Annotated in this window: 205 protein-coding genes, 8 tRNA genes, 1 other RNA gene and 1 pseudogene (2 of these 215 only partly in view); 83 read left to right on the top strand and 132 right to left on the bottom strand. The window is 69.3% G+C overall.

What is annotated here, in order from left to right; genetic code table 11:
* The 22 genes and pseudogenes from gmk to B9Y95_RS05310 form a co-directional block, all read right to left on the bottom strand.
* Positions 1-599, bottom strand: partial view of a guanylate kinase gene (gene gmk, locus B9Y95_RS05415; protein WP_085511081.1) — the 5' portion only. 280 nt of this gene lie to the left of the window's left edge; the window shows 599 of its 879 coding nt (coding positions 1-599); the start codon lies at positions 597-599; its stop codon lies beyond the left edge, outside the window.
* Positions 600-627: 28 nt separating this feature from the next.
* Entirely contained in the window at positions 628-1,473 is an 846-nt protein-coding gene (pyrF, locus tag B9Y95_RS05410) for an orotidine-5'-phosphate decarboxylase (protein ID WP_085510885.1), read from the bottom strand.
* Complete coding sequence (gene carB / locus B9Y95_RS05405) at positions 1,470-4,760, bottom strand: carbamoyl-phosphate synthase large subunit (RefSeq protein ID WP_085510884.1); 3,291 nt, start codon at positions 4,758-4,760, stop codon at positions 1,470-1,472. Before carB ends, pyrF begins: the two co-directional genes overlap by 4 nt.
* The gene (gene carA / locus B9Y95_RS05400; protein ID WP_085510883.1) at positions 4,760-5,926 is read right to left on the bottom strand and encodes a glutamine-hydrolyzing carbamoyl-phosphate synthase small subunit; all 1,167 of its coding nucleotides are present in this window, start codon (positions 5,924-5,926) and stop codon (positions 4,760-4,762) included. The genes carB and carA overlap by 1 nt, the downstream gene beginning before the upstream one ends.
* 2 nt (positions 5,927-5,928) lie before the next feature.
* Positions 5,929-6,516 carry a PH-like domain-containing protein gene (locus tag B9Y95_RS05395; protein WP_085510882.1) on the bottom strand — a complete coding sequence of 196 codons (588 nt, stop codon included), beginning with the start codon at positions 6,514-6,516 and terminating at the stop codon, positions 5,929-5,931.
* A complete protein-coding gene (locus B9Y95_RS05390) occupies positions 6,516-7,883 on the bottom strand; it encodes a dihydroorotase (protein ID WP_234993970.1) in 1,368 nt (455 codons plus the stop codon). Before B9Y95_RS05390 ends, B9Y95_RS05395 begins: the two co-directional genes overlap by 1 nt.
* Entirely contained in the window at positions 7,876-8,835 is a 960-nt protein-coding gene (locus B9Y95_RS05385; protein ID WP_071260160.1) for an aspartate carbamoyltransferase catalytic subunit, read from the bottom strand. The genes B9Y95_RS05390 and B9Y95_RS05385 overlap by 8 nt, the downstream gene beginning before the upstream one ends.
* Positions 8,832-9,377 (bottom strand): annotated as a pseudogene (pyrR, locus tag B9Y95_RS05380) (bifunctional pyr operon transcriptional regulator/uracil phosphoribosyltransferase PyrR); the annotation flags it as partial. The pseudogene pyrR and the gene B9Y95_RS05385, both read right to left, overlap by 4 nt.
* Positions 9,378-9,445: 68 nt before the next feature.
* Positions 9,446-9,862 (bottom strand): VOC family protein, encoded by a 417-nt coding sequence (locus tag B9Y95_RS05375; protein WP_211341950.1) that lies wholly within the window; start codon positions 9,860-9,862, stop codon positions 9,446-9,448.
* On the bottom strand, positions 9,859-10,275 hold the full coding sequence (nusB, locus tag B9Y95_RS05370; RefSeq protein WP_064293834.1) for a transcription antitermination factor NusB: 417 nt from the start codon (positions 10,273-10,275) through the stop codon (positions 9,859-9,861). Before nusB ends, B9Y95_RS05375 begins: the two co-directional genes overlap by 4 nt.
* On the bottom strand, positions 10,272-10,835 hold the full coding sequence (gene efp, locus B9Y95_RS05365; RefSeq protein WP_056005785.1) for an elongation factor P: 564 nt from the start codon (positions 10,833-10,835) through the stop codon (positions 10,272-10,274). Before efp ends, nusB begins: the two co-directional genes overlap by 4 nt.
* 116 nt (positions 10,836-10,951) lie before the next feature.
* Positions 10,952-11,395, bottom strand: a complete 444-nt coding sequence (locus B9Y95_RS05360) for a type II 3-dehydroquinate dehydratase (RefSeq protein WP_085510880.1) — start codon at positions 11,393-11,395, stop codon at positions 10,952-10,954.
* A gap of 52 nt (positions 11,396-11,447) precedes the next feature.
* Positions 11,448-12,545 (bottom strand): 3-dehydroquinate synthase, encoded by a 1,098-nt coding sequence (gene aroB / locus B9Y95_RS05355; protein ID WP_085510879.1) that lies wholly within the window; start codon positions 12,543-12,545, stop codon positions 11,448-11,450.
* Positions 12,542-13,060, bottom strand: coding sequence for a shikimate kinase (locus tag B9Y95_RS05350; RefSeq protein ID WP_085510878.1), 519 nt, complete (start codon positions 13,058-13,060; stop codon positions 12,542-12,544). Before B9Y95_RS05350 ends, aroB begins: the two co-directional genes overlap by 4 nt.
* On the bottom strand, positions 13,053-14,267 hold the full coding sequence (aroC, locus tag B9Y95_RS05345; protein WP_085510877.1) for a chorismate synthase: 1,215 nt from the start codon (positions 14,265-14,267) through the stop codon (positions 13,053-13,055). The genes B9Y95_RS05350 and aroC overlap by 8 nt, the downstream gene beginning before the upstream one ends.
* A 94-nt stretch (positions 14,268-14,361) precedes the next feature.
* Entirely contained in the window at positions 14,362-15,261 is a 900-nt protein-coding gene (locus tag B9Y95_RS05340; protein WP_085510876.1) for a shikimate dehydrogenase, read from the bottom strand.
* Between the two features lie 16 nt (positions 15,262-15,277).
* A complete protein-coding gene (gene mltG, locus B9Y95_RS05335; RefSeq protein ID WP_234993969.1) occupies positions 15,278-16,849 on the bottom strand; it encodes an endolytic transglycosylase MltG in 1,572 nt (523 codons plus the stop codon).
* A 13-nt stretch (positions 16,850-16,862) separates the two neighbouring features.
* On the bottom strand, positions 16,863-17,333 hold the full coding sequence (ruvX, locus tag B9Y95_RS05330) for a Holliday junction resolvase RuvX (protein ID WP_079705923.1): 471 nt from the start codon (positions 17,331-17,333) through the stop codon (positions 16,863-16,865).
* A 1-nt stretch (position 17,334) separates the two neighbouring features.
* Complete coding sequence (gene alaS, locus B9Y95_RS05325; RefSeq protein ID WP_085510875.1) at positions 17,335-19,989, bottom strand: alanine--tRNA ligase; 2,655 nt, start codon at positions 19,987-19,989, stop codon at positions 17,335-17,337.
* 69 nt (positions 19,990-20,058) lie between these two features.
* Entirely contained in the window at positions 20,059-20,292 is a 234-nt protein-coding gene (locus B9Y95_RS05320; protein ID WP_079002498.1) for a hypothetical protein, read from the bottom strand.
* A gap of 160 nt (positions 20,293-20,452) precedes the next feature.
* Entirely contained in the window at positions 20,453-21,082 is a 630-nt protein-coding gene (gene rpsD, locus B9Y95_RS05315) for a 30S ribosomal protein S4 (RefSeq protein ID WP_064293825.1), read from the bottom strand.
* Between the two features lie 222 nt (positions 21,083-21,304).
* Positions 21,305-22,750 carry a replication-associated recombination protein A gene (locus tag B9Y95_RS05310; RefSeq protein WP_085510874.1) on the bottom strand — a complete coding sequence of 482 codons (1,446 nt, stop codon included), beginning with the start codon at positions 22,748-22,750 and terminating at the stop codon, positions 21,305-21,307.
* A 184-nt stretch (positions 22,751-22,934) separates the two neighbouring features.
* Between B9Y95_RS05310 and B9Y95_RS05305 the strand changes: the two genes are divergently transcribed.
* From B9Y95_RS05305 to B9Y95_RS05295, 3 genes are all read left to right on the top strand, one after another.
* Positions 22,935-23,741, top strand: coding sequence for a peptidylprolyl isomerase (locus B9Y95_RS05305; protein WP_085510873.1), 807 nt, complete (start codon positions 22,935-22,937; stop codon positions 23,739-23,741).
* A gap of 133 nt (positions 23,742-23,874) precedes the next feature.
* Positions 23,875-25,104, top strand: coding sequence for a DUF349 domain-containing protein (locus B9Y95_RS05300; protein WP_412458816.1), 1,230 nt, complete (start codon positions 23,875-23,877; stop codon positions 25,102-25,104).
* 94 nt (positions 25,105-25,198) lie between these two features.
* Complete coding sequence (locus B9Y95_RS05295; protein ID WP_085510871.1) at positions 25,199-25,876, top strand: error-prone DNA polymerase family protein; 678 nt, start codon at positions 25,199-25,201, stop codon at positions 25,874-25,876.
* Here the strand turns inward: B9Y95_RS05295 and B9Y95_RS05290 are convergent.
* From B9Y95_RS05290 to thrS, 12 genes are all read right to left on the bottom strand, one after another.
* Positions 25,863-28,118: a RelA/SpoT family protein gene (locus B9Y95_RS05290; protein ID WP_079705918.1), complete on the bottom strand. Its 2,256-nt coding sequence runs from the start codon at positions 28,116-28,118 to the stop codon at positions 25,863-25,865. The two genes, B9Y95_RS05295 and B9Y95_RS05290, sit on opposite strands and share 14 nt — an antisense overlap.
* 48 nt (positions 28,119-28,166) lie before the next feature.
* The gene (secF, locus tag B9Y95_RS05285; protein WP_079705917.1) at positions 28,167-29,207 is read right to left on the bottom strand and encodes a protein translocase subunit SecF; all 1,041 of its coding nucleotides are present in this window, start codon (positions 29,205-29,207) and stop codon (positions 28,167-28,169) included.
* A complete protein-coding gene (secD, locus tag B9Y95_RS05280; protein WP_085510870.1) occupies positions 29,207-30,958 on the bottom strand; it encodes a protein translocase subunit SecD in 1,752 nt (583 codons plus the stop codon). The genes secF and secD overlap by 1 nt, the downstream gene beginning before the upstream one ends.
* A 64-nt stretch (positions 30,959-31,022) precedes the next feature.
* Positions 31,023-31,406 (bottom strand): preprotein translocase subunit YajC, encoded by a 384-nt coding sequence (locus B9Y95_RS05275; RefSeq protein ID WP_085510869.1) that lies wholly within the window; start codon positions 31,404-31,406, stop codon positions 31,023-31,025.
* A gap of 72 nt (positions 31,407-31,478) precedes the next feature.
* Entirely contained in the window at positions 31,479-32,510 is a 1,032-nt protein-coding gene (gene ruvB, locus B9Y95_RS05270; protein ID WP_085510868.1) for a Holliday junction branch migration DNA helicase RuvB, read from the bottom strand.
* Positions 32,507-33,133, bottom strand: coding sequence for a Holliday junction branch migration protein RuvA (ruvA, locus tag B9Y95_RS05265; RefSeq protein WP_064293816.1), 627 nt, complete (start codon positions 33,131-33,133; stop codon positions 32,507-32,509). Before ruvA ends, ruvB begins: the two co-directional genes overlap by 4 nt.
* Positions 33,130-33,762 carry a crossover junction endodeoxyribonuclease RuvC gene (gene ruvC, locus B9Y95_RS05260; RefSeq protein WP_085510867.1) on the bottom strand — a complete coding sequence of 211 codons (633 nt, stop codon included), beginning with the start codon at positions 33,760-33,762 and terminating at the stop codon, positions 33,130-33,132. The genes ruvA and ruvC overlap by 4 nt, the downstream gene beginning before the upstream one ends.
* 96 nt (positions 33,763-33,858) lie before the next feature.
* Positions 33,859-34,620 carry a YebC/PmpR family DNA-binding transcriptional regulator gene (locus tag B9Y95_RS05255; protein WP_085510866.1) on the bottom strand — a complete coding sequence of 254 codons (762 nt, stop codon included), beginning with the start codon at positions 34,618-34,620 and terminating at the stop codon, positions 33,859-33,861.
* Positions 34,621-34,719: 99 nt separating this feature from the next.
* On the bottom strand, positions 34,720-35,316 hold the full coding sequence (gene pdxT / locus B9Y95_RS05250) for a pyridoxal 5'-phosphate synthase glutaminase subunit PdxT (protein ID WP_085510865.1): 597 nt from the start codon (positions 35,314-35,316) through the stop codon (positions 34,720-34,722).
* Between the two features lie 30 nt (positions 35,317-35,346).
* Positions 35,347-36,252, bottom strand: coding sequence for a pyridoxal 5'-phosphate synthase lyase subunit PdxS (pdxS, locus tag B9Y95_RS05245; RefSeq protein ID WP_085510864.1), 906 nt, complete (start codon positions 36,250-36,252; stop codon positions 35,347-35,349).
* A 98-nt stretch (positions 36,253-36,350) separates the two neighbouring features.
* Positions 36,351-36,911 (bottom strand): HIT family protein, encoded by a 561-nt coding sequence (locus B9Y95_RS05240; RefSeq protein WP_085510863.1) that lies wholly within the window; start codon positions 36,909-36,911, stop codon positions 36,351-36,353.
* Positions 36,908-38,830, bottom strand: coding sequence for a threonine--tRNA ligase (gene thrS, locus B9Y95_RS05235; protein WP_234994003.1), 1,923 nt, complete (start codon positions 38,828-38,830; stop codon positions 36,908-36,910). Before thrS ends, B9Y95_RS05240 begins: the two co-directional genes overlap by 4 nt.
* Before the next feature lie 193 nt (positions 38,831-39,023).
* Between thrS and B9Y95_RS05230 the strand changes: the two genes are divergently transcribed.
* Entirely contained in the window at positions 39,024-39,707 is a 684-nt protein-coding gene (locus tag B9Y95_RS05230) for a lysoplasmalogenase (RefSeq protein ID WP_159453333.1), read from the top strand.
* A gap of 97 nt (positions 39,708-39,804) precedes the next feature.
* On the opposite strand, the gene B9Y95_RS05225 is transcribed toward B9Y95_RS05230, so the two are convergent.
* From B9Y95_RS05225 to B9Y95_RS05195, 7 genes are all read right to left on the bottom strand, one after another.
* Positions 39,805-39,876: transfer RNA gene (locus B9Y95_RS05225), tRNA-Val, on the bottom strand.
* 21 nt (positions 39,877-39,897) lie between these two features.
* Positions 39,898-39,968: transfer RNA gene (locus tag B9Y95_RS05220), tRNA-Cys, on the bottom strand.
* Positions 39,969-40,024: 56 nt separating this feature from the next.
* Positions 40,025-40,096 (bottom strand) — tRNA-Gly (locus B9Y95_RS05215).
* 282 nt (positions 40,097-40,378) lie between these two features.
* Positions 40,379-40,915 (bottom strand): HNH endonuclease signature motif containing protein, encoded by a 537-nt coding sequence (locus tag B9Y95_RS05210; protein ID WP_085510861.1) that lies wholly within the window; start codon positions 40,913-40,915, stop codon positions 40,379-40,381.
* Between the two features lie 684 nt (positions 40,916-41,599).
* A tRNA-Val gene (locus B9Y95_RS05205) sits at positions 41,600-41,674 on the bottom strand.
* Positions 41,675-41,733: 59 nt separating this feature from the next.
* Positions 41,734-41,804, bottom strand: a tRNA-Cys gene (locus B9Y95_RS05200).
* A gap of 60 nt (positions 41,805-41,864) precedes the next feature.
* A tRNA-Gly gene (locus B9Y95_RS05195) sits at positions 41,865-41,936 on the bottom strand.
* A gap of 168 nt (positions 41,937-42,104) precedes the next feature.
* Here B9Y95_RS05195 and B9Y95_RS05190 point away from each other — a divergent pair.
* Positions 42,105-42,177 (top strand) — tRNA-Val (locus B9Y95_RS05190).
* 71 nt (positions 42,178-42,248) lie between these two features.
* On the opposite strand, the gene B9Y95_RS05185 is transcribed toward B9Y95_RS05190, so the two are convergent.
* Positions 42,249-43,304 (bottom strand): hypothetical protein, encoded by a 1,056-nt coding sequence (locus B9Y95_RS05185; protein WP_412458815.1) that lies wholly within the window; start codon positions 43,302-43,304, stop codon positions 42,249-42,251.
* Positions 43,305-43,437: 133 nt separating this feature from the next.
* Here B9Y95_RS05185 and B9Y95_RS05180 point away from each other — a divergent pair, with 133 nt between their 5' ends.
* The 4 genes from B9Y95_RS05180 to B9Y95_RS05165 are packed head-to-tail and all read left to right on the top strand — an operon-like array spanning position 43,438 to position 47,622.
* Positions 43,438-44,574 carry a glycosyltransferase family protein gene (locus tag B9Y95_RS05180; protein ID WP_234993968.1) on the top strand — a complete coding sequence of 379 codons (1,137 nt, stop codon included), beginning with the start codon at positions 43,438-43,440 and terminating at the stop codon, positions 44,572-44,574.
* Positions 44,571-45,713, top strand: a complete 1,143-nt coding sequence (locus B9Y95_RS05175) for a glycosyltransferase (protein WP_085510860.1) — start codon at positions 44,571-44,573, stop codon at positions 45,711-45,713. The genes B9Y95_RS05180 and B9Y95_RS05175 overlap by 4 nt, the downstream gene beginning before the upstream one ends.
* 44 nt (positions 45,714-45,757) lie before the next feature.
* A complete protein-coding gene (locus B9Y95_RS05170; RefSeq protein WP_234993967.1) occupies positions 45,758-46,744 on the top strand; it encodes a glycosyltransferase in 987 nt (328 codons plus the stop codon).
* Positions 46,741-47,622 (top strand): glycosyltransferase family 2 protein, encoded by an 882-nt coding sequence (locus B9Y95_RS05165; protein WP_123539716.1) that lies wholly within the window; start codon positions 46,741-46,743, stop codon positions 47,620-47,622. Before B9Y95_RS05170 ends, B9Y95_RS05165 begins: the two co-directional genes overlap by 4 nt.
* A gap of 51 nt (positions 47,623-47,673) precedes the next feature.
* Here the strand turns inward: B9Y95_RS05165 and B9Y95_RS05160 are convergent, their stop codons facing one another.
* Together B9Y95_RS05160 and B9Y95_RS05155 are read right to left on the bottom strand one after the other, a co-directional pair.
* The gene (locus B9Y95_RS05160) at positions 47,674-48,474 is read right to left on the bottom strand and encodes a glycosyltransferase family A protein (RefSeq protein WP_123539715.1); all 801 of its coding nucleotides are present in this window, start codon (positions 48,472-48,474) and stop codon (positions 47,674-47,676) included.
* Positions 48,471-49,151: an esterase/lipase family protein gene (locus B9Y95_RS05155; RefSeq protein WP_085511074.1), complete on the bottom strand. Its 681-nt coding sequence runs from the start codon at positions 49,149-49,151 to the stop codon at positions 48,471-48,473. The genes B9Y95_RS05160 and B9Y95_RS05155 overlap by 4 nt, the downstream gene beginning before the upstream one ends.
* A gap of 248 nt (positions 49,152-49,399) precedes the next feature.
* Here B9Y95_RS05155 and B9Y95_RS05150 point away from each other — a divergent pair, with 248 nt between their 5' ends.
* From B9Y95_RS05150 to B9Y95_RS05125, 7 genes are all read left to right on the top strand, one after another.
* Positions 49,400-50,947: a DUF3375 domain-containing protein gene (locus B9Y95_RS05150; RefSeq protein WP_159453332.1), complete on the top strand. Its 1,548-nt coding sequence runs from the start codon at positions 49,400-49,402 to the stop codon at positions 50,945-50,947.
* A 1-nt stretch (position 50,948) separates the two neighbouring features.
* The gene (locus tag B9Y95_RS05145) at positions 50,949-51,800 is read left to right on the top strand and encodes a DUF4194 domain-containing protein (protein ID WP_085510857.1); all 852 of its coding nucleotides are present in this window, start codon (positions 50,949-50,951) and stop codon (positions 51,798-51,800) included.
* Positions 51,797-55,177, top strand: coding sequence for an ATP-binding protein (locus B9Y95_RS05140; RefSeq protein WP_085510856.1), 3,381 nt, complete (start codon positions 51,797-51,799; stop codon positions 55,175-55,177). The genes B9Y95_RS05145 and B9Y95_RS05140 overlap by 4 nt, the downstream gene beginning before the upstream one ends.
* A 75-nt stretch (positions 55,178-55,252) precedes the next feature.
* Positions 55,253-55,948: an HAD family hydrolase gene (locus tag B9Y95_RS05135; protein WP_085510855.1), complete on the top strand. Its 696-nt coding sequence runs from the start codon at positions 55,253-55,255 to the stop codon at positions 55,946-55,948.
* Between the two features lie 290 nt (positions 55,949-56,238).
* Complete coding sequence (locus B9Y95_RS20270; RefSeq protein ID WP_143736334.1) at positions 56,239-56,916, top strand: DUF8175 domain-containg protein; 678 nt, start codon at positions 56,239-56,241, stop codon at positions 56,914-56,916.
* A 311-nt stretch (positions 56,917-57,227) separates the two neighbouring features.
* Positions 57,228-57,647, top strand: a complete 420-nt coding sequence (locus B9Y95_RS05130; RefSeq protein WP_143736332.1) for a hypothetical protein — start codon at positions 57,228-57,230, stop codon at positions 57,645-57,647.
* Positions 57,648-57,789: 142 nt separating this feature from the next.
* Positions 57,790-58,113 carry a hypothetical protein gene (locus B9Y95_RS05125; RefSeq protein ID WP_085510853.1) on the top strand — a complete coding sequence of 108 codons (324 nt, stop codon included), beginning with the start codon at positions 57,790-57,792 and terminating at the stop codon, positions 58,111-58,113.
* 19 nt (positions 58,114-58,132) lie between these two features.
* Here the strand turns inward: B9Y95_RS05125 and B9Y95_RS05120 are convergent, their stop codons facing one another.
* The 3 genes from B9Y95_RS05120 to zapE all read right to left on the bottom strand — a co-directional run bounded on the left by B9Y95_RS05120 (position 58,133) and on the right by zapE (position 61,239).
* A complete protein-coding gene (locus tag B9Y95_RS05120; RefSeq protein WP_234993966.1) occupies positions 58,133-58,678 on the bottom strand; it encodes a type II toxin-antitoxin system PemK/MazF family toxin in 546 nt (181 codons plus the stop codon).
* Between the two features lie 98 nt (positions 58,679-58,776).
* Positions 58,777-60,006: an ammonium transporter gene (locus tag B9Y95_RS05115; protein ID WP_085510852.1), complete on the bottom strand. Its 1,230-nt coding sequence runs from the start codon at positions 60,004-60,006 to the stop codon at positions 58,777-58,779.
* 198 nt (positions 60,007-60,204) lie between these two features.
* Positions 60,205-61,239: a cell division protein ZapE gene (zapE, locus tag B9Y95_RS05110; protein ID WP_085511071.1), complete on the bottom strand. Its 1,035-nt coding sequence runs from the start codon at positions 61,237-61,239 to the stop codon at positions 60,205-60,207.
* A 163-nt stretch (positions 61,240-61,402) separates the two neighbouring features.
* Here zapE and B9Y95_RS05105 point away from each other — a divergent pair, with 163 nt between their 5' ends.
* Together B9Y95_RS05105 and B9Y95_RS05100 are read left to right on the top strand one after the other, a co-directional pair.
* Positions 61,403-62,305, top strand: a complete 903-nt coding sequence (locus tag B9Y95_RS05105) for a sulfurtransferase (RefSeq protein ID WP_085510851.1) — start codon at positions 61,403-61,405, stop codon at positions 62,303-62,305.
* A gap of 83 nt (positions 62,306-62,388) precedes the next feature.
* On the top strand, positions 62,389-62,823 hold the full coding sequence (locus B9Y95_RS05100; RefSeq protein ID WP_071260092.1) for a SufE family protein: 435 nt from the start codon (positions 62,389-62,391) through the stop codon (positions 62,821-62,823).
* A 16-nt stretch (positions 62,824-62,839) separates the two neighbouring features.
* Here the strand turns inward: B9Y95_RS05100 and B9Y95_RS05095 are convergent, their stop codons facing one another.
* Positions 62,840-64,033: an alpha/beta hydrolase family protein gene (locus B9Y95_RS05095; RefSeq protein WP_123539714.1), complete on the bottom strand. Its 1,194-nt coding sequence runs from the start codon at positions 64,031-64,033 to the stop codon at positions 62,840-62,842.
* A gap of 88 nt (positions 64,034-64,121) precedes the next feature.
* Here B9Y95_RS05095 and B9Y95_RS05090 point away from each other — a divergent pair, with 88 nt between their 5' ends.
* From B9Y95_RS05090 to B9Y95_RS05075, 4 genes are all read left to right on the top strand, one after another.
* Complete coding sequence (locus tag B9Y95_RS05090) at positions 64,122-64,718, top strand: DUF3000 domain-containing protein (RefSeq protein ID WP_079002473.1); 597 nt, start codon at positions 64,122-64,124, stop codon at positions 64,716-64,718.
* Positions 64,711-65,958: an HRDC domain-containing protein gene (locus B9Y95_RS05085; protein ID WP_085510849.1), complete on the top strand. Its 1,248-nt coding sequence runs from the start codon at positions 64,711-64,713 to the stop codon at positions 65,956-65,958. The genes B9Y95_RS05090 and B9Y95_RS05085 overlap by 8 nt, the downstream gene beginning before the upstream one ends.
* Before the next feature lie 74 nt (positions 65,959-66,032).
* Entirely contained in the window at positions 66,033-67,238 is a 1,206-nt protein-coding gene (locus B9Y95_RS05080) for a thiolase family protein (protein ID WP_085510848.1), read from the top strand.
* Positions 67,239-69,380 (top strand): 3-hydroxyacyl-CoA dehydrogenase NAD-binding domain-containing protein, encoded by a 2,142-nt coding sequence (locus B9Y95_RS05075; protein ID WP_085510847.1) that lies wholly within the window; start codon positions 67,239-67,241, stop codon positions 69,378-69,380.
* Positions 69,381-69,485: 105 nt separating this feature from the next.
* Here the strand turns inward: B9Y95_RS05075 and B9Y95_RS05070 are convergent, their stop codons facing one another.
* The 7 genes from B9Y95_RS05070 to dut form a co-directional block, all read right to left on the bottom strand.
* A complete protein-coding gene (locus tag B9Y95_RS05070) occupies positions 69,486-70,463 on the bottom strand; it encodes an aldo/keto reductase (RefSeq protein ID WP_085510846.1) in 978 nt (325 codons plus the stop codon).
* Positions 70,460-70,843, bottom strand: coding sequence for a MerR family transcriptional regulator (locus B9Y95_RS05065; RefSeq protein WP_085511070.1), 384 nt, complete (start codon positions 70,841-70,843; stop codon positions 70,460-70,462). Before B9Y95_RS05065 ends, B9Y95_RS05070 begins: the two co-directional genes overlap by 4 nt.
* Positions 70,844-70,898: 55 nt before the next feature.
* A complete protein-coding gene (gene dxs / locus B9Y95_RS05060; protein ID WP_085510845.1) occupies positions 70,899-72,863 on the bottom strand; it encodes a 1-deoxy-D-xylulose-5-phosphate synthase in 1,965 nt (654 codons plus the stop codon).
* A gap of 143 nt (positions 72,864-73,006) precedes the next feature.
* Positions 73,007-75,826: an aconitate hydratase gene (locus B9Y95_RS05055; RefSeq protein ID WP_085510844.1), complete on the bottom strand. Its 2,820-nt coding sequence runs from the start codon at positions 75,824-75,826 to the stop codon at positions 73,007-73,009.
* 246 nt (positions 75,827-76,072) lie between these two features.
* The gene (locus tag B9Y95_RS05050; protein ID WP_085510843.1) at positions 76,073-76,864 is read right to left on the bottom strand and encodes a DUF3159 domain-containing protein; all 792 of its coding nucleotides are present in this window, start codon (positions 76,862-76,864) and stop codon (positions 76,073-76,075) included.
* Positions 76,865-76,867: 3 nt separating this feature from the next.
* Positions 76,868-77,488 (bottom strand): DUF3710 domain-containing protein, encoded by a 621-nt coding sequence (locus B9Y95_RS05045; RefSeq protein ID WP_071260074.1) that lies wholly within the window; start codon positions 77,486-77,488, stop codon positions 76,868-76,870.
* The gene (dut, locus tag B9Y95_RS05040) at positions 77,485-77,994 is read right to left on the bottom strand and encodes a dUTP diphosphatase (RefSeq protein WP_085510842.1); all 510 of its coding nucleotides are present in this window, start codon (positions 77,992-77,994) and stop codon (positions 77,485-77,487) included. The genes B9Y95_RS05045 and dut overlap by 4 nt, the downstream gene beginning before the upstream one ends.
* A 38-nt stretch (positions 77,995-78,032) precedes the next feature.
* Between dut and B9Y95_RS05035 the strand changes: the two genes are divergently transcribed.
* Positions 78,033-78,479, top strand: a complete 447-nt coding sequence (locus B9Y95_RS05035) for a DUF3093 domain-containing protein (protein WP_079705884.1) — start codon at positions 78,033-78,035, stop codon at positions 78,477-78,479.
* A gap of 87 nt (positions 78,480-78,566) precedes the next feature.
* On the opposite strand, the gene B9Y95_RS05030 is transcribed toward B9Y95_RS05035, so the two are convergent.
* Positions 78,567-78,860 (bottom strand): DUF4193 domain-containing protein, encoded by a 294-nt coding sequence (locus tag B9Y95_RS05030; RefSeq protein WP_056005937.1) that lies wholly within the window; start codon positions 78,858-78,860, stop codon positions 78,567-78,569.
* Positions 78,861-79,059: 199 nt separating this feature from the next.
* Here B9Y95_RS05030 and sepH point away from each other — a divergent pair, with 199 nt between their 5' ends.
* Entirely contained in the window at positions 79,060-80,178 is a 1,119-nt protein-coding gene (gene sepH, locus B9Y95_RS05025) for a septation protein SepH (protein WP_085510841.1), read from the top strand.
* 12 nt (positions 80,179-80,190) lie between these two features.
* Here the strand turns inward: sepH and B9Y95_RS05020 are convergent, their stop codons facing one another.
* Positions 80,191-81,333, bottom strand: a complete 1,143-nt coding sequence (locus B9Y95_RS05020) for an alkaline phosphatase family protein (protein ID WP_234993965.1) — start codon at positions 81,331-81,333, stop codon at positions 80,191-80,193.
* 87 nt (positions 81,334-81,420) lie between these two features.
* Here B9Y95_RS05020 and B9Y95_RS05015 point away from each other — a divergent pair, with 87 nt between their 5' ends.
* Positions 81,421-83,928, top strand: coding sequence for a DNA gyrase/topoisomerase IV subunit A (locus B9Y95_RS05015; protein ID WP_085510840.1), 2,508 nt, complete (start codon positions 81,421-81,423; stop codon positions 83,926-83,928).
* A gap of 92 nt (positions 83,929-84,020) precedes the next feature.
* On the opposite strand, the gene B9Y95_RS05010 is transcribed toward B9Y95_RS05015, so the two are convergent.
* A complete protein-coding gene (locus B9Y95_RS05010; protein WP_229938850.1) occupies positions 84,021-86,099 on the bottom strand; it encodes a DNA gyrase/topoisomerase IV subunit B in 2,079 nt (692 codons plus the stop codon).
* 231 nt (positions 86,100-86,330) lie between these two features.
* Between B9Y95_RS05010 and B9Y95_RS05005 the strand changes: the two genes are divergently transcribed.
* Complete coding sequence (locus tag B9Y95_RS05005; RefSeq protein WP_079705880.1) at positions 86,331-86,561, top strand: DUF7455 domain-containing protein; 231 nt, start codon at positions 86,331-86,333, stop codon at positions 86,559-86,561.
* Between the two features lie 107 nt (positions 86,562-86,668).
* Here B9Y95_RS05005 and B9Y95_RS05000 read toward each other — a convergent pair whose 3' ends face one another.
* The 5 genes from B9Y95_RS05000 to B9Y95_RS04980 all read right to left on the bottom strand — a co-directional run bounded on the left by B9Y95_RS05000 (position 86,669) and on the right by B9Y95_RS04980 (position 92,430).
* Complete coding sequence (locus B9Y95_RS05000) at positions 86,669-87,418, bottom strand: hypothetical protein (RefSeq protein ID WP_085510838.1); 750 nt, start codon at positions 87,416-87,418, stop codon at positions 86,669-86,671.
* A complete protein-coding gene (locus B9Y95_RS04995) occupies positions 87,415-88,677 on the bottom strand; it encodes a MurT ligase domain-containing protein (protein ID WP_085510837.1) in 1,263 nt (420 codons plus the stop codon). The genes B9Y95_RS05000 and B9Y95_RS04995 overlap by 4 nt, the downstream gene beginning before the upstream one ends.
* Before the next feature lie 4 nt (positions 88,678-88,681).
* Positions 88,682-90,004: an RNA polymerase sigma factor gene (locus B9Y95_RS04990; RefSeq protein ID WP_079706303.1), complete on the bottom strand. Its 1,323-nt coding sequence runs from the start codon at positions 90,002-90,004 to the stop codon at positions 88,682-88,684.
* Between the two features lie 185 nt (positions 90,005-90,189).
* Positions 90,190-91,497 carry an MFS transporter gene (locus B9Y95_RS04985; RefSeq protein ID WP_085510836.1) on the bottom strand — a complete coding sequence of 436 codons (1,308 nt, stop codon included), beginning with the start codon at positions 91,495-91,497 and terminating at the stop codon, positions 90,190-90,192.
* Between the two features lie 9 nt (positions 91,498-91,506).
* Complete coding sequence (locus B9Y95_RS04980; protein WP_071260060.1) at positions 91,507-92,430, bottom strand: proteasome assembly chaperone family protein; 924 nt, start codon at positions 92,428-92,430, stop codon at positions 91,507-91,509.
* A gap of 120 nt (positions 92,431-92,550) precedes the next feature.
* Between B9Y95_RS04980 and B9Y95_RS04975 the strand changes: the two genes are divergently transcribed.
* The 3 genes from B9Y95_RS04975 to B9Y95_RS04965 all read left to right on the top strand — a co-directional run bounded on the left by B9Y95_RS04975 (position 92,551) and on the right by B9Y95_RS04965 (position 97,032).
* The gene (locus B9Y95_RS04975; RefSeq protein WP_085510835.1) at positions 92,551-94,053 is read left to right on the top strand and encodes a leucyl aminopeptidase; all 1,503 of its coding nucleotides are present in this window, start codon (positions 92,551-92,553) and stop codon (positions 94,051-94,053) included.
* A gap of 95 nt (positions 94,054-94,148) precedes the next feature.
* On the top strand, positions 94,149-95,522 hold the full coding sequence (lpdA, locus tag B9Y95_RS04970) for a dihydrolipoyl dehydrogenase (protein WP_064293772.1): 1,374 nt from the start codon (positions 94,149-94,151) through the stop codon (positions 95,520-95,522).
* A gap of 61 nt (positions 95,523-95,583) precedes the next feature.
* Entirely contained in the window at positions 95,584-97,032 is a 1,449-nt protein-coding gene (locus B9Y95_RS04965) for a 2-oxo acid dehydrogenase subunit E2 (RefSeq protein WP_085510834.1), read from the top strand.
* 30 nt (positions 97,033-97,062) lie between these two features.
* Here the strand turns inward: B9Y95_RS04965 and B9Y95_RS04960 are convergent, their stop codons facing one another.
* The gene (locus tag B9Y95_RS04960; protein WP_159453331.1) at positions 97,063-98,580 is read right to left on the bottom strand and encodes a protein kinase domain-containing protein; all 1,518 of its coding nucleotides are present in this window, start codon (positions 98,578-98,580) and stop codon (positions 97,063-97,065) included.
* Between the two features lie 131 nt (positions 98,581-98,711).
* Here B9Y95_RS04960 and B9Y95_RS04955 point away from each other — a divergent pair, with 131 nt between their 5' ends.
* Entirely contained in the window at positions 98,712-99,416 is a 705-nt protein-coding gene (locus tag B9Y95_RS04955) for a DUF4191 domain-containing protein (protein ID WP_071260054.1), read from the top strand.
* A gap of 88 nt (positions 99,417-99,504) precedes the next feature.
* Here B9Y95_RS04955 and B9Y95_RS04950 read toward each other — a convergent pair whose 3' ends face one another.
* The gene (locus B9Y95_RS04950; RefSeq protein ID WP_079705872.1) at positions 99,505-99,936 is read right to left on the bottom strand and encodes an RDD family protein; all 432 of its coding nucleotides are present in this window, start codon (positions 99,934-99,936) and stop codon (positions 99,505-99,507) included.
* A gap of 139 nt (positions 99,937-100,075) precedes the next feature.
* On the opposite strand from B9Y95_RS04950, the gene glnA reads away from it, so the two are divergent.
* Positions 100,076-101,500, top strand: a complete 1,425-nt coding sequence (gene glnA, locus B9Y95_RS04945) for a type I glutamate--ammonia ligase (RefSeq protein WP_056005986.1) — start codon at positions 100,076-100,078, stop codon at positions 101,498-101,500.
* Between the two features lie 124 nt (positions 101,501-101,624).
* Here the strand turns inward: glnA and B9Y95_RS04940 are convergent, their stop codons facing one another.
* From B9Y95_RS04940 to B9Y95_RS04925, 4 genes are all read right to left on the bottom strand, one after another.
* Positions 101,625-104,618 carry a bifunctional [glutamine synthetase] adenylyltransferase/[glutamine synthetase]-adenylyl-L-tyrosine phosphorylase gene (locus B9Y95_RS04940; protein ID WP_085510832.1) on the bottom strand — a complete coding sequence of 998 codons (2,994 nt, stop codon included), beginning with the start codon at positions 104,616-104,618 and terminating at the stop codon, positions 101,625-101,627.
* Between the two features lie 21 nt (positions 104,619-104,639).
* Positions 104,640-105,995: a glutamine synthetase family protein gene (locus tag B9Y95_RS04935; protein WP_079705870.1), complete on the bottom strand. Its 1,356-nt coding sequence runs from the start codon at positions 105,993-105,995 to the stop codon at positions 104,640-104,642.
* 97 nt (positions 105,996-106,092) lie between these two features.
* A complete protein-coding gene (locus tag B9Y95_RS04930) occupies positions 106,093-108,060 on the bottom strand; it encodes a hypothetical protein (protein WP_085510831.1) in 1,968 nt (655 codons plus the stop codon).
* 105 nt (positions 108,061-108,165) lie between these two features.
* Positions 108,166-108,351, bottom strand: a complete 186-nt coding sequence (locus B9Y95_RS04925) for a hypothetical protein (protein WP_064293764.1) — start codon at positions 108,349-108,351, stop codon at positions 108,166-108,168.
* Positions 108,352-108,385: 34 nt separating this feature from the next.
* Between B9Y95_RS04925 and map the strand changes: the two genes are divergently transcribed.
* Both map and ppgK read left to right on the top strand, forming a co-directional pair.
* Positions 108,386-109,288 carry a type I methionyl aminopeptidase gene (gene map / locus B9Y95_RS04920; RefSeq protein ID WP_085510830.1) on the top strand — a complete coding sequence of 301 codons (903 nt, stop codon included), beginning with the start codon at positions 108,386-108,388 and terminating at the stop codon, positions 109,286-109,288.
* 9 nt (positions 109,289-109,297) lie between these two features.
* On the top strand, positions 109,298-110,074 hold the full coding sequence (ppgK, locus tag B9Y95_RS04915; RefSeq protein ID WP_085510829.1) for a polyphosphate--glucose phosphotransferase: 777 nt from the start codon (positions 109,298-109,300) through the stop codon (positions 110,072-110,074).
* Positions 110,075-110,320: 246 nt separating this feature from the next.
* Here ppgK and rnpB read toward each other — a convergent pair.
* From rnpB to B9Y95_RS04895, 4 genes are all read right to left on the bottom strand, one after another.
* An RNA gene (gene rnpB / locus B9Y95_RS04910) (RNase P RNA component class A) lies at positions 110,321-110,687 on the bottom strand.
* Positions 110,688-110,758: 71 nt separating this feature from the next.
* On the bottom strand, positions 110,759-111,496 hold the full coding sequence (locus tag B9Y95_RS04905) for a zinc ribbon domain-containing protein (RefSeq protein WP_085510828.1): 738 nt from the start codon (positions 111,494-111,496) through the stop codon (positions 110,759-110,761).
* 44 nt (positions 111,497-111,540) lie between these two features.
* Complete coding sequence (locus tag B9Y95_RS04900; RefSeq protein ID WP_085510827.1) at positions 111,541-112,356, bottom strand: Nif3-like dinuclear metal center hexameric protein; 816 nt, start codon at positions 112,354-112,356, stop codon at positions 111,541-111,543.
* 36 nt (positions 112,357-112,392) lie between these two features.
* Positions 112,393-113,010: a LysE/ArgO family amino acid transporter gene (locus tag B9Y95_RS04895; RefSeq protein ID WP_085510826.1), complete on the bottom strand. Its 618-nt coding sequence runs from the start codon at positions 113,008-113,010 to the stop codon at positions 112,393-112,395.
* A 68-nt stretch (positions 113,011-113,078) separates the two neighbouring features.
* Between B9Y95_RS04895 and B9Y95_RS04890 the strand changes: the two genes are divergently transcribed.
* The 3 genes from B9Y95_RS04890 (at position 113,079) to B9Y95_RS20620 (ending at position 114,706) form a co-directional block, all read left to right on the top strand.
* Positions 113,079-113,978 (top strand): LysR family transcriptional regulator ArgP, encoded by a 900-nt coding sequence (locus B9Y95_RS04890; RefSeq protein WP_085510825.1) that lies wholly within the window; start codon positions 113,079-113,081, stop codon positions 113,976-113,978.
* A gap of 63 nt (positions 113,979-114,041) precedes the next feature.
* Positions 114,042-114,461 (top strand): organic hydroperoxide resistance protein, encoded by a 420-nt coding sequence (locus B9Y95_RS04885; protein ID WP_064293757.1) that lies wholly within the window; start codon positions 114,042-114,044, stop codon positions 114,459-114,461.
* Positions 114,462-114,541: 80 nt separating this feature from the next.
* The gene (locus tag B9Y95_RS20620; protein ID WP_159453330.1) at positions 114,542-114,706 is read left to right on the top strand and encodes a hypothetical protein; all 165 of its coding nucleotides are present in this window, start codon (positions 114,542-114,544) and stop codon (positions 114,704-114,706) included.
* Positions 114,707-114,720: 14 nt separating this feature from the next.
* Here B9Y95_RS20620 and B9Y95_RS04880 read toward each other — a convergent pair whose 3' ends face one another.
* The 3 genes from B9Y95_RS04880 to B9Y95_RS04870 all read right to left on the bottom strand — a co-directional run bounded on the left by B9Y95_RS04880 (position 114,721) and on the right by B9Y95_RS04870 (position 117,329).
* Positions 114,721-114,960, bottom strand: coding sequence for a hypothetical protein (locus B9Y95_RS04880; RefSeq protein ID WP_085510824.1), 240 nt, complete (start codon positions 114,958-114,960; stop codon positions 114,721-114,723).
* Between the two features lie 133 nt (positions 114,961-115,093).
* On the bottom strand, positions 115,094-116,020 hold the full coding sequence (locus tag B9Y95_RS04875; protein WP_085510823.1) for an aldose 1-epimerase family protein: 927 nt from the start codon (positions 116,018-116,020) through the stop codon (positions 115,094-115,096).
* 10 nt (positions 116,021-116,030) lie between these two features.
* On the bottom strand, positions 116,031-117,329 hold the full coding sequence (locus B9Y95_RS04870; protein WP_085510822.1) for a kynureninase: 1,299 nt from the start codon (positions 117,327-117,329) through the stop codon (positions 116,031-116,033).
* A gap of 71 nt (positions 117,330-117,400) precedes the next feature.
* On the opposite strand from B9Y95_RS04870, the gene B9Y95_RS04865 reads away from it, so the two are divergent.
* A complete protein-coding gene (locus B9Y95_RS04865; RefSeq protein ID WP_085510821.1) occupies positions 117,401-118,045 on the top strand; it encodes an FMN-dependent NADH-azoreductase in 645 nt (214 codons plus the stop codon).
* A 90-nt stretch (positions 118,046-118,135) separates the two neighbouring features.
* On the top strand, positions 118,136-119,707 hold the full coding sequence (locus tag B9Y95_RS04860) for a molybdopterin-dependent oxidoreductase (protein ID WP_085510820.1): 1,572 nt from the start codon (positions 118,136-118,138) through the stop codon (positions 119,705-119,707).
* A 24-nt stretch (positions 119,708-119,731) separates the two neighbouring features.
* Here B9Y95_RS04860 and B9Y95_RS04855 read toward each other — a convergent pair whose 3' ends face one another.
* From B9Y95_RS04855 to B9Y95_RS04840, 4 genes are all read right to left on the bottom strand, one after another.
* Positions 119,732-120,508, bottom strand: coding sequence for an SGNH/GDSL hydrolase family protein (locus tag B9Y95_RS04855; RefSeq protein ID WP_085510819.1), 777 nt, complete (start codon positions 120,506-120,508; stop codon positions 119,732-119,734).
* 45 nt (positions 120,509-120,553) lie between these two features.
* Positions 120,554-121,597, bottom strand: a complete 1,044-nt coding sequence (locus tag B9Y95_RS04850) for an LLM class flavin-dependent oxidoreductase (protein WP_085510818.1) — start codon at positions 121,595-121,597, stop codon at positions 120,554-120,556.
* A 50-nt stretch (positions 121,598-121,647) separates the two neighbouring features.
* A complete protein-coding gene (locus B9Y95_RS04845) occupies positions 121,648-121,983 on the bottom strand; it encodes a hypothetical protein (protein WP_148071496.1) in 336 nt (111 codons plus the stop codon).
* Between the two features lie 192 nt (positions 121,984-122,175).
* On the bottom strand, positions 122,176-122,835 hold the full coding sequence (locus B9Y95_RS04840) for a ThuA domain-containing protein (RefSeq protein WP_234993964.1): 660 nt from the start codon (positions 122,833-122,835) through the stop codon (positions 122,176-122,178).
* Positions 122,836-123,045: 210 nt separating this feature from the next.
* Here B9Y95_RS04840 and B9Y95_RS04835 point away from each other — a divergent pair, with 210 nt between their 5' ends.
* A complete protein-coding gene (locus B9Y95_RS04835; protein ID WP_085510817.1) occupies positions 123,046-124,401 on the top strand; it encodes an O-acetylhomoserine aminocarboxypropyltransferase/cysteine synthase family protein in 1,356 nt (451 codons plus the stop codon).
* Positions 124,398-125,729 (top strand): LLM class flavin-dependent oxidoreductase, encoded by a 1,332-nt coding sequence (locus tag B9Y95_RS04830; RefSeq protein WP_085510816.1) that lies wholly within the window; start codon positions 124,398-124,400, stop codon positions 125,727-125,729. Before B9Y95_RS04835 ends, B9Y95_RS04830 begins: the two co-directional genes overlap by 4 nt.
* 12 nt (positions 125,730-125,741) lie before the next feature.
* Here B9Y95_RS04830 and B9Y95_RS04825 read toward each other — a convergent pair whose 3' ends face one another.
* Both B9Y95_RS04825 and arfB read right to left on the bottom strand, forming a co-directional pair.
* Positions 125,742-126,728 (bottom strand): NAD-dependent epimerase/dehydratase family protein, encoded by a 987-nt coding sequence (locus tag B9Y95_RS04825; protein ID WP_085510815.1) that lies wholly within the window; start codon positions 126,726-126,728, stop codon positions 125,742-125,744.
* 111 nt (positions 126,729-126,839) lie between these two features.
* The gene (gene arfB, locus B9Y95_RS04820; RefSeq protein ID WP_085510814.1) at positions 126,840-127,262 is read right to left on the bottom strand and encodes an alternative ribosome rescue aminoacyl-tRNA hydrolase ArfB; all 423 of its coding nucleotides are present in this window, start codon (positions 127,260-127,262) and stop codon (positions 126,840-126,842) included.
* Between the two features lie 79 nt (positions 127,263-127,341).
* On the opposite strand from arfB, the gene B9Y95_RS04815 reads away from it, so the two are divergent.
* Positions 127,342-128,349, top strand: coding sequence for a diacylglycerol/lipid kinase family protein (locus B9Y95_RS04815; protein ID WP_234993963.1), 1,008 nt, complete (start codon positions 127,342-127,344; stop codon positions 128,347-128,349).
* A gap of 7 nt (positions 128,350-128,356) precedes the next feature.
* Here B9Y95_RS04815 and B9Y95_RS04810 read toward each other — a convergent pair whose 3' ends face one another.
* From B9Y95_RS04810 to B9Y95_RS04780, 7 genes are all read right to left on the bottom strand, one after another.
* Positions 128,357-129,073 carry a cyclodeaminase/cyclohydrolase family protein gene (locus B9Y95_RS04810; RefSeq protein WP_085511067.1) on the bottom strand — a complete coding sequence of 239 codons (717 nt, stop codon included), beginning with the start codon at positions 129,071-129,073 and terminating at the stop codon, positions 128,357-128,359.
* Between the two features lie 24 nt (positions 129,074-129,097).
* Positions 129,098-130,108 (bottom strand): LacI family DNA-binding transcriptional regulator, encoded by a 1,011-nt coding sequence (locus B9Y95_RS04805; RefSeq protein WP_085510812.1) that lies wholly within the window; start codon positions 130,106-130,108, stop codon positions 129,098-129,100.
* Between the two features lie 49 nt (positions 130,109-130,157).
* A complete protein-coding gene (locus B9Y95_RS04800; protein ID WP_085510811.1) occupies positions 130,158-132,410 on the bottom strand; it encodes a beta-L-arabinofuranosidase domain-containing protein in 2,253 nt (750 codons plus the stop codon).
* Positions 132,411-132,412: 2 nt separating this feature from the next.
* Positions 132,413-134,767, bottom strand: coding sequence for a beta-glucosidase family protein (locus tag B9Y95_RS04795; protein ID WP_085510810.1), 2,355 nt, complete (start codon positions 134,765-134,767; stop codon positions 132,413-132,415).
* Entirely contained in the window at positions 134,764-135,657 is an 894-nt protein-coding gene (locus B9Y95_RS04790) for a carbohydrate ABC transporter permease (protein ID WP_085510809.1), read from the bottom strand. The genes B9Y95_RS04795 and B9Y95_RS04790 overlap by 4 nt, the downstream gene beginning before the upstream one ends.
* Positions 135,657-136,616, bottom strand: coding sequence for a carbohydrate ABC transporter permease (locus B9Y95_RS04785; RefSeq protein ID WP_079705845.1), 960 nt, complete (start codon positions 136,614-136,616; stop codon positions 135,657-135,659). Before B9Y95_RS04785 ends, B9Y95_RS04790 begins: the two co-directional genes overlap by 1 nt.
* Before the next feature lie 82 nt (positions 136,617-136,698).
* Complete coding sequence (locus tag B9Y95_RS04780; RefSeq protein WP_159453329.1) at positions 136,699-137,958, bottom strand: ABC transporter substrate-binding protein; 1,260 nt, start codon at positions 137,956-137,958, stop codon at positions 136,699-136,701.
* A gap of 258 nt (positions 137,959-138,216) precedes the next feature.
* Between B9Y95_RS04780 and B9Y95_RS04775 the strand changes: the two genes are divergently transcribed.
* The 5 genes from B9Y95_RS04775 to B9Y95_RS04755 are packed head-to-tail and all read left to right on the top strand — an operon-like array spanning position 138,217 to position 146,736.
* Complete coding sequence (locus B9Y95_RS04775; RefSeq protein ID WP_085510807.1) at positions 138,217-139,215, top strand: LacI family DNA-binding transcriptional regulator; 999 nt, start codon at positions 138,217-138,219, stop codon at positions 139,213-139,215.
* A gap of 52 nt (positions 139,216-139,267) precedes the next feature.
* A complete protein-coding gene (locus B9Y95_RS04770) occupies positions 139,268-141,478 on the top strand; it encodes an alpha-galactosidase (protein WP_085510806.1) in 2,211 nt (736 codons plus the stop codon).
* 37 nt (positions 141,479-141,515) lie between these two features.
* Positions 141,516-143,051, top strand: a complete 1,536-nt coding sequence (locus B9Y95_RS04765) for an alpha-N-arabinofuranosidase (protein WP_085510805.1) — start codon at positions 141,516-141,518, stop codon at positions 143,049-143,051.
* Complete coding sequence (locus tag B9Y95_RS04760) at positions 143,048-144,346, top strand: glycoside hydrolase family 27 protein (RefSeq protein ID WP_234993962.1); 1,299 nt, start codon at positions 143,048-143,050, stop codon at positions 144,344-144,346. The genes B9Y95_RS04765 and B9Y95_RS04760 overlap by 4 nt, the downstream gene beginning before the upstream one ends.
* Complete coding sequence (locus B9Y95_RS04755; protein WP_085510804.1) at positions 144,346-146,736, top strand: glycosyl hydrolase family 95 catalytic domain-containing protein; 2,391 nt, start codon at positions 144,346-144,348, stop codon at positions 146,734-146,736. The genes B9Y95_RS04760 and B9Y95_RS04755 overlap by 1 nt, the downstream gene beginning before the upstream one ends.
* Before the next feature lie 19 nt (positions 146,737-146,755).
* Here B9Y95_RS04755 and trxA read toward each other — a convergent pair whose 3' ends face one another.
* From trxA to B9Y95_RS04740, 3 genes are all read right to left on the bottom strand, one after another.
* Entirely contained in the window at positions 146,756-147,133 is a 378-nt protein-coding gene (gene trxA / locus B9Y95_RS04750) for a thioredoxin (RefSeq protein WP_085510803.1), read from the bottom strand.
* 95 nt (positions 147,134-147,228) lie between these two features.
* A complete protein-coding gene (locus B9Y95_RS04745; RefSeq protein WP_143736330.1) occupies positions 147,229-147,999 on the bottom strand; it encodes a DUF2510 domain-containing protein in 771 nt (256 codons plus the stop codon).
* A gap of 30 nt (positions 148,000-148,029) precedes the next feature.
* Positions 148,030-148,113 carry a DUF2510 domain-containing protein gene (locus B9Y95_RS04740; protein WP_085510801.1) on the bottom strand — a complete coding sequence of 28 codons (84 nt, stop codon included), beginning with the start codon at positions 148,111-148,113 and terminating at the stop codon, positions 148,030-148,032.
* Between the two features lie 178 nt (positions 148,114-148,291).
* Here B9Y95_RS04740 and B9Y95_RS04735 point away from each other — a divergent pair, with 178 nt between their 5' ends.
* The 9 genes from B9Y95_RS04735 to B9Y95_RS04695 all read left to right on the top strand — a co-directional run bounded on the left by B9Y95_RS04735 (position 148,292) and on the right by B9Y95_RS04695 (position 158,766).
* Positions 148,292-149,134 (top strand): helix-turn-helix transcriptional regulator, encoded by an 843-nt coding sequence (locus B9Y95_RS04735; protein ID WP_085510800.1) that lies wholly within the window; start codon positions 148,292-148,294, stop codon positions 149,132-149,134.
* Positions 149,135-149,296: 162 nt separating this feature from the next.
* Positions 149,297-150,358: an ABC transporter substrate-binding protein gene (locus tag B9Y95_RS04730; RefSeq protein WP_085510799.1), complete on the top strand. Its 1,062-nt coding sequence runs from the start codon at positions 149,297-149,299 to the stop codon at positions 150,356-150,358.
* Positions 150,359-150,423: 65 nt separating this feature from the next.
* The gene (locus B9Y95_RS04725) at positions 150,424-151,464 is read left to right on the top strand and encodes a FecCD family ABC transporter permease (protein ID WP_412458817.1); all 1,041 of its coding nucleotides are present in this window, start codon (positions 150,424-150,426) and stop codon (positions 151,462-151,464) included.
* Between the two features lie 32 nt (positions 151,465-151,496).
* Positions 151,497-152,507, top strand: coding sequence for a FecCD family ABC transporter permease (locus tag B9Y95_RS04720; protein ID WP_234993961.1), 1,011 nt, complete (start codon positions 151,497-151,499; stop codon positions 152,505-152,507).
* 11 nt (positions 152,508-152,518) lie between these two features.
* Positions 152,519-153,307, top strand: a complete 789-nt coding sequence (locus B9Y95_RS04715) for an ABC transporter ATP-binding protein (protein WP_085510797.1) — start codon at positions 152,519-152,521, stop codon at positions 153,305-153,307.
* Positions 153,304-154,956 carry an ABC transporter transmembrane domain-containing protein gene (locus B9Y95_RS04710; protein ID WP_085510796.1) on the top strand — a complete coding sequence of 551 codons (1,653 nt, stop codon included), beginning with the start codon at positions 153,304-153,306 and terminating at the stop codon, positions 154,954-154,956. Before B9Y95_RS04715 ends, B9Y95_RS04710 begins: the two co-directional genes overlap by 4 nt.
* Positions 154,949-156,760, top strand: a complete 1,812-nt coding sequence (locus B9Y95_RS04705) for an ABC transporter ATP-binding protein (protein WP_085510795.1) — start codon at positions 154,949-154,951, stop codon at positions 156,758-156,760. The genes B9Y95_RS04710 and B9Y95_RS04705 overlap by 8 nt, the downstream gene beginning before the upstream one ends.
* Complete coding sequence (locus B9Y95_RS04700; RefSeq protein WP_085510794.1) at positions 156,757-157,647, top strand: siderophore-interacting protein; 891 nt, start codon at positions 156,757-156,759, stop codon at positions 157,645-157,647. Before B9Y95_RS04705 ends, B9Y95_RS04700 begins: the two co-directional genes overlap by 4 nt.
* 66 nt (positions 157,648-157,713) lie before the next feature.
* Entirely contained in the window at positions 157,714-158,766 is a 1,053-nt protein-coding gene (locus B9Y95_RS04695) for a LacI family DNA-binding transcriptional regulator (RefSeq protein WP_085510793.1), read from the top strand.
* A 78-nt stretch (positions 158,767-158,844) separates the two neighbouring features.
* Here B9Y95_RS04695 and B9Y95_RS04690 read toward each other — a convergent pair whose 3' ends face one another.
* From B9Y95_RS04690 to B9Y95_RS04660, 7 genes are all read right to left on the bottom strand, one after another.
* A complete protein-coding gene (locus B9Y95_RS04690; protein ID WP_085510792.1) occupies positions 158,845-160,983 on the bottom strand; it encodes an alpha-amylase family protein in 2,139 nt (712 codons plus the stop codon).
* Positions 160,980-161,885 (bottom strand): carbohydrate ABC transporter permease, encoded by a 906-nt coding sequence (locus B9Y95_RS04685; RefSeq protein ID WP_085510791.1) that lies wholly within the window; start codon positions 161,883-161,885, stop codon positions 160,980-160,982. Before B9Y95_RS04685 ends, B9Y95_RS04690 begins: the two co-directional genes overlap by 4 nt.
* The gene (locus B9Y95_RS04680; protein WP_200811355.1) at positions 161,882-162,835 is read right to left on the bottom strand and encodes a carbohydrate ABC transporter permease; all 954 of its coding nucleotides are present in this window, start codon (positions 162,833-162,835) and stop codon (positions 161,882-161,884) included. The genes B9Y95_RS04685 and B9Y95_RS04680 overlap by 4 nt, the downstream gene beginning before the upstream one ends.
* 11 nt (positions 162,836-162,846) lie before the next feature.
* Positions 162,847-164,151, bottom strand: coding sequence for an ABC transporter substrate-binding protein (locus tag B9Y95_RS04675; RefSeq protein WP_085510789.1), 1,305 nt, complete (start codon positions 164,149-164,151; stop codon positions 162,847-162,849).
* Between the two features lie 75 nt (positions 164,152-164,226).
* Positions 164,227-165,156 carry a D-2-hydroxyacid dehydrogenase gene (locus tag B9Y95_RS04670; protein ID WP_085510788.1) on the bottom strand — a complete coding sequence of 310 codons (930 nt, stop codon included), beginning with the start codon at positions 165,154-165,156 and terminating at the stop codon, positions 164,227-164,229.
* Positions 165,146-167,221, bottom strand: coding sequence for a beta-galactosidase trimerization domain-containing protein (locus tag B9Y95_RS04665; RefSeq protein WP_085510787.1), 2,076 nt, complete (start codon positions 167,219-167,221; stop codon positions 165,146-165,148). The genes B9Y95_RS04670 and B9Y95_RS04665 overlap by 11 nt, the downstream gene beginning before the upstream one ends.
* Positions 167,218-168,102: an NAD(P)-dependent oxidoreductase gene (locus tag B9Y95_RS04660; protein WP_085510786.1), complete on the bottom strand. Its 885-nt coding sequence runs from the start codon at positions 168,100-168,102 to the stop codon at positions 167,218-167,220. The genes B9Y95_RS04665 and B9Y95_RS04660 overlap by 4 nt, the downstream gene beginning before the upstream one ends.
* Before the next feature lie 147 nt (positions 168,103-168,249).
* Here B9Y95_RS04660 and B9Y95_RS04655 point away from each other — a divergent pair, with 147 nt between their 5' ends.
* A complete protein-coding gene (locus B9Y95_RS04655) occupies positions 168,250-169,077 on the top strand; it encodes a hydroxypyruvate isomerase family protein (protein ID WP_085510785.1) in 828 nt (275 codons plus the stop codon).
* On the opposite strand, the gene B9Y95_RS04650 is transcribed toward B9Y95_RS04655, so the two are convergent.
* From B9Y95_RS04650 to B9Y95_RS04630, 5 genes are read right to left on the bottom strand one after another with little or no spacing between them, the layout of a single operon-like run.
* Positions 169,047-169,988, bottom strand: coding sequence for an amidohydrolase family protein (locus B9Y95_RS04650; RefSeq protein ID WP_085511064.1), 942 nt, complete (start codon positions 169,986-169,988; stop codon positions 169,047-169,049). The genes B9Y95_RS04655 and B9Y95_RS04650 overlap by 31 nt on opposite strands.
* Positions 169,981-171,291 (bottom strand): MFS transporter, encoded by a 1,311-nt coding sequence (locus B9Y95_RS04645; RefSeq protein ID WP_085510784.1) that lies wholly within the window; start codon positions 171,289-171,291, stop codon positions 169,981-169,983. Before B9Y95_RS04645 ends, B9Y95_RS04650 begins: the two co-directional genes overlap by 8 nt.
* Positions 171,288-172,601, bottom strand: a complete 1,314-nt coding sequence (locus B9Y95_RS04640) for an MFS transporter (protein WP_085510783.1) — start codon at positions 172,599-172,601, stop codon at positions 171,288-171,290. The genes B9Y95_RS04645 and B9Y95_RS04640 overlap by 4 nt, the downstream gene beginning before the upstream one ends.
* Positions 172,602-172,646: 45 nt before the next feature.
* On the bottom strand, positions 172,647-173,588 hold the full coding sequence (locus tag B9Y95_RS04635) for an amidohydrolase family protein (RefSeq protein ID WP_085510782.1): 942 nt from the start codon (positions 173,586-173,588) through the stop codon (positions 172,647-172,649).
* Positions 173,585-174,964: a homoserine dehydrogenase gene (locus B9Y95_RS04630; protein ID WP_085510781.1), complete on the bottom strand. Its 1,380-nt coding sequence runs from the start codon at positions 174,962-174,964 to the stop codon at positions 173,585-173,587. The genes B9Y95_RS04635 and B9Y95_RS04630 overlap by 4 nt, the downstream gene beginning before the upstream one ends.
* A gap of 140 nt (positions 174,965-175,104) precedes the next feature.
* Between B9Y95_RS04630 and otnK the strand changes: the two genes are divergently transcribed.
* Genes otnK through B9Y95_RS04615 form a run of 3 tightly spaced genes read left to right on the top strand, consistent with a single transcriptional unit; the run spans position 175,105 to position 177,882 of the window.
* The gene (gene otnK / locus B9Y95_RS04625) at positions 175,105-176,370 is read left to right on the top strand and encodes a 3-oxo-tetronate kinase (RefSeq protein ID WP_085510780.1); all 1,266 of its coding nucleotides are present in this window, start codon (positions 175,105-175,107) and stop codon (positions 176,368-176,370) included.
* A complete protein-coding gene (locus tag B9Y95_RS04620) occupies positions 176,367-177,053 on the top strand; it encodes a class II aldolase/adducin family protein (protein WP_085510779.1) in 687 nt (228 codons plus the stop codon). The genes otnK and B9Y95_RS04620 overlap by 4 nt, the downstream gene beginning before the upstream one ends.
* Positions 177,054-177,087: 34 nt before the next feature.
* Entirely contained in the window at positions 177,088-177,882 is a 795-nt protein-coding gene (locus B9Y95_RS04615) for a DeoR/GlpR family DNA-binding transcription regulator (RefSeq protein WP_085511063.1), read from the top strand.
* Positions 177,883-177,887: 5 nt separating this feature from the next.
* Here B9Y95_RS04615 and B9Y95_RS04610 read toward each other — a convergent pair whose 3' ends face one another.
* The 4 genes from B9Y95_RS04610 to B9Y95_RS04595 all read right to left on the bottom strand — a co-directional run bounded on the left by B9Y95_RS04610 (position 177,888) and on the right by B9Y95_RS04595 (position 182,761).
* On the bottom strand, positions 177,888-179,600 hold the full coding sequence (locus B9Y95_RS04610) for a glycoside hydrolase family 13 protein (RefSeq protein WP_085510778.1): 1,713 nt from the start codon (positions 179,598-179,600) through the stop codon (positions 177,888-177,890).
* A gap of 61 nt (positions 179,601-179,661) precedes the next feature.
* Positions 179,662-180,555: a carbohydrate ABC transporter permease gene (locus B9Y95_RS04605; protein WP_085510777.1), complete on the bottom strand. Its 894-nt coding sequence runs from the start codon at positions 180,553-180,555 to the stop codon at positions 179,662-179,664.
* Positions 180,555-181,466 (bottom strand): carbohydrate ABC transporter permease, encoded by a 912-nt coding sequence (locus tag B9Y95_RS04600; RefSeq protein WP_085510776.1) that lies wholly within the window; start codon positions 181,464-181,466, stop codon positions 180,555-180,557. Before B9Y95_RS04600 ends, B9Y95_RS04605 begins: the two co-directional genes overlap by 1 nt.
* Positions 181,463-182,761, bottom strand: a complete 1,299-nt coding sequence (locus B9Y95_RS04595) for an ABC transporter substrate-binding protein (protein ID WP_085511062.1) — start codon at positions 182,759-182,761, stop codon at positions 181,463-181,465. The genes B9Y95_RS04600 and B9Y95_RS04595 overlap by 4 nt, the downstream gene beginning before the upstream one ends.
* A gap of 226 nt (positions 182,762-182,987) precedes the next feature.
* Here B9Y95_RS04595 and B9Y95_RS04590 point away from each other — a divergent pair, with 226 nt between their 5' ends.
* Together B9Y95_RS04590 and B9Y95_RS04585 are read left to right on the top strand one after the other, a co-directional pair.
* Positions 182,988-184,193 (top strand): ROK family protein, encoded by a 1,206-nt coding sequence (locus B9Y95_RS04590; RefSeq protein ID WP_085510775.1) that lies wholly within the window; start codon positions 182,988-182,990, stop codon positions 184,191-184,193.
* Positions 184,194-184,219: 26 nt separating this feature from the next.
* On the top strand, positions 184,220-185,116 hold the full coding sequence (locus B9Y95_RS04585) for an esterase/lipase family protein (protein WP_085510774.1): 897 nt from the start codon (positions 184,220-184,222) through the stop codon (positions 185,114-185,116).
* Between the two features lie 71 nt (positions 185,117-185,187).
* On the opposite strand, the gene B9Y95_RS04580 is transcribed toward B9Y95_RS04585, so the two are convergent.
* Positions 185,188-185,997: a class I SAM-dependent methyltransferase gene (locus tag B9Y95_RS04580; RefSeq protein WP_085510773.1), complete on the bottom strand. Its 810-nt coding sequence runs from the start codon at positions 185,995-185,997 to the stop codon at positions 185,188-185,190.
* Between the two features lie 47 nt (positions 185,998-186,044).
* Between B9Y95_RS04580 and B9Y95_RS04575 the strand changes: the two genes are divergently transcribed.
* Complete coding sequence (locus tag B9Y95_RS04575; RefSeq protein WP_085510772.1) at positions 186,045-186,614, top strand: helix-turn-helix domain-containing protein; 570 nt, start codon at positions 186,045-186,047, stop codon at positions 186,612-186,614.
* A 36-nt stretch (positions 186,615-186,650) separates the two neighbouring features.
* On the opposite strand, the gene B9Y95_RS04570 is transcribed toward B9Y95_RS04575, so the two are convergent.
* The 5 genes from B9Y95_RS04570 to B9Y95_RS04550 form a co-directional block, all read right to left on the bottom strand.
* Entirely contained in the window at positions 186,651-187,340 is a 690-nt protein-coding gene (locus tag B9Y95_RS04570; protein ID WP_085510771.1) for an HAD family hydrolase, read from the bottom strand.
* 32 nt (positions 187,341-187,372) lie between these two features.
* Positions 187,373-188,605, bottom strand: a complete 1,233-nt coding sequence (locus B9Y95_RS04565; protein ID WP_085510770.1) for an allantoate amidohydrolase — start codon at positions 188,603-188,605, stop codon at positions 187,373-187,375.
* Positions 188,602-189,756 (bottom strand): FAD-dependent oxidoreductase, encoded by a 1,155-nt coding sequence (locus B9Y95_RS04560; protein ID WP_085510769.1) that lies wholly within the window; start codon positions 189,754-189,756, stop codon positions 188,602-188,604. Before B9Y95_RS04560 ends, B9Y95_RS04565 begins: the two co-directional genes overlap by 4 nt.
* The gene (locus B9Y95_RS04555; protein WP_085510768.1) at positions 189,753-191,012 is read right to left on the bottom strand and encodes an ammonium transporter; all 1,260 of its coding nucleotides are present in this window, start codon (positions 191,010-191,012) and stop codon (positions 189,753-189,755) included. Before B9Y95_RS04555 ends, B9Y95_RS04560 begins: the two co-directional genes overlap by 4 nt.
* Before the next feature lie 93 nt (positions 191,013-191,105).
* Complete coding sequence (locus tag B9Y95_RS04550; RefSeq protein WP_234993960.1) at positions 191,106-192,260, bottom strand: tyramine oxidase subunit B; 1,155 nt, start codon at positions 192,258-192,260, stop codon at positions 191,106-191,108.
* 149 nt (positions 192,261-192,409) lie between these two features.
* Here B9Y95_RS04550 and B9Y95_RS04545 point away from each other — a divergent pair, with 149 nt between their 5' ends.
* The 3 genes from B9Y95_RS04545 (at position 192,410) to B9Y95_RS04535 (ending at position 195,219) form a co-directional block, all read left to right on the top strand.
* Positions 192,410-193,315 (top strand): LysR family transcriptional regulator, encoded by a 906-nt coding sequence (locus tag B9Y95_RS04545; protein ID WP_085510767.1) that lies wholly within the window; start codon positions 192,410-192,412, stop codon positions 193,313-193,315.
* Positions 193,316-193,418: 103 nt separating this feature from the next.
* On the top strand, positions 193,419-194,180 hold the full coding sequence (locus B9Y95_RS04540) for an SDR family NAD(P)-dependent oxidoreductase (protein WP_085510766.1): 762 nt from the start codon (positions 193,419-193,421) through the stop codon (positions 194,178-194,180).
* 94 nt (positions 194,181-194,274) lie between these two features.
* On the top strand, positions 194,275-195,219 hold the full coding sequence (locus B9Y95_RS04535) for a GNAT family N-acetyltransferase (RefSeq protein ID WP_123539710.1): 945 nt from the start codon (positions 194,275-194,277) through the stop codon (positions 195,217-195,219).
* A 27-nt stretch (positions 195,220-195,246) separates the two neighbouring features.
* Here the strand turns inward: B9Y95_RS04535 and B9Y95_RS04530 are convergent, their stop codons facing one another.
* Positions 195,247-195,975, bottom strand: a complete 729-nt coding sequence (locus tag B9Y95_RS04530) for a hypothetical protein (protein WP_085510764.1) — start codon at positions 195,973-195,975, stop codon at positions 195,247-195,249.
* A gap of 113 nt (positions 195,976-196,088) precedes the next feature.
* The gene (locus B9Y95_RS04525) at positions 196,089-196,631 is read right to left on the bottom strand and encodes a TetR/AcrR family transcriptional regulator (protein WP_085510763.1); all 543 of its coding nucleotides are present in this window, start codon (positions 196,629-196,631) and stop codon (positions 196,089-196,091) included.
* An 86-nt stretch (positions 196,632-196,717) separates the two neighbouring features.
* Between B9Y95_RS04525 and B9Y95_RS04520 the strand changes: the two genes are divergently transcribed.
* The 4 genes from B9Y95_RS04520 to B9Y95_RS04505 all read left to right on the top strand — a co-directional run bounded on the left by B9Y95_RS04520 (position 196,718) and on the right by B9Y95_RS04505 (position 200,182).
* A complete protein-coding gene (locus B9Y95_RS04520) occupies positions 196,718-197,653 on the top strand; it encodes an SDR family NAD(P)-dependent oxidoreductase (RefSeq protein WP_085510762.1) in 936 nt (311 codons plus the stop codon).
* Positions 197,654-198,073: 420 nt separating this feature from the next.
* The gene (locus tag B9Y95_RS04515) at positions 198,074-198,496 is read left to right on the top strand and encodes a hypothetical protein (protein WP_143736328.1); all 423 of its coding nucleotides are present in this window, start codon (positions 198,074-198,076) and stop codon (positions 198,494-198,496) included.
* A gap of 256 nt (positions 198,497-198,752) precedes the next feature.
* On the top strand, positions 198,753-199,409 hold the full coding sequence (locus tag B9Y95_RS04510) for a DsbA family protein (RefSeq protein WP_085510760.1): 657 nt from the start codon (positions 198,753-198,755) through the stop codon (positions 199,407-199,409).
* A 125-nt stretch (positions 199,410-199,534) separates the two neighbouring features.
* On the top strand, positions 199,535-200,182 hold the full coding sequence (locus B9Y95_RS04505; RefSeq protein ID WP_159453328.1) for a M23 family metallopeptidase: 648 nt from the start codon (positions 199,535-199,537) through the stop codon (positions 200,180-200,182).
* Positions 200,183-200,253: 71 nt separating this feature from the next.
* Here B9Y95_RS04505 and B9Y95_RS04500 read toward each other — a convergent pair whose 3' ends face one another.
* The 5 genes from B9Y95_RS04500 to B9Y95_RS04480 form a co-directional block, all read right to left on the bottom strand.
* Positions 200,254-201,786, bottom strand: a complete 1,533-nt coding sequence (locus tag B9Y95_RS04500; RefSeq protein ID WP_085511060.1) for a GMC family oxidoreductase — start codon at positions 201,784-201,786, stop codon at positions 200,254-200,256.
* A gap of 11 nt (positions 201,787-201,797) precedes the next feature.
* The gene (locus B9Y95_RS04495) at positions 201,798-203,198 is read right to left on the bottom strand and encodes an alpha/beta fold hydrolase (RefSeq protein WP_085510758.1); all 1,401 of its coding nucleotides are present in this window, start codon (positions 203,196-203,198) and stop codon (positions 201,798-201,800) included.
* A complete protein-coding gene (locus B9Y95_RS04490; RefSeq protein WP_085511059.1) occupies positions 203,195-204,094 on the bottom strand; it encodes an SDR family oxidoreductase in 900 nt (299 codons plus the stop codon). Before B9Y95_RS04490 ends, B9Y95_RS04495 begins: the two co-directional genes overlap by 4 nt.
* 135 nt (positions 204,095-204,229) lie before the next feature.
* Positions 204,230-205,540 (bottom strand): glycosyltransferase family 2 protein, encoded by a 1,311-nt coding sequence (locus tag B9Y95_RS04485; protein WP_234993959.1) that lies wholly within the window; start codon positions 205,538-205,540, stop codon positions 204,230-204,232.
* A complete protein-coding gene (locus B9Y95_RS04480) occupies positions 205,537-206,466 on the bottom strand; it encodes a WcbI family polysaccharide biosynthesis putative acetyltransferase (protein ID WP_085510756.1) in 930 nt (309 codons plus the stop codon). The genes B9Y95_RS04485 and B9Y95_RS04480 overlap by 4 nt, the downstream gene beginning before the upstream one ends.
* Positions 206,467-206,650: 184 nt before the next feature.
* Between B9Y95_RS04480 and B9Y95_RS04475 the strand changes: the two genes are divergently transcribed.
* The 6 genes from B9Y95_RS04475 (at position 206,651) to B9Y95_RS04450 (ending at position 213,544) form a co-directional block, all read left to right on the top strand.
* Positions 206,651-207,268, top strand: coding sequence for a hypothetical protein (locus B9Y95_RS04475; RefSeq protein ID WP_085510755.1), 618 nt, complete (start codon positions 206,651-206,653; stop codon positions 207,266-207,268).
* A 245-nt stretch (positions 207,269-207,513) separates the two neighbouring features.
* On the top strand, positions 207,514-209,589 hold the full coding sequence (locus B9Y95_RS04470) for a bifunctional copper resistance protein CopD/cytochrome c oxidase assembly protein (protein ID WP_234993958.1): 2,076 nt from the start codon (positions 207,514-207,516) through the stop codon (positions 209,587-209,589).
* Positions 209,586-210,209 (top strand): copper resistance CopC family protein, encoded by a 624-nt coding sequence (locus tag B9Y95_RS04465; RefSeq protein ID WP_085510754.1) that lies wholly within the window; start codon positions 209,586-209,588, stop codon positions 210,207-210,209. Before B9Y95_RS04470 ends, B9Y95_RS04465 begins: the two co-directional genes overlap by 4 nt.
* Positions 210,206-210,808, top strand: a complete 603-nt coding sequence (locus tag B9Y95_RS04460; protein ID WP_234993957.1) for a copper chaperone PCu(A)C — start codon at positions 210,206-210,208, stop codon at positions 210,806-210,808. The genes B9Y95_RS04465 and B9Y95_RS04460 overlap by 4 nt, the downstream gene beginning before the upstream one ends.
* Entirely contained in the window at positions 210,805-212,043 is a 1,239-nt protein-coding gene (locus B9Y95_RS04455) for a Dyp-type peroxidase (RefSeq protein ID WP_085510753.1), read from the top strand. Before B9Y95_RS04460 ends, B9Y95_RS04455 begins: the two co-directional genes overlap by 4 nt.
* 46 nt (positions 212,044-212,089) lie before the next feature.
* On the top strand, positions 212,090-213,544 hold the full coding sequence (locus B9Y95_RS04450; protein WP_085510752.1) for a PepSY-associated TM helix domain-containing protein: 1,455 nt from the start codon (positions 212,090-212,092) through the stop codon (positions 213,542-213,544).
* Between the two features lie 39 nt (positions 213,545-213,583).
* Here B9Y95_RS04450 and B9Y95_RS04445 read toward each other — a convergent pair whose 3' ends face one another.
* Both B9Y95_RS04445 and B9Y95_RS20265 read right to left on the bottom strand, forming a co-directional pair.
* A complete protein-coding gene (locus B9Y95_RS04445; protein ID WP_143736326.1) occupies positions 213,584-213,910 on the bottom strand; it encodes a hypothetical protein in 327 nt (108 codons plus the stop codon).
* A 92-nt stretch (positions 213,911-214,002) separates the two neighbouring features.
* Positions 214,003-214,821 (bottom strand): AraC family transcriptional regulator, encoded by an 819-nt coding sequence (locus B9Y95_RS20265; RefSeq protein ID WP_123539709.1) that lies wholly within the window; start codon positions 214,819-214,821, stop codon positions 214,003-214,005.
* Positions 214,822-214,932: 111 nt separating this feature from the next.
* On the opposite strand from B9Y95_RS20265, the gene B9Y95_RS20260 reads away from it, so the two are divergent.
* The 4 genes from B9Y95_RS20260 (at position 214,933) to B9Y95_RS04425 (ending at position 220,192) form a co-directional block, all read left to right on the top strand.
* Complete coding sequence (locus B9Y95_RS20260) at positions 214,933-216,000, top strand: ABC transporter substrate-binding protein (RefSeq protein ID WP_123539708.1); 1,068 nt, start codon at positions 214,933-214,935, stop codon at positions 215,998-216,000.
* A gap of 7 nt (positions 216,001-216,007) precedes the next feature.
* Positions 216,008-217,015 (top strand): iron chelate uptake ABC transporter family permease subunit, encoded by a 1,008-nt coding sequence (locus tag B9Y95_RS04435; protein WP_200811347.1) that lies wholly within the window; start codon positions 216,008-216,010, stop codon positions 217,013-217,015.
* Positions 217,012-218,064: a FecCD family ABC transporter permease gene (locus B9Y95_RS04430; RefSeq protein WP_085510749.1), complete on the top strand. Its 1,053-nt coding sequence runs from the start codon at positions 217,012-217,014 to the stop codon at positions 218,062-218,064. Before B9Y95_RS04435 ends, B9Y95_RS04430 begins: the two co-directional genes overlap by 4 nt.
* 226 nt (positions 218,065-218,290) lie before the next feature.
* Positions 218,291-220,192, top strand: coding sequence for an ABC transporter ATP-binding protein (locus tag B9Y95_RS04425; RefSeq protein WP_085510748.1), 1,902 nt, complete (start codon positions 218,291-218,293; stop codon positions 220,190-220,192).
* Positions 220,193-220,384: 192 nt separating this feature from the next.
* Here B9Y95_RS04425 and B9Y95_RS04420 read toward each other — a convergent pair whose 3' ends face one another.
* On the bottom strand, positions 220,385-221,548 hold the full coding sequence (locus tag B9Y95_RS04420; RefSeq protein WP_085510747.1) for a sensor histidine kinase: 1,164 nt from the start codon (positions 221,546-221,548) through the stop codon (positions 220,385-220,387).
* Positions 221,545-222,219: a response regulator transcription factor gene (locus B9Y95_RS04415; RefSeq protein WP_085510746.1), complete on the bottom strand. Its 675-nt coding sequence runs from the start codon at positions 222,217-222,219 to the stop codon at positions 221,545-221,547. The genes B9Y95_RS04420 and B9Y95_RS04415 overlap by 4 nt, the downstream gene beginning before the upstream one ends.
* Before the next feature lie 144 nt (positions 222,220-222,363).
* Here B9Y95_RS04415 and B9Y95_RS04410 point away from each other — a divergent pair, with 144 nt between their 5' ends.
* Positions 222,364-223,434, top strand: coding sequence for an acyltransferase family protein (locus tag B9Y95_RS04410; RefSeq protein WP_085510745.1), 1,071 nt, complete (start codon positions 222,364-222,366; stop codon positions 223,432-223,434).
* Between the two features lie 258 nt (positions 223,435-223,692).
* Here B9Y95_RS04410 and B9Y95_RS04405 read toward each other — a convergent pair whose 3' ends face one another.
* Positions 223,693-223,890, bottom strand: coding sequence for an SGNH/GDSL hydrolase family protein (locus tag B9Y95_RS04405; RefSeq protein WP_085510744.1), 198 nt, complete (start codon positions 223,888-223,890; stop codon positions 223,693-223,695).
* Positions 223,891-223,974: 84 nt separating this feature from the next.
* A complete protein-coding gene (locus tag B9Y95_RS04400; RefSeq protein WP_085510743.1) occupies positions 223,975-224,706 on the bottom strand; it encodes a hypothetical protein in 732 nt (243 codons plus the stop codon).
* Between the two features lie 178 nt (positions 224,707-224,884).
* Between B9Y95_RS04400 and B9Y95_RS04395 the strand changes: the two genes are divergently transcribed.
* Positions 224,885-226,624, top strand: a complete 1,740-nt coding sequence (locus B9Y95_RS04395; protein ID WP_085510742.1) for a PHP domain-containing protein — start codon at positions 224,885-224,887, stop codon at positions 226,622-226,624.
* 21 nt (positions 226,625-226,645) lie between these two features.
* Here the strand turns inward: B9Y95_RS04395 and B9Y95_RS04390 are convergent, their stop codons facing one another.
* A complete protein-coding gene (locus B9Y95_RS04390; RefSeq protein WP_200811346.1) occupies positions 226,646-227,179 on the bottom strand; it encodes a cysteine hydrolase family protein in 534 nt (177 codons plus the stop codon).
* Positions 227,180-227,323: 144 nt separating this feature from the next.
* Between B9Y95_RS04390 and B9Y95_RS04385 the strand changes: the two genes are divergently transcribed.
* On the top strand, positions 227,324-227,638 hold the full coding sequence (locus B9Y95_RS04385) for a hypothetical protein (protein WP_085510741.1): 315 nt from the start codon (positions 227,324-227,326) through the stop codon (positions 227,636-227,638).
* 162 nt (positions 227,639-227,800) lie between these two features.
* On the opposite strand, the gene B9Y95_RS04380 is transcribed toward B9Y95_RS04385, so the two are convergent.
* From B9Y95_RS04380 to B9Y95_RS04365, 4 genes are all read right to left on the bottom strand, one after another.
* Positions 227,801-228,502: an ArsR/SmtB family transcription factor gene (locus B9Y95_RS04380; protein WP_085510740.1), complete on the bottom strand. Its 702-nt coding sequence runs from the start codon at positions 228,500-228,502 to the stop codon at positions 227,801-227,803.
* Positions 228,499-228,870, bottom strand: coding sequence for a hypothetical protein (locus B9Y95_RS04375; RefSeq protein ID WP_085510739.1), 372 nt, complete (start codon positions 228,868-228,870; stop codon positions 228,499-228,501). The genes B9Y95_RS04380 and B9Y95_RS04375 overlap by 4 nt, the downstream gene beginning before the upstream one ends.
* On the bottom strand, positions 228,870-229,316 hold the full coding sequence (locus B9Y95_RS04370; protein WP_085510738.1) for an OsmC family protein: 447 nt from the start codon (positions 229,314-229,316) through the stop codon (positions 228,870-228,872). Before B9Y95_RS04370 ends, B9Y95_RS04375 begins: the two co-directional genes overlap by 1 nt.
* A 643-nt stretch (positions 229,317-229,959) precedes the next feature.
* A tRNA-Val gene (locus B9Y95_RS04365) sits at positions 229,960-230,032 on the bottom strand.
* A gap of 154 nt (positions 230,033-230,186) precedes the next feature.
* On the opposite strand from B9Y95_RS04365, the gene B9Y95_RS04360 reads away from it, so the two are divergent.
* Positions 230,187-230,686, top strand: the 5' portion of a protein-coding gene (locus tag B9Y95_RS04360) for a thymidylate synthase (protein ID WP_079705778.1). Its footprint extends 310 nt past the window's final position; only the first 500 of its 810 coding nucleotides appear in the window; it begins with the start codon at positions 230,187-230,189; its stop codon lies beyond the right edge, outside the window.

Below are 230,686 nucleotides of genomic sequence, written 5' to 3'. Positions count from 1 at the left end.
CCGGCCGCGAGCGCACGCTCGATCGGCTCGCGTGGCGTGCCGTAGCGGTACGCGTTGTGGACCGTGGCGTGCTCGAGCAGGCGGTCGCCCTCGATGAGGCCGTCGAACTCGTCGTCGGTCACGAAGTAGTAGTTCACCTCGTGCTGCTCCCCCGGCCGGGGCTTGCGCGTCGTGGCCGAGACGGAGAGGTGCACCTCCGGGTAGTGGTCGCGGATGTAGGCGGCCACCGTCCCCTTGCCGACGGCCGTCGGGCCGGCGAGCACGACGAGTCGGCTGCGCGCGGTGCCCGGGTAGCGTTCGGCGATGAAGGCGCGGAGGCGATCCCGCTGCAGTCGGCCGAGACCGCCGAGGCGCTTGACCGAGGAGATGCCGAGCGATTCGAGGATCCGCCCGAGTTTGGTGACGCCGACACTCGGGATGCTGAGGAGGTACTCGGTGATGCGGATGCCGCCCTCGATGCCGTTCGAATCGGCGGTCGCGGCGTCGAGCACTTCCAACGGGGTGCGGGCGCCGGAGGCGATGGACGCCTTGACGGTCGCGCGGGCGCGGCGTTTGCGAACGGCCTCACGTGAGGCGGCGGCCCGGTCGACCTCCGGCATGTTCCTGCCGGGCTGGTCCTGCTCCTGGTCAACCACGGGCGCTCCTCACGGCTGCGACGGAACGTTCGACGGCGTCCGCGATCCCCGAGGGTCCGGCGGCGAGGATGCTCCGGGACTCGGAGACGATGACACCCGGTGCGAGGTCGCCGTAGATGGATCCGAGGTCGGCGACCGCAGCTCCCTGGTGGCCGAAGCCGGGTGCCAGGATCGGGAGCGTGGTCGTCGGCGGGACCTCCGTCAGGCCGAACTCCTCGAGACGGAGCGTGGCTCCGATGACCGCACCGATCGAACCGGTCGCCCCGGGGTGGTGCCGTGCGTTCCAGTGGTCGATCTCGTCGAGCATCGACGCCGCGACGGTGAGGCCGGCCCTGTCCTCGGCGAGCTGGACGTCGCGACCCTCCGGGTTCGAGGTCGCCGTCAGCACGAACACGCCCTTGCCGTGCTGCTCGGCGAGCTCGAGTGCCGGCTGCAGTGAGCCGAAGCCGAGATAGGGGTTCACGGTGAGGGCGTCGACCTCCAGCGGTGAACCGGGGGTCAGCCACGCTTCGGCATAGCCCTCCATGCTCGTCCCGATCTCACCGCGCTTGGCGTCGCCGATCACGAGGAGCCCGGCGTCGCGTGCCGCGGCGAGGACCCCTTCGAGGGCAATGTACCCGGCCGACCCGAACCGTTCGAAGAACGCCACCTGCGGCTTGACGATCCCGGCGCGACCGGCTGCGGCTTCGACGACGGCGAGGCCGAAGGCCCCCGCGCCGGCGGCGGTGTCGGGCAGTCCCCACGCCTCGAGCAGGAAGCGGTGCGGATCGATGCCGACGCAGAGTCGGCCCGACCGGACGAAGACCTCGTCCAGCCGGGTTCCGAACGAAGCCGTCACGAGCGCGCAGCCCGATCGAGTGCGTACTCCTGGAGGGAGCGGACCTCGAAGCCACCGCCGAGCGCCTCGAAAGAGCCGACCGCGGCGGTGAGCTGCGCGATCGTCGTGAAGAGCGGCTTGTCGGCCGCGACGGCGGCCGCGCGGATCTCGTAGCCGTCCGCGCGAGCCGACCGGCCACTCGGGGTGTTGATGACCATGTCGACCTCGTCACGGTTGATCAGGTCGACGATCGAGTCGTCCTCGCCGGCGGCCGTGGTCTCGCTGTACTTGCGCACCGTCCGGGCACTGATGCCGTTCCGGTTCAGCACTTCGGCCGTGCCGTCGGTCGCGAGGATGTCGAACCCGAGCTGCTGGAGGCGCAGCACCGGCAGGATGATCGAGCGCTTGTCGCGGTCGGAGACCGAGACGAACACCGTTCCGCTCGACGGCAGGCCGCCGTAGGCCGCCTCCTGGCTCTTCGCGAAGGCGCGCGGGAAGTCCTTGTCGATGCCCATCACCTCGCCGGTGGAGCGCATCTCCGGGCCGAGCACACTGTCGACGATCTGGCCGTCCTTCGTGCGGAAGCGCTTGAAGGGCAGCACGGCCTCCTTGACCGACACCGGGGAGTCGATCGGCACGCGGGAGCCGTCGACCGGGGGCAGGAGCCCGGAGTCTTTGAGCTCGGCGACCGTCGCGCCGGTCATGATGAGTGATGCGGCCTTCGCCAGCGGGATGCCGAGCGCCTTCGACACGAACGGCACGGTGCGGGACGCACGCGGGTTCGCCTCGATGACGTAGAGGATGCCGGCGCCGATCGCGAACTGGACGTTCAGCAGACCGCGCACGCCGATCCCCTGGGCGATCGCGAGCGTCGCGTTCCGCACGCGGTCGATCTCGGCGCGACCGAGCGAGACGGGCGGGAGGGTGCAGCTCGAGTCGCCGGAGTGGATACCGGCCTCCTCGATGTGCTCCATGACGCCGCCGATGTAGAGCGCCTCGCCGTCGAACAGGGCGTCGACGTCGATCTCGATCGCGTCGTCGAGGAAGTGGTCGACGAGCAGCGGCTGGGCCGGGCCAACGATGCCCTGGTCCTCGATGCGCACGAAGTAGTCGGTGAGCGAGGCGCTGTCGTAGATGATCTCCATGCCGCGTCCGCCGAGCACGAAGCTCGGGCGGACGAGGACCGGGTAGCCGATCTCCTCGGCGACGCGCAGCGCACCCTCGATCTCCACCGCGGTGCCGTTCTTCGGTGCGACGAGGCCGGCGGCGTCCAGGATCTCCTGGAACTGGCCGCGCTCCTCGGCGAGGTCGATGGCGGTCGGCGTGGTGCCGAGGATCGGGACGCCTGCGGCCTCGAGCCCCTTCGCGAGCCCGAGCGCCGTCTGGCCACCGAGCTGGACGACGACACCGACGAGTTCGCCCGACTCGCTCTCGGCGTGGATGACCTCGAGGACGTCCTCGAGCGTGAGCGGCTCGAAGTAGAGCCGGTCGCTCGTGTCGTAGTCCGTCGAGACGGTCTCCGGGTTGCAGTTGATCATGATGGTCTCGAAGCCGGCGGCCTGCAGCGCGAAGGAGGCGTGCACGCAGGAGTAGTCGAATTCGATGCCCTGGCCGATGCGGTTCGGGCCGGACCCGAGGATGACCACCTTGCGGCGGTCGCTCGCGACCACCTCGGTCTCCGTGTCGTAGCTCGAGTAGTGGTACGGGGTGAGTGCCGGGAACTCGCCGGCGCACGTGTCGACCGTCTTGTAGACCGGGCGGACACCGAGGATGTGCCGGACCTCGCGCACCTCCTGCTCGCCGAACCCGCGGAGCTGACCGATCTGCGCGTCCGAGAAGCCGTGGTTCTTCGCGGTACGGAGCACCTCGGTGTCGAGGCGTTCCGCCGCGGCGATCCAGTCGGCGACGTCGTTGATCAGGACGATCTGATCGATGAACCACGGGTCGATCTTGGTGGCCTCGAAGACCTGCTCGGCGGTGGCGCCCTTGCGGAGCGCCTGCTGCACGACGACGATGCGGCCGTCAGTCGGGGTCTTCATGACCTCGAGCAGCTCCTCGACGCTGCGGGACTCGTCGCCCCAGTGGAAGCTGGAACCGCGCTTCTCGAGCGACCGCAGCGCCTTCTGCAGGGCGGTGGCGTAGTTGCGTCCGATGGCCATCGCCTCACCCACCGACTTCATGGTGGTCGTGAGCGTCGGGTCGGCTGCGGGGAACTTCTCGAACGCGAAGCGCGGGACCTTCACGACGACGTAGTCGAGCGTGGGCTCGAAGCTGGCGGGCGTGACCTTCGTGATGTCGTTCGGGATCTCGTCGAGGCGGTAGCCGATGGCCAGCTTCGCCGCGATCTTCGCGATCGGGAAGCCGGTCGCCTTCGAGGCGAGGGCACTCGAGCGTGAGACGCGCGGGTTCATCTCGATGACGATGATGCGGCCGTCGGCCGGGTCGACCGCGAACTGGATGTTGCAGCCGCCGGTGTCGACGCCGACCGCGCGGATGATGTCGATACCGATGTCGCGGAGCTTCTGGTACTCGCGGTCCGTCAGCGTCAGGGCGGGAGCCACCGTGATGGAGTCCCCGGTGTGCACGCCGACCGGGTCGACGTTCTCGATCGAGCAGACGACGACGGTGTTGTCGGCCGTGTCGCGCATGAGCTCGAGCTCGTACTCCTTCCAGCCGAGGATCGACTCCTCGAGGAGCACCTCGGTGGTCGGGCTCTGGTGGAGGCCGTCGCCGACGATCCGGCGGAGCTCCGTCTCGGTGTAGGCGAAGCCCGAGCCGAGGCCGCCCATGGTGAACGAGGGGCGGACGACCAGCGGGTAGCCGAGGTCCTCGGCGTAGCCGACGGCCTCCTCGACCGTGTGGGCGATGTACGAGCGGGCCACGTCCGCGCCCGCGTCGAGCACGAGCTGCTTGAAGATCTGGCGGTCCTCGCCCTTGTTGATCGCCTCGAAGTTCGCGCCGATGAGCTCGACGTCGTACTTCTCGAGGATGCCGTGCTCGTGCAGCTGGATCGCTGCGTTCAACGCCGTCTGGCCGCCGAGGGTCGGCAGGATCGCGTCGGGCTTCTCCTTCGCGATGATCGTCTCGATGACCTGCCAGGTGATCGGCTCGACGTAGGTCGCGTCGGCGAAGTCGGGGTCGGTCATGATCGTCGCCGGGTTCGAGTTGACGAGGATGACGCGGACGCCTTCCTCGCGCAGCACGCGGCATGCCTGGGTGCCCGAGTAGTCGAACTCGGCGGCCTGCCCGATGACGATCGGCCCGGAGCCGATGACGAGGACGCTGTTGATGTCGTCGCGCTTGGGCACTAGTTGTTCTCCTTGGTGCTGGAAGTGGTGGCGTGGCCGGTCACGAGGTCGCGGAACCGGTCGAACAGGTAGACCGCGTCGTGCGGACCCGAGGCGGACTCGGGGTGGTACTGGACCGAGAACGCGGGGATGTCGATGCAGTTGATGCCCTCGACGACCTCGTCGTTCAGGCTGTAGTGGCTGACCTCCGCGAGGCCGAACCCGGCGGGCGTCTCGTGGCGGCCCTCGATCGGTAGGTCGACTGCGAAACCGTGGTTCTGCGAGGTGATCTCCACCCGACCGGTCGCCTTGTCGAGGACCGGCTGGTTGATCCCGCGGTGACCGAACGGCAGCTTGTAGGTCTCGAAGCCGAGCGCGCGGCCGAGCAGCTGGTTGCCGAAGCAGATGCCGAAGTACGGCACGCCCGCGCGGAGCACGTCCTGCAGGAGGGCGACGTGCGCGTCGCTCGCAGCCGGGTCGCCGGGGCCGTTGGAGAAGAACAGGGCGGACGGTTCGAGCGCGAGGACCTCGGCCGAGGTCACCGACTGCGGCAGCACCACGACGTCGAAGCCGCGAGCGGCGAGGTGGTTGAGCGTCGACGTCTTGACGCCGAGGTCGAGGACGGCGACGGAACCGACGCGCTCGCCCACCGCCGGCACGGTGTACTGCTCGGTCGTGGAGACCTGGCTCGACAGGTTCAGGCCGGCCATCTGCGCGCCGGCTCGGACGAGACTGAGCTGCTCGGCGCCGGACAACTCGAAGTCCTCGCCGGAGAACACGCCGCCGCGCATGGAACCGGCGGAACGGATGTGCCGGGTCACCGCGCGGGTGTCGATGCCGCTGATGCCCACGACGCCGTCCTGGACGAGTTCGTCGTCGAGCGAGCGGTCCGCTCGGAAGTTCGAGACGACGCGCGACGCGTCACGCACCACGTATCCGGCGACCCAGACGCGGGCGGACTCCATGTCCTCGCGGTTGACGCCGGTGTTGCCGATGTGCGGCGCGGTCATCAGGACGATCTGTCCGGCGTAGGACGGGTCGGTCAGGGTCTCCTGGTAGCCGGTCATGCCGGTGGCGAAGACGACCTCGCCGAGCGTGCGACCGGTCGCGCCGTAGGCGTGCCCGACGTAGCGGTTGCCGTCCTCGAGGACGAGTACCGCTGGACTGGGTGGGGTGAAGGAGGTCATGGTCAAGCCCTCTCGTGAGGCGGTGGGGTGGAGTCGTCGGCCGAGGTGATGTCGGCGACGGTGTCTGGGGTGCCGGTCGGCCGGAGTCCGGCGTCCGTGGCGGGGATGAGGCTCGTGACGGTGTCGATGATGCGGGCGCGGTCCGCCTGCTCGAGGACGCGGAAGGTGCTGTCCGCGATCACCGTCGGGACGGGGCGCCAACTCAGGCGGATGAGCCCGCCCGGCTCGACGACCCGGTCGATCGTGAGGTTGGTCTGGTCGATGCCGACGATGCTCGTCGCCGGGATGAACGTCGGCCGCTCCCCCGGGACGTCGACGACGACTCCGGCGGCACCGAGCTCGAGCGTGACCCGGGATCGGTAGCGCAGTCCCTGCAACGCCAGCCGTTCGAGCGGCTGGTCGTGCTTCGACGTCGCGACGTAGAGGACCTCGACCGTCAGTGACGGGACCGGCCGCGGGTCGGGGAGCTCCGCGAGGGGACCGACCTGGGCGTCGCGCGCGACGCGGCGTCGCCAGGCGAGGGCCATGAGGGCGAGGATACCGAGGAGGACGAGGGCGACGAGGACGGCCGCGAGGATCCGCCCGTCCATCAGTGCTCGACCTCCGCGGATCGCGCGGCACGGCGTGCTGCGGCCGCGACCTGCTCCGTCGGGAGCACGGCGCCGTCCAGGACGGTCGCGTAGCCCCGGTGGAAGGTGGCGACGACGCGGCCGGGCAGCTCCAGGCCGAGGTAGGGAGAGTTCACGCCCTTGCCGGCCAGGTCGGCTGTGCCGAACGGACGGGTGGCTGTGGTGTCGTAGAGCACGACCTCCGCCGGAGCGCCGGCCTCGATCGAGGCCCCCTGCCCGGTGATCCGTCCGATCCTCGCCGGCGTCGCCGAGAGCACCCGGGCGACGTCGTTCCAGTCCAGGAGCCCGGTCGCGACCATCGACGCGTGCACGACGGAGAGGGCGGACTCGAGGCCCACCATGCCGTTCGCGGCGGCGTCCCACTCACAGTCCTTGGCCTCGACCGGGTGCGGTGCGTGGTCCGTCGCGACGATGTCGATCGTGCCGTCCGCGAGGGCCTCGCGCAGCGCCTGGACGTCTTCCGCCCGTCGCAGGGGCGGGTTCACCTTGTACCGGGCGTCGTAGCTCGCCACCAGCTCCTCCGTGAGGAGCAGGTGGTGCGGCGTGACCTCGGCCGTGACGGGGATGCCCCGGGCCTTCGCCCAGCGGATCACGTCGACGGAACCGGCCGTCGAGACGTGGCAGATGTGGAGGCGGGAACCCACGTGCTCGGCGAGGAGCACGTCGCGGGCGATGATCGACTCCTCGGCGACCGCCGGCCACCCGGTGAGCCCGAGTTCGCCGGAGAGGGCGCCCTCGTTCATCTGCGCACCGACGGTGAGCCGGGGCTCTTGCGCGTGCTGGGCGATCACGCCGTCGAAGGCCTTCACGTACTCCAGCGCACGGCGCATGAGCAGCGGGTCGGACACGCAGAGGCCGTCGTCCGAGAAGACCCGAACCTTGGCGCGTGAGGAGGCCATGGCGCCGAGTTCGGCGAGTCGTTCCCCGGCGAGTCCGACCGTCACGGCCCCGATCGGCTGCACCGTGGCGTAGCCGGCGCGCTCACCGAGCGACTGCTCCTGCTCGACGACCCCGGCCGTGTCGGCCACCGGCGAGGTGTTGGCCATCGCGAACACCGCGGTGAAGCCGCCGGCTGCTGCGGCACGCGTGCCGGTGAGCACCGTCTCGCTCTGCTCGAACCCGGGTTCCCGGAGATGCGTGTGGAGGTCGACGAGCCCGGGTAGCGCGAGGAGGCCGTCCGCGTCGACGACGGTCGCGCCGGCGGCGCTCAACCCGGAGCCGCGTTCAGCGATCCGGCCGTCGCGCAGGAGGAGGTCGGTGCGTGTCCCGTCGGCGAGCGTCGCTCCGGTGATCAGCGTGACGTCGTGGTTCGAAGTGGGCTCAGACACGGGTGGATTCCTCTCGATCGCCGGACAGCAGCAGGTACAACGCGGCCATCCGGACCGACACCCCGTTGGCGACCTGTTCGAGGACGGTCGACCGGGGTGAGTCGGCTGCCCCGGACGAGATCTCCAGACCGCGGTTCATCGGCCCGGGGTGCATGACAATGCTAGCCGGATCGAGGCGGGCGAGCCGTTCGTCGTCAAGCCCCCAGCGCCTGGAATACTCCCGGCTGTTCGGGAAAAAGGCGGCGTGCATGCGTTCGGACTGGATCCGGAGCATCATCAGCACGTCGGGACGCTGGGCGATCGCGTCGTCCAGGTCGTAGCGGACGGTTGCCGGCCAGGGGCCGAGGTCCACCGGAAGCAGTGTCGGCGGGGCGACGAGGGTGACCTCGGCGCCGAGCGTGTCGAGCAGCCAGACATTCGAGCGGGCGACCCGGGAATGCAGGATGTCGCCGACGATCGTCACCGCCACCCCGTCGAGCGCGCGCCCGCGGGACCGCTCGCCGTGGAGGCGCTTGCGCATCGTGAACGCGTCCAGGAGGGCCTGCGTCGGGTGCTCGTGCGTCCCGTCCCCCGCGTTCAGGATGCCGGCGTCGATCCACCCGCTGTCGGCGAGGGTCTGCGGTGCTCCGGACGCGGAGTGTCGGATCACGACGGCGTCGGCGTGCATCGCGGCGAGGGTCTGTGCGGTGTCCTTCAGGCTTTCACCCTTCGAGACGCTCGACCCCTTCGCGCTGAAGGTGATGACGTCTGCGGACAGCCGTTTGGCGGCAGCCTCGAACGAGATGCGCGTGCGGGTCGAGTCCTCGAAGAAGAGGTTGACGACCGTCTTCCCACGGAGGGTCGGGAGCTTGCGGACCTCGCGGAACTGCGTCTCGGCCATGTCCTCCGCGACGTCGAGGATCTCGATCGCCTCGTCGCGGGTGAGCGTCTTCGTCGACAGCAGGTGCCTCATTCGCCGCTCCCCTCGATCGTCACGGATTCGTCGCCGTCGAACTCGGTGAGCCGGACGAAGATGCGCTCCGCCTGCGAGGAGGGCAGGTTCTTCCCCACGAAGTCGGGTCGGATCGGGAGCTCGCGGTGCCCGCGGTCGACGAGCGCGGCGAGCCGCACGACGCGCGGGCGGCCCAGGTCGGTCAGTGCGTCGAGGGCGGCGCGGATCGTGCGTCCCGAGTACAGGACGTCGTCGACGAGGACGACCGTGCGCCCGTCGATCCCCTGTGGCGGCAGCGTCGTGGGCTGCGGTGCACGGGTCGGGTGCTTCGCCAGGTCGTCGCGGTACATCGTGACGTCGAGTGCACCCGAGACGATGGTCGCGCCCGAGATCGAGGAGATCGTGGCGGCGATCCGCTTCGCGAGGATGACCCCGCGCGTCGGGATGCCGAGGATCACGAGGTCGTCTGCTCCGCGGTTGGACTCGAGGATCTCGTGGGAGATCCGAGTCAACGCCCGCGCGATGTCAGCTTCGTGCAGCACGGTACGTGCGCTCATCGCCGACTCCCTTCTCCGCCTCTCTGGACGGTCTTAAAGGTTGTCTTGGTCAACACCCGAGCCTAGCAGTCGGATCAGGCCTCGTAGAGCTCCAACGGGAGGCCGTCGGGATCGAAGAAGAACAGCATCTTGCGCGAGGTGTGCGGGTCGATCCGGACGTCTTCGACGCGGACACCCAGCTGCACCAGACGGGCGTGGCCGGCGTCCACGTCGTCGACCGCGAAGGCGAGGTGCCGCAGTCCGAGCGCTTCGGGTCCGGATGCGCGTGCCGGCGGGTCCGGGAAGGAGAACAACTCGATGAGGTACTCACCGTTCAGGGCGAGGTCGCCCATCCAGGAGTCGCGCTCGGCCCGGTACACCTCGGTGATCAGCTCGCAACCGAGCACCGAGGTGTAGAAACGCTTGGAGGCCTCGTAGTCGCTGGCGATGATCGCGATGTGGTGGACGCGCTTCAACGGCAGGGCCGCACCGGCCTCGTCGCTCACCGTCACCGCGGGTTGATCTGCGAGATCTTGCCGAGCAGGCCGTTGATGAAGCCGGCCGAGTCGTCGGTCGACAGCGTCTTGGCCGCCTCGACCGCTTCGTCGATGGCGACGCCGTGCGGCACCTCGTCGTTGAACAGGATCTCCCAGATCGCGATGCGCAGGATGGCCCGGTCGACCGTGGGCATCCGCGCGAGCGTCCAGCCCTGCGCGTACGTCTCGATCTGTTCGTCGATCTCCTCGGCGTGGTCACCGACGCCATCGACGATCTCCCGCGCGTACAACCACGAGGCCTGGCGGTCGGGCTCGCTGACGGCGCGAGAGGCTTCCGCGGACAGGACTTCAGCGAGGGTCTGCTGACGGACGTCGGCCTGGTACAGCAGATCGAGGGCGCGCTTGCGCGCCTTGGTACGAGCGCTCACTCGTTGACGCGACCGAGGTAGTCACCCGTGCGGGTGTCGACCTTGACCTTGGTGCCGGTCTCGAGGAAGAGCGGGACCTGGATCTCGTAGCCGGTCTCGACGGTCGCCGGCTTCGTGCCACCGGTCGAGCGGTCGCCCTGGAGCCCGGGTTCCGTGTAGGTGACCTCGAGGATGACCGACGCGGGGAGCTCGACGTACAGCGGGTTGCCGTTGTTGAGCGCGACCGTGACGTCCTGGTTCTCGAGGAGGAAGTTCTTGGTGTCGCCGACGACGACGGCGGGGATGGTGATCTGGTCGTAGTCGCTCTTGTCCATGAAGACGAAGGAGTCGCCGTCCGCGTACAGGTAGGTGAAGTCGCGGCGGTCGACGTTCTCGACGTCGATCTTCGTGCCGGCGTTGTACGTCTTGTCGACGACCTTGCCGGTCATGATGTTCTTCATCTTGGTGCGGACGAACGCGCCACCCTTGCCCGGCTTGACGTGCTGGAACTCGATCACCGTCCAGAGCTGCCCGTCGATGTTCAGGACGATGCCGTTCTTGATGTCAGCGGTAGAAGCCATGCGCGAGAATGTCCGTTCGTGGAAAGTGTGCGGCCGGATACGACCCAACGAACGAGTGTAACCGCTGCGAGGACCCGTGACCAATGCGCCCGTGGTGGACCAGGGCGCCTCGCACGTCACTCGGTGCTGCGGCGGACCACGAGGTCGAGGGCGAGGCGGTACGAGTCGAAGCCGAAACCGGCGATCACGCCGGTCGCGACACCGGAGATCACGCTCGTGTGCCGGAACGCCTCTCGGGCGTGCGGATTCGAGAGGTGCACCTCGACGAGGAGGAGGCCCGCCTTCGTGACCATGGCCGCCGCGTCACGGAGCCCGTAGCTGTAATGGGTGAACGCCGCGGGGTTCAGGATCACGGACGTGCCGGAGTCGACGGCCTCGTGGAGCCAGCCGATCAGCTCGCCCTCGTCGTCCGTCTGACGCAGGTCGATCCGTGTCCCGTCGCCCGCATCGGCCTCGAGCACGGTTCGCAGCGCATCGAGGTCGGCCGAGCCGTAGACGTCGGGTTCACGGCTGCCGAGGCGTCCGAGGTTCGGTCCGTTGAGGACGAGCACGGTGGTCATGAGTCGAGGGTATCCGTTCGGGACGAGCGTTCGCGGAGCGCGCCGGCGTCGGTCAGGAGCCGATCTCCTGGTAGGCGGCGAAGAGCAGCGAGGTCTCGGGCCCCTGGAGGACGGTCGGCTTGGCGAGGTCGTCGAGCACGATGAACCGCAACATCGAACCGCGCGTCTTCTTGTCACGCTGCATCGTCGCGAGCAGGGTGTTCCAGCGGCCCACCGGATAGGCGATCGGCAGGCTGAGCAACTCCAGGACACGACGGTGGCGGTCGACGACCTCGTCCGACAGCCGGCCGGCGAGGCGGGACAGCTCGGCGACGTACATCATGCCGATCGCCACCGCGGCACCGTGTCGCCACTGGTACCGCTCGGCGTGCTCGATGGCGTGCCCCAGCGTGTGCCCGTAGTTGAGGATCTCGCGGAGCCCCTGCTCGGTGAAGTCCTCGCTGACGACATCGGCCTTCATCCGGATCGCGAGCTCGATGCAGCGGCGGAAGGCGGGTGTGTCGGGGTCGGTCGCGGCGTCGACGTCGGCCTCGATGAGGTCGAGGATCTCCGGGTAGCGGATGAATCCTGCCTTGGCCACCTCGGCGAACCCGGCGAGGATCTCGTTCTTCGGGAGGGTGTCGAGCGTGTCGAGATCGCAGACGACGGCGGCCGGGGCGTAGAAGGCGCCGACGAGGTTCTTGCCTTCCGCGGTGTTGATGCCCGTCTTGCCGCCCACGGCCGCGTCGACCATGCCGAGGACCGTCGTGGGGACCTGCACGAGCCGGACACCGCGCAGCCAGGTGGCGGCGACGAAGCCGGCGAGGTCGGTGACCGCGCCACCGCCGAACCCGATGACGGCGTCGGAGCGCGTGAAGTCGGCCTGCCCGAGGACTCCCCAGCAGAACGCGGCGACCTCGACCCGTTTCCCGGCCTCGGCGTCCGGCACCTCGGCGAGCAGCACCTGGTACCGGTCGCTCAAGGTCTCGCGCAGCTTGGCCGCCTTCTCGCCCAGCGTCGCCGGGTGGACGATGAGGACCCGCTGCACGCCGGTCCCGAGCGCGTCGACGAGTACATCCTCCAGCCCTCTCCCGATCGTGATGGGGTACGGGGAGGATCCCGTCACCTCGATGACGGTCCGCTCGGTCGGGTTGGTCGGTTCGGTGCTCATGCAGGCTCCTTCACCCAGGCGACGAGTTCGTCGACGATTCCTGAGATGGGTCGGTGCGAGGTGTCGAAGGTGACATCCGCGAGTCGTTCGTACACGGGACGCCGGGCGGCGGCGATGCGCGACCACGCGCCGGGGTCGTCGCGGAGGAGCGGACGCTTGTCGAGGTTGGCCCGGGCCAGCACTGCCTCCTCGGTGACCGTCAGCAGCACGACGCGTGCGTCGGCGAGTTCACGTTGTGTGTCCTCGTCGAGGACCGCTCCCCCGCCGAGCGACACGATCGCCGGCTGTTCGAGGGCAGCGGCGACCGCAGCCCGCTCCAGGGCGCGGAAGTGCGCCTCGCCGTGTCGCTCGAAGATGCGCGCGATCGCGCCGTGCTCGCCGGACACGACGTTGTCGGTGTCGACGAACGGCAGTCCCAGGCGCTTCGCCAGCTGTTTGCCGACCCGGCTCTTCCCCGACCCCATCGGTCCGATGAGGACGACGGGGAGTCGGAGATCGGCGGCCTGCTCAGGCATCGGCGCTGGAGGCGTGGTCGCCTCGCGTGCGCAGGTTCGACGGAATCGCTGCCAGGTATCCGTCGAGGTTGCGCTTCGTCTCGGGGACGGAGTCGCCACCGAACTTCTCGAGGACCGCTTCGGCGAGGACCAGGGCCACCATCGCCTCGGCCACGACACCGGAGGCCGGGACCGCGCAGACGTCCGAGCGCTGGTGGTGCGCGGTGGCGGCCTCGCTCGTCGCGACGTCGACCGTGCGGAGCGAGTGCGGGACGGTCGCGATCGGTTTCATGCCGGCGCGGACGCGGAGGACGGTACCGGTGGTCATTCCGCCCTCGGTGCCGCCGGCGCGGTCGCTCTGTCGGGCGATGCCGTCGCTCTCCTGGACGAGCTCGTCGTGGGCCGCGGAACCGCGACGCGTCGTCGTGAGGAAGCCGTCGCCGACCTCCACACCCTTGATGGCCTGGATGCCCATGAGCGCTGCTGCGAGCCGTGCGTCGAGTCGGCGGTCCCAGTGGACGTAGGAGCCGAGTCCCGGTGGGAGTCCGTAGGCCAGAACCTCGACGATGCCGCCGAGGGTGTCGCCGTCCTTCTTGGCCGCGTCGACCTCGGCGACCATGCGCTCCGAGGTCGCCGCGTCGAAGCAGCGCAGCGGATCGGCGTCGAGCGCGTCGACGTCGGCCGGGACCGGCAGTGGCCTGTCTTCGGGAACGCGCACGGGACCGATCGACAGCGTGTGGCTGACGAGGGTGATGCCCAGCTCGCCGAGGAATGAGCGCGCGACGGCGCCGAGGGCGACGCGCGCAGCGGTCTCGCGTGCGCTGGCGCGTTCGAGCACGGGACGCGCTTCGTCGAAGCCGTACTTCTGCATGCCCGTCAGGTCGGCGTGCCCGGGACGCGGACGGGTGAGCGCGGCGCTGCGGCCGCGCGACTTGTCGGAGATCTCGGTCGGCTCGGGGCTCATGACCTCGGCCCATTTCGGCCACTCGGTGTTGCCGATGCGGATCGCGATCGGGCTGCCCATGGAGAAGCCGTGGCGGACGCCGCCGGACAGGTTGAGCTCGTCCTCCTCGAACTTCATACGGGATCCTCGGCCGTAGCCGAGCTTCCGTCGGGCGAGGTCGGCGCGGATGCCGTCCATGGAGATGGGGACGCCGGACGGGAGTCCCTCGAGGACGGCGATGAGTTCCGGGCCGTGAGACTCTCCGGCAGTGAGCCAACGAAGCATGGTCCTATCCTTCCATAGAGCCGGGACGCGACCGTGCGCCTTCGGTCGACGGCCCGGCGGGTGTGCAGGTGGGCGACGGGTGCGTCTGGAGCGGTCAGCGCGAGGCGACCGGCGCCCCGGTGTGATCGAGGTCGACCGTGTCGAGCATCGCCCGCAGCACCGTCGTCTCGTCCTCGAGCGGCAGGAGCGGATCGCCGAGGACGAAGATCCGGACCTGGAGCAACGCCTGGTGCACGAGCATCGACAGCCCGCTGAGGACCGACCCGCCGGCCTGCGACCAGGCCTCCGCGAGCACACTCGGCCACGGGTCGTAGGCGACGTCGAGGAGGAGCGCGCCCGGAGCATGGGACAGGACCGGACCCGGTTCGGTGAGGGCACCGCCGGGAAGGGTGCTGATCACGAGTGGTGCGTCAGGCGTCTCACCGTCGAGCGGCCCTGAGGCGAACCGCAGCGCCAGCCGGCTGGCGAGGTCCTCGAGTGGTCGCGCCTGGGCCGGTCGTCGGAGCGCCACGTGGACGTGCTCGGCACCGAGGTCCGCCGCCGCCATGATCGCCGAGGAGGCCGTCGCTCCCCCGCCCAGGACGACCGCGGAAGTGATCGTGTCGACGCCGGCCGCCCCGATCGCGCGGACGATGCCGCCGACGTCGGTGTTGAAGCCCTCGATCCGACGGGATCCGTCCTCGGCTCGTCGGAGACGCAGCGTGTTGACCGCCCCGGTCTCGGTTGCGGCGCGGTCGGCCACGTCGGCCAGCTCGAGCGCGCGATGCTTCAGGGGCATGGTCAGTGAGAGCCCCCGCCAGTCCGAGCCGAGGTCGTCGAGGAAGGCCGAGAGGCCGGCCGCCTCGAGTTCGTGGCGACCGTAGTCCCAGTCGAGTCCCAGCACCCGGTAGGCGGCTTCGTGCAGTGCCGGCGACTTGGAGTGGGCGATGGGCGCGCCGAGCACGGCGAGCCGCGGCTGCCCGTCCTGGCCGTGACCCGGCCCTGTTCCACTCATGTGCGCCACGCTCCAGCTACTGGTACTCGGGGTGCTCGTCCATCCAGGACAGCCACTTGTCGACCGCGGCCTCGTGCTCCTCCTGGGTGGTGGAGAAGATCGTCTCGCCGGAGTCGAGGTTCCAGGTGACGAAGTAGAGCCAGGGCCCGTCGGCCGGGTGCAGCGCGGCGTCGATCGCGAGGTCGCCCGGGTTCGAGATCGGTCGCACGACCATGCCCGGGTGGACGTAGGTGTTGTACGGGTTCGAAGCGTCGGCGCGCTCGGCGTCCGTGGTCGACACCCGGTGGGTGTTGCCCGTCCCGTACGCGACCGTGGCGTCGGACTGCAGCAGACCGCTCTCCCACTGGGCCGGGTCCAGCCGGTTGAGGAAGACCCGCGACACCTTGTAGTAGTCGTCGCGGAGGCCGGCCTCCTTCTGGATGAGCGAGGCCAGGACGATGGTCTTCCAACGGTCCTCGGGCTTCACCCCGGCGTCGTCGAGCGCCTGGAACGACCGGTTCACGAGGGTCTGGAGGACCGCGTGCGCATCGCCGCCGTCGGGGAGGCTGTAGGTCGCCGGGAAGAGGAACCCCTCGAGCGAGGTCGCCTCGGCGGGGAGGCCGAAGGACGCGACGTCGGCGGCCGCCGCCTGGAGTTCCTCCAGCGGGATGCCGGTGCCCTCCGCGATCGACGGCAGGGCGTCCTGCTCAGCGGTGCCCTCGGGGATGACGAAGGTGTCCTCCATGCGGTTCGCCTCATCGGTCAGGGCCGCAAGGGCGGACTCGGCGCTCATCTTGAGCTTCAGTTTGTAGGCGCCCGGGAAGAACTCCGGCTGGGTGGGCTGTGCGAGGAGGAGGTCGTAGAAGGCGTCGAACGACTTCGTGACCCCCGCGTCGTGCAGGCTCGTCGCGATGTCCTCGCCGATGTCGCCCTCGTTGACCATGACGACGGCCTCGCCGCTGCCGGCGCCCTCGTAGTCGTTCGGTTCCTCCCAGCCGAGGACCTTGCGGATCTGCGGCTCGTAGCTCGTCCACACGACCGCGGCGCACGCGACGAGACCGCCGACGACGACGATCGACACGATGAGCGCGATGAGCCCGCGACGGCCACGTCGGCGCTTCGGCGGTTCCCCGCCGGCCAGCGCGCGACGGCGCCCCCGATGGATCGGCTGCGGCCCGCTGTCGTTCGCTATGTCGTCCTCAGCGAGTAGGTCCTCGAACGCGGGGATGGTCGTGGTCCTGGCCCGGGACGCCGAGGATTCGGTATCGCCCGACTCGGGTGCACGTGAGGTCCGCTCGCTCAGGGGTGTGTCGCTCCCGGCCGGCTCGCTGACGCCGGAGTCACCCGACGACACGGCGGTCGAGGGGGCGTCGACCGATGTGGCGTCGCCCGACGAGGCGTCGGTCTGGGCCGGTTCGGCCGTGTCGCTCGTGGCGTCTTCCTCGACGGGCGCGGACGGCGTCGAGGCGGCTTCCGTGGCCTCACGCCGCTGACGTGCCTCGCGTCGGGACAGTGGCACCGGCTGCTCCCCCGCGGCGTTCCGTTCGGACGTGAAGAGGTCGGCGAGCGGATCGTCTGCTGGGTTGTTCTGAGGTGTCAGATTCGACACAGGCACGTCCTGTTCACGGGTCGACGGGGCTTCCGGGGGGTCGCCCCGAACCGCGTTCGGCGTCGAGGGCGTACTGCAAGAGTATGACGGCCGCCACCTGATCGACAATCGAGCGGGTCTGCTTCTGGCGTTTCCCAGCGGAGCGTAAGGCGCTGTGGGCGGTCACCGTCGTCAGCCGCTCGTCGACGAGACGGGCCGGGACACCGGTGATCGACCTGAGCCGGGCCGCGAACTCCCGGGCGTCCTGCGTGGACGCCGTGTCCTTCCCCGACAGGGCGATCGGGAGACCGACGACGAGCTCCACCGCGCCGAGTTCTTCGGCGATGACCGCGATCGCCCGGATGTCGGCATCGCCCCCGAGGTCCCGTGGGACCGTCTCCACCGGCGTGGCCAACAGGCCGTCGGGATCGCTTCTCGCGACCCCGACCCTGGCCTTCCCCACGTCGATGCCGAGTCGGACTCCGCGGCGGAACTCGTCCGTCACGTCAGGCGATCTCGCGTGCGATCGCCGCGAGGGCGTCGCCGAGCGCGGTGGCGTCGACGCCGCCACCCTGTGCGAGGTCGTCCTTCCCGCCACCGTTGCCGCCGAGGACGCCGGCCGCGACCCGGACGAGGACGCCTGCCTTGAGTCCGGCGTCGCGGGCACCCTGGTTCGTCGCGACGACGATCGCGGGCTTGCCTCCGACGACCGCGCCCAGGGCGACGACCGCCGGGCTCGCGCCGAGCTGCTCGCGGAGCTGCGTGACGAGCGTCCTGACGTCGTTCGGTGACCCGAGCTCGCCCAGGTGCTCGGCGACGAGCGACACCGGGCCGACGCGGTGAGTGGTCTGGGCCAGTGCCGGGAGGCGTTCACTCAGCCCACGGGCTTCGAACGCCGCGATCTTCTTCTCCGCGGCCTTGAGGTTCGCGACGAGTTCGGCGATGCGGTCAGGCAGCTGCTCCTTCGGCGTCTTGAGGCTGCCGGAGAGCTGTGACACGAGCGCCCGTTCGGCGGCGAGGTCGCGGAAGGCCTCGAGTCCGACGAGCGACTCCACCCGACGGTTCGTCGAGCCGACGGACGACTCGCTGACGAGGTTGATCAACCCGATCTCGGCGCTGGAGGTGACGTGGGTGCCCGCACACAGCTCACGCGACCACGGCCCGCCGATGTCGACGACGCGGACGGTCTCGCCGTACTTCTCGCCGAACAGCGCCATGGCGCCGAGCGCCTTCGCGTCGTCGAGCGCCATCTCGCGGGTGCTCACCTGCAGGTTGTCGCGGATGGCGTTGTTGGAGATCTCCTCGATCTCCGACTTCGTCGCCGGTGACAGCGGCTGGTTCCAGGTGAAGTCGAGCCGGAGATAGCCGGCCTTGTTCGACGAACCGGACTGGTGGGCGCTGTCGCCCAACACCTGCCGGAGGGCGGCGTGGATGATGTGCGTACCGGAGTGCGCCTGCTGCGCGCCGCGGCGGTAGCTCGCGTCGACGATGGTCGTCGCCGGTGCGTCAACGCCGACCTCGCCCTGGCTCACCTGCACCTTGTGCGCGATGAGTCCCTTGACCGGCTTCTGGACGTCGAGCACCTCGAGCTCGTATCCGGGACCGACGATGACGCCCTGGTCGGCCTCCTGCCCACCGGACTCGGCGTACAGCGAAGTCTCCGCCAGGATCACCTCGGCGATGTCACCGGCGACCGCGCGCTGCACCGGGTGTCCGCCTACGATGATGCCGAGGATGCGGCTCTCGGTCTCGAGCTCGGTGTAGCCGGTGAACACGGTCTCGCCCTTGGCGCGGATGTCGCTGTAGACCGAGAGGTCGGCGAGGACGCTCTTCTTCGCCTTCGCGTCGGCCTTCGCCCGCTGGCGCTGCGCGGTCATGAGTGAATCGAACGCGTCACGGTCGACGGAGAGGCCGGCTTCCTCCGCGATCTCGAGGGTCAGGTCGATCGGGAACCCGTAGGTGTCGTGCAGGAGGAACGCGGAGTCGCCGGCGAGGGCCGTCCGGCCCGTGCCCTTGGTCTGCTCGAGCGCGAGGTCGAGGATGGTCGTGCCGCTGGCCAGCGTCCGGAGGAAGGTCTCCTCCTCGGCGTAGGCGCTCTGCGAGATCCGGCCGAAGTCGGTCTCGACCTCGGGGTAGGCGGCCTTCATGGCGTCGCGCGACGCGGAGAACAGCTCGGGGAACGTCGCGGTGTCGACGCCGAGGAGGCGCATCGCACGGACGGTCCGTCGCATGAGTCGGCGGAGGATGTACCCGCGTCCCTCGTTCGACGGGGTGATGCCGTCGCTCATGAGCATGAGCGACGAACGCACGTGGTCGGCGATGACGCGCATCCGGACGTCGTCGTCGTGGTCGGCGCCGTAGCGACGGCCGCTCAACTCGGCGGCGCGATCGAGGACCGGGCGCACCTGGTCGATCTCGTACATGTTCTCGACGCCCTGCTTGAGGAAGGCGACCCGCTCGAGCCCCATGCCGGTGTCGATGTTCTTCTTCGGGAGTTCGCCGACGATGTCGAAGTCGACCTTGCCGCGGACGTTCTCGATCAGGTACTGCATGAAGACGAGGTTCCAGATCTCGACGTACCGGTCGTCGTCGGTCGCCGGGCCGCCATCGGCTCCGTACGCGGGACCGCGGTCGAAGAAGATCTCCGAGCACGGGCCGGCCGGTCCGGGCTGACCCGTCGACCAGTAGTTCGTGTCCTTGTCGAGCCGCTGGATGCGGTGCTCGGGGAGCCCTGCGACGCGCTTCCAGAGGTCGATCGCCTCGTCGTCGTCCTTGTACACGGTGACCCAGAGGTCCTTCTCGTCGAAGGCGAGGCCGCCGCTCGACTCACTGCCGGTCAGGAGCTCCCACGCGTAGGTGATCGCCCCCTCCTTGAAGTAGTCGCCGAAGGAGAAGTTGCCGTTCATCTGGAAGAAGGTGCCGTGCCGGGGCGTCTTGCCCACCTCTTCGATGTCGTTGGTGCGGATGCACTTCTGGACGCTCGTGGCGCGGTCGAACGGCGCGGGGACGACGCCCGTGAGGTACGGCACGAACGGCACCATGCCGGCGACCGTGAAGAGGAGCGAGGGGTCGTCGCTGACGAGGGAGGCGGAGGGGACGACGGTGTGCCCCCGATCGCCGAAGAAGGTGAGCCAGCGGGAGCGGATGTCAGCGGTGTCCATGGTGTCCGTACGTCAGGGGTGTGCGTGTCGATGTTCGTGCGCTGCGGCGATGCCCGTCCGGGCGTGCCGCTACGGCTTGGTGAGGTCTTCTGCGGCGTCCTCGACGCGCGCGACGACGGACTCCGCCGTGTCGCGCAGCTGCGCCTCGCGCTCCTTGTAGGCGTCGCCGACGGTGTCGGTGAACTCCCTGACGCGTGAGTCCAGCTCGGAGAAGAACCGCTTGCCGGACTGTGTCTTGTTGATCTCGTGGGCGACGACGAAGCCGGCGCCGATGCCGACGATCAGCCAGAACACGTTCTTCATGGGGAACTCCTCATCTGCGGTGCGACCACCCGGGCGTCGCCGGGCGTACCAAGCATCCATCGTAGTCGAGCGCGGTGGACCGATGGCGTCGTCCAACGACGAAGAGGCACCGGCCGGAGCCGATGCCTCTTCGTGTGGTGCCCGGAGCCGGGCCGCAGCTCTAGCGGGCTGCGTAGTACTCGACGACGAGCTGCACTTCACAGGTCACGGGGACCTCGGCGCGCTTCGGGCGACGCTCGAGACGTGCCTGGAGCTTGTCGAGCTCGACCGAGAGGTACGCGGGCACCTTCGGCAGGACGTCGACGTGACCGCCGGCAGCGGCGACCTGGAAGGGCTCGGTGCCCTCGGAGCGCGGCTTGACGTGGATGAGCTGACCCGGCTTCACGCGGAAGGACGGGCGGTCGACGAGCTGGCCGTCGACCATGATGTGGCGGTGCACGACCATCTGGCGGGCCTGAGCCGTGGTGCGGGCGAAGCCGGCACGGAGGACGAGCGCGTCGAGACGGGTCTCGAGGATCTCGACGAGGTTCTCACCCGTCAGGCCCTGGGTGCGACGTGCCTCCTGGAAGGCGATCTTGAGCTGAGCCTCGCGGATGCCGTACTGGGCGCGCAGACGCTGCTTCTCGCGCAGACGGACGGCGTAGTCGCTGTCGGCCTTGCGCTTGGTGCGGCCGTGCTCACCGGGAGCGTAGGGACGCTTCTCGAGGTACTTGGCAGCCTTCGGGGTGAGGGCGATGCCGAGTGCCCGCGAGAGACGGGTCTTGCTGCGGGTACGTGACTTGGTAGACACGGTTTCCTTTCGATGAAGTCTCAAACGATGAATGACCGGCGCGAAGACGCGTCGGTGATCCGGAATCACACCGGACAAAGTCAGAGGGGTCCGCCGGGGCTGTTCGGCTACAGAACACGCCCGTCGAACACGGTGATCGAGCAGCCGCGCAGTCACACCGGTTCTAGGCGGATCAATACTAGCACGACGTGCCCCGGTCGCCGGGCCGCGGCGACCCGAGGATCACTCGCCCCGGACGATCTTCCGGAGTTTGTCCAACCGTGCCGAGATGTCGCGTTCGTGGCCGTGGTCGGTGGGCTGGTAGTACCTGACGTCGCGGAGCTCGTCGGGGAGGTACTGCTGGGCGACGACGCCGATCGGGTGGTCGTGCGGGTAGCGGTAGCCCTTCCCGTGTCCGAGGCGCTTGGCGCCCGCGTAGTGGGCGTCGCGCATCGGCTTCGGTACACGTCCGAAGGCTCCGGCCCTGACGTCGGCGATGGCCTGGTCGATGGCGACGTAGGCCGCGTTCGACTTGGCGGCGGTGGCCAGGTACACCACGGCCTCGGCCAGCGGGATGCGACCCTCGGGCATGCCGATGAACTGGACGGCGTCGGCGGCCGCCACGGCGATGGGCAGCGCCTGCGGGTCGGCGATGCCGATGTCCTCGGCCGCGGAGATGATGATGCGGCGGGCGATGAAGCGCGGGTCCTCCCCCGCCTCGATCATCCGAGCGAGGTAGTGCAGCGCGGCGTCGACGTCCGATCCGCGGATGCTCTTGATGAACGCGCTGATGACGTCGTAGTGCTCGTCGCCGTTGCGGTCGTACCGGAGCAGGGCGCGGTCGACCGCCTGCGAGACGAGCTCATCGGTGATGACGGGACCGCGGGGCGCCCGCGTCGCGGTGGCGGCGTCCACCCCGTCCTCGTCGTCTTCGTCGTCCTCATCGCCGACGTCGAGGAGGCCCGCGTCGTCGAGATCGAGCTCGTCGGGGTCGACCGGAGCGCCGAGATCGGAGTCGGCGGCGATCGCGGCCGCCTCCAGTGCCGTCAGGGCTCGTCGGGCATCGCCGGAGGACAACTGGATGATCGCTGCGCGGGCCTCCGGCGTCACGGTGAAGCGACCGGCCAGGCCGCGCGGGTCGGTCACGGCGCGGTCGATGAGGATGCCGAGGTCGTCGTCGCTCAGCTGTTCGAGCGTGAGGAGCAGCGAACGCGACAGCAGCGGGGAGATGACGGAGAACGACGGGTTCTCGGTCGTCGCGGCGACCAGGATGACCCAGCCGTTCTCCACGCCGGGGAGCAGGGCGTCCTGCTGGGCCTTCGTGAACCGGTGGATCTCGTCGAGGAAGAGGACGGTCGAGCTGCCGTAGAGGTCGCGGCTCGACATCGCCTCCTCCATGACCTGCCGGACGTCCTTGACGCCCGCCGTCACGGCCGAGAGCTCCACGAACCGGCGGCCGGAGCTGTGCGCGATGGCTTGCGCCAGCGTCGTCTTCCCGGTGCCCGGTGGGCCCCAGAGGATGACGGACACGGCCGCCTGCGTCCCCTCGTTGTCGCTCGCCAGGCGGACGAGCGGCGAGCCGGGACGGAGCAGGTGCTGCTGGCCGGCGACCTCCTCGAGGCTGCGGGGCCGCATGCGCACGGCGAGCGGTACCGGTGCGCCGGCGATGCCGGGTCCTCGACTGAACATTCCACCAGGCTAGCCGCAGCCTGCGACACGCGGACCCGCTGCAGAACGGGGTCGCCGCCGTCGTGCACCGTTTGGTCCGCGTGGAGCGCTCCCCGTAAGGTTCTCCTGGGCAGTCCGCCGCGGGCGTGGTGCCAGATGACAGCGCGATGCCGCCGCTCGGCCGACGGCACCTGGAGGGAACGACGTGGCAACGAGCAAGGGTCCGGACAAAGAGGCACGCGCAGCACGCGCACGACTGCGCGCCTACAACGCCCGGCGCACCGTGCACGAGCACCGCTCGAAGCGCCGCGTCCGCGACAACGTGATCGCCGCAGCGGCGCTCGTCGTCATCCTGGCCGGTGCCACGGCTGCGCAGGTGTTCTTCTTCGCCGGCGGTCCGGGCACCCCGGTCGCGACGCCCACCGCCTCCGCCGAGGCCGGGGCCTGCGGTGTCACCGGGGCCACGGACGGCGCGAACACCGGCGAAGTCCCCGCGAGCACGATCGCCGAGGACCGCGACTGGAGTGGTGAGATGACGATCAACGACGTCGTCATGAACCTCACCCTCGACGGCGCCTGCGCACCGCAGGGTGTCTCCTCTTTCATCTCCCTCGCCCAGTCCGGCTTCTACGACGGCGTCACCTGCCACCGCCTCACGACGAGCGGCATCTACGTCCTGCAGTGCGGCGACCCCGACGGTACCGGCACCGGTGGCCCCGGCTACAGCTACGGCCCGGTCGAGAATGCACCGACGGACGACGTCTACCCGGCCGGCACCATCGCCATGGCACGCCAGGGAGGGAACGGCTACAGCAACGGTTCGCAGTTCTTCCTCGTGTACCAGGACTCGACCATCCCGTCCGACGCCGCCGGCGGCTACACCGTGCTCGGTCGGATCACGAGCGGTCTCGACCAGCTCGTCTCGGGCGTCGTGTCCGGCGGTGTCGCGGACGGCAGCGGTGACGGTGCTCCGGCGGTCCCGGCCACCATCACCTCGGTGACGGTCCAGTAGCGCGTGCAGTAACCTGCACCAGACGGAACCGACCGGCGCAAGCGGTCGCCCCGAGCAGGACTCGGGGTAATAGGCTTGTGGATCGATCACGATCGCCACGAACGGCGGTCAACACACAGCAAGGGTGATGCGCGTGACCAGTCCAGAGATCGAACCGTGGGGTCGTGTCGACGACGACGGCACCGTCTACGTCCGTGAGGCCGACGGTGAACGAGCGGTCGGACAGTACCCCGACGGTTCCAAGGAGGAGGCGCTCGCGTACTTCGAGCGAAAGTTCACGGACCTCGCCGGACAGGTGACGCTCCTCGAGCAGCGCGCGAAGCGCGGTGCACCGGCGACGGACGTCGCGAAGGCCGTGAAGTCGATCACCAAGCAGGTCGAGTCCGCCAACGCGGTCGGCAACCTCCAGGCGCTCCTGACCCGCCTCGCGGCGCTCGACGGCACCGTGAGCGAGCTGACCGAGGCACAGAGCCAGGAGACCAAGGCAGCGCTCAAGGAGGCGGCACGTGCGCGTCTCGCGATCGTCGAGGAAGCCGAGCAGCTCGCGCAGCAGGATCCGGCACGGGTGCAGTGGAAGCAGACCTCGGCGCGACTCGACGAACTCTTCGCCGAGTGGCAGCGCCAGCAGCACGACGGACCTCGTCTCGCGAAGAACGACGCCAACGACCTCTGGAAGCGGTTCCGGACGGCGCGCGCGACGATCGAGCAGCACCGTCGTGCGTTCTACACGGAGCTGGACTCGGTCCACAAGGAGGCCCGCGGCATCAAGCAGAAGCTCGTCGAGCGCGCCGAGGCCCTCATCGCCAAGGGCGCCGAGGGCATCCCCGCCTACCGCAGCCTGCTCGACGAGTGGAAGGCCTCCCCGCGTGCCGGGAAACGCCAGGATGACGCGCTCTGGGCGAAGTTCAAGGCGGCGGGCGACGCGATCTACGGCGCCAAGGCCGAGATCGACGCGCGCGACAACGAGGAGTTCCAGGGCAACCTGGACCTGAAGCTCGCGGTGTTGGCGGATGCCGAGCCGATCCTGGCCGACACGAATCGGGACTCGGCGCGCAAGGCGCTCACCGACATCCAGCGTCGGTGGGACGAGATCGGCAAGGTCCCGCGTGAGCAGGTCCGCGTCGTCGAAGACCGTCTCCGCAAGATCGAGACCCACGTCAAGCAGCTCGAGGACGAGCACTGGAAGCGCAACAACCCCGAGACGAAGGCGCGGACCGAGGGGCTCGCGAGCCAGCTCGCCGACGCCATCGCCAAGCTCGAAGACGAGGTCGAGGCGGCACGAGCCTCCGGCGACGCCGACCGGCTCACCGCGGCCATCGAGGCGCTGGACGCGCGCAAGGCGTGGCTCGGGGCGATCCGCTAGACGGATCCGCTCCACCAACCGCGTGACGGTCGCGGTTCTCCACAGATCCGTCGATGATCCTCCTCCTGCCGGACGGCTGCAGGAGGATCGTCGTATGTCCACGGCACTCCAGACGTCCTCCCCCATCGAGCCAGGCTGCGCGACGGATCCCTCGGCCTCCACGAGCCGCCTCCCCGCCTACCTCCAGCCACCTGAGCTCTCCGTCGCCGAGCTCGCCGCCGCGCGGCTCGACGGCGAGCTCTTCGCCTTCGAAGACGGCTACTGCAGTGTCGACGAACCCGACACCGTCAGGCTGCGCGCGGCGGTCCTCGAACAGCTGCCCGGGCTGGCCGACGCGGTCATCGCTGAGACGAGTGCTGCCTGGCTGCACGGCGCGGCGCTCATCGCACCGAGGGTCCACACGGGTTTCGTGTCGATGGAACGGCGAAGCGCGCGTTCGCCCCGGTTGCGTCTGCGTCAGGTGTCACTCCGCGCGGACGACAGCGAGCGGTGCGGCGCACTGCGGGTCACGACCCCCACGCGCACGGTCGCGGACCTGGCGCGGCGCACCGGGGCCGACGCGGAGGAGGCCATGACGACGATCCGCAACTACTTCCTGCTCGGGCTCACCAGCCCTGAGGAGGTCGTCGCATGGGTCCGCTCCGTCCCACGGGTCCTCGGCGGCACACGGATCGTCCGTGTCGTGTCGAGTGCCACCGAGGTGATGCTCCCCGGCCTCGAGCCGACTCGGAGTGAACTGGCGTCCTGGTCGCTCCCGCTCAGCCGCCGTTGACCCGGTAGACGTCGTAGACGGTGTCGATCCGCCGGACCGCGTTCAGTACCCGGTCGAGGTGGGTGGTGTCCCCCATCTCGAACACGAAGCGGCTGATGGCCAGGCGGTCGCTCGAGGTGTTCACCGTCGCCGACAGGATGTTGACGTGGTACTCGGACAGCACCCGCGTCACATCCGACAACAGTCCAGCTCGATCGAGCGCCTCGACCTGGATCTGGACGAGGAACACGCTCTTCGACGACGGAGCCCACTCCACATCGATCATGCGCTCGGGCTCCTGCAGGAGTCCCTGGACGTTGTGGCAATCCGAACGATGGACGGAGACGCCGGAGCCCCGCGTGACGAACCCGACGATCTCATCACCCGGCACCGGGGTGCAGCACTTCGCGAGCTTGACCAGGATGTCGGGAGCACCGAGCACGAGGACCCCGGAGTCGCTGTTCTGCAGCCGCTCACGGCGGCTCCCGCGGACCGGGACGGTGTACTCGGCGTGCTCGCTGTCGGCGTCCTTCTGGAGGAGCGCGACGACCTTCTCGAGCACGGACTGCGTCGAGACGTGCCCCTCGCCGACGGCGGCGTAGAGTGCCGTGACGTCCTCGTAGCGCAGTTGCGCGGCGACCTCAGCGAACGAGTCCTGGTTCATGAGCTTCTGGAGCGGCAGGTTCTGCTTGCGCATCGCCCGTGCGATCGCGTCACGGCCCTGCTCGATGGCCTCGTCGCGTCGTTCCTTCGTGAACCACTGGCGGATCTTGTTCCGCGCCCGAGGGCTCTTGACGAAGTTCAACCAGTCCTGGCTCGGACCGGAATCGGGGTTCTTCGAGGTGAAGACCTCCACCACGTCGCCGGTGTTGAGTGAACTCTCCAGCGGCACGAGCCGCCCGTTGACGCGGGCGCCCATCGTCCGGTGGCCGACCTCCGTGTGGACGGCGTAGGCGAAGTCCACCGGCGTCGCGCCGGCGGGCAGGCCGACGACACGCCCCTTCGGGGTGAAGACGTAGACCTCCTTCGCACCGATCTCGAACCGCAACGAGTCGAGGAACTCCCCCGGATCCGCCGTCTCCGCCTGCCAGTCGGAGATGTGGGCGAGCCAGGCCATCGAGCTGTCGGGCTCGGCGGAGGACGCGGTCTTCCCGCTGTTCATCCGCTCCTTGTACTTCCAGTGCGCGGCGACACCGAACTCGGCCCGCTGGTGCATCTCGTTCGTGCGGATCTGTATCTCGACGGGCTTCCCGCCCGGTCCGACGACGGTGGTGTGCAGCGACTGGTACAGGTTGAACTTCGGCGTGGCGATGTAGTCCTTGAAGCGCCCTGGGACGGGGGTCCACCGTGCGTGGATCGACCCGAGCACCGCGTAGCAGTCGCGGAGCGAGTTGACGAGGACACGGATGCCGACGAGGTCGTAGATGTCGTCGAACTCGCGGCCTCGGACGACCATCTTCTGGTAGATCGAGTAGTACTGCTTCGGACGACCGGCGACCTTGCCGCGGATCTTCTGCGCCTTGAGATCCTCGTTCACCGCGTCGATGACGTGCTGCACGTACTCCTCGCGCTGCGGCGTCCGCTGCTTGACGAGCGATTCGATCTCGGCGTAGAGCTTCGGGTACAACACGGCGAAGGACAGGTCTTCGAGCTCCCACTTGATCGCCTGGATCCCGAGGCGGTGCGCGAGCGGTGCGTAGATCTCGAGGGTCTCCGTGGCCTTCTTCGCCGCCTTCTCGGCCGGGACGAATCCCCAGGTCCGGGCGTTGTGCAGCCGGTCGGCGAGTTTGATGATCAGGACGCGGATGTCCTTCGACATCGCGACGATCATCTTCCGGACCGTCTCGGCCTGTGCGCTGTCGCCGTACTTGACCTTGTCGAGCTTCGTGACGCCGTCGACGAGCATGGCGACCTCGTCGCCGAAGTCCGCATGGAGTTGGTCGAGCGAGTAGTCGGTGTCCTCGACGGTGTCGTGGAGGAGGGCGGCGACGATCGTCTTCGGTCCGATACCGAGGTCGGCCAGGATCTGGGAGACGGCGACCGGGTGCGTGATGTAGGGCTCGCCGCTCTGGCGCTTCTGGCCGGAGTGGGCCCGCTCGGCGACCGTGTACGCACGCTCGATGAGCGCCAGGTCGGCCTTGGGATGGTGCTGCCGCACCGTCCGCATCAGGGTGTCGACGGCGCCGGCCGGCTGCGCCTTCGAGAAGATCCGTGGGACGAGACGGCGCAGGGAGGCCGTCGAGGATGTCGTGGTGTCCGCCATCTCAGGCCTCCCTGCGCTCGTGCACGCGGTTGTCGGTCGCTGTCAGAGTCAACGCGCCAGCGGCGCGTCTGCTTCCGTGCGTTCGCCCTCGGCGTCATCCGAGGTCTGAGCGCGCTCGCGCGCCTGCAGCACGCGCTTGTCGTGCTTGGCGATGCGGGGCTCGTTGTGCCGGAAGTTCGCGTAGAGCGGTGCCGCGACGAAGATCGTCGAGTACGTGCCGACGAGGATACCGACGAGCAGGGCGAGCGAGATGTCGCGCAGGGTGTCGGCACCGAGGACGAAGGCACCGAAGAACAGGATCGCCGCGACCGGGAGCGCCGCCACGACGCCGGTGTTGATCGAGCGCACCAGGGTCTGGTTGACCGCGAGGTTGACCGACTCCCCGAACGTCCGGGCCGCGCCGTCGGCGTCGAGCGTCGTGTTCTCGCGGATCTTGTCGAACACCACGACGGTGTCGTACAGCGAGAACCCGAGGATGGTGAGGAAGCCGATCATGGCGGCCGGCGTGATCTCCCAGCCCGTCGCGGCGTAGACACCGGCCGTGATGATGAGGTCGTGCATGAGGGAGAGCAGCGCGGCCGCGGACATCTTCCAGGTGCGGAAGTACAGGGCCATGAGGATCGCCGCGAGGACGAGGAACACGATGAGGCCGACGATCGCCTGCTTGGAGACGTCTTGACCCCATGACGGGCCGATGAACGAACTCGTGATGTCGGACTGTTCGACGCCATAGGCCTCGGCCAAGGCAGCCGACACCTGCTGGGTGACCTTGTCGTTCTTCAGCTGGTCGGTCTGCACGCGGACCGAGTTGCCGCCGACGACGGTCACGTGGGTGGTCGCACCGCTGACCACGGACGCGACCGCGTCTTCAGCCAGCGTCTGATCGGTGCTCTTGACGTCGGCGATCTGGAACTGCGAACCACCGCGGAACTCGATGCCGAAGTTGAATCCGCCCTTGACGACCGGGATCAACACGGAGAGGACGACCGCGACGATGGCGATCGTGTACCAGATCTTGCGCTTGCCGACGAAGTCGTAGGAGCGCTTCCCGGTGTAGAGCTCGTTTCCGAACCGTGCGAACGCACCCATCAGGAGTCCTTCCCATCGGTCGGCAGATCGTCTGTTCTGGTGTCGGAGCCGCCTCCGACGAGGGCCGCCTGCTTGCGCTCGGCGATCGTCTGGCGCTTGGCCGCCTCACGGCTGCTGGACGCGGCCTTGGCGCCGGGCACCGAGACGGGCTTCCGGAACTCTGCACGACCGCGGTAGATGGCGCCGAGGGCCGACGGATCGAGACCGGTGAACGGCTTGCCGCTGTTGAAGAGCTTCGTCTGGCCGAGGAGCTGCATCATCGGGTGCGTGAACAGCAGCACGACGATGACGTCGATGATCGTGGTCACGCCGAGGGTGAGGGCGAAGCCGCGGACGTTGCCGATCGCGAGGACGTACAGCACCACGGCGGACAGGAGGTTGACACCCTTCGCCGCGTAGATGGTGCGCTTGGCGCGCTTCCAGCCGGCTTCGACGGCGGACTCCAGACCGCGGCCGTCGCGGAGTTCGTCCTTGATGCGTTCGAAGTACACGATGAACGAGTCCGCGGTGAAACCGATGGCGACGATGAGGCCTGCTATCCCGGCGAGGGAGAGCCGGAAGCCCTGGCGCCAGGACATCAGCAGGATCACCACATAGGTGAGTACCGCTGCCGCGACGAGCGAGGCGATGGTCACGGTGCCGAGGAGCCGGTACTGGAACAGCGTGTAGATGACGACCAGGATGAGCCCGATCAGGCCGGCGATGAGGCCGCTCTCCAGCTGCGTCGAACCGAGGGTCGCCGAGATGGTGTCCTGGCTCTGGACGACGAAGCTGATCGGCAGGGCGCCGAACTTGAGCTGATCGGCGAGGGTCTTGGCGGATTCCTCCGTGAAGGAGCCGCTGATCTCGGGCTTGCCGTCCGAGATGACGGCGAGCGACTGCGGAGCGGAGATGACGTTGCCGTCGAGCACGATCGCGAACTGGTTCTGCGGGCTCTGCAGCGAGGTCAGGCGGCCGGTGACGTCGGCGAAGAGCGCCGTGCCCTTCTCGTTGAAGACCGGGTACACCGCCCACTCGCCCGTGCTGGCACCCGACGACGTCGTCTTGATGCCGGCGCTCGCGTCGGACAGGTCTTCTCCGGACACCTCGACCGGGCCGAGGACGTACTTGAAGGTGCCGTCGACGTCGCACGTGATGAGCGGGTCGGCAGCGGGAGCGGCGGTGGCGTCGAGTGAATCCGCGTTCGCGGCGCAGTCGTAGGCCTGGAAGGCGGCGTACAGCGCGGGCGTCACCTGCGACAGGTCGCTCGCGTTCGTCGGTGACGCGGTAGGCGTGCTCTCGAGGCCCGGATCCGGCGTCGGATACGGGGTCGAGGCGCCGTCTTCACCGATGAAGGTGTTGGACGGCTGACCGGGAGTCAGCTGCTGCGAGGTGAGGACCGGACGGAACTCGAGCTTCGCGGAGCTCTCGATGCGGTTCAGCGTCGCTTCGTCGGGGGTTCCCGGGATCGAGACGACGACGTTCTGACCCTGCGTCGTGATCTCCGCTTCCGAGACGCCGGATGCGTCGACGCGCTGGCGAATGATCGCCACGGCCTGGTTCAGCTGCTCGTTGGAGACCGTCTGGCCGGACTCCAGCTTCGGCGCGAGGATGATCTGGGTGCCACCCTCGAGGTCGAGGGCCAGCTTGGGCGCCCAAGAGCTGTTCCCCCAGAGGACCCCGGCCGCGTTGATCGCGAACAAACCGATGAGGATTACGCCAAGCCAGGTGAGCGAACGCCACGCTTTCTTGACCGGAGTCGACTTTGCCAAACTCGGAACTCAGCTTTCTCTGCCGGCGGTGGCACGACGGCCACCGCCCGGGAAGGGGTTGGGACTAGTCGTCGCTCTTCTGCGGCTTCGAGGTGTCCTCGACGCGCTGGCCGAATTCGGGCTTGGAGAGGTCGAGCGAGGAGGCGTCGTCGGGGATCGACTCGACGACGGGGGCCTCCTCGGCGGTCTCGGCGACCGTCGGTGCGACGACCGCACCCGCGTAGCGGGGGTCGATGGTGACGATGACGCCGGGGGCGATCTCGACATCGGCCTTGCGGGAGTCGCGGTCCATCGAGATGAGGGTGCCGTAGACACCGAAGCCGGTGAGCACCTCGGCGCCGGGGACGAGCTTCTGCTCCGTCACCGCGGCTTGCTTCTTCCGCTTGTTGTTGCTCACCATCATGAACACGATCATGACGCCGGCGAGGCCGAACAGGACGAGGGTCATTGCATCCACGATGGGAACCTTCCAGAGGAGATTGAGGGCGGGAGACGTTGGGAACGCACCGCCAAAGGGAAATTATAGGCCATCGAGGGTCGAGCCATGCTGAGAAGGTGTTCTGCCGAAGTGCCGCCAGGCGGCCGGGGTCGCCACGCGGCCCCGTGGCGTGCGCGTGATGAGGCCGATCCGGACGAGGAACGGCTCGACGACGGACTCGATCGTCTCCGCCTCCTCGCCGACCGAGACCGCGAGCGTGCTGAGCCCGACCGGGCCCCCCGCGAAGCGGTCGAGCATGCTTTCCATGACCGACCGGTCGAGTCGGTCGAGACCGAGGGCGTCGACGTCGTAGAGCTCGAGGGCGGCGCGCACGGTCTCCAGATCGGCGCGGCCACCGTGCACGAGCGCGTAGTCCCGGACGCGGCGGAGGAGCCGGTTCGCGATGCGCGGCGTACCCCGACAGCGTCCGGCGATCTCGGCGACGGCCCGTCCGTCGATGTCGAGCCCGAGCATGTCGGCGGTGCGGTGCAGCACCTGCTGCAGTTCCGGCTCGTCGTAGAACTCGAGGTGCGCGGTGAACCCGAAGCGGTCGCGGAGCGGGTTCGGCAGCAGACCGGAGCGGGTGGTCGCCCCGACCAGGGTGAACGGCGCCAGCTCGAGCGGGATGCTCGTCGCGCCGGCACCCTTGCCCACCATGATGTCGATGCGGAAGTCCTCCATGGCGAGGTACAACATCTCCTCCGCAGGGCGGGCCATGCGGTGGATCTCGTCGATGAAGAGGACCTCACCCGGGGTGAGTGACGACAGGACCGCGGCGAGGTCGCCGGCATGCTGGATGGCCGGACCGCTCGTGAGCCGGAGCGGCTTACCCGTCTCGTGCGCGACGATCATCGCGAGGGTGGTCTTGCCGAGTCCAGGAGGGCCGGCCAGCAGGATGTGGTCGGGGGTGCGGTTCTGCATCCCGGCGGCCGTGATCAGGAGTTGCAACTGACCGCGGGCCTTGGCCTGACCGACGAACTCGGAGAGTGACCGCGGGCGCAGCGCCCCTTCGAACGCCAGTTCCGCGTCGGACTCGGCGGCTGGATTGGTGAGGTCTTCTGGAGCGTCCGTCACGAGGTGCGGCCTCCGGCGTGTGCCGGGCCGAGTCTGCCGAGAGCCAGGCGGATGAGCGACGGCACGGTCGAGAGGTCGTCCGCACTTGCGGAGGCGGAGGCCTCCACGACCGCCTGCGTCGCCGTCTTCTCCGGCCAACCGAGCCCGATGAGCGCCGTGACGACCTGATCGGCGATCGCGGCGGCGTTCACGGTGGTCGCCGGGGCTTCAGGCGTCGTCCTGGTGACGCGGAGCTTGCCGGCGAGCGACACGGTGATGAGCTTCGCCGTCTTCGGCCCGATCCCGGAGACCTTGCGGAACGGGGCGTCGTCGTCCGCGGAGATGGCTGCGGCGATCTGCTCCGGCGTCAGCGCCTCCAGTACCCCGAGCGCCGACTTCGGCCCGACCCCGGTGACGCTCACCAGGAGCTCGAACACGGACAGCTCCTCGGCGGATCGGAACCCGAACAGCGAGAGCGAGTCCTCCCGCACGATCAGTGTCGTCGAGAGGAGTGCTTCGGTGCCGACCCGGAGTGAGAGGGCATGGGCTGGCGTGACCTGGACGGCGAATCCGACGCCGCCCACCTCGATCACGACGAGGTTGCCGACCGCGCTCAGGACGGTGCCGCGGAGGGAGGAGATCATGCTTCCAGCCTAGGGCTCCGCGCTGCCCGGGCCCGGACGGCCGCCTCGCGCGGAGCGCCGCCGCGTTCCGCAGCCGCCCACGCACGCTGGGCCGGGGTGAGTGCTCCACTCCCCTGCGGCGGTGCGCCGACGGGTGTCGCCGCCGTCGACACAGCGGGTCGCCAGGCGTGGCAGATCGCGAGCGCGAGCGCATCAGCGGCGTCAGCGGGCTTCGGGAGTTCGTCGAGACCGAGGATCCGCGCGACCATGGTCTGCACCTGGAGCTTGTCCGCCCGGCCGTAGCCGGTCACCGCGGCCTTGACCTCGCTCGGGGTGTGCAGGCCGACGGGGATCCCGTTCGCGGCCGCAGCGTGCAGGGCGAGCCCACTCGCCTGAGCGGTGCCCATGACCGTCCGGACGTTGTGTTGCGCGAACACGCGCTCGACGGCCATCGCGGTCGGCGAGGTGCGCTCGATCGCCTCGGCGATGCCCTGCGCGATCATGAGGAGTCGCTGCTCGAGTGGGGCGTGCGCGTCCGTCCGGATGACGCCGTACTCGACCATCGTGGCCTGCCGTCCCGGCAGGACGTCGACGACCCCCACCCCGCATCGGGTCAGGCCGGGATCGATGCCGAGGACGCGCAGAGTCATGTTCCGACCCTAAGCGCGGGCGATGCGCCCAGCACTCCGTGAGGGCGGAGTGTCGTACATCCGTTCGAACGAGCTTCGCTCGGCACGGGTGCCGGACTACTCGTCGTCGGCCTCCAGCTCGGCCTGCACCTCGGGGGTGAGGTCGAAGTTGCTGTAGATGTTCTGGACGTCGTCGTTGTCCTCGAGGGCGTCGATCAGCTTGAACACCTTGCGCGCCGTGTCGGCGTCGATCTCGACCTTGAGGTTCGGGACGAAGGCGACGTCGGCGGAGTCGTAGTCGATGCCGGCCTCTTGCAGGGCGGTCCGGGTCGCGACCATGTCGCTCGGCTCGGTGACGACCTCGAAGGTCTCGCCCTCGGTGTTCACCTCTTCTGCGCCCGCATCGAGGACAGCACCGAGGACGTCGTCCTCGGTGGTCCCCTCGGACTGGACGACGATGAGGCCCTTGCGCTGGAAGTTGTAGGCGACGGAGCCCGGGTCGGCCATGGTGCCGCCGTTGCGGGACATCAGCGTCCGGACATCGGCTGCTGCACGGTTCTTGTTGTCGGTGAGGCACTCGACGAGCAGGGCGACGCCGTTCGGCCCGTAGCCCTCGTACATGATCGTGGTGTAGTCGACGACCTCACCGGTGAGGCCGGCACCGCGCTTGACGGCGCGGTCGATGTTGTCGTTCGGGACCGAGGTCTTCTTCGCCTTCTGGATGGCGTCCTGCAGCGTCGGGTTGCCCGCGAGGTCTGCGCCGCCCATCTTGGCCGCGACCTCGATGTTCTTGATGAGCTTGGCGAACGACTTCGCGCGACGGCCGTCGATGACCGCCTTCTTGTGCTTGGTCGTCGCCCACTTGGAGTGTCCGGACATGTGCTCCCTAACTGCGTGAAAAGAACCTGACCAGTCTAGGCCAGCGGCCCGGAACTCGCGATCACGCCGGGATGGGTGGTGGGAGCAGGCAACGGTGCCTCAGCGGGATCGCTCGACCTTGTCGAGGAAGTAGGCGTGGAAACGGGTGTCGCCCGTGACCTCGGGGTGGAAGGACGTGCCGAGGAGGTTCCCCTGTTCGACGGCGACCATCCGACCGTCGGGCAGCGAGGCGAGGGGTGTCACCGCCGGACCGGCGGCTTCGACCGCCGGTGCGCGGATGAACACGGCGTGCACGGGCGGGTCGCCGAGGATCGGGATCGGCAGGTCCGTCTCGAAGGAGTCGAGCTGCGACCCGAAGGCGTTGCGCCGGACGGAGACGTCGAGCCCGCCGAGACTCTGCTGCCCGGCGATCCCGTCGAGGATCCGGTCGGCCAGGAGGATGAGTCCGGCGCAGGTGCCGTAGACGGGCAACCCTGCGGAGATCGCTTCACGCAACGGCCCGGCGAGGTCGAAGGAGCGAGCGAGCTTGTCCATCACGCTCGACTCGCCGCCGGGCAGGACGAGTCCGTCGATGCCGGTCAGTTCCGAGGGGCGCCTGATGAGGCTGACGTCCGCCCCGAGGCTGGTGAGGACGGCTGCGTGCTCCCGGAAGTCCCCTTGGAGGGCGAGGACGCCGACGCGTGCCGTCCCGGTCACGACGTCACCTGGTTCAGGGCGGACGCGGGTCTACCAGCCACGCTCGGCGAGGCGGTGCGGTGCCGCGAGGTCGGCGACGTTGATGCCGACCATCGCCTCACCGAGACCGCGGGAGACCTCGGCGATGACCTGAGGATCGTCGAAGAAGGTCGTCGCCTTGACGACGGCCGCCGCCCGCTGAGCCGGGTTGCCGGATTTGAAGATGCCGGATCCGACGAACACGCCGTCGGCGCCCAGCTGCATCATCATCGCGGCGTCGGCCGGTGTCGCCACGCCCCCGGCGGTGAACAACACGACCGGGAGCTTGCCGGTCTCGGCGATCTCCACGACGAGGTCGTACGGGGCCTGCAGCTCCTTCGCCGCGACGTACAGCTCGTCCTTCGACATCGACGACAGCTGTGCGATCTCGGAGCGGATCTTGCGGATGTGCTTCGTCGCCTCGGACACGTCGCCGGTACCGGCCTCACCCTTCGAGCGGATCATCGCGGCACCCTCGTTGATGCGCCGCAGCGCCTCCCCCAGGTTGGTGGCACCGCACACGAACGGGACGTCGAAGCCCCACTTGTCGATGTGGTTCACGTAGTCGGCCGGGCTCAGGACCTCGGACTCGTCGATGTAGTCGACGTCGAGCGCCTGGAGGACCTGGGCTTCGACGAAGTGTCCGATGCGAGCCTTCGCCATCACGGGGATGGACACCTCGGCGATGATCGATTCGATGAGGTCCGGATCGCTCATCCGAGCCACGCCGCCCTGGGACCGGATGTCCGCCGGGACGCGCTCGAGGGCCATCACGGCGACGGCCCCGGCGTCCTCCGCGATACGGGCCTGCTCGGCGGTGACGACGTCCATGATGACGCCGCCCTTGAGCATCTCCGCGAGTCCGCGCTTCACGCGGTTCGAGCCGTGCTGTCCAGTGGTCGTGCTGCTCTCGGTCATGGTGGCGAGCGTACCGCCGGGTGGCCTGACGATGCTCCGTCCACAGGCCGGAAATTGGACTTGGGTGGACCGGTCCGGATGCACCGGCCCACGACAGTTCAGGCCGAGGCCGGCCAGGCGTCCGCGATCGACTGCCGGACGTCGCCGAGCAGCTGCGGGAGCGCCTTGGTCTGGGCGATGATCGGGAAGAAGTTGGCGTCCGTCGCCCAGCGCGGGACGATGTGCTGGTGCAGGTGCGCCGCGATCCCGGCGCCGGCCACGGCACCCTGGTTCATGCCGAGGTTGAAGCCGTCGTTCCTCGAGACGGACCGGACGACCCGCATCGCCGTCTGCGTCAGAGCACCGATCTCGGCGACCTCCTCCGTCGTCGCGTCGTCGTACATCGCGACGTGGCGGTACGGGCAGACGAGCAGGTGCCCGGAGTTGTACGGGAAGAGGTTCAGCAGCACGAAGGCGTGCTCGCCCCGATGCACGATGAGCGCTGACTCGTCGTCGAGCGTCGGTGCGATGCAGAACGGACAACCGTCGTCGGATGGCTGGCCCTGCTTGATGTAGACCATCCGGTGGGGCGTCCAGAGACGCTGGAACGCGTCCGGGACGCCCACCAGGTGGGAGGTGTCGATCGACTCGAACGACTCCGGTTCGGTGCCCGGGGTCATGCCGGCAGATCCGCTGCGGTGTTCACCTGCAGTTTCGCGGCGATGGCGGCGCGGATCCGGCGCACGGCGTCGGCGACGGGGACACCGTTCTCCTGGGTGCCGTCGCGGAATCGGAAGCTCACCGCGCCGTTGGCCTGGTCTTCCTCGCCGACGATCAGCTGCAGCGGGGTCTTCGCCTTGGTGTGGTTGCGGATCTTCTTCTGCATCCGGTCGTCGGAGGCGTCGAGTTCCGCGCGGACGCCGGACGAGCGCAGCTCGGCGATGACACCGCCGAGGAACTCCTCGTACTGCTCGGAGACGGGGATGCCGACGACCTGCACGGGGGCGAGCCACACCGGGAAAGCACCCGCGTAGTGCTCGAGCAGGATCGCGAAGAACCGCTCGATCGAGCCGAGGAGTGCGCGGTGGATCATCGCCGGGCGCTTGCGCGTACCGTCCGCGGCCGTGTACTCCAGCTCGAACAACTCGGGCAGGTTGAAGTCGAGCTGCACGGTGGACAGCTGCCACGTCCGGCCGATCGCGTCGCGCGCCTGCACCGAGATCTTCGGACCGTAGAAGGCTGCGCCGGCGGGGTCGAGGACGAGCTCGAGACCGGACTCGACCGCCACCTGGCGGAGGGTCTCGGTCGCTTCGTCCCAGACCTCGTCGGTGCCGACGTACTTGTCGGGGTCCTTCGTCGAGAGCTCCAGGTAGAAGTCGTCGAGACCGTAGCCGCGGAGGGTCTCGAGGACGAACTGCAGCTGGCGGCCGACCTCGTCCTTGACCTGGTCGTCGGTCACGTAGATGTGGGCGTCGTCCTGCGTGAGGCCACGGACGCGCGTGAGCCCGGAGAGGGTGCCACTCTTCTCGTACCGGTAGACCGTGCCGAACTCGGCGAGTCGCAGCGGCAGTTCGCGGTAGCTGCGGCCTCGAGCGCGGTAGATCAGGTTGTGCATCGGGCAGTTCATGGGCTTCAGGTAGTAGTCCTGGCCCTGACGGGTGACGTGGCCGTCGGCGTCGACCTCCTGGTCGAGGTGCATCGCCGGGAACATGCCGTCCTTGTACCAGGCCAGGTGCTGGCTGACCTCGAACAGGTGCCCCTTCGTGATGTGCGGGGTGTTCACCAGCTCGTAGCCGGAGGCGAGCAGGCGCTCGCGCATGTAGTTCTCGATCTCGTTGCGGATGATGCCGCCCTTGGGGTGGAACACCGCGAGACCCGAGCCGATCTCCTCGGGGAAGCTGAAGAGGTCGAGCTCGGCACCGAGCTTGCGGTGGTCGCGCTTGGCCGCCTCCTCGATCCGCGTCTGATAGGCGCGCAGCTCGTCCTTGGTCGCCCAAGCGGTGCCGTAGATCCGCTGCAGCTGCGGGTTCTTCTCGCTCCCCCGCCAGTACGCCGCGGCGAGACGCGTCAAGGCCCAGCCGTTGCCGATCATGCGCGTGTTCGGCAGGTGTGGACCGCGGCAGAGGTCCTTCCAGACCGTCTCCCCCGTCTTCGGGTCGACGTTGTCGTAGATGGTCAGCTCCGCGCCGCCCACCTCGACGTTCTCGTCGTCGGCTGCGGATCCGCCCTTGAGGCCGATCAGCTCGAGCTTGTACGGCTCCCCCGAGAGTTCCGCGCGAGCCTCGTCTTCGGTGACGACGCGTCGCACGAAGCGCTGGCCCTGGCGGATGATGCGGTCCATCGTCTTCTGCAGCACCTTGAGCGCCTCAGGCGTGAAGGGTGCGGCGACGTCGAAGTCGTAGTAGAAGCCGTCGGTGACCGGCGGGCCGATGCCGAGGTTCGCGTGCGGGTCGACCTGCTGCACGGCCTGCGCGAGCACGTGGGCTGCGGAGTGGCGGAGGATGTCGAGGCCGTCGGGCGAGTCGAGGTGCACCGGCTCGACGGTGTCCGTCTCCGTCACCGTGGCGGCGAGGTCCTTCAGTTCGCCGTTGACGCGCATGGCGACCACGGATCGGTCGGTGAACAGTGCGAACCCGTCACTCACGGATGATCTCTCTTTCTCAGGTGAAACCTTGGCCGTGCAAGCCTATCGTCGTCCACGACGAGGAGACGCTGCCGTCGGTCGGCGGCCGTGGTTCGTGCTCGGCCGGATCGCTAGAGTGAAGGCCTACGACGTGACGGGGGTGGCGCTGATGACGGCTGTGCAGAGGAGCGGGGCTGCGACGGCGCTGTTCGCCGCGCTGCCCGTGGTCGCACTCGTGCACATCATCGCCCTCGCCTCCGGTCAGGAATGGCTGTCGCTCCTCACCAAGCCGTTCATCATGCTGGTCCTCGCGCTGGCGCTCGTGTGGTCGGTCCGACGGCTGTCGGCCGCTGCGGTCACGGCGCTCGTCGCGATCCTCTGCAGCTGGCTGGGCGACGTCGCCCTCATGGTTCCGGGCGAACTCGCGTTCGGCGTGGGGATCCTGTTCTTCATGCTCGCTCAGGCCGGCTATGTCGTGCTCTTCGTGCGGCATCTGCGCACCAGGCAGCGCCCGCCGGTCTGGGCGCTCGTGTACCTGGTATGGCTCGTCGCCGGCATCGCGCTCCTCAGTCAGCAGGACATGGGGGCGCTGTATCCGGCGGTCATCCTCTATGCCGCCGTGATCGGGGCCATGGCCGCGTCATCGACGATGACGACGCCGACGATCGCCGTCGGCGGTGCACTGTTCCTGGTCTCCGACTCGTTGATCGGGCTGGACCGCTTCGTGCCTGCCGTGACGATCTGGGCGGCAGACGAGATCATCATGGCGACGTACGCCGCGGGCCAAGGCCTCATCGTGTGGGGCGTCGCGGAGGTCCTGCGTCGCCGGGAGCGGGCGGTCCTCGCCGTCTGAGCGGACGTCAGGGGTGTGCGACGGGTGGTCTGCGCAAGAGGTGGTCTGTGCAACGACGAAGGGCCCGAGCTGTTCGCTCGGGCCCTTCGTGTTCCTGTGGGCGATACTGGGATCGAACCAGTGACCTCTTCCGTGTCAGGGAAGCGCGCTACCGCTGCGCCAATCGCCCAGGTGAGTGGTGTTGCCAGCGAGGTGGCGACGGGATTCGAACCCGTGTGGACGGCTTTGCAGGCCGCTGCCTAGCCTCTCGGCCACGCCACCACGTGTGATGAAACACACTGTCGAGTGGAACGCTTGCACGTTCTCACTGACACTCGAGCGGATGACGAGATTCGAACTCGCGACCCTCACCTTGGCAAGGTGATGCGCTACCACTGCGCCACATCCGCATTGCATCCCGTTTCCGGGTGCTTGGAAACTCTAGCCGATGTTGACGGCGCTCGTTGACACCTCCGCGCGGGCGAGTCGGCCCAACCCTTGATCTTCCGCGGAAAATCGGGCTGAAATTCCATCTTCCTCGGCGCGTCGGCTCCTGTTGAAGTGCGGCACGGCTCGGGGACTGCAGCGGTGCGGACGGACTCTTCCCGGTCACTGAGCTTGTCGAAGTGCCCCGAGGAACCCTTCGACACGTCGATAGGCTCAGTGCGACGCAGCTCAGGGACCGGAAGGGGTCAGAACGGTGCGGGGTCCGGTTCGCTCCGGTGGTGTTTCCCGTCGGGTGTCGTCCACTCGAGTACCCCGCCTGGTCCATGGTTGAGGCTCCATCCGGGGTGGTTCATCCGGTGATGATGTCGGCACAGGCAGGCGAGGTTCCCGACATCCGTCGTCCCGCCGGCCTCCCACGCGACTGAGTGGTCGAGGTCGCAAGCCCGGGCTCTTCTCCCGCAGCCCGGTGCGCGACAGGTGCCGTCCCGCAGGCGCACCGCGCGTTGCAGGTCGGGCGGAATGCGGTACGTGTTCCGGCCAACGGAGAGCACCGCCCCCCTTTCCGGCTGGACGAGGATGCGGGTGAAGCTCGGTGCGTTCACCGCGATGCGTGCCGCTGTCTCCGGGTCGATGGAGCCGTAGCCGTCGAGCGTCGCCGGGGCGTCACTGATGCCGGCCATAGTGAGCGCCGGCACGGTGATCTGCACGGTCGGCTTGATGCGCTCCCGGACCTCGATCGGGTGCGGGAGGACGGGGCTCGACGCAACATCTTCCGGAGTCACCGACGGGAGAGCGCCCGACGCTCGGCCGGCGGGAAGATGGCCGGGACCGTGGCGTCCGCGAACGCGTCGGCACAGGCGGCGGAGCGGGCGAGCAGACGCGTCTTGCGCGCGTCGAGGACGGCCTGTTGCCGGTGGATCTCAGTCCGCTCATCCGAGAACTCCGCGAGCTGCGCGGCCTATCTGTCGCCGACGCGGGTCGCGTTGCGAGTGGTCTCGGTCATGGAACAAGTCCACCATGGACCACTGACATTCCAGATTCCGGGTCGTCGCAGTTGCGGAAGCCTCCTCGTGCGCCCTTCGACAGGCTCAGGGACCGGAGGGGGCGCTCAGGGACCGGAGGGGGTGCTCAGGGACCGGAAGGGGTGCTCAGGGACCGGAAGGGGTGCTCAGGGACCGGAAGGGGTGCTCAGGGGCCGGAAGGGGTGCTCAGGGACCGGAGGGGGTGCTCAGGGACCGGAAGGGGTGCTTCGGGACCGGAGGAGTTACTCAGCGATGTGAGTGAGGTGCCCGGTGGGCTCTGCTGTGCCCTTCGACATGCTCAGGGACCGTGGAGGGTTGATCACGCTGAAAGGGCGCTCGCGGGCCCTTCGACAGACGGAGCCTCGATGTCCGCGGGGATGGTTGAGTGGACCCGGAAAAGCGCACGCAAACGACGAAAGCCCCCGGGAATCCGGGGGCTTTCTCTGGTGGGCGATACTGGGATCGAACCAGTGACCTCTTCCGTGTCAGGGAAGCGCGCTACCGCTGCGCCAATCGCCCGGGTGGCGTGTGTGGACACGACGCCGGGATGTTGCTGATGGAACTGTGTTGCTGAGGTGAGGTGGCGACGGGATTCGAACCCGTGTGGACGGCTTTGCAGGCCGCTGCCTAGCCTCTCGGCCACGCCACCATGTGTGACCGAACACACTGCCGAGTAGGGCTCCTGCCGGAACAACACCACTGACACTCGAGCGGATGACGAGATTCGAACTCGCGACCCTCACCTTGGCAAGGTGATGCGCTACCACTGCGCCACATCCGCATTGCCCGCATCTCTGCGTGCTCGAACGACTCTAGCCGAAACCTGGACCGATGTTCAAACCGGCGTGCGTACTGCGTCGACAGCGATGCGGATGTGCGTTCGTCACCCGGCATCAGCTAGTATCGTGACTCGCGGCTGTTCGGCACCTCTCGGGTCCGGACGACCTGCGGGCGATTGGCGCAGTTGGTAGCGCGCTTCCTTCACACGGAAGAGGTCATCGGTTCGAGTCCGGTATCGCCCACCCCCGTGGAGCACCTTGTTCGGCGCTCTCTCGTTCATCAGCCCCGTCCCCCGCGTCGGTGCTCGCGCACGTCAGCGACCACCCCACCAATCGAGGTAAGCGCTCGCGGTGTCCGGCAGCGCCGGGCGGAGGCTACGACCGGCGGGCAGGCGCGTCCGGGAGGGATCCAGCCAGGCCGCGGCCAACTCGGTGTGAAGCATCGACGGGTCGTAGCGGACCATCGTCTCCGGTCGCAGCTGCTGCATCTCCGCTGCGTATCGCGAGTCGACGACGAGCGGCCGGCGGCCTGCCTCGACCCAGTCGAGCATCGAGCGTGACGCGGAGACGTGGCCGTGCGCGGCGAGCGGGATGCCAGGACGCGCGATCTGCGCGGCGAACGACGCATCGTCGAGATATCCGGTCACCTCGAACGAGACCTCCACGGCGCGTGCTTCCGCCTCGAGGTCGAGCACATCGTCCTCGTGCCCGGCCGAGGGTGCGCCGATGGCACGGACGACGACGTCGGCGACCGGGTGACCGGTGGCACGGAGATCCTCCGCCGCACGCGAAGCCGCCTGGATCGCCGACGAATGACCCTTGCCCGGGTAGATGAACCCGGCGATGAGGACGGTGAGCGGGCGCGGTCCCGGCAGCGATGCATCGGCGGCCGAGACCGCCGCCGTACCGATCCGGGAGCCGAGCGGAATGGCGTGCGGAACGGTCGCGGCACTGACGCCGAGGAACTCTTCAGCGAGCGCCTGCTCATGACGGCTGTTGACGGTTGTCGCGTGGGCGGCGGCGATGAACCGGGCGTAGGCGGCGATGCGGCGGTCCAGCATCCTGCCGTCGGAGGTCTGCGGGACGTCGTGGAGGGTGACCGTCAACTCGGTGACGTCCGCGAGGCGCTCGACGGCGTCCGCCGCCTCCTCGGGTGACCGGCCGAAGAGACGGTCGGTGACGTGGACGTGGGCACGGTCCACGCCGTCGAGCAGGAGCACGGCGTCGGCCGGGGTCGGGGCGTACACCCGTTCCGCGCGAGGGTCTGCGTGGACGACGGCGTCGGCGACGTCGATCGCGTACTGGACGACGCCGTGGTGCTGTGGGCCGACCATGAGGAGACGGGGTGGGGCTGCGATCACCTGCGTCATGGTGGTGCAGCGGGGGGCCCGCGTCAAGGGTCGCGGGCACTCTCGTCATCGGACCTATGTTCGGAGGACGGCGCCCGTATCGTGCCGACCCGTCCGCGCGTCTCGCGCCCGCATCCGTACAGGGGATCCTGCCATGCAGTCGACCGTGATGTCGCACGCCACCGATCGACCCGCCGACCCGGCATCTCGTCCGATCCGCGTCGTCTCGATACCGGCCGCGCACCCCTACGTCGGCCGCATCACCGCCTCGCCCGCCATCGAGGTGCTGAGCGATCCACCGGTCGATGGAGCGCCGTCGGGTGTCTGGTGGCCGCCCGCCGCCCTCGATCCGGACTGGATACACGACCACGCCGCCGATGCCGACGTGCTCCACATCCACTTCGGGACGGAGTCGTTCCCACCCGGACACGTGACCGCGTGCATCGAGGCCGCGCACGAGGTCGGCTGGTCGGTCGTCTACACGGTGCACGACCTCGAGCACCCGCAGCTCGACAACCAGGCCGCCTACGACCGGCAGCTCGATGAGCTCGTCGGTGGAGCAGACGCCCTGATCACTCTGACCCCTGGCGCCGCCGCCGGCATCCGGGAACGTTGGGGCCGCGACGCCGTCGTCATCCCGCACCCGTCGCTCCTGTCGGATGACGTCACGGTTCCGCTCGTCTTGCCGTCGGCGGAGACGCGGGTCGGCGTCCACCTGAAGGACCTGCGCCCCAATGTCGACGCGGTCGGTGCCGTCACCACCCTCATCGACGCGGCCGAACGCCTCCGCCGCCGTGGAGCGGACGTCGTCGCGGAGGTGCGGATGCACCACGCGGTCCGGGATCCGGAGGCACGCGAGGCCGTCCGACGGCTTGTCGAAAGCTCTGAAGCGGCGATGCTCATCGAACACGAGCGTCTCGACGACCTCGGACTCGCCATCGCACTCAGCCGCCTGGACGTCTGTCTCCTCCCCTACCGGCACGGCACGCACTCGGGTTGGCTCGAACTCTGCTGGGATCTCGGCGTGTCCGTCGCCGTCCCATCCGGAGTCGGGGCGTACCTCGATCAGCATCCCGACGACACCGTCTCCGCCTACGACCTCGGGGACGGTGCATCACTCGAGCGTGCAGTCGGCGCGCTGCTCGACGCGGACGGCACGACCCGTGCCGGCTCCTCCGACCGGACCGCGGCCGTCGCAGAGCGTCGCGCCCGGCGCGTCGTCGACGACGCCGTCAGCGCAGCAGCGCACGCCGAGCTGTACCGCCGAGTCATCGCTGAGCGCGCCTCGTGACGGCCGGTCCACGACTGCGCGTCATCGTCATCGCCCCGCTGCGCTTCCCCATTCGTCGCCCGCACGCCGGTGGGCTCGAATCCGCCGTGTGGTCGGAGGTCACCGCACTGCGCGCACGAGGTCACGAGGTGACGTTCATCGGCGTCCGCGGGTCCGACTTCGTCGAACGCGGCAGCGTCTTCGAACTGCCGGAATTGCGGTGGCCTCGCTGGTCCTCCCCCGACGACGAGCGGTATCCCCCAGGTCACCTGACCCGATCCGTCCCGGCATTGCGCCGTGCGCTCGAAGCGATCGCCGCTCGGCCCGGGAGATACGACGTCGTGTCCAACCACTGCCTGGACGCGCTCCCGGTGGAACTGGCACCCGAGCTGGGCGTCCCCATGATCACCACCCTGCACACCCCGGTCGACGAGGCCGTCGCCGCTGCCGCGAACCGGGTCGGTTCCGACGGCAGCCGGTTCCTGGCGGTGAGCGAGTTCACGAAGCGCACCTGGGCGACGGCCGGTGTCGAGTCCGAGGTGCTCCTGAACGGCATCGATCCGGATGCCTGGCGGGCCGGCCGAGGCGGTGACGACCTCGTGTGGTTCGGACGGGTCGTCGCGGAGAAGGCTCCGCACCTCGCGGTCGACGTCGCCCGTCGACTGGGGCGACGGCTCGTCATCGCCGGTCGCGTGGGCGATCCGGTGTACGCCGAGCGCGTGCTGTCGCCGCTGCTGGGACGTGACGTCCGACATGTCGGACCGCTCGACCCGACGCGGCTCGCCACGCTCGTGGGGCGGAGCGCGGCAGCGGTCTCGACGCCGGCATGGGCCGAGCCGTTCGGTCTCGTCGCACCGGAGGCGCTGATGACCGGGACCCCGGTGGTGAGTTTCGCCGTCGGCGGCGTGCCCGAGATCGCCCAGGCGAGCGTCGGTATGCAGGTCGTCGCACCAGGAGATCTGGCGGCCATGGCGGACCGCGTGGACGGGTTGATCCGGCAGTCGGAGCTGGACCGAGGGTTCCGCGCCTCGATCCGGGCATCCGCCCTCGCCCGGTTCTCGCTCGACGCCAGGGTGGGCCGGCTCGAGGAGCACTTCGCCGCGCTCCTCGGCGACTCGCCCGTGCTCGGTTCCGGACGCGTCGACGAGTTCAGCTCGTGAGGCCCCGCATCGGTTGGTACGTGCATCACCACGGACGGGGGCACGTGACGCGTCTGCTCGCCGTCGCACCCCACCTCGACGCCGACATCGTCTGCTTCAGCTCGTTCCCCGCGCCGGTGGGACTCCCCTCGAACTGTTCCTGGGTGGTGCTCGACCGGGATGACGACGTGCCGGACGGCGCGTCTCCCCCGGACGACTGTGATCCGACCGCGGAAGGGCTGCTGCACTGGGCACCACTCGGGCATGCCGGTCACCGTGCTCGTCTTGCGACCATCACCGCCGCCCTCGCGCAGCAGCAGATGGACGCGATGGTGGTGGACGTCTCCGTCGAGGTGGTGCTCCTCGCACGCCTGCTCGGCGTCCCCACCGTCGTCATGGCACAGCCGGGCCACCGCGACGACGAGCCGCACGCGCTCGCCTTCCGTGCGGCGTCGACGATCATCGCCCCATGGCCTCACGGTGTGCTGCAGCTGGAGCACCTCCATCCCGTACGGGACAAGGTGGTGTACACCGGCGGCATCAGTCGCTTCGAGGGACGCGAGCGGACGGCCGCGGAAGCCGGGCGCAGCGGGGTGCTCCTCCTCGCCGGTGCCGGCGGCTCCTCGGTGTCGCAGGAAGCCGTGGAGGAAGCCGCCCGCGCCAGCGGTCGCGACTGGACCTCGCTCGGCACCGAGGCCGGGTCCGTCTGGACCGATGACCCGTGGGATGCGCTCTGCCGGGCGGAGGTGGTGGTGTCGTGGGCCGGACAGAACGCGATCGCCGATCTCGCCGCGGCCGGCGTCACGGCCGTCGTGATCCCACAGGAACGCCCGTTCGAGGAGCAGGTGTCCACCGCACGTGCACTCGAAGCCAACGAGCTGGCGGTCGTGCGGTCGTCCTGGCCCGACGCCGCGGACTGGACGGGCATCCTCGGCAGGGCCTCGGAGTTCCACCCCGACTGGTCTCGTTGGCAGGTGGCGGGCGCCGCGCGACGAGCTGCGGAGGCGATCGAGGCGGTCGCGGCCGGCGATCCTGCAGGGGGTGGGCGATGAGGACGTCGATCGTGACCCTGTGCTCGCGCCCACGACTCGGGCACCTCGAACGGCAGCTCGAGGCCGTCGGGGCGTCCATGCCGACGTCGGGCGACGTGGTGGAGCGACTCGTCGTGTGGATCGGTGACGACGCACCACCGGCTCTCGACGCGGAACTGACGGTCCACCTCCCACCGGGGCCGGACGGGCTGCGTCTCGCGGCGGGTCGGAACGCCGGTGCCGCGTTGGCCATCGACCGCGGTGCCGACCTCATCGTGTTCCTCGACGCGGACTGCGTCCCCGGGCCCGCACTGCTCGACCGATACCGTGAGGCGTCCGATCGCCACCCGGGCGCCGTCCTCTGCGGCCCGGTGACCTACCTGCAGCCCGGCGTGGACGTCACCGACCCCCGCACGTTGGCGGCGGCGACGGCACCGCACGCCGCGAGACCGAACCCGGACGAGGGCTCGGAGCGCGTCGCCTCCGAGGACGAGTACCCGCTGTTCTGGTCGTTGTCGTTCGCGACGACTGCGTCGACCTGGTCCCGGACCGGAGGCTTCGACGAGGGCTACGAAGGCTACGGCGGTGAGGACACCGACTTCGCGTTCGCCCTGAGCGCGGCGGGGGCGCCCCTCGTGTGGGTCGGAGGCGCGCACGCCTACCACCAGCACCACGAGACACAGCGCCCGCCCTGGCAACACTTCGACGACATCCTCCGGAACGGCGCGCGGTTCGCCGACCGGTGGGGAACCTGGCCGATGACCGGTTGGTTGGAGGCCTTCGCTCAGGCCGGCGCCGTGCGGCGGGCGGGTGACGACTGGGTCCGCGTTCAGCCGACCTCCCCGAGCCGTCTGTCGACCGCGACCACCAGCGCGGTGGCGACGGGGTCGGGCGCGTAACGGTCGACGGGGCAGTGCCGTCTCGTCGGCCACTGCCAGGGGCGTCACTCGTCAGCGCCGAAGCGCTCCCGGTGAACCGCCACGCAGTCGTGTGCTGCGCTGGAGCCATCGGACAGCGGGCAGGTCCTCCGGCCAGTGCACACGCAGAGTGGTCCAGCCCCGACGCATCCGGAGGGCGAGCGAACCGGCATCGGTGAACGGGCGCATCGAGATCCCCATCCCGAGCGACCGGTCGTAGCGCACGCGTCGGTGGAGACCCAGATGGGCCGAGACGTCCAGATCGTCGTGCAGTTCCGCATCCTCGCGATGCACCGCCTCGGCGATCTGGTCCCACGTCGCGCGCCGGATCGCACAGTTGGACCCGAAGATCGGGACCTGGGCGAGGGCGGCTCCGACGAAGAGCCGGTACGCCCCGAGGTAGAGGCCGGCGAGCGGTGCACGGAGCAGGCGCGGACCGTCGATGAAGACGGCGGGGCCGGTGAGCGCTTCCAACTCCGGATCCATCGCGAACGCCTCGGCGATCCTGGTCACCCAGTCCGGTGGCGGCACGCAGTCCGCGTCGAGTCTCGCCACGACCGTCGCGGTCGCGTGGTCGAACCCGGCTGCGTTCGCCGCGGGGATGCCGGGCATCGGCTCATCGATGAGGACCGCGTCGTACCGCTCGGCGATGGCCGCGACCTCGGAACGATCGCGGCTGCCGTTGTCGACGACGATGATCGATGCGGGTCTGGTGTGCTGCGCGCGGAGCGACCGCAGACAGCGTCGGAGGAGTGCGGCGTCGTCCTTCACCGGAACGACCACGTCCACGGTCATGAGCGGATGGAGCGCGGTCTCGAGCGTCTCGACCGTCATGCGTCCCGCCCGTCCGCCAGCAGCTGTGCCTCCGCGAACACCCGCGGGTGGGCGAGGATCCGGAAGTGTCCGCCGGTGTCGAGTTCCACGTTCTTGGCGCCGTCGAGTCGGCTGCCGCCCGGGATGTGCGGATCGAAGCGCCCGTAGACGGAGACGATCCTCGGATTGACGGTCGCCTCTCGGGAGAGCGCGAGGATCGTCGGGTCATCGGGGGTGAAGATGCGCAGGCTCGGGAGGAGCATGAGCCTCGCGTACCGCGATCCGGCGAACGGCGCCGCGACGGCGAGCATCCCGGAGATCCGGGCTCCGCCGCCGCCGAGCGACATGACGTACTTGCCGACGAGCCCGCCCTTGCTGTGCGCGAGGAGGACGACGTCGCCGAGCCCGTTCGCCTCGAGGTAGTCGGCGACGAGTCGTGCCGCCACCGGGACCGTGCGGTCGTTGCGTCCGAGCGGGTCGATCACGTGCACCGGGTGCCCGTCGTCGTGGAGTCTGCGGATGAGCGGCTCGAGGAATCGCCAGGTCTCATAGACGCCCGGGAGGACGACGATCGGTGACCGGTCGCCGGACAAGAAGTCGTGCGGGTCGGTTCGGCTGACGAAGGCCCGGACCTGCCAGACGAGTGCGTAGGCGTAGTCGCGCGCCCACCAACCGATCATCCGCAGCACCGAACGGATCACCGGCGATCACCGTTCGCGCGGCTCAACCGTCTCCCCGCAGGACCTCGGGGCATCGCTCTGTTCCCATGTCCTCACCGTAACCGGACCACCCGGCCTGCCCCTGGACCTTGACAGCGGCCGGACCGGGCCCGGGCGGATCGGGACCGTCGATGCCCGGCGTGGCTCACCACGGGTGCGGCGCGCTGATAATCTGGCAGCTGCGGTGGCCTCGGGGTGTTCGTGTGCCCGGACGATCGAGGAGTGCAGTGGGAGAGATCGGCGGAGAGTTCGGCCGCGTCCGGGACGCGCTGGAGCGTCCCGCGATCCGGCTGCTGAGCAGGCCGACCGCACCCGCGGTTGTCGCGATCTTCCGGACAACGTTCGGCCGTGACGTCCAGTTCGTCGCAGCGGACCGCTTCCATCTGCAGGTCGAGGAGTACCTCGGCGAACTCGCGGCACGCGGAGCCCGGATCCCGGCCGGCGGCGACGAACGCGGTGGCGGACGGACCCTCTGCCGGGAGTGGGTGCACGACCAGTGGCTCGTCCGGACGAGCACCGACGACGGCGAGGAGCAGTACTCGCTCACCTCGCACGCGCTCGAAGCGGTCTCGCTCGTCGACGGCCTCGCGCATGACCGCGCCCTCATCAGTGAGTCGCGCCTGACCATGATCCTCGACTCCGTGCGCCGATGGGCGCTCCAGGCCGACCCGGATCGTGACGAGCATCTGCGTCGCATCGACGCGCAGCTCGCCGAGCTCCAGGCGGAACGCGAACGGGTCGCGGCCGGCGGCACCGTCGTCGCGGCGAGCGACGACCGGATGCAGGACGGCTACGCGAACATCGCCGACCTCATCCGTCAGCTCCCGAGCGACTTCCGCCGGGTCGAGGAGTCGGTCATCGCGATGCACCGGCGGATCGTCGAGGACTTCCGGAACGACACCCGTCCGATCGGCGAGATCCTCGACGACTACCTGCGGCGCACCGACGAGCTCATGACGGCGACGGCCGAGGGTCGGGCCTTCGAGGGCGCTTTCGAACTCCTCCGCAACGACGATCTGCTGCAGGACCTCAAGCGCGACCTCTCCACGATCCTCGACCACCCCTTCTCGGCCAGGCTCGGGCCCGCGGAGCTCCGTGGCTTCCGGGGTGCCGTCGGGATCATCCGACAGGGGATCGACGACGTCCTCGCGCAGCGTCGGCGGCTCACCGCGACGCTCCGCGACCACATCGTGCATCACGACGTCGTGCAGGACTGCGAACTCGACACGACCCTGCGAGCACTGAACCAGCGTCTCGGCATCTGGATGCGGACCGCGGGACCACGCGCCACCGTCGACCTGCCGCTCCTCCCCGAGACCATCGACATCGAGCACCTGCGCGAGCGTTTCTACGATCCGGACGTCGAGGTCGCTCCGCCGCCGATCGCGACGAACGTCGAACGGAGCGACGGCGCGGCGATGTCGCTCGACACCCTCCGGTCCCAGGGCGGTCCGCTCCTCGACGAGCTCCGGGCCGGGCTCCTCGATGCGGTGACCTCCGGTGCCGAGGACGCCCATGCGGCGTTCTCCGGGCTCGATCCGGAACTCCGACGACCGGTGGAGCTCTTCGGCCTCGTCCACCTCATGACCCAGCTGGGCACGTATGACGAGCAGGCACCACGCCGTCGCTACGAGACGGTCCGTCCGGATGGGACGACCACCGCGTTCGAACTCCCGGCCTTCCCGCTCGGTGAGGCCGGTGTCGCAGCGCTGACGCGACCCACGACGACCACGACCACTGCTCCGGCCGACCAGGCCGGGCGCGGAACGGAATGACATGACCTCCGAGACGGATCCCACCGTGACGGCGACGACCGACCCGACGTCGGACGATCTGACGACCGACGGACTCGACGCCTTCGCACCCGCCGCGGCGCCGGTGGCCGGCCCGGATGACGACTCGTTCGCCCTCTTCGAAGGGGACGAGGGACGCCTCGACGCCGCTCAACGTCGTGCGCTCGTCGCTCTGCTGAAGCACCGCTACGTCAGCCCCGCGCTCCAGCCTGCCGAGTGGCGGACGGTCCTCGAGTCCGAGTCGCTGCTCCGGTCCCGTCTGAACGAGCTGTTCCTGGAGCTCGAGGTGGACCGCTCGGCCGAGGTCGCCTTCAAGCGTCAGGCGGGCTCGGAGAGTGGGCGGCGTCCCTTTCCGACCCTGCTGCACGACACCAGCTACAGCCGCGAGGAGACGATCCTGCTCGTCTACCTTCGGACGCGTCTCCGGACCGAACTGGCCAACGGCGCACGGGCCGCGATCGTCGAACACGACGAGCTGCTCGGCTTCGTCGCGAGCTTCCGGCCCGAGCACGCCACCGACCGCGCCCGTGACGACGGACGCGTCGAACGCGCGATCGACAAGTTGCTGACCGCGCGCGTCCTGCTGCGGACCAAGGACGCCCGCCGCCACCGGATCGCGTCGGTGGTGGAGACGCTCCTCCCCCTCGAGCGCCTCCAGGATCTCCTGGAGTGGCTCGAGACGCAGACCGCAGCGGTCGATCCGGCCTCCGAACAGCCGCGACCCGATGCCGATGCCGACGCGGACTCGGACGACGAGCCCGACGGCACCGCAGCCGAGTCGCAGGACTCCCCCGACGACCAGACCCAGCCACCAGCAGCAGAGGACGACCGATGAGCCGCTCCACGGACACCGACACCCTGCTGGACCTCGTCGAACAGTGGCGCATCGAACGGATGCAGGTCATCAACTGGGGTGGGTTCGACGGGTACCGGTCGGTCGACTTCGCCTCCCGCGCGACGCTCATCTCCGGCGCCTCCGGAACCGGGAAGAGCTCACTCATGGACGCGTACCTCGCGGTCATGATGCCGTCGGACGTGCCGTTCAACGGAGCATCCAACGACGCGGCGGTCGGACGGGCGCGGAATCCCGACCAGCGCAACCTGCTCACCTATCTCCGCGGCAAGGTCGACTCGGCACGGGACCCGCAGACCGGGGCGATGCGCGACATCAACCTGCGCGGCACGGATCAGCTCACCTGGGGTGCCGTGGCGGTGACGTTCCTCAACGACGACGACCGTCGCTTCACCGTCGTGCGCGCCTACCTCGTCCCCCGACGTGCGCTGCGCACCGGTGACCTGTCGATGACGATGGCGACCGTCGACGGGCCGTTCGAGCTCACGGACCTCGAGGCGTTCGTGCCGAAGCGGTTCGACGCCGGTGAGCTTCAGGGCCGGATCCCCGGATTCGTCGTCCGCGACACCTACGCGGAGCTGTCCTACACCCTGCACACCCGTCTCGGCATCGGTGCCGGTGGCGACGGTGGTCGGGCGATGCGTCTGCTGGCCCGGATCCAGGCGGGCCAGCACCTGCCGACGGTCGACGGCCTGTACAAGTCGATGGTGCTGGAGCGTCCGAGCACGTACGACGCGGCCGACCGGGCGCTGTCGCACTTCGAGGCGCTCGACGAGGCGTACCTCGCGATGGAGACCGAGAGCCGCAAGGCTCGGGTGCTCGAGCGGCTCGGTGAGCTGCGTCGCGACTATGAGGACGGGCACCGGGCGGCTGCCGACCTCGAGCGCCTCGGTTTCACGGAGGACGGTACGACGCCGTTCACCGTCTGGCGCAGTCGCGCGCACGAGGCACTGCTCGATGAGGCGGTCTCCCGGAACCGACGGGAGAAGCTCGAGGCCGGAGCCACGCTGGAGGCGGCGCGGGCACGAGCCGCTGCGGCGGGAGTCCGCGTCCGTGAACTCGAGCGTCAGGTGTCGGAGCAGGGCGGGAGCGCGCTGCGGCGTGCTGAAGAACGCCGTGAGGCCGCGGAGGCGACGCACGCCGAGGTGGCGCGAGCCAGGTCGCTGTTCGACGAGCGCACCGAGGTCCTCGACGATCCGATCGAGGATGAAGCCTCGTTCCGGCGTGCGCTCGGCCGCAGCGAGGACTTCCTCGCCGACGACGACACCGCGCTCGACGACATCGAGACCGATCGCGCCCAGCTGCATCGCGAAGCGTTCCCCCTCGAGGAGCGCAACACCGAACTCCGCCGTGAGCTGCAGTCGCTTCGTGGCCGTGACGGCGCGGTCCCCGATCGACTCCATCGGGCACGGCTCGCCCTCGCCGAGGCGGCCGGACTCGATCCCGAACAGCTGCCGTTCGTGGCCGAGCTCATCGACGTCGCTCCCGCCTATGCCGCCTGGCGTCCCGCCATCGAGGTCACCCTGCACGGTCTCGCGAGGACCGTCCTCGTCGATGAGGAGCACCTCGACGCGTTCGGCCGCGCGATCGACGCGGTCAGGATCCCGGTCCGCCTGCAGTTCGAGGGTGTCCCACTCCACGAGCCGTCCTCCCCAGACGCGGGTGACCCCGCGTTCATCTCCGGCCGCGTCACGTACCGCACCTCCCCGTTCAGCACGTGGGTCGAGCAGCGCGTGAGCTCGGACCGGATCGACGCGCGGTGCGTGGAGTCTCCGTCGGAACTCTCAGGTGGCGGGCGCCGCGTGACCGTGAACGGCCAGCTGCGTGACGGCCGCCGCGGCTCCCACGGCGACACGGGCGGTGCACCGATCCTCGGCTTCACCAATGAGGCGCGGATCGCGTCGATCGAGGCGGAGACGGCCGAGATCCGCGGGCGCCTCGAGGTCATCGCCGGTCGACAGGCCGGCATCCAGCAGCGGCTGTCGCGTCGTGAGGCCGAGCGGGCCGCCCACCGGTACCGACTCGACACCGAGTGGGCCAGGATCGACGTCGACGGTGCTGCTGCGCATCGTGACGCCGCCGCGGCCGAGCTGGAGCGTCTGCTCGACGCCAGTGACGTCCTGCAGGAGCTCCAGGGCTCGGTCACGGCCGCCCAACGCGAACTCGACGCCGCGAACGCCGAGCGGTTCCCGGCCGAGGACCGTGTCAGACGCCTCGACGAGGAGCACGGGGTCCTCGTCGATCAGCAGGACGCGGCGACGACCGTCATCGACCGCTTCGAGCGCTCCGAGGTGGAGGAGGTCTCCCCCGCCGACGTCGAGCGGATCGAAGCCTCCCTCGCAGCGGTGGGCGGTGTGCCGTCACTCAGCGGGTTCGGCGATGCGATGAAGCGGCTCCGCGCCCGGCTCGGTGACGAGTTGTCGTCGGCCGTCCGCCAGGCGGAGCAGGCCGCGCTCGCACAGGTGCACGTGTTCGAGCAGTACCAGTCGATCTGGCACGACCCGAACCTCGGCACGACGCTCGAGTCCTACGGCGACTACCGGGCGATCCTCGACGGCATCCTCGGCACCGGTCTCCCCGAGCGCCGCCAGGAGTGGCGCCGCCGGTTGTCCCAGTGGAGCGGCGAGGACCTGGTCCCCCTCAGCAGCGCGTTCGACAGCGCCGTCGAGGAGATCGAGGACCGCCTGGTCCCGGTCAACGACATCCTGCGCGACCTGCCGTTCGGACCGGCGCACGATCGCCTGAAGATCGTCCTCCGCCGAGTGCATCGCGAGGAGGCCTCCGCCTTCCGGCGCGAGCTGCGCGCCCTATCGAGCGAGGTCACCGCGAACCTCGGCGATGACGAGTTGGAGGCCAGGTTCCAGCGACTCCGCCGGTTCATGGAGTCGATGCGCGACACGGGTGCCGGGTCCCAGTCGACCCGCGACCAGGTGCTCGACGTGCGCCGTCACGTCGAGATCACCGCCGTACGGTACGACACGTCCGGGCAGGACGTCAGCGTCTACTCCTCGCTCGGCGACAAGAGCGGTGGCGAGACCCAGGAGCTCGTCGCGTTCATCGTCGGCGCAGCCCTCCGCTACCAGCTCGGTGACGAGGACCGCCCACGTCCGAGGTTCGCGCCAGTGCTGCTCGACGAGGGCTTCATCAAGGCCGACTCGGAGTTCGCCGGCCGTGCGGTGGTCGCCTGGCTGCGGCTCGGCTTCCAGCTCGTGATCGGGGCCCCGCTCGACAAGGTGACGGCGCTCGAGCCCTACATGGACCGGCTCCTGTCGATCCGGAAGGATCCGGCGACCCGGCACGCCTGGGTCGCCGAGATCGAGCGATCGGCTCCGGTCGAGCCGCTCGAACGCGTCGGATAGGCAGGAGACCCGCCGACCCGCCACCATGCGCGGTGATCGATCCCTCCGGTCGCGCCGCTGAGCTAGGTTGCTGGGATGAGCGAGTACAGCGGTGATGGAGCTTCCGGTCAGCCTGTGCGCGCGACGGGACGTCCGCGGCCGAGCGCGGTGCTCCTCGACTTCCACAACACGCTGGCGGTCGTCCGCTCGGTGGACGAGTGGATCGATGAGGCGAGCGACCTGGTCGCGACTGGGCCTGTATCGGTGACGATCCCACGTGAGCGGATTCGGAACGTCTGGGGCGATGCCAGACGGTTGTTCCCGGCTCTGGACTGGGACCTCGACCCCACCGCGCATCGGCACGCCTTCGTCTCGACCCTGAGCCATGACGACGCGATACCGATCGATGTCGCGGAAGCGCTGTACGCGGTGATGCCGAACCAGTGGATGTTGAACGCAGGCGCATCCGACTTCATCGCCCGAGCGTCCGCAGCAGGGGCGCGTCTCGGGATCGTCTCGAACATCGCGCTGGACATCCGCCCGGCGCTCGAACGATGGGGCATCGCCACTGCATTCGACGCGGTCATCCTGTCCTACGAGGTCGGTTGTGTGAAGCCCGATCCGCGGATCTTCCGACTGGCCGCGGACGCGCTCGGCGTCGATCCGGCGGACTGCCTCATGATCGGCGACTCGGCGCACGACGATGTCGGCGGTGCCGCCTTGGGGATGCCGTGCCTGATCGTGCCCCCGGAAGGGACGTGGCGAGCGTTCGCCCTGGCGAGCCCGTCGTGAACCATCGTCGGCCTGTCCCCTCCCTTCGCTAGCCTGGGCGGGTGAGCGTGGTACGCGCAGTCGGGTTCGATCTGGACGGGACGCTGTTCGACGTCACTCCGCCGATCGAAGAAACCGCGTGCAGAAACCTGATCCGAGGGCCTTCCGACCACCGCGAGAGCCACACCGATGCTCCGAAGTGCCGAGAGCGGCGGCTCCAGTGTGACGGCCGCAGCCGCATCGGGCTCACGAGGCATTGCTATGGTGAGGGAACTTCAGACCGGGGGTCGGGTTGAAGCACAGGGGGGACCATGCGTACTCGCACGCCACTATTCATCTTGGGAATCACGACGCTCGCACTCACCGGCTGCTCGGGCACTGCGTCACCGGCACCTGGTCAGCCGACGACCGTGGAGGATGGGCCGAGGAGCGCTGCGGCGAGCGTCTGTGGCGCATCCGCGGCTGAGGCGGAGAACACGCTGTCGACTGCTCCGACGAATCGGTGGGAGTTGGTCGGTGCGATCGCTGTCACTGCGGAGAACAGCGACAGCGGTCCATTCGTCGTCAAGGAGAACGGCGAACGCTACTGCTTCGCGCGTACTGCTTACGGGGCGCTCGGAGCTGCGGTCGGCTACACCGCCTTGGTGTTGACATCGGACCGTGAACTCCTATCGCGGCTCATCCCCTTGGTGACTGCTCCAGGTGTCGGGAGAGACGCCGCGCTGACGTCACCGGGCGATCTCGCAAATCCGGCGCTTGGCGCACCACAGGTTGTCGCATTCGCCATCGATGAATACGACGCAGACTTCGCCCTCATCGATGTCGTGTGGAGGGATGCCGCGCAGGGAGATGCCTTGGTCAGCACGCCGACCTCGCTGCAGTGGATCGAGGGCGACTGGAAGATCGTTCTGAACGATCGCGCTCAACCACCGTCACCGTCCATCGTCATCGATGACCTCGAAGGCTACATTCCGTGGTCGGCCAACTAGCGCCACCACGACTCGACAACATTTCGCCCGGATGACCGTTCAGAGCCAGATGGCCACGATCGGCTTCACGCTGTGGGCCCGTCGGTCACCATCTCCTTCGGTGCCGCTGGGTGGAGCTCGCCTCCTTCGACCAGGTCAGCGTCTCATCGGACAGGGAGCCCGTGACTGAACCGACTGCATCACCGCCGCCCGCCTCGCCTTGGACGCCTGCGGTACCAAGCCCAGGAGGGATCGTCGCGCTCTCCTACGTGCTCATCGCCGTCGCCTGGTTCCCGCTCGTGGGCTCCGTCCTCCACTGGATGAACTGCCGCGTGCCTGCCGACGTCGACGATCTGCGGCCGCTCTACGCTGCGTCGACGACCGCTATCGCGGTCCTCTGCTGGTTCTGGGTGCAGCATCGCTCGACGATGTTCGAGACGACACGCGTTCGAAAGCTCGTCATCCTCGCGGCGAGTATCCTCGCGGTCGGGTTGGTGCCGATCGTTCTGGTCGTCATCAGCCCGTTGACGCCGTATGTCGAGACGGCCCGCCGTGAATGCGGATCTGCGGATGACGGCCTTGTCGGGCTCGTGCTCTACCTGCCGTTGCTGTCGTTCCTGGTTGCCCAGCTGATCAATCCTGCAGGGTCGAAGCCCTCCCTCACCCGTTGGATCATCACCGCCGCAGTGCTCACCGGGATCTGGGCGGCGTACGCACTCATTGTGCAGCCATGGCCACGAGCTGGATCCTGAAGCAGGGCGACGATGCGAAGTGTCACCATCGACCTCTCGAGAAGTGTCACCGATGTCCTGATGGAGAGCTGTCACTGATGCCTTGCGACGTGACAGGCAGTCTCACCTTGACATCTCTGAGAATCGAACATATGTTCGAATCATGTCCGAACGGCCAGCTGCCCCACCGATCCGCATCGGCGAGGCCGAGTGGATCGTGATGCGGGAGATGCCCGACCGACCGGCCGGTCTCGTGAAGTACTTCGCGCCGAGCGGCGCACCGGCCTACTTCCGCTGCGTCACCTGGGCACCGCGGTCAGAGGACCGCCGGTTGATCGGTCGGTTCGCGACGCTCGCCGAGGCGGAGCGTGCCGTGCCGGGTGGACGACGGTCCGCCGCACCGGCCACTCCCGGCTCCGCGGACGCCTGGGAGCACGGGCAGGTGCCGTGGGACGCAGCTCCGCGACGGAGCGGTCGGTACGCCTGAGCGACCGGTCGAAGGTCGGTCAGCGCCACCCGTATCGCGAACGGAGCCCAGCGGCGACGCGGGCGAAGCGATCGCGCGGGACCTGGGCCGCCTCCCGCCGCATCCCGTCGGGGTGCACGCGGAAGACCCGGTCGAGGTTCGCCCAACTCGGACGGCCGGCACTGTCCCATCCGCCGGTGCCGAGCGGCACGAACTCACCGTCCTGCGAATGATCCTTGCTCGTCAGCTGCACCGCCAGCACCCAGACTCCGGTCGAGCGCGCCACGATGAGCACCGGACGGTCCTTGCCACGTCCGTCGCGCTCCTCGTACGGCACCCAGGTCCAGACGATCTCGCCGGGATCGGGATCGCCGTCGATGGACGGGGCGTAGTCGATGGAAACAGCGCCCACCGCCCGCGGGTCGACCTCGACCGTCGCCGTCCGGCCTGAGCGTCCGGGTGAAGCGGCAGTAGTGGTCGATGGCGTCGCGAGGCCGGCGGTCCGTACCGCACTGGAGGCGGCGCGGGTGGAGGGGCCCAGGAGCGCGTTCGCGACGCGGCGGATGATCGAGGTGAAGGTTGACACGCCGTCACCCTATCGTCCGCGGCGCCCACCCCAGGGGACGACGGACGGGCGCCGTCCTGGTGGACGACGCCCGTTCGGCGAAGCAGAGGCGGTCGAGGTCAGTCGACGAGGGCGTACCCCTCTTCGCCGTGCACGGAGGTGTCGACGCCGGCGATCTCGTCCTCGTTCTTGACGCGGAAGCCGATCGTCTTCTCGATCGCGAAGCCGATGACGAAGGCCACGATGAAGGAGTAGATGAGGACGGCGAAGGCGGCGATGGCCTGGACCGCGAGCTGCTCGATGCCGCCGCCGACGAAGAGGCCGGTCTCGGTCGCGAAGAAGCCGAGGTACAGGGTGCCGATGAGGCCACCGACGAGGTGGATGCCCACGACGTCGAGCGAGTCGTCGAAGCCGAGCTTGAACTTCAGCTCGACGGCGATGGCGCAGACCGCGCCGGCCACGATGCCGAGGAGCAGCGCCCAACCCGGAGTCAGGTTCGCGCACGCCGGGGTGATGGCGACGAGACCCGCGACGGCACCGGAGGCGGCGCCCACCGAGGTCGCCTTGCCGTCCTTGAACTTCTCGACGACGATCCAGCCGATGATGGCGGCAGCGGTGGCCCCGACGGTGTTGACGACGATGAGTCCGACATTCGCGAGCTCGTTCAGCCACTCGGCGCCGGCGTTGAAGCCGAACCAGCCGAACCACAGGATGGCGGCGCCAAGGAGAGTGAGCGGCACGTTGTGCGGCTTCGTGATGCCCTTCTGGAAGCCGATGCGCTTGCCGAGGACCAGGGCGAGGGCGAGTGCTGCGGCTCCAGCGTTGATGTGCACCGCGGTTCCACCGGCGTAGTCGATGACGCCGATGCCTGCATCCTCACCGAACAGCGTGGTGCCGAGGTTCATGATCCAGCCGCCGCCCCAGACCCACGCGGCGATCGGGAAGTAGGCGATCGTCGCGAAAAGGCCGGCGAAGATCATCCAGGAGCCGAACTTCGCGCGGTCGGCGATGGCGCCGGAGATCAGCGCGATCGTGATGATCGCGAAGGTGGCACCGTAGGTCGCTCCCACGAGGTCGGTGTTCGCGGTCTCGCCGCTCGCGAGTGCGGTCATCCCGAAGTCGGAGAACGGGTTGCCGGCGAACTCCAGCGGGCTGCCGACGGCCGACATGTTGAAGCCGTAGAGGATCCACAGCACGCTGATGAGGCCCAGTGCGCCGAAGCTCATCATCATCATGCTGACGACGCTCTTCGCCTTCACGAGGCCGCCGTAGAAGAATGCGACGCCGGGGGTCATGAACAGCACCAGAGCGGTTGCCGTGACTCCCCAAGCGATACTGCCTGTATCCATTGGATCTTCCTCACACATCGTGGTCTTGCAACGGGTGCCCGAGATGGTGAGGACTGGCTGAGCTAGGTCTCGCCGTCCGACTCGGTACAGCGACCAGTCTGGGGAACGGAGGTTTCCGCACGACTGTCAGCGTGTTTCCGATGTGTTACGCGAGTGCCACCCAGGTAAACAGCGTGTTTCGTGGCCCGGCGGGACCGGTCAGTCCATCGAGGTGAGGGCGATCATGCGCGACATCGCGCGCAGGTACTTCTTGCGGTATCCACCGTTCAGCATGTCGCCACCGAACACCTCGTCGAGGGCCGTGCCGGTCGTGACCACGGGGATCTGTGCGTCGTACACCCGGTCGATGAACGCGACGAGCCGGAGCGCCTGGCCCTGGTCGGTCAACTCGTGGACGTCGCGGAGCGCGATCAGGTCGACGCCGTCGAGCAATCCGATGAACCGTGAAGGGTGGACGGCGGCGAGGTGGGTGATGAGACCGTCGAAGGTGTCGACCGTGACGTCCCGGTCGGCGGCCGCCGCCTCCGCGGCGCGGGTGTCGAACCGCTCCTCGGAGCTCACCACGGCATGCCCCTCGATGCTGCGACGGCGGTAGTCGGTGCCGTCGATGCGGAGGGTCTCGAAGTTGGCGCTCATGGCCTGGATCTCGCGGAGGAAGTCGGCTGCGGCGAAGCGGCCCTCCCCCAGGGCGTTCGGCGGTGTGTTGGAGGTCGCCGCGATCCTCGTCCCGGTCGCGACGAGTTCCCCGAGCAGTCGGGTCATGACCATCGTGTCGCCCGGGTCGTCGAGCTCGAACTCGTCGATGCAGATGAGCGTCGCACCGGTCAGCTGCGCGACCGCCGCTGCATAGCCGAGCGCACCGACGAGGGCCGTGTACTCGATGAAGGTGCCGAAGTACTTCTTCCGACCGGGCGCATTGTGCCAGAGCGCCGCCAGGAGGTGGGTCTTGCCGACGCCGAAGCCACCGTCCAGGTAGATGCCCGGCTTGGCCGCCGGTGCCTTGGACTTCCGCCGTCCGAAGAAACCGCCACCGCCACCGGCTTGGGGCGCGAAGAAGCCGCGGAGCTTCTCAACCGCGGCCGCCTGGCCTGGGAAGTCGGGATCCGGACGGTACGAGTCGAAGCTCGCCTGTTCGAACTGCCGGGGTGGCGTCAGGCTCGCGACGATCTCGGCGCCACTGACCGTGGGGACACGGTCGGTGAGGCTGCGGAATCCGGTCGGGACGGAAGGCATGGTCACGGCAAACCTCTGGCTCTGCATGGGTGCTGGGTTACGGCGTCTGACGCATCGGTGCTGTTCGGTGGTGCGGACGGCGTACTGTCGAAGGGACAGGCTTCCAGCCTAGATGCACGACACCCGAGCCCCACCGCAGCCAGCTGCACGACCGGAGGTACCCATGACCGTCGACGCCGATTCGACCTCGACCAAGTTCACCGCCTACGCCCACCCCGAGCGCCTCGTCACGGCGGAGTGGCTCGAAGCGCACCTGGGCGAACCCGGTCTCGTCGTCGTCGAGTCCGATGAGGACGTCCTCCTCTACGAGACCGGCCACATCCCCGGCTCGGTGAAGGTCGACTGGCACACCGACCTCAACGACCCGGTCGAGCGCGACTACATCGACGGAGCCGCCTTCGCCGCACTGCTCGGATCCAAGGGGATCTCGCGAGACGACACCGTCGTCATCTACGGAGACAAGAACAACTGGTGGGCCGCCTACGCCCTGTGGGTCTTCAGCCTCTTCGGACACGCGGACGTCCGGCTGCTCGACGGTGGACGCGACAAGTGGATCGCGGACGGCCGGGCGATCACCCGCGATGCCACGGAGCGCGACGCCGTCGAGTACCCCGTGGTGGAGCGCGACGACACCGCCCTCCGCGCCTACAAGGACGACGTGCTCGCCCACCTCGGCAAGCCGCTCATCGACGTCCGCTCCCCCGAGGAGTACAGCGGTGAACGCACCACCGCGCCCGCCTACCCCGAAGAGGGTGCGCTCCGCGCCGGTCACATCCCGAGTGCACAGAGCGTCCCGTGGGGTAAGGCGGTCGCCGAGGACGGCACCTTCCGGCCGGCCGAGGAGCTGGACACGATCTACCGCGACGGCGCGGGCCTCGCCGAGGGCGACGAGGTGATCGCCTACTGCCGCATCGGCGAGCGGTCGAGCCACACGTGGTTCGTCCTGCAGCACCTGCTCGGGTTCGACAACGTCCGCAACTACGACGGGTCTTGGACGGAATGGGGCAGCGCCGTGCGCGTGCCGATCGTGCAGGGCGCCGAGCCAGGCGACGCACCGACGCGCTGAGCTCGTCCACCCACCGCCCTTCCGCTCGGCTTCACCGTGAGGGAGGGCGGTCTGCTGTTCCCGGCTGCGATACTGGAGTGACCATGACCGATTCCCTCCTCGCTCCGAACCTCGCCGAGATCCGAGATGAGTTCCTCGCCGTCGAGGAACGCTCACGGCTGCAGCTGCTCCTCGAATTCAGCGACGAGCTGCCGGACCTCCCGGAGCGCTACCGCGACCACCCCGATCTCATGGAGCGGGTGCTCGAGTGCCAGGCGCCCGTGTTCTTCTTCGTCGAGGTCGACGAGGACGGCATCGTGCACCTGTTCGCGACGGCTCCCGAGGAAGCGCCGACCACTCGCGGGTTCGCGAGCATCCTCGTCCAGGGGCTCGCCGGACTCACCGTCGACGAGGTCCTCGCCGTCCCCGACGACTTCCCGCAGATGATCGGCCTCTCCCGTGCGGTGTCGCCTCTGCGACTGCGTGGGATGTCGGCGCTGCTCGGCCGGACGAAGCGCCGCCTCCGCGAACTCGCGTGAGTCGTCGGCCCGTCGGTCAGTGCCCGGGCGGTAGCGGCACGAGCTCGTCGAGCCAGTCCGAGACCGCGGCGGTCCAACGCTCCGGGTCGTAGTTCCAGAGCTTCGTGTGACGGGCGACGGTGAACGGGACGAACGTCACGATGTCCGGTCGTGCGAGGGCGAGCGCCCGCGACGGCCCTGCCGGGACGTAACCGTCGTCGTCACTGTGCATCAGCAGGATCGGTAAGGCGAGGTCGGCGGCGTTGGCGACGTAGTCGAGCCGACCGAGATCGATGCTCGTCGCCTGCCCGGTCAGGAGGCGTCCCCACCGGCGGCTGATGGCGAGCAGGGCGACCCGACCGACCACGCTCGGGATCCGGTTCTCGCGGGCCTGGTGCTGCAGGACGTCCACCCAGTCGATGACCGGCGAATCGAGCGCGACGGCGCGGAGGAGTTCGGGGTGCGTCGTCCGTCGTGAGGCCTGGAGCACGATCGCTCCGCCCATGGACCAGCCCATGAGCACGACGTCGGCGGCGCCCTGTTCACGCACCCAACCGATCGCGGCGTCCACGTCGCGCCACTCCTCGTCGCCGAGCGCGTAGCGGAAGTCCAGCGCGGGCGGAGCGTCGCCGTCGTTGCGGTAGGAGACGAGCAGGCACGAGTACCCGGCGTTACGGAAGCTCGGCACCGCTCGGAGCGCTTCGGATCGCGTGGTCCCCCGGCCGTGCACCAGGACGGCCCAGCGCGTGGACGGTCCGTCCTCCGGGTGGATCGCCCACGCCGGCGCCGGCCCGAGCGGGGTCGGTACGAGCACGTCCTCGTGGGCGAGGCCCAGCTCCTCCGGGCGGCGGAAGAACCACCCGCTGAACTCGGCCTCCTGGCCGATGCGGAGCGCGTCGACGTCGCCGCCGAGCAGCGTCCGGATCACGGTGTGCTGCCGTACCTCGAGGATGTCGCCCAGCTGCACGTAGGCGGCACGTCTCGTCACCCAGCTGCCGTACCGGCCGGGGACGACGGTGTCCGGCGTCGCGACGAGTTCGACCGTCCCGCCGGCACGGTCCAACCCGACGATGCGCGCCTCACTCGGGCGGTCCCGAGCCGGGACCACCACCTTGCGGGCGATGGTCGCGACGACGGCGAGTCCGAGGGCGCCGACGGCGGCAGCGGCTCCGCCGGCGATGACGATCGCATCCGTCGCCGAACCCCGCCGTCGGATGCCGATGCTCGCCACTCCCCGACCGCCTGCCTGCGACCCGGGTCCGCGTCCCCGCCCGGCGTGCCTCTGCCCATTCATCGGGATGTAACTCTAGTCTTCAGTCGTGGTAGAGAGTCCGACGACGGCAAAGGTTCCCGAAGAGTTCGCCCGAGCGGTGGACGCTGTTCGCGCTGCAGCCGTCCGGCCCGATCTGAGAGTGACGGAGATCCCAGCGCCGAGCAATCTCGCGCCGTTCGCCATCGCCCTCGCGGCCGACGTCTCACCGAGTCGCCACGATGCCGACTCCGACCTCGGTACGGGGCGGTTCGTCCTCCTCTACGACCCGGACGGCTCCGACGCCTGGGGTGGACGCTTCCGCGTCGTCTGCTTCGCCCAGGCGCCCCTGGAGACCGAGATCGGACTCGACCCGTTCCTGGCCGAGGTCGCCTGGTCCTGGCTCGTGGACGCCCTCGACACCCGTGGCGCCTCCTACCAGGCGGCGTCCGGCACCGCGACGAAGATCATCTCGAGTGGTTTCGGGGAGCTCGCCCGGCAGGGCGACGGCGCACAGATCGAGCTCCGAGCGTCGTGGACACCGCTGGAGAGCGACGTCGCGGCGCACGTGGAAGGATGGGGAGAGCTGCTGTGCATGCTCGCCGGCTTGCCTCCGACCACCGAAGGGGTCTCCCTGTTGTCCGTCAAACGAGCTCACCGTGAGTGACGCGGCGCCCGAACCAGCACCGCTCCTCCCGCCGCCCGCGCCCACCGCGCCACGGGTCGTCACCGACACCCGTGAGGCCTACCTCGCCTCGCTGGAGGTGCTCGCCGCGGGTCACGGACCGTTCGCGCTCGACGCCGAACGCGCGTCGGGCTACCGGTACTCCCAGCGGGCCTACCTGATCCAGGTCTACCGTCGCGGTGCCGGCGTCTTCCTCTACGACCCGCCCGCCATCGGTTCCATGGCCGAACTCGGTGCCCTGATCCAGGGTGAGCGGTCGATCCTGCACGCGGCCAGCCAGGACCTCGCCTGTCTGCGCGAAGTGGGCATCGACCCGAGCGAGCTCTTCGACACCGAGTTGGGGGCCCGTCTGCTCGGGCTGCCGCGTGTCGGGCTCGGCGCCGTGGTCGAGGAGCTGTTGGGCATCCATCTGGCGAAGGAGCACTCCGCCGCCGACTGGTCGACCCGCCCGCTCCCCGCCTCCTGGCTCGAATACGCGGCGCTCGACGTCGAGCTGCTCGTCGACGCCGCGGAGGAGCTGGCAGCCCGCATCGAGGATGCCGGGAAGAGCGACATCGCGCGCCAGGAGTTCCAGGCGACGCTGTCCCGGGAGGCGAAGGCACCCCGCGCCGAGCCCTGGCGCCGCCTCTCCGGACTCCACGCCGTGCGCGGACAACGCAACCTCGCCGTCGCCCGCGAGCTCTGGGTCGCACGTGACGAACTCGCGCAGCGCCGCGACACCGCCCCCGGGCGGCTCATCCCCGACGCCTCGATCACCGCGGCCGCCAAGGCCAACCCCGGCTCGAAGCGCGACCTCGCAGCGCTCTCGGACTTCCGTGGGCGCGCCAGCCGCACCGAGCTCGACCTCTGGTGGAACGCGATCCACACCGGCCAGACCACCGAGGACCTCCCCGGTGCCCGACCGGCGAGCGACACGCTGCCACCCCCGCGCAGCTGGTCCGACAAGAACCCGGACGCGCACGCCAGGTACACCGCGGCACGGACGAAGATCCTCGCGACGGCGGAGTTCCTGACGATGCCGGTCGAGAACCTGCTCACGCCGGAGACGCTGCGCCGACTGGCCTGGACGCCGCCCGAACCGCTGACCGTCGAGACGGTCGCCGCGGCACTCGCCGAGCACGAGGCACGCCCCTGGCAGATCGACGCGACCGCCCGGGCGATCACCGACGCCTTTGTCGAGTCGGCCCAATCCCCGGTGGACCCTGACCCGGACGCTTCGTAGGAAGCGCTGCACCCGGGTGTCCACCCGTGTCTGCCGCCTAGGATCGGGGCGTACCCCGAGAATGAGGAGGCAACGTGGCCGAACAAGCCGACGTCGTATTCGTTGATGGAGTCCGGACACCGTTCGGACGAGCCGGCGAAAAGGGCATGTACTGGAACACCCGGGCTGACGACCTGATCGTCAAGGCGATCATCGGACTGCTCGAACGTCATCCCGGGCTGCCGCTCGACCGCATCGACGAGGTCGCCATCGCGGCGACGACCCAGCAGGGCGACCAGGGGCTCACGCTCGGCCGCACCGCCGCGCTGCTCGCCGGCCTCCCGAAGTCCGTCCCCGGGTTCGCGATCGACCGCATGTGCGCCGGAGCGATGACCTCGGTCACGACGCTCGGCAGCGGCATCGCATTCGGTGCCTATGACCTCGTCCTCGCCGGTGGCGTCGAGCACATGGGGCGTCACCCCATGGGGCTGGACGCCGACCCGAACCCGCGGTTCCTCGCCGAGCGCCTCGTCAGTGAGGACGCGCTGAACATGGGCAAGACGGCCGAGCGCATCCACGACCGGTTCCCGCAGCTCACGAAGGAACGCTCCGACCGCTTCGGCATGCGCAGCCAGCAGAAGGTCGCGGCCGCCTACGAAGCCGGACGGATCCAGCCCGACCTCGTCCCGGTCGCGCTCCGGAGCGACAGCGGATGGGGACTCGCCACCGGCGACGAAGGGCTCCGGCCCGAGACCACGATGGAGGGTCTCGCCGGACTGAAGACACCGTTCCGGCCACACGGCCGTGTCACCGCAGGCAACGCCTCGCCGCTGACCGACGGCGCCACGGTGAGCCTGCTCGCCAGTGCCTCGACGGCGAAGGAACTCGGTCTCGCGCCGAAGATGCGCCTCGTCAGCTTCGCGTTCGCGGGCGTCGAGCCCGAGATCATGGGCATCGGTCCCGTGCCGTCCACGGAGAAGGCTCTGCGGAAGGCCGGTCTGTCGATCGAGGACATCGGTCTGTTCGAACTGAACGAGGCCTTCGCCGTGCAGGTGCTCTCCTTCCTCGACCACTTCGGCATCGACGACGAGGACCCGCGGGTGAACCCGTGGGGTGGCGCGATCGCGGTCGGGCACCCGCTCGCGGCATCCGGCGTCCGACTCATGATCCAGCTCGCGGCGCAGTTCGCCGAGCACCCCGAGGTGCGGTACGGCCTCACGGCGATGTGCGTCGGCCTCGGCCAGGGCGGCACCGTGATCTGGGAGAACCCGTACTTCACCGGCAAGAAGGGACGCAAGTAGATGACCGACTACACGACCATCGACTTCTCGGAGCTCGTCGCGATCAGCGGCGACGACGAGGTCGTGACGCGCTCCTTCGTCAAGGACGTCACCACGGCGAGCGGGCGCACGATCGCGCTCATCACCCTCGACAACGGTCGCGACCACACGAGGCCGAACACGCTCGGCCCGGTCACGCTGCTCGAACTCGACGGCGTCCTCGAGGCGCAACGCACCCGTGCCGCGTCCGGCGAGATCGACGGTGTCGCCATCACGGGCAAGCCGTTCATCCTGGCGGCCGGCGCCGACCTGAGCAAGGTCGGCGACATCCCCTCCCGCGAGGTCGCGACCAAGCTCGCGCAGCTCGGCCACCATGTCTTCGGCAAGCTCGAGGACCTCGGCGTACCGACCTTCGTCTTCATCAACGGACTCGCGCTCGGTGGCGGACTCGAGATCGGCCTCAACGCGAACTACCGGACCGTCGACGCCTCGGCGCCCGCGATCGCGCTCCCCGAGGTGTTCCTCGGACTCATCCCGGGCTGGGGCGGCGCTTACCTGCTCCCGAACCTGATCGGCATCGAGAACGCGCTCAACGTCGTCATCTCCAACCCGCTCAAGAACAACCGGATGCTCAAGGCGCAGGACGCGCTCGCCTACGGCATCGCCGACGTCATGTTCCCCGCCGCCAACTTCCTCGAGGACTCGTTGCGCTGGGCCGACGGGGTGCTCGGTGGCACGGTGACCGTGCAGCGCAAGAACGTGCCGGGCAAGGTGGAGCGGACGATCAAGTGGCCGCTCGCCATCAGCACCGCCCGCAAGATGCTCGAGAGCAAGATCGGCACGGTCGCGAAGTCGCCCTACGCCGCCCTCGACCTGCTCGAGGCCGCCCGCAGCGGCACGAAGGCACAGGGGTTCGAGCGAGAGGACCGGGCGCTGTCCGAGCTCATCGTCGGCGACCAGTTCCAGGCGAGCATGTACGCGTTCGACCTCGTGCAGAAGCGCGCCAAGCGCCCGGCAGGAGCGCCCGACAAGCAGCTCGCCCGGCGGGTCACCAAGGTCGGCATCATCGGTGCCGGGCTCATGGCGAGCCAATTCGCGCTGCTCTTCCTCCGCCGACTCCAGGTGCCGGTGGTCATCACCGACCTCGACCAGGGCCACGTCGACGCAGGGGTCGCCCGGATCCACGGCGAGATCGACACCCTCCGCGGGAAGGGGCGCATCTCCCCCGACGAGTCGAACCGTCTGAAGGCGCTCCTGTCCGGCACCACGGACAAGGCCGACTTCGCGGACTGCGACTGGGTCATCGAGGCCGTCTTCGAAGAGGTCGGCGTCAAGCAGAGCGTCTTCGCCGAGGTCGAGCAGTACGTCTCGGAGCAGGCGGTCCTCGCGACGAACACCTCCTCGCTCTCCGTCGAGGAGATCGGCGCGAAGCTCGTGCACCCCGAGCGGCTCGTCGGCTTCCACTTCTTCAACCCGGTCGCCGTCATGCCGTTGCTCGAGGTCGTCCGCACACCCCAGACGGACGACGAGACGCTCGCGACGGCCTTCGCCACCGCGGCGAAGCTGAAGAAGAGTGCCATCCTCACCGCCGATGCTCCCGGGTTCATCGTCAACCGACTCCTGGCGAAGGTCATGGGTGAGGCGGCGCACGCCCTGGACGCCGGCACCCCGCTGCTGACCGTCGAACGTGCCTTCGCGCCCATCGGCCTGCCGATGACGCCCTTCCAGCTCATCGACCTCGTCGGTTGGAAGGTCGCCGCGCACGTGCAGGACACGATGGTCGGGAAGTTCCCCGACCGGTTCTTCGCGTCGGAGAACCTCCACCGGCTCGCCGGCCTGGACTCGGTCGTCGAGAAGGACAAGGGCGGCAAGGTGACCGGCTTCACCAAGCAGGCCCAGAAGGTGCTCGTCACCGGCGACAGCCCGCTCAGCGAGGACGAGATCCTGCGACGAGTCGAGGACGGCCTCGCCTCGGAGATCAAGCTCATGTTGGACGAGGGCGTCGTCTCAGCCGCCCAGGACATCGACCTCGGGCTCATCCTCGGCGCGGGTTGGCCGTTCCAGGACGGCGGAGCGACGCCATACCTGGACCGCGTCGGTGCGAGCGAGCGTGCCTTCGGCGACACCTTCCACCACCCGCCCATCCGGGGCGTCCAGGCGTAGTCCGCGCGGTGTCGCGAGAGCGGGGTGTCCTCCACCATCAGTGGACGGCACCCCGCTCTCGTGGTTGAGCCTCGAGCGACGCCGGCCCTCAGCGCCTACCGGAGCTCAGCGGTTGACGGTGCTCATGTCCGGATAGCGGTCGCCGGCAGGGAGACGGAGTGCGTCGAGTCGAGCGAGCGCGTCGACCGACAGGGAGAGCTCGTCGGCGCCGAGGTTCTCCTCGAGGTACGGGATCCGCTTCGTGCCGGGGATCGGCGCGATGTCGTCACCCTGGGCCAGCAACCAGGCGAGCGCCACCTGGGCCGGTGTCGCATCGAGCGATGCGGCGATCCGGTCGACCTCCTCGACGATCGCGATGTTCGCAGCGAGGTTGTCCCCCGTGAAGCGCGGGTTGGCGCGACGGAAGTCGGTTTCGTCGAGCACGTCGAGCGATCGGATCGTGCCGGTGAGGAACCCACGACCGAGCGGCGAGTACGGGACGAAGCCGATGCCCAACTCACGGACGGTCGGCAGGATCTCCGCCTCGGGGTCGCGGCTCCAGAGCGAGTACTCGGTCTGCAGAGCGGTGATCGGGTGCACGGCGTGTGCACGCCGGATCGTGTCCGGAGCCGCCTCCGACAGACCGATGTACCGGATCTTGCCCTCGGTGACGAGCTCCGAGAGTGCACCCACCGTCTCCTCGATGGGCACGCCCGGATCCACGCGGTGGAGGTAGTAGAGGTCCACGACGTCGGTGCCGAGCCGGCGCAGCGATCCCTCGATCGACAGGCGCACGTTCGCGGGGCTGCCATCGGCGCCGAACTGTCCGTCACTGGAATTGCGGATCGTGCCGAACTTGGTCGCGAGGGTGACCTCGTCCCGGCGTGAGCCGAGTGCAGCTCCGAGCAGTTCCTCGTTGAGGTAGGGGCCGTACATCTCCGCGGTGTCGAAGAAGGTCACGCCGAGGTCCAGGGCACGGTGGATCGTCGCGGTGGATGCCGCATCGTCGAGGGCGGCACCGGTGTAGAACGCCGACATCCCCATGCAGCCGAGGCCGATCCGGGCGATGTCTGGTCCCGCTGTGCCGAGTGTGATGTGCTTCATCGTGTTGCCACCTGTTCTGTGTAGAGTTCGATCTTGCGATCGATGACCTCCAGCGACTGCTGCATCTCCTCGAGGCGGGCCAGGAACGAGATCCGATGCCGCAGCAGCAGCTCGAGTCTCGCCTCGGCGGTGTCGTCACCGCGCTGAGCCAACGCCGTGTACTCGCGGAGCGTCGCGATCGGCATGCCCGTCGATCGGAGCCTCGTCAGGAACACGACCCAGGACACGTCGCCCTCACTGTAGCGGCGGTGCGTCGATGAGCTGCGACCGATCGGACGTGGCATGAGCCCCGCGCGCTCGTAGTACCGGAGTGTGTGGACGCTCAGTCCGGTCTGTTCGGCGACGTCGGAGATGGCGTAGCCCTCGTGGAGAGTGGTCATGTCCACACGATACGACTTCGAGTGCACTCGAAGTCAAGAGCGCCGCAGCCCGCGGTCAGGCGCCGTGCGGCCTCGTCGTGCTCCGCTCCGAAGACGTGTCCTGCTCGACGCGGTCGTCAGGCAGTGGGCGGGCGACGGGGATCCGGCTGCCGAGGACTTGTGCCACGACGTCGCGGGCGATCTGCTGCGCCGTGAGGCCCGCATCCTCGAGGATCTGCTCGCGGGACGCGTGGTCGATGAACTCGTCCGGAACGCCGAGTTCGTCGACGGCCGTGTCGACACCGGCCTCGCGGAGGGTCTGCCTGATGCGGGTGCCGATGCCTCCGACGCGGATGCCGTCCTCGATGGTGATCACGAGCCGATGCGCCGCGGCGAGCTCGACGAGCGATTCGGCGACGGGGACCACCCAACGGGGGTCGACGACGGTCGCACCGATGCCCTGCTGGGCGAGCCGGTCCGCCACGTCGATCGCGATGGGCGCCATCGGGCCGACGGCGACGATGAGGACGTCCGGCTGCTCGGTCGTCCGGAGGACGTCGACACCGTCCTGGAGACGCTCGACGGCCGGGAGCTCAGCGGGGGCGCTGCCCTTCGGGAACCGGATGACGGTCGGGGCGTCGTCGATCGAGACGGCCTCACGCAGTTCCTCGCGCAACCGCTCACCATCACGCGGTGCCGCGATCCGGATACCCGGGACGACCTGCAGGATCGCGAGGTCCCAGATGCCGTGGTGGCTCGGTCCGTCGGGGCCGGTCACGCCGGCGCGGTCGAGGACGATCGTGACCCCCGCGCGGTGCAGCGCGACGTCCATGAGCAGTTGGTCGAAGGCGCGATTCACGAACGTGGCGTACACGGCCACCACCGGGTGCAGCCCTCCGAAGGCGAGCCCGGCCGCCGAGGTGAAGGCGTGCTGCTCGGCGATGCCGACGTCGTGCACCCGCTCGGGGAAGCGTTCGGCGAAGGCGTGGAGCCCGACCGGTCGCAGCATGGCGGCCGTGATGGCCACGACGCGGTCGTCGGCCTCGGCCACCGCGAGCATCTCCTCGCTGAACACGGCCGTCCAGGACGGTCGGGACGCTGCCCCGACGGGCTCCCCGGTCTCGGGATCGATCACGCCGACGGCATGGAACTGATCGGCGTCGTCGTCCCGTGCCGGCTGGAACCCGCGACCCTTCTCGGTGATCGCGTGGACGATCACCGGTGCGCCGTAGTGCTTCGCCTGGGTCAGGGCCTCCTCCATCGCGTGGATGTCGTGTCCGTCGACCGGCCCGATGTACTTGATGTCGAGGTTGGAGTAGAGCGCCTCGTTGTTCGTGAGGCGGGACAGGAACCCGTGGGCGCCTCCGCGAACACCCCGATAGAGCGCGCGTCCCGGACCGCCGAGAAGGTTGAAGGCCCGCTGGCTGCGCTCGCGCAGGTCGCGATAGCTCCGGCGGGTCCGAACACCGCTCAGGAACCGCGCCATACCGCCGATGGTCGGCGCGTACGACCGGCCGTTGTCGTTGACGATGATGACGAGCCGGCGGGTGTTGTCGTCGCTGATGTTGTTGAGCGCCTCCCACGTCATGCCCCCCGTCAGCGCACCGTCGCCGACGACCGCCACCACGTGACGCTCGTCCTGCCCGGTCATCTGGAAGGCGCGGGAGATGCCGTCCGCCCAGCTGAGCGAGCTCGAGGCGTGCGAACTCTCGACGATGTCGTGCTCGGATTCGGAACGCTGCGGGTAGCCGGCGAGGCCGCCCCGGGTTCGGAGCCCGCTGAACTCCTGACGGCCGGTCAGGAGCTTGTGCACGTAGGACTGGTGACCGGTGTCGAACACCATCGGGTCCGTCGGGGAGTCGAACACCCGGTGCATCGCGATCGTGAGTTCGACGACGCCGAGGTTCGGACCGAGGTGTCCGCCGGTCTTCGAGACGTTCGCGATGAGGAAGGCGCGGATGTCGCCGGCGAGTTCGACGAGTTCCGCCTCGGAGAGGTCGTCGAGGTCCCGGGGTCCGTTCACCTGATCGAGCACTGTCATGCTGTCGTCCCTCCACCGTGGGCCGACCGATCGCTCGGAGCCCGTCTTTCGAGTGTACGCGTCGTCGGCGGAGTGGGCGGCGAACGCCGCAGGCCGGCCCCGACGGTTGCTGTCGGGACCGGCCTGGTGGTAGAACCTCGTCGTCAGACGAGGCTGCGGAGCACGTACTGCAGGATGCCTCCGTTGCGGTAGTAGTCGGCTTCACCGGGCGTGTCGATGCGGACGACCGCGTCGAACTCGACCGGCTCCTTTCCGGGAGCCGAGTGCTCGCTCGGGACGGCGCTCACGCGGACCGTCTTCGGCGTGGTGCCGTTGTTGAGCTCCTCGAGACCGGCGATCGACACGATCTCCGTGCCGTCGAGTCCGAGCGAGGCCCAGCTCTCGCCTTCCGGGAACTGCAGCGGGACGACGCCCATGCCGATGAGGTTCGAGCGGTGGATGCGCTCGAAGCTCTCGGTGATGACCGCCTTGACACCGAGGAGGCTCGTGCCCTTGGCCGCCCAGTCGCGGGAGGAACCGGAGCCGTACTCCTTGCCGCCGAAGATGACGAGGGGCGTACCCTCGGCCTGGTAGTTCTGCGACGCGTCGTAGATGAAGGACTGCGGTGCGTCTGCCTGCGTGAAGTCGCGGGTGTAGCCGCCCTCCACGCCGTCGAGCAGCTGGTTCTTCAGGCGGATGTTCGCGAACGTGCCGCGGATCATGACCTCGTGGTTGCCGCGGCGCGAGCCGTAGGAGTTGTAGTCCTTACGACCGACGCCGTGCTCGTCGAGGTACCGGCCTGCGGGCGAGTCGGCCTTGATGTTGCCGGCCGGGCTGATGTGGTCGGTCGTGACCGAGTCGCCGAGCTTCGCGAGGACGCGGGCACCGACGATGTCGGCGACGGGGGTCGTCTCCATGGTCATGCCGTCGAAGTACGGGGGCTTCCGCACGTACGTCGACTCCTCGTCCCACTCGAAGGTCGAGCCCTCGGGGGTCTGGAGCGAACGCCAGCGCTCGTCGCCGTCGAAGACGCCGCTGTATTCGTGGTCGAACATCTCCTTGTTGATGGAGGTGTCGATCGTGTCCTGGACCTCTGCCGCGTCGGGCCAGATGTCCTTCAGGAAGATGTCGTTGCCGTCCGCGTCGACACCCAGGGCGTCGACCTCGAAGTCGAAGTTCATCGACCCTGCGAGGGCGTACGCGATGACGAGCGGCGGGCTCGCCAGGTAGTTCATCTTGACGTCCGGGTTGATCCGGCCCTCGAAGTTGCGGTTGCCCGAGAGGACGGCGGTGACGGCGAGGTCGTTGTCCTGGACGGCGGTCGAGATCTCGTCGAGCAGCGGACCGGAGTTGCCGATGCAGGTCGTGCAGCCGTAACCGACCGTGTAGAAGCCGAGGTCTTCGAGGTATTCGGTGAGACCGGCCTTCGCGTAGTAGTCGGTGACGACCTTGGAACCCGGAGCGAGCGTGGTCTTGACCCACGGCTTCGCCTTCAGGCCCTTCTTGCTGGCGTTCCGGGCCAGGAGGCCTGCCGCCAGCATGACCGACGGGTTCGAGGTGTTCGTGCACGAGGTGATCGCGGCGATCGCGACGGCACCGTGGTCGAGGGTGAAGTCGACGCCGTTCTCCTCGAGGGTGACCTGGGTCGGCTTCGAGAGCGACGCCGGAGCGTGGCTGCGGTGCGTGTGGTGGTGGTGGTTGTTCTCGTCCTCGTCCTGCGGCGTGGTGCCGGCCGGGTCGGAGGCGGGGAACGAACCGGCGCCCACGAGGTCGACGATGTCGTGCTCGACCGTGGCGTAGTCGACGAGGTCACGTTCGAACTGAGCCTTCGCGTCCGTCAGCTCGATGCGGTCCTGGGGACGCTTCGGGCCGGCGATCGACGGTACGACGGTGGCGAGGTCGAGCTCGAGGTACTCGCTGAAGACCGGCTCCTGGTCGGCGTCGTGCCACAGCTTCTGGGTCTTGGCGTAGGCCTCGACCAGTGCGATCTGCTCGTCGCTGCGACCGGTGAGGCGCAGGTAGTCGAGCGTGACGTCGTCGATCGGGAACATCGCGGCCGTCGAGCCGAACTCGGGGCTCATGTTGCCGATGGTGGCGCGGTTCGCGAGCGGCACCTCGGCGACGCCTGCTCCGTAGAACTCGACGAACTTGCCGACGACCCCGTGCTTGCGGAGCATCTGGGTGATGGTCAGGACGACGTCCGTCGCGGTGACGCCCGTCGGGATGGAGCCGTTCAGCTTGAAGCCGACGACCTTCGGGATGAGCATCGAGACGGGCTGGCCGAGCATGGCGGCCTCTGCCTCGATGCCGCCGACGCCCCAGCCGAGCACGCCCAGGCCGTTGACCATGGTCGTGTGCGAGTCGGTACCGACGCAGGTGTCTGGGTAGGCACGCAGGACGCCCCCGACCTCGCGCGTCATGGTGACGCGGGCGAGGTACTCGATGTTGACCTGGTGCACGATGCCGGTTCCCGGCGGGACGACCTTGAAGTCGTCGAACGCCGTCTGGCCCCAGCGGAGGAACTGATACCGCTCACCGTTGCGCTCGTACTCGAGCTCGACGTTGCGCTCGAGCGCGTTCTCGCTGCCGAAGAGGTCGGCGATGACCGAGTGGTCGATGACCATCTCGGCCGGGGCGAGCGGGTTGATCTTGTCGGCGGAGCCGCCGAGCGCCTCGACCGCTTCGCGCATGGTGGCGAGGTCGACGATGCACGGCACGCCGGTGAAGTCCTGCATGACGACGCGAGCCGGGGTGAACTGGATCTCGGTGTCGGGATCCGCGGTCGGAACCCAGCTGCCGATCGCCCGGATGTGCGCCTCGGTGATGTTGGCACCGTCCTCGGTGCGCAGCAGGTTCTCGAGGAGCACCTTGAGGCTGAACGGCAGCTTCTCGTGACCCTCCACCGTGTCGATGCGATAGATCTCGTAGTCGGTCGTCCCGACAGTCAGGGTGTCTTTCGCCCCGAAGCTGTTCACGGTGGACATATCGTCTTCTCCTTCGTTGGCGGCGGCGAGTGCTCACTCACGTGCGTTCCGACCAATCTTGCTGCTGGCGGGTGCTCCGCGGCTAGCAAGGCTTGCCTAACTACAGGCTGGGGCGCGTCGTGTCATCTCGGCATCGCTCATCTATCTTGATGTCGAGACAATTCTAGCATCGAGGATCGGGTCCTCCCGACATGACGAGAGCCCGGCCCGAGACACGCTGACGCATCGGGCCGGGCTCTCGGTGGATCATTCGGCGGGTGCCTGCGGCGCCTTCGGGAACACGGCGCGGACGACGAGCCAGCTCAAGACGAGGAGTGGCGCGTAGAGCGGGATGCCCATGAGGAGCCGGAGCGTCCCGAGGAGTTCGACGTTCCCGCTGAAGTAGAGGGGCAGCTGCACGAGGAGTCGTGCGGCGAACATGGCCACCCACACCAGCGTGAGCCACCGCATGGCGCGTCGTTGTCCGGGGTGGGAGCGCCAGCTCGTGCCGCTGCCCATGAGGTAGCCGGCCACGAGTCCGACGACGGGCCACCCGACGAGCACCGAGACGAGGAGGGCCACGGCGTAGGCGCCGTTGGTCCAGAACCCGACGACGTAGAAGTCCTCAGCGCGCCCGGACAGCAGGGCCAGAGCCGCTGAGAGTGCGATGCCGAGGAGGCCGCCGACGGCCTGCGTGACCGGCTGCCGCTGCACGAGGCGTGCCACGGAGAAGACGACCCCGAGTGCGACCGGCGCGATGATCGACGGGAGCAGGTCGAGGGTCAGCGTGTAGACGACGAGGAACAGGAGTCCGGGAAGGATCGCCTCGACGATGCCGCGCACGCCGCCCATGGCGAGCAGCAGCGCCTTGCCGGTGGGGGCGTCGCCCTCGGCCATCGCGCCCAGACCGGACTTGCGTGCGGCGGCACCGAATGCAGCGGACATCGATTCACCGAGCCGCTGCCGATCCGGATCACCCGTGGCATCAGGGGAACCCGACGCGTCGCGGCGCTCGACCGGGTCGACGCCGCGGGGCTCCGGTTCTCGTGCGTCCGTCATCGACTACGCGCTCGTGGCTGTCGGCATGCGCAGCGGGATGAGGTCGCGCGGCGGCATGGGCGAGTTGCCCCGGACGACGACGAGGCTGCGGAAGAGGTCGTCCACGAGCGCGGCGGCGTCCGGCTTGGACGCGCCCTCCCCCGCGACGACGCCGCGGAGGAACCAGCGCGGACCGTCGACGCCGATGAAGCGTGCCAGGTGGGTCGCGTCGGTGCCTGCGGCCCCACCGGTCGGCACCTCGGCGACGAGCTCCGGGCCGAACTCGCCCTCGCGCTCGGTCACGGTGCCGCCCTGCTGGGCGATCTGCTCGGCGATCTGCGCCCGGGTCTCGTTCCACAGACCGGTCGACCGCGGGGCGGCGAACGGCTGGACCTGCAGGGTGGAACCGGCGTAGTCGAGGCCGACCGCAACGACGCGCTTCGTCGCCTCCTCCACCTCGAGGCGGAGGTTCAGTCCCTCGCGAGGCAGCACCTTGACGCCACCGAGGTCGATGTAGGGGCGGACGGGGTTCGCCTCGCTCTCGTCGAACGGGCCGGCGGTTTCGCGGTCTTCGGGTGCGGACTTCGCGTCGTCGGGCAGCTCCGCGTCGAGGTCGAGGTCTGGGAGGTCTTCGAGTTCGCTCATGCGAGGGTTCCTGTCTGCGCGGCACCGTCGGTGCTGATGGTCGGGTCGGTGGCGGCCGGTGTCGTGGCGAGCGAGCCGACGCCGGTCGAACCGAAGCCTCCAGCTCCTCGAGCGCTGCCTGGCAATCGCTCCACCGGGATGAAGTTTGCACGGGACACCGGCATCACGATGAGCTGGGCGATGCGGTCGCCCGGCTCGACGGTGAAGGAGGTGTGACGGTCGGTGTTGAGGAGCGTGACCTTGATCTCGCCGCGATACCCGGCGTCGACCGTGCCCGGCGAGTTGACGACGGTGATGCCGTGTTTCGCCGCGAGACCGCTTCGTGGGACGACGAACGCGGCATGGCCGTCGGGCAGGGCGATCGAGACGCCGGTGCCGATGAGGGCGCGCTCTCCCGGCTCGAGCACGATGTGCTCGGCGGACACGAGATCCGCACCCGCATCGCCGGGGTGTGCATAGCCGGGCAGATCCGGCGCGATAATGAGTACGTCAACGCTTTCGGTCACGAATCGAGGGTAGTGCAGTTCTCTGAGACAAGGCAGACATGCAGCCGTACCGTGAAACCCTCTGGCCCAGCCCCTGGGTCATCATCGCCCTCGCCCTCGTGGTGCCGGCGACCATGCTCGTCCTCGCACCCGTTTCGCTCGCGGCGGGGATCGTCGGGGCGGTGGTGCTGTATGGCGGGTGCCTTGCGCTGGCGTTCGGGACGGCGCCGAGGATCCAGGTCTCCGAGTCGAGCCTGTCGGTCGGGAAGGCATCGATCCCGCTCGGGTTCATCGGCGAGGTCGTGGTGTACACCGGGACGGACGCGACCGCGCAGCTCCGCACCAAGCTCGATGCACGCGCCTGGCTCATGATCCGCGGGTGGGTGCACAGCCTCGTGAAGGTGGAGATCGTCGACCCCGCCGACCCGACGCCCTACTGGCTGCTGTCCTCCCGTCGGCCGCAGGCGCTGGCGGATGCGATCGCCGCTGCGCGCACGCACGCCTGAGGCGACCACCGCTCGAAGCTGTAACGACGGAACCCCTCCGGATCGTGATCCGGAGGGGTTCTGTGTGCCGCTCGCGCGGCGGTGCTGTCAGGCTGCGCACTCCGCGCAGATCGGGCCGAACTTGCCCTCGTGGTCGAGCTGCGAGCGGTGCTTCACGAGGAAGCACTCCATGCAGGTGAACTCGTCCGCCTGGGGCGGGAGCACGACGACGTCGAGGTCGAGGTCGGAGAGGTCGGATCCACCCAGGTTGTAGTCACCCGGGTTGTCAGCGTCTTCGGAGTCGACGACTCCGGACAGCTTGTCTGGAACGCGCTCCTTCAGGGCCTCGATCGACTCGGAATCGTCGTCGGTCTTGCGGGGAGCGTCGTAATCAGTTGCCATGCCTATCCACTTCTCGATGCCGTCGGAACAAAATCGGCGGGCACAGTTTGCATCAGTTCCGCATGAATTGCAAACCGTGTTCGGGAGGGTGTGCGGAACCTTCCCGTGCAACTGACGGCACGCCCGGCGTATTCCCCGAATACGCCCGTGATCCGTGAGAACGTGGGTCAATCACGTGGCACGCTGAGAGGCATTCATCATGCAGGAATTGAAGGTAGTCGGAGCGGAGCTCGGCGCTCTGATCGTTGCAGATCGGAACGAGGAGGAATACCGCCTCATCGTCGACGATTCGTTCCACGTCCACCTGCGGCGGGCGAAGCCGGCCGGTGCGCCGATCGGTGGGAACACCAAGATCTCCCCGAGGGAAGTGCAGGCGCACATCCGGAGCGGGCTCTCCGCCGAGGACGTCGCAGCGGTCACCGGTGCCTCGCTGGAGTACGTGCAGCGCTTCGAGGGTCCGGTGATGGCGGAGCGCGAGCACATCGTCGGCACCGCCCTGGGCGTCGCCGTCCTGCCGACGACGGACACGTCGGCCGACGACATCGAAGCCACCTTCGGGAACGTCATCCGGGCTCGACTCGAGAAGCTCGGCGCGACCGACGAACGGTGGACGAGCTGGAAGGAACCCGAGGGCGGCTGGATCGTCAAGCTGTCCTTCACGGCCGACCAGGTCGACCACGACGCCCGCTGGGCGTTCGAGCCGAAGAAGCTCGCCCTCACGCCCATCGGGAGTGAAGCCACGACCCTCTCGCGTCAGGGCGACCTGCCGGCCGCGCTGATCCCCCGGTTGCGTGCGGTCGACACCGACGACTCCCCCGACACCTCACGCTTCGACAGCGGCGCGTTCTCCCTGGACCGCGTGTCGACGCCGCAGCAGACCGAGACCGACCGTCCCGCCGAGACCCGTCCGATCGAACCGTTGCCGTTCGCGGCCGACACGGGCTTCGGCCGTGCACCGTCCTCGAAGGCTGCGACGCAGGCCGCGATCAACCGTGAGGCGTCGAGCCCCGAGCAGCACAACCAGACCGCCGACCTCTTGGAGGCGCTCCGCAAGCGCCGTGGAGAGCGGGAGGCCGCCCCCAGCGAACCCGAACCTGCCGAGCGCCCCAGTGCGCCGCACGCCGTCCCGGACCAGCAGACCCCGCTGGCGGTGTTCGACACCGGTGAGTTCGAGGCGGCGCAGCAGCGGCGCGCGGGCGATGCCGAGTCCTCCGATGGCGGCACGCCGTCCGGGGCCAAGGCACGCCGCGGCCGGGCATCGATGCCGTCCTGGGACGAGATCGTGTTCGGAGCGAAGTCCGACGACGACCCGGTCTGATCGGTCCGGGCCTCAGGGCTCGTAACGGCCGAGGCCGAGGAGCGGAATCCGGCGTTCGTCGTCGGTGAGCGATCCGTGCTGTCCGATCATGCCTCTCGCGCTCTGATCGGCGGGACGTGAGTCGTAGTAGGCGATGCGCTTGCGGGCGGCGACGATGACGTCGCCGATCCGTGGCAGCACCTCAGGGTCGACCTCGCCGTACCAGCCGTGGTCGATCGCCTGCTCGCGTGTCGCGATCCAGGCGCGGCCGCCCTCCTCGGCTCGCCAGGCCTCAGCCAGGCGCTCCCGATCCGCTGGGCCTGCAGCGGCGTCCAGATAGAGGTGGAGGCATCGCGGCTCCCCACCGATGTGGCGGACACCGGCCACGAGCTCGGGGACCTGGTCGAAGAGCACGTGCTGGTGGGGTGCGACGTCGATGACCCCGTGGTCGGCGGTGATGAGCGCGCCGGTCGACGCGGGTAGGCGGGACGACCACCGCTTGAGATCGCCGTCGAGTTCCTCGAGGAGCGCCGTCCAGCGTCCCGACTCCCACCCGTATTCGTGCGCCGCCTGGTCGAGCTCGGGGACGTACACGTAGCTGAGTGTGGGTCCGGCGGTCGTCGACACGATCTCTCGCGCCGCGTCGAGGCGGTCCGCCATCGAGCGTCCGGCCCGATAGTCCGCCCCTCGGAGTACGGCTCGGGTGAAGCCCGAATTGCGGTACCGCTCCTGACCGATCACCGTCGTGGTGACGCCCTCGGCTCTCGCTCGCTCGAACACGGTCGGGAGGCGCTGCCAGGTCTCGGGCACCATGCCGGCGTCCCAGCCGCTGAGCTGGTTCACGACCCGGTCGCCCGCCAGGTCCCGTGCCCGGTAGCTGACGAGGCCGTGCCGACCCGGCAACGCGCCGGTGGTCAGCGTCGCGATCCCGGCCGCGGTCGTCGACGGGAACGCCGACGTCGTGGTGGAGCGCGGGCCGAGGCGCGGCGCGAGGAACCGAGCGTGGGCGGCTGCTCCACGCAGGTTCGCGGCGCCGAGGCCGTCGACGAGGACGACGACGGCGTGGTCCGCCCGGGGCAGCGATCCACCGCCCACCGTCAGGGATGCGAGGCAATCCGGGAGGACACCGGCAAGGCTGCGTGACTCCGGATCGACCGTCGGTAGCATGGTGGTCATCGGGCTCAGTCTCGCACACCGCGCTGACGACCGCGCCCCGCCATCCTCGTCGAGCACCGGCTCGACTCCCCTCAGCAGAGACACGGAATGACCCGCCAACAGCAGACCCCGCCGACGGAGACCAGTGGCGAGCGCATCGAGGACATCGATGTCTCGTCGGAGATGCAGACCTCCTTCCTGGAGTACGCCTATTCGGTCATCTACGCCCGCGCCCTCCCCGACGCGCGCGACGGCCTGAAGCCGGTGCAGCGCCGCATCCTCTACCAGATGACCGAGATGGGCCTGCGCCCCGATCGTGGCCACGTGAAGTCGGCCCGCGTCGTCGGTGAGGTGATGGGGAAGCTGCACCCACACGGCGACACGGCGATCTACGACGCACTCGTCCGCCTCGCACAGCCCTTCACGCTCCGCGTCCCGCTCATCGACGGGCACGGGAACTTCGGCTCGCTCGACGACGGGCCCGCCGCGCCGCGGTACACGGAGGCCCGGCTGGATGCCGCCGCACTCGCGCTGACGGCCGACCTCGACGAGGACGTCGTCGACTTCGTCCCGAACTACGACAACCAGTTCATGCAGCCCGAGGTCCTCCCGGCCGCGTTCCCGAACCTCCTCGTGAACGGCGCCAGTGGCATCGCGGTCGGTATGGCGACCAACATGGCGCCGCACAACCTCGTCGAGGTGATCGGTGCCGCACGGCACCTCATCGCGCATCCTCAGGCCACCCTCGAAGACCTGATGGAGTTCGTCCCGGGTCCCGACCTCCCCTCGGGCGGCACGATCGTCGGGCTGGACGGCATCAAGGACGCCTACGCCACCGGTCGCGGCTCCTTCAAGACCCGCGCGAAGGTCTCCGTCGAAGCGGTCACCGCGCGGAAGACCGGTCTGGTCATCACCGAACTGCCCTACCTGGTCGGTCCGGAGAAGATCATCGAGAAGATCAAGGACGGTGTCAGCTCCAAGAAGCTCAACGGCATCTCCGACGTCACCGACCTGACGGACCGCATCCACGGGCTCCGCCTCGTGATCGGGATCAAGACCGGCTTCTCCCCCGAGGCCGTCCTGGAGCAGCTCTACCGCTACACGCCCCTCGAGGACTCCTTCAGCATCAACAACGTCGCGCTCGTCGACGGCGGCCCACAGACGCTCGGCCTCCGGGAACTGCTGCAGGTGTACGTCGACCACCGCATCAGCGTGGTCACCCGCCGGAGCCGGTTCCGGTTGGCGAGACGCAAGGAACGCCTCCACCTCGTGGAGGGCCTCCTCATCGCCATCCTCGACATCGACGAGGTCATCCAGGTCATCCGCGCGAGCGACGACTCGGAACAGGCCCGCGCGAGGCTCATCGAGGTCTTCGACCTCTCGCAGCTGCAGGCCGAGTACATCCTCGAACTCCGTCTCCGACGACTCACCAAGTTCTCGCGGATCGAACTCGAGGCCGAGCGCGACAAGCTGCTGGCGGAGATCGCCGAGCTCGAGCGGTTGCTCGGGAGCCAGCGACTCATCCGCGCCGCGGTCTCCGCAGAGCTCGCCGCTGCGGCCGAGCAGTTCGGCACGCCGCGCCGGACCATGCTGACGAATGCCAAGCCGAGCGTCGCGACGACCGGCCGCGGGAAGAGCGCACCGGTGCTCGAGCTCGCCGACACCCCGTGCCGCGTCTACCTCAGCGCGACCGGACGGGCGCTCCGCGTCGACCTCGAGCAGGACGCACCCGCACCACGACCCGGTCGGCGGAGCAAGCACGATGCGATCCTGAGTGTCGTCGAGACCACGAGCCGTACCGAACTCGGCGCGGTCACGAGCCTCGGTCGCGTCATCCGGTTCACCCCGCTCGACCTCCCCGCGGTGCCGGCGGCCTCCATCCAGCTCGCGGCCGGCGTCCGGATGGGCGAGTACCTGTCGCTCCCGAACCGTGACGAACGCGTGCTGGCGATCGTCTCTCTGACCTCGGAGCAGCCGATCGTGCTGGGAACCGAGACCGGCGTCGTCAAGCGGGTCATCCCCGGCGACCTGCCGAACAAGCCGGACTTCGAGGTCATCACGCTCAAGCCGCGCGACCACGTCGTCGGGGCCGCCCAGGTCGGCGACGACGCGGAACTCGTCTTCGTCGCCTCCGATGCACAACTGCTCCGTTTCGCGGCGACGTCCGTCCGTCCGCAGGGGCGGGCCGCGGGTGGCATGGCCGGCATCAACCTGGCGGCCGGCGCGAAGGTCATCTCGTTCACGGCGGTCCTGCCCACCGACGACGTCGTCGTCGTGACCGTCGCGACCAATTCGCTGACGCTCGCCGGAACGGACACCGGGAGCGCGAAGGTGTCGGAGTTCTCGGAGTTCCCCGCCAAGGGTCGTGCGACCGGCGGTGTCCGGTCGCAGCGCTTCCTGAAGGGCGAGGACCAGCTGGCCGTCGCGTGGGTCGGCGCCGCTCCGGCGCACGCCGTCGGGACGGACGGGACACCGCGGACGCTCCCGGAGGTCGGAGCGAAACGCGATGCCTCAGGGGTGCCGCTCGACGCCCCCGTCGGGTTCATCGGCGGCGCGATCACCGCACCGGCAGCACCGGCGACGGACGAGGCGGCAGCGAACGACGAATCGTCCTGATCGGAGCTGCGCACTGACGAAGGCCCGGACTGAGCGCACTGCTCGATCCGGGCCTTCGTCGTCGGTCCTGCTCCTCGGTGGACGACCGACGATCAGACGTCGATGCTCTCACGCGACAGCCGGTCGGAGCTGTCGACGATGAACTCCTTGCGCGGGGCGACGTCGTTGCCCATGAGGAGTTCGAAGATCCGTCCGGCCGATTCCGCATCCTCGACCCGGACACGGCGCAGCGTCCGGTGACGGCGGTCCATGGTGGTCGTGGCCAGCTGGTCGGCGTCCATCTCGCCCAGGCCCTTGTAGCGCTGGATCGGTTCCTGGTGCTTCTTGCCGGTGCGCTTGAGGTCACTCAGCACCGCGTGCAGTTCGGCTTCGGAATACGTGTAGATCGTCTCGTTCGGCTTGGAGCCGGGGTTGATGACGATGACGCGGTGGAGCGGCGGTACCGCGGCGAACACGCGACCCGCTTCGATCAGCGGCCGCATGTACCGGAAGAAGAGGGTGAGCAGGAGCGTCCGGATGTGGGCGCCGTCGACGTCGGCGTCGCTCATGAGGATGATCTTGCCGTAGCGGGCGGCGTCGAGATCGAACGATCGTCCGGAGCCCGCGCCGATGACCTGGATGATGGACGCGCATTCGGCGTTCGACAGCATGTCGGAGACGGAGGCCTTCTGCACGTTGAGGATCTTGCCTCGGATCGGGAGCAGCGCCTGGTAGGAGCTGTCTCGGGCGAGCTTCGCCGTGCCCAGTGCCGAGTCGCCCTCGACGATGAAGAGTTCGCTGGACTCGAGGTTGCCCGAGCGGCAGTCGACCAGCTTCGCCGGGAGCGACGAGTTCTCGAGCGCGTTCTTGCGGCGTTGCGTCTCCTTGTGGGTCCGGGCGGAGATCCGGGACTTCATCTCCGACACGATCTTCTCGAGCACGAGCGCGGTCTGGGCCTTGTCGTCGCGCTTGGTCGAGGCGAACCGCTCCTTGAGCTCCTTCGTGACGACGTTGGCGACGATCGCGCGGACCGCCGGCGTACCGAGGATCTCCTTCGTCTGGCCCTCGAACTGCGGCTCCGCGAGGCGCACCGTCAGCACCGCTGTGAGGCCCGCGAGGACGTCGTCCTTCTCGAGCTTGTCCGTGCCGACCTTGAGTCGACGGGCGTTCTGCTCGACCTGGGCGCGGAGGAACTTCAGGAGGCCCTGATCGAATCCGAGTTGGTGCGTGCCGCCCTTCGGCGTGGCGATGATGTTGACGAAGCTGCGCATGACCGTCTCGTACCCGGTCCCCCACCGGAGCGCGATGTCGACCTCTGCCTCGCGCTCCACCTCGGTGGCGACCATGGTGCCCGACGGCGACAGCACCGGGACGGTCTCGGTGAACGTGCCGCTGCCGGTGAGACGCCAGGTGTCGGTGAGTGCGGTGTCGCCCGCGAGGTAGTCGACGAACTCGGAGATGCCGCCCTCGTAGCGGAACATCGCCTCGGTCGGCTCCTCGACGGTCTCGTCGCGGATGTGGATGCCGAGCCCCTTGATGAGGAAGGCGGTCTGGCGCGCGCGGCCGAGGAGCTCCTCGGCCTGGAACTGGGCGCCCTTCGTGAAGATCTGGCGGTCCGCCCAGTAGCGGATCCGGGTGCCGGTCACGCCGCGCTTCGTCTTACCGATGACGCGGAGCTCGCTCTGCTTCTCGAACGGCGTGAAGGGTGCGTCCGGGGTCGGCTCCCCCGTGTCGGCGAAGATCCCCGGCTCACCGCGGTGGAACGACATGGCGTAGGTCTTGCCGCCGCGATCGACCTCGACGTCGAGTCGCTCGGACAGGGCGTTGACGACGGATGCGCCGACGCCGTGCAGCCCGCCGGACGCGGCGTACGAACCGCCGCCGAACTTCCCGCCGGCGTGGAGCTTGGTGAAGACGACCTCGACACCGGAGAGGCCGGTCTTCGGCTCGATGTCCACCGGGATACCACGTGCGTGGTCGCGCACCTCGACGCTCTGATCGGCGTGGAGGACGATCTCGATCTGATCGCCGTACCCGCCGAGGGCCTCGTCGACGGAGTTGTCGATGATCTCCCAAAGGCAGTGCATGAGGCCGCGCGAGTCGGTGGAACCGATGTACATGCCCGGTCGCTTGCGCACCGCCTCGAGGCCTTCGAGGACGGAGAGATGCCTGGCGGAGTAGTCGCTGCTCACGCTTCCCAGCGTAGTCGTCGGCACCGACACGCCGAGGGAGACACTCGGCGCGCGATCGCCCGGACCCGCTCGACGGCGCGTTCTCGCTGGTCGTCGACCCATCCGGCTGCACGGTTGATCCGAATCATCTACGCGCACAGCGAAACGAACACGGAATGGGACCCCGTTGTGACAATCGCGTGCTTTCATGAGTACTACGAGTTTCGTAGCCGCCCGAGTCAGGAGGAGCACATGTCACAGACTGCTACCGAGAGCACGCCGAGTGACCTCGACGCCCAGCAACTGACTGCCGCCGATCGTTGCGATCTGTGCGGAGCACAGGCCTACATCCGCGTGCAGATGAACAGCGGTGAACTGCTGTTCTGCGCGCACCACGGCAAGAAGTACCAGGAGAAGCTGACGCAGGTCGCGACCGACTGGCACGACGAGTCCGCGCGACTCTTCAACGAGCAGCGCGCCTAGTCCACCGGCATCACGACGAAGGGCCCCGGATCCGAGATCCGGGGCCCTTCGTCATGTCATCGAGGAAGCGCGGGCTCAGACCAGCGCAGGCTCGAGAACGGGCGTACTCACGCGAGCGACGAGACGATCTGCGCTCTGGCGTTGGCGGCGATCTCGTCGAGGGCGTGGAGCTCCGGAGATTCGTCGAGCATCGAGGTGCCCCCGGCGACCGTGATCGCCAGACGGAGCAGCCGATCGGCCAGTTCCGGGTTCTTGGCGAGGACGGGACCGTGCAGGTGGGTCCCGACGAACGGTCCGACCAGCGCACCCTCCGTGCCGTGGCCGTTGCCTCGTCCGTGCTGCACGGTGCCGATCGACTCGACGCCCGTCCCGGCTCGGAAGTCCCGCCCGTGGTTCTCGTACCCGACGAGTACCGGGGCGTCGAGCTCGAGGCCGCCGCTCGGCACGACGACGAGGTCGTCACTCGCCCGCGTGCGCCGCAACGGGGCGTCGCCCTCGATGATGGCGAGGCCCTCGACCCAGCTCCCCGGTACCAGCTCGAGCCGGCGAGTGAGAAGCTTCCATCCGTTGGCGACCGCGAGGACGGGCACGCGGGCCTCCACCCAGGCGATGAACGCGTCGCGGAACGGCCGGAGCGCATCCAGCACCTGTGGCGCCGACGGGTCGTCGCACGACCCGAGGACGACCGCGTGGACCGTGTTCGGGAGCTCGGCGACCGATTCGACGGGGACGAGCTCGACGGTGAGGCCACGCGCGCGGGCCCGGCGAGCGAGGACCGCGCCGTTCTCGGCGTCGCCGTTCACATTGCAGCTCGATGGCAGGAGGACGGCGATGGTGATCGTCGGCTCGGTCGTCATGCGTCGTCCTGATCGTTCGAGGCGAGGCCGAGGTGCGCGCGGGTGCGGCGCATCGAGTCGGCGGTGAAGATCACGGTCTTCCGACCGTGCGCGGGCGCCGGGAGGGCGAGGAACGCGTCCAACGCCGAACCGAGGTCCGGTTCGATCCGGTCGATCTCGACGCCGTCGTAGCCCAGCTGCAGCGCGGCCTCCCAGGCCTTGGACCCCGACACGAGCGCCACACGACCGAGCCTGGACGTGTCGACCGGCCAGAGGTACGAGGGATCGCGGACGTCGCTCCCGACGGCCACCAGGATCTGCTCCGTGTCGGCCGCGAGGCTGTCGACGTTGAGCTGGAAGCTCGCGGGGTTCTGGACGAGGACGAACTCGACCTCGACACCGCGGACGGTCGTCACCTCGCCGCGGCCGAACACCGGCGTGAGCGCGCGGAACGACTCCGCCGCGGTGGCGAGCTGGAACTCGGGGCCGAGGATCGCGGCGGCGCCGGAGAGGGCGGCAGCGGCATCCACGGCGTAGTGCACGCCGCGGGCCGGCAGACGGAACCGGACGGTCTCGCCGCGGTGGGTGATGGACACCAGGTCGCCGTCGAGGGCTTCGACGACGGTTCCGGAACCGGGGTCGACCCGATCGGACGAGGTCGTGCTGTACCCGAGGCCGCGTGCGCTGGCGCCGAGCACCGCCGTCGAGACGCCGTACCGCCATCGCGTCGCGTCGCTGCCTGGCGCGACCGCGTCGACGAGCGCGTCATCACCGTTCAAGACGAGCGACGTACTCGATCGGGCAGCGATCGCGTCGAGCATGCGCGCCACCATGGCGGCGTCGTGGAAGCGGTCGATCTGGTCGACGGACACGTTCGTCAGGATGACATGGGCGGGCGCGAGTCGCGGCGCGATGAGTGCGCCGTGTCCTTCGTCCATCTCGAGCACCCCGAGCTCGGCGTCGATCCGGCCGCGGAGGTCGGCTCGTTCGAGGAGAGCCGAGGTGAGGCCCTGGGAGATGTTCGCCGTGGACGGGTTCGTGAAGACCGACACACCGTGGGCACGCAGGATGCCGACGAGCATCTTGGTGGTCGTCGACTTCCCGCTCGAGCCGCTCACGATCACGAGACCACGCGGGAAGGCGTTCAACGTGTCGGGGAGGAACCCGGGCGCGATGCGGTTGACCACGAGGCCGGGAACGGCCGATCCCCCGCCCGGCTTGCGCAGCCTGGCGAGGAATCGGACGGCACGACCGGCGAGGATGGCCGGGGCGTAGCGCATGCTCCTACTCGAGGTAGTCGCGGAGCGACTGGGATCGGCTCGGGTGACGCAGCTTCGCCATGGTCTTCGACTCGATCTGCCGGATGCGCTCACGGGTGACCCCGAAGGTGTCGCCGATCTGATCGAGCGTCTTGGGCATGCCGTCGCCGAGGCCGAAGCGCATCCGGATGACGCCCGCTTCCCGCTCGGAGAGCGAGTCCAGGAGCGACTCCAGCTGTTTCTGCAGCATGGTGAAGCTGACGGCGTCGGCCGGCACGACCGCCTCGGTGTCCTCGATGAGGTCGCCGAACTCGCTGTCGCCGTCTTCGCCGAGGGGCGTGTGCAGCGAGATGGGCTCGCGGCCGTACTTCTGGACCTCGATGACCTTCTCGGGCGTCATGTCGAGTTCGCGGCTGAGCTCCTCGGGCGTGGGCTCGCGGCCCAGGTCCTGCAGCATCTGCCGCTGGACGCGGGCGAGCTTGTTGATGACCTCGACCATGTGCACCGGGATGCGGATGGTGCGCGCCTGGTCGGCCATGGCACGCGTGATGGCCTGACGGATCCACCAGGTCGCGTAGGTGGAGAACTTGAAGCCCTTGGTGTAGTCGAACTTCTCGACCGCACGGATGAGGCCCAGGTTGCCCTCCTGGATGAGGTCGAGGAACTGCATGCCTCGGCCCGTGTACCGCTTCGCGAGGCTCACGACGAGTCGGAGGTTCGCCCCGAGGAGGTGGCTCTTGGCGCGGGCGCCGTCCTTCGCGACCCACTGCAGCTCACGACCGACCCGCGAGCGCTTCTCGAGGTCGGAGAGCTGGGCGAGCTTGTCCTCGGCGAAGAGGCCCGCCTCGATGCGCATCGCGAGTTCGACCTCTTCGGCCGCGTTGAGGAGCGCGACCTTACCGATCTGCTTGAGGTAGTCCTTGACCGGGTCGGCGGTTGCGCCGGTGATCGCGGCCGAGTACACCGGGATCTCGTCGTCGTCGCTGTTGGAGAGCACGAGTGCGTCGGTGGGGAGGGTGATCTCCGGCACGGACTTGTCGTCCTCCTCCTCGACCGCCTCGGTGGCGTCGCCTGCGGGCGCGTCGACCACGGCGTCGTCGGCGACGACCTCGACGACGACGTCCTCGTCGTCCGTGCCCTCGTCGGGCTCCGTGCTCGACTTCGTACCCGCCTTGGCGCGGGTGGCCTTCTTGGGAGCAGCCTTCGCTCGGGTCGTGGTGGCCTTGGTGGTCCGAGCCTTCGCTGCGGGAGCCTCCGTGGCCTCGTCTGCTGGCGCTGCTTCGTCTGCGCGAGCCGTCTTGGTGGCCATAGCTGCACCTTCCTGTTCGGACCCGGCATGGACAGTCATCGCCGGATCGTCCGTGATTTCGGACATTACGAGGACCCATGTCAAGTCTTGGTGCAGTGCAACCCGAAAAGGGCCGCCGACATTCCGAGAGGTGAACGGGTCCGTGTTCCATTATAGCGCGCGCCGGAAGACCCCAGAGCCACAGGCAGTTTGTCAAGGGTGGGATCGGTGGACGAAGCGAACGCTCAGCGACGGCGCCCGAGTCTGGCTCTGACCGCGATCCACAGCGGACCGACGGCGATGCCCTCGTCCTCGGCAAAGCGTCTCCGTGTGCGGGACCGTGCGACGAGCAGCATCGCGACCCCGAACCCGACCACCAGGTACTGCACGGAGAAGGCGATCCGGAAGCTGTCCATGGAGTAGTCGGCACGGGATCCCCCGCTGACCGCGTCGATGATGAGACCGATGAGGAACATCATGACGAAGCTGGCGAGGAACCCACCGACGTTCACGATGCCGTTCGCCCCGCCGAGCGCGCGGATGGGGTTGAAGGTGCGAGCGAAGTCGAACCCGATGAGTGAACCGGGGCCACCGACCCCGACCACGACGAACAGGACGATCACGAGCCACATCGGTGGGACGCCCGGCCAGAGGAGGAGTGCGGCCCAGGCGACGCCCATGATCGTGACGATCCCGAGCACGAGGTTGCTCCGCCGATAGGGGAACCGGGCGGTGAGCACCCCGAGGATGGGTCCCGCGATCATGCCGGAGACCACGATCACGATGAGCAACGATGCGGCGAGGGGCTGCGGGTAGCCGAGCGCGTAGACCATGAACGGGAAGCCCCAGAGGAGCGTGAGGACCGTACCGGAGGACTGGGTGACGAAGTGCGACCAGAACCCGAGACGCGTCCCTGGCCGACGCAGACTGATGACGACCTCGCGGACGACGTGGCCCCAGGTCTCGGGGCGCGGCGCCTCGTCGGAACCGGACGGCCGGTCGCGGACGACGATCAACACCCCGACGAGCGCCAGGAGGACGAGTCCGGCCGCACTGAGGAACGCCGGCGACCAGCCGAAGGCGTGCAGGACGAAGGAGAACGGCACCGCCGAGAGGATCTGTCCGATCTGCCCGATGTTGCCGACCCACTGCGAGACGATCGGCACCCGACGGGTGGGGAACCAGGAGTTCACGAGCCGCAACACGGAGGTGAACACCGCGGCGTCGCCGAGGCCGACCAGCATCCGGCCGACGATCGCGCCGCCGAGTCCGGTCGTGAGACCCAGCCAGACCTGGCCCGCCATGACGACCGTCAGCCCCGCGATGATCAGGACGCGAGGTCCGAGGCGGTCGATGAGCACCCCGACCGGGACCTGCATCGCGGCGTACACGATGAGCTGCGCGACGGCGAGGGTCGACAGCGCTGCGGCGTCGATCTGGAATCGCTCGGTGGCGTCCACCGCTGCCACGCCGAGCGTCGACCGCTGCATGACGGTGATGAGGTAGGCGAACACCCCGACGCCGAACACCCACCAGACGCGTCGAGATCCCACCGAGCCAGCTTAGGTGGTCGAGCGGTCCTCGTCGCCGTGGCGCCGGCTCGCGAGGAACTTCTCGAGCTCCGCGGCGATCTCGTCGGCCGTCGGGAGCGCCCCGTCGATGTCGGTGAGCGGCGATTTCGGCGAGTTGTCGGCCATGTAGGCGTCGTACCGCTCCTCGAGCGTCGTGACCAGCTGGCCGAGCTCGTGGTTGGTCCCGACCTGCTCGTCGATCTTGGCGAGGAAGTCGCGGCTGTCCTCGCGGAGACGGTCCGTGGGGAAGATGAGCCCGGTCGCCGCGCTGAGGCTCTCGATCGCCGTGATCGCCGCGGCCGGGAACTCCGTGTCGGCGAGGTAGTGCGGAACGAGGAGCACGAAGGCCGCGATGCTGTCGCCGCGCTCGTAGAGGCGGTACTCGAGGAGGTGGAGCACGTTGGACGGTACCTGGGTGCGGGGGCGCCAGACCGAGAGCGACTCGATGAGGTCGAACCTGTTGCCGCTGACGGTGACGCCGATCGGCCTGGTGTGCGGGACCGGCATCGGGATGGCGTGCACCCACGTGGTGTCGCTGACCCGGAATCGATCGACGAGCTCGAGCACGGCAGCGACGAAGCGGTCCCAGAGGAAGTCGGGCTCGAAACCGGTGAGCAGCAGGAACGGCGATCCGAGTTCGTCGTGGGCGAGCGACAGGGTCAGCCGAGGCGGCCGGTACTCCGTCAGGTGGTCCTGGTCGAACGAGATGATCGGCCGGCGGGCCCGGTAGTCGAGCAGGACGTCGGCGTCGAACTCGGCGATGACCGTCGTGTCGAGGACGTCGTCGAGGTAGGCGTTCAACTGCCCGACCGCGCCGCCGGCGTCGGAGAACCCGGTGAGCCCCGCGACGAGGTGGAGGCCGGCGGGGATGTCGATCTCCGGGTGCACCTCGTAGAGGTCGTCAGGCGTAGGCATGGTTCAACTCTAAACGGGGGTGTCGCAGCGCCCTTCCCCTCCGAGCGTCGGCGGTACCGCCGAGAGCGAACACCGGCGGCCCCGCCTCGGTCCGGAACGGCACGTGCCTACGATGGAGGCATGACGATCCCTGTGCTCTCCGTGTTGTCCGCCGCCGTCGAGGGAGTCGAGGCCGAGCTGCTCGTCCTCGCGGTGAGGAAGGGCGACGACGGACCGGAGCTCTTGGCGCCCGATGTCTACTCACCGCTCGCGGACGAGCTGCGCGCCTCCGGTGTCACGGGGTCCGAAGACCAGGTGCGGCGCCTCCCGGACCGGTTCGGCGCGGCCTCCGGTCTCGTGCTGGTCGGCCTCGGTCCGGATGCGGACGACGCGGCCTTCCGACGAGCCGCGGGTGCAGTGACCAGGACGATCGACGGCCAGGCCTCGATCGCGTTCGCGTTGACGGAGGAGACGGCCGCCGCCGCCGAAGCCGTCCTCGAGGGGGCGGCCATCGGCGCCTACCGCTACACCGCGTCGCGCGGTGTCGGATCCGCGCCGGCACCGACACCGCTCGGGCAGATCACCGTCGTCGTCCCGTCGACCGTGGACGCACCGGATGCCGGGCTCGCGGAGCACGCCACCGCGGTCGCCGAGGCCGTCGCGCTCGTGAAGGACCTGGTCAACACGCCGCCGAACGAGCTCTACCCGGCGACCTTCGCCGACGCGGCCCGCGCAGCGGTCGACGGCCTCGACGTCGAGGTCGAGGAATGGGACGAGACCCGCTTGGCCGAGGACGGCTTCGGTGGCATCCTCGGTGTCGGACAGGGCTCCTCGCGGCCTCCGCGACTCGTGAAGCTGAGCTACCACCCGGAGGCGGCCAGAAGCCACCTGGCCCTCGTCGGGAAGGGCATCACCTTCGACAGCGGCGGCCTCTCCTTGAAGCCGCCGGTCTCGATGGTCGGCATGAAGTACGACATGACCGGCGCGGCGACCGTGCTCGCCGTGCTCGCCGCGGCCGCTCGTCTCGGGGTGCCCACCAGACTGACCGCGTGGCTCTGCCTCGCCGAGAACCTCCCGTCGGGCACGGCGATCCGGCCGAACGACGTCCTCACCATCCGAGGCGGACGCACGGTCGAGGTCACCAACACCGACGCCGAGGGCCGGCTGGTCCTCGCCGACGGCCTCGTCGCCGCCGGCGAGGAGGGCCCGGACGCCATCATCGACGTGGCGACCCTCACGGGAGCCGCCGTGGTCGCGCTCGGCAACCGCTACACCGGCGTCATGGGCGACGCTTCGTTCGTCACCGACCTCATCGCGACCGGTTCCGGTGCGGACGAACTGTTCTGGCCGATGCCGTTCCCCGCGGAGCTGCGCAAGGTGCTCGACTCCGACGTCGCCGACCTCGCCAACGCGAAGCCCGGGACCACCGCGGGCGGCATGCTCGTCGCAGGCACGTTCCTCCAGGAGTTCATCGCCGACCGCACTGACGAGGAGGGCGGCACCACCCGCATCCCGTGGGCCCACCTGGACATCGCCGGGAGCGCGATGAACGGCGACGCCCCCTACGGCTTCACCGCCAAGGGCCCGACCGGCGTTGCGGTCCGCACCCTCCTCGCAATGGCCGAGGGGATTAGCCACCCGTAGTAAGGTCGGTGGGGGCGGTTCGACCCGCCTCGACGCCGCCGAACACACCACGACGGTTTCCGATCGACCACGAAGCACACACAAGGAGCAACGGAGTGTCCGAGCAGAATTTTGACCTGGTAGTCCTGGGAGGCGGAAGCGGCGGATACGCTGCGGCGTTGCGCGCTTCGCAGCTCGGCCTCACCGTCGGCATGATCGAGAAGGACAAGGTCGGTGGCACCTGCCTCCACCGCGGTTGCATCCCGACGAAGGCGCTGCTGCACTCCGCCGAGGTCGCGGACGCATCGCGCGAGTCGGAGAAGTACGGCGTCAAGTCCACCTTCGAAGGCATCGACATCGAGGGCGTCACGAAGTACCGCGAGGGCATCGTCGCGAAGAAGTACAAGGGACTCCAGGGCCTCGTGAAGGCCCGCGGCATCACCACCATCGAGGGTGAGGGCCGTCTGGTCTCCCCGACGAGCGTGCAGGTCGGCGACGACCTCATCACCGGCAAGAACGTGATCCTCGCGACGGGCTCCTACAGCCGCTCGCTCCCCGGTCTCGAGATCGGTGGCCGCGTCATCACGAGCGAGCAGGCGCTGCAGCTCGACTTCGTGCCGAAGAAGGTCGCCGTCCTCGGCGGCGGCGTGATCGGCGTCGAGTTCGCGAGCGTCTGGAAGTCGTTCGGGACCGAGGTCACGATCATCGAGGCACTCCCCCACCTCGTCCCCAACGAGGACGAGTCGATCAGCAAGGCGCTCGAGCGCGCGTTCCGCAAGCGCGGCATCGAGTACTCGCTCGGCGTGCGGTTCCAGGGTGTCACCCAGGACGACTCGGGCGTGCACATCACGCTCGAAGACGGCAAGACGATCGACGCAGAGCTGCTGCTCGTCGCCGTCGGCCGTGGCCCGTCGACCGCCGGACTCGGCTTCGAGGAGGTCGGTGTCACCATCGACCGCGGCTTCGTCATCACCAACGACCGTCTCGAGACGAACATCCCCGGCCTCTACGCCGTCGGCGACATCGTCCCCGGCCTGCAGCTCGCGCACCGCGGCTTCCAGCAGGGCATCTTCGTGGCCGAGGAGATCGCCGGTCTCAAGCCGGTCATCATCGAGGACGTCAACATCCCGAAGGTCACCTACAGCGACCCCGAGATCGCGTCCGTCGGTCTCAGCGAGGCGAAGGCGGCGGAGCAGTACGGCGCCGACAACATCACGAGCTACGACTTCAACCTGGCCGGCAACGGCAAGAGCGAGATCATCGGCACGAGCGGCAACGTCAAGGTCATCCGGGTCAACGACGGCCCCGTCATCGGTGTGCACATGATCGGCGCCCGCGTCGGTGAGCTCATCGCCGAAGGCCAGCTCGCCGTCAACTGGGAGGCCTACCCCGAGGACATCGCGCCGCTGATCCACGCGCACCCCACGCAGAACGAGGCGCTCGGCGAAGCATTCCTCGCGCTCGCAGGCAAGCCCCTGCACGCGCTGTGACGCATTCCGAACACCCCAATAAGCTAGTGAACACACAACAGGTTTCAAAGGAGACAAGGTCATGAGCGAATCCGTCAGCCTCCCGGCACTCGGCGAGAGTGTCACCGAGGGTACGGTCACCCGCTGGCTGAAGAATGTCGGCGACACCGTGGAGGTCGACGAGCCGCTGCTCGAAGTGTCGACCGACAAGGTCGACACCGAGATCCCTTCGCCCGTCGCGGGTGTCATCGAAGCGATCCTCGTCCAGGAGGACGAGACCGTCGAGGTCGGCACCGCTCTCGTGACCATCGGTGATGGTTCGGGTGCGGCTGCCGCCGAGGAGCCCGCGCTCGCCGCGGAACCGGCTGCTGCCGAGCCTGCTCCGGCTGAGCCCGCTCCCGCGGCCGAGCCCGAGCCGGCACCTGCTGCGGCGCCTGCTCCCGCTGCTGAGCCTGCACCTGCTGCAGCTCCGGCGCCCGCTGCTGCTCCGGCGCCAGCTGCCGCTCCGGCTCCCGCCGCTGCGCCTGCTGCTGCTCCGGCACCCGCTGCTGCGCCTGCTGCTCCGGCGCCCGCCGCTGCTCCGGCTCCCGCTGCTGCGGCTCCGGCCGCAGCTTCGACGCCTGCCGCTGGCGGGGTCGTCAACTCCGGTTACGTCACGCCGCTGGTGCGTCGTCTCGCCAACCAGCACGGCGTCGACCTCAGCACGGTCACCGGCACCGGTGTCGGCGGACGTATCCGCAAGGAAGACGTCCTGCAGGCTCAGAGCGCCGGTGGCGCCACGGAGTCGCCCGCTGCTCCGACCGTCCAGGTCTCCGAGCTGCGTGGCACGAGCAAGGCCATGTCGCGTCTGCGCAAGGTCGTCGCCGAGCGCGCCGTCGCTTCGATGCAGGGCACCGCCCAGCTGACGAGCGTCGTCGAGGTCGACGTCACGAAGGTCGCGGCACTCCGCACGGCCGTCAAGGACGAATTCCTCGCCAAGACCGGCAACAAGCTGTCGTTCCTGCCGTTCTTCGCCCTTGCTGCCAGCGAGGCGCTCCAGACGTACCCGATCATCAACGCCACCGTCGACGGCGACCAGATCGTGTACCCGGAGACGGAGAACCTCGCGATCGCCGTGGACACCGAGCGTGGCCTGCTGACGCCGGTCATCCGCAACTCGGGCTCCAAGTCGATCGCCGAGCTCGGCGCCGAGATCGCCGATCTCGCGCAGCGCACTCGCGACAACAAGCTGCAGCCGGATGAGCTGTCGGGCGGCACGTTCACGCTGACCAACACCGGTTCGCGCGGCGCCCTGTTCGACACCCCGATCGTGTTCCTGCCGCAGTCGGCGATCCTCGGTACGGGTATCGTCACGAAGAAGCCGGTCGTCGTCACGGTCGACGGTGCAGACGCCATCGCGATCCGTTCGACGGTCTACCTCGCGCTGAGCTACGACCACCGCATCATCGACGGCGCGGACGCTGCACGCTTCCTCGTCCAGGTGAAGAACCGCCTCGAAGCAGGCGACTTCCGCGGCTCGCTCGGGATCTGATCCCGAACCGACCGCGCTGTGTCCACCGCCTCATCCGGCGGTGAACACCTCCCGCAGACGCCAGCCCGTCTCGCCCCTCACCACGAGGAGCGTGACGGGCTGTCGTCGTCCTGCGGCGGCCTCGTCCGTCTCGGACGGCTCGGCCGTGCCGCGAAGGACCGCCGCGTCGCCCTGACGGTCGACGAGGTCGAGGCTCGCCGCATCGATCGATCCGATCCCGACACCGAGGTGCTCGTCGTCGTCGAACGGGGACCCGCGTTCGACGGAGTCCCAGACGCACCCCTCCTCCCCCGTCGTGCGGCACTGATCCCGTCGGCGGACGAGCTCGCGGGCCGCGGCCGCCGGATCGTCACCGGTGACCGCATCGACGGCGTCGGCTTCGTCCGCCGGTGACGTCGGCGTCTCCTCTAGCGGCGCAGTACCCGTGACCGGTTCGGGTGCCGGGCCGACCGAACCGGCCGGCGTCGGCGCGATCGCGGTGCTCGGGTCTTCGGACGGCAGGAACACCATCGCAGCCGACACCAGTGCTGCTGCCGCGCCCGCCGCTCCGATCACGAGTCGACGACGTCTCGGGCTGGAGTCGACCGACGGCGTCGAGCGGGCGGCGGCCGCGACCCGTGTGCCTCGACCGGGTCGCCAGGCCAGACGACGACGCCGCGACGACGCGGGATGTCGTGACCGACGCCGCGATTCGACCGCGGCTCGTCGGGTCGGCGGGAGCGGAGCGGTCCGCTGCTCGCGATCGGCGGAAGCACGGATGGCATCGGCGGGTGATGCGGACGGCGGGTCGACGCGGTCGAGCAGGACCGGGAGCGGTCGTGCCAGGGCGTGGATCCGCTGTTGCAGTCGGTTGGCGATCTCGTGGTCGGCGAGTTCAGGCACGACGTCGGCCCAGGCCACGGTCGAGGGAGCCTCGTCGGGGTCGGTCGCCTGCAGGACACCGTCCATGAGCGCCGCGAACGCCGTCCAATCGGCAGCGAACGCCGGAGCAGTGCGGCCGAGCCCACCATCGATGGTCTGGTGGTCCACGGGAGCCGCGCCCGACCAGCCGGTGAGGACCGGTCGGCCGTCGTCGGCGAAGCGCACGGCCGAAGCGCTGATCGACCCGTGGCTGATCCCGGAGAGGTGCGCTGCTCGGATGGCGTCGACCAGTGGTGCCAGGATCGTGACGGCCTCACCGGGAGCGATCGACTCGCGGCGGCGCAGCAGTTCTCCCAACGTGCCGCCGGCGAGCCGCTCGATCAGCAGGCACGGGAGGCCGTTCGGATCCTCGGCGACGTCGACGAGTCTCACGATGTGCGGGTGGTCGAGTCGGGACAGGATGGCCGCGCGACGCCAGAGGTTGCGTTCGGCGGCGTCCGCTCTCGCTCGGAGCAGCACCGCGTCGCCCGCCGGGGCGGCCTGGTCGGTACGCCCGCCGTGCGCGGATCCGGGGTGGGCGAGCACCGTCGAGTAGGCCGTCCACTCCCGGCCCTCGCCCAGGCGCCGGACGAGACGACGGCCTGCCACTCGGGTTGTGGTGGCGGACGGGTCTGGCAGTGTTTCCATAGCTCGATCCTCCGACGCGGAGCCCCATCCGGCGCCGTCGGCGCACGCCGCTGTGGACAACGTCCCCGCGCCGCCGGCCTGTGGAGGAGAACGCAGCATCAGGACCCTCCGTCACCGGCTATCCTGGGAGCATGGCTCAGAAGGACGCGCCCCCGGCGGCGCAGAAGGAACCAGGGCGGATCAAGCAGCTCTGGCAGGTGTTCCAGCTCACCCGTCGCCACGACAAGGCGGCACAGTGGTTGATGCTCGGCGGCTTCATCCTGCCGGTGCTCATCGGTGTCGCGGTCGCGCTGTTGTTCTCGGCGGGCAACATCTTCGCGCTCGTCATGTGGATCATCGCGGGAGTGCTCGCCGGTATCCTCGCGGCCCTGTTCATCCTCACCCGACGCGCGGACAAGGTCGTCTACACGCAGATCGAGGGTCGGCCGGGCGCGGTGGGCCAGGTGCTCCGCGCTGCTCCGCGCTCGTGGCAGACCAGCGAGATGCCCGTCGCCGTGAACCCGAAGACCCAGGACGCGATCTACCGGGCCGTGGGCCGTGGTGGCGTCGCGTTGATCGCCGAAGGACCCCGATCGCGGACCTCACGCCTGCTCGAGGACGAGAAGCGCAAGGTCACCCGCATCCTCCCGAACGTGCCGATCACGGTCTTCCACGTCGGCCCCGACGCCGACTCCGTGCAGCTCCGTCAGCTCTCCGGCGCCCTCCGGAAGGTCAAGAAGTCCTTGACCAACCCCGAGGTGCTCGCGGTCAGCAACCGTCTGTCCTCGTTCGGTACGCAGCTCCCCATCCCGAAGGGCGTCGACCCGATGCGGGTCCGCCCGCAGCGCGCGCGCTGACCCACCGACACCGCTCGGAACAGCTCGCGGTACGGAGACAACGGCCGCCCTCTTGACCGAGGGCGGCCGTTCGCGCTTCCGGCTGCGTTCAGCGCACCCGCAGGAGCACCGTGCCGGCGACCTTGTCGTGGAAGCCGCGTTGGTCCGAATCCCAGACGAGCGCGGGGACGAGTACACAGAGGAGCACGGTACGCACGGCCGGCCGCCAGAGGCCGACCCAACCGCCGGTCAGCGGCATCAGTCGCATGCCGCACAGGCGATGACCGAGACTGCCGCCGATGGTCGGGATGAACACGAACTGCATGATGGCGAAGATCACGAGCGTCGCGGTGGCGTCGTAGGCGAAGAACGCGACGGAGAGGACGACCGCCAGGGCCCAGTCGATGACGAGCGCGGTGATCCGCCGACCGACCCGCGCGACCGATCGGACGCCGCTCTCCGGGAGTCCGAGGCGTTCACCGGGGAAGGCGCTGGGAGGAAGCTCTCCGAAGGTCCGTGGATTCTGCGGGGTGTGGGGCACTGTGCCATTCTATTCGGGCGGGGATTCTCGTAACATCCACGAAACATGGGTGTCATGGCGGGGTAACCCCCTCCCCGTAGTCTCACAGATGGCTGCGCTGTGCAGCCTCCCTGTACCAACCCCATTTGGAGCCATTCACATGTTCAGTGATTCTTCCGAAGTGCTCAAGTTCATCAAGGACACCGATGTCAAGTTCCTCGACATCCGCTTCACGGACCTTCCCGGCGTGCAGCAGCACTTCAACATCCCGGCCAGCACCGTCGACGAGGAGTTCTTCACCGTCGGCCAGCTCTTCGATGGTTCGTCCATCCGTGGCTTCGCCAACATCCACGAGTCGGACATGCAGCTCATCCCGGATGTCTCCACCGCTTACATCGACGCCTTCCGTGCCGAGCGCACGCTCATCATGGTGTTCGACATCTACAACCCCCGCAACGGCGAGATCTACTCCAAGGACCCGCGTCAGGTCGCCAAGAAGGCTGAGAAGTACCTCGCCTCGACCGGCATCGCCGACACCGCGTTCTTCGCCCCCGAGGCCGAGTTCTACATCTTCGACGACGTCCGGTACGAGGTGAACCAGCACTCGAGCTTCTACTCGGTGGACTCCGAAGAAGGAGCCTGGAACACCGGCCGCGCCGAAGAGGGCGGCAACCTCGGCAACAAGACGCCGTACAAGGGTGGCTACTTCCCCGTCAGCCCTGTCGACAAGCAGGCCGACCTCCGCGACGACATCAGCCTCAAGCTGATCGACGCCGGCCTCATCCTCGAGCGCGCGCACCACGAGGTGGGCACCGGCGGCCAGGCCGAGATCAACTACCGCTTCGACACCATGGTCGCCGCAGCGGACGACATCCTCAAGTTCAAGTACATCGTGAAGAACACGGCCGAGCTGTGGGGCAAGACCGCGACGTTCATGCCGAAGCCGCTCTTCGGCGACAACGGCTCGGGCATGCACACGCACCAGTCGCTGTGGAGCGACGGCAAGCCGCTCTTCTACGACGAGAACGGCTACGGCGGCCTGTCCGACCTCGCCCGCTGGTACATCGGTGGCCTGCTGAAGCACGCCCCCGCCGTCCTGGCGTTCACGAACCCGACGGTGAACTCGTACCACCGCCTGGTCCCCGGCTTCGAGGCGCCCGTCAACCTGGTCTACTCGGCCGGTAACCGCTCGGCGTCGATCCGTATCCCGATCACGGGCACGAACCCGAAGGCCAAGCGCATCGAGTTCCGCGCGCCCGACGCGTCCGGCAACCCGTACCTCGCGTTCGCCGCTCAGCTGATGGCCGGCCTCGACGGCATCAAGAACCGCATCGAGCCGCACGAGCCCGTCGACAAGGACCTCTACGAGCTTCCCCCCGAGGAGGCCAAGAACATCCCGCAGGTGCCCGCATCGCTCGGCGCTGCGCTCGAGGCACTCGAGGCGGATCACGAGTTCCTCCTCGCCGGCAACGTCTTCACGCCGGAGCTCATCGAGACCTGGATCCAGTACAAGCGCGAGAACGAGATCAAGCCGCTGGCCCAGCGCCCGCACCCGTTCGAGTTCGAGCTGTACTACGGCGTCTGACGACCTGCTGCACCGCGAACCGCCCGTCATCCGCTCGGATGGCGGGCGGTTCGCGTTGCGCGGCCTGAGTTGCGGCAGTTCGTCGCTCCGGGCCCCCGTGAGCGACGATTCGCCGCATCTCGGCTCAGATGCCGTAGAAGCCGTGCTCGAAGACCGTCCGGGCGCGCCGGGTGGCCGCGAGGTAGTCCTGTTCCAGGAGGCTCGCCGATCCGGTCGGGTACTCCAGGAGTCGCGCCACGCCTTCGAGCTGTTGTCGGTCGCTCGGCAGGACGTCCTGCGTCTTGTTCAACCACAGCGTCATGGCCGAGCGGATCCGCGACGCGAGGATCCAGGCCTCACGGAGTCGTTCGGCGGACTCCCGGTCGACGAGATCCGCCTCCACCGCCGCGTCGAGCGCTCGAAGCGTCGAGGTGGTTCGCAACGACGGCACCGCCGCGCCGTGCTCGAGCTGGAGGAGCTGGACGAACCACTCGACGTCACTGAGCGAGCCGCGCCCGAGCTTCAGGTGTCTCGTCGGGTCGGCGCCCTGCGGCAACCGCTCGTTCTCGACACGTGCCTTGATCCGCTTGACCTCGCGGACGGACTGCTCGCTGATCGCGGCTGGATAGCGAACCGTGTCCGCCACCTCGGTGAACGCCTCGATGAGCTCGGTGTCGCCCACTACCCCGGCGGCGCGGAGCAGCGCCTGCGCCTCCCAGGTGAGAGACCAGCGCGCGTAGTAGTTCCGGTAGGAGTCGAGGGAGCGCACGAGCGGACCGTTCTTCCCCTCGGGACGGAGGTCGAGGTCGAGGTCGAGCGGGAGCCGGGCGTCCTCGCTCAGACGCTTGAGTTCTGCGGTGATCGCTCCGGCCTGCCGCTGTGCATCCTGGGTGTCGACCCCGTCCTTCGGCCGGAACACGTAGAGGACGTCGAGGTCCGAACCGAGTCCGAGCTCTGCGCCGCCGTAGCGGCCCATGGCGATGATGGCGAACTCGATGTCCGCGCCGAGGCCGCCGATGCGTCTGACGGCGCCGAGGAGCCCTGCGAGCGTCGCCGTCGACACGTCCGTCAGTCCGGCGGCGAGGCCCTGGACGTCCAGCATGCCGACGGTCGACGACATCGCCAGCCGGAGCACTTCGCGTCGCCGTACCGCCCGGATGGCGGCGGCCGCGGTGTCCGGTGAGTCGTGTCGTCTGAGGATGGCGGCGATCTCCTCGCCGAGCGCGGACGACGATCGTGGGAGGAGGTCCTCGTCGCCCGCGAGCCAAGCGGCCGACTCGGGGATGCGGTCCATGAGCTCGCCGATGAACCGGGACCCCGAGAGGACCCGTGTGAGCCGCTCCGCCGCGCCTGAGGAGTCGCGGAGCATCCGTAGGAACCAGTGGGACTCGCCGAGGGACTCGCTGAGCCGCCGGAACGCGAGCAATCCGTAGTCGGGATCGGCGCCGTCCGCGAACCAGCCGAGCATGACGGGCAGCAGATGCCGCTGGATGTTGGCGCGCCGTGACACGCCGGCGGTGAGCGCCCCGATGTGGGCGAGCGCGCCGCGGGGGTCGACGAAGCCGATCGCCGCGAGACGCGCCTCCGCCTGACCGCTCGTCAGACTCAGACCACTCTCGGGCAAGGCCGCGACCGCCGAGAGCAGCGGCCGGTAGAACAACCGCTCGTGCAGCTGCCGGACACCGTGCTTCGTGGCCTCCCATCGCGTGACGAGCGCCTGTGCGGTCGTCGCGAGCGTGCTCGATCGGGCCAGGGATCGGAGGGACGGCTCGTCGCGCGGCATCATGTGCGTGCGCTGCAGGCGCGTCAGCTGCAGGCGGTGTTCGAGCACGCGGAGCAGGCGGTAGTCGTGCGCGAACTCCTGCGCCTCGGCACGACCGATGTACCCGGCGGTCGCCAGGCCGTCGAGGGCGGCGAGGGTTCCGCGTTGATGCACGGAGTCGTCGAGCTGTCCGTGGACGAGCTGCAGCAGTTGGACCGTGAACTCGATGTCGCGGAGCCCGCCCGGGCCGAGCTTCAGTTGGTAGTGGACGTCCTCCGCCGGGATGTGTTCGGTGACCCGTTCGCGCATGCGCTGCACGGATTCGACGAAGCCCTCGCGGGACGCACTCCCCCACACCTTCGGCTGCACCGCCTCGATGTAGCGGGCACCGAGGTCGGGATCGCCGGCGAGGGCCCGTGCCTTGAGGAGCGCCTGGAACTCCCAGCTCTTCGCCCAGCGGTCGTAGTAGACGAGATGCGACTCGAGCGTGCGGACGAGGGCGCCGGCCTTCCCTTCCGGACGGAGGTTCGGATCGACCTCCCACAGGCTCGGCTCGAGACCAGCCTGTCCGAGACCGCGCATGGTGAGGACCGCGAGCCGGGTGGCGATCTCGACGGCACGCCCGTTGTCGAGCCCGTCCTCGCCGTCGCCCGAACCCTCACCGACGAAGATGACGTCGACGTCGGAGACGTAGTTCAGCTCCCGTGCGCCCGCCTTTCCCATGCCGATGATCGCGAAGCGGGTGGCGGCGACCTCCTCACGCGGGTACACGCCGGGACCCCTCGGGCCACTCGTCTGCGTGCGTGCGACGGCGATGGAGGCCTCCAATGCACCGGCTGCGAGGTCGGAGAGGGCACTGGCGACCCGGTCGAGCACGACGATCGGGTCCGGGGCGCAGAGGTCGAAGAGGGCGACCTCGGCGAGCAGCCGTCGGTAAACCACGCGGATCGCGTCCCAGGCCGGCTCCTCGACGATCGCGGCGAAGCCGTCCTCGGCACCGACGCTCGCGAGCAGTTCGTCGCGCGCCTCCTGCAGCGTCGGGACGCGGGTGACCGGCAACTCGAACACCGACAGCTGGTCGGGGTGGCGGAGGAAGAAGTCGATGAACCCCTGCGAGGCGCCGAACAGTCGGAACAGTCGCTCGGCCGAGGCCTGGTCCGACAGGAGCGCTGAGAGCACGTCGGGTGACTTCCGACCGACCATCAGCACACCGACCAGCGCGGCGTCGGGGTCGGCCGCGACGGCGAAGGACGGCGACAGCGACGCCGGGTCGAGCTGGACGAGCTCGGCGAGCTCGTCCAGCCGGTCCCGGGCCTCACCCAGACCGGTGAACCCGAGTCGGGCGAGCGTGCTCAGGGAGATGTTCTCGCGGACCATGCGACCGACCGGTCCCCTCGTCTAGAGCATCTCCAGGTTGCTGGCCAACTCGAAGGGGGTCACCTGGGCCCGGTACTCGTGCCATTCCTGTCGCTTGTTCAGCAGGACGTAGTTGAACACCTGCTCGCCGAGCGTCTCCGCCACGAGTTCGGAACCCTCCATCAGGCTGACGGCGCGATCGAGGCTGGCGGGCAGCGCGTTGTATCCCAGCGCCCGACGCTCGGTGTCGGAGAGCGTCCAGACGTTGTCCTCGGCCTCGGGCGGGAGCTCGTAGCCCTCCTCGATGCCCTTCAGCCCAGCGGCGAGCATGAGCGAGAAGGCGAGGTACGGGTTGGCGGCGGAGTCGATGGCGCGGTACTCGACCCGAGCACTCTGGCCCTTGTTGGGCTTGTAGAGCGGCACGCGCACGAGTGCGGAGCGGTTGTTGTGGCCCCAGCAGACGAAGCTCGGGGCCTCGGACAGCTTGTTCGGTCCGACGCCACCCCAGAGTCGCTTGTAGGAGTTCACGAACTGGTTCGTCACCGCGGTGATCTCCGGAGCGTGCGTCAGGAGTCCGGCGATGAACTGCCGGCCCGTCTTCGAGAGCTGGTATTGCGCACCCGCCTCGTAGAAGGCGTTCGAGTCGCCCTCGAACAACGACATGTGCGTGTGCATGCCGCTGCCGGGCTGGTGGACGAGCGGCTTCGGCATGAACGTCGCGTAGACGCCCTGCTCGATCGCCACCTCCTTCACGACGGTGCGGAAGGTCATGATGTTGTCGGCCGTCGTCAGGGCGTCGGCGTACCGCAGGTCGATCTCGTTCTGGCCGGGGCCCGCCTCGTGGTGGCTGAACTCGACGGAGATCCCGAGGTCTTCGAGCATCCGGACGGAACGTCGACGGAAGTCGTGCGCGGTGCCGCCGGGGACGTTGTCGAAGTAGCCCGCGGAGTCGACCGGCTCCGGTCCGTCGACGCCGTACTGCGAGGACTTCAGCAGGTAGAACTCGATCTCGGGGTGCGTGTAGAACGTGAACCCCATGTCGGCGGCCTTCGCGAGGGTGCGCTTCAGGACGTTCCGCGGGTCGGCGACGGCGGGCTGGCCGTCGGGCGTCGTGATGTCGCAGAACATGCGCGCCGTCGGGTCGATCTCGCCGCGCCACGGCAGGATCTGGAAGGTCGTCGGATCGGGGTGGGCCAGGAGGTCCGACTCGTAGGAGCGGCTGAGCCCCTCGATCGCCGACCCGTCGAAGCCGAGGCCCTCGGAGAACGCGCCTTCCACTTCGGCCGGGGCGATCGCGACGGACTTGAGGGTCCCGACGACGTCGGTGAACCACAGCCGGACGAACTTGACGCCCCGCTCCTCGATCGTGCGGAGAACGAAGTCGCGCTGCTTATCCATCTGCCCCTCTTCCTTCGGCCGGCGGCCCGTGTCTAGGCTACTGGCTCCGTCCCCGTTCCCGCTCATCAGCGCGCTCCGGTCGTGGGCGATCCACGGCTCACCACCAGGCGAGGACGAAGAGTGCGGTCCAGCCGGCCGTCGCCGCCCACAGCAGTGAGAGGGCGGCGATCCGCAGCCGCGATCCACGGTGGGCCCCTTGCCAGACGGGCACCAGCCCGAGGCAACTCACGAGGAGGGCGATGGAGAGCCACGGCAAGGCGGCGGGCACCCCGACGAGAGCGATCGCCGGACTCGAAGCAGCGGCACGGACGAGCACGACGGCTCCGCCGATCGCCCACGTCGCTCCGAACACCGGAGCGATCCCCAGCAGGAGACCGTCCTGGACCGGCTGGCGCCGAAGCGCCTGGGTGATCAACCGGTAACCCCACGCCACGGACCATCCGATGGCCACGAGCCCGAACAGGATGGGCAGCACCAGCAGCAACCACCTGCCGCCGGCGTCCGACGAGGTCTGCTGGGCCCACCGCGGGCTCGCCGCGACATCGGCACGATCGACGACGGCGACGGCCGCGTCGTCGGTGTCGCAGAGCGCCGCCCGATAGCTCGCCGGATCACTGAGCCACGCGCGCATCGCGACCCGTGCGCACCCACTGCTGACCGATGGGACGGCTCCCGACCCGGGGAAGACCGCCACGAGGGCGTCCGCCGTGCCGTCGGCGACGGGGACGGCGAGGGCGGCGGCCTGTTCCGGGGCGCCGACCACGAGGACCGACGTCCCGATCGCTCCCGGTGACGGCGTCGCACCCACGGCGAACGAGGAGCAGGCAGCGGCCGCGACGTCCTCCAGCAGCGTCGGCGCGGTGACCTCCGCGTCAGAGCGTTCGATCGACCCAGGCCAGCCGGTCGTCGAACACCCGAGCACGCGGTCGAGGATGCCACCGGGGTCGGCCAGCTGGGCGATCGCATCGTTCGCCACGGGATCCAGCACCGTGCTGTCGCCGTCCGCGACCGAGCTCAGGAGCACCGGGAGTGCCGCCTGGGCGGTGGGTTCGGACAACGCGTGTGAGGCGATCGCCAGGAGCGCGTCGCCACCGAGGGTGATCGGCCGCGGTCCGGAGGTGCGGTGCGGTTCGGCGACGAGCGCATCGGTGGCGGCGGTGAGGATCCCGGCCGAACGTGAGACCTCGGAGCGCGCGGTGTCCGGGGTCGCGGACTCCGGTTCCTCAGCGGCGGCGGCCTGTGGTGCCGCCGGCGGGGACGGAACGGGACCCGGCGGCTCGATGCCGCGCGCACGGACGACGGCCAGGGCGGCCGCCACACCGCCCGCGGAGACGATCCCGGGTGCACCCAGGTCGGGGCCGTCGAGCACGACGCCGTCGACACCACCCGGATCGACGTCGGGGGCCGCGAGGGCCACGCCGGCCGACGAGCCCACGGCCAGGATGGTCCATCGTGTGTAGCCCAGCTGCTCCCGGAGGTCGCGGAGGTCCGCCGCCGCGGGGGCGACGCCGAAGTCGCTCGGCACGACGCCGTCCTCCTGCCAGGCCGCGGTGCAGGAGGCGACGGCCGTGCCGACCGCGGCGATGCGGGTTGCACGGTCCCCATCAGCGCCGAGCGAGGCGCGGATGGCGGCGGTCGCCGGCGCACAGTCGAGCGACGGTGTGGCGTCGCGACCGCCCCGGCGTTCGACGAACACCACGTCGCGGTCGGCGGCAAGCCCGCCCTCGACCGCGAGCTGCTGGATGTCGAGCGTCGAGAGCGCCGTCCCGCCGGCGAGGTAGACGAGCGGCGGTCGCCCGGTCTCGAGGGCGGCCGGTACGAGCACGTACGGCAGGGTGGCCTCCGCCGAGTCCGGCACCGCGCGCGACAGGGGCACCGTCAACACGCCGCAGCGGGAACCACCGGGCACCGCGGTGACGCACTCGGCGGTACTGACCTCGGCGGCGACCGTCGGCGCTGCACCGGCTGGCGACGTCGGCATGAGGAGGAGTCCGAGGGTGAGGGCCGCGACGGCACCTCGTCCGACGGCGATCGGTCGCCTCCGTGGACGGTCGATCCTGTGCATGTTCCCCCCCGCTCGAGCTTCATCGCTCGGCCCATCCTGGCGGATCGCACCACGCCTGCGGAAGAGGGCTGACACGCAATCCGCTCGCGTTGCGAGCCGGGTGGCTCAGTCCTCGGCAGCCTCGTCGGCGTCCCACTTCGCGCTGTTGGCGCGCAGTCGCTCGAGTGCGTGCGAGGCCTCCGCAGCCGTCTCGAATGGACCGACGCGGTCGACGACACTCGACTCGAAGCCGAACTCGACCTGACCGGTCTTCGTGTTGTACCAGTACTGCTCGGATGGTTCCTTCGCCACGGCGCGTCTCCCCTGCTCGGTTAGGCTTGATCCTATGCCTTTCGACACCGCAGGTCACCTGATCCCCGGTCGCGTCGGCCGCCCCCGATCGGTGCCGGAGACGATCGTCCGCCCCGAGTACGTCGGCCGCGCCGCACCGGCCACCGACACCCGGGGCGACCTGTACTCGGCTGAGGAGATCGAACGCATCCGGGTCGCCGGGACCATCGCCGCCGATGCGATCCAGGCCGTCGGCGCGGCGGTCCGTCCCGGGGTGACCACCGACGAACTGGACGCCATCGGACACGCGTTCGTCATCGGTGAGGGCGCCTATCCGTCGACGCTCGGGTACCGCGGCTACCCCAAGTCGATCTGCAGTTCGGTCAACGAGGTCGTCTGCCACGGCATCCCCGACGACACCGTGTTGCGCGAGGGCGACCTCGTCAACATCGACATCACGGCCTACGTGGACGGGGTGCACGGCGACAGCAACGTGACCTTCCTCGTCGGCGACGTCGCCGACGACACCCGTCTCCTCGTCGAGCGCACCCGGGAAGCTCTCAACCGCGGCATCAAGGCCGTCGCCCCCGGCCGGCAGATCAACGTCATCGGTCGTGCGATCGAGTCCTACGCGAAGCGGTTCGGCTACGGCGTCGTCCGCGACTTCACGGGCCACGGCGTCGGCCGGTCCTTCCACTCGGGGTTGATCGTCCCCCACTACGACGCCGCGCCGCTGTACGACACGGTGATGGAGCCGGGCATGGTGTTCACGATCGAGCCGATGCTCACGATCGGCTCCCCGGACTGGGAGCAGTGGGACGACGACTGGACGGTCACGACCCGCGACCGGTCGTTGACCGCTCAGTTCGAGCACACGCTCGTCGTCACCGAACGCGGGGCCGAGGTCTTGACCCTTCCGAGCACGATCGACACCGCCGCAGCGCCCGCGGCGCTCTAGGCTGGACGCATGACGAACGCAGCTCCCCGGTCCGCCGTCGGCATCGATATCGGAGGGACCGGCATCAAAGGTGCGGTCGTCGATCTCACGACGGGTGCCCTCCTCACCGATCGGGTGAAGATCCCCACGCCGAAGGGCGGCGAGCCGAAGGACATCGTCGTGACGGTGCGCGAGGTGCTCGAGCAGCTGTCCCCGGCCTCGGACGGACTCCCGCTCGGCGTCTGCTTCCCCGCGATCGTCCGCAACGGCCGGACGATGTCCGCGGCGAACGTCTCCGACGCCTGGATCGGCCTCGAAGCCGAGCAGCTGTTCGAGCAGGGCCTCGGGCGCGAGATCACCTTCGTGAACGACGCCGACGCGGCCGGATACGCCGAGACCGAGTTCGGGGCGGCCAAGGGCGCCAGCGGTCTCACGATCCTGACGACCCTCGGCACCGGCATCGGCACGGCGCTCATCTACAACCGCACGTTGATCCCGAACGCCGAACTCGGGCACCTGGAGATCGACGGCAAGGACGCCGAGACGCGGGCGTCCTACGCGGTCAAGGAGCGCGAGGACCTGAGCTGGGAGAAGTGGGCCAAGCGCCTCCAGAAGTACTACGAGCGCCTCGAGTTCCTCTTCTCGCCCGATCAGTTCGTGGTGGGCGGCGGCGTGTCCAAGCACGCGGACCACTTCCTGCCGCTGCTGAAGCTCGACACCCCGATCATCCCCGCCGTGCACCGCAACAACGCGGGCATCCTCGGCGCAGCCGCGCTCGCCGCCGGCCCCGCGGAACGCATCGCCTGAGCGCTGCGGGACGCTGCGGCGGTTCCGTCGTCGCTTCCGTCGCAGCGCGAGAAGCGGGGCATTGGGTGTGAACGGGTCGACCGGTACGCCGGGTTCTGTCCCACGCTTGCGCGGGTGTCGCAGTACGGCTCGACGCAGTCGCGGCCGTGCTGGGGTGTGAACGGGTCGACCGGTACGCCGGGTTCTGTCCCACGCTTGCGCGGGTGTCGCAGTACGGCTCGACGCAGTCGCGGCCGTGCTGGGGTGTGAACGGGTCGACCGGTACGCCGGGTTCTGTCCCACGCTCTCGCGTTTGGACGGCCATCTCTCTCGGGACGACGTTGCCGCCGCCCTCTAGCGGTCTACCCGGGAACTTGGCGAGCAGCCTCAGCGTTCCCTGTTGACCTTGCTCCGGACGAGGTTTACCGAGCCGACCGGGTCACCCCGGTCGCTGGTGGGCTCTTACCCCACCGTTTCACCCTGACCGTGGTCGCCCACGGCGGTCTGTTCTCTGTGGCACTGTCTCGCGGGTCACCCCGGGTGGGTGTTACCCACCGCCCTGCTCTGTGGAGCCCGGACGTTCCTCGGCACCGACACCCGGAGGTCTCGGTGACGCGACCGTCTAGCCGGCCCGTTCACGGAGACGAGTCTACCGGCCCGTGACAGCGGCCGCGGACCGCCGGTGTCGTGCAGCCCGCGTCCGGCTCAGATGAGGCCGGACTCGTCCGTCCGGACGACGATCGCGGCGCACTCGGGGCACTGCACGACCTCTTCGGACGGTGCGGCGCGGACGGCCTGGAGGTCGTTGCCGGTGAGCGACATCTTGCACGCGCCGCAGGTGCCGGCGCGGAACAGTGCTGCACCGATACCGCCGCGGGCGCGGCGCTGGTCGTAGAGGGCCAGGAGGTCGGCGGGGATGCCGGGTGCGAGTGACTCGCGGTCGGCGGTGAGTCGTGCCCGTTCGGCCTCGAGTTCGACGAGTTCGGCGTCGCGCTTGGTGACGACCTCGTCGAGGAGTTCCTGGAGTCCGGCGCGCTCGGCGTCGACCTGGGCGACGGCGTCCTCCGCGGCCTCCACCCGCTCCATGACGTTCAGCTGGATCTCCTCGAGGTTGTTCTGCCGGTTCTGCAACGAGGCGATCTCGCTCTGCAGCGCCTCGACGTCCTTGACGGAGGTGGACGACTGGAGACGGTCGGCGTCGCGCTTCATGCGGGCAGCGACGACGGCGACGTCGGACTCGATGCGCCCGAGCTCGGTCTGTGCGTCGTCGCGGACGCCGACCCGCTCCAGGCGACGGAGGCGGACGGTCTCGATCTCGGCCTGGAGCTGCGCGATGCGCGCGGCCTCGGGGAGGTTCGCCGCGCGGTGGGCGGTGCGCTGCACGCCGGTGTCGATGCTCTGCAGGGTGAGCAACGTCTTCTGGTCTGCTGGGCTGGCTTTCACGTCTGTTCCAAACTCTCGACTCATCACCCTACCGGCCGCGCCGACTACTGGGTGACGACGAAGTCCCACGGGTCGGTGCGCAGCTCGCTGACCCGCACGTCGAGTCCCGGGAGCTCTCGTCGGAGCGCGTCGGCGGCCCCCTCCAGCCACAGCCACTCGCTCGCCCAGTGGGAGACGTCGACGAGGGCCGGCCCGCCGCCGAGGAGTGCCTGTTCCCGGGCCTCGGACGCCGGGTGGTGGCGGAGGTCGGCCGTGATGTACACGTCGGCCGCGCGAACCGCGGGGTGGGCCAGGAGCGAGTCCCCCGCTCCCCCGCAGAGCGCGATCCGCCGGACGGCCTGGTCGTACTCCCCGGAGGCACGGACCCCGGTGGCAGTCGCCGGCAGGATCTCGGCGAGGGCACGTGCGAGCGCGCCGAGCGTCGTCTCTTCCGGGAGGTCGCCGACCCGACCCAGCCCGGTCAGGCCGTCGGGGGCGGGGACGATCGGTGTCGCGCCGCGCAGGCCGAGCCGCTGCGCGAGGACGTCCGAGGTCCCGTCGACGACGACGTCGGCGTTGGTGTGGGCGGCGATGAGTCCGGCGCCGCCGCGGATCAGCCGTGTGATGAGCGACCCCTTGTACCGGTCGCCCGCCACGGTGGTGACACCACGCATCAGCAGCGGGTGGTGGACCAGCAGCAGACCGTCGGGGCGCTCGAGCACCTCGTCGACGGTCACGCCGACCGCGTCGACCGCCAGGAGCACCTGCCCGACCGGCTGGTCCGGGTCGCCGACGAGGAGCCCCGGGGCGTCCCAGTCCTCGGCTCCGGACAGTGGCCAGAGGCGCTCGACGACGGTGTTGACCTCACGCAGGGTTCTCATCACCCGGCAATCCTAACCAGGCATCCTCGAGCACGCTCAGGGGCGCAGGACGAGCATGATCGCGAGGGCGATCATGACGACCGCGATCGCGACGTCGAGGATGCGCCAGGCCACGGGCTTCGCGAAGACGCCGCGGAGCAACCGAGCGCCGTACCCCAGAGCGGTGAACCACAGGATGCTCCCGAGGACCGCGCCGGCGGCGAACCACCACCGCTCCACCTCCCCGTGCGTGTTCGCGATCGAGCCGAGGAGGAGGACGGTGTCGAGGTACACGTGGGGGTTCAGCCAGGTGAGGCCGACCACGGTGAGCACCGCCGCCCTGAGCGAGAGGCCGTTGCCACCGCGGTCGGCGGCGAGACCGGACGGGGCGAGCGCACGGCCTGCGGCCAGGAGACCGTAGCCGAGCAGGAAGGCCGCGCCGGCCCAACGGAGGACGACGAGGACCACGGGGAACCGCTCCACGACGAAGCCGATGCCGCTGACACCGGCGATGATGAGCACCGCGTCGGAGAGTGCGCACACGAGGACGACCGGCAGGACGTGCTCGCGCCGGATGCCCTGCCGGAGGACGAAGGCGTTCTGGGCGCCGATGGCCACGATGAGTGAGAGGCCGAGGCCGAGGCCCGCGATCGCGGCCTGCAGTGCGGAGGTCATCCTCCGACCGTAGGAGGCGCAGCATGATGAATCCAGTTCAATATTCTGATGAATCATAAGATGTTCTTATGATGGACTTCCACTTCGAGCAGCTGCGGGCCTTCGTCGCCGCCGTCGATCACGGCACCTTCGAGTCGGCCGCCCGGGAGTTGATGGTCACGCCGTCGGCGATCAGCCAACGCATCAAGGCTCTCGAGCAGAGCGTCGGACGGGTCCTCCTGCTCCGGACCAAACCGATCACCATCACGGCGTCAGGTGAGATCGTGCTCCGCCTCGGCCGCGCGGTGCACTTGCTCGGTCACGACGCGGCGCTGGAGTTGCACGCCGACGACGCGCTCACGCCGTCCACCCCGGCGGTGATCCCGATCGTCGTGAACGCCGACTCCCTCGCCACCTGGCTGCTGCCCGTGCTGGCGGACATCGCAGCGCAGGAGTCGATCGTCTTCGACCTCGCTCGCGAGGACCAGGATCATTCGACCGACCTCCTCCGTGCGGGCAGCGTCATGGCCGCGGTCACGTCGAACGCCGAGCCGGTCCAGGGCTGTACGGTGCGGCCTCTCGGCCGGATGCGTTACCGACCGATTGCGGCACCCGCGTTCGCGACGCGCTGGTTCGAGGACGGTGCGACCGCCCAGGCGCTCACCGCAGCACCCGTCGTCGTGTTCGACCGGAAGGATGATCTCCAGGACGCCTACCTCCGACGACGTGGCGTCGACCCCGCCGACCCGCCGCGGCACCATGTTCCGGCCTCGGCGGACTTCGCGACCGCCGTCGGCCTCGGTCTCGGCTGGGGCATGCTCCCGGACGCGCAGTCCGACGCGCCGCTGCGCCGGGGCGAACTCGTCGTGCTCGACGAGACGGGCGGCGTCGACGTCCCGTTGTTCTGGCAGCAGTGGCGACTCCACTCCCGGCTGCTCGAGCTCGTCACGACGGCTGTGGTCGACGCGGCTCGATCCACACTGCACTGAACGACTGCCGAGAGGTCCCGGAGAAGGTGCACCGGGCACGCACGACGGTGCAAGGATGGAGCAATGGATATCGCGTACACAGCAGTTGCCCATGCCACCGGAGGCGGACGAGACGGACACGTCCGCAGTGAGGACGACCTCCTCGACTTCGACACCCGTCCCCCGAAGGAACTCGGCGGCAGCGGCGAGGGCACCAACCCCGAGCAGTTGTTCGCCGCCGGTTTCGCCGCGTGCTTCCTCAGCGCCCTCCACGCCGTCGGGCGCACCGCGAAGCTCGACACGAAGGACGCCGAGGTGTCGGCGAGCGTCGGCATCGGATCGAACGGTGAGGGCGGCTTCGGCCTGGCCGTCGAGCTCGACGTCTACGTGCCGAACGTGACGCACGATGAAGCGCAGCAGCTGGCCGACCAGGCGCACCAGGTGTGCCCCTACTCGAACGCCACGCGCGGCAACATCGACGTGACGGTGTCGATCGTCGACTGACGAAGCTCCCGCCCGCAAGGGCTGTCGATCGTCGTGTCCGCCGGTTACGCTGGCGGGCACGACGATCGAGAGGAAGCATCATGTCTGATTTCGGAGCGGTCGAAGGTATCCGCGACGAGGGCGCCGCAGCCATGCTGCCCGGGCTCCCGGACGCCGTGGTCGAGGACGAGACGCTGGACGATGACGCGCCCGCTGAGGACGCAGCCGACGAATCCGGAACGGGCCTCGCCGGCTCAGGTGCCTGACGACGGGATCGAGCTCAGCGCAACATCGACGCGGCGATGACGCCGACGATGCCGAGTTGCAGCGCGAGCACGATGCCGATCGTGATGAAGAGCGTGCTCCAGAGGACGATGTTCCCCAGGAGGACGCCCACGAAGGCCCCGAACCGTCCGCGCGGTCGATCCGTCGGCCGCGCCACCTGAAGCCGCTCGGTCTGCGCGACCCGGGGCGCGGACAGGGTGAAGAGATTCGGGCTGGTGTCCAGGTGCGTGGTCATGCCACAAGTGTCCGTCGACGCCCAGGGGCGGCACATCGGACGCCGGGGCGATCATCGCCCCCGCGGCGTCATCCTCTGAGCTGATCCTCCTCCGCCCGTGGGACGGTCGACCGTCCGCCGAACGGCGTGCCGGTCACACCCGTGTGAGTCGGATCCCCCAGGACAGCGACCACCGCTCGTCGGGGTCCAACCACCGGAGTCCGGTCCCGCTGTTCAGCGCGTCGGCGGGGGCCGTCATGGGCTCGATGGCGACGGCCTGCGTCGGTCCGTCTGCCGACGGGAAGTTCTTCGGCGTGTAGACCTGGACGAACCGGAAGTCGTCGTCCGCCCAGAGTTCGACGGTGTCGCCGTCCGGTGCGGTGAGCCGGTGTCGGATGGCACCGTCGACCTGCTGGACCGAGCCCAGGCCGACGTCGATCGAGAGGTCGCCCACGCGAGCGCCCGAGCGCAGGTCGTACGGTGTCCCGTCGACGGGGCGGGAGGCGACCGGGATGCGCTGCTCGTCCGTCTCGAACCAGGTGTCGGCGGCCACCGTCACGGTGAGGTCGGAGGTCGGCACGTCGCCGAGCGCCAGGTAGGGGTGAGCGCCGACGGCTACCGGAGCGGGGCGACTCGACCGGTTCACGATGGTGTGGGTCACCCGGAGGCCGTCGTCGTCCAAGGTGTAGGCGACCGAGGTGTCGAGGCGGAACGGGTAGCCGTGCTGCGGGAACACCGAGGCGAGCAGGGTCACCGCGTGATCGGTGTGATCGCCCGCCCGGTATCCCGTGTTGCGCAGGAGACCATGGGAGGCGTTCCCGGTCGCCGCCTCGGTGACGTCGAGCTGCTGCGGTTCACCGTCGAGCGTCCACCGGGCATCGCGGACGCGGTTGGGCCATGGCACGAGCACCATCCCGCACCCCATCGGGGCGACGACGTCCTCACCGAAGGACTGCACGAGGGTGCGTCCGCCGACCGTCAGTTCGCGGAGTCCGGCGGCGAGTTCGGTGACCGTCGCTCGGACCTCGCCCTGCGGACCGGCGCGGTGGAGACGGTACTGGGTTCCAGAGGCAGCGGGCATGCCGCCAAGCCTACGACGGACGTCCGCCAGGCGGGGTGGAGCCGTGTGAGGCCGTCCACCGATGGACGGCCTCGGCGATCCGGATCAGCCCGAGTTCGAGCTCGGCGAAGCCGGAGCTCAGGGGTGCGACCCCGATGCGGAGACCGTCCGGGTGCCGGAAGTCGGGGATCACGCCCGCATTCCAGAGCAGCGGGGTGATCTCGCGGAACGACGGGTGGCCGAGCGTCACATGGCCACCGCGACGCGCCGGGTCACGAGGGGTCATCACCCTGACACCGGAGTCCGCGAGGTGCTCGTCGGCCCAGGAGATCGCGAACGTGGTGAGCGCCACGGACTTCGCGCGGATGGCCGCGACACCGGCGGACTCGATGAGTGTCAGTGAGTCCTCGAGCGGCAGCATGCCCACGATCGGCGGCGTTCCGCTGAGGAACCGGCGCATCCCGACGGCCGGCTGATAGGCGTCGGCCATGGCGAAGACGTCGGCGGCGCCCATCCACCCCTGGATGGGCTGGAGGAGCCGGTCCTGATGGCGCGCCGCGACGTACGCGAACGCCGGAGCACCGGGCCCGCCGCCGAGGTACTTGTAGGAGCAGCCCACCGCGAGGTCCACGCCCCACGCGTCCAGCTCGATCGGGACCGCACCGGCGGAGTGGCACAGGTCCCAGAGGACGAGTGCGCCCGCCTGATGCGCGATCGCGGTCAGCTCCTCCACGTCGAGCAGCGCTCCGGACCGGTAGTCGACCTGGCTGAGCACGACGAGTGCGGTCTGCTCGCGGACCACCTCGCGCAGCTGGTGCGCGGCGACACCGTGGACCGGGTCGGCGTCGATCCATCGGACGCGCAGACCGCGTTCAGCGGCGATCCCCTCGATCACGAAGCGGTCCGTCGGGAAGTTCCCCGCATCGATCACGAGCTCGTCGCGCCCAGCGGCCCCTCCGGCGGACGACGTCGCGTCGACCGCCGCGCGGATCAGCTTGTACAGCAGCACGGTCGTCGAATCGGCGACGACCGTCTGGCCGGTCGCGGCGCCGAGCACGACCGCTCCCAGGCGGTCGCCGAGCGTCAGCGGCAGCTCGAACCAGCGGTCGTCCCACGAGCGGATGAGCCTCGTCCCCCACTCCTCCGCGATGAACGACTGCAACCGCTCCGCCGTGGCCCGCAACGGACGCCCCAGGGAGTTCCCGTCGAGGTAGGCGACGACGCCCTCGGCCGGGACGAACGCCGCGCGGTGCTTCGCGAGCGGGTCGGTCTCGTCGAGGACGCGTGCGTCCTGGCGAGCGGACGTGGTGGGGGCTGCGGCGTCGACCATCCTGCGACGGTAACCGCCACCGGTGCGTGCCGCAAGGAAGCGGACGGGACCCGGCTTGCTAGCGTTGCCGCATGCCCACCCTCCTGCACCTCGACTCCTCCGCCGATCTCGACACCTCCCGGTCCCGCCGGCTCTCGCAGGCCGTCGTGGACGCCTGGTCGACCGCCGACCCCACCGGCGTCGTCGTCCGCCGCGACCTGCACCTGGATCCCGTCCCCCACCTCGCCGACGCGAGTCTCCACTGGGCGCCGGCAGACCGCCGCCCCGGTGCGAACCCGCCCGCCGAGGCCGAGGCGCTCCAGCGCGTCCTGCTCGACGAGCTGCTCGGCGCCGACATCGTCGTGATCGGCGCGCCGCTCTACAACTTCTCGATCCCCTCGTCGCTCAAGGCGTGGATCGACCACATCCATGTGCCTGGTGTCACCTCCGCGGACACGGGAGCGCTCACCGGCAGGCCGGTCGTCATCGCCACCAGCCGCGGGATCGCCTACGACGCGGGTAGCCCGACCGAGGGCTGGGATCACGAGGTGCCGGCGCTGCGGACGCTGTTCGGTGGAGCGCTCGGCATGGACGTCCACGTCATCACGACGAGTCTGACCCTCGCCGACCGTGACCCGGCGCTCGCAGCGCAGCTCGAACGGAGCGAGCAGGAGTTCGCCGAGGCCCTCCGGCTGGCGTCCGAGACGGGACTGCGGCTGGCCGTCTCGACGGCCTGACCGCCGAGGCGACGGGCGGCCGGCGGATCCGACCCGTCTGATCCGGGCAGTGCTCCGAACTCCTGTCGAGCCACGATCAGGGAGAAGCACATGCCATCGAAGCACCAGACCGGCACCACGCGGAGCGGACGACGTCTCGTCTGGTTCGCGGCAGCACTGTCCGGCATCGTCGCAGCAGCGGTGTTCCTCGCGATCGCCGAGCTGGCGGCGCTGTTGTTCGCCCGCGGCAGCAGTCCCCTCCTCACCGTCGGATCGTTCGTCATCGACATCGTCCCGCGGTGGGCGAAGGAGTTCGCGATCGAGACCTTCGGTGGCAACGACAAGATCTTCCTCCTCGTGAGCCTCGGGGTCGCCGTCGTGGTCGCCGCGGCGATCGCCGGGGTCCTGCAGCAGATCCGTCCACCGCTCGGTGTCGTGGTCCTCATCGCGGCCGGCGTCTTCGCCGGTGCGACGACCGTCACCCGTGCCGGTGCCACCCCGCTCGCCGTCGTCCCCGTGATCCTCGGTCTCGCGGCCGGCGTCGTGATCCTCATCCTCCTGAGTCGTCGCCTGCCGAAGCGAGCCGCGAACGGTTCGGACGACGAGCGCGCGGCGTTCGACCGCCGGGGCTTCTTCCGCGTGGCCGGCATCGCGGCGGCCGGTGCCGTCGTCGTCGGCGTGGGCGCACGCCTCGTGAACGTCACCACCTCGTCGATCACGGCCGTCCGCGACGCCCTCAAGCTCCCGGCGCCGAAGTCGACCGTCACGATCCCCGACGGAGCCGAGGCGGACGTCGACGGCCTCAGCCCGCTCTTCACGCCGAACGACAAGTTCTACCGCGTCGACACCGCGCTGACCGTGCCGACGGTCGACCCGGCCACCTGGACGCTCACGATCGACGGCATGGTCGGCGAGCAGGTGCAGATCACCTTCGAGGAGCTCCTCGCCATGGGTCTCGACGAATACGTCATCACCATGACCTGCGTCTCGAACGAGGTGGGCGGCAACCTCCTGGGCAACGCGAAGTGGCTCGGCATCCCCGTGCGTGACGTCCTCAAGCGGGCGATGCCGGACTCGAAGGCCGACATGGTCCTGTCCACGAGCGTGGACGGCTTCACGGCGAGCACGCCGATCGAGTCGCTCACCGACCCGAACCTGGACGCGATCCTCGCCGTCGCGATGAATGGCGAGCCGCTGCCGCTCGAGCACGGCTTCCCCGTTCGCATGGTCGTCCCGGGCCTCTACGGCTACGTGTCGGCGACCAAGTGGCTGACGAAGCTGACGGTCACGACCTTCGACAAGGACGAGGCCTACTGGACCCCGCGTGGATACGACGCGAAAGCGCCGATCAAACTCTCCTCGCGGATCGACACGCCTCGCATCGACAAGCAGCTGCCGGCCGGACCGGCGAAGATCGCGGGCGTCGCCTGGGCGCAGACGGTCGGGATCGCCAAGGTCGAGGTCAGCATCGACAACGGCGACTGGCAGAGCGTCAACCTCACGACCGCCATCAACGACGACACCTGGGTGCAGTGGTGGATGGACTGGGAGGCGACCGCCGGTACGCACTACGTCGCCGTCCGTGCGACCGACAAGGCCGGGAACCTCCAGATCGAGGAGCAGGCGCCGATCGCTCCCAACGGATCCTCCGGTTGGCAGCGCACGCTCGTCCGCGTCGGCTGATGATCCGCGGCTGACCGGTGCCGGTCAGCCGCGGGTGTCGACCGGCTGCAGCTGGGCGATCTTCGGTTCGCGGCCGTCACCGGAGGAACGTCCGGTCAGGCGGCGCCCGATCCAGGGCAGCACGTGCTCGCGGTAGTAGGCCGCGGTGCGGCGTTGACGCGGACCGGGCGGCGCCGCAGCGACGTCGTCGATCCCCCACTCCTCCGGGACCGGCACGTCGAGCGCCGTCAGCACGTTGCTCGCCACCCGGGCGTGGCCGAGGGCGTTGAGGTGCAGGCGGTCCACCGACCAGTACCGGAGGTCGGCGAGCGTCCGATCGGCCCAGTTGTCGACGAAGGTGACCCCCTCGCGCGGATACCGCACCCGCACGGCCTGGGCCAGCTGCTCGCCGCGGCGGGCGAGGAGCGAACCCATCGGGATGTGGGCCGAGGGGTTCGCCCCGCTCAGCAGCAGCACGTGGGCTCCACCGGCACGCAGGCGTTCGACCGCACCGTCCAAGCGGTCGGCGACGCCGTCGATCGACACCCGCGGGCGCATGATGTCGTTACCGCCGCCGTTGAAGCTGACGAGGTCCGGACCCATCGCGATCGCACGGTCGAGTTGTTCGTCGAGGATCGGCAGGAGCTTCCGACCGCGGATGGCGAGGTTCGCGTAGCTGACGGTCTCCGTGGACGCCCGGGCGAGGCCGAGGGCCACGAAGTCGGCCCACCCGCGGAGGGTGCCGTCCTCCCGGAGATCCCCGTAGCCCTCGCTGAAGCTGTCGCCGATGGCCACGTACCGTCTGAACCCGTGCTGCGTCATACCTGCACTGTACGCGCGACCGGAAGTCGTCTCCGACCGGTCCGCTCAGGCCGGACGGGACTCCCCGTCCGCGGCCGGTCGCCAGCCGAGGGCGGGCCCGAGTGCGCCGGCGATGTCGGTGAGCAGCTGCGTGTAGTCGTCCGGTTCGAGCGTGAACGGCAGGGCGAAGGCGACTTCGTCGACCTCCTGGAATCCGGCGTGCTCGTGTAGCCGTTCCGCGATCTCCGCACTGCTGCCGACGAGATCCTCCGCGAAGAGCATCCGCCGCGGTCCGTGGGCGACACCGACCCGGTGCCGTCTCGACTCGACGTACTCGTGGTACCGGGCGCGTTGGGACGCGGTCGCGGAGTCCGTCGGGATGACCACCAGCCCCTGTGACACGCGGGCCCGCTCACCCGCCGGGTGGAGCTCTCGGAACCGACGGACCTGGGCGGCTTGGTTCGCGGCGAAGTCCGTCGTGCCGTCCTCGGCGGCGATGACGCTGCTCGTGAGCAGGTTGAAGGAGTGCTCGCCGGCCCAACCGGCCGACCGCAGGCTGCCTGCTCCGTACCAGAGCCGCTCCGCCAGACCGTCGGCATGCGGCTCGACCCGTGAGGAGTAGTCCTCCTGGCCCTCACGACCGGCGCTGTCACTGACGACGTCACCGCGGATGAAGGAGCGGAGGCGGAGGACGCGGTCGTAGCCGAGGTCCTCCTGGTCGAGCGTCGACGGATAGATCGCGTGCTTGAACGCGTCGAACCGCATCGGCTCCCCGGTGCTGAAGCCGGGAAGCAGTCTGCCTCCCGAGAGGACGTCGACCGTGCCCAGATCCTCCGCGAGCCGGAAGGGGTTCTCCGCGCCGAGCGGTGTGACCGCGGTGCCGAGCGCGATGCGCTTCGTGCGCTGCGTCGCGGCGGCGAGGACGGCGACCGGTGAGGAGATGCCGAACTGCAGGTGCCGGTGCCGCAGCCAGGCACTGTCGAACCCCAGGCGTTCACCGAGCTCGATGAGCTGCAGGGTCGCCTCGTGCCCGGCCGCCGGCTCCTCGGGGTCGAACAGGCCCATCGTGAGGAAGCCGAGTCTGCGGAGCGGTGCTGAGGATCGGGCCATGCATCGACTCTACGACGCCGCCGGAGCCGGATCTGCCCGCGCCGCGGGTGTCAGCTCGGCGACCCGGCCAGCACGGTGAACATGGCGCCGAGGCTTCCGAGGATGAACAGCATCGTTCCGAGCTGCATGGTCAGCGACTTGTTCCGTGACGCGGTCGGGACGTCCACCTCGAGGATCGGACACCCGGACCAGCCCAGCAGGCCGATGCTCAGACCCACGATGACCGAGCAGCACCACCACACCACGCGGAGTCCCTCGGCGAGGACGGCCGGCCGCCAGCCAGAGCTGAGGAGGAGCCCGAGGACGATCGCGGTGCTCCCGACCGCGACGCCGAACCAGACGGTTCCGGTGCGCATGATGCGCTGGACGTTGTTCTCAGGTGACATGAGGTCCTGTGACACGTGGTGCGGCTTTCTCGAGGTTCCGGTTCCTGATGCGGGCCGCGGCCGGCGATCATGGTCGCTCGCAGCCCCGAACAGGAGCATAGACCCGCTCAGGACGCCCGACTCCCGTTCGACGGGGGCTTGCGCCGACGGGGGTCGCGACACAGACGAGGCCGGTCGGGGATGCGTGACGGATCACGCAGACGGTGCCCGGGCCGCCCACCGTGCCAGCGCTGCGAGCAGGGCACGGTGCTCCGCTGAGGCGTAGGAACGCTCGTCGTGTCCGAGGGCGTCGACGGCGACGCGCGAGCGTCCCGCTTCGCGCACCCAGACCGCGGGGAACCGCTCGCCGTCGACGTCGTGCTCGGCGACGGTGGTGCTCCGACCGACGGGTTGCAGCTGCAGGTACTGTTCGTCGTCCACCGGGATGTCGCCGAGTGGTCCGCCTGCTGGGGACGCCAGGCCGCGGACGACGGTCGGCCCCATCGGCGGATGCCAGGACACACCGGGCAGCCAGAGCGCCCCGATCGTCGGCGCCCAGTCCGGGTAGTCGCGGAGCGAGGCGAGCGCCGCATGCATCGCGAGCACACCGACACCCCGACCGAGCGCCTCCGCGAAGCCGTCGATCGCGGCGGCAGGCGTTCGGCCCTGGTCCTCGGACCGCCACGGGTCGCCGGCGTTGACTACCAGGAGCTCCACGCCCTCGAGCCTCGTCATCGCACGATCGACGTCCTCGTCGATCTCGACCGCGAAGCCGGCCGTCTCCAGGACCTCGGCGATGAGCGGGCTCGTCTGCGCGTACGGGTGCCACGGATCCGCATACCGACCGCTCCCCGATGCGATGAGTGCTTTCACGGTTCCCCCTCGTCCGATCCGTCGGCGCCGGTCACCGTGTCCGCGGCCGACGTCTCTCCAGGGTACGGGCCTCCCCCGACGGCTGCGTCGCCGGCCGATTGTGTCCGCGCATGTCGTCGTCACCTGCGCCCGACCTGGTGCCGACCGTAGAGTGCCTGTCACCGACGCCGGGGCGTCGACGACGGCCGAGCTGACGGAGAGGACGAGGCGATGCACGAGCGGGACCGAGGGGGCTTCAGCACCCGACAGCTGCACGCCGGTGGTGCACCCCATGCGCCGCTCCAGCCACGGGCTCTGCCGATCTACGCGAGTGCCGGGTTCGTGTTCACGGACTTCGATGAGGCGGAGCGGCGGTTCGGACCGGACCCTGGTGGGTACAGCTACAGCCGGGTCGGCAATCCGACGATCGACGCCGTCGAGCGCCGGCTCGCCGCATTGGAGGGTGGTGTGGACGCGCTGCTCCTCGGCTCCGGACAGGCGGCCGTCGGCGTCGCCCTGCTCTCCCTGCTCGAGGCCGGCGACCATCTGCTCACCGCGCCGAGTCTGTACGAGGGCTCGCGCAGCCTCTTCACGGAGAACTTCGGTCGGCTGGGAATCACCTCGAGCGAGGTCGCCGATCCGCTCGACGCCGACGCCTGGGCGCGTGCCATCCGACCCGAGACGCGAGCGATCTTCGTCGAGTCCATTCCGAACCCCCGCAACGACCTCACGGATCTCCGTCTCGTCGCCGACGTGGCGCATGCGCACGGGGTCCCGCTCGTCGTCGACAACACCTTCGCCACGCCCTACCTCCTGCGTCCCATCGAGCACGGCGCCGACATCGTCGTGCACTCGGCCAGCAAGTTCCTGGCGGGCCACGGCACCGTGCTGGGCGGGGTCGTCGTCGACGGCGGCACGTTCGACTGGACCGCTCGCGCAGACCGCTACCGACACCTCACCTCGCCGCTCGCCGCGCTCGGCGGGCTCAGCCACGTCGAGGCGGACGGGCGTGCCGCTCTCGCCGCCTACGCACGGGCATCGGTCGCGCTGCGTCTCGGCCCGACGCCGTCGCCGTTCAACGCGTTCCTCATCGCACAGGGCATCGAGACGCTGTCACTCCGCGTCCAACGGCAGAGCGACAACGCCCTCGCCCTCGCGACGTGGCTGGCAGGACGGACGGAAGTGGCCTCGGTCGACTATTCGGGGCTCAGCGACAGTCCGTTCCGCGGCCTGGCGGATCGGTACCTGCCGGATGGACAGGGATCGGTGTTCTCGTTCACCCTGCACGGCGGACGGGACGCAGCACGCACGGTCATCGACCACGTCGGCCTGTTCACACGGATGACGAACCTCGGCGACGTCCGGTCGCTGATCCTCCACCCGGCCTCGACCACCCACGCCCAGCGTTCCGCCGAGCAGCTTGCAGCGAGCGGCATCGGCCAAGGACTCGTGCGGATCTCCGTCGGCATCGAGGACGTCGCCGACCTCATCGCGGACCTCGCCTCGGCGTTCGACGCGCTCCCGGTCCGGGAACCGTCGACGAGCACCGGCGCGAGCGTCACGGCGGACGAGGCGGTCGCCGCGTGAGTGCCCGGCAACGCTTCGGCTGGTTCCTGTCACGTGGGTTCGGTCCGCACGGTTGGGGGCACCCGTACCTCGACTGGGACTACCGCTGGCAGGAACCCGCCCTCTACCAGCAGGCCGTGCGCGAACTCGAGCAGGCAGGTCTGGACCTCCTGATCATCGAGGACGCCCTGTCACTGGGGAACCCCGAGACGCTCGACCTCCGCATCCGCGGCGCCTACGGCGGGCCGAAGCACGACCCGCTGAGCCTCGCCCCGTTCCTCTTCTCGGTGACGGAGCGCATCGGCATCATCCCGACCGTGAACCCGTTGCAGCTGCCGCCGTACCAGGCGGCACGGCAGTTCGCGACCCTGCAGCACCTCAGTCGCGGACGGTTCGGGGTGAACGTGGTGACCGACGTCGGCAGCAGTCGGCACTTCGGTGAGCCGGTCGTGCCGCACGACATCGCCTACGAGCGGGCGGAGGAATGGCTCGACGGCGTGCGCGCGCTCTGGCGGAGCTGGCGACCCGGCGCGTACGTGGGCGACACCGCCTCCGGACGCTTCGCCGACGGCCGCCACCTCGACCGCGTCGAGCATCGCGGCGCACACTACGACTTCGACGGGCCGCTCAACGCCCTCCCCTTCGACGAGGATTCCGGTGGGGAGCCCGTCATCGTGTCGCCGGGCTCCTCGCCGCGAGGGCTCGCCTTCACCGGACGACAGTCGGACGTCCAGCTCGCCCTCGCGCCGCTCGACATCCAAAGCCTCCGCGCGTACCGGAGGCGGGTCCTCGACGCCTCGGCTGCCGTCGGTCGGGACACCCCTCCCGCGATCCTGTTCGTGTTCAAGCCCGTCATCGTGTCGAGCAGTGCCGAGGCCGATCGACTCGTCGCGGCCTCGGAACAGCCGGACGATGAGACGCTGCGCTCCGTCGCACTCGCGTGGTCGAGCGACCTGGAGACGGACCTCACCGCGCTCGACCTCGACCGCCCGGTGGACCCGGCTGTCTTCGGTGACCACGTGTCGCGCGGCAGCCTTGACGCGTTGCGCGGCCAGCACGAGTCCTTCGCGGCGGCGACGCTCCGGGAGCTGCTCGTGCCCAAGGCACGCCTCGGGCGCATCATCGACGGCAGCGGTGTCGTCGGCACGGCGGCTGAGGTGGCAGACCACATCGAACGCGCCGGCAGTGAGGCGGACAACGACGGGTTCATCTTCTCGGGTGACCTCCACCCGGTGACGGTGCACCGCATGCTCGACGAACTCGTACCGATCCTCCGGCGCCGCGGGATCCTTCAGCGTCCGAAGGTCGACGCACCGCACGGACTCCGGAGCTCGTTGCGGGCCCCCTGACCGGTTCCGCTGTCAGCGGTTCGTCTGCAGCGCTGCTCGTGGTTCTGGCAGGTCCAACTCCCCGCGGGCGACGAGCGAACGGACGGACTCGAGCACCGCCTCCGTCGAGGTGTAGGCGGGTTCGTATCCGAGTAGCGACCGTGCCTTGTCGATCGACGCGCAGTGGCTCCGTACCAGGTGCTCCCAGGTGGTGTCGGCGTGCTCCGTCGGTGTCTCGGCTCGGAACTGCTCCCAGGTCACCGACTCGAGCTCGGCCGAGCGTCCGAACCAGCCGGCGACGACGTCGGCGTAGCCGCGGACGGTGACCGCGGCGGCCGAGGTCACGTTGAGGTCCTCGCCGGCGACACGATCCCGGTTCGCGACGGCGAGCTCGAACGCCTGCGCGACGTCGTCGGCGTGCACGTGGTGCAGCAGCTCGGCACCGAGTCCGGGGATGCGCAGCGGTGAACCGAGTGCGAGGGTCCGCCAGACCCCGAGGTCGAGGTTGCCCAGCGGGTTGATGGGCGCCCACCCCGGTCCGACGATGTGCCCGGGATGCAGGGAGGTCGTCACCAGTCCTCCGTCGGCGGTCTCCTGCTGGAGCAGCCGGGCGATCTGATCCTTCTGGACGCCGTAGTCGCCGAACGGCGCCGTAGCGGAGCCCTCGACGATGGGGACGGACGCGCTGGGACCGTAGCGCCAGATCGATCCGCAGTGGAGCAGCTGGCCCGTGTTGCCGCGCAGTCCCTCGACGAGTGCCTGCGCTGCGGCGACCGTGAAGCAGACCAGGTCGATGACGACGTCCGGACCGAGGTCCGCGATGCGTCGCGCGAAGACACCGTCCCGGTCCTCGGCCTCCCGATCGGCCCGGATCCGCTCGACCTGGTCCCACTCGCGCGCGTCCGTGTACGGCGACCGATCGCCGCGGCTCACACTCACGACCTCGTGGCCGGCCCGGACGAGTCGCGGGACGAGGAAGGTGCCGATGTGGCCGGTCCCGCCGATGACGACGATGCGCATGGTGTTCCTCCGTTCGCGCACGACGACGGCGTCGACGGGTGCGCTCTCCGGGAACGCTAATGGACCGGACCGTCCGACGCACGCCCTTGCGGGAGGCTGCGTTGTGACCCGCTAGTCGTCGGAGGGACGTCGTCGTTGCTGTTTGGTGGCGCTCCGCTGCTGTTTCGCCGCGAGGTGGCGTCGCGCCGATCCGCGGGTCGGACGCGTGGGCCGGCGAGGTGGTGCCGGCGGCGCGAGGGCCGACCTGATGCGTGTCGCGAGCGCTTCGAGCGCGAGTTCGCGGTTCCGGAGCTGCGATCGCTCGCGGGAGACCGTCACGGTGATGGCTCCCCCGACCAGCCGGGCGCCGAGCCGCTCGAGCAGTCGGTCGCGCTGCTCGTCGGTGAGGACGGCCGACTCGGCCACACTCCACGTCAATTGGACCCGGCTGTCGGAGGTGTTCACGTGCTGTCCGCCCGGACCGGACGACCGGGAGAAACGCCACTGCAGCTCGGCTGCTGGGATCGTCAGTCCGGGCGACACCTCGAGGTCCATGGGGCAAGCGTCTCACGAACCCTCGGCACGGTTCGCGTCCACCGCTGGTTCCGTGCCGGTGCCTCCTATCCTTGACGCTGTGAACAATGCACCAGCCGAACGCGGACGTCGACGCGCAGCCGTCGTCGTCAATCCCTCCAAGGTCGACATCAAGGTCCTCCGCTCGGTCGTCGCAGCCGCTGAATCGACGCACGGACTGGCACCCTCCACCTGGCACGAGACGAGCGCTGACGACGATGGCCGGGGTGCGTCCGCGGCCGCGATCGCCTCGGCCCCCTCGGTCATCCTGGTCGCGGGAGGCGACGGGACGCTGCGGGTCGCCGCCGAGGCCATCGCGTCGACCGGCATCCCCCTCGGGCTGGTCCCGGCCGGAACGGGGAACCTCTTCGCCCGAGCGCTCGGTCTGCCGTTGGGCGACCTCAGGCGGTCGGTCGACATCGCCTGCTCAGGGCGTGACCAGGTGGTCGACGTCGGCCAGGTCAGTCTCGGGCGCAGCGACGGCACGAACCGGGACGAGGTCTTCCTCGTCATGGCCGGCATCGGCCTCGACGCGCACATGGCCGGCCACACCAATGAGCGGCTGAAGCGACGGATCGGTTGGCTCGCCTACTCCGACCCGATCGCGCGGAGCATCATCGGCAACCGGCAGTTCGACCTGCACTATCGACTCGACGACCGTCCGGAGGCGGCTGCGCGAGCGCACACGATCATCGTCGGCAACTCCGGCACGCTCACCGGCGGGGTCCTGCTGCTCCCCGAGGCCGTCGTGGACGACGGTCTGCTCGATGCCGTGATGCTGCGCCCTGGCAAGGGTCCGGGTTGGGGGAACATCGGCTACCGCCTGACGTTCAACCGGATGCTGCACCGCACGCGGTTCGGCCGGCTGGTCGGACGACTCTCGCCGAAGGCACGCGCGATCAGCTACGCACAGGCTCGGACGATGCACCTCCGACTCGAGGAGCCGCAGGAGATCCAGCTGGACGGCGACTCGCACGGTTCGGTGATCTCGGTCTCGCTGACGAACCTGCACCACGCCCTGATCGTGCGGGTTCCGAGCGGACCGACTGTGCGCCCCGGCGGGCGCTGACCACCGGCTACGACGCCGCGTCGGTGGGAGCGGCCTCGGAGTCGATCGACGCCGCGAGCCGGTCGATCCGCTCGAGGGCGCGGTCGAACACGGCGACGAGTTCCCACAGGCGCGGCTCGTCGGCGCGGACCTCCTCGAGGGAGGCGTGTGCGCTGCGGACCGAACCGAGATCGAAGCTGACGTTGGTCCGCGCTCCCGTGATCGCGGCGCGGAGTGCGCCGATCGCCACCGCCACATCAGCGATCAGCGCCGGGTTGCCGTGCTCGGTCAGCCAGGCGAGATCGTCGATCGCGTCGACGGCATGCTCCCCCAGCCGCGCCGAGGCCGCGGCAGCCTCGATCGATGCGGCGCGGATCGCCTCGTCGCGTTCGACGCCGGGTGCCAGGTGGAAGGCACTGCCGAAGGCCCGCGAGGCATGGGCATCCTCGTCGGCCAGACGCAGCGCCACCTCGGAGCGGGCCTCGGCGCGAGCGTGGAGTGCGGCGATCGTCGCCTCGACCTCGACCTCGACCTCGGTCGCGGCCTGCCCGTTCGCGACCTCGGTGGCATGCGTGGCTCGGGTGTAGCCGGCGACCATCGCGGTGAGGCCGGCGGCGATCGCCAGCATGAGTCCGGATGCGGCCCCGCCGCCGGGGTTCCCGGTCGCCGTGCCGAGCGCCTGCATCCACGTCGACACGCTCGAGTGGTCCGTCGACACCTCGTCGGTGTCCGATGATCCCGTCATGGCGACCATTCTCCCGCGTCCGCGTCAGCTCGACGCGCGGACGATGAGTTCGGTCGGGAACTCCGCCCGGTCCCCCGGATCCGTTCCGGGCTCCGCCTCGAGGACGAGCTGGACCGCACGCGCGGCCATCGCGCGCATCGGCTGTCGCACGGTCGTCATCGGCGGCGGCATCAACCTGGACTGCGGGAGGTCGTCGAAGCCGACGACCCGGATGTCGTCGGGGATGCGGAGCTGCAGTTCTTCAGCGGCGCGGTAGACGCCGTAGGCCATCTCGTCGTTGCAGCTGAAGACGCCGATGGGGAGCCCGCCCTGCCTGAGGAGCTTGCGCACGGAGACGAAGGCGCTCTCCGATGACCACGGCGACGAGATCTCCTCGACCGTCGCTCCGTCGGCGTGCCGCTCGACCGCCGCTCGGAAACCGGCCTCTCGCGCACGACCGAACCGGTACTTCGGCCGGCCGGTGATGATGAGGAACCGACGTGTCCCCCGCCTGGCGAGATGCCGACCCGCGTCGAAGCCGCCCTGCCAGTCGGTGGACCCGACGCTCGGCAGACTCCGCGCCGGCTCCGCACGCGGATCGAGGAGCGCGACGGGGATGTTGGCCGAGGCGAGGATGTCGAGCTGCGAGACGTTTGGACGGATGAGGCACACGACGACACCGGCCGATCCCCGCGCACGTGCCCGACTGGGCCAGTCGTCGACCATCGACTCGCTCTCCGGCGTGAGCACCAGGTCGTAGTTCGCCGCAGCCGCCGCCCGCCGCACGCTCGTCACGACCGTGTTCGCCCAGGGGTCGTCCCACTGACTCATCGCCAGGTCGAGCAGGCGCGGGACCGAGCGAGGTCGGCCGCGACGTTGTGCTGCGCGGTCGTACCCGAGGTCGTGCGCTGCAGCGAGGATGCGGTCCCGGGTGTCCGGGGATGCATGGCGCTTCCCGGCGAGCACCCGGGAGACGAGCGACACCGAGCAGCCCGACCTCGCGGCGACGTCCGCGAGCGTCACGCTGGAGTCGTCCTGCTCCGGCGTCGTCGTCATGGCTCCATGCTCCCGCATACCGGGGCGCTGTGCGCGCCGGTACCGGTGGTCAGGCGCCCTCGGCGGTCAGCACTCGGAGTTCGGTGCACCGCGGGGTCTCGCGATCCAGGTCCGCGACGAGCGCGAACCGCCGGACACCCCACCCGGCGCTGGTGGGCGTCAGGGGGTACTCCGCCCACTCCAGGTCGTCGTCTCGCCCACCCTCCCGCGGGGCGACCGGCGTACCGTCGATCTCGAGGGTGAAACCGTGGCCCGCCGGGTCGTGCAGCCAGGTCACTCTGACGACCCGGCCGAGGAGATGCGGGTCGACGAGCGTCACGGACAGACGCTCGGCCGTGCTGCGCCAGCGGACACCACCCACCGCGCCGCTGGCGCTGGCCACCCCCTCGAACCCGTGATCCGCCTCCGGCTGCTGCTCGCCCAGAGCGACCCGGTCGACCGTCCGTCCGTCGATGCTCGAGGCGCGTCGGTCCTGCTCGGCCAGGGCGGTGCGGCGCCGAGCGACGGCGTCCTCGTCCGCCGTCGACGCCACGGGGAACGTGACGGTGTACCGCGCGTCGTGCAGACCTGCGAACGGTTCCAACGGGATCGGTCCTCGGTCGGAGTCGACCCGGAGTCGCCCATCGGCGTCCCGGTAGGGCACAGCCGACCGCGGGACGATCGGTGCCGAGGCGAGCAGGGTGAGCGGGCCGACCGCCGTGTGCGGCGCGTGGGCGCGGCCGGCCAGCACCACGTCGGTCGGCAGCGACTCGCCACGGGCGGCCAGGACGGACGGACCCCAGAGGAGCGAGGTCCAGTCCGAGCCGTCCGGGTACGGTTCGGCGCGGCCACCCATGGTGAGCTCGAACGACACGGTGTCGCCGTCGCTCCACTCACGATCCAGGACGAGATGGCCGCGTTCGAGTTCAGCGGTGACCGGAGCGCCGTTGAGGAACACCTCGGGTGTCGGAACACTCCACCCGGGGACCCGGACGCGGAGCCGGAACCGACGCGGGCCGGTGAGCCCGAGGGTGAGTCCGACCACGCCGTCGGACGGGAAGGCCGTCCGTTGCTCCAGCTCGAGACCGAGTTCCGGGATCCGCACGACCGAGGGCGCGAAGAGCTCGACCGACACCGTGTCGTCGTCGAACCGGTACAGCGACTCACCGTGTTTCGCGTGGCTCTCCAGACCGGTCCCGACGCAGCACCAGAAGCTGTGCTCCGGCGAGGAGTAGACGCGGTAGTGGTCGGGTCGCATCGAGGTGAAGTAGACGAGCCCGCCGTGCTCGGGGTGCTGCGAGGACAGGAGGTGGTTGAAGAGGATCCGTTCGAGCGCGTCGGCGACCGCCGGGTCGGACCCGTCGGCGCTGAGCCGTCGGCCCAGCTTGATCAGGTTGTAGCTGTTGCAGGTCTCCGGGCCCTCCCGGTCCTCGGTCATCGGGGTGAAGTCGTCGATGGCGTGGAAGTGCTCGCGGACACTGTTGCCGCCGATCGCGACCGTGCGCCGCGTCAGGATCGTCTCCCAGGCGAACCGGGCCGCACGGGCGAGGGCCGGATCACCGCTCCGCGCGGCCAGGGCGGCGAAGCCGACGAACTGCGGGATGCGCGTGTTTGCGTGCAGGCCGGTCAGTTCGTCGGACCGACGCGACAGCGGTCCGCTGAGGGCGGTGGACGTGAAGCGGGCTGCCATCGCGAGATGGCGGGGATCGCCCGTGAGGTCGAAGAGGTCGACGTACGCCTCGTTCATCCCGCCGATCTCGGTCTCGAGCATGAGCTGGAAGTGCTCGTCGTCGATCCCAACGGCGAGCTCCTCCCACCAGGTGGCGAGGCGCAGGACGACGTCGGGTGCCACCTGGTTCCCGGTCAATCGGGCCGCATCGATGAGACCGGCGTACAGCTTGTGCAGGTTGTACCAGGGCACCCAGCGGCCGGCGCGGAACGTCGATTCGGTGATCCCCGCTGCGACCTCGGCCCAGAGCTCGGCACTCCGAGGGACTCCACCGACGTACCCGGTACCCAGGTGGTCCTGTGCGCGGGCCAGTTCGGCGACCGTGTACTCGAGCCGGAAGCGCAGGACGTCGTCCCCGGTGGAGGCGACCATCAGGGAGCAGGCCGAGAGGTAGTGTCCGGCGGTATGGCCATCGAGTCCGCGCACCTCCCAGTCGTCGTAGGACGCCGCCCGGGGCTCCAGGCCCGCCTCACGGAGGAACGGGGCGAGCAGGCGATCGGGCTCGAGGGCTCGCAGGTAGGCGCGGTCGGCCTCCTGCGCCCGGAACAGGGGCCCACCCGTGAGGGTGACCTGGGAGATCGGGACGAACGGCATGGTCAGGCCTTCCTCGGGGCGACACGCCGCCAGTCCACGCGGAGCTCGCGCGGCCCGACCAGCTCCCGCCGGCTGCCGGTCACCTCGATCGTGTGGGTGAGCGGACGCTCGAGTGCCGACGGCCCGGCGGACAGGACGTACGTCCCCGGCTCGACCACCCGGCGGTCGTCGACTCCGGTGAAGGACAAGCGATCGGCCGACACCGAGAAACGCACGGTTGCCGACGTCCCTGCAGCGACCGTGAGGCGTGCGAACGCGAGCAGCTCGACCGACGGACGCACGACCGAGGCGACCGGATCCGTGCCGTAGAGCTGGATCACCTCGATGGCGTCCTCCACACCCACGTTCTCGACCGTCACATCGACGAGGACCTCGCCGTCGACGGCGAGCTCCGCTGCACTCGTGAGCGATCGGTAGCGGACGTCCCCCGCGGTGAGGCCGTGACCGAACGGGAAGAGCGGCGTGGGGTCGAGCACGCTGATCCCGCGGGACGCCAGACCGAGCGGCGGCTGCAGGTACGTGCCCGGCATGGCCGGCGAGCGAGGGATCTGCACCGGGAGCCGTCCGCTCGGCTGCACGCGGCCGGACAGCAGCCCCGCGACGGCTGCCGCGCCCTCCTGGCCGGGGAAGAACGCCTGGACCAGTGCATCGGCCCTGTCGTAGTCCCCCAGTGCGTAGGGTCGCCCGGACAGCACGGTCAGGACGACGGGCGTCCCGGTCGCGAGGACGGCGAGCACGAGGTCGTGCTGACCCCCGGGGAGGCGCAGGTCCTCGGCGTCACAGCCTTCTCCCGAGGTACCATCGCCGAACAGGCCCGCGATGTCGCCCACGGCCAGCACGACGACGTCGGCCGCACGCGCTGCCTCGACGGCGGCCGGAACGTCCTCCTGACCGGTCTCGGTGATGCTGCATCCCGGTTCGACGACGATGTCAGCCGCGGGGAACTCGGTACGCACCGCGTCCAGGATCGTCGGGATGGTGATGCCGAGATCGTGCCCGGGGTGCTTCGACAGCACATGGTTGGGGAACGCGTAGCAGCCCACGAGACTGCGGAACTGGTCGGCCGCCGGCCCGATCACGGCGATGCGCGCGGTGGTCTCGAGCGGGAGGACAGCGCGGTTCCGGAGGAGGACGACCGACTCCTCGGCCAGACGCGTCGCGATGGCGCGGTTGCGGGGGCCGTCGAGGTCGATCGATGCGGCGTGCTCCGGCACGAGCGGACCCCCGTCGAGCAGGCCGAGCTCGATCTTCTGCCGCAGGTGCCGGAGCACGGCCCGGTCGACGAGCCGCTCGTCGAGCGCCCCGTCCTGGACCAGCCCGACGAGACCGGCGCCGTAGCCGGCGGTCTCCGGGAGCTCGACGTCGATCCCGGCGGTGAGGGCGAGCGCGCCGGCTTCCGCCGCGTCACTCGCGACGTGGTGCATGGTCGCCAGGAACGGGATCGCCCAGTAGTCGGCGACGACGGTGCCGTCGAAACCCCAGTCGTCGCGCAAGATGCCGGTGAGCAACTCGACACTGGCGCCCGCGGGGACGCCGTCGAGATCGGTGTAGGCGTTCATCACGCTTCGCGCTCCCCCGAGCCGGATCGCCGTCTCGAACGGCGGAAGCACGATATCGGCGAGCTCGCGGCGCCCCATGCTCACCGGGGCGTGGTTCTTCGCGCCTCGTGACGCGGCATAGCCGGCGAAGTGCTTGAGCGTCGCCACCACCCCGGACCGTTCGAGACCACGCACGTACGCGGCGCCGAGCTGACCGACCAGGTAGGGGTCCTCCCCCAGCGTCTCCTCGACCCGGCCCCAGCGGTAGTCGCGCACGACGTCGAGGACCGGCGCGAGTCCCTGATGGACCCCGACCGAGCGGAGGTCGGCTCCGATCGCCTCCGCCATCCGCTCCACGAGCTCCTCGTCGAACGAGGCGGCCCAGGCGAGCGGCGTCGGGAAGGCGGTCGCACCGTAGGCGGCGAACCCCGTCAGACACTCCTCGTGCGCGATCGCGGGGATGCCGAACCGGTTCCCGGCCACGACCTGCTGTTGCCGTTCCCGCAGGCGGTCGGCGCCCTCGGCCACTGTCACCGGTTCGGTCCCGAAGATGCGAGTCAACTGCCCGAGGCCACCGGTGAAGTCGCCGGCGGGCCCCGATGCCGACGTGGCCGGGTCGTCGGAGCCGTCCACGCTCGGCGCGAATTCGCCCGCCGTGTCGGTGAACCAGACCGAACCGAGCTGGCCGACCTTCTCCTCGAGGGTCATCTCATCGAGGAGTGCTCGCGCCCGCTCGTCGGGTGACGCCCGTCGGTCGTTCCAGACGCCTCGGACGACGCCCGACGTGGTCGGCGTGACGCCGTCGTGTTGCAGGGTCATCCCTTGAACGCTCCGTCCATGATCCCGGTCACCATGCGCTTGCCGACGAAGATGAACGCGATGAGCAGCGGGATGGTGGCCAGGAACGACCCGGCCATCGCCAGGCCGAGGTCGATCGACCGCTGCGACTGCAGGGCCTTGATCGCGATCTGGACCGTGTACATCTCGGGCGACTTCAGGACGATGAACGGCCAGAGGAAGTCGTTCCAGGATCCGACGAAGCCGAGCAGTCCCAGGACGAACGCCGCCGGCCGGATGACCGGGAAGACGATCCGCCAGAAGATCTGCCAGGTGTTGGCGCCGTCGAGCTTCGCCGCCTGGAGGAGCTCGTCGCTCACGGAGCTCGAGATGTGCTGACGCATCCAGAAGATGCCGAACGCGCTCGCGAGGCCGGGGACGATGAGTGCCTGCAAGGTGTCCACCCAGTCGAGCGCGGAGATGATCAGGTACTGCGGGATCACGCTCAGCTGCGTCGGCACGGTCATGGTGAGGACCACGAGGATGAACAGCGCGTTGCGGCCGCGGAACTCCAGTTTCGCGAAGGCGAACCCGGCCAGGGCACAGAGCAGGGCCGATCCGACACCGATCGACAGCGCGACGACGAGGCTGTTGATCATCGATTGGATGAACGGCACGGTCTCGAGCACGAGCCCCACGAGGTGGAACAGGTTGTCGCCCGGATACAGCCGCGGTGGCAGGGTCGTCGCCGTCGCCGAGTCCGTGGTCGCGACGACGAACATGAAGTACAGCGGGAACATGCTCACGACGACGGCGCACACGAGGAGGACGTAGGTGTACCACGGGATGCGACCGATCCGGCCGCCGTTCCGTTTCCGGCCGGCGGAGGTCGCGCTCGCCATCAGCTGGGTGGAGTTGAGCGTCTCGGACATCAGCGTCCTCCTCGGGTGCGGGTGGACAGGAAGAAGTTCAGCAGGGCGACGAGGACGACGATCACGAACAGCGCGACGCCGATCGCCGAGCCGTATCCGAACTCGAACTGGCCGAAGCCCTGCTCGTAGAGGAACAGGGTGAGCGTCTGGCACTGTCGTGCCGCACCACAGGTGAGGCCGGTGGCCGGGTTCACCAGCAGTGGTTCGGTGAACACCTGGAGCCCGCCGATCGTCGAGGTGACGATCGTGAACACGATGATGGGACGCAACGACGGGATGGTGATGTAGACGAACTGCTTCCAACCGCCGGCACCGTCGACGGCGGCCGCCTCGTACACGTCGCGAGGGATCGCCTGCAGTGCCGCCAGGTAGAGCAGCGTCGTGTAGCCCGTCCACCGCCAGACGACCATGAGCGCGACGAGGAACCACGAGCCGACCTTGTCGTTGAGGAAGTCGACGTGGTCACCGCCGAAGAAGCTGATGAGGTAGTTGAAGAGCCCGTAGTCACGGTCGAACAACTGGGCGAACACGATCGTGGTCGCGGCGACCGAGGTGATGTACGGCACGAGCATCGCCATCCGGAACCCGGTGGCGAAGCGCAGGCGGACGTGGTTCAACAGATGAGCGAGGCCCAGGGCGATGACCAGCTGCGGCACCGTGGAGATGATGAAGATCGCGAAGGTGTTGAGCATCGCGTTCCAGAACCGCGGGTCGGCCGCGAGCCTGGTGAAGTTGTCGAAGCCGATAAAGGTCTGCTGACCGATCGGGTTCCAGTCGAAGAGGGACACCACGAAGGTGAACAGGAGCGGGATCAGGCCGAAGACGGCGAAGATCAGGAAGAACGGGGCGATGTAGACGTAGGGGGCGAAGCGTTCCGGCAGGGTGTTGCGGATCCGCGTCCCGATACCGGGTGGCGACTGTTTCGGCAGCAGCCGAGGTGGGGCGATGTGCGTGGTCACGATGATCCTTCAGGGGCGTTCCGGCGTGTTGCGCGGCCGGAACGCCCCGGGTCGGAGCGGACGGGTGGACGGGGTCGTCGGGTCAGCCGCCGAGGGCGTCCTTCACGGCCTTCATCGCGACGTCCCAAGCCTTGTCCGGTGGGGTGTTGCCGGCTTCGACGTCCGTCACGGTGTTGATCATCGCGGAACCGATCGTCGCCGTCTCCGGACCGTTGAAGAACGGCTTGAACTCCTGCAAGGACTTGCCGAGCACTGCGCCGATCTTCGAATCACCGAAGAACGGGTCGGTGTAGTCGGCGATCGCCGTGGACTCGTACGCGGAGACCGTGCTGGGCAGGGCGCCGGTGTCGGTGAAGTTCTTCAGCTGCGACTCGGGTGACTGCATCTCCTTGATGTAGGCCCACGCCGCCTCCGGGTTCGCCGCGCGCTTCGGGATGGCGAGGTAGCTGCCGCCCCAGTTGCCGGCGACCTTGGGCACCGTCGTCACGCGCCACTGGCCCGAGGTGTCGGGCGCGTCCGTCTTGATGCTCTTCAGCATCCAGGACGGAGCCGCCATCGCGGCGAAGGCGCCGTTGGTCTTGCCCGTGCTCCAGCCGGTGGAGAAGGCGGGGACGTTCGCGGTGATGCCGGCCTCGATCGCCTTGATCGAGATATCGAACGCCTCCTTCACCTGCGGATTCGTGTCGTACACGAGCTCACCCTCGGGCGTGTAGTACTTCTCGTCGACCTGGTTCACGGTCTGGAAGAAGACCGAGGTGCCGGCGTTGTCGAGGAACGGCTTCCCCGTGGCGGCGACGTACTGCTGGCCGACGGAAATGAAATCGTCCCAGGTGGGCCAGAGCGCCGCGACCGCGTCCGGTTCCGACGGCAGGCCGGCGGCCTCGAAGAGGTCCGCGCGGTACGCCATCGACATCCCGCCCACGTCGGTCGGCACCCCGATGACGGCGTCGTTCTGGGCCACGGCCTGGTCCCAGACCCACGGCAGGTAGTCCCCGGAGATGTCGTCGGCGCCCATCGTGCTCAGGTCGACGAAGTTGTCGGGGTTGGCGACGAAGTTGGGCATGTCGTCCCCCTGGATGAGCACCAGGTCGGGGACCTTGCCGCCGGCCAACGCCGCGGTGAGCGCCTGGGCGGTCTCCTGCGTGCTGCCGACCTCGGTGAGCTTGACGGTGATGTCGGGGTGCGCTTCCTTGTACTTCTCGACATCGGCCTTCTGGTTGATGCCCGTGAAGGACCAGAACTGGAAGGTCTTGTCATCGCCGCCGCCGGACCCGGAACAACCGGTGACCAGGGCGCCGACCATGACGGCGACGGTTGCTGCTGCTGCAAGACGGAATTTCACTGGAAATCCCCCTCCTATGCGGGATCGTGTTCCGCGGTGTCGCGCTACGTTGCGGTCACCGGCCGGAGATCGCTCTCTGGCTCGCGCCGATGTCGACTGGATCGGGGAGCATCCGGACCGTTCGGGCGTGGTGATCACCATAGGCAGAGGGGTTCCAAGGCACCAGGGCAATATTGCGCAACTCGGAGACCGCTCTCTCGGATTCTGCGATGCTCGTTGCCAGACCACCGGCAGGTGGACGATCGCAAAGGAGCGAGGATGCGCAAACCGACCCTGGTCGACGTAGCCCGAGAGGCCGGCGTCTCCCGAGCGACCGCGTCGCGGGTCCTCGCCGGTGCCTCAACGGTCGACGCCTCGATGGTCGTCGCGGTGCGCGAAGCGGCCGCGAAACTGGCCTACCGCACGAACGTCGCAGCCCGGTCGCTCGCCGGCGGCAGGACGGGCGCCGTCGCGATCGTCCTCGCGGCGGGCGAGCTCGAACCGTTCTCCGGATCGTTCGTCGCGGCACCGCTCAAAGGCGCCACCGCGGCGCTCCTGTCGGCAGCCCAGCAACCCGCACTCTTCCTCGCCGACCCGCGCCAACTCGACGCGCTCGTCGCCTACCTGGCGGCGCACTACGTGGACGGGGCGGTGGTGATCCTGCAGCACGAGATCAGCACGATCACCCAGGCGCTCGCCTCGGTGGATCTCCCCATCGTCTTCGTCGGCCGCCCGATGGGTGAGCACACGGAGGACGTCACCTTCGTCGACTCCGACAACTACGCCGGCGGTCGACTCGCGGCCGAACACCTGATCGCGCTCGGCCGCACGCGGATCGGCGTCATCTCGGGCCCCGCCGACATGGCCGCATCCAGCGACCGTGTCCGAGGCTGGCGGGACGTCCTCACCGAACGTGGCCTCGACACCCGTGCGGTCGCCCGAGGCGACTTCACCATGCCGAGCGGGTCGTCGGCCATGGCGCGGTTGCTCTCCCGATACCCGGACCTCGACGCCGTCTTCGCGGGCTCCGACCTCATGGCGGTCGGCGCGATGCGCGTCCTCGAGGCCAGTGGCCGCACGGTCCCGGACGACATCGCGCTCGTCGGATTCGACGACACGGTCGTCGCGGCCACCGCGGAGCCACCGCTGACCTCGGTCCGTCAGCCGTTGGAACAGATGGGCAGGGTCGCCGCGGAACTCGTCATGGAGCTCATCGCCGGCCGGACGACCGCACCACGTTGGCTCGACACCATGCTCGTCGTCCGGGACTCAGCCTGACCTTCGGCCCACCGGCCGTCACACCCGCCTCACCGACCGCTTCGGAGGAACCATGTCCGACCTCTCAGCGACGCCCGAACACCGCGTCGTCCATCTGCAGTGCGACGGCGTCTCCGTCGTCCTCGTCCAGCACGGCACCCGCCTCCCCACGATCGCGCACTGGGGTACCGCCGTCGATGCCGACGACCTCGAGTGGATGGCCGCGGCCACATCCACCGTGCGCGGGGACCTCGTCGACGGATCGGACGCGCCGTACGAGCCGAGCCTGTTGCCCGAGCACGCGTCGGGCTGGTCGGGTCTCCCCGGCCTCCGGGCGCATCGCGCCGGGACGGCCTGGTCGTCGCGCTTCGACGTGACCTCGGTCGAGGTCGACAGAGCGGCACTCCCGGCCGGCGAGGTGCGGCAGTGCGGCGTCGCGCTGGTCGAGGTGACCGCGGTCGACGACCAGACCGGCATCGCTCTCCTCGTGGCGATCGAACTGACACCGAGTGGCCTGCTGCGCACGCGCGTGACGGTCACGAACCGGGGCGACGACCTCCTGGAGATCGAGGGTGTCGTGCCGGCCCTCCCGATCCCGACGTCGGCTCGGGAGATCCTCGACTTCGCCGGACGGTGGGGCAACGAGAAGCTACCGCAGCGGCTTCCGGTCACGACCGGGACGCACCTCCGCGAATCGCGGCACGGTCGCCCCGGTCTCGACGCCACCGGGGTCACCGCGATCGGAACACCGGGGTTCGACAGCCGGACCGGTGACGTCTGGCTGTGCCACGTCGGTTGGAGCGGCAACCACACGATCGGCGTCGAGCGCACCGACGGACACCTGTCGTTCCGTGGCGGCGAGCTGCTCCTGCCCGGCGAGGTCCGACTCGGCCCTGGCGAGGACCACCGGACTCCATGGGTGTACGGGGCCTACGGCGTCGGCCTCGATGCCGCCTCGTCGCGGTACCACCGTTGGCTGCGCTCGACCTCGCGGGCGGCTCGTCGTCCGCGCCCCGTCACCCTGAACGTCTGGGAGGCGGTCCTGTTCGATCACGACCTCGACGTCCTCACCGAGTTGGCGACCCGGGCCGCGGCCATCGGTGTCGAGCGCTACGTGCTCGACGACGGATGGTTCCGTGGACGCCACGACGACACCCGCGGCCTCGGCGACTGGACACCGGACCCCGCGCGTTGGCCGGACGGTCTCGCGCCGCTCGCCGACCGGGTGCGATCACTCGGTATGGAGTTCGGGCTGTGGTTCGAACCCGAGATGATCAACGAGGACTCCGACCTGGCACGGGAGCACCCGGACTGGATCCTGCGGGCGAGGGACGAGCTCCCGTCGCCCGTCCGGCACCAGCAGGTGCTCGATCTCGGCAACCCGGCGGCCTTCGACCACATCCTGCAGGCCATCGACACGCTGGTCGTCGAGCTGGGGATCGCGTACCTGAAGTGGGACCACAACCGCGACCTCGTCGATGCCGGCCATCCGTCGACCGGGCGGGCGGCCGTGCACGACCAGACCGAAGCCCTCTACCGGCTGCTCGACGAGCTCCGATCGCGGCACCCGCACCTCGAGATCGAGAGCTGCGCCTCCGGTGGAGGCCGCATCGACCTCGGCATCCTCGAACGGTCCGATCGCGTCCACACCTCCGACAACCACGACCCGATCGAGCGGGCCCGGATGCTCCGATGGACGGGGCTCCTCGTCCCACCCGAGATGCTCGGGTCGCACGTGGCCTCGGCCAGGTCGGCCACGACCGGACGCACGCACACGCTCCATACCCGGTGCGCGATCGCGCTGCTCGGGCACTTCGGTGTGGAGTGGGACCTGCGCGAGCTCGACCTTGCGGATCGGACGACCCTCGCCAGGTGGATCACCGTGTTCACGCGTCATCGCGAACTCATCGCCACCGGCCGCGTCGTCGGCGACGGCGAGTGGGACGACGACGCTCCGACCCTGCGCGGGGTCGTCGCGGAGGACGGCACCACCGCGCTGTACACCCTCGTGACTCCCCCGTGGTCGGCCGACTCCCGTCGTCGGGTCCGCCTTCCCGGACTCCGCCCGGGCGGTCACTACCGCCTCGCCGTCGCGCAGGACGACTCCCTCGGCCCGCGCTGGGTGATCCCCCAGTGGCTCCGGGATGCGCCTCCACTCGACGCCGACCCGGCCACGCTCGAGGCGGCGCCCGTGCTGAGCGGTGGCCAGCTCGCCGTGATCGGCCTCGACCTCCCCACCTTCCAGCCCGACCGCGCGATCACGATCCTCGTGACCGCCGTCTGACCCACGACCCGCTGCACAGAACAGGACCACATCACCCATGGACTCCACTGCGACCGTCACCGTCGACCTCGACCGGCCGGGCCCCACGATCAGTCGACACGTCTACGGCCACTTCGCGGAACACCTCGGGCGAGGGATCTACGACGGCTTCTGGGTCGGCGAGGACTCGCCCGTGCCGAACGTCGGCGGCATCCGGCTCGACGTCGTGGAGGCGCTCCGCGAACTGCGCATCCCGAACCTCCGCTGGCCGGGCGGCTGCTTCGCGGACCGCTATCACTGGACGAGCGGCATCGGACCTCGCGAGGACCGCCCGAAGCTCATCAACACGCAATGGGGAGGGACGAGCGAGACCAACGCGTTCGGCACCCACGAGTTCATGGAACTGTGCGAGCTCCTCGGTGCCGATGCCTACGTCTCGGGCAACCTCGGCTCGGGCACGGTGCAGGAGATGGCGGACTGGATCGAGTACCTGACCGGTGCCGGGGAGACCCCGATGGCCGAGTTGCGTCGGGCGAACGGCCGGGAGGAGCCCTGGGACGTCCAGTTCTGGGGGCTGGGAAACGAGCCCTGGGGGTGCGGCGGCAACCTGCGCGCCGGCGCGTACGCGGACCTCGCACGCCAGTTCGGCACCTTCTGCGAGAGCGGCGGGAAGGTCCCGCTCTACCGGGTCGCCGCCGGCGCCGACGGGTTCGACGTGGCCTGGACCAAGACGCTGATGGAGGTCGTCGCCGACGTGGCCACCCATCCGTTCTCGGCGACCCCCTGGGAAGCCGTCTCGGTGCACTACTACACGATCGGCGGCAGCTGGAAGGCGAAGGGCAGCGCGACCGGGTTCGACGCCGCGGAGTACTGGAGCACGATCGCCGCAGCACAGGGCGTCGAGCAGCTGCTGTCGTCGCACGCCGCCGTCATGGACGTGTACGACCCGGAGGAACGGTTCGGCATGGTGCTCGACGAGTGGGGCACCTGGTGGGACGTCGAGCCGGGCACGCACCCCGGGCACCTGTTCCAGCAGAACACCATCCGCGACGCCATGGTGGCGGCCTGGCACTTCGACGTGTTCCAACGCTTCGCGGGCCGGCTGCGCATGGCCAACATCGCGCAGACGGTCAACGTCCTGCAGGCGATGCTCCTGACCGATCCCGACGGCGGCGAGATGGTCCGGACGCCCACCTTCCACGTCTTCGAGATGAACAGCCCGCACCAGGACGGCACGTCCCTCCCGACACACGTGGTCGGGCCGGTCCGCGACGCCGACGCCGCCCACGCGGCCGGCATCCCGACCGTCTCCGCCTCGGCGAGCGTCAAGGACGGCGTCCTCCATTGCTCGCTGACGAACGTCGACCTCGACGCGCCACTCGTCATCGAGGTCGACGTCCGTGGCGGGTCCGTGGTCGAGCCGCACGGTCGGCTGCTCACCGCTGCGCGGCCCGACGCCCACAACCGTCCCGGTGAGACCGACGCCGTGTCACCGCGACCGCTCACGGGTCTCGACGTCACACCGACGGGTCTTCGCGTCACGCTCCCACCGCACTCCTTCGCCACGATCACGGCTCAGGTCGTCGCCTCATGAGCGAGGCGGACGTCGCGATCACCGAGGTGCGTGCAGCACGTCGGGCGCGGGCGGACCGCCCGCCGATGGGCTGGAACAGCTGGGACTGTTTCGGAGGGTCCGTCACGGAGGCCGAGGTACTTGCCAACGCCGCGTTCCTGGCCGAGCACCTGCTGCCCGTCGGCTGGGACACGGTGGTCGTCGACATCCAATGGTACGAACCGGCGCCCGGCGTCGGCGACTACGAGCGCGTCTCCCAGCCGACGCTCGACGCCTGGGGCCGACCGCAACCCGCGCCGAACCGGTTCCCGTCTGCGGTGTCGGGCGGCTTCCGCGCGCTCGCCGACCGCGTGCACGTGCTCGGGCTCCGCTTCGGGGTACACCTCATGCGAGGCGTGCCGCGTCTGGCCGTCGACCTCGAGCTGCCGATCCTCGGCTCGACGGCCCATTGCGGGGAGATCGCGGATCCGACCAACGTCTGCCCGTGGAACCCCGACAACGTCGGCGTCGACATGACCGCCCCGGGTGCGCAGGCCTACTACGACTCGGTCATGGCGCAGCTCGCCGACTGGGGTGTCGACCTCATCAAGCTCGACGACGTGCTCTACCCACCGATCCAGACCGCCGAGATCGAGGCCATCTCGCGCGCGATCGATGCGACCGGACGACCGATGGTGCTCAGCCTGTCCCCGGGGAAACGACTCTCGACCGAGCACCTCGACACCCTCCGATCGACGGCGCAGCTGTGGCGGATCTCCGACGACCTCTGGGACGACTGGTCGGCGGTGCTCGAACAGTTCCAGCGCCTGGCCCGCTGGGCGCCCCTGCAGCGTCCGGGGGCGTGGGCCGATGCGGACATGCTCCCGCTGGGGCGGATCGGCATCCGGGCTCACGTCGGTTCGGACCGGCTGAGCCGCCTCACCCTGGCCGAACAACGGACGCTCATGACCCTCTGGTGCATCGCCCGCTCGCCGCTCTTCTTCGGCGGCCACCTCCCGGACACCCCCACGCACACGCTCACGCTCCTGACCAACCCGGATGTGCTCGCACTGCTCGGCAGCGACGGGAGCCGGGAGGTCATCCGCGACGGCTCCCTCGTCGTCTGGGCGGCTGAGCTCGGCGAGACCCGGTGGCGCGCGGTGTTCTGGCTCGGCGATGCGGACACGGAGCTGCGGGTGCACCTGGCCGATCTCGGTTGCGCCGATCGATCGTCCGTCACCGAGCTGTGGAGTGGTCGGCCGTTGCCGGTCGTCGACGGTGCCGTCGACACGGCCCTGCCCGCGCACGGTGCCGTGCTGCTCCGGCTCGACCACTGATGGATGACCGACAGCAGCGCGTCGAGCGTCATCGAATCGAACTCGACGGACCGGCCACCCGGCTCGTCGATCGGTTCCTCATCGGGAACGGGACGTTGGGCGCGGCGCTCGACGGTGTGCCCGGACGGGAGGGCATCGACCTCTCCCTGGACACCCTGTGGTCGGGAGGTCCGCGACGTCCTGGCGACGGGCTGGCACCCCGCCCGGATCCCAGCCCGCTCGAGTCCGTCCGCCGAGCGATCGCCGACCGCGATCCCGTCGCGGCCGATGCCCGCGCGGCTGCACTGCGCGGGAGCACGTTCACCGAGTCCTTCCAGCCGCTCGGCCGGCTCACGATCGATTACGCGTCGCCCGACGGCGGTTCGCGATCGACACGGACCTCCGATCTCGCGCGCGGCGTCGTCGAGACGACGTCCACGAGCGGTGGCGAGGCGGTCACGCTCCACGCGTTCGTGTCGGCGGTGGACGACGTGCTCGTCGTCGAACTGCTGGGTGACGGTGTCCGTGAACCGAGGGTCGGGTTCGCGACGCCGCACCCGTCGACGACGGAGGAGCGCACGGTCGGCGACACCCGGTGGTGGTCGGCGACCGGCCGTGCGCCGGCGAGCGTGCGACCCTCGTATCTCGGCGGTGACGATGACGAGGCCGTCCGATACCCGACCGACGTCCCGGATGCCGACGGTCTCGTCGACGCCGGCATGGCCTGGGCGCTGTCGATCGCGGTGCAACCGATCCCGGGCGGGTTCCGCCTCGTCGTCGGTACACGTTCCGGACACCGCGGGTGGCAGGCGCGACCGCTCGGTGACCCGTCGCCGCTGCTGGAGCAGAGCAGGGCGACGGTCTCGCGTGCGTTGCAGCGAACCGGCGAAGCGCTGCTCGAACGGCACGTGGCCGACCACCGGTCGCTCTTCGACCGCGTCGACCTGGATCTCTCGGCATCAGCGTCGGCGTCGGCCGACCTCGCGGAGCGCTACTTCGACCTCGGACGGGCGCTCCTCATCGGCAGCTCCCGACCGGGGAGCGAGCCGGCGAACCTCCAGGGGGTCTGGAACGATCAGGTCAGACCGCCATGGAGCGCGAACTTCACCACCAACATCAATCTCCAGATGAACTACTGGCCGGCGGAGAGCACCGGCCTGGGTGACCTGGTCGAGCCACTCACCCGGTTCATCGACGAACTGGTGGACGCCGGGCGGCGCACCGCCGGCGAGTCCTATGGCCTCGACGGGGCGGCAGCCCACCACAACAGCGACCTCTGGCGGCACACGGACGCCGTGCCGCTCGACGCGCATTGGGCGAACTGGCCGAGCGCGCTCCCCTGGCTCGTCGCGCACCTCCACCGCCGTCTGGACGACGGTGGCGCTCATCACGCCGAGCACGTCGCCGTCCTGCAGACCGTCGAGCCGGTGGTCTCGTTCGTCCTGGGAATGGTCGTCACGGATGCCGCCGGATCGCTGGTCGTGAGTCCGTCGACCTCACCGGAGAACCGGTTCGTGGTCGACGCGGATCACACGGCGGCGGTGACGGCCGGCGCGGCGATGGACCAGGAGCTGGTGCACGAGTGCCTCCGCGAGTACCTCGCCCTCGCGGAGCGGGTCGGCGACGGCATCGCGGACGTCGGGCTCCTGGCTCGAGCACGCGACACCGTGGCCACCCTCCGGCTGCCGCAGGTCGGCGCGGACGGAACGCTCCTGGAGTGGGCCGAGGAGCGGGAGCCGACCGAGCCCGGCCACCGGCACCTCTCCCACCTGTACGGCCTGTATCCGGGGACCCGGATCACCGAATCGGACACGCCCGAGCACGTCGAGGCAGCCCGACGCGCACTGCGACGGAGACTCGCGAACGGCGGTGGCGGAACCGGGTGGAGCATGGCCTGGGTCCTCTGCCTGGCCGCACGACTCCGTGACCCGGGGCTCGCGTCCGAGGCGCTCGACACGCTGCTCGGTCCGCTGTCATCATCCGCGCTGCTCGACCTGCACCCGATGGGCGACCTCGACGACGTGTTCCAGATCGACGGCAACCTGGGTGGGACGGCCGGTGTCGTCGAGCTGCTCGTCCAGGGGCACGGCGGTGTCCTGTCGCTACTGCCGACGCTCCCGGGCGAGTGGTCGGCGGGACGGTTCCGAGGGTTCCGGGTCCGGGGTGGACACGTCGTGGATGTCGAGTGGAGCCGTCATCGCCCCGTCGCGGCGACCCTGCTTCTCACGTCCGGCGGCGTGCTCGTCGAGCTGCCGGACGACGGCTCGATGGTCGCGATCACGGGCCCTGTCTGCACACTTCCAACCTGGCTGGAGGACGGCGCGCCGGCCGGGCGGCGGCGGATCAGGCTCGACGAGCCCGGTGTCCACCGGCTTGAGTTCGCGCGTCCGCCCGGCGAGCCGGAGGACTGACCACTCCTCGGTACGTCGGCTACTCGGCCTGTGCCTCGGCCTTCGCCGCTGCGATGGCGGCGTGCACCTCGGACATGTCGAGACCGCGCACCTGCGAGATGAGGTCCTCGAGTGCCGGCGCGGGGAGGGCACCGGCCTGCGAGAAGACGAGCACGCCGTCGCGGAACGCCATGAGCGTCGGTATCGACGTGATCTGCATCCCGCTCGCGAGCTCCTGGTTCGCCTCCGTGTCGACCTTGGTGAACACGATGTCCTGGTGCTGCTCGCTCGACTGCTCGAAGACGGGGCCGAAGGCCTTGCACGGGCCGCACCACTCGGCCCAGAAGTCGACCAGGACGATGCCTTCGGCCGACACGGTGTCCTCGAAGTTCGAGATGGTCAGTTCCTGCGTGGTCATCGTGTGCCCTTCGGATCGGTGGTCGGACGCGTCGCATCCGACTGACGAGCCTACCCGCGGACGACGGGCCGTCCTCCCCTTGGACCGTTCCGTGGTCAGCGCCCGGGTGGCTGCTCCGGGAGGAGCAGGAGCCGGCGTTGCATCCGCGACATGATCAGGAGCACCCCGCCGAGGACCGCGAACAGGACACCGCCACCGACGACGAGGCCGCCGATGAACCCTCCGAGGAAGCCGTAGCCGTCGCCGCTGCCGTTGACGAGGATCACCACGCCGACGATGCAGGCGAGCACACCGATCCCGAGGACGACCCAGGCCATGACGAGGTAGGTGCGGAACGCGCGCGCTCCGTGGAACGTCGGCCGGATGCCGTACTGGGTGCCGACGTACTGAGCCCAGCGTGAGCCGGTCCACCACCTCGTCGCCCGCGGCGACACGGAGTACCACCCGGCACCGGGACCGTCCTGCTCACCGGGCAATGGACGGACCACGTCGATGAACACCGGGGCGCCGACCGGTTGCGGGATCCGCCGCACGGCGGTCGTCTGGGCGGCGATACCGAACCAGAGCAGCGTCAGGAGGAGCATCGGGAATCCGTTGAACGACAGGTGGCTGGACAGCGCGCCGAGGCTGAACTGCGCGATCGCCAGCACGAGGAAGATCGAGCCGAACACCCAGGCCAAGCTCGGCTGCTCGGTGGTCGCCCAATCGGTCCCGGGCTTCCCGTTCTTGACCCTGAGCCCCGTCCAGTGCGAGCCGTCCCACCATCGGAGCTGATCCGGCCCCGTCGGATACCAGCCCGGCTGCGGTCCGGACGGCAGCTGCGACGGCGACGCCATGGGAGTCGGTGCCAGCAGTGTGACCGGCACCTCCTGCTTCACCGGTGGCGCGGCGTCGGCCTACTGAGCGGTCCACTGCGTTCCATCCCACCAGCGCAGCTTGCCCGGCGTCCCCGCCTCGTACCATCCCGGTGCAGCGGTCATCGCCGCTCCTTCCCCCGAAGATCACGCTCATGACGTCCATGCAGCGACCCCAGTGTTCCCGCTCCGCCCGTCCCTGGCAAGCCGACGGCGAGGACCGGCCCGCTACCATGGCGGACATGGCAGGCTCAGCGACACCGCGTCTCGATGACGTGGATCGTCGCCCAGCAGGGAGCGCACGTTGAGCCCGTACAGCCGGGTCGACTGGGACGCGAGCCCCGAGCATCCGTCGTCCGTCGCCGAACCGTATCTGATGGGCACCGGCGTGGTCACCGACGAGGACACCGGGAGCCGCCCGCTCTCGCCGCCGCACCGTCATCCGGACGCCATGCTCGCCTGGTGCTACCGCGGGACCGTGTGGGTGCACCTCCCGCACGCGATGTGGCGTCTGGCCCCGGGCCAGGGCGTGTGGATCCCAGCCCACACCCCGCACACGGCGCATCACGAGCGCGACTCCACCGGGTGCTACACCTACCTCCCCGCGGCCTCGCTGATCGCTCCGGTCGAGACCGTCGCCCAGGTCCTGGTCCCGCGTGCGGTGCAGGAGATGTTGCTCCACCTCGGGATCAACGACATGCCGACCGACCTGCGGGTCCGAGCGCAGGCGGTCCTCATCGAGATGCTGCAGCAGTCCGCGCCGGAGACGGCGGACGGTTGGGGCGAGATCCCGATGCCGTCCGACGACCGTGTCCATCCGCTCGTCCGTGCGATCCTCGCTGACCCGGGTGACCCCCGGGGCGCGCGCGAGCTGTTCGACGTGCACGGCCTCCACGAGCGCACCGTGCTGCGGATCTTCCAGCACGACACCGGGATGAGCTTCGCCCGGTGGCGGACAGGCGTCCGGATGACACTGGCGGCGCGCCTGATCATCGACGGCATGCCGATCGGGGCGGCGGCGCACCGCTGCGGGTACGCATCCTCGAGCGCCTTCTCCGCGAGCTTCCGAGCCCGGTTCGGCATGACCGCTCGTGAGTACGTGGCACGGGTGCGGGCGGACCCTGCCCATCAGCTCTACTGGCGCTGATCCACCCGGGCACGCATCATCGTGTCGGATCTCCGACAGAAGTCGTCGGTTCCTCGACACTGTCGCGCCGTGAAGCGCCCTACGATCATTCTGTTAGGACATGCTTACCTAACTTATGGATCGCCAGCGGTGATCCCACTCCCCCCTCTTCAAAGGAGCCCCATGCCGCACGCTTTCGCGCGCCCGAACGCCCGCCGAGGATCCGCCCTCCTCGCCGCCGTCATCGCCACCGCTCTCGCCCTCGCCGGATGTTCGGCCGCCACCGGCGACACCGGATCGACGACGGCATCGACCGACGGCGTCGTCATCGAACACGCCCACGGTGAGACCGTCATCCCGGAGAAGCCGGAACGGATCGTGGCCCTCGGGTGGATGACGCCCGACATCGTCGCCGCCCTCGGCACCAACCCCGTCGGCATCGAAGAGGTCTGGGGTGCCGGTGAGAGCGGCTACCAGCCCTGGTTCGAGGACTACGTCTCCGAGGCGTACGGCGAGATGCCCGAGATCATCCCCTTCACGGACGACGGCCCGAACTACGAGGCGATCAAGTCCCTGAAGCCCGACCTGATCCTCAGCCTCTACTCCGGTGTCACCGACATCGAGTACGAGCGGCTCACCGAGATCGCCCCGACCGTCCCCTACATCGAGGGAGCCTGGAACCCGGGCACCTGGGAGGGCATGACCCGCACCGTCGGGAAGGCGATGTCGGAGGAGGCCAAGGCCGAGGAGCTCATCGGCGAGACCGACGACCTCATCACCTCCCTCGCCGACGCACACCCCGAGTTCGACGACAAGAGCTTCGTCTGGGGCCTCACCCTGAACGAGGGAGGGACGGACCTCGGCGTCTACCTCGAGTACGACCCGCGGGTCCGCATCACCGAAGCGCTCGGCTTCACCTCGACGTCGGCGATGGACAGCTTCCTCGCGAGCGCCGAGGGCGACAACTGGTACACCGGCGTCAGCCTCGAGCAGCTCTACGACGTGGACGCAGACCTGTTCGCCGCGTGGGGTGGAAGTGCCGAGGAGGGGACGTACACGGTCGAGAACGCCGTGGTGTCGCGCTGGGCGCCGATCGCCGCCGGGTCCTACGTGATCTACGCCGACGCCGCCAAGGCCTCGGCGATCAGCGCGCCGACCGTCCTGTCCCTGCAGTACGTCCTGCCCGGCTACGTCGACGACCTCGCAGCGGCGCTGCAGGGCGAGCCGACCATCGACGGCAAGTGACATCGGAGATCTCCCGGTCCGCCGCCCCGCCAGCAGCGCCGGCTGCAGGCGGGGCGGCGGACGTCCTGGCGCCCGGTGGGGCCGGACGCGCGGACGTCTCACCCCACCGCACCGGGACCCTCGCCGCCGGGCTCCTCATCGCCATCGTGGTGCTGATCGCCGCAGCCGTCGCCTCACTCGCCATCGGCAATCGGGCCATCGATCCACTGACCGTCGTCCGCGCGCTCGTCGCCTACGACGACGCGGACCCCCTGCATCTCATGGTCATGGAGCTGCGCGTCCCACGGACGCTGCTCGGCATCCTGGTCGGTGCGGCGCTCGCCGTGTGCGGCGGGCTCATCCAGGCATTCACCCGCAACCCGCTCGCCGACCCGGGCATCCTCGGGGTGAACGCCGGTGCGTCGTTCGCCGTGACCTTCGCGGTCGGTGTCCTGGGACTGACGACTCCCGGCACCTACGTCCCGTTCGCCCTGGCGGGTGCGTTCATCCTCACGGTGATCGTCTACACGCTCGGATCCGTCGGGGCCTCGGGCGCGACCCCGATGAAACTGACCCTCGCGGGGGTCGCCCTCGGTGCCGCCTGCACCGGTTTCACCACCGCGATCGTGCTGCGGGACGAAGGCACCCTCCAGGTCATGCGCTTCTGGAGCGTGGGATCCATTGGAGGCCGCACCCTCGACCAGCTCACGTGGGCTGCTCCGCTGATCGTCGCGGGCCTCGTGATCGGTCTGCTCTGCGCCCGCTCGCTGAATGCCCTGACCCTGGGAGACGAGCTCGCCCAGGCGCTCGGTGCGCGAGTGCGCAGCACCCGGGTGTGGGTCGTCGTCGCCGTCACCCTCCTAGCGGGTACGGGCGTCGCAGCCGCCGGTCCCATCGCCTTCGTGGGACTCATGATCCCCCATGTCGTGCGCTGGTTCACGGGGCCCGACCAACGCTGGGTGCTGACGTACTCGATGGTGATCGGCCCCGCGTTCCTGCTGCTCGCAGACGTCCTCGGCCGGATCGTGTTGCCCTCCGGAGAGCTCCGGGTGGGGATCGTCACGGCGCTCCTCGGCGCTCCCATCCTGATCATGCTCGTGCGGCGGAAGCGGGTGAGCGGACTGTGAGCGTCATCGACCATGGACGACGGCTGATCCGCGTGGAGACCACGCACATCGCGACGCTCGTACCCGTGCGGTCCGTCCTCGTGTGCCTCGCTCTCGTCGTGGTGATCATCGGAGCAGGGCTGTTCGCGACGACGATCGGTGCGTACGAGATCAGCTTCGACGCCGTGATCCGGGCGATCGTCGACCCCGCGTCCGACCCGGACGTCCGCCAGGTCGTGACCGAGTGGCGACTGCCGCGGGTGCTGTTCGCGGTGCTCTGCGGAGCGGCACTCGCGCTCGCCGGAGGCATCTTCCAGTCGCTCACCCGCAACCCGCTCGGCTCACCGGACATCATCGGGTTCGGTGTCGGCGCGCAGTTCGGCGTGACGCTGACGATGCTCGTCCTCGGGCTCAACACCTACCTGTTCAAAGCCGCCGGGGCACTCGTCGGCGGCCTGCTGACCGCCCTGCTCGTCGCCGTCCTCGCGAACCGCCACACCATGTCGTCCTTCCGACTGATCATCGTCGGCATCGGCGTCTCGGCCGGGCTCGGCTCCCTCACCTCCTGGATCCTCATCTCCGTCAGCGTCGAGCAGGCGATGATGGCGGCCACCTGGGGGGCCGGATCCCTCGCCTCGCTCGGCTTCGACCAGCTACTCCCCGCCGCCACGGCCTTCGTCGTGTTCGCCCTGCTGGCTCGGCCACTCCGACGTTCGCTCCCCGTCCTCGAGATGGGCGACGACGCCGCCATGGCCCTCGGGGTGCGTCCTGGACGCACTCGCCTGGTCGCCATGGTGGTCGGTGTGGCCCTCGTAGCGCTCGTCACCGCCGCGGCCGGCCCGATCTCGTTCATCGCCTTGGCCGCCCCGCAGATCGCTCAACGGCTCACCCGCTCGAACACCCCGATGGGCCTCGCGCCGGTGATGCTCACCGGAGCCGCCCTGGTCGTCGTCTCCGACGCCGTCGCCCAGCTGCTCGCGGTCCCGGTCGGCGTGGTGACGCTCTCGGTCGGTGGCATCTATCTGACCTGCCTGCTGGCCGCCCAGTTCGTGCGCCGCACGTGAAAGGAACTCCCATGACCACGTCGCTCCTCGCCCGCGACCTCACCCTGGGCTACGGCGATGCTCCGATCGTCTCCGAGCTGTCGCTCGAGGTGCCGGACGACTCGTTCACGATCATCATCGGACCGAACGCCTGCGGCAAGTCGACCCTGCTCCGCGGACTCGCACGGCTCCTGCGCCCGACCGCCGGTGCCGTCCTCCTCGACGGGGCGGACATCCGCGCGTCGAAACCGAAGGACACCGCTCGCCGACTCGGGCTCCTCCCCCAATCCGCCATCGCCCCCGACGGGATCACCGTCGCCGACCTCGTCGGGCGTGGGCGGTTCCCGCACCAGAGCGCGATGCGGACGTGGAGCAGCGCCGACGAAGCGGCTGTCTCGGAGGCGATGGCCGCGACCGGGGTCACGGAGCTGTCCCGCCGGCTGGTCGACGAGCTCTCGGGCGGCCAGCGGCAACGCGTCTGGGTGGCGATGGCACTCGCCCAGCAGACGAAGCACCTGCTGCTCGACGAGCCGACGACCTTCCTCGACATCGCGCACCAGATCGAGCTGATGGAGCTGTTCACGGATCTGCACCGCAGCGGCACCACCCTCGTCGCGGTCCTCCACGACCTCAACCACGCCGCCCGCTATGCGACGCATCTCGTCGCGATGCGCGACGGTGCGATCGTCGCCCAGGGCGATCCCCAGGAGATCATCACCGCCGACCTCGTGGAGGCCGTGTACGACCTGCCGTGCCAGGTCATCACCGACCCCGTCTCCGGTACCCCGCTGGTGCTCCCGCTCGGACGGCGGAGCCGGTGAGCGGGACGACGACGAGGACGCCGCGGCGCCTCTTCGGCATCGCGCTGGGAGCGGACGGTCGCGGCGCCATGCTCGTCGCCGCGACCGGCCTCCTCATCGTGCACGCCCTGTCGGAGGCGGCGATCCCCGTGATCGTCGGGGCGACCATCGACCGCGCGGTGGTGCCGTCCGATCCGGTCGCCCTCGGGGTCTGGATCGGTGTCCTGGTCGGAACCTTCCTCGTCCTGACGGTGAGCTACCAGTCGGCCTCGCGGCTCATGGTGTCGATCTACGGGCACGGCGAACAGGCGCTCCGGCACCTCACGCTGTCCCGGATGCTTCGGCCGCAGCTCTCACGACAGAACCTTTCGGCGGGTGAGGCCCTGACGGTCGTCACGTCCGACACCTACCGGGTGGCCGGCGTCGCCTGGTCGGTCGCGCAGCAGTCCGCCACCATCGCTGCGATCATCGGAGCCGCCCTGGCGATGTCGGTGATCTCGCCCGTGGCGACGCTCGTGGTGTTCGTGTCGACCATCGGGATGATGCTCGTCATGCGCGTCGTATCACGCCCGCTGGAGCGCCGCGGGTTCGCCGAGCAACGGGCGGCGACCGAGGCCGGAGCGGTGGCCGCCGACTTCATGAGCGGGTTCCGAGTGCTCGTGGGCATCGGCGGGCGTGCTGAGGCCGTGCGCCGGTATGACGCCGCCAGTGACGTCTCACGACGCGCAGCGACGTCCGCCGGGCGGTCCCTCGCCCTCTTCGACGCCGTGAGCGGCACGCTGGCGGCGTTCGTCATGGCCGCACTCGTCGGCCTGTCCGCGTGGTTCGCCGCGGAGGGGCGGATCAGCATCGGCGAGCTCGTGACGGTGCTCGGCCTCGCGCAGTTCATCAGCGGATACCTCGCACAGGCGGGATCATTCCCGTCCAACTGGATCCACAAGCTCGCCTCCGCCAAGCGCTTGGCCGCGGTCGTCGACGCCGACGACCTGCTCGAAGCGGGCGGTCGGCTGGACGAGCCGTCCGACTCCGGCCTTGCGACCGACGTCGTGCTGTCCTTCCACCCCGAACACCAGGACCGACCGGTGGACGTCCGTGCTGGTGAACTGCTCGGCGTCCGGCCGCCCGACAGCGACACGGCGCGCGCCCTCTCCCGTCTGCTCGGCATGCGGACCCCCGCCGAGCGCGGCAGCGTCTCGCTCGCCGTCGACGGCAGACTCGTCGATCAGCTGGACCTCGACCCGGTGGCGTACCGCCGTCGTGTCGTCGCGCCACCGCACGGCCAGCGCATCATGAGCGGCACCCTGGCGGAGGCGGTCCGCGGTCATGACGCGACCGGCGACCCGGATGCGGTGTTCGTGGGCATGGCGGCGCTCGACGACGCGGTCGTGCAGCTCGGCGGCTGGTCGTCACCGGTCGGTGAGGCGGGCAGACGGCTCTCCGGCGGGCAGCGCCAGCGCGTCGGCATCGCCAGGGCGCTCCATGCCGGTGCGGACGTGCTCGTCCTCGACGAACCGACGTCGGCCGTCGACGTCCTCACGGAGACCCGCATCGCCCGAGCGCTCGCGGCGCACGAGGGCACCGTCGTCGTCATCACCACCTCGCCGGTCCTGTTGAACGCCTGCGACCGGATCATCGATCTCACTCCCGGTTCGGAGACCCGCCATGATTGATCACGCCACGGAGGCCACCACCGCCGAGATGCTGCCCGTCGCCGACGGCTCCCGCGTCCGAACCGTCGTCGGTGCCCTCCTCCGACGACACCGCGGACGGACCGCCGCCGTGGTGGTCCTCTTCCTCGCAGCAGCTGCACTGGGCGTCGTGATGCCCGCGTGTCTCGGGCGGATCGTGGACGCCGTCGCTTCCGATGCCGGGCTGAGCGTCGTCTCAGGCTGGGTGGCCGGAGCCGCCGTCGGCGCTGTCGGGGCCGTCGCGGTGACGCTGTGGGCGACTCGCGTGCTCACGGGGCTGGTGCAGGACCTGCTCGCCGAACTGCGCGAGGACGTGTTCGCCTCGGCCATGCGGCTCCCGGTGAGCACCGTCGACGACGGTGAGCGTGCCGATCTCCTGTCCCGGGTCACCGGCGACGTCGACGCGGTCGCGGAGGCCGGCGGGAACGTCGCCCCGACACTGCTCTCCGCCGGCTTCGCGATCGGGGTGTCGGCCGTCGCCCTCGCAGCCGTCGACCCGTGGCTCGCGCTCGCCGGTCTCGCCTCGGCGCCGTGCTATGTCCTCGGGACCCGTGCGTTCCTCCGGCGATCCCGAGTGGTGTTCCGCGCGGTCCGGATCCGCGAGGCATCGCGTAGTCAGGCTGTGCTGGACGCGGTCGACGGCGCGGAGACCCTCGCCGCGTTCGTGGGCACGGACCACGCGCTCGAACGTGTCCGGCAACGCGCGGCCGCCTCCATCGACGCGCAGATCGAGGGCGTGCGCGTCGCGAACCGTTTGTTCCGATGGATCAACTCGGGTGAGCTCATCGGACTGTCCGCGATCCTGGCGACCGGCTTCCTCCTCAACCTGCAGGGAACGATCACCGTCGGACTCGTGACCACCGCCGCGCTCCTGTTCCACCGACTGTTCGATCCGGTCGGCCGGCTCATCTTCGGGCTCGACGACATCCAGCGGGCCACGGTCGGGCTGGCTCGGCTCGTCGGGGTCATCGACCTCGCGGCGGCGTCGTCCGCGATGCCGAAGTCACCCTCGCCCGTCGGCGGTGCCGCAGACGGTGTCACCGCACCGCCGGCGATCCGAGTGCACGACCTGACGTTCCGCTATCCGACCACGGACCGCGGGATCACGCAGGTCACCCTGGACGTACCGCCCGGGACGACCACGGCGCTCGTCGGCACGTCCGGCTCGGGCAAGAGCACCCTGGCGCGGGTCGTCGCCGGGCACCATCCCCCGACGTCGGGGCGGGTGCTCGTCGGCCACACCCCGTACTACCTGTCGCAGGAGCTCCACCACTTCCGTGGCTCGATCGCCGACAACCTCAGGCTCGGCGCGCCGGACGCCAGCCGGGACGAGATGGTCTCGGCGCTCCGTGCCGTCGGAGCCGAGTGGGCGGTCACCGCGTTGCAGGACGACCCGGCGGCGGACCCGACCGGCTCGAGGCCATCGCCCGTGCCGCTGGACGAGGGACGCATCCAGCAACTCGCGGTCGCTCGGGCGTTCTTGGCGGACCCGGCGATCGTGATCCTCGATGAGGCGACGGCCGACGTCGGCTTGCACCATCGCGACGCCGTCGAAGCGGCGATCGCCGCCCTCCGGACGGACCGGACCGCGCTGCTGATCGCGCACCGGTTGGAGCAGGCCTCCACCGCCGACCGGATCGCGGTCTTCGCGGACGGTCGGATCGTCCAACACGGCACGCACGCGGAACTCCTCGCCTCCCCCGGCCCCTACCGCGAGTCCTGGCTCGCGCACAGCCCGCATCCGACCCAGTACACCGAACCGACCCGAGAGGCCGAGACGCCATGAAGATCCACCGCGGCATCGTGACCGCATCGACACCCCTGAGCCCGAACCTGATCCGCATCACCCTCGGCGGTCCGGGCGTCGAGGACTTCGTCAGCACCGGCACCGGCGATGAGTACGTCCGCGTCTTCTTCCCCCACGGTGCCGACCCGACGGAGGTCTCGCTCCCGGTACCGGCAGGCGACTGGTGGGAGACGCCGGAGGGCTCACCGCAGGCACCGATGCGGACCTACACGATCAGCGCCGTACGGCAGGACCCCGTCGAGATCGACATCGACTTCGTCGTGCACGAGGCCGGGGTCGCGGGGCCGTGGGCGGCTCGCGCCCGGCCCGGGCACGTGCTCGGCCTGAACTCGCCCACCGGTCTGTACACGCCGCCCGCCGACATCGATTGGCAGGTGCTCGTCGCGGACCTCACCGGCCTTCCCGCAGTCAGGCGCATCGTCGCACAGACTCCGCGCGGACGGCGGACCCGCGTGGTGCTCGAGGTGCCGGGCGAGCAGGATCGGATCTCGATCGAGACGAACGACGACGTGACGGTGACCTGGGTGATGGGCGGCAACGGACACGGCCCGAGTGCGTTGGGTCGACTCGTCCGGAGTGTCGTGGACGAGCGCCTCCCGCTCGATCAGGGCTACATCTGGGTGGCCGGCGAGACGGTGGCCCTCCGCGACGTCCGCAAGTATCTCCGCAAGGAACTCGGGCTCCCGGCCACCCGGTTCAAGGTCGTCGGCTACTGGACGCCGATCGCCGCGTGGGATGAGAGGTTCGCCGCCCTCCCGGCGTCCGTCCAACAGGAGCTCGACGCGATCTGGAGCACCGTCGAGGACGCCGAGCCGGAGGACGTGCAGATCCGGTTCGAGGAGCAGCTCGACCGCCTCGGCCTCTGAACCCACGCCGCTCCACCGGTTCGAGCGTCCCGCCCAATAGGCTGAAGGCGAAAGGACGACACGGCCATGACCTCACCTGCCGGGCGCCGGAAACACGGCCGCCCCACCATCTCCGATGTCGCCGCGCTCGCGGGCGTGTCGGCCGGCGCGGTGTCGAAGGTCTTCAACGGCACGGGCCGCATCTCGCCGCCGACCGCCGAGCGTGTCCGGGAAGCCGCACGCAAACTCAACTGGACGCCGAACCCGGCTGCGATCGCCCTCCGGACCTCCCGCGCCCAGGCGATCGGGCTCGTTCTCACCAGCTCCTCCCCGGTTCCCGAGGTCGGTGCTGCCAATGTCGGGCTCATCTCCGGGATCGAGTCCCTCCTGAGTCCCCGTGAGTACGGCCTCCTGCTGAACGTCTTCCTCACTGGACATCACGACGAGTCGGCGTTCTACCGGTCGTTGGCGGAACGTCAGCGGATGGACGGCGTCATCCTCACCAACTCGGTCGTCGGCGACACCCGCTTCGACCTCATGCGCGATCTCGGAGTGCCCGCAGTGCTCGTCGGCACCCCGTGGAAGCCGGGTGTGGTCGACTACATCGATGCGGACCCGCCGAGCGCCGGCATCCCCGAGACGGTCGATCACCTCGTCGGCCTGGGCCACCGCGATGTCGCGTTCGTGAGCGGCCCCGCCGGGTTCGTGCTCCCGAACATCCGACGCGAGGCGTTCACCGCCCGACTCGCTCACCACGGGCTCACCCCACACTCCGTGTCGAGCGTCGGCTATTCGCCTGCCGCCGCCGCCGAGGAGACGAGCCGGCTCCTCGACGTCGCGGCGCCGCCGACGGCGATCCTCTACGGCACCGACACCATGGCGATCGCCGGGATGCGGACCATCCAGAGCCGTGGCCTCCGGGTCCCCGAGGACGTCTCAGTCGTGGGGTTCGAAGGGCTCGAGGTCGGTGAATGGGTGGACCCCCAGCTCACGACCGTCCAGCGCTTCGCGTTCCAGCGTGGACGGGCGGCGGCGGCGAAGCTCCTCGGCCTCCTCGGCGAGACGATCGAGGAGGACGTACCGCTCGAGAAGCCGGTGCTCATCGTCCGACAGTCGACCGCCCCACCACGCAGCCGCTGATCAGGCCGGAACGCGTCGCGGGGCCGACACCGTGCGGTGCCGACCCCGATCAGCAGGTGTGAGCCCGCATCACCCGCCTCAGGAGGTGAGTCTGATCATCCCGAGCTCGCGGACGGTCGGGAGCTCCACGATGATCGTGCCGTCGACCACCGCCAGCGGCGCCGGCGTCCGCCGATCGTCGAGGACCACCTCGGCCGAGAGCTCGGCCGGGACGACGGGACGCCCCGTGGCCTCCGACAGACGGGCGGCGTCGATCCGCACCCGGATGCCGGAGAGCTCGGTCACCGCGCGCTGCTGGCCGCGCATCGCCAGCGGGTCGGTGAGGTTGGCGAAGGCGAGCATGAACGCCTCCCCGTCCGTCCACACCGCCGCATCCAGGAGGCCCGGGCCGTCGATGCGGACCAGACTCGATCCCCCGAGCGCGGCCTCGACCGTGTTGCCGAGCAGGGTGAGGTGGTCTCCGAGGAGCGTCTCGTGGTACAGCTCGGCGAGGTTGAATCCGATGACCTGGACCGTCCCAGCGTGCGCCGGCACCGTCCCGCCAGCGTCCGACGCGACCAGCGACGCACGGAACACCGCGGGGTCCACGGCCTCGCTCCGCGGATAGACCTCCTCCATGGGGAGGTCGGGGTGATCCGGCACGAACCGCCAGTGCACGCTCGCCTCGGCGCTCGGCGCGAAACGCGCCAGACGGGTTCCACCGATGATGCGGTCCGCACCGTCCAGCCCGGCGGCGAGGGTGCCGTCGGACGACCGCTGTACGTAGTTGTTGCGCACGACTCCTGCCGAGCGGGCGGTCAGCTGCGCGCCTGTCAGCTCAGTCACGAGCGGTGTACCGCCGTCGATCAGGGGGCCGGCACCCGTCACCACGAGTTCGCCGCCGCCCTCGACGAAGGCACGCAATGCGGCGGCGGACCGCTCGTCGATCTCGTCGATCTCGGGGAGGACCACCACCCTCGTCTCAGGAAGCCCGAGCCGGTGCAGGCCACGCGGGCCGACGAACTCGAACGGCGTCCGCAGTTCGACGAGTGCCTGGTACATGCCGGAGGCGGCCCGTCGCGTGCGGGCATCGGCGAAGGCGTTGTCCACGTCCCAGACGCAGACTTCCGCGACCGGGCGCGCCTGCTGCCAGGTCGCACCGATCTCGCGGTGCAAGGTGAACGCCCGTTCGACCGCAGGGATCCAGCGCGTGTCGTGGATCCGCGCGGCGAATTTCGTGAACCACGGGAACGCCCCGTGCACGAAGCCGTCGACGATCCAACCGACGGTCTCCTGACCCGCGTTGACGGAGTCCTTCCAGCGGTACCCGTGCGACTCGGGCCCGACGGAGGTGATGAGCCCGACGGGCTTGTCGGGGTGGATGGACCGGGTCCGCTTCGCGTCACGGCCGGCCGCCCACTGGGTCTCCCCTTCGTTGCGCGCCTGGTGGTCGACGAGGAAGAACGGGACGTGCAGGCGGGCGACATCGTCGCGGAGCTCGCCCGCTGCGAAGGAGCCGAGGTTGGGGATGAAGCGCACCTCCGGCTTCACGTCCTGGACCGCCGCGTCCCAGTGCGCGACCAGGTCGCTCAGCCGTTCCCGGCGCCACCCCCGGTAGGCCTGCCAGGACTCCCCGTCGACGGCGTCGCGCGAGGTCGGGAGCGCGAGCCCGGACGCCGCGCGGAAGAGTCGCTGCGCGGTCTCGGTGTACCCGGGCCCGTGGCCCTGCCAGCGGTTGGCGAACACCGCGTCGATGTCGTAGTCCGCGGTGACCTCGCGAGCGACCTCCGTCGTGAACTCCCAGTTGTAGTCGCCGAACGCATCGGTCACGAAGGTGCCCGGGTGCGCCCAGTGCTCCTGCACCTCCCCGTCCTCGGTCCGGGCGATCCACTCCGGGTGCGCGTCGTGGACGTCACGATGCACGGCGTGCGGGTCGATGCGGGCCATGACGACCATGCCGCGGCTGCGCGCGAGGTCGACGATCTCTCCGAGGAGGTCGCGGTCACCCAGGTGCCGGCTGCGGTAGTGCAACGGGATCGAGGTCGGATAGAACGCGATGTATCCGCCGGCGCTGATGCAGATCGCGGTCGACGCGGTCCGGTCCATGACGTCGGCCCACGCATCGAGGTCGAAGTGGAGCGGGTCGTCCTCGACGAAGGTCAGCTGTGTCCAGCGCTGGTCGCCGGAGAACCAGGCGATCGTGTCGGTTCCGGTCGTGAGCGGCTGTGTCGTCGTCATTTGATTCCCGTCGTGGCGATGCCCTTGATGATGTACTTCTGCGCGAAGAGGAAGAAGAGGAGGATCGGGACGAGCGAGATGAGCGACATCGCGAACATGATGCCGATCCCGCTCTGCGTCTCCGTGTCGACGAGCGATTTGAGCGCCACCGGCACCGTGTACAACTTCGTCTTCGTCAGGTAGAGGAGCGGTCCGAAGTAGTCGTTCCACGTCCAGATGAAGGTGAAGATCGTCGTGGTGATGAGTGCCGGCTGCATGAGCGGCAGGATCACCGACCAGAAGATGCGGAACGGGCCGGCACCGTCGAGCATCGCCGCGTGGTCGAGTTCCCGCGGGATGGTGCGGATGAACTGCACCATGAGGAAGATGAACACCGCGTCGGTCGCGAGGAACTTCGGGATGAGCAACGGCGCGTAGGTGTTGATCCACCCGAGCTCCGCGAACAGGATGTACTGCGGGATGATCAGCACATGGAACGGCAGCATCATCGTCATGAGGGTGAGGCCGAAGTACAGCTTGTTCGCTCGGAAGTTCAGCCGGGCGAGTGCGTACGCCGTCACCGAGCAGGAGAACAGGTTCCCGACGATGGCCCCGACCGCGATGAGGCCGGAGTTGAGGAGGAACGCCGTGAAGGGCGTCCCCAGGGAGTCCCATCCGTCCAGGTAGTTCGACAGCGTCACCTCGCTCGGGATGAGGCCCGTCTGTGACAGGATCAGGTTGCTCGGCTTGAAGGAGCTGACCACCATCCACAGCAACGGGTACAACATCAGCAGCGCGAACACCACCAGGAGGATATGGCGGATGATCCGCCGTGCTCGGCCGGCGTCCCGTTTGCGCCGGGTGGGCGTCGGGTCAGGGTCGGCGGGCAGGGCGTCGAGGGTGGTACTGGTGATGGCCATCATTCGTCTCCGTAGTGCACCCAGCGGCGCGAAAGGATGAAGTTGCCCGCCGTGGCGATCGCGATGACGATCAGGAGGACCCACGCCATGGCAGCGGCGTAGCCCATGTCGAAGTTCACGAATCCCTCCTGATAGATGTAGAGGGTGTAGAAGAGCGTCGAGTCGAGAGGGCCTCCCGTCCCGCCACTGACCACATGGGCTTGGGTGAACGCCTGGAACGCGCTGATCATCTGCAGGATCAGGTTCAGGAAGATGATCGGCGTGAGCAGCGGGATGGTGATCGACCAGAACCGGCGCATCCGGCCGGCGCCGTCGACCTCGGCTGCCTCGAGGAGTTCGTCCGGGACCTGACGCAGCCCGGCCAGGAAGATCACCATCGGCGAGCCGAAGGTCCACACGTTGAGGATGATGAGCGTCCACGGAGCGGTCGCCGGGTTCTGCAGCCAGCTGTCCGCCTCGATACCGAAGAACCCGAGCACCGTGTTGATGAGCCCTGCATCACCGAACAGCTGGCGCCACAGGATCGCGATCGCGACACTGCCACCGAGGAGCGAGGGCAGGTAGAAGGCGCTCCGGTACAGGGAGAGCCCGCGGATCCCCTTGTCGAGGATGACCGCCAGGAACAGCGCGAATGCCAGCTGCAAGGGCACGGAGACGAGCACGTACAGGCCGGTCACGCGTGCGGACGCCCAGAACCGCTCGTCCCCCATCATCCGGGTGAAGTTGTCGAACCCGATGAAGGAGGGTGCCGTCAGGAGGTCGTAGTCGGTGAAGGCCAGGACCGCGGATGCGATCAGCGGTCCTGCCGTGACCGCGACCATCCCCAGCATCCATGGGAGGAGGAAGACGTGTGCGACCCAGCCCTGCCGTTGGTGGGAGGCCCGACGCCGCTTCCGTCCGGTCGTCGTCGCGGATTCGGTCGTCCCGGTCCGCACCTCGGGCTCGCGTTTCATGGTGAGGGTCATCAGTTGCCCACCGAGGAGGAGACGGCCGAGACGAAGTTCGACGCGGCCTGCGAGACCGAGGTGTCCCCGAGGGTCACGCCTTCGAGCTCTCGGATCATCACGGTGCGCCACGAACCGGAGCCGGCGGGAGCCTCGTACCGGGGCCGCTGCTCCATCGCCGCGATCTCGCGGGTGGTCGCGATCACCTTCTGCTCGTCCGCGGTCGCCGACGGCTCGTACTCGTCGAGCAGCGCCAGACTCGGTGGTGCCCCGGCCGACAGCCCCACCAGCTTCAGCAGGTCGATCGAGTTGAGGTTGTAGCTCATCAGCGCGCCCGCCGCATCGACACGGTCGTCGTCGATGCCCGCGTACATCGCGAACCGGCTGAAGTAGGTGAAGTGGTACCCGGGCGCCGCGTCCGCGAGGGCTGGGACGTCCCGCTGACGGAACTCGTAGTCGGGGAACGCCGCGGCCTCGTCGACGATGTGGTTCGAGTTGGCGAAGGTCGCGAGGACCTTGGCGCCGGTGTCGGACCAGCCGGGTTCGATGCCGTCCTGCTCGCTGATACTGGTGGTGGCGCCGGCTTTGCGGAGCTGCTCCCACCAGTCGATCCACGCGGCGACGCCGTCCTCACTCGCGGCCAGCCTGCCGTCCTTCGACCACAGGTCCTCGCCGCGCTGGCGCAGGAACGACTCGAAGGGCATGTCGTGGTAAGCGCCGTAGGTGGTGCCCTTCCGGCCGGCGGCGTTGTTCTTCGAGTAGTCCGTCAGGAACTCGGCCAGGCTGTCCCACGTGAGCGTCTCGGGGAGTGCGACGCCGTCCTCGTCCATGAAGGTCTGGTTGTAGCGCAGGACCGGGGAGAACATCGACTTGGGCAAGGTGTTGAGCTCGCCGTCGATCCGGAAGAGGTCGAGTTCGGCGTCGCTGAACGCGGACAGGTCGAGCGTGCCGACGTCCTCGAGCGGACGGTAGATCTTCGCGTCCCGGTAGGTCAGGACGGCCGGCGACGGGATCCAGAACACGTCCGGTACGTCGCGCGCGGCCATCTGCGTCGTCATGCGCTCCTGGTAGGCGGTGTAGTCCCCGAACTCGGGCTCGATCGTGACGTCGCTGTTCTGCTTGCTGAACAGGGTCATCCCGGCCAGGTAGGCCTTCTGGCGTTCAGCGCCTCCCCACCAGGCGAAGCGGATGGTGGTGGTACCGCCGGCACCGGAACCGCCTCCGATGGAGCAGCCGGCGAGGGCGAAGGCTCCGAGGGAGAGGGCGCCGACTCCGGCGAAGGTGAGGAAGCGTCGTCGGCTGACGTCCTGCGGGATGTTCGACATGATGTCCTTCTTTCGATACGTCGTTGTATGAGTGGTCACGGTGCTGCGATGACGGCGCCTCCAGGACGCCGGTGATCAGGCGAGGGAGCTCGGGTCGACGCGGTTGACGAGCGGTTCCCTCGTGACCCGACGTCGGAGGTTGTCGAGGAAGATCGCGGTTCCGCGATCAGCGGTGGCGGTCGTGGTGGCACCGTTGTGCGGAGTCACCACCACGTCGTCCCGCGACCAGAACGGGGAGTCCGCCGGCAGCGGCTCGACGGTGTGCGCGTCGAGACCGGCTCCCGCGACGGCACCGGAGTCGAGGGCCGTCAGGAGGTCTGCGTCGACGACGATGCCGCCTCGTGAGACGACGATGACGGTGGCTCCCGGGCGGAGCGCCGACAGGACGCGGAGGTCGATCGCTCCGCGCGTCTCCACGGTGAGCGGGGCCGTCACGACCAGCACGTCGCACCGCCCGGCGAAGTCGAGGACCTCCTCCGGTCGGTACAGGCGCTCGACGGCGGCCGGGGTGCTACCGACGTCACGACGGAGGCCGATGACGGTCATGTCGAAGGCGCTCGCACGCGGCGCGAGGGCGGCGCCGATGTTGCCGAAGCCATAGATGCCCATCGTCTTGCCGGCGAGTTCACCGTGGGTGAACCGGTCCCATCTGGCCTCGCGAGCGGCATCAGCCCAGCGACGTCCGCCGCGGTCGAGCTGGAGGGCCAGCAGCATCGCGTGCTCCGCGAGCGGGACAGCCCCGTTGCCCGCCGAGGACGTGACCGCGACGCCGCTCCTGCGGAGAGCCGGGCCCACCTCGGACTCGACACCGGCGGCCCAGGAGTGCACCCAGTCGAGCGCCGGCAGTCCGGGCAGTTCTTCGTCGCGCACCCTGCCTGCGACGATCGTGGTCTCAGGGTGGGCGGTCTCGTCGTCGAGGACGCGGACGTCGGGGAAGTCGCTCCGGATGCGCGAGCGCACGGCGTCCGCCTGTCCGCCGCGGACGAGGACCACCTCAGGCGTCATCCCGCTCGCCTCCGTCCGGGATCACGACGACCGCTCCGTCCACGACCTCGACGATCTCGACGAGGAGGTCGTCCCCGACCGTCGACACCGTGGCGTCGGCGTCGCCCGCGGTCACGTGGTGGACGCGGGTGCCGACGGCGTCGGCAGCCCTCCCAGGGAATCGCAACCGGGTTCCGCGGATCGGGACGGTTGGACCGAAGGAGTTCCGACGTTGACCGGAGTGGTTGAGCAGGTGTACGACGAGGCCCGCTCGCGAACGGCCGACGGACACCTCGACGTGTTCGCTCGTCTCGACCTGCACCGTTCCATCCTCCCCGACGGCGTCGATCACGAGATCCGCGATCAGGTCCCGGATGACCGTGAGACCGAGTTCGCGGTAGGCCGCTCCGACGGTCCACGGGACCTGCGTCGCGCTGCCCGAACCGAGCGGGAGCACACCGCAGGCCGATGCCGGTCCGACCTCGTGACCGTGGGCCTTCTCTGGCGGTCCGTACGGCGCTCGAGGGACGACCGGGTGGCGCAGCTCGGCGTCGGAACGCCACGCCAGGGTGTGCAGCCTGCCACGCACGGGCACGAGGTCCGAGCCTTCGACCGACGGTCCGCCGCCCAGCAGGACGTAGCTCGACTTGAGCGCCTCCGCGTCGTCCTCGAGGGACCGCTGCTGCGCTCCGGGGAGCCAGGAGACGACCGAGCCGTCGGAGCGGATGCCTGACCGCCCCGTGGCAACGACCCGCCCACCGGCACGGACGAACGCCTCGAGCGCGGCGTCCTCCTCCGGGGTGGGGCCGATGAGATCCGGGAGGACGAGCACACGGAACCGTCCGAGGTCCACGACGGCCAGCGACTCGACCGGGACGACGTCGACGGCGACGTGCCGTTCCAGCAGGGCGGAGAACAGGCCGCGGAACTCGGCGACCGACGCCTGCTGCACCTCGGCGGACGCCGCGAGCGGGTTCGGTCGGACGACACCCACCTCGGCCGCGGGCGACAGTCCGGCGTACACCTCGGCGTGGTCCCGGTGGAAGCGCGTCACGACCGCGGCCGGAGCGAGACAGGCGTAGTCGATGAGCCCGGCCGGCCCCATGATGTACGTCGACGGGTTCGCCCCGCGCGACACCGCTTGGAGGAGGTACTGCGCGAACATCTCCGGCTGCTCGCTCGCCAGCCGGTACGGCATGTCGACGAAGGCGACCGCGTTCACCAGGACCGGTTTGCCCGGCTGCGCGACCCGGAACGCGCTCACCGACTCACTCGTCGCGTGCGGCCAGAGCGGGCGACCGAGGGCGTTGTTCGCCTCGTGGAACAGGATGTCCGCCGAGCGGCCCAGGATGAGCCCCGCGTGGGGTGCTCGTTCGGCGATGTGCCCGCGGATGCGTGACGTCAGTCGGTCGATGGTCCCCGCGGCGAACCGCTTCCACTCCAGGTAACCGGGATCACCGGCGAACGACGGCAGCCGCTCAATGCCGGTCTCACGGACGAACGCCTCGGCGCAGGCGTCGCAGTGGCAGACACCGTGGACCCGTCCCCCGTAGTCGACCTCGTTGAACCCGAACCAGTTGAAGAAGAATCCGTCGACGGGATAGGCGTCGAGGATCTCGTCGATGATGTCGAGTGAGCGGTCCTGGTAGTACCCGGTGCTCGGGCAGACGCTCACCAGTCCCTCGTAGACCTGGCGTTCGCCACTCGGTGACCGGAAGCACCACTCGGGGTGCTCGTCGGCGACGCGGGAGGCGACCTTCGAGAAGTCCATGCGGGCGAGGAGTCGGACGCCACGACGATGCGCGGCGTCGACCGCGTCACCGACGAGGTCGCCCCCGGGGCGCTCGTCGAGCAGTGGGTTCCTCGACTGGAACGTCAGCGTCGACGGGAAGTGCGAGAGGATGCCTCCCACGTTGAGCAGCCAGACGCCGGCACCGTGCTCCTGGATCGCGTCCAGGACCGTCTCGACGTCGAGCAGCGCGTCGATCTCGCGCAGGTTCGTCTGGAACATGTCGAACGGCTCGTGCCACCAACCCGGGCGGACGTCGGCGGTCGCGACGGCCGCGCGCGGTTCCGTGAGCGTCATGCGTGCGCCCCGCCGTTCATCGAGCGGGCGAGCTGGACGAGCGCGGAATGGTCGGATCCGCCCTGACCGCGGGCGACCACCGAGCGGACCAGCTGTGCGACGAGTCCGGTCGCCGGCAGGCCCACGCCGGCGGTCCGGGAAGCCGCTTCGACGATCGCGAGGTCCTTCGCGTGGAGCTCGGACCGGAAGCCGGCTCGGAAGTCGTCCGCCAGGACCGAATCGGTCTTGCGTTCGAGGACGGTGCTGCCGCCGAGACCCTTGCGGATCACGGAGAGCGCCGTCCCCACGTCGACGCCCTGCGCCTCGAGGAAGACGACCGCTTCAGCGAGGGCCTGCAGGTGGAGGGCGACGACCAACTGGTTGGCGGCCTTCACGACCTGGCCGCTGCCGCTCGGGCCGACGTGCACCACCGAGGCGCCGACCGCCTGCAGGACGGACCGCCAGCGCTCCAGGGTGGACGACTCACCGCCGACCATCACCGAGAGCGTGCCCTCGCGGGCGCCTGCCTCGCCACCGGACACCGGGGCGTCGAGGGCGCCGTGGCCCCCCTCGATGCAGGCTGCGGCGACGTCGCGAGCCGTCTCGGGCCGGATCGTCGACATGTCGATGTAGTCGGCCCCGTCGGCGAGGTGCGCGAGGATCCCGTCCGCGCCGAGCGCGACCGATTCGACGTCGGGCGAGTCCGGCAGCATGGTGATGACGAGTTCGGAGCCGCTGACGGCCTCGGCGACGGAGTCCGTCACGCGGAGGCCGGCGTTCCGGGCGGCCGATCGGCTCGCATCGCCCCGGCTGAACCCCGCTACGTCGTGTCCGGCGGCGGCGAGGTGCTCCGCCATCGGGCGCCCCATGACGCCGAGTCCCACGAATCCGATGGTCGTCATCGTCTCTCTTCCTGTCGTCGCTGTCGCCCGATCATCGAGCTATCGATATACCAAGACAAGAAGTGAGCTCCATCGCCCCGGCGTTGCGTTCGAGTATTTCGATATACCAAACTGGTGTCAAGCACCTCCATCGAAAAGGAACGAACAATGCAGTTCTCCGCAAACCTGTCCATCATGTTCACCGAGGTGCCATTCCTCGAGCGGTTCACCGCCGCGAAGTCCGCCGGGTTCGACGACGTCGAGTGCTGGTGGCCGTTCGCCACGCCGGTCCCCGAGGAGGCGGAGTTCCAGGCCTTCCTCGCTGCGATCGAGCGGGCGGAGGTCTCGCTCCGGGCGATCAACCTGTACGCCGGCGACATGCCCTCCGGTGACCGCGGCGTCCTCTCGCACCCCGGCGCGGAGCATGTACTCGCCGACAACACCGCGATCGTCGCCCGTATCGCCGAAGCGACGGGCTGCCGCACGGTCAACGCCCTCTACGGCGTCAGGCCCGACGGGGTGTCGGACGACGCCTTGCGCGAGACCGCCGTCGGCAACCTGCAGCGGATCGTCGCCGTCCTCGCGCCGCTCGGGGTCACGGTCGTCCTCGAACCCTTGACGAACGGCGAGAACGGCTCCTACCCGCTGTCGACGGTCGACGACGCCTTCGACGTGCTCGACCGCGTGGACCACCCGGCCGTCCGGCTCCTGTTCGACGCGTACCATCTGCACAACAACGGCACCGATGTCGTCCACGATGTCGTGACCTACATCGATCGCATCGGCCACGTCCAGCTCGCGGACAGCCCTGGGCGTGGCGAGCCCGGTTCCGGGACGATCGACTTCGCCGCGTTCTTCGAGGCGCTGACACGGAGCGGGTACGACGGCTTCATCGGATGTGAGTACCGGCCGTCGACCACGACCGCGGAGAGCCTCGGCTGGCTCGCGGAGCTGTCGCGGAACGGTCAGGTTGCGTCGAACCGGTCCGGCGCGTAGATCCGGTCAGCAGTGCCCTGGAAGATCGCCGACTGCTCCCGCGCCGACAACGTCTCCGCGCTCTCGAGGTAGGCGTCGAGGAGCCCGGCGTAGTCGGTGAACATCCCGTCGACGGGGAAGTTGCTCCCGAACATCACCCGATCAGCACCGAACAGTTCCACCAGGGTGAGCAGCGGCTCCCGGACGAGTCCGGTGGACCACGATGTACCGGCGACGCACAGCCCGGAGGCTTTCACGACGACGTTGGCGTGGGCGGCGAGGCCGGCCATCGCCTCACGCCATCCGGCGACGGTGTCGGGTTCGCGATCGAGCAGCACTCCTGCGTGGTTGACGACGATGGTCGTCTCAGACACGTCGGCGGCGAGGTCCGAAGCCTCATGGAGGTTCCACCACGGTGTCTGCAGTTCGAAGTGCAACCCGTGCCTGGCGAGCGCCGCGTACCCGCGTCGCCAAGCAGGGTCGCTCATGAGGGTCCGTCCACCGACCCTCGCCTGGGTGACGGTGGCCGGTCCGCCCGGTTTGTGGCGGACACTCCGGACGAGCGGATGCGCGGCCTGCGCTGCGACGACCTCCACCGCGTCCGGAGCGTCGAGCCAAGCCTGCGCCACCATCGCGCCGGGGACGCCGGTCGACGCCGCCAGTCCCTCGACGTACTCCGTCTCCCCCAGTGGGTCGGTCGGGTCCCACTCCGCCTCCATGTACACGCTCGCGACGACGCCGGCCGTGTCACGACGGTAGTCCGCTGGCAGGTAGCTCTGCTTGATCGCGGTGTAGTCGCCGTACCGGTGCGGGACGAGTGTCCCGGGGAGCAGCCACGGATACCGGTTCCGCTCGAGGTCCCACACATGGTGATGGGCGTCGATGACGGGACCGGAGTAGCGGACGCCTCCGGCGCCCTCAGGCTCAGGCACGGGACGTCCCCGACGGTGCACCCTTCGCAACGCCGGAGAAGTTGATCATGAGCGATGCGGCGAGGTACACGGCGGCTGCGATCGCGAGGAAGATCAGCACCGCGGTGTAGCCGCCGGTGACGTCGAGCAGGACACCTGCGACGATCGGCACGACGATGCCGGCGGACGTCCCGGCGAAGTTCATGATCCCGCCGACGAGTCCGACCTTCTCCTTCTTGGCCAACATGGCCGGGATCGTCCAGTAGAGACCGCCGAACAGGTTGAAGAAGACACCGATGCAGAGCAGCGTGACCGCGAGAGCGGCGTCGGTGACGAACGGGAGCGAGATCAACGCGACGAGGCTGAGTGCGCCAGACCCGCCGAACAACAGCTTGAACGACCGGTTCCGACTGAAGACCCGCTGGAGCCGGTCCGCGAGGAACCCGCTGAGGATCTCACCGAGGGCGCCGCAGAAGAAGATGAGGAACGTCGCGAACCCCATCGCCTGCAGATCGAGCCCCCGCGCGTTGCTCAGGTAGCTGGGTCCCCAGGTCACGAGTCCCCAGAACACCATCGCCCAGCCGAAGCGGCCGACGACCATCGCGGTCGTGTTGGCCCGGGTGACGCCGGGCTTCTCCTCTTCGGGACCACCGGCGACCGTGATGAGCTCCACCTCGGCGCGGTTCACGAGCCGGTGCTCGTTCGGGAGGTTGCGGATGTACAGGTACACACAGAACCCGATGACGACGGTGGAGACGCCGATGATGATGAACGACCATCGCCACGAGCCGGTGGCGGTGATGAGCCAGGCGACCAGTAGACCACCGAACGCCGCACCGAGTGGTGCTCCGGAGTCGATGAGGGTGACGCCGGTCGCGCGACGCTTGGGCGGCATCCAGTTGGAGACGAGCTTGGACGCCGCCGGCATGTACGGCGCCTCGAAGGCCCCGAGTCCGAGGCGGGCGAGGATCAGCATGACCCCGTTCACGGCGAGCCCGGCGAATGCGGTGAACGTGCCCCACACGGCCGAGGCGATGCCGATGATCCGACGCGGACCGAAGCGGTCCGCCGCGAGTCCGCCCGGGATCTGCATGAGGCAGTAGGTCCAGAAGAACGCGCTCAGGATGACGCCCTGCATCGTGGGAGTGAGTTCGAATTCGCCGACGATGCTGGGCATCGCGACGCCGAGGGAACTCCGGTCGATCGAGTTGATCGTGTAGAAGAGGAAGAGCACGACGACGACGCTCCACCGGATGTTCGTCGCCCTCCCCCCACTCGGACGCTGGGCGGATCCGGGCGCGGTTCGCTGGTTGCCGGCGGTCATGGACGGTCTCCTTCGACGGTGACGAGCTTCGGCATCTGGGCGTCGCCGCGGCGTGCCGAGCGGACGGTGAGGACGAGGACCGCCCCGAGCACCATGAAGCCGGCCGAGACGATCAGGGCGATGTTCGGGCTCCCCGTGGCGTCACGGACGAATCCGATCAGGTACGGGGCGGCGAAACCCGCCAGGTTGCCGGTGGAGTTGATGAGGGCGATGCCACCCGCGAGCGCCGTCCCGGTGAGCATGGCCGTCTGGAAGCTCCAGAAGATGGCCGGGATCGCGAGGGCGCCGGCATTGGCGAGGCTCAGGCCGATGATGCCGAGGACTGGGTTCGGACCGGCGATCACGCAGATCGCGAAGCCGAGGAAGCTCAAACCGAAGGCCGCAGCGATGTGCTTCTTACGTTCCTGATGCCGGTCGGAGCTGAACCCGAAGACGACCATCGCGACCATCGCGGCGAGGCTGGGGATGGCGGAGATGAAGCCGATCTGGAGCGTGCCCTCGACGCCGAGCCCCTGGATGAGGCTGGGCAGCCAGAAGCTGATGCCGTACAGCGCGAAGTTGTAGGAGAAGTAGATCAGCGCGAGCAGCCAGATGATCGGGCTGCGGAACACGTCACGGAGTGGGGTGTGACCTGCGGGCGGACGCTCCGCCTCGAGCATCTCGCTCAACCGGGCCTTCTCCGCATCGGAGAGCCACGGGGCGGTGCGGTGGTCCTCGCGGAGGAACTTCAGGATGACGAAGCCCAGGATGACCGTCGGAACCGCCTCGATGATGAACAGCCACTGCCAGCCTTGCAGGCCGAGAGACAGGTGCGTCGCGTTCAGCACGATGCCCGACAGGGGCCCGCCGACCACACCGGAGAAGGCGAGGGCCAGGTAGAACACGCCCCAGGCCCGGCCGCGCCGGCTCGCCGGGAACCACTGCGCCATGTAGAACAGGACCCCGGGGATGAAGCCTGCCTCGGCGACGCCCAGGAGGAATCGCATGAGGTAGAACATCCACTCGGAGTCGACGAGGAACATGAGCCCCGAGATGATGCCCCAGGTGATCATGATGCGCGCGATCCACACACGCGCGCCGACCTTCGCGAGGATGAGGTTGGACGGGATCTCGAAGATGAAGTAGCCGATGAAGAACACTCCGGCACCGAGTCCGTACACCGCGTCGGAGAACCCGAGGTCAGAGGACATCTCGAGCTTCGCGAAACCGACGTTGACCCGGTCGAGGTAGGAGAGGAAGAAGCCCGCCATGACCAGCGGGAGGATTCGGGTTGCGATCTTGCGGAACAGTTTGTCGTCGTTGACGCCCATGGATGGTCCTTCGAGTGGCTGTGGGTCGGGTGTGGGTGGTGTGGTTCAGTCGCGGAGCTCGACGCGGTAGACCCGCGCAGCAGTCCGGGCGAAGAGTTGGTCGAGCTCGTCCGCGGTCGCGTCGGGCAGCCCTCCGAGGACGGTGTCGACGACCTCGCCGAAGCTCGGTGCGGTCAGGGTGGCGACAGGCAGGTTCGACGCGAACATCGAGCGGTCGAAGCCGAACACGTCGACGGTCTCGGCGACGACGCGCTCGTTGGAGGCACGTTCCCAGCGGTTGCGAGGAAGTCCGAGCTCCGACACCTTGACGGTCGTGTTGGGCAGGGCTGCGAGTGCCCGCATCCCCCGGCGCCAGACGTCGAGCCCGTCCTCGGACCGGTCCAATGGGAGACCGCAGTGGTTGATCACCACGGGGATGCCCGGCAGTCCGCGGACGACCACGGCCGCCTCCTCGAGGTGCCAGAAGGGTACGCGAAGGTCCCAGGAGAAGCCGTACCTCTCGAGTGCGGCGAGGCCTGCGAGCCACGCGGGGTCCTGCATGGAGCCCGGTGCGCCGGCGATCGACGCGGCTGCTGCGGCGGTGGAGGACGTCACCGGCTTCGAACGGATGCCTCGGATGAACCCGATCTCGGCGTGCTCGGCGAGAACCCCGTCGAGGTCCGGACGTGCGAGCGACGCATGCGCGACGGCGGCGGCCGGGAACCTCGGGTCGGCACGGTGCAGGCCGTCGAGGAAGCGGCTCTCATCGACCTCCTGATCGCGTGAGCGTTCCGCCTCCACGTGCACGGTTCCGACGACGCGATAGCCCGCGGTCGCCTCCCGATACTGCGCCGGTAGGAAGGTGTGCAGCATCCCCGTGTAGTCGCCGAGGAAGAACCGGTCGTTGTACTCGCCCTGGAGCCACGGGTAGTAGCCCGGACCGTCGAAGTCCCAGAAGTGGTGGTGCGCGTCGAGGATCCGGACCCCGTGCGGGTCGACGGGTGTCATGCGCCGAGCTCCCGGCCCACGGCGAAGGCGTCCCACAGTCGCGGGTCGAATCCATCGATGTCCTGCACGGTGATGAGCTCACCGGCGACGACCGGTCGGGCGAGCGTGGCACGGTCGAGGAGGTAGAACGGAGCGACGTCCGGCGCGGTGTCGACCGTCGCCCGGAGGACGGGGGCGACGCCGTCGATCTCGTGGTGGTGCCCGGCGACGCGGAGCTCGGTTCCGATCGGGAGGTCGTGTTCGGCCCGTCCGACGAGAGTCGAAAACTGCCGGGGCTCGGCCGGCACATGGTGTTCGGAGACCGCTTCGAGGACGGAGCGGGGCGTCTCGACACCCATCAGGTGGTACGGGGAGAAGATGCAGGCGTACCGACCGTCGCGACTCACCACGTGCCCCTTCTCGCGGAGCATCTGCCAGGTGGCGGTGTCGCCGGTCTCCACGATGACGAACTCACCCCCGGCGAAGCTGGCCTCGCCAGGGAGACGGAGCATGCTGAAGACGTCGGCGGCACCGGGCGCGTTGAGCAGTCCCCCATGCTCGCGGAGTGCGTAGATGTCGGCCAGTTCGTCCGGCCGTGCCACCGGGTAGTGCAGGGTCTCCACGTCGGGGAGGTGACCGGAGTACTGGGAGACGACGGCCATCTCGCAGTAGTCCGCTGCGGCGGCCCGCTTGAACCCGGAGACCGCCGTGGTGCGGGCGTCGAGCGTCTCGATCCGGTCGTCGCCGAGGGTCAGGAGCTCGGCGACCTCCGGGGCGTGGAGTTCCTCGTGCAGCTGACGCACGACACCGGTCGAGGGGTCGAAGACGAGGTCGTACTCGCTGGACTTGCCGACCGCGACGACCGGCAGGCCGACGGCGCTCACCCAGTCGAGCAGCGAGAGCAGGTTCGCAGGCTGGTCCCCCATCCCAGGGAGGTAGGCGACACCGGCGTGCTTCGCCCGGTCTGCGAGATACACCCCGGACAGGCTCTCGACCTCCTTGCTCACCATGACGACATGGCGGCCCTGGTCGATCGCACGCTCGGCGAAGGTGAAGCCCGCACGGGTGCTGCCCGTCGCCTCGACGAGGACGTCGTACGCTTCCGGGTCGAGCAGTTCGATGTCGTCGACCAGCGCGATGCGTCCCGCCGCGACCGCAGTGGACACAGCGCTCGCATCTCCGCAGACCGACCAGGAGTCGTCCGGGTACCCGAGGTCGCTCAGCAGCGCGGACGCCGCTCCGAGGTCCAGGTCCACGAGGACCGAGGCGCGCATGGTGTCCAGGCGCTTGAGCTGCGCGAGGAAGGTCCGGCCGAACCCGCCGCTCGCGCCGGTGATGGCGACCGCGATCGGTCCGTCGGCGGTCGTCGCGATGATGGAAGCTGCTGGGTTGGACATCGTGTGTCGGGTTCCTCTCTGAACGACGGGGCGCGAACGTCACGCTTCACATCGATTCACACAAACTACGATTGATTTATACTATTGTCAATTATCAACACAGATATTCACACAACGGCTGGCAGCATGAGAGGCATCGGATGAGTCACCTGGGCGGGATAGCCGACGACTTCACGGGAGCGACCGACCTCGCGACCAATCTCGCAGGTCGGGGGTTCGACGTCGTCGTCGTGACCGAGACCGGTCTCGACGCCATCGAACAGGACCCAGGCGTGCGCGCACGGTTGAGCGGGTACGAAGCGGTGGTGGTGGCACTCAAGACACGTACCGCGCCGGTGCCTGCGGCGGTGGACGCCTCACTGCGAGCGCTCGACGCGCTGCGAGCGCTCGGCACCGAGCGTATCTACGACAAGTACTGCTCGACCTTCGACTCCACCGACGAGGGGAACATCGGACCGGTCCTCGATGCGCTCACCGAGGCACTGGGCGTTGAGCGGACCGTCGTCGTCCCGTCCTTCCCCGACAACGGCCGCACCGTCCGCGGCGGCATCCTGTCGGTGCACGGGGTCCGGCTCGAGGACTCGTCCATGCGGACGCATCCGCTCACCCCGATGACGCGGTCCCGTGTCGCCGGCCTCCTGCGCCCACAGAGCATCCGGTCGGTCGGAGAGATCCATACCGACACCGTCGACGCCGGTGTGGCGGCGTTGAGGGAGGCGATCGCTGCGGTCGACGCCGACTACCTCGTCGTCGACGCCACGTCGGATCAGCACCTCGCGACGATCGTCGAGGCGACCGGCGACGCACCACTCGTCTCCGGCGGGTCCGGTCTCGCCCTCGGTCTCACTCCGCGCACACCGCGTTCGGCCACACCGATGACCGTGACGGCAGGCCGTCGGATCGTGCTCGCCGGGAGCGCGTCGAGCGCGACCCAGGGGCAGGTCAGGCACGCCAAGGAGCGCATGCCGCATCGGCAGGTCGACGTGCGCGCGCTCGCCACCGACCTTGACGGTGAACTCGACGCGATCGCCACGTGGGCGACGCAGCAGCCGGAGGACGGTCCGGTGCTCGTCTACGCGGTGGCGGAGCCTTCCGACCTGATCGCCTCCGTCGACGCCGCAGCAGCGGTCGAACGCCTGCTGTCCGCGCTGGCCGCGCGGCTGAGCGGCGCAGACGCAGGGTTCACCAGGTTCGTGGTGGCCGGCGGGGAGACCTCCGGGGCTGTGGTGTCGGCCCTCGGCCTGGACGAACTCGTCATCGGTCCCCGCATCGCCGCGGGAGTCTGCTGGGCGTCGGGTACGACTGACCGGGCCGGCACCGGCATCCCGGTCAACGTCGCGCTGAAGTCGGGGAACTTCGGCACCGAGGATCTCTTCTCCACCGCTTGGAAGGAACTGCACGCATGAGTCTCGATCTCGACACCACGGTGTCCATCACCCGGGCGAGCCTCGCATCCGACCTCGTCGCGGCCGGGGTCACGGTCGTCGCTGCGGGCCTCAGCCCGGGGAGTAGCGGCAATCTCAGCGTCCGCGCGACGGACGGCACGATCCTCATCACGCCTGGGGGTGCGGTCCTCGGGTCGCTCGACGCAGAACGTCTCGCCGTCCTCGACGCCGACGGCGAATGGATCGGAGGCGACAAGCCCTCCAAGGAGGCCGCGCTGCACCTCGCGCTCTATCGCAAGAACCCCGAGCACCGCGCAATCGTGCATGTCCACTCGCCCCAGGCGGTCGCCGCCTCGTGTCTGGAACCTTGGGCGCCGAACAGCGCCTTGCCACCGATCACGCCCTATTTCGTCATGCGGGCAGGTCAGACGCCGCTGGTCCCCTACCGTGCCCCGGGCTCGCCGGAGCTCGGCGAGCTGTTGTCCGGCCTGTCGTTCCCCTTCCACGCCGCACTGCTCCAGAACCACGGTCAGCTCACGAGTGGACGGAACCTCGCCGACGCGATCGATGCCGCGGTCGAGGTCGAGGAAGCCTCCCGCATCACCCTGATCACCACCGGCAAGGAGCGTCGTCTGTTGGACGAACGCGAGATCGCGGACCTCACCGAGCGGTACGGATCGTCTTGGACTCCCGTCAACCGATAACGTGGACCGCACGCCGACGGATGACGAGGAGACGATGACCACCGACACCGGAGACCTCGCCCATCTCATCCCCGAGCAGCGACGCGAGCTCATCGTCAAGCACCTGCGACGCGAGCAGGTCCTGAGCTTCCCCCAGCTGGCGAGCCTGCTGGAGGTCAGCCACATGACCATCCGACGCGACATCGCGGCACTCGAGGAGGAGGGCCGCGCGCTCTCCGTCCCGGGTGGCGCGAAGATCGCCAGTCGTCTCCTCGCTGAGCCGAGCCACGCCGAGAAGGCGCTGGTCGACGCCGGCGAGAAGAGCGCGATGGCCGCGGCGGCCGCGGAACTCGTGACCGACGGGTCGACGATCTATCTCGACGCCGGCACGACGATGCTCGCGATGGTGCCGCATCTCGCGGTGCGCCGGGATCTGACCGTCGTGACCAACGACTTCGCGATCGTGCGCGAACTCATCGACCACCCGTCCATCGAACTCATCAGCATCGGCGGTCGCGTCGACCTCGCGAACCAGTCCACCGTCGGGCGTCTCGCTGCGGAGATGATCCGTCAGCTTGCCGTGGACGTCGCCTTCGTCTCCACGAGCTCATGGGATCTGAAGCGCGGGCTGACCACCCCCGCAGAGTCCAAGGTCGAGGTGAAGCAAGCTGCCATGTCGATCTCCTCTGAGAACGTCCTCGTCGCCGGAAGCTCCAAGTACGGCTCCTTCGCGAAGTACAAGGTCGTCGACCTCGCCCGGTTCGATCTCATCGTCACTGACGCGGGACTCAGCCAGAACGTCGCCTCGGGCATCCAATCGCTCGGGGTGACGGTCCGACGCGTCGACTGAGCACGTCACTCCGACAGGACGTCGGGCATGGTCCACACGGTGGACTCCCCCGGGACCGCACCGGCCTGGATGGCGCCCAGGACGACGGCGTCGTGCTCCGCCTCGAGCGGGAACGGCTCGGTCCCGAAGTTCGTCACGACCTGCCAACCGTTCGGTCGCGCGAATCGGACGACGTCCGTCCGCCCCGTCTCGACCCACTCGAGGTGCTCCCCGGTCTGGAGCAGCCTTCGCAGTCGGAGTGCCTCGCGGTAGAGCGAGAGCGTCGAGGTCGGATCCGCAGCCTCCACGTCGACCGCGTACTCGGCGAACCACGCCGGTTGCGGCAGGTGCGCGACCGCACCCCCGAAGCCGAAGGCCGGTCCGTCCGCCGACCACGGCAGCGGCACGCGGCAACCGTCGCGCCCCAGCCCGTCGTACTCGCCGCCGCGGAAGAACGCGGGGTCCTGACGCTGCTCCGCCGTGATCGCGGCGACCTCCTGCAGGCCGAGCTCCTCGCCCTGGTAGAGGTAGGTGCTGCCGGGAAGCCCGAGGAGCAGGAGCGTCGCCGCTCGCGCGCGTCTGAGCCCCCGGTCGCGATCGATGTCGGTCTGGGGACCACCCGCCGCGACCCACTCGGTGCCCTGCTTCACCGGTCGCCCGGCCAGGGGTGGGAGTCCGTACCGCGTGGCGTGACGGGTCACATCGTGGTTGGACAGCACCCACGTCGTCGACGACCCCGTCTCCGCCGCCTGTGCCAGGTTGTCGGTGATGACCGTGCGGAACTCGGCTGCATCGAAGTCCGCCTCGAGCAGGTCGAAGTTGAAGGCCTGGCCGAGCCCCTCCGCCGATGCGTACTTGGCCCGACGCTCCGGCGAACTCACCCACGCTTCGGCGACCGCGGTGCGCGGCGGGTCGTACTCCTCGAACACCCGCCGCCATTCGGCGTACACCTCGTGCACGTCGTCACGGTCGAGGAGCGGATGGTTGCCGTCCTGCGGCATCTGCTCCAGTTCAGCTCGACTCGGCAGTGGTTCGGTGAGGTCCTTCGTGAGCATGTGCGCGACGTCGATCCGGAAGCCGTCCACGCCCCGATCCGACCAGAACCGCAACGTCTTCAGGAAGTCGGCGCGGACCTCGGGGTGGTCCCAGTTGAGGTCCGGCTGCTCGGTGGCGAAGTTGTGGAAGTACCACTGGCCGTCCTCGACCCGCTCCCAGGCGGGGCCACCGAAGACCGACTCCCAGTCGGTGGGCGGTTCCTCCCCCGATGCTCCCTTCCCCTCGCGGAAGACGTACCGGTCGCGAGCCGCCGACGCGCGGCCGGCGGCGAGCGCCTCCTGGAACCACTCGTGCAGATCCGAGGTGTGGTTCGGCACGATGTCGACGATGACCCGGATACCGCGCTCGTGCAGGGCAGCGATCAGCTCGTCGAAGTCCTCCAGCGTGCCGAGCCGCGGGTCGACGTCGCGGTAGTCCGCGACGTCGTACCCGCCGTCGGCCAGCGCCGAGGGGTAGAACGGACTGAGCCAGACCGCGTCGATCCCGAGCTCGGCGAGGTAGTCGACCCGGGAACGGATGCCCGGCAGGTCGCCGAGACCGTCCCCGTCCGCGTCGGCGAAGCTCCGCGGGTAGATCTGGTACACGGCGGCCTGACGCCACCAGGTGGCGGCGGCCGTCCGCCGGGCGTCGGCGGACTCAGTGTCGGTGTCGGTGTCGGTGTCGACGAGTAGTGCGTCGGTCATGACGGCGTGGTCCTCGGTCTCTCTGGTGGTGGATGGATCTGGTGTCAGTCCGTCTGACGGGTCACCCCTTGACGGCACCCTGGGTGACGCCCGACATCACCCAACGCTGTGCGAACAGGTAGGCGATGATCGCGGGGGCCATCGCCATCAGGTACGAGGCGAAGGCGACGTTGTAGTTGCTGCTGAACTGGGTCTGGAAGAGGTTCTGCCGCACCGGGAGGGTCTGGAGTCCCGCGTCCGAGATGATCAGCGACGGCATCATGAAGTCGTTCCAGGCGTAGAGGAACGCGAAGATGCCGACCGTGGCGCTCATGGGAGCCAGGAGCGGGAAGATCAGTCTCCAGAACGTCTGCCAGGTGCTCGCACCGTCGATGCGCGCACTCTCCTCGAGTTCGATCGGGATCGATCGCAGGAACGCCGTGAACAGCAGCACGCTGAAGCTCAGCTGGAACATCGTGGCGAGGATGATCACGCCGAACGGGTTGTCGAGTCCGACACGACCGGTCAGCTGGATCTGCGGCAGTGCAACGACCGGGAACGGGATGAACATCGCGGCGAGCAGGTAGAAGAACGAGAACCGGAACAGTCGGCGATCCCAGTTGCGCACGATGGCGTACGCGGCGAAGGAGGCCAGGATGATGGTCGCGACCACGGTCCCTGCGGTGACGAGGAGCGACATCGCGAAGCCGACCGGGAACTTCGTGAGGGTCCACGCCTGGACGAAGCCGTCGATGCTGAACGGCGCCGGAAGCGAGAAGGCGTTGCCGTCGACCGACTGGGTGTCGGTCTTGAACGCCATCGAGATCGTCACGTAGAGCGGCAGCAGGACGGTCACGGCGCAGAGCAGCAGGATGATCGTCGTCGACCAGCTCACCCGCTCTCCCCTCGTCCGCTGTTTCGGGGTGGCGTTCGCCGTGGTGATGGACTGGGTGCTGAGCACGGTTGGCGTGGCCATCAGAGTGCGTTCCTTCCGCGCGTCGCCGAGAGTTGCACGAGGGCGATGATGATCGTGATGATGAAGAACAGGGTGGCTGTGGCCATCTGGTAGGCGTAGTCACCCGTCTGGAACCCGCGGATGATCGTCATCGAGATGCTCCGCGTGGAGGTGCCCGGGCCACCGTTGGTCAGGCCGACGATGATGTCGTAGGCGTTCAGGTAGTTCTTGAAGCCGAGGATCACGTTGATCACGACGTATCCCATGACCAGCGGCAGGGTGATCCGCAGCAGCTGCTGGCGCTTGTTCGCGCCGTCGAGCGACGCTGCCTCGTAGACGTCACCGGGGACCGCGAGGAGGCCAGCGATGTAGATGAGCAGCGTGCCCGGGATCGACTGCCAGGCCGTCACGATCACGATGCCGAGCCAGGCCAGGTCCGGGTTGGAGAGGATGCTCGTCTCGAGGAACGGGATCCCGAGCGCCGAGCCGGCGGCCGGTACCGAGTTCATGAAGAGGAACTGGAACACGTAGGCGATGATGATGCCCGAGATGACCATCGGGATGACGAAGATCCCGCGGAGCCCCATCTTGAAGAGGATCTTCGCGGTCAGGCCGACCGCGAGCAGGAACGCAATGACGTTCACCGCGATGACCGTCACGAGCGAGAATCCGAAGGTGAAGAGGAAGCTCGTGAGGATGGCAGGGTCGCTGAACGCGGCGATGTAGTTCGTGAAACCGATGAACTCCCAGTCGCCGATCCCGATGGAGTCGGTGAAGCTGAAGAAGATGCCGACGACGCCGGGGAGCGTGATCGCGAGCGTGAACAGGATGACGGCCGGGAAGAGGAAGAAGTAGTAGATCGGTTCGACCCGTTTGGTGCTGCGTCGGACCTTCGGGTCTCCCCCGGTCACGATCGATGTGGTGGCGCTCATTCGGAACCCTCCTTGCTCGTGACGGGCGGCTGTCGGAACGCGAGTCGTGCCCAGTCCGCGTCCATGGTGCGGAGCATCGACGCCGCGTTGGTGCCGAGGACCAGCGACTGCGCGTAGTTCTCGGTCGGGATGGCGCGGGGGTTGAGCACGCCCGGGCCCTGGTAGAACGCGCCAGCGTCGTAGTACGGGATCATGCCCGCGACTCGCGGGTCGTCGGGAGCCTTGCCGTCGTCCGTCGGGACGAACCCGAGCTGCGATTCGTTGTAGGCCTGGATGACCTCCGGCTGGAAGAGGTACTCGAGGAAGTCGCGGGCACCCTCGGGATTCTTCGCCTCTTCGGGGATGATGGTGACGAGGTCGAGGTTGACGCGGACCTTGAGGTCCTTCGGGTCTTCGGTCATCGGCAGCGGGAAGGTCCCGAGGTCGAGATCCGGTGCGGTGAGTGCGATCTGGCTGAACGCCCACGGGCCCTGCAGGTACATGGCGCCCTTGCCCTCGGCGAAGGCGACGTTGCCGGCGTCGTAGGTGCGACTCGGCGCATCAGCCTGCGTGTACTCCTTCGCGAGCAGCTGCATCTTCTCGATGGGCTCCAGGAAGTCCTTCTCGAAGGAGACCGGAGCATCCGGTCCCACCTCGGTGCCTTCCTCCGCGAGCCGGTCGTAGAAGTCCGGGATGTCGACGGCGCCACCGACCGAGTAGTCGAACCAGCCCTGGTTGGCGGTCCAGGCATCGGCGAACGTCGCGTAGAACGGCGCCACGCCGGCCGCCTTCAGCGTGTCGGAGACGGCGATCAGTTCACTCCACGTCGTCGGCACCTCGAGGCCGTACTCGGCGAAGATCGTCTTGTTGTAGATGACGGAAGCGGCCATCACCGAGTAGGGCAGCGCGCTCGTGCGTCCCTGGCACACGCCGTACTGGTCGAGCAACGGCTGGAGGTCGTCGCGGATGGACGCCGCCGCCGTCGTGTCGGACAGGTCGGAGAGGGCGCACCGTTCGACGAAACGCGACACCTCGTGGTTGTAGTTCGAGAGCATGAGGTCCGGCGGGTTGCCGCGGACGAAGCTCGCCGCGAGTGGATCGGGCCCCGAGGTGTCCATGACGACCTCGTACTGCTGCTGCGAGGCGTTGTAGTCCGCGACGGCCTGGTTCATGAAGGTGAACGCCTCACGCTTGCTGAACGTGAAGTGGATGGTCTCGCGACCATCACTCGAGCAACCGACGAGGACGCTGGCCAGGAGCGCCACACCCGCCACTCCGGCCGTGGCGCGTATCGCGCGTTTCAGTGGGTTCGACATCATTGTCCTTCCGCGGAACCCTCGATGGATCCGCTGACTAAATACAGAGAGTAAATCAACTGATGACGGAAACTCTGCCATCCGTTCGACGTCTGGTCAAGCACCGGTTGCATCACGACATCCAGGGGTCGGACACCGTGATCGTTCACGGTTCTGCGCGCGCTGGAGTGCCTCCCCGGCTCGGCCTCCGCGCGCGGCCTGCGGATCGTGGATATCGTTGTCGGTCATGGAAGCGACGACGACGGAGCGGGCAGCGGAGCCGCGCTCCTCCAGCATCACCGCCGTCCTCGATCACGCCTGGGCGACGTCCGCGTTCACCGCGGCGGACGTCATCTCCGCCACCGGGTTGTCACGATCGACGGCGATCACGCTCTCCGATGAACTCATCGGACTGGGGTGGCTGACGGAACTCGACGACGCACGTCAGGCCGGTGCCGCCTATCGGAAGGGTCGCCCCGCCCGTCGCTACGAGCTGCGCCTCGACGCCGGGATCGTCGTCGGTGTCGACGCCGGAGCCCATTCCATCACCGCCATCGCCGCAGACCTCCGCGGTCGGGAACTCGCGAGGTCGCATCACACCGTCGATCCGGCGGCCACCGCTGAGGCACGGGTCGACGCCGTCGAATCAGCGATCGACGAGGTCGTGCGGCAATGCGGACCGAAGCCGCCGCTCTGTATCGTGCTCGGCGTCCCGGCCCCCATCGACGCGCTCGGGCGGTCACCCGAGGGCAACGTCTTCTGGGATCGGATGAACCCTCGGCTCGGTGAGCGCATCCGCGACCACGGCTGCGCGGTCGTCACCGACAACGATGCCAACCTCGCCGCCGTCGCCGAGGGCGCGATCGGCGCCGGTGTCGGCGTCGACTCCTACATCACGGTCGTCACCGGTGAGCGGCTCGGCGCCGGATACGTCGTCGACGGTCGTCTCGTGCGCGGTCGCGGCCGGGCGGGCGAGCTGCACCTCCTCGACCTCGTCGACGGCGTCGGTTCGTCGCGAGGCATCGCCGCGCTCCTGCGCGACTGGGGTCGTGAGTACCGCGAGAGCGGCGGGCTCCCGGAGAGCAGCCCGCTCAGCCGCATACCGGTCACGCAGGTGGATGCGCAGTCGGTCCTCGTTGCGGCGGACCAGGGCGACACGGTCGCGCTCGACCTGGTGCGCCGGATGGGTGATCGTATCGCGCGGATGAGCGCCGTCCTGGGCGGGTTGCTCGACGTCGAGCGCATCGTGTTCGCCGGCGGGATCGCCCCGTCGATGTCGCAACTGCTCGAGGTCGCGTCGGAGCGCATCCCCCGCTACATGAGCGCGGAACCTCCCCTGCTCGTCGCGTCGGAACTCGGTGCCGACATGGTGGCGCAGGGTGCGGTCGCGACCGCGATCGACGACGTGCGTCGCAACGCACTGCGGATCGACCTCGCCCGACCAGTACGCTGACGTCGTAGCCTGCCGGAAGGAGCACCATGGCCGATGCGATCGTCCTCGTGTCAGGAGGTGCGGCCGTGACCCCGTTCACGGGTCCGGACCATGCCGCCGGCTCCGGCCTCGCCGCCGGGAACACCCTCACCGCACTGAGAGCGCACCTGCTCGGGCGGGATATCCCGGTCTTCACCGCACCGGCACGCCTCGGGGCTGGGGAGGTGCACGAGGACACGGGTTGGCAGGGGTTCGCCGACGTCCCGATCGTGCTGCCCGCCGAGGTGACCGTCAACGCCGTCGGTGGGATCGACGCCGGCGGGACGAGCCTGGCCGCGTTCCTGCGATGGTTGTCCGACGAACACGGCTTCGCGAGCGTCGACCTCGTCGCCCACTCCATGGGCGGTCTCTTCTCTCGTGCCGCGATCCGCGAGTTGCGCGGCTCCGGCCCGTCGATCGGCCGGCTCGTCACCCTCGGCACCCCATGGGAGGGATCACTCCTCGGGGACGTGCTCACCGGCGAGGTCTCGGTCCACGACGCCCACGGCGACGAGGGGACCACGACGATCCTCGAGCGGTCGAGCGGCTATGCCGCCGAGAACTCACAGGGCGCTGCCGACGAGGTCTCACGCCGGTTCCTGCGCGAGTGGAACACGACACAGGCCGGCTTCCTCGATGGCGTCGCCGTCACCGCAATCGGGGCGGGTCACTTCCACACGGCAGCCGAGCCGCGGCAGCTCTGGCCGCACGATGGCCTGGTCGCCCTGCGGAGCGCCCGAGCCGACGATGTCCCGGTCGACGTCCTGCCCCGCGTGGTCCGCCGTTCCTTCGAGGACGACGTCCACAGCATCTTCTTCGCCGACGCCTTCGACCTCCCGTGGGAGCGCGCGCTCACCTGGGATCACGAAGTCTTCGCCGTGGTCGACGAGGCGCTCGCGTCCTGAGTCGACCGTCGCCGTCGCTCCATGACTCCGCATACCGGGTCTGGTCAGCCACGATCATCGGACACGCGCCGTCAGAGGCGCCGAGCCACCCAGACCGTACGAGTGCCGCGGATGTGGAGCTCGGTGAGGCGCCGATGGCTACCGGACAGGTCGGCAACCAGGTCGCGGACCTCGGCGGCGATCTGCTCCGTGAGGGTGGGCGATGCATGGTCGAGCAGTCGCTGCAGCTCGAGCGCCGCATACTCGCCTGCTGCGCCGTCAGCTGGAAGGAGCTGATCGCTGGCCGCCGTCCGCGTCTCGAGCAGGTCGACGCCCGCGGCCCGCAGGGGTCCGGACCAATCGACTCGCAGACCGTCTGCGCCTGCGGCCACGCGAAGGGCGCGCTCCACCGGCTGGAGTGACGGCGGGAGGACGGATGGTGACGCATCCATCTCCATGACGACGAGTACACCGCCCGGTCGAAGACTCCGGAACAGGTTCCTCAACGCGACGGCAGGATCGCGCACCTCGTGCAGTACGTTCGACGACCAGATCAGATCCGCGACACCGGCGTCGAAATCGGGGTCTCCGACGTCGAGGAGCGCGGTGCTGATGCGGTCGCCGAGCTCCCGGTGGTCCGCCCGCTGACGGACGCCGGCGAGCATGTCCGCGTCGAGATCGACACCGAGGACGTGCGCGGCGGAGTACTCCTCCACGAGGGCGAATGCGCCGGCGCCGGTACCGACTCCCACGTCGATGATCCTCGCCACGGAGGCGATATCCGTATGGGACAACGCGACTGCCACGGCCTGCTTGATGAGCTCCTCATGCACGAGCGCGTCCAAGGCGAGGAGCCGTGCGAGCGGGTTGACGTGGTCAGGGGTCGTGTGCTGGTGGGGCATGCTTCGAGTCTAGGATCGCCTTGTCTATAGGACATAGAATCTTGCTTATGAAGCAAGAAGCCGATGTGGACCGCCTCGTCCGCCAGCGCATCAGAGCACTCCGCCACTCCCGCGGCTGGTCCTTGGACACGCTCGCGGAACGCAGCTTTCTGAGTCCGTCGAACCTCAGCCGGATCGAGACGGGGGCCCGGAGAATCGCCCTCGACCAGCTGATCCCCATCGCCCGGGCGTTGGACGCGAGCGTGGATCAGCTCATCGAACCGACGGACGACGCCGACGTCGTGATCCGACCTCGTCAGGTGCACGAGCGCGGGATGACCGTGTGGGCGCTCGCGAACAACCGCGCTCCCAACGGCCTGAGCGTGGCGAAGATGCGCATCACCACGCCAGCACCACCGGCGGAGGAAGCGGGGGTGCATCCCGGTCGGGACTGGTTCACCGTGCTCACCGGCACCGCCGAACTCCGACTCGGCGATCGGCTCATCATCGTCGAAGCAGGCGATGCCGCGGAATTCAGCACGATGATCCCACACGCCATCGGTGCGCATGGCCGGGTCCCCGTCGAAGTCCTCACCATCCTGACCAACGACGGGCAGCACGCCCACCTGCCGGCCTGAGACAGCTCGGTGCGCCAGGTGGGCGCGAGGCCGAGATCACCGCGGCGAGTGGTTGATTCTGTCGACGACCTCGTCCAGACGGTCGATGACCGGGTGACGTCGGTGCAGGGGTGGGTCCTGGTGTCCGCTACCGAACCGGAGGAACCGCACGTGGAGTGCTTCGGCGATCTCCTCGTCGTGATTGGTGTCGCCGACCATCAACACACGCCGGGGATCATGGCCCGAGTCCTCCAACCACGCGGTCACGACATGCTCCTTCGACGCCGCGTAGACATCGGTGATGCCGTGGACGTGTGCGAAATGACCGTGCACCGAGTGGGGAGCCAGCTGACGCTCGAGGGTGACCTCCGGGGTCGCCGAGATGAGGACCTGCTCGACGCCGAGCTCGTCGATCGCAGCGAGGGTCGCGCGGGCCTGCGGTTGGAGCGACGCCGCTCCCACACCGGCCGCGAACAGCGCGAGGTATTCGTCGGCCGCCGTCAGGAAGTCGGCTGCATCGACACCGAGCCGGGCGTAGAAGGCCCGGATGGGGAAGCCGAACACCGCCCGATACGCCTCCTGGTCGGACATCTCGGCCAGGCCGCGCTGCCGGAGAACGGTGTTCATCGCGGCAAGCGCCACCTCGACGTCGTCGAGGAGCGTGCCGTTCCAGTCCCAGCACACCGCGTCGATGGTCGTGGATCCGTTCTCGTGCACGAGGTCGAGTCTCACACGGCCGGCTGACATCGGTCGGATCCGACGAAGCCGGTGGCTCCTGCTCAGGTGGTCCCGACGCCGACAGCCAGGCCCTCCAGGACGTCCGCGAGTGCGACGGCGCCGGCCTCCGCGTCGGCGTCCTCGGCGTACTCCTCCGGCGAATGGGAGACGCCGGTCGGGTTCCGGACGAAGAGCATCGCGGTCGGCACATGCGACGCGAGCACTCCGGCATCGTGCCCCGCTCCGGTACCGAGCACGGGCGCGTCCGGCAACATCTCTTCGAGGCGCCCGCGGAGGAACGGGTCGAAGTCGGTCGTGGCGCTGAACGACTCCTCGGTGATCGCGGCCATGCATCCCTCCTCCGCTGCGATGAGCGACAGGCGTTCGGTGATCCCCGCCACGATCGCGGCGGTCACGACGTCGTCGGGATGACGGACGTCGATCCAGAAGTCCACGCTCGACGCGATCACGTTCGTAGCTCCCGGCAACGGGAGCACCCGGCCGACGGTCGCCCGAGCGTCCGGCGTGGCCCGTCCGATCGTGCGGATCTCGGTGATCATCCGCGCAGCCGCGACGAGCGGGTCCCGTCGATCCTGCATGAGCGTCGTCCCCGCATGGTTCCCTTCACCGCGGATCGACACCCGCCACCGTCCATGCCCGAGGATGCTCGAGCCGATCGCGACCGGGCGATCGAGGTCGACCAGTGCCCGCCCCTGCTCGACGTGGAGCTCGACGAACGCGTCGATCGCTCCGAGCCCGGCCGGATCGGGCCCCACACCCCGCGGATCGACACCATTGCGTGCGAGGACCTCGGCGAACGTGTCGCCCTCCACGTCGCGCAGGGCCAGCGCCCGCTCCGGACTGATCGCACCGGTGAGGAGACGCGAGCCGAGGCACGCGACGCCGAAGCGCGAGCCCTCCTCCTCCGGGAAGACCGCGACGACGATCGGCTTGGTCGGCTCGACGCCACGCGAGCGCAGGTGATCGATCGCGATCAGCGCCGATGCGACCCCGAGCGGACCGTCGTAGGCACCGCCGCCGGGGACCGAGTCGAGATGGCTCCCGGTGACCACCGCACCCGCCGTCGAACGTGACGGCACATGCCACCAGGCGCGGATGACCCCGTTGCCGTCGATGTCCACGTCGAGGCCACGGCGCTCGGCCTGACCCACGAACCACTCCCGCAGCTCGAGTTCAGCGGCGGAGTAGACAGGCCTCGAGTAGCCTCCCCGACGTTGGTCCCGACCGATCCGAGCGATCTCGTCCAGGAGCGAGACCACGGTGTCGCGGGTCACCGGACCGTTGCCAGGCTCGGCCGGAACATCGCTGGCACATCGTCTCGGCCCTCGATCAGCGCGAGGGCGTATTCGCCGATGAGCGGTGCGAACTTGGCACCGTGACCGGAGCAGGGCGCCAGGACCGTGATCCCGTCGACCCGGTCGATGACGAAGTCCTCCGTCGGGGTGTTCGTGAACAGGCAGGTCGTCTCGGCATACGGTTCCGGGACGAGGCTCGGGAGGAACTCTCGGACGTACGCGACGACCCGTCGGCGGTTCGCGTCGTCGAGCACGCCGTCATGATCGGCGGCCGAGGGGATGCGCCTGCCGCCGTTGTACTCGGCGACCTTCTGACCACGCCAGTCGGCATCGCGCCCTCCGGGGAGCCCGTAGACCTGCATCCGCTCGGACTTGTGGATGAAGGTGGGCCACACGGCTCCGGATCGCGCCGGGTCTTCCGCGTCGACGTCGATCCGGTCCCGATACGGGAAGTGGTGGGCCTGCTCCTGTCGGACCTCGAGGGCCGGGAACGCGTCGAGGAACCCGCCCGGCAGCGCGAGGTCGCCGAGCAGGTCCGGAAGCCAGCCCCCGGCTGCGACCACCACCTGCTCCGTGTCGAACGCCCTCCCCCCATACCCGAGCACCCGGTACCCGGTGGCAGTCCGCTCGACCCGCTCGACCGGCTGATCGTTCAGGACCGTGGCCCCGGCGCGGACGGCGGACTCGAGCATCGCCATCACCGCCTGTTCCGCGTCGATCACGCCGGCTCCCGGATGCCACAGGGTGGGCGTGTCGAAGCCGATGTCCCAACGGGCTCTGGCTTCGTCTCGCGACAGCAGCTCGTGATCGATGCCGTGCTCGGCCAGCACGGACGCGAGGTGCTCGGGGCGACGGGTCGTCCCGAAGTCGAGCGCCCCCGTCTGCGTGACCAGTGGGCGCCCGTGCTCCAGGCCGAGCTCGTCCCACCCTGATGCCGCCGCGAGGACGAGACGGGTGTAGGACGCCTCCGGGTAGGCGTAGCGGAAGATCCGCGCCGATCCGTGGGACGATCCCCACTCGTTGGCCGGGCGACTCCGCTCGAGGACGGTGACGTCGTGCCCGGCCTGGGCGAGGCGCCAGGCCGCCGAGGCGCCTGCGAGCCCGGCTCCGATGACGATGACGCTCGTCATGCGCGTGCTTCCAGGTCTTCGTCCTCGTAGGCGCGCTCGGCGTGGGCATGCTCGTCGATCCCGGCGACCTCGTGCTCCTCGGGGATCCGCAGACCGATGGTGATCTGGATCAGCTTCGCGATCACCCAGGTGACGATGAACGAGTAGGCGAGGACCGCGACGGTCGCGATCGTCTGCACGCCGAGGAGTTCGAACCCGCCGCCGTAGAGCAGACCGGAGCGTCCGTTCGGTGCCGCATCCGTCGCGAACACCCCGATGAGGAGCGTCCCGATGATGCCGCCGACGAGGTGGACCCCGACGACGTCGAGAGAGTCGTCGAAGCCGAGCCGGAACTTCCACTCGATGGCGAGGCAGCAGACGACACCCGCGATGGCACCGATGATGATGGCACCGATGGGCGAGACGGCACCGCAGGCGGGGGTGATCGCCACGAGGGCGGCGATGATGCCCGATGCGCTGCCGAGGCTGGTGACCGCTCCGTGGCGGAGTCGGTCGACGATGGACCAGCCGATGAGCCCGGCACAGGCGGCGACGGTGGTGTTGAGGAACACGACGCTCGCCGCGGTGCCGGCTGCCAGCGCCGAGCCGGCGTTGAAGCCGTACCAACCGATCCAGAGCAACCCGGCGCCGACGAGGACGAGCGGGCGGTTGTGCGGACGGAGCTTGCCACCCCAGTCCTTGCTCTTGCCGAGCACCAGGGCCAGCGCGAGTGCCGCGACGCCGGCGTTCATGTGCACGGCCGTCCCGCCGGCGAAGTCGACGGCGCCGAGGGTGTTGGCGATCCATCCACCGGTCGCCGTGTCGTTCGAGAAGGCGAACACCCAGTGCGCGACCGGGAAGTACACGAGCGTCGCCCAGAGCCCGGCGAACAACAACCACGCGCCGTACTTCATGCGGCCGGCGGCGGCACCGGCGACGAGTGCCGTCGTCACGCCGGCGAACAGCAGTTGGAACGCCGCGAAGAGTGCGAGGGGAATACCGGCATCGGGGTCGTCGACGAGTGCCTGGTCGAGCCCTGCGAACTCGAACGGGTTCCCGATGAGTCCGAGCCCGCCGACGGAGTCACCGAAGACGAGCGAGTACCCGAAGGCCACCCAGAGCAGTGCGACGAGGCTGGCCCCGCCGAAGCACATGATCATCATGTTGAGGATGCGGCGGGACGAGACCATCCCGCCGTAGAACAGAGCCAGGGCCGGGATCATGAGGGCGACGAGCGCCGAGCTCGTCAGGATCCAGGCGACGTTTCCAGCGTCCACAAATCACTCCATCGTTCGAGGTGCACAGCGGCCGGGCGGCCACAGCGTCGGGTTCGGGTGGAACAGGTGTCGGTGCTCGGTGTCGGTCGGCGGTCAGGCCAGGTCTGGGGCGTCCCAGAGGTTGAGCTTCGTGCCGATCCCCTGCTCGACGGCGTTCTCGTAGATCGTCTTCGCCCATGCGACGTCCTCGACGCCCATCCCACCGACGCTGAAGAGCACCGGCTGCTCGGGGAACTCGCGCCCGACGGCGTTCCCGTCGAAGACGTCTCCGATGTTGACCACACGGGACTCGTCGAGTTCGCCGGTCCCGATGAGGTCCTGCCAGTAGAGGCCGATCATGCCGAACGCGGTCTCGTGCGACGGCGCCGGGTACTCCTCGGCCCACGCCTCGTAGATCTTCTTCGCGTCCGCGATGAGGCGCGCCTTGCCGGAGAGGGTGTACTCCTTGTCCATGCGCAGGTTGGCGGGCAGGCTCAGGAAGGCGCCCGGCTTGATCCAGTCGCCGTCGATGAACGGGTAGTTCTCCGAGCCGACCAGGCCGGTGACGGCTTCGGACACGATGTCCGAGTCACGCACGGCGGCCTCGACCGTCTCGGCGATCTCGATCGTCGTGAACTGCGGGTAGTGCTCGCGGACGTAGTCGGCGAACGCCTCGGAGGTCGACCGCCGGCGCCCGTGGATGCGGATGGTGTCGAGCGAGGGACGGGCGGTGGTCATGGCGTGCAGGGCGCTCTTGTTCATGGCGCCGGGCCCGATGATGCCGAGCGACTTCGCGTCCACCGGTGCGAGGAGTTTCGCGGCGGCTCCCGGCACGGCAGCGGTGCGGTAGGCGCTCTCGAGGTTGCCGGACATGATCGCGTAGGGCGCGCCGGTGTCCTTGTCGTTGAGCACGATGAGGTGGATGGAGCGTGGGAGGCCCCGCTCGCGGTTGTCGACGTTCGACCCGTACCACTTGACGCCGGCGGAGTCGAAGCGTCCGCCGAGGTAGGCGGGCATCGCCATGAACCGACGGTCGGCGGCGTCCAGCGGCATGCCGGGGAACGGTGAGGTGGCGGGGAACCCGATCGGTGCTCCGTGCGAGTTGGCGGTCGGGCCGGCCATCCGGTAGTCACCCTTCGCGACGAGCACCAGCACCTCCTCCATGACCTCCATGCAGTGGGCCATGTCCTTCATGCCGGCGGCGATGACCTCCGGTTCGCTCAGATAGAGCATGTCGATCCGGGTGTTCGGGGAAGCGTCTGCGGTCACGGGTGGTCCTCCTGGTCGGGGTGTGTGGTCCTCAGCGAACACGGTCGCGATCGTCCTGGTCAAATACCGATTCGAACCTCGATTGAGAGCGTTTCGCTCGCAATCTGGACGAAACAGCGCGGTAATACGAGGGTCGTATCGTCGATGGGATGGAGCTCCGCCAGCTGCGCTACTTCCTCGCCGTCGCCGAGGAGCTCCACTTCGGTCGCGCCGCCCGACGGCTGCACATGTCGCAGCCACCGCTGAGCGTCCAGGTCGCACGGCTCGAGCAGGAGGTCGGCACCGCGCTGTTCGACCGTTCGACGAGGCGGGTGGCGCTGACCCCGGCTGGACGACATCTCCAGGCGCGGGCACGACACATCGTCGAGGAGCTCGACACGGTCCGGGGTGAGATGCGCGACTTCGTCGACGGTCTCGCCGGGGAGCTCACCGCGGGGTTCGTGAGTTCGGCCAACTACACGGTCCTCCCCGGCGTCGTGCAGCTGTTCCGGGCGAGCCGCCCCGGGGTGACGCTGCGCCTGGTGCCGTTGACCTCAGGAGAGCAGTTCGACCGGCTCCGCGACGGCACGCTCGACGTCGGGATCGTCCGTGACGAGGTCCCGCAGACGCCGTCCGACAGCTCCCCCGCGCTCACGACCGAGGTCGTCTTCGAGGAGCGTCTCGTTGCGTGCCTCCCGGTCGGTCACCCGTTGGCAGGGCGACTCGAGGTCACCGCGGAGGAGCTCATCGACGTCCCGATGATCTCCTACCCGCGGGCGCTCATGCCCGGATTCGTGGACCGCGTCGCGGAGGTCCTCGGCACGTCGAGTCGGACGCAGGTGGTCGAGGAGGTCGTCCATCAGGAGACCGCCCTCGGGTTCGTCGCAGCCGGCGTGGGCACGACGATCCTGCCCGAGTCGGTGCGGCAGCTCGTGTCGCCGTCGATCGTCGTCGTGCCGCTCGCCGGGTCGCCGACGACACGCCTGCTGGCCGCTCGTCAGGAACGGACGGACGAAAGCCCGGTCCACGACGCGTTCATCGCGTGTCTCCGCGACGCGGCCGCGCAGCTCGGGTGAAGGTCGGCCGGAGACAGCCTGGATGCGACGGGTATCCTCGGGAAGACCAGGCTCGGCGAGGCCGGGAACCCGGTCGGCAGCTCGCCACCAGGAGAGGAGCAGGATGACGTCACTCGCGTTCGCAGGACAACGGGTCGCATTGGTGACCGGCGCATCCAGAGGCCTCGGCGCGGGGATCGCCCGGCGACTCGGGGCCGAGGGGTACTTCGTCGCCGTGAACTACCGCTCTGGGGCGGACCAGGCTGCGGAGGTCGTCGAGTCCATCCGCCAGGCCGGTGGTGCCGCCGACGCGTTCAGCGCGGACGTGACGGATGAGGCAGCCGTGGCCTCGCTCGTCGAGCGCATCACGGGAACCGCGGGTCCCATCGCGGTCCTGGTCGCCAACGCCACCGGGCCGCAACCGACGGTCGCGATCGACGACCTCGACTGGGAAGACCACCTCGCCCAGTTGGATTTCTTCGTGAAGAGCCCGACGCTGCTGGTACGGGCGGCCGTCCCGCACATGCGCGAGCAACGATTCGGCCGGATCATCCAGATCGGATCCGACATGTTCGAACGAGCCCTGCCGGAGATGTCCGCCTACGTCGCGGCGAAGGGGGCGCAGCTCGGCCTGACCCGTTCGTGGGCTCGGGAACTCGGACCGTCCGGGATCACCGTGAACCTGGTTGCACCCGGATGGATCCCCGTCGAGCGCCACGCCGATGCCTCCCCGCAGGAGATCGCCGCCTACCTGGCCGAGGTGCCGATGGGGCGGATGGGCACCATCGAGGACATCGCGGAGACCGTCGCCTTCCTCGCCTCGGACCGGACCGGCTTCATCACCGGCCAGCGGATCACCGTCAACGGCGGCCACACCATCGACTAGGCGGCGCACCTCGCGCGTTCCGCCGCCCGCGATGCCGCTCCGGTGTTCAGTCAGAACCTGGACAAACGAGTCGCGCCTGTCCAAGCTGGAACCGATGACCGACAGCCGTGACGACTTCACCATCCGCCGAGCCACCCCGGACGACGTCCCCCTCCTACAGGAGTGGAGCTGCGACGAACCCGTCGCCTGGGTCGATCCGGAGCGGCTGACCGCCGAACTCGCAAGTGGGAACTATCGGCCGGAATGGTCGTGGATCGCCGAGCAGGACGGTCGCCCGGTGGCACGCGCACTCTGGTGGGGCCAAGCGGACGCGAACCGGCCCGCCACACTCGACTGCCTCACCAGCACGGTCGAGGCCGCGAAGCCGGAGCATATCGGCGCCGCACTCATCCGTGCCGGCCTGGACGCCTTCGGCGCAGGACCCGCACTGGAGTTCAACGTCGACGTCTCCCCTGCCTGGGCGGATGATGCTGCGAGCGTGGAGGCGGTGCGCTGGCGCCACGAGGCTGCTCGCGCAGGTGGGTTCTCGCGCACGACCGAGCGAGTCAGTTTCGCGAGGTCCAGCTCCGATGCGGTGTCGGCGCGATCGCAGCGCCTCCGTTTCGTTGCCGCCCCGGACGACGCGTTCCACGAGCTCTTCGCCCTGGTCGCGACCGGCACCCTCGATGCGCACACGCAGGACATGGTCGCGCGCGAAGGACTCGAGGCGCTCGCGGACGACGACCTGGCGTTCTACCGATCGCTCCCCGGTGAACGGGACGCGTGGCGGGTCGCAGAGCTGCTCGACGGGACGACCGTGGGATTCATCATCCCGACGAGGACGGCGTACGACGCGAGCATCAGTTACCTGGGCGTGCTCCCTGAGCATCGCGGAAACGGGTACGTGCACGACCTCCTGGCGGAGATGGTCCACGTGCACCACGGGTCGGGGCAGGACCGGATCGTCGGCACCACGGACGCCGCGAACACCCCGATGCGCGGCGCCTTCGAACGAGCCGGTTTCTCGGTCACGCGCGTTCGGATCGTGCACGAGCAGTAGCTTCGCCGAGGCTCGGTTCCGACCGTGTCAGCTGAGCACCGCGTCACGTTCGACCGCCGCGCTCGTCAGACCCGCGACGACCGCAGCACGCGGACGACCCCGGAGCAGACCGCGAGCCAGATGATCGCCTGCAAGACCCCAGCGACGACGAGTGGCAGCACGAACGATCCGCCTTCGGCGGAGGACATCCAGACCATCGAGACGACGGTTGCGGCGATCCCTGCGCCCGAGACCGACAGGAAGAGGGTGCGCGTCGTCGCCGCCTCCCGCCGGTCCACGGACTGCGCAGTCGCCGTCTGTGGCTCCGGCGGGCCGCCGGTTCCCGCCGGTCCACACGGAGATGGCGCGGATGATTCGGTTCTCGGAGACCTGCAGCCGGAGCAGGATGAAGACGCTCGTCAACGCGACCGCGAACCCGATGAGGACCACGAAGCCGAAGAGCGCCCCGCTCTCCCCCACCCAGAACGGACCGAGGACGGTGACGGTCGCGACGGAGAGGGTGGCGGCCACGACGAGTGCTACGGACGAGACGAGCCCGAGCGCCAGGCGGGCCGGGCGACGGTACTCCAGGAGCAGGACCTCCAGCGCGACGTCGCCGACCTCAGGCTGTCGCTGTCCACGCTCGGTGGCACTGATCCACGCTCTCGCCTCAGGTCGGAGTAGGAAGGCGTTCCAGCCTGCCGCCGTGGATGACGCGGCCGGCGGCCTCGATGGTGCTCGCCGCAGGGCCGGCCGGCGGGTTCGCTCGGGGTGCATGTGCCGACCTTACGCCGACCGCGTGCCGGGGGAAGGCGACAGGGCCACCCAGAACCGTCCGCACGGCGCGGCCGAGTTCGCCGAAGTCGGGTCCATCGAAGCTGAGCCGGTGATCACGGTCGAGGCTTCAGCCCGTCGAGCATCACCTGCAGGAGGAGGGGCAGGTCTTCGGGAGTACCGAGCCGCACCGCGTGCTCGATTCCGCACACGAGGTGCGACAGACGATCGACCGTGAGATCGGCGCGGACGGCACCCGCGGCGCGGGCCGCCTCGAGGACGGTCGTGAAGGATTCGAAGATCTCGCGTTTGACGTTCCGCACGGAGTCGGCCTCGTCCTCCGGCGAGAGGAGGACAGCCTGCAGACCGCCGTCCTCCAGCTGCAGCCTGAGTGCCGAACCGAGGTAGAGCGCCAGCCCATCGCCCGGATCCGGCTCGGCTGCGGCACGCCGAGAGGTCTCGAGCATCGCGTCGAGCGCGTCGGCTGAAAGCGCTTCGATGAGTGCGTGGACCGTCGGGAAGTGCCGGTAGACGGTTCCGACCCCGACCCCGGCCTCGCGGGCGACGTCGTTGAGTCGAAGCGTCGCGCGGTCATGGGCCCGGGCGACATCGAGGATGCTCGCCCGGCTACGTGCTGCGTCGGAACGGAGAGCGGCCATAGGACCACTCTACGGCAAACGGATGGTCTATCCGCTTGTGCTACTGTCCAAACGGATAGATCATCCGCTTAAGAAATGAGGACAGTATGACCTGGGACCCCGCCCGGCTGCCAGACCAGACCGGACGAACCATCGTCGTGACCGGTTCCACCGCCGGAATCGGGTACTTCGCCGCGGAGCAGCTCGCTGCCGCCGGCGCGGACGTCGTGCTCGCCTCTCGATCGCATGACAAGCTGCGACGGGCTGCCTCCTCCATTCGGAGCCGGGTCCCGCAGGCCCGGGTCCGCCACGTAGCACTCGAGCTCGGCTCGCTCGCCGCCGTCGACGAGGCCGCTGCCGAACTCGCCTTGCTCCCCCGTCTCGACGCCGTCCTGCTCAACGGCGGTGCGATGAGCATGAACCGACGCGAGCTGACTGCGGACGGATTGCCCCTCCTGCTCGGCACCCACGTGGCCGCCAACGCCCGACTGTTGGCCAGGTTGCTCCCGACATTGGTCGCCACGGCCGTGGATCACGGCACGGGGGCTCGGATCGTCCACACCTCGACCGGGTTCGTCCAACTGTTGCGTGTCAGCGTTGACGACCTCCGCCAGGTGCCCGCGATCGGGGTCGTGGCCTACACCAAGGCCAAGACCACGACAGAGGTCTTCGCCTTCGAGCTCGACCGCAGACTCCGAGCGGCCGGACTGCCTGTCGCATCGGTCGTGACCCGGCCGGGTGTCGGCGTCGATGCGAAGACCCCGGAGCGACCTGGCATCCGCGACGACACGACTCCCTACCAGTGGAATCCCTACACGCCTTGGGCACAAGGGAAGGACACCGCCGCCTGGTCCGCAGTCAGGGCGCTCACGGATCCCGAAGTCCGGGGTGGCGAGTACTTCTCGCCGGTTGGCCGACTTCGGGGCGCTCCCGTCGCCATCGCTCCGATGGCCAGGACTGCTACGCCGGCGGCCGACGCGGCGTCGTCCCTCTGGCGGCAGGTCGAGGACCTCGCTGGCGTGCCCATCGACGTCGGCGCCTGACGCGAGCCGAGCCCGGTGCCCGCCTCGTCGAGCCGGCACGTCCGGTGGGATGGGCCCGGCCTGATGCGGTGCGTGTCATCTCACTGCGCATCGATGAATGCACGGAGCACCTCGACCCACTGCTCGTGCGCGTCGTGGTGTGCATCATCCGCGTCGAGAAACTGCGTCGCTACGGGTTCCCCGATCCGATCTATCAGGCTCGGTTGTCATTCCCGAGCGCCGCCGATCCGAGCGCTGCCGGTTACACCGTGCTGGAGGCGCGACCGAGCGCCGCGGCCATCGTCGTCGTGAAGGCGAACGGCTGGCTCCCGACCTGGCTCTGCCCCCTCCCGAGGTTGCGAAGCCGTCGTCGTGATCTGAGGTCGCGCTGGTCGGCGCCTTGCCAGGTTCACGGACAGTGCCCACCCATACGATTGACCCGTGCATCCATCGTCCGCGTCGCCATCGGCGACGATCGCTTCGGTGGATCTCCCGCGCCTGCTGGTCGTGTTCATCCTCGCCGTCATCACCGTGACGGGTCTATTCGCGATCCAGCCGAGCGGCGACGACACAGCCGGGCCCAGCACAGCCGCGGTCTGGACGCCTGACGCGGCACCGGTGGACCTGTCCCCTGGCGGCGACACCCTGCTGGGTGGTTGCGCATTCGACGGCCACGGTCGGCACAGCACCGAATCCACCGATTGCAGCGTCGCCGTACCCACGGCGAAGGTGGTCGGCGACCAACCGTTCCGCGAGGTCGCCGTCGTCGACGCGGTAGCGTCCTCTCCCCCGGCCGCCTCCCAGACGGGGCGAACGGACGGTCCGCCCGTCTCCCTGACCGAACTGTCGATCAGCCGGACCTGATTCACGCGGTCGCTCCCACGCGCCGTCCGCTGCTCGCCAGCGCTGTCGTCTCCCAGTTCGGGGATTCCACCTGCGCGCGCCGAATGCAGCTGCGCGCCGACGCGCCGTCGCCGCGCGCGCGACCTCGGCAGGACGCGGAGGCCCCGCCCTGTCGTCGGTGGTCTCCGGCGCAGTCGGACATCGGCGATGGTCGAGCGACCCCACGCACCGCACGAACCCGCCCGATGCATCAGCTCCGCAGGAGAAGGAACCACCCATGAAGACCAGCACCAGATGGACGATCGGCTCACTCATCGCTGTCGCCCTGCTCATCGCCACCATGGCCGTGTACGCCGTCGTGAAACCATCCGCCCAGCCGGGAGTCGGCGACAGTCGAGGCGGAGTACCTGCCGTGGCCGACGACAGCCACCGCCTCACGGAACCGGACGGCAGCACCGTCACCCTCGTCGAGTTCCTCGACTTCGAGTGCGAGGTGTGCGGTGCCGTGTACCCGGTCATCGAACAGCTGCGCGCGGAATACGGCGACCGCGTCACCTTCGTCGTCCGGTACTTCCCGATCCCCTCGCACCGCAACTCGATGAACGCCGCCGTCGCGGTCGAGGCGGCAGCGCAGCAGGGGCGGTTCGAGGCGATGTACAGCCGCATGTTCGAGACACAGGCGGAATGGGGCGAGCAGCAGGAGTCCAAAGCGCCACTGTTCCGGACGTTCGCCGAGGATCTCGGCCTCGACCTGGCGATGTACGACGCGGCGGTCGCCGACCCGGCGACGCAGGAACGCGTCGCGTCCGACTTCGATGCGGGTCGCGCGCTCGGCGTCGAAGGCACACCGACGGTCTTCGTGAACGACGAGCAGATCGAGCTGCGCTCCGAAGCCGACCTCCGCAACGCCCTCGACGCGGCGCTCGCGAAATGACGGCCCGGACGACGACCGGGTCGACTACCGCCTCGGCATCCACTCGGCAGTCCAGGTCGACCCGCCGACCCAGCGCCAGGCGATCCGTCGCGACACTCGCTGTCACGTTCGTCGGCGCGATGGTCGTGGCGACCTCGATCCCGGCGGCCGCGTTGTTCCCCGACGTCCACGCGGTCTCCCCGTCTGCGTCGGGCGAACGCGAGAGCCAATCGCTCGAAGTCACCGCCGGTGGGTTCGAGATCGTGGCGCGTGACGGGTACTCGGCCACGTCCATCGAGGAGATCGAGCGGCGAAACGCGGCAGCCGCGCCAGCACGCACGGCGGCGACCTTCATCAACAACCCGGCGTCGCCGATCCAATGGCCGTTCGTCACCGGCGTGCCGCTCAGCGACGACTTCGGTCCTCGTGCCGCCCCGTGCAGCGGGTGCTCGACCTTCCACAAGGGTCTCGATCTGATCCCTGGCGAGGGCACGCAGGTCCAGGCGATCGCCGACGGCGTGGTCCGTGAGACCGGCTCATCCGATACCGGTCTCGGGGTCTACGCGATGATCGACCATGTGGTGGACGGACAGCGCTACACCAGCGTGTACGCGCACATGCAGTTCGGTTCCCTGCAGCTCGAAGCGGGTCGACCCGTGACCGTCGGACAGGCGGTCGGCACCGTCGGTGACACGGGACAGAGCACCGGCCCGCACCTGCATCTTGAACTCCTCCGGAACGGCTCCGACCCCATCGACCCGTTCGCGTGGTTGCAGGCGAACGTGCAGCTGTGAGCCGGTGAAGGCCGCCCCTGGCCCGGCCGCCACAGCACGGTCCGGCTCCTCGCCGAGCCGTGCTGTGGCGGCTACCGTGCCGCGAGCATCCGGTCGGCCGTGCGCAGCGACAACGCCATCTGCGCCAGGCCCGGGTTTGCGGAGAGCGCGCTCGGGAACGTCGAGTTGTCGCAGATCCACAGGTTGTCGATGTCGTGCGATCGACCGTCACCGTCCACCACGCCGTCACTCGGATCGTCGCTCATCCGGCACGTGCCGAGCGTGTGCGCCGTGCGCGCGAGCACCCTGGTGCTCCGTGCCCCGGCTGCCGTGAGGATGTCCGTCATCGTGCGGATGGCGTGGCGGTCGATGGCCTGCTCGTTGTCGCCGGGCGAGAACGAGATGGTCGCACGCGGCAGACCCCATTCGTCCTCCTCCGACGACAGCTCGAGCCGGTTGCCGTCGGCGGGCAGACACTCGGCGTTCATCCCGATGCCGGCGTTGTACCGCGACGCGTCGAGCTCGTCGACCAGCTCGGTGCCCCAGAGACCGCCGCCGCGCACGAGGGTGGCCGCGTAGTTGAACGGCATGACGCCGAGGCTCTGGAGCAGATACCCTCCGGCGAAGTCCGCACCGTCAGGGCGGACGAAGTCCTCGGTGATGAGCGCCGACGGGTAGCCGCGGTAGCCGCGGATCTGCTCGTCGAACCGCCCCCACACCTGCACCGCACCATGGGCGAGGAAGTTCCGTCCGACTTGACCGCTGGTGTTCGCGACGTCGTTGTGCAGCAGGAGCCGAGGGGTCTCCACCCCGCCGCCGGCCAACACGAGCACCTCGCAGCGCTGCCGCTTGTCGACGCCGTCCTGGCGATAGACGACGCCCGTCACCCGACCGCGGGCATCCCGTTCGATGGTGTGCACGACGGCGTCCGGACGGATCTCCGCTCCCGCCGCGACCGCAGCAGGCAGGTACGTGATGGCGGTCGTCGCCTTCGCGCCGTGGCGCTCGCCCTGGTGGATCGAGCCGACGTTCGTCGTGGCGCGTCGCAGGCCGTGGTGCGGCTGATCGCGGTCGCGGGTGATGATCGCGGCGGGTGCGTCGGTCGCGCGGATGCCGAGCGACTCGGCGCCCTTCGCCATGAGGTCCGCCGGGGCGTTGCGCTTCGGCGGGGCATACAGGTAGGTGCGCGACGGGTCCCACGGATACGGCGTGGGCCCTGAGACACCGATGGTCGCCTCGACCTCTTCGACGTATCGGGTGAACTCCGCATGGTCGACGGGCCAGTCACGGCCGAGGCCGGTCTCGCTGCGCAGACGCAGGTCACGGGCGTCCGGACGGGGCGTGAACGCGCCCCAGTGGACGGTGCCACCGCCGACGCCGAACCCGCTGTTGTTCGGACCGAACGCCGTCGGAGCCTCTCCACCGCTGAACCGGCTGGACATCCAGTTGATCGTCGTCGCGTCGACCTCGTCCGGTGTGGACTCCGCGGGGTCGTGATTCGGCCCTGCCTCGAGCGCGACGACGCGCAGCCCCGCCTCCGCGAGTCGCGCGAGCAGTGGTGCGCCACCCGCACCGGTACCGACCACCACGACATCGACGCTGTCGTCGTGGTCATAGGTCTTCATCGCGTCCAGGTTCACGCTGTGTCCTCCTGCTGCTGTGCGGGTGTGGGGGCGGGTGCGGCGCCGAGGTCGGCGGGCTCCCAGTCATCCCGGGTGTCGGCACCGAGCTCGCGGTAGCCGGCGAAGTCGACGTCTTCAGCGCCGGTCGCGAACCCGTCGTACCCGACCCGGGCCAACGACGCGGGGTGGATGAGCCACTCCCGCGTGACGTCCACGCGCAGGTCCTCGAACCAGCGCCGCAAATCGTCCGCGTCGATGGCGCCCCCTGGAACGCCCTGGCCGTCGATCACGGCTCCGATCAACGCATCCTGGTCCTCGGCCGAGTCCGGCCAAGCGGTTCGGAGGTCATCCAACCCGGCGCGGTAGGCCTCGTCGTCGGTGAGTCCTCCGACCGGCCGCCATCCGTCGCCACCGCCGGCTGCGAGGTCGGCGTCGACCCGCGCTGCGAGGTCGATCCGCCCACCCGCCGGCTGCGGAACCAGGCGATCGGCGACGGCGCGGAGCAGCTCCAGCTGTTCCACGCTCAGCACGCGGGGCCGGTATCGGGGGTCGTCCGGCAAGGCGCGGCATGCCAGCGCACTCCGCGCCCGCGGCGTGGTCCGCGGGGACGCGATGACGAGCCCCCACTCGGCTGGGACGATCGCACTGTGGGCGACGATCTCGTCCCAGAGTTCGGTGATCGCGCGCGCCACCTCGACGGGACGCTCGAAGGAGAGCAGATGTCCGGCTCCGGCGAGCGACACGAATCGTGCGCGGGGGTAGACGTCCGAGAGCAGCTCCGGCTGCACTGCGGCTCCGAGAGCATCGTCCTGGTCTCCGGCGAGCACGGTGCACGGGAGGTCGAGTGCGCCGACGGAGGACGCGATGTCCTCCACGCTGCCCTGCTCCAGCCAGCGGCGCCACGCGACCGGCGACATGGCCTGCACGGACGCCACGGCGGCGGCCTGCAGCTCGGCCGGCAGGGATGCACCCACGTTGTCGTCGACGAAGGTCTGTGCGTCCGCCTCGGCGATGGGACCGTCCTCGACCCAGGTGAGCATCTGGTGGCGCTTGGCGTCCGGCATCGGCTCCGGCGTGGGCGGTGACGGGGCCAGGAGCACGACACCGAGGAGGCCGAAGACGGGGACGTCGCCCCCGCGGACCCGGGCGGCGATCCCGGCGGCGACCTTGCCGCCCATGCTGTGGGCGCACAGCATCCAGGGTCCGCCGTCGGCCTGCTCCGCGATCACGGCGAGGGCAGCGTCGACCTGCGACTCGACGGAGCCGTCCGGCGCGTCGGCCGTGTCGCCCTGGCCGGGCAGCTCGACGGTGATCACCCTGAACCGCGCGTCGAGCTCACGAGCCACGGGTGCGACCGCGGCGGCGTCGAGCCCGAGCCCGGGGAGGAAGAAGACCGTGCTCGCAGCCGCGGTCACGGGGTGACCATGCCGCCGTTGACGTTCAGCGCGGCGCCGGAGACGTAACCGGACTCCGCCGAGGCGAGGTAGACGTACGCCGGCGCGAGCTCGGCCGGCTGTCCGGCACGCTGATACGTGTTCTCGTCGTCGAAGTGCTCCATCTGCTCGTCGGAGACGCCGTCGGAGACCTGCAACGCGGTCCACACGGGGCCGGGGGCGACGACGTTCACGCGGATCCCGCGCGAGGCGAGCTGCAGCGCGAGCCCCTTCGAGAGGTTGTTGATCGCGGCCTTCGTCGCCGCGTAGTCGAGCCGGTCGGGTGACGGCTTGTACGCCTCGAGCGACGCCGTGTTCACGATGCTCGCGCCCTCGCCCAGGTGTTCGAGCGCCGCCTTGGTGATCCAGAAGTTCGCGAACACGTTCGTCCGGAACGTCTCCTCGAACTGCTCGTCGCTGAGGTCTTCCACCCGGTCGACCGCGATCTGCTTGCCCGCGTTGTTGACGAGGACGTCCAGGCCTCCGAGGAAGTCGGCGGCCTCCGCGACGAGCCGACGGCACTGGTCGGCGTGCGAGATGTCGGCGACGATCGCCTTGCCTCGGCGCCCTGCGTCGGCGATGAGCGACAGCACATGCTCGGCGTCCTCCTCCTCACCGGGGAGGTGGGCGATGACCACGTCCGCGCCTTCGCGAGCGAAGGCGATCGCCGTGGCAGCACCGATACCGGAGTCGCCGCCCGTGATGAGCGCCTTCCGACCGGTCAGGCGTCCGCTGCCCCGGTAGCTCGCTTCACCGAGGTCGGGAACGGGGGTCATCCTGGCCTGCACGCCGGGCTCCGGCTGGTGCTGCAGCGGGGGCTCGACCCGGTCGTACTGGGTCACGGGGTTGGTCAGGTCGTACTGGTCGCGCGGAGACATGACGACCACGCTAAACGAGACGCAGGCCGGAACCGGTGGGGTTGCACTCAGCGCGTCCGGTGGTGCAGACGTCCGACGGAGGGCCTGCGTTCGGGCCGCGTGATCCATGCGCGGAGCACGTCGTCGCCGATCGGGTCAACAGAACGACGAGGGTCCGCCCCAGCCGCCGACCCAGGCCGCCACCCAGGGATCGGGTCGGAGCTGGTGGACGCCGTCGGCGACGAGCTGCTGCGTCTCGAAGGCGGCGGGTGTGCCCCAACGTTCCTCACGCCGCCTGGCCCGTCGGGATCGGAGGTGGCCGAGCGACGCGCCGTCCGTGTCGATCAGCTCGACGGTGCCCACGTCTCCGGTGCCGAGGCGGTCGACGAGATCGACGATCCACGTCGGGTCGAGGATCACGATCGGACGGTCGAGCTCCCACGTCACTCGGGCGTCGACTCCGGCTGATGCACGGAGGACGCGCGGGTCTCCCCCGAGCTCCTCCGCTCCGCCGTCCTCGAGGACGAACCGGGCCTGCGGGAAGGCACTGAACAGCGAGTCCGCCGCGACGAACCGAGCGGCCGCCGTATGGGTGCCCCGCAATCGAACGAGAAGATCCGCCGTGTCCGACCACAGCGCCCGCGGCGCGGACCCCGCCACCGGGATCGACGAGAGGAGCCGCATGGTCTGGGCGTTCGCGCGGTCCATGCCTGAGCCGTCGCGCTCGGCCCACTCGGGGCCGTCGTGCCAGGCCACCGCGGTCGGGACATTGGCGAAGACCGCTCCCGCCTGCCACATGCGGTGCGCCCACTCCCAGTCCTCACCGCCGTACGAGGTGAAGGACTCGTCGAATCCGCCGACCTCGTCGAACAGGCTCCGCGAGCATGCGATGACCGCGCCGATCATGAATCGATAGGAACGGTCGTCGGCGTCGCGCAGATCCCGACTGCGCGCGTACTCCTCGGTGAGCCACGCCGGTTCGGCGAGCTCACGGCCGGCGGCCGCCTCGGCGACCGGTGTCTCCGGGGCGATCCCGCTGAAGTCGGCGTGGCGACGCCGCCCCACCGTGACTGCTTCGGGCAACAGGGCGGGGAGCCGCGTGAGCGCGCGCACGTACCCCGGCTCGGGGACCGTGTCGGCATCGAGGAAGCACAACACCTCGCCACTGCTCGCCCGCACGCCCAGGTTGCGGACGGCGGCAAGCCGGAACCCCTGGTCCTCCTGCCGGACGAGGATCACGTTCTCCGGCACCGACACGTCACCCGGGGATCCGTCGTCGGCGACGATCACCTCCAGGAGGTGACGCGGGTAGTCCTGCGCGGCGAGGGCGTGCAGGGTCCGCAGCAGCTCGCCGGGCTGGTCGTAGTGGGCGACGATGACGGAGACGCGCGGCAGCGGATCAGGATGGACGTCGTCGAGCGTGTCCCACCGGTTGCCGACGACCCACGGCTGCGCACTCCCGGTCACGCGTTGCGCCACACGGAGAGCAGGGCCGCGAGTCGGTCGACGGCAGCGGCGACGAACTCAGGGTGGGACGCATACCAATCGGTGTGGGCGACGCGCACCTCGGCGTCGTCCACCTCGACGCCCTCGAGGATCCAGTGGTCGCGGGGCTCGTCCGTCAACGACCAGGCGTCGACGACCTCGGGTGCGAGGGGTGCGCGCACCGCGTTCAGCAGGGGGCGTCCGGGGTCGGTGACGCTGCCAGTGGTGCCCAGGGTTTCGAGGATGCGGGCGCCGAGCGGCAACCAGATCGCATTCCCCGGGTGGTTGACGGTGCGCACGTGGTCGGCGGTCACCGAGTCGAAGAGGTCGGAGACCGGCACGTCGGTCGCGGCCTCGCGTCTCCGCAGTTCCTCGACGGAGGCGCGGCCGATCGCGCGCACGGCGGCCGGCTGGAGCGCAGACGCGACGGGGAGGCCTGCGGCGGCCGCGAGCGTCCGGACGTCGTGGTACGCCACGATCGGCGGGTTCTCCTCGACGCCGGGGACCCGGACGGCAGCCTGGAACGGATGCAGGCCCCCGAAGCGCACCGGCGTCACCGTGAGCACACGGCCGCTCGTGGAGGCTGCCACCTGACGCGTGCCGAGCGGCAGACCGTGGTAGTCGTCCCGAACGGGTTGCGACACCACGGTGTGCGCGGCGCCCACCACTTCGTGCAGCCGCTCCGCATCCTCGGGGGTCATCTCATGCACGGCAGGCACGCGCACGAACCTGCGGTCCGGTGCATCCATGACGGTGCGCAGGGATTCCGCCTGGCAGTTGCCGAGCACCACCCCGAAGTCCGTCGGCAGGGGCGCGAGTCCGTAGAACTCCGCGTAGTGCCGGCGGCGTGCATCGACCGGCGACCCTGCGGGCGCAGCGGTCGTACCCGGTTCCGGGGTGTGGCTCATGCGTCGACGGTATACCGTCGCCGAGCGTGACGCGGCCCTGCCGCATCGGGGTTGCGCCGGGACGCCGAGGTCTGCGATCAGCGCCGGACACGCGCGTCCGCACCGCGCTCGATCGGGCTGGCACGGCGCGCTGGCGGCACGGCGTGGCCTCATGACGGTGATGACGGTCTGCAAGAATGGGCACATGTCGTCCACCCGCTCGACCCGCACCCTTCGTGGTGTGGTCGCCGCGGCGTTCTCGACCTTCGTCGCACTCCTGTCGCACGTCGCCGGCGGCGGCACCATGCCCGGCGTCCTCGGTGTCGTCGTGCCTCTCGTGTTCTCGACGCTCGTCTGCGTCCTGCTTGCGGGCAGACGGCTGTCGATCGTCCGTCTGTCCGTCTCCGTCGCGGTGAGTCAGGTCCTGTTCCACACGCTCTTCGTCCTCGGCACCGCCCAGGGCACCACCTCGACGGCGACGCCGAGCGGACACCTCTCCCACGGATCACCGGTGATCCTCGACACGTCGTCCATGCCGATGATGCACGACGGGCACGCCGGTGCCGGCATGTGGTTCGCCCACCTCGTCGCCGGCCTCGTGACCATCGCCGCGCTCCACCGAGCTGAGACGCTGCTGTCGACGGCCGCAGCCATCACGGAGTTCGTCCTCGCACGGCTGGTGCCCGCGGTCCTCGCAGCTCTGGCGTCGCCGGTGCTGCCCGCCCGGGTGCTGCCGCAGCGTGACGTGCCGATCCTGCGCCCACTCGGCGTGTATCCGGAGACGACCGCCTTGCGCGGGCCTCCGGCGCTGTCCTTCCTCTGAGATCACGGCACGACCTCGCCGAGCTGCACGCTCGGTCGACGGTCACCGCTGCGTGCGCATAGGACGCTTCCTCGACGACGACGCTTGAACCACGGTCGTCCCGATGCGCCGTGCACCGGCGGAGTGCCACCATTTCCGCCGCTCGGTCCTGCCCCGGCGCCCGTTCGGGTGCGGTCGCGGGCTCACCGGGTGAGCTGTGCCGCTGGGTTCGTCCACTCGAGCCCGCGGGGAAGGAGCCACCTCCTGTGGCCGAAACAACCATTCCGTCGAATGCGCCCGAAGCCGATCCGAGCGGTCAGCGAGGCCCGTCGCCCGTCCTCGTGCCGATCCGTGCACCTGAAGCCGTCATGCTGGCCGCGTTGCCGGTGGCGGTCGTCGTGGCGCTCTCCGCGCTGCAGTTCACCGGTGCGTTCACGACCGGCACGCTCCTGTCGGATCCGGGGGTGATCGTCACTCGCGGTCTGCCGGTCGCGAGGGTCGTCCACGATGCGGCCGCGTCGGTCACGATCGGCCTGCTCATCGCTGCGACCTTCCTGCTGCCAGGACAGCGGATTCTCCCGGGTGTCGTGTCGTTCTCGCAGTCGAAGGCGATCCGCTGGGCGGCCTGGGCGGCCTCCGTCTGGCTGGCAGCGGGAATCGCGGTGCTGGTGTTCACCGCGGCGAACTCCATCGGCGTACCGGTGTCCTCACCGACGTTCGCGAAGACCTTCCTGTTCTACGCGACGGAGTTGGAGCTCGGGCAGACCCTGGTGTTCTCGCTCGCGTGCGTGCTGGTGGTGTTCTGCATCGTGCTCCTGGCCCGACGCCTGGCGTGGATCGCGGCCGCGAACGCGATCGCCGTCTTCGCACTACTTCCGCTGTCCTTATCGGGTCACGCGGCAGGCTCCGACGAGCACGGCAACGCGGTCAACTCGCTCGCGATCCACCTCATCGGCGTCACCGCCTGGGTCGGCGGTCTCGTGGCCGTGATCATCCTTCGTCGGAAGGTCGGCGATCAGATCGGCGCGGTCGTCGCACGCTACTCGGTGCTCGCCGGTTGGGCGTTCGGGGCGGTGGCCTTCTCCGGCGTCGTGAACGCCTCGCTGCGACTCGCGGGCCCGATGGATCTCCTGACCCCGTATGGGCTGCTCCTGGTCGCGAAGACCGTCGCGCTCGTGCTGCTCGGACTCGCCGGCGTGTGGCACCGGCTCCGGCTCATCCCCCGGCTGCAGGCCGAACCCGGGAAGCGGTCGACGTTCATCCGGCTCGCGGTCGTCGAGGTCGTCGTCATGGCGGTCACGATGGGCGTCTCGGTCGCGTTGTCGCGCAGCCAACCGCCGGTGTCGCAGGAGCCGGTCGCCGACGACGTCCGCCGCCGGCTCCTCGGGTTCGCCTACCCGCCGGAGGTGACCCCGCTGCGGATGTTCACCGAGTGGCACGTCGACTGGATGTGGGCCGGCATCGCCGTGGTCGGTGCGGCCTGGTATCTGTGGGCGTTCCGTACGCTCCGGCGCCGCGGCGACGCCTGGCCCGTGGTCCGCCTGATCGCCTGGCTGGCCGGCTGCGCGGCGCTGTTGTACGCGACCAGCGGTGGCCTCGCCGTCTACGGGCAGATCCACTTCAGCACGCACATGCTGCAGCACATGGCGCTCATGATGATCGTGCCGCCGCTGCTCGTCCTGGGCGGCCCGATCCTCCTCGCCCTGCGAACCCTGCCGAGTCGCACCGACGGAGGCCGAGGTCTCCGGGAGTGGATCCTCGCCGTCGTGCACTCGCGGTACCTGCGGCTGCTGTCCAAACCGGCCGTCGCAGGAGTGCTCTTCGCCGGGAGTCTGGTGGTGTTCTACTACACCGGTTGGTTCGAGTGGGCGATGCTCGCCCACCAGGGTCACATCCTGATGACGGTGCACTTCCTCGCCACCGGGTACCTGTTCTTCTGGGTCCTCATCGGCATCGACCCGGGCCCGAACCGTCCGGCCTACCCGTTCCGGATCATCCTGCTGCTCGCGACCCTCGCCTTCCACGCCTTCTTCGGACTCGCGATCATGTCCAGCGCAACCGTGCTCGCGGAAGGGTGGTGGACCGCGCTCGGATACACGAACACCGCGGCGCTCCTCGCCGATCAGGCGGTCGGCGGCGGCATCGCGTGGAGCGTCGGCGAGATCCCCGCCGTCCTCGTCGCCCTCATCGTCGTCTCCCAATGGGTGCGGAGTGACGAACGTGCCGCGAAACGCTACGACCGCCGTGCCGACCGCGACGGGGACGCGGAACTCACCGACTACAACGCCCACCTCGCACGCATCAACGACCACGACCAGGCCCATCGAAAGGACCACCCGTGACCACACACGCACCGACCCGCCTCAGACGCCTCGCAGTGCTGCTCACTGCATGCGTCCTGGCGGTCGCCGGCATACTCACGCTCGGCGCCGCCCCCGCGTCCGCGCACGACCAGCTCCTCGCGAGCACGCCCGGCGACGGAGCAGCGCTCGACACCTCGCCGACGGAAGCGACCCTGCAGTACTCGGACAGCGTCCTGACGATCGGCGCGATCGTGCTGCTCGTCGACCAGGACGAGCACAACTGGATCACCGGCGAGCCGATCCTGAACGGCTCCGACGTCACCGCACGCATCGAAGACACGCTCCCGACCGGTGCGTACGAGATCCGCTGGCGCGTCGTCTCCGCAGACGGCCACCCCATCAGCGGCCTCATCCCCTTCACCGTCGGCGGTGCGACACCGGCCGATCGCGCCCCTGCGACGTCGACCCCCACACCCACCGCAGCGGCTCCAGTCGCGGCAGACCTCACAGACAACACCTCCCCCACAGATAACGCCTCGGCACTTCGGCCTGCGCTGATCGGACTCGGCGGCGCAGCGATCGCCGTCCTCGCGTTCTGGGCGTTCACCGTCTGGCGCAAACGTCGACCGGGCACCACCGCCGGAACGAGATCCCGATGACCGATACCCCGCCGACCTTCCACCATCCCATCCAGCAGCACCCCACCAGGAAAGGCATCACCATGCACGCACGCACCACCAGCAAGCTCCTCGCGCTCACCGCCGCGGCCGTCATCGCGCTGACGGGCTGCAGCACCGCCGCCAGTACCACGGCCGACACGAAGCCGGCAGGCGAATCTGTCGCCATCGAAAACGGCTGGGTCAAGGCCGCCGACGAGGGCATGTCCGCAGCATTCGGGGAACTCGAGAACAGCAGCGACCAGGACGTCACCGTCGTCTCCGCCACCACGAAGGCGTCGACCATGATCGAGCTGCACGAGACGGTCGAGAACGAGTCCGGTGAGATGGTCATGCGCGAGAAGTCCGGCGGATTCACCATCCCGGCCGGCAAGAGCCTGAGCCTGGAACCCGGCGGCAACCACATCATGCTCATGGACCTCGTGAACCCGATCAAGGCGGGCGATGAGGTCACCTTCACCCTCACGTTCTCCGACGACTCCACCTACGAGTTCACCGTTCCGGCGAAGGACTACTCCGGCGCGAACGAGAACTACGAGGGCGGCGACACGGACATGGACATGGGCGGCGACAGCAAGTGACCGAACCTCAGACACCCGAACCGGGCCGGTCTGGCGTCAGCCGGCGAGGGCTCCTCTTCGGAGGGGCCGTCGCCGGCTTCGGTGCCGCGGCGGCCATCGGTACTGACGCCTTACTCAACCGCGGCGGCGACGCACCCGCGACGACGGAGACCGAAGCCGCGTTGAACGGTGAGGAGACCGTCGCGTTCTACGGCACCCACCAGGCCGGCATCGCGACCACCCCGCAGGCCCACGCGACGTTCATCGCCCTCGATCTGCACCCGGAAACCGGTCGTGACGCCCTGCGGCGGATGATGCAGATCCTTACCGACGACGCAGCCCGCCTCACCCAGGGTCTGCCCGCGCTGGCCGACTCCGAACCGGAGCTCGGCACCGTTCCGGCACGGCTCACGGTCACCTTCGGGTTCGGACCCGAGTTCGTCACGCGCGCCGCGGACGCGTCAGCGAAGCCCGTTTGGCTCGGCCCACTCCCCGCGTTCACCATCGACCAGCTCGACCCGGCCTGGAACGGCGGCGACCTGCTCCTGCAGATCGCCGCCGACGACGCCTTCACGGTCGCCCACGCGACCCGGATGCTACTGAAGGACACCCGCAGCTTCGCGTCCGTCCGCTGGACCCAGACCGGCTTCCGCCGTGCGCACGGATCCGAGAAGCCTGGCACGACCATGCGGAACCTCTTCGGACAGGTCGACGGCACGTCCAACCCAGCTCCCGACGGAGACGACTTCGCCGAACTCGTCTGGAACACCGAGGGCTGGCTCGCCGGAGGCACGGGCTTCGTGCTCCGCCGCACCCGCATGAACCTCGACAAGTGGGACCGTGTCGACCGCGGCGGCCGCGAGCAGTCCGTCGGACGCACGCTCGCCAACGGCGCACCACTCACCGGGACCCACGAGCACGACGAACCTGACTTCGACGCCAAGACGAGCATCGGCTTCCCCGTTATCCCCGAGTTCTCCCACATCCGCAGGGCCCGCTCCGAGAACACTGCCGAGCGCATCTACCGGCGCGGCTACAACTACGATCAAGCACCCACCGGCTCCGAGATCTCCAACAGTGGGCTGCTGTTCGTCTCCTACCAGGCCGACGTCACCAAGCAATTCGTGCCCATCCAACAACGCCTCGACCAGCTCGACCTCCTCAACGAGTGGACCACCCCGATCGGTTCCGCCGTCTTCGCGATCCCACCCGGATGCACGGACGGCGGCTACATCGGCGACACCCTCCTCAGCTGACCCACCCGCGCACCTTCGACACCAGCACCGCAGAATAGGGCACCGCATGACCACCATGACCCGGCCACCAGTGGACGAACCCCACGCCGATGGACCACCCCCGAAACCGAACCGCAGCCGTGGATGGTTCCCGCAACTGCTGCTGCGCCTCCACTTCTACGCCGCGATCTTCGTCGGACCGTTCATCCTCGTCGCGGCGACCAGCGGTGCGCTCTACGCCCTGACCCCGCAACTCGAGCAGCTCGTGTACGCCGAGCAGCTCCACGCGCCGGAGGCCGACGAGTATCTGCCGCTCGCGGACCAGATCGAAGCTGCGAACGCGTATACCAAGGATCAGGACACCATCGTCGCCGTGCGCCCCGCACCGAACCCCGGCGACACCACCCGGGTCATGTACGCAGGAACCGGACTCGGAGAGAGTGAGACCCGGGCCGTGTTCGTCGACCCGGCCACCGCCCAGATCCGCGGCGACCTCACCGCGTACGGCACCAGCGGAGCACTGCCGCTGCGCACCTGGATCGACCAGCTCCACCGCAACCTGCACCTCGGCGAGGTCGGACGCCTCTACAGCGAACTCGCCGCCTCCTGGCTCGGTGTCATCGCCCTCGCCGGCCTCGGCCTCTGGATCGCCCGCATCCGCAAAGCCCGCACCAAGAAGGACTTCGTCCGCCCGAACAACCGAGCCAAGGGGTACCGGCGCATCCTCTCCTGGCACACCTCGACCGGTATCTGGCTCCTCGTCGGCGCACTGTTCCTGTCCGCCACCGGCATCACCTGGTCCCAGTACGGCGGCGGCAACGTCGGCACCCTCCGCGCCGCCTTCGACTGGTCCACCCCATCCGTCACCACCGACCTCTCCGGCGAATCCGCAGCGGCAGATGAGCATGCCGGCCACGGGGGCGCCACCGCTCCCACCTCCGATACCGCGGCGGTGACAGCCAACCCAGCGACCTTCGACGCGGTCCTGTCCATCGCCCGGGAGGTCAACGTCAACACGGGCCTCGTCGAGATCAAGCCACCGGCCACCGTCGGCACCGCGTGGGTGGTGCAGGAGATCCAGCGCAGCTTCCCGACCGAAGTCGACGCGGTCGCCATCGACGGACAGACCATGCAGGTCACCGACCGGGTCGACTTCAAGGACTTCAACCTCGCCGCGAAACTCACCCGCTGGGGCATCGACACCCACATGGGTTCCATGTTCGGCCTCCCCAACCAGCTCCTCCTCGTCGCCCTCGCGTCCGGGATCATCGCGATGGTCGTCTGGGGCTACGTCATGTGGTGGCAGCGCAGACCGACCCGCGGACCTGGACGCATCGTCGGCCGCACCCCAGCGCGCGGCGCGATCCGCCGTGCACCCTGGTGGGGCATCGTCGCGGTCCTCATCGTCGCGGCCGGTATCGGGACGCTCCTGCCGCTCCTCGGCCTCAGCCTCGCCGCCTTCGTCGTGGTCGACGTCCTGCTCGGACTCCGAACCCGCCTACGGTCTGCCGAGATCGAGTGATCGCTGAGGAGCGATGAGGAGAGGTCGCGCTGGGTGGATTCAGGCGGTGACGACCGCGATGACGAGCAGCACGACGGTCACCGCGAGCACTCCGAGGGTCACGGCCCGCGTACGGCTCCGGTGCGCCGGCGGCACCGCCAGCGGTAACGAGACTGCCGTGACCAGCCCGGCGAAGAGTGCAATCGGGGTTCCGAAGAGCAGGCTGTAGCCGTGGACGTCGCGGTCGTCCCAGCCGAACCGGCTCGACACCACCATCCAGATCGCCAGCAGCAAGACGATCGCGGCCGCGGCGCCGACGACACCGGCGATCACCCGGAGAATCAGGCTCCACCGGGTGGTCGACCGCCGTGCTTGCGGGAAGGCCATACGGCCACCCTAGAGCGGAAGACGAGGCGCCGGCCAGACCGATGGAGACGGTCGGTCTCTCCAAATCGCCTGAAGCCGCATCCGACTTCGCGTCAGATGACCTCCGCCGACCGACTACGCACGGCGTAGACGGCGGGGGTCACGGAGAACCGGGTGCGGAACGCCCCGATGAAGCTGCTCACCGACTCGTAGCCGACCGCGGGTGCGACGTCCTGTACGGCGGCACCCCGTCCGAGCATGCCCGCGGCGGCATGCAGGCGCACGCGGACCCGCCACTCGCGGAAGGTGCATCCTGTTCCGTCCAGGAACGCCCGGCCGATCGTCTTCGAGCTGACGCCCGCCGCCGACGCCCAATCGTCGAGCCCGCGCGGGTCGGCGGGGTCGGCCATCAGGGCCGACGCGATGGCACGCGCACGCGGCTCACGGGGCATGGCCAACGTCTCGTCGTCACGAGCCGCAGCCGAGAGCAGGTCGATCAGGAGCGACCAGCACCGCCATCGCCGGCGCCCGGTCGGGTCGGCGTCGAGCAGGTGGGCCAGCAGAGCTGCCGACAGCTCGTCGACCCGGACGGTCCGCGCGCCGTTCCATCGTCCGCCCTGGGGGCGCAGCATCGGGTCGGCATAGACGCTGATGAGCTCGCCGGGCTCGCTGAAGCTCATCTCGTGCACCATCCCCGCGGGGATCCAGGCGAGATGCTCTCGCCGCAGTCGCCGGCGATCGCCGAGGACCGACACCTCCATCGAGCCGGAGCTCATCCACGCGAGTTGGTCTTCGCGGTGCGAGTGCTCGTCGAACCGCGTCGTCGCGTCGACCCGCGAGCGGGAAACCCGGAACTCCCCCGATGTCCCTTCGGCGTCATCCAGCGGGCCGAGGAGCTTGATCCCGCCGTCCGAGTGATCGCGACCAGACATCCAGCTGTCTCCATTCGACAAGTCCTGTCCGCTCAGCGCGATAGCGCGAAGCGATTAGGCAAGGCTAACCTGACTGTCGTCATCCCGCCAGCCGAACCGATGAAGGACCCCATGATCGTTCCGAAGCACCACCGCGCCCCGAGCGCGAGGACCGCTCGCCTGCTTGCCGCGGTGAGCGCTCTCGCCCTCGTCGGTGTCGCGCTCTCCGCCTGCTCGAGCGCCGCGTCGACCACCGCCGAGAACCCGAACTACACGACCGAGCCCAGCGACTCGTTCCCGGTGACGATCGAGCACGAATACGGCGAGACGGTCATCCCGTCGGAACCGCAGCGGATCGTCGTGGTCGGCCTGACCGAGCAGGACATCCTCCTCGAACTCGGCGTCACACCGATCGCGACGACGGAATGGTACGGCGAACAGCCGTATGCGGTGTGGCCGTGGGCGACGGATCTCCTGGGCGATGCCGAGCCGACCGTCCTCAGCACGACCGATGGGTTCGAGTACGAGAAGATCGCGTCACTGCGGCCGGACCTGATCATCGGGACGAACGCCGGCATGACCGAGGAGAACTACGGGAAGCTCGCGGAGATCGCGCCGACCGTGACCAATGAGGAGGGCGCGGGGCTCTACTTCGCGGACTGGCGGGACCAGACCAGGATGGTCGCCCAGGCAGTGGGTCGGTCGGCGGAAGGCGAGGCGCTCATCACGGGCGTCGACGATGCCTATGCGGCGGCGGCAGCAGCGCACCCGGAGTTCGCGGGCCTCACCGCGACGTTCTCGCAGGGTGGGCCGTGGGACGGCAACCTGTGGGTCTACCCCGACGGCCTCAACACCGACTTCCTGACGGACCTCGGGTTCACGATCACGCCCGGGTTGCAGCAGTACGTCCCGAGCGAGGGCGGACAGGCGCAGATCGCCGCGGAGAACGTCGGCGTCATCGATGCTGACGTGATCGTCTTCGCCACGGAGTCAGCGGATGCCGTCCAGGAGGTGCTGGGATTCGGCACCACCTCGAGCCTCGACGCCGTGACCGGCGGGCACGCGGTCTTCACCGACGGCGAGCTCGCCGGCGCGATCTACTTCCTCACCCCACTCAGCCAGAAGTACGTCCTCGAGCAGCTGGTGCCGCGCCTGGTGGACGCCGTCGCCGGCACAGCTCCGCAGAGCGTCGACGGCTGACCCGTCGGTGACCTCGCGCACCCCTCGCGGGCGCCGTTCGCTGGGGCTCGGCATCGCGGTCGCGGCACTCGCGACCGCGATCCTGCTCAGCGTCCTCGTGGGGTCCCACCCCGTGGGCCTGATCGACGTCTGGCGGGCACTCACGACGCCCGATGGCTCCGTCACCGATCTGGTCGTCCTCGATCTGCGGATCCCCCGCACCGTGGCCGGGCTCGTCGTCGGTGTCGGGCTCGGCGTCTCGGGAGCACTCATCCAGGGCCTCACCCGAAATCCCCTCGGTGATCCGGGCATCCTCGGCGTCGACGCGGGCGCGGCACTCTTCGTCGCGATCGGTGTCCTGCTCGGCGCACGCACACCCGTGCAGTACCTGCCGTTCGCGTTCCTGGGAGCCCTCGTCGTGACGGCACTCGTCTACGTGATCGGCTCGGCAGGACGTGGTGGCGCGGATCCGGTCCGGCTGACCCTCGCTGGCGTCGCCCTTGCTGCGGTACTCAGCGGCATCACGACCGCGATGATGCTCCTCGACCCGGTCACGTTCAGGCAGCTCCGCGGGTGGAACGCCGGGTCCTTCGTCGAGCGCGGCTTCGACGTCATCCTGCCGGCGCTCCCCTTCGTCGTCGCGGGCGTCGTCATCGCACTGTTCAGTGCTCGATCGCTGAACGCCCTGGCGCTGGGCGACGATCTCGCCTCCTCACTCGGCACGCGCCTCGTGACCACCCGCGTGCTCGCGGTCGTGGCGATCACCCTGCTGGCGGGTGCGGCGACCGCGATCGCCGGACCGGTCGGCTTCGTTGGCCTCATGGTGCCCCACATCGCGCGCTGGATCGTCGGCCCCGACCAGCGGTGGATCGTGGCGTACTCGATCCTGATCGCGCCGGCCGTGCTGCTCACCTCCGACGTGATCGGTCGCGTGATCCTCTGGCCGAGTGACGTCCCGGTCGGAATCGTCACCGCGTTCATCGGTGCGCCCGTGCTGATCCACCTCGTGCGGCGCGCGAAGGCGAGCGCACTGTGACAGGCGTCGAGACGGGACCGCGCACGGTCGTGTGGCGTCGGCGCTCGCTCTCCCTCCGTGTCCGGGTGCGCACGATCGTCGTGTGCGGCGTGTTCTGCGCAATCCTCTGCGCACTGGCGTTGCTCGCACTGTGCCTCGGCGATCTGCCCCTGTCGGTCGACGAGGTGGCGTCGACCTTCCTCGGCCAGCCGGGCGGTCTGGTGCAGACGGTGGTGCTCGAGTGGCGCCTCCCACGGGTCCTCGCCGCGCTGCTCTTCGGCGGGGCCCTCGGGCTCTCCGGTGCGATCTTCCAGTCCCTCACCCGCAACCCGCTCGCAAGCCCCGACATCATCGGGCTCACCGCGGGGTCGTACGCGGGCGGTCTCATCGTGATCATCGTGATCGGCGCGGGCGCAGGGTCGGCCGCCGTCGCGGGTGGCGCCATCGGCGGCGGGCTGATCGCCACAGCGCTGGTCTACCTCCTCAGCTACCGTCGAGGCGTCCAGGGCTTCCGTCTCATCGTCGTGGGCATCGGCATCTCCGCCATGCTCGAAGCGCTCAGCTCCTACCTTGTACTCAGGGCGAAGCTCGAAGTCGCGATGCTCGCCACCGTGTGGGGCGCCGGCTCGCTGAACAGCGTGGGTTGGGCGCAACTCCTCCCCGCCGCAGTCGTGATCATCGCCGTCATCATCGCCCTCGGTCCGCTCGGCGGATCGCTCCGACAGCTCGAGCTCGGCGACGACGCGGCGAAGGCCCTCGGATCGCGGGTCGAACGTTCGCGGCTCGGTCTCGTGGCGTGCGCCGTCGCGCTCACCGCTGTCGTCACGGGCGCGGCCGGACCCATCGCGTTCGTCGCCCTCGCCGCCCCGCAGATCGCGCAGCGGATCACCCGCACCGCCGGCATCGCACTGGTGCCGTCCGCCCTCCTCGGTGCGCTCATGCTGCTGGCATCCGACATCGTCGCGCAGCACCTGCTGCCGACGTCGCTGCCGGTGGGGGTCGTCACCGTGATCGTGGGTGGCGGTTACCTCGTGTGGCTGCTCGTCCACGAGATCCGCAGGCGTTCGTGATGATGCGTCGAAGGTTCCGTCCCTCGGGGTGGTTCCGGCTTCCCCAGCGCTGACCGCGCACAGTCGCCGGCCTCGCCCACGCTCGCCGGGGTCGATGAGCCGACATGGCGGAAGCGACGGCGGGAGCGAGGCTGCTACCATCTCGCAGGTCTGCGTTCGCGTCGCCACCCGGGTCGTGACCGGGGTCAGGGACGTGCTCATGCGCAGCGGGGCGTGAGGAGTCGCAATGAGCATGGAGAGCGCGGCCTGGAGCTCGCTGTACAAGATCTCGACCGCCAAGGACGGCAAGCACGGCATCTCCCGTGAGTCCGTGCGGCGCATCATGACGTTCGCGGTGCCCTACCGGTCCAAGCTGCTGGTCTTCATCGCCCTCTCCGTCGCGGGAGCGTTCCTCGCGGTCGCGACGCCGGTCCTCGCCGGCCAGGTGGTCGACGTCATCGTCGCCCGGGGCGAGGTGGCCACGATCGTCCGCCTCGCCGTCGTCATCGCCCTCGTGGCCGTCGCCGACGCCGCCGTGTCCCTCGTGACGCGATGGTATTCGGCGCGGATCGGCGAAGGCGTGATCCTGGACCTCCGCACGGCCGTCTTCAACCATGTGCAGCAGATGCCGATCGCGTTCTTCACCCGCACACGGACGGGCGCGCTCGTGAGCCGCCTCAACAACGACGTGATCGGCGCGCAGCAGGCCTTCAGCGGCACGCTGTCCGGCGTGATCACGAACCTCGTGGCCCTGATCCTCACGCTGATCGTCATGCTCAGCACGTCCTGGCTCGTGACGGTCCTCGCCGTGGTGATGCTGCCCATCTTCCTGATACCCGCGCGCCGCATGGGTAGCCGTCTTGCCGCGCTGCGTCGCGAAGCCGCCGACCACAACTCGGCCATGAGCACGCAGATGACCGAGCGCTTCTCAGCGCCCGGTGCCACGCTCGTCAAGCTGTTCGGCCGACCGGATCAGGAGGCTGAGGAGTTCCGCGTCCGTGCCGCCCGCGTCCGCGACATCGGCGTCCGGACGGCGATGCTGCAGTTCGTCTTCTTCACCGCGTTGATGCTCGTCTCCGCCCTCGCGCTCGCCCTCGTGTACGGCCTCGGCGGCTTCCTCGCACTCGCCGGACAACTGGACACCGGTGAGGTCGTCACCCTGGCGCTCCTCCTCACCCGCCTCTACGCACCGCTGACCGGCCTCGCCAACGCTCGGGTGGAGATCATGAGCGCGGTGGTCAGCTTCGAGCGCGTGTTCGAGGTGCTCGACCTCGAACCGCTCATCCGGGAGAAACCCGACGCCGTCACCGTCGCCGATGGTCCGGTGTCCGTCGAGTTCGACGACGTCCACTTCGCCTACCCGTCGGCGGACAAGGTGTCCCTCGCCTCTCTGGAAGAGGTTTCGACGCTGGACACCCGCGGCGGCGAGGAGGTGCTGCACGGCGTCTCCTTCCGGATCGAACCAGGGCAGACCGTCGCCCTCGTCGGCTCGTCAGGAGCGGGTAAGTCCACGATCGCGCAGCTGCTGTCGCGGCTGTATGACGTCGACGAGGGCGCCGTACGTCTCGCGGGGACGGACGTCCGCGATGTCGCCTTCGCCTCCATGCGGCACACCCTGGGCATGGTGACGCAGGACGGCCACCTGTTCCATGAGACCATCCGCTCCAATCTGCGCCTCGCGCGTCCGGAGGCGTCCGAGGACGAGGTGTGGGACGCCGTCCGCCGCGCGCGGCTCGAACCGCTCATCCGGTCCCTGCCGGACCAGCTGGACACCATGGTGGGCGAGCGTGGCTACCGACTGTCCGGTGGTGAGCGTCAGCGGATGACCATCGCACGACTGCTCCTCGCCCAGCCGCGCGTCGTCATCCTCGATGAGGCGACAGCGGCGCTGGACTCGACCTCGGAGGCCGCCGTGCAGGCGGCGCTCAGCGAGGCGCTCGAGGGCCGGACGGCGATGGTCATCGCGCACCGGCTCTCGACCATCCGCAGCGCGGACCTGATCCTCGTGGTCGAGGAGGGCTCGATCGTGGAGAGCGGTACGCACGAGGAGCTGCTCGCCGCCGGTGGGCGGTACGAAGAGCTGCACCGGACACAGTTCGCCGTCCAGAAGAACCTGGCAGCGGATGAGGAGACACCGAGCGGGACGTGACAGCGGAGCACAGTCACGACACCCCGCTCACTCACGCCGAGTTCGCCCAGTCCCACCCGCACGGTCCATGGGAAATCCCCTCCCAGCCTCGACCACACCACCCCTACCCAGATGCCGATCAGCCGATGCGAGGGCGGAGACCAGACACGTCGTCGCTCCCTCTCGCTCCCGATCGCACCAAGTCGCCGCTCCTCAGGGCGTCGAAGCGCTCATCTCCGGTCGGCTTGGCTCAGGCAGGACGAGTTGCGCGATCATCCCCCCGCTCGGTCGCGCGGTCAACGTCAGCTCACCGTCGTGTGCGTCGACGATCCTCGCGACGATCGCCAGACCAAGACCACTGCCTCCCCCGCTTCGATGGGTCCGCTCCTCCTGTCGGGCGAAGGGATGCATCAATCGTGGGATCGAAGCAGGGTCGACGCGCGCACCGTCGTTCTCGATCGCCAGGGTGGCTGCCGCTCCCCCGTGCAGGGTGACCGTCAGGATGCCGCCGTTCAGGTTGTGGACGACAGCGTTGCGGATGAGATTCGTGACCAACTGCCGCAGGAGCGCCTCGTGTCCGACCACTTCAACCTCGTCGAGGCGGAGTCGCAGCCGAAGTCCACGTTGCGATATCTCGGGTTCGAGGAGTGCGATCGTGTCGGCGACGACGGATCTGAGCGGCACATGGCTCGTCGCGAGCTCGTTCTCTGCCGACGCCAGGTCGAGGAGGGCTTCGGTGATCCCGATCATCCGGTCGTTCACGAGCAACAGCCGTGAGAGCAGGCGGTCGGTGTCCGGATCACGCGGTGTCTTCTTCGCGACCTGCAGCATCACCCGGGAGGCCGCGAGTGGTGTGCGGAGTTCGTGTGAGGCGTTGGCGGCGAAGCGAGATCCGTCGGCGAAGCCTGACTGCAGGCGGTCGAGCAGGGCGTTGAACGCGACGATGACCTCCTGCGACACCGCCCCCGGCGTTCCCCCACCGAGCCGCGCGCGGGTGCGGACCGTCATGTCGATGTCACCGACAGCGGCGAGCGCTCGACGCAGGGGTGCTTCCGCGCGTCGGCCGATGAACCAGCCGAGGAGTCCGGCGGTGACGACCGAGATCAGCATGATCGGTGCTGCAACCCAAGACAGTGCCATCGGATCGGGGCCGACGGACATCGAGCCCTCAACCAGGCCACCGCCGGTCGAGATGAATCCACCGGAGGCGGGGTCGTAGGTGGGGGACGGTGTGGGGACCATCACCGGCACCACGGTCGACGCACCGAGCGTGAGGCTGAACGCCAAGAGGAGCGCTACCTGACCGACGAACATGCCCAGCGCGCAGAGGATCCCGATCCGGACGGGTGCCGTGAACCTCCGCCAGAACGCGATCACGACCGGCTCCCACCGTCGTCGAGGCGGTACCCGACGCCCGGGACCGTGTGGAGCACCGGCGGGGTGCCGAGCTTCTTCCGCAGGGTGGAGACCGTCACGCGGATCGCGTTCGTGAACGGGTCGGCGTTCTCGTCCCACGCCTGCTCGAGCAGCCGCTCCGCGCTGACCACGCCACCCCGGGCTCGCATGAGCACTTCGAGCACGGCGAACTCCTTCCGTGTCAGGTGCAGGTATCGACCCGCGCGGTAGGCCTCCCGCCGGAACGAATCGAGCCGGAGGTCAGCCATCATCAGCACCGGTGGCGTCGCGACATGAGCCCGGCGGTACAGTGCCAGGACGCGCGCGACGAGCTCGTCGAACTCGAACGGCTTCGTGAGGTAGTCGTCGGCGCCGAGGGACAGCCCGTCGACCTTGTCACCGAGGGTGCTCGACGCCGTCAGCATCAGGATGCGCGGCGGGTGCTCGCGTCGGATCAGTTCCGCGCACACCTCGTCGCCGTGCACGACCGGGATGTCGCGATCGAGCACGACCACGTCGTACTCCACCAGGTCCGCCGCGTCGAGCGCACGTCGACCGTCCCCGACGACGTCCGCAGCGATTGCCTCCTGTCGGAAGCCCGTCTGCACGGCTTCCGCGAGGAACTCGTCGTCCTCCACGATCAGCACTCGCATGGGACTCCTTCCGGTGTGGTCATGTGGGACAACCTCACCACACCGGCCTCTGGCGAGCATAAGGTCCTCGGCAGACACCGTCGCAACACTTGAGGGGCTGTCATCGGATGACCCGGATGCCCGACCACCGGGAAGAGGATCACCATGCCAGCACCCGACCGCCCGTCCACGGACCATCCACCACGACTCGACTCGCTCACGGGCCTCCGGGCGCTCGCCGCCGGCACGGTCTTCGTCTACCACCTGCACACCCTCGGGGTGTTCACTGGAACCGGGCAGAGCGTCCTGACCGCGATCGCCGGCGGTGGGGCTTCCGCGGTGTCGCTGTTCTTCATCCTCTCCGGCTTCGTCCTCGCCTGGTCCCATCGCCCCGGAACCCCGACCCGGGTGATCTGGTGGAACCGGTTGGTCCGCATCTGGCCCCTGCACCTCGTCGCATTCGCTCTGGCGCTCCTCGTCGCGGCGACGGTGTACCCGGCGATCCGAACCGTCGACCCACTCGCAGCACTCGCGAACCTGTTCCTCGTCAGCGCGTGGCGCGCGGACTGGTGGCAGGCCGGCAACCCGGTGAGCTGGTCTCTGGTGTGCGAAGCCTTCTTCTATCTGCTGTTCCCGATCATCATGCGCTTCCTCCTCCGGCTCCCCCGCGCCTCCGTGTTCGGGGTGACGGCCGTAGCGATCGCGCTCATCTGGATCCTGCCCGCCATGATCCCGGTCGTCGCTCCAGAGCTCAGCGCGTACAGCAATCCGGTCCTCCGAATGCCTGAGTTCGTCCTCGGCCTCGCCCTCGCGGTCCTGATGCGAGAGCACGGCTGGCGAGGGCCGCGACTCTCCATCGTCATCCCGATCGCACTCGCCGGATATGTCGCCGCGACAGTCGAGGCGGGATCGCCGTTCGGGGCCGCCGCCTGGACGGCCGTCGGGTTCGGACTGCTCATCGCGGCCCTGGCACGTGCCGATCAGGAGGCCAGGAACACCTGGCTCGCAAGACGGGCCGCTGTGTTCCTCGGCGACCGGTCGTTCGCGTTCTACCTCGTGCATCTCCTCGCACTGCAGGTCTTCGTCGGACTGCAGCCGCAGCTACCGAGCACGATCAGCGGCAACCCGTACATCGCGGCCGTCGTCGCAGGAACAGCGGCGTTCCTGCTCGCGTGCGTCATGCATCGCGCCGTCGAACGCCCTGTCGTCGATGCATTCCGTCTGGCGACATCGTAACCTCAGACGCCGTCGGTCCCGACGCGATCGGCATGACTCTCCCCACTCCCGAGATGCAGGGGTGGCTTGCCGGCTGCAGCGTACTTGCCCAGACCGCCCGAGTCCGCGTCAAGCGTCGCCGGACGCAGTCAAGAGCTCGGGTGGTGTGTCGATGAACGTGACCGCCTCATGGTTGTCCACGTACGCCGCGTGCAGGCGGTTCGCCTCCTGGATCTGGTCTCGGACTCCGGCACGGATCGGTGCCTCGGTGATGGTAACTCAGAACAGCTGCGCGTCCGGCAGTTCCATGTGGAGGTCCTCGGCGTAGGTGATCACCTGATCCACCACGTCCTCACCGCCCTTGCTGAAGAACGGGAGCCGGCTTATGTCGTTCGACCCCGCGTAGACGACCACCGCCCGGGGATTGAACGGGATGACGAGTCGATCGACGGCCTCCCCGGTACAGCCCGTCAGCAACGCCGTCCGGTCCTTCGAGCGTTCATCCTCCGATCGTGTACCGCCCGAGTACGGTTGCTCCGTCCGAGCCCGTATGCGGCTCGACTACTGGAGACGCCTCCGCAACAACAGGACCGCGCCGCCCGCGAGCAGGCCGGCGGCGACGACACCGGCTCCGCCGAGCTGCCAGCCCGTCAGCGCCAGGTCCCCGTCAGCGGAGGGTCGTGCGGTGGTCGATGGTCGCGGCGACGCGATCGCCCCTGCTCCCGGACCGTCCGAGGGTGGGGCGGCGGTCGGCGTGACCGTCGGAGGGACGGGCTCGACCTGAGCGCCGGGCACCGACCAGGTTCCCGCGGCGAACGTGACGGGCAGGGTCGCCGCCGTGACCACCGACGACGGGATGCCCGACTCGAGGACGAGGCACTCGAGCGCGAGGGTCGCGTCGCCCTGTTCGACGCCGCCGTCCACGACCTCCTGGAACGAGATGGCCATCGGCACCTCGACCGGCTGCCCGGCGGCCACCGCGACGGTCGGAGAGGTGACGACGGTGCTCCCTCCCGCTGTCACGGAGAGTCGGGCGGCGTCGTCCGCATCGGCTGGGCAGCCCGCGGCGAGCACCGCGGAGCCGAACGACGGGACGGCGCGCGCGTCACCTGACGTGACCGCGGCTCCGGCAGTGTCGCGCAGCGTGAGTGGTGCCGGCGCCGATGCGGCGACGGCAGCACCGGCGCCGGCGATGCAGAGGACCGCGCTGGCGCTGAGAGCTGCCGTGACGAGCAGGGCGCGGCCTGCGGTACGGAACGGAGAACGGTGGATGACGGGGACAGTGGAAGACATCGGGACCTTTGGTGGGTGCGGTGGGCCTCCGGGACGGGGATACCCGGCGACGCCAGGACTCTCGCCCACGCAGATGAATGGGTCGTGAACGCCGGGCGTCATCCATCGCACCGGCCGTTGGCCCGAGGTTCACCTCCGCTGCCTACGATCGGCGCGTCCGTCCGATGAAAGTGATGCCATGCCCTTCGATCCCCGCCCCGAGCAGCCCGCGCCCGTCACCGGCGCGTCCTCCGCGCCTGAGTTGAGCCGGGGCGCATCGGCCCCGTCCGGCCTCTCACGCCGGTCCTTCCTGGGAGCTTCCGTCGCGGCAACGGTCGCAGTGGGAGCGACCACCCAGGGGCTCGGGAGCGCGGCCTCTGCCCAGGCCGCGCCGATGCCGTCCGAGTCGGCAGTCGTCGACCCGGAAGCGCTCTCCTGGCTGGTGTTCGACCACCACGTGCACTCGGTCTACTCGCACGACGCCAAGTACCCGATGACGACGATCCTCGACCAGGCGCAGCGCTTCGCCGTCGACGCGATCGCCTTCACCGAGCACAGCAACAAGGGGCACGCCAACGTCGGCGGGGTGTTCAACGCGGCCCGCGAGATCGACACCGCGCGGGCGGCTCGACCCGACATGCTCGTGCTGCAGGGGCTCGAGTGGTACATCCCGGGAGCCGAGCATGCGACCGTGCTGGTCGCCCCCGGGCCCCAGACGACCCTCGTGCTGCGCCGCTTCGAGCTCGACCACGACGGCAAGCTCAACGGATGGGAGAAACCTCGCCCCGGCACCGAAGACGCCGCCGAGTGGCTCGTGCACGCGACCGACGGGATCGCCTGGCTCGGCGCCCAGAAGCGTGCAGGCGTCATCGACGACGTGATCGTCCTGGCGAACCACCCGAGCCGCCTCGGCATCGACTCGCCCGGGGAACTCCGTGCCTGGCAGGACGCCGACCCCGACGTGTTCGTCGGCATGGAGGGCGCTCCCGGCGCCCAGGCCGGGGCGATCGCCGCGAACGCGACCGAACGTTCACGGCGCGGCGAGTACGAGAACACCCCCAGCGAATTCTCGTTCCCCGGCTACCCCGCGGAGGCCTATCTGACGCACGGCGGCTTCGACTGGACGACGGCCGTCGTCGGCGGCGTGTGGGACTCGCTCCTGAGCGAGGGACGGCGCTGGTGGATCACCACGAACAGCGATCTGCACCTCAAGGAGTCCGACGCGACACGCGTGGGAGACTTTCCGACCGGCCCGGGCTGGGAGTCCGGGGCGACGCTCGCGAACTTCAACCGCGCCGGCCGTCGGCCCGACCCCATCGCCACGGACGCGCCCCAGAACGGCGCCGACTTCTGGCCGGGCGAGTTCAGTCGGACGCACGTCGGGGCCGTCGACCGGTCGTCCGCCTCCCTGCTCGACGCGATCCGCGCCGGCCGTGTCTGGGTCGACCACGGGCACCTCGTCGCCGGACTCTCCGTCGTGCTCCGTGCCACCGACCAGCCGGAGACCGGCGTCACCTTGGGCGGGACACTCACCGTCGCAAGCGGCACCGCCCTCGAGCTCGTGGTCGACGTCACGCCCACGACGACGCCCACCTCGCGGGGCACGACGCCGAGACTCGCGCACCTCGACCTGATCCGAGGGCGCGTCACCGGGCCCGTCGCCGACCGTGACGAACAGCGCGCACCCGGCACCCGAGTCGTCGAGATGCTCGACGTCACCGACCGCAGCGACTCCCCGTTCCGTGTCGTGGTGCCGCTCGAGCCGGCCACTGAGGACGGCTACGTCCGCCTTCGCGGCAGCGATGGCCAGGTGCACGGGGTCGGTCCGCTCGGCGCCGAGGTCGACCCGCGGGCACCCCAGCCGTACCCGGTCTCCCCAGCCGACCCGTGGGCCGACACCTGGCTGTACACGAATCCGATCTTCATCAGCGTGCGCTGAGCCCAGCGACGTCCTGTCAGCTCACGAGCCAGCCGCGCGGACGACCTCGTTCGTCGTCTGAATCACCGCGAATTCCTCGTGCAAGCTGGCCAGGGCGGCGTCGTGCAGCTCGGTCGCAGACCACCGCCGCCCATCGGGACCGAGTCGCTCGAACGTCGCCGTCGCATCACTGACGATGGTGACGTGGAAACCGAGGTTGGCCGCCATGCGGGTTGTGGTGGACACACAGTGATCGGTCGTCAGGCCGCAGATGACCAACGAGGAGATGCCGGCGCGGCGCAGCTGCACCTCCAGATCAGTGCCGATGAACGCGCTGTTGACGGTCTTGACCACGATCGGCTCCCCCGCGATTTCGCGAGCCTCCGGCTTGACCTCGTAACCGGGCCCACCCAGCGAGAACAGTTGGCCCTCGCTGGCGCTCTGATGTCTGACGTGGAACACCGGTCGACCGGCCAGGCGCCAGTCGCTCAGCAACATCCCGACGTTCGATTCGGCATCGTGGTTGTTGCGTTGCCCCCACTGTGGATCGTCGAATGCCTGCTGGACGTCGATCACGAGGAGTGCGGTCCTCTCCCGGGCGGTCACTGGATCGTTCATGCTTCCACTGTGCAGCGAGCCCGCTGGCGATGCCATGTCCATCGCGCCAGAAGGCCCCCATTTCCGGACAAAGCACCGAATGCGGCCCCTAGGCTCGCCGGCATGACCGACCAGCCGAACGTTCCCATCAGCCGTGAAGAAATCGAGGCCAAGTACAACACCAACACGCCGCGAGAGCGCTACTCCAATCCATACTTGCGAACGATGGGATTGACGGCCGCCATTCTGGGGGCGATCGGTCTGCTGGTCACCGCTGCAACGTTCTCGAGCTACAGCGGCGCGGCCGGCGGTCTCACATCGATCGTGGCAGGACTGACCATCGCCGTGTTCTGGCTGCTCGGCGGCGCCGTCGTGCACGCCGTTCGATCACTCCACCAAGCGCCCAGAACACAGCGCGCAACCGAACAACCGGACTAGCGCGCACGGCGCCCGCCGGGCGCTGAGCATCGGCACGACGGCTGCGGGTCGACCCGCAGTTCCTCGCCTGTGGCGGGCGACTTCACGTCAGGTTGACGCGCATTCAACGACGGTCGTGTCGTCGATGACCGCTCGCACGTGGGGGTCATCAGCACAGCTTGGCTACGCCTCGCGCCCGCGGACCGTCTTCTCGAGGCGGCTGAGGTCTAGCACCCCACGCTCGGTGAGGCGAACCGCTCGCGAGTCGGGGCGGCGGGTGATCCACTGCTGTGTTTCCATCGCCTCCAGGATTTGGGCTCCAACCTGGCCGGCGACGTGAGCGCGGCGCCCGGTCCAGTCCAGGCATCCTCGTGACCACGGCCGTGGACCAGAACCAGGATGCAGACGGAGCGACTCCACAACGGGGCCGGCCGGGAACGGTGACGGGGCGTTTCCCGTCGCCGCGGTGCGGATGCTCGAGAGGATGCTTGCGTGGACGAGCAGGTCCGTGACGCGCAGGCCGAGATCCCCGGCGAGATGGTCGTAGCAGGTCCGCGCCTCCCGGAGATCGGCCGAGACTCGGTGCTGTCGGAAGGACTGCACGACCGTGCGAGGGGCGATGGCCTGGAGCGCCTCCACCGCCCAGGCGACCTCGTCGTTCGTCAGACGGAAGAAGCGGTTCCTGCCCACCCGATCGACCGTGACGATGCCTGCGTCGAGAAGTACCCGGAGATGCTCGCTGGCGGTGGAGGCTGAGACGCCGGCAGCCCGGGCGAGCTCCCCGGCGGGGATGGCACGGCCACCGAGCAGAACTGTCACGATCCGTCCGCGAGCGGGATCACCGAGTGCTCGCGCCGGCACCGAGATGTCCGCGTCGCCGGTCACGACCCGGCCGTTTCGAGCGCTCGGCGGGCAACGACGACATCGTCCACGAGCAGCACCTTGCGGTTGTCATGGTCGCTGTACTGGCCGTGCAAGACCACACCGGCCCCGGCGAGCCGCGCCATCATCCGGCCGAGCGCGCCCGGCGCATCAACGTCGAGATCGACCACGAGCACTTCCCGCACGAGCACAGGCCCGAGCGCGATCTCACGCAATACCTCCCCAGCGCGAGCCCCCTCAGCTACGAGATAGTGCGCCACTCCCGACCACAGGCCCCCGCCCTCCAAACCGATGCCGGCCGCACCCAGTGCGCGTCCGATCGCCGCGAGAGAGGAAGCACCGTCCGGGGCCGGGATCTCGATGTCGAACATCACCGCACCGTGATCTCGGGTTCGAGGGTGACGACGGCGGTGAGGCTGTTCGCGATGTAGCACTGCCGGTGGGCTTTCTCCAGGAGTCGCTCCACCACGGCCGTCGTCGTGCCCAGGGCCACGATCGTCGGTCGAAGCACGATCTCGGTGAGCCGCATCGGCCTCGCGTCGTCCGGCATGATCCCGGTCGCCGCGTCCCGGTAGTCGATGATCTCAACGCCCGCGTGGGCGGCGACCGCGAGGAACGACAGCAGCTGACACGAACTCGCCGCCGCCACCAACAATTGCTCAGGGTTCGGCAGCGCACTGTCGCCTCGGAACTCGGCCGCTGCGCTCAGGTCGATCGACGAATCCCCCAACCGCACCTCATGGCGCCGGCTGTAGGTCTCGTAGGCGTCGGTCCGCCCACTCCACGTCACGGTCGAGGTGTAGTTGTGCGTCGTCATGCCACCACGCTAAGACGCGAATGCTTCGGCAAGTGCCGAAACAACACCGCTACGGCGTTCGGTGGTTCGCGGGAGAACTCGGTGTGGCGGTCGCGTTCTGCGTTGTTTCCTGGCTGCTGTGTTTCCTCCGCACAGCAGGTCACGACGCATTCACTCACATCTGATCGGACACGGCGTGCTCTGCGGCGCTATGCTCCGGGCAGGTCATCACCCCGACGAGAGCCTGCCTCGGATGATTAGGGTCCGGAGAGACAGCGGGGCACACGTCTCCGCTCCTGCACACGCCTCTACCGACGTCGGAGCGACGTGCCCGAACCCGCCGCCCCGAGACCAGAGCAGCGTGTCATGCGCGGAACCCGAATCCCGTGCTGGCCCACAACTGCGCCGGTCCCGTGCATGGTAGATCTGTCGCGCCAGGCCCACAAGGTGCAATCGGCACGGTGCAGGGCGGAGACTATGCGGCGCGATCCCACGCGGGCGCGGCTGAATCGACTCCACCCACACGATCGGTGTCCGCTCCAACGCTGCGGCCGTAGCTCGCATCGACGCGCTCATCGACATCGGCGGTGCTGCCGTTCGCGCCCCAAGGCCTCCGGGCGTCGAACTCTCCAACACAGAGTGTCGTGCAATGAACTTCCTCCGGTGGGCCCTGCCGGGATCGAACCGACGACATCCACGGTGTAAACGTGGCGCTCTACCAGCTGAGCTAAAGGCCCGCGATCGGATGGAACCATCCGATGCGACTCGTCGAGTCTAGCTGCAGTCCCCGTCGGAGCCGGAACACTCCACAACCCGGGACCGCGCGCATCCGTCACGACACCGGACGATCGGTCGGGCGCGGCGACGGTCGCTGGCCGTACGATCGAGGGGATGGATACGACGATCCCCACCCCGTACGAAGACCTCCTGCGCGACACGCTCGAGCACGGCGCCACCAAAGGCGACCGCACCGGAACCGGCACGCGCAGTGTGTTCGGCCGCCAGCTTCGCTTCGACCTCTCCCAGGGCTTCCCGCTCATCACCACCAAGCGGGTGCACTGGAAGTCCATCGCCTACGAACTCCTCTGGTTCCTCCGCGGCGACGGCAACGTCCGCTGGCTCCAGGAGCACGGCGTCTCCATCTGGGACGAATGGGCCGACGACCAGGGCGAACTCGGTCCCGTGTACGGCGTGCAGTGGCGGTCCTGGCCGACCCCCGACGGCTCGCACATCGACCAGATCTCGCAGGTCATCGACCAGCTGCGCACCGATCCGAACTCGCGCCGCATCATCGTCTCCGCCTGGAACGTCGCCGACATCCCCAACATGGCGCTCGCCCCGTGCCACGCCTTCTTCCAGTTCTACGTCGCCGACGGCAAGCTCTCCTGCCA

The organism is Plantibacter flavus, from assembly GCF_900177615.1.
GTDB classification, from domain to species: domain Bacteria; phylum Actinomycetota; class Actinomycetes; order Actinomycetales; family Microbacteriaceae; genus Plantibacter; species Plantibacter flavus.
The sequence above is the reverse complement of the archived record's forward strand: the minus strand, read 5'-3'. Positions and strand labels throughout refer to the sequence as shown.

Coding starts and splice junctions, on each gene's coding strand:
- carA (WP_085510883.1), bottom strand. CDS start 5,926: ATGACCTCCTTCACCCCACCCAGTCCAGCGGTACTCGTCCTCGAGGAC.
- B9Y95_RS05395 (WP_085510882.1), bottom strand. CDS start 6,516: ATGGACGGGCGGATCCTCGCGGCCGTCCTCGTCGCCCTCGTCCTCCTC.
- B9Y95_RS05385 (WP_071260160.1), bottom strand. CDS start 8,835: ATGAGGCACCTGCTGTCGACGAAGACGCTCACCCGCGACGAGGCGATC.
- efp (WP_056005785.1), bottom strand. CDS start 10,835: ATGGCTTCTACCGCTGACATCAAGAACGGCATCGTCCTGAACATCGAC.
- B9Y95_RS05360 (WP_085510880.1), bottom strand. CDS start 11,395: ATGACCACCGTGCTCGTCCTCAACGGACCGAACCTCGGACGCCTCGGC.
- aroB (WP_085510879.1), bottom strand. CDS start 12,545: ATGAGCACCGAACCGACCAACCCGACCGAGCGGACCGTCATCGAGGTG.
- B9Y95_RS05350 (WP_085510878.1), bottom strand. CDS start 13,060: ATGCCTGAGCAGGCCGCCGATCTCCGACTCCCCGTCGTCCTCATCGGA.
- aroC (WP_085510877.1), bottom strand. CDS start 14,267: ATGCTTCGTTGGCTCACTGCCGGAGAGTCTCACGGCCCGGAACTCATC.
- B9Y95_RS05340 (WP_085510876.1), bottom strand. CDS start 15,261: ATGAGTGGAACAGGGCCGGGTCACGGCCAGGACGGGCAGCCGCGGCTC.
- alaS (WP_085510875.1), bottom strand. CDS start 19,989: ATGGACACCGCTGACATCCGCTCCCGCTGGCTCACCTTCTTCGGCGAT.
- B9Y95_RS05320 (WP_079002498.1), bottom strand. CDS start 20,292: ATGAAGAACGTGTTCTGGCTGATCGTCGGCATCGGCGCCGGCTTCGTC.
- B9Y95_RS05310 (WP_085510874.1), bottom strand. CDS start 22,750: ATGTTCAGTCGAGGACCCGGCATCGCCGGCGCACCGGTACCGCTCGCC.
- B9Y95_RS05295 (WP_085510871.1), top strand. CDS start 25,199: ATGTCCACGGCACTCCAGACGTCCTCCCCCATCGAGCCAGGCTGCGCG.
- B9Y95_RS05290 (WP_079705918.1), bottom strand. CDS start 28,118: ATGGCGGACACCACGACATCCTCGACGGCCTCCCTGCGCCGTCTCGTC.
- secF (WP_079705917.1), bottom strand. CDS start 29,207: ATGGGTGCGTTCGCACGGTTCGGAAACGAGCTCTACACCGGGAAGCGC.
- B9Y95_RS05275 (WP_085510869.1), bottom strand. CDS start 31,406: ATGACCCTCGTCCTGTTCGGCCTCGCCGGCGTCATGATCGTGTTCATG.
- ruvA (WP_064293816.1), bottom strand. CDS start 33,133: ATGATCTCCTCCCTCCGCGGCACCGTCCTGAGCGCGGTCGGCAACCTC.
- ruvC (WP_085510867.1), bottom strand. CDS start 33,762: ATGACTCTGCGCGTCCTCGGCATCGATCCCGGCCTGACCCGATGCGGG.
- B9Y95_RS05255 (WP_085510866.1), bottom strand. CDS start 34,620: ATGTCCGGACACTCCAAGTGGGCGACGACCAAGCACAAGAAGGCGGTC.
- pdxS (WP_085510864.1), bottom strand. CDS start 36,252: ATGACCGAGAGCAGCACGACCACTGGACAGCACGGCTCGAACCGCGTG.
- B9Y95_RS05240 (WP_085510863.1), bottom strand. CDS start 36,911: ATGACCCCGGGCACCGAACCGGAGTCGTTCGAGTCGATCGACACCTCC.
- thrS (WP_234994003.1), bottom strand. CDS start 38,830: ATGCGCGTCAACGGCGAACTGAAGGACCTCGCCGCCACGGTGACGGAG.
- B9Y95_RS05230 (WP_159453333.1), top strand. CDS start 39,024: ATGACGGCTGTGCAGAGGAGCGGGGCTGCGACGGCGCTGTTCGCCGCG.
- B9Y95_RS05185 (WP_412458815.1), bottom strand. CDS start 43,304: ATGACGCAGGTGATCGCAGCCCCACCCCGTCTCCTCATGGTCGGCCCA.
- B9Y95_RS05180 (WP_234993968.1), top strand. CDS start 43,438: ATGCAGTCGACCGTGATGTCGCACGCCACCGATCGACCCGCCGACCCG.
- B9Y95_RS05165 (WP_123539716.1), top strand. CDS start 46,741: ATGAGGACGTCGATCGTGACCCTGTGCTCGCGCCCACGACTCGGGCAC.
- B9Y95_RS05160 (WP_123539715.1), bottom strand. CDS start 48,474: ATGACGGTCGAGACGCTCGAGACCGCGCTCCATCCGCTCATGACCGTG.
- B9Y95_RS05145 (WP_085510857.1), top strand. CDS start 50,949: ATGACCTCCGAGACGGATCCCACCGTGACGGCGACGACCGACCCGACG.
- B9Y95_RS05140 (WP_085510856.1), top strand. CDS start 51,797: ATGAGCCGCTCCACGGACACCGACACCCTGCTGGACCTCGTCGAACAG.
- B9Y95_RS05135 (WP_085510855.1), top strand. CDS start 55,253: ATGAGCGAGTACAGCGGTGATGGAGCTTCCGGTCAGCCTGTGCGCGCG.
- B9Y95_RS20270 (WP_143736334.1), top strand. CDS start 56,239: ATGCGTACTCGCACGCCACTATTCATCTTGGGAATCACGACGCTCGCA.
- B9Y95_RS05125 (WP_085510853.1), top strand. CDS start 57,790: ATGTCCGAACGGCCAGCTGCCCCACCGATCCGCATCGGCGAGGCCGAG.
- B9Y95_RS05115 (WP_085510852.1), bottom strand. CDS start 60,006: ATGGATACAGGCAGTATCGCTTGGGGAGTCACGGCAACCGCTCTGGTG.
- zapE (WP_085511071.1), bottom strand. CDS start 61,239: ATGCCTTCCGTCCCGACCGGATTCCGCAGCCTCACCGACCGTGTCCCC.
- B9Y95_RS05105 (WP_085510851.1), top strand. CDS start 61,403: ATGACCGTCGACGCCGATTCGACCTCGACCAAGTTCACCGCCTACGCC.
- B9Y95_RS05100 (WP_071260092.1), top strand. CDS start 62,389: ATGACCGATTCCCTCCTCGCTCCGAACCTCGCCGAGATCCGAGATGAG.
- B9Y95_RS05075 (WP_085510847.1), top strand. CDS start 67,239: ATGACCGACTACACGACCATCGACTTCTCGGAGCTCGTCGCGATCAGC.
- B9Y95_RS05070 (WP_085510846.1), bottom strand. CDS start 70,463: ATGAAGCACATCACACTCGGCACAGCGGGACCAGACATCGCCCGGATC.
- B9Y95_RS05065 (WP_085511070.1), bottom strand. CDS start 70,843: ATGACCACTCTCCACGAGGGCTACGCCATCTCCGACGTCGCCGAACAG.
- dxs (WP_085510845.1), bottom strand. CDS start 72,863: ATGACAGTGCTCGATCAGGTGAACGGACCCCGGGACCTCGACGACCTC.
- B9Y95_RS05055 (WP_085510844.1), bottom strand. CDS start 75,826: ATGTCCACCGTGAACAGCTTCGGGGCGAAAGACACCCTGACTGTCGGG.
- B9Y95_RS05050 (WP_085510843.1), bottom strand. CDS start 76,864: ATGACGGACGCACGAGAACCGGAGCCCCGCGGCGTCGACCCGGTCGAG.
- B9Y95_RS05045 (WP_071260074.1), bottom strand. CDS start 77,488: ATGAGCGAACTCGAAGACCTCCCAGACCTCGACCTCGACGCGGAGCTG.
- B9Y95_RS05035 (WP_079705884.1), top strand. CDS start 78,033: ATGCAGCCGTACCGTGAAACCCTCTGGCCCAGCCCCTGGGTCATCATC.
- B9Y95_RS05030 (WP_056005937.1), bottom strand. CDS start 78,860: ATGGCAACTGATTACGACGCTCCCCGCAAGACCGACGACGATTCCGAG.
- sepH (WP_085510841.1), top strand. CDS start 79,060: ATGCAGGAATTGAAGGTAGTCGGAGCGGAGCTCGGCGCTCTGATCGTT.
- B9Y95_RS05020 (WP_234993965.1), bottom strand. CDS start 81,333: ATGACCACCATGCTACCGACGGTCGATCCGGAGTCACGCAGCCTTGCC.
- B9Y95_RS05015 (WP_085510840.1), top strand. CDS start 81,421: ATGACCCGCCAACAGCAGACCCCGCCGACGGAGACCAGTGGCGAGCGC.
- B9Y95_RS05005 (WP_079705880.1), top strand. CDS start 86,331: ATGTCACAGACTGCTACCGAGAGCACGCCGAGTGACCTCGACGCCCAG.
- B9Y95_RS05000 (WP_085510838.1), bottom strand. CDS start 87,418: ATGACGACCGAGCCGACGATCACCATCGCCGTCCTCCTGCCATCGAGC.
- B9Y95_RS04995 (WP_085510837.1), bottom strand. CDS start 88,677: ATGCGCTACGCCCCGGCCATCCTCGCCGGTCGTGCCGTCCGATTCCTC.
- B9Y95_RS04990 (WP_079706303.1), bottom strand. CDS start 90,004: ATGACTGTCCATGCCGGGTCCGAACAGGAAGGTGCAGCTATGGCCACC.
- B9Y95_RS04980 (WP_071260060.1), bottom strand. CDS start 92,430: ATGCCTACGCCTGACGACCTCTACGAGGTGCACCCGGAGATCGACATC.
- B9Y95_RS04975 (WP_085510835.1), top strand. CDS start 92,551: ATGACGATCCCTGTGCTCTCCGTGTTGTCCGCCGCCGTCGAGGGAGTC.
- B9Y95_RS04965 (WP_085510834.1), top strand. CDS start 95,584: ATGAGCGAATCCGTCAGCCTCCCGGCACTCGGCGAGAGTGTCACCGAG.
- B9Y95_RS04960 (WP_159453331.1), bottom strand. CDS start 98,580: ATGGAAACACTGCCAGACCCGTCCGCCACCACAACCCGAGTGGCAGGC.
- B9Y95_RS04955 (WP_071260054.1), top strand. CDS start 98,712: ATGGCTCAGAAGGACGCGCCCCCGGCGGCGCAGAAGGAACCAGGGCGG.
- glnA (WP_056005986.1), top strand. CDS start 100,076: ATGTTCAGTGATTCTTCCGAAGTGCTCAAGTTCATCAAGGACACCGAT.
- B9Y95_RS04940 (WP_085510832.1), bottom strand. CDS start 104,618: ATGGTCCGCGAGAACATCTCCCTGAGCACGCTCGCCCGACTCGGGTTC.
- B9Y95_RS04935 (WP_079705870.1), bottom strand. CDS start 105,995: ATGGATAAGCAGCGCGACTTCGTTCTCCGCACGATCGAGGAGCGGGGC.
- B9Y95_RS04930 (WP_085510831.1), bottom strand. CDS start 108,060: ATGCACAGGATCGACCGTCCACGGAGGCGACCGATCGCCGTCGGACGA.
- map (WP_085510830.1), top strand. CDS start 108,386: ATGCCTTTCGACACCGCAGGTCACCTGATCCCCGGTCGCGTCGGCCGC.
- ppgK (WP_085510829.1), top strand. CDS start 109,298: ATGACGAACGCAGCTCCCCGGTCCGCCGTCGGCATCGATATCGGAGGG.
- B9Y95_RS04900 (WP_085510827.1), bottom strand. CDS start 112,356: ATGAGAACCCTGCGTGAGGTCAACACCGTCGTCGAGCGCCTCTGGCCA.
- B9Y95_RS04895 (WP_085510826.1), bottom strand. CDS start 113,010: ATGACCTCCGCACTGCAGGCCGCGATCGCGGGCCTCGGCCTCGGCCTC.
- B9Y95_RS04890 (WP_085510825.1), top strand. CDS start 113,079: ATGATGGACTTCCACTTCGAGCAGCTGCGGGCCTTCGTCGCCGCCGTC.
- B9Y95_RS04885 (WP_064293757.1), top strand. CDS start 114,042: ATGGATATCGCGTACACAGCAGTTGCCCATGCCACCGGAGGCGGACGA.
- B9Y95_RS20620 (WP_159453330.1), top strand. CDS start 114,542: ATGTCTGATTTCGGAGCGGTCGAAGGTATCCGCGACGAGGGCGCCGCA.
- B9Y95_RS04880 (WP_085510824.1), bottom strand. CDS start 114,960: ATGACCACGCACCTGGACACCAGCCCGAATCTCTTCACCCTGTCCGCG.
- B9Y95_RS04875 (WP_085510823.1), bottom strand. CDS start 116,020: ATGCCCGCTGCCTCTGGAACCCAGTACCGTCTCCACCGCGCCGGTCCG.
- B9Y95_RS04870 (WP_085510822.1), bottom strand. CDS start 117,329: ATGGTCGACGCCGCAGCCCCCACCACGTCCGCTCGCCAGGACGCACGC.
- B9Y95_RS04865 (WP_085510821.1), top strand. CDS start 117,401: ATGCCCACCCTCCTGCACCTCGACTCCTCCGCCGATCTCGACACCTCC.
- B9Y95_RS04860 (WP_085510820.1), top strand. CDS start 118,136: ATGCCATCGAAGCACCAGACCGGCACCACGCGGAGCGGACGACGTCTC.
- B9Y95_RS04855 (WP_085510819.1), bottom strand. CDS start 120,508: ATGACGCAGCACGGGTTCAGACGGTACGTGGCCATCGGCGACAGCTTC.
- B9Y95_RS04850 (WP_085510818.1), bottom strand. CDS start 121,597: ATGGCCCGATCCTCAGCACCGCTCCGCAGACTCGGCTTCCTCACGATG.
- B9Y95_RS04845 (WP_148071496.1), bottom strand. CDS start 121,983: ATGTCACCTGAGAACAACGTCCAGCGCATCATGCGCACCGGAACCGTC.
- B9Y95_RS04835 (WP_085510817.1), top strand. CDS start 123,046: ATGCACGAGCGGGACCGAGGGGGCTTCAGCACCCGACAGCTGCACGCC.
- B9Y95_RS04825 (WP_085510815.1), bottom strand. CDS start 126,728: ATGCGCATCGTCGTCATCGGCGGGACCGGCCACATCGGCACCTTCCTC.
- arfB (WP_085510814.1), bottom strand. CDS start 127,262: ATGGACCTCGAGGTGTCGCCCGGACTGACGATCCCAGCAGCCGAGCTG.
- B9Y95_RS04810 (WP_085511067.1), bottom strand. CDS start 129,073: ATGACGGGATCATCGGACACCGACGAGGTGTCGACGGACCACTCGAGC.
- B9Y95_RS04805 (WP_085510812.1), bottom strand. CDS start 130,108: ATGACGACGACGCCGGAGCAGGACGACTCCAGCGTGACGCTCGCGGAC.
- B9Y95_RS04800 (WP_085510811.1), bottom strand. CDS start 132,410: ATGCCGTTCGTCCCGATCTCCCAGGTCACCCTCACGGGTGGGCCCCTG.
- B9Y95_RS04795 (WP_085510810.1), bottom strand. CDS start 134,767: ATGACCCTGCAACACGACGGCGTCACGCCGACCACGTCGGGCGTCGTC.
- B9Y95_RS04790 (WP_085510809.1), bottom strand. CDS start 135,657: ATGTCCGAGACGCTCAACTCCACCCAGCTGATGGCGAGCGCGACCTCC.
- B9Y95_RS04775 (WP_085510807.1), top strand. CDS start 138,217: ATGCGCAAACCGACCCTGGTCGACGTAGCCCGAGAGGCCGGCGTCTCC.
- B9Y95_RS04770 (WP_085510806.1), top strand. CDS start 139,268: ATGTCCGACCTCTCAGCGACGCCCGAACACCGCGTCGTCCATCTGCAG.
- B9Y95_RS04765 (WP_085510805.1), top strand. CDS start 141,516: ATGGACTCCACTGCGACCGTCACCGTCGACCTCGACCGGCCGGGCCCC.
- B9Y95_RS04760 (WP_234993962.1), top strand. CDS start 143,048: ATGAGCGAGGCGGACGTCGCGATCACCGAGGTGCGTGCAGCACGTCGG.
- B9Y95_RS04755 (WP_085510804.1), top strand. CDS start 144,346: ATGGATGACCGACAGCAGCGCGTCGAGCGTCATCGAATCGAACTCGAC.
- trxA (WP_085510803.1), bottom strand. CDS start 147,133: ATGACCACGCAGGAACTGACCATCTCGAACTTCGAGGACACCGTGTCG.
- B9Y95_RS04740 (WP_085510801.1), bottom strand. CDS start 148,113: ATGACCGCTGCACCGGGATGGTACGAGGCGGGGACGCCGGGCAAGCTG.
- B9Y95_RS04730 (WP_085510799.1), top strand. CDS start 149,297: ATGCCGCACGCTTTCGCGCGCCCGAACGCCCGCCGAGGATCCGCCCTC.
- B9Y95_RS04715 (WP_085510797.1), top strand. CDS start 152,519: ATGACCACGTCGCTCCTCGCCCGCGACCTCACCCTGGGCTACGGCGAT.
- B9Y95_RS04705 (WP_085510795.1), top strand. CDS start 154,949: ATGATTGATCACGCCACGGAGGCCACCACCGCCGAGATGCTGCCCGTC.
- B9Y95_RS04700 (WP_085510794.1), top strand. CDS start 156,757: ATGAAGATCCACCGCGGCATCGTGACCGCATCGACACCCCTGAGCCCG.
- B9Y95_RS04695 (WP_085510793.1), top strand. CDS start 157,714: ATGACCTCACCTGCCGGGCGCCGGAAACACGGCCGCCCCACCATCTCC.
- B9Y95_RS04690 (WP_085510792.1), bottom strand. CDS start 160,983: ATGACGACGACACAGCCGCTCACGACCGGAACCGACACGATCGCCTGG.
- B9Y95_RS04685 (WP_085510791.1), bottom strand. CDS start 161,885: ATGATGGCCATCACCAGTACCACCCTCGACGCCCTGCCCGCCGACCCT.
- B9Y95_RS04680 (WP_200811355.1), bottom strand. CDS start 162,835: ATGAAACGCGAGCCCGAGGTGCGGACCGGGACGACCGAATCCGCGACG.
- B9Y95_RS04675 (WP_085510789.1), bottom strand. CDS start 164,151: ATGTCGAACATCCCGCAGGACGTCAGCCGACGACGCTTCCTCACCTTC.
- B9Y95_RS04670 (WP_085510788.1), bottom strand. CDS start 165,156: ATGACGCCTGAGGTGGTCCTCGTCCGCGGCGGACAGGCGGACGCCGTG.
- B9Y95_RS04665 (WP_085510787.1), bottom strand. CDS start 167,221: ATGACGCTCACGGAACCGCGCGCGGCCGTCGCGACCGCCGACGTCCGC.
- B9Y95_RS04660 (WP_085510786.1), bottom strand. CDS start 168,102: ATGACGACCATCGGATTCGTGGGACTCGGCGTCATGGGGCGCCCGATG.
- B9Y95_RS04655 (WP_085510785.1), top strand. CDS start 168,250: ATGCAGTTCTCCGCAAACCTGTCCATCATGTTCACCGAGGTGCCATTC.
- B9Y95_RS04645 (WP_085510784.1), bottom strand. CDS start 171,291: ATGACCGCCGGCAACCAGCGAACCGCGCCCGGATCCGCCCAGCGTCCG.
- B9Y95_RS04640 (WP_085510783.1), bottom strand. CDS start 172,601: ATGGGCGTCAACGACGACAAACTGTTCCGCAAGATCGCAACCCGAATC.
- B9Y95_RS04635 (WP_085510782.1), bottom strand. CDS start 173,588: ATGACACCCGTCGACCCGCACGGGGTCCGGATCCTCGACGCGCACCAC.
- B9Y95_RS04630 (WP_085510781.1), bottom strand. CDS start 174,964: ATGTCCAACCCAGCAGCTTCCATCATCGCGACGACCGCCGACGGACCG.
- otnK (WP_085510780.1), top strand. CDS start 175,105: ATGAGTCACCTGGGCGGGATAGCCGACGACTTCACGGGAGCGACCGAC.
- B9Y95_RS04620 (WP_085510779.1), top strand. CDS start 176,367: ATGAGTCTCGATCTCGACACCACGGTGTCCATCACCCGGGCGAGCCTC.
- B9Y95_RS04615 (WP_085511063.1), top strand. CDS start 177,088: ATGACCACCGACACCGGAGACCTCGCCCATCTCATCCCCGAGCAGCGA.
- B9Y95_RS04610 (WP_085510778.1), bottom strand. CDS start 179,600: ATGACCGACGCACTACTCGTCGACACCGACACCGACACCGACACTGAG.
- B9Y95_RS04605 (WP_085510777.1), bottom strand. CDS start 180,555: ATGGCCACGCCAACCGTGCTCAGCACCCAGTCCATCACCACGGCGAAC.
- B9Y95_RS04600 (WP_085510776.1), bottom strand. CDS start 181,466: ATGAGCGCCACCACATCGATCGTGACCGGGGGAGACCCGAAGGTCCGA.
- B9Y95_RS04595 (WP_085511062.1), bottom strand. CDS start 182,761: ATGTCGAACCCACTGAAACGCGCGATACGCGCCACGGCCGGAGTGGCG.
- B9Y95_RS04590 (WP_085510775.1), top strand. CDS start 182,988: ATGGAAGCGACGACGACGGAGCGGGCAGCGGAGCCGCGCTCCTCCAGC.
- B9Y95_RS04585 (WP_085510774.1), top strand. CDS start 184,220: ATGGCCGATGCGATCGTCCTCGTGTCAGGAGGTGCGGCCGTGACCCCG.
- B9Y95_RS04580 (WP_085510773.1), bottom strand. CDS start 185,997: ATGCCCCACCAGCACACGACCCCTGACCACGTCAACCCGCTCGCACGG.
- B9Y95_RS04575 (WP_085510772.1), top strand. CDS start 186,045: ATGAAGCAAGAAGCCGATGTGGACCGCCTCGTCCGCCAGCGCATCAGA.
- B9Y95_RS04570 (WP_085510771.1), bottom strand. CDS start 187,340: ATGTCAGCCGGCCGTGTGAGACTCGACCTCGTGCACGAGAACGGATCC.
- B9Y95_RS04560 (WP_085510769.1), bottom strand. CDS start 189,756: ATGACGAGCGTCATCGTCATCGGAGCCGGGCTCGCAGGCGCCTCGGCG.
- B9Y95_RS04545 (WP_085510767.1), top strand. CDS start 192,410: ATGGAGCTCCGCCAGCTGCGCTACTTCCTCGCCGTCGCCGAGGAGCTC.
- B9Y95_RS04540 (WP_085510766.1), top strand. CDS start 193,419: ATGACGTCACTCGCGTTCGCAGGACAACGGGTCGCATTGGTGACCGGC.
- B9Y95_RS04535 (WP_123539710.1), top strand. CDS start 194,275: ATGACCGACAGCCGTGACGACTTCACCATCCGCCGAGCCACCCCGGAC.
- B9Y95_RS04530 (WP_085510764.1), bottom strand. CDS start 195,975: ATGCACCCCGAGCGAACCCGCCGGCCGGCCCTGCGGCGAGCACCATCG.
- B9Y95_RS04525 (WP_085510763.1), bottom strand. CDS start 196,631: ATGGCCGCTCTCCGTTCCGACGCAGCACGTAGCCGGGCGAGCATCCTC.
- B9Y95_RS04520 (WP_085510762.1), top strand. CDS start 196,718: ATGACCTGGGACCCCGCCCGGCTGCCAGACCAGACCGGACGAACCATC.
- B9Y95_RS04510 (WP_085510760.1), top strand. CDS start 198,753: ATGAAGACCAGCACCAGATGGACGATCGGCTCACTCATCGCTGTCGCC.
- B9Y95_RS04500 (WP_085511060.1), bottom strand. CDS start 201,786: ATGAAGACCTATGACCACGACGACAGCGTCGATGTCGTGGTGGTCGGT.
- B9Y95_RS04490 (WP_085511059.1), bottom strand. CDS start 204,094: ATGTCTCCGCGCGACCAGTACGACCTGACCAACCCCGTGACCCAGTAC.
- B9Y95_RS04480 (WP_085510756.1), bottom strand. CDS start 206,466: ATGAGCCACACCCCGGAACCGGGTACGACCGCTGCGCCCGCAGGGTCG.
- B9Y95_RS04475 (WP_085510755.1), top strand. CDS start 206,651: ATGTCGTCCACCCGCTCGACCCGCACCCTTCGTGGTGTGGTCGCCGCG.
- B9Y95_RS04460 (WP_234993957.1), top strand. CDS start 210,206: ATGACCGATACCCCGCCGACCTTCCACCATCCCATCCAGCAGCACCCC.
- B9Y95_RS04450 (WP_085510752.1), top strand. CDS start 212,090: ATGACCACCATGACCCGGCCACCAGTGGACGAACCCCACGCCGATGGA.
- B9Y95_RS04445 (WP_143736326.1), bottom strand. CDS start 213,910: ATGGCCTTCCCGCAAGCACGGCGGTCGACCACCCGGTGGAGCCTGATT.
- B9Y95_RS20265 (WP_123539709.1), bottom strand. CDS start 214,821: ATGTCTGGTCGCGATCACTCGGACGGCGGGATCAAGCTCCTCGGCCCG.
- B9Y95_RS20260 (WP_123539708.1), top strand. CDS start 214,933: ATGATCGTTCCGAAGCACCACCGCGCCCCGAGCGCGAGGACCGCTCGC.
- B9Y95_RS04425 (WP_085510748.1), top strand. CDS start 218,291: ATGAGCATGGAGAGCGCGGCCTGGAGCTCGCTGTACAAGATCTCGACC.
- B9Y95_RS04415 (WP_085510746.1), bottom strand. CDS start 222,219: ATGCGAGTGCTGATCGTGGAGGACGACGAGTTCCTCGCGGAAGCCGTG.
- B9Y95_RS04410 (WP_085510745.1), top strand. CDS start 222,364: ATGCCAGCACCCGACCGCCCGTCCACGGACCATCCACCACGACTCGAC.
- B9Y95_RS04400 (WP_085510743.1), bottom strand. CDS start 224,706: ATGTCTTCCACTGTCCCCGTCATCCACCGTTCTCCGTTCCGTACCGCA.
- B9Y95_RS04395 (WP_085510742.1), top strand. CDS start 224,885: ATGCCCTTCGATCCCCGCCCCGAGCAGCCCGCGCCCGTCACCGGCGCG.
- B9Y95_RS04385 (WP_085510741.1), top strand. CDS start 227,324: ATGACCGACCAGCCGAACGTTCCCATCAGCCGTGAAGAAATCGAGGCC.
- B9Y95_RS04375 (WP_085510739.1), bottom strand. CDS start 228,870: ATGTTCGACATCGAGATCCCGGCCCCGGACGGTGCTTCCTCTCTCGCG.
- B9Y95_RS04370 (WP_085510738.1), bottom strand. CDS start 229,316: ATGACGACGCACAACTACACCTCGACCGTGACGTGGAGTGGGCGGACC.